The following is a 230,686-nucleotide window of genomic DNA, read 5'->3' as shown; positions in this document are numbered from 1 at the left end:
AGATAAATTGATAATTTATCTGTGTGCTTTATTGTATGTCCTTGAGACACTTTATTTTAAACACAAGTAGTAAATTCATTATTTATATGGCATATACTACATCAAACACATGAAACAATAACGTTTAACTATGAATGAGATACTAGTGTATCTTCCTTACGTTCAACAGCTATACTGATAAATAAGAATATTAAACCGATAACAGTTAAAATAGGTGCAATTAAACTTAATGATGCAAGTGGTAAGTTTGTAACCACAACACCACCAATAAAGGCACCTAATGCATTACCTAAATTAAATGCAGATTGATTTAAAGTACTTGCTAAAGTTGGTGCATCTTTAGAAATTAACGTACTCTTAAATTGTAAAGATGGACTCATACTAAAGCCGATTAAACCAAAGAAGAAAATACCTGCTACCATAAGAATACCGCTTGTCTGTACAAAATATAATAAAATGAAATACAAAATAAACACAACAAAGATAATTTTAAGTGCTTTATTTAGATTCCAGTCTGCAAGTTTACCACCTACAATATTACCTAATGTCACACCCACCCCGAAAATGATTAATAAATAAGAAATCAAGTTTTCCGGTACATGTGAAACATCTGTTAACGTCGAAGAAATGTATGTGAAGTAAGCAAAAACGCTACTAAAACCAAACAATGTTACTGCTAACGTTAACCACAAACGCTTTTCTTTTAATATCTTTAATTCTTTGAGTACTGAAGATTTCACAGTTTCACGACGCATAGGAACAAATATAATAATTCCTATTAACGCAAGTACACCAATAATTGAAATAATGATAAAGGTCATTTGCCAACCAAAATTTTGTCCTACTAATGTACCGAATGGCACGCCTAAGATATTACTTAAACTCAATCCCATAAACATAAGTGCCATTGCACTTGCACGTTTTTCAGGATTAACCATACTTGCTGCAAGAATAGAACCAATCCCAAAGAAAGAACCATGTGCTAAAGAAGTAATAATTCTACTTGTCATCATTAAGCCATAATTAGGACTTAGTGAAACGGCAATATTTCCCAAAATAAATATTCCCATTAGTACGAGCAGTAGATACTTTCTATTCCATTTGATTGTTAACATTACTAGTATAGGACCACCAATCGCTACACCTAATGCATAGCCGGTAATCAGTTGTCCTGCTTGACTGACTGTTACATCAAAATCACGTGCAATATTTGGTAACAAACCCATAATTACAAATTCTGACATCCCTATCGCAAATGCACCAATCGCAAGCATCCATATAGCTACTGGATATTTCATATGTGGTTCCCTCCGTTTTCAATTTTTTCAAACATGTTTGTGATTATACTAAAAATTGCTTAGTGAAAACAAGAGGGTTGCTTAAATTTAATTAATTTTTATAAATAATACGCTTTCATTAAATTTTTAATTACACAATTTGACATAACTATATATATTGAATGATTAAAGTTAATAAAAATAAAATAGAGTTAACACATGCAGCACCAATATTATTTGAAATATCGACACTACATTCTGTTAACTCTTTCGATTACTCACTAATGATTTAATTAATTAATAAAGCATCAACAAAGAACCAAATTACCATGATAAGCATTACAATTGCTTGCGCAACTGAACTTGCTAAGAAAGCAATAACTGAGCCGAAGCTTGCCTTCAATGCTTGTGAAAGGTTAGGTTCTTGAATTAATTCTACTATTAATACTGCTACAAAAGGAATGATAATAATACCAAATGGAGGAAATACAAAGCACCCAATAATCACACCAACTAGAGCTGCATATTCACTTAACTTTGAACCTCCAAATTTATTAACAAAATATTTATTCATTAAGAAATCTGCCAATAAAATAAATACCGTAAATAATATCATTGAAACATAGAACACCCATGTTAAATGATGATTATGAAAACCAAATTGATAAATTAAAAACCCTATCCATAAAACTAATACTGATGGGATAATCGGTTTAATCAAACCAATAAAAGCCACCACAAATGCTAAAATAATTAGTATCCATAAGATTAGAGACAATCTAGTTCACCGTACTTTCTTCTGTGAATTTTTGATCTTTAGTAAAGAAAATGAGTACCATACCAATAAATATAGACAATGCTGATACAAAGAAAACATTTCCTAAGCCAACCCATTGACTCATAATACCTCCGAGCAAATTACCACACAACTGCCCGATAACCATGGCATTAGCAAAAAGCGTGGAAGCATATCCCGGAAAGTCAGGTAAAATATCTTGGAAGTAGCTAATACCTAATCCCAATAAAATTGCTAAGAAGATTGCTAAGAATACCTGACCAACAAACATTATAACTAAACTATCAAACACACCAATGCTAAAGTAGAATAATCCTCCAAACAAACCACCTAACATCAATAATGTTCTAGTTGCTAACTTTGCCGACAACACACCTAACAACACCATAAATGGTACTTCTAATCCTGCACAAAGGCTGGCAAGTCCACCTACATAGCCTTCTGGTTCCTTTAAATACTTTGTAACAAATAATGGCATGTTGAGTGTATACATCCACTGTCCAATATGTAATAAAATAAAGGCAGCAAATGGCACGAATAAACGTTTATCACGTAACATGTTAGGCGCTTCCGCTTCCACATGTGTAACATCAGAAACACTTTTCTTGGTTTTAATATCTTTAAAGAAAAATACTTGCAATATGAGTGTGAACAAAATAATCGAAATAGTTCCTGCAAATAAGCCTGAATAACCATTCATTTGCAATAATAAAGCTCCAATCAATGGCCCAAATAAAAATCCAAATGAAAACATTGAACGTAATACTGCATTAGCAAACTTTGCTCTATCTCTAGAGGCAGAAGCATTAATAGATTCACGTGCTGATGCATACATTTGTGGCATTGCAGGTGCAAAGCAACCTTGGAATATTGCATAAATAGCGATAAACAACCATATTTCATGGATGTAGAAATAAATAGAAAAACTTACTGCTCCCATAAATAGCGCACAGACTATAATTAATTTTCTGTTAATATCATGTGTATCTGAAAAACGCGCTACAATCGTATTCATTATAAATTGACTTATCGCAGCTAAAGCCAATAATAAACCATACTGTGACGATGTCATGCCTAATTCATTTGTAGCAAATAAAATGAGGTATGGTACTGTTATTGCAATGCCCATACCTAACAACATCATATTCACCACAAATAATTTATAATTTTTAATATGTAGTAATGCTCCAAACATCGATTTAACCTCAATTCTTTGTAAAATAGGTTTGAATACATCCATCCAATTATATTCACATGAATAATTGAATTTACATGCCTTATTTTTTATTTATGATTCGACATATTCCATCATTAAATTAATAAATGAATCCACTTGAGGCAATTGCAACATACTTGCATCATAACTCATATAAGTCGATCTAATAAGTGGTTTCTCATCGATGTTAACGCGTTTAAATTCAAACTGCTCTTCGTCTAAATGACGCATCATAATCTCTGGTAAAATCGTTACCCCTACACCGTTGAGTAGCATTTCTTTACATGTTGCGACTTGATCCACTGTTATCATCGCACGATAATCTTGTCCAATTTGGCTACTATACCATTCTTTGATTTGATTAATATAAATCGGATCTGCCTGAAATTCAATAAATGGTAATTTATCAACTTCATCGAAGCGATTTTTTGGATGAATAAAGTAATGTTCATCGTTAAAAAGATGTGTGTTACTTAAATTCATAATTTTGTTACCACGAATAATGATTACATGGTAGTCTCTATGATTCGCCTTTATTTGTTCACTTGATCCTACTTGAACTTGAATTTCTACATTTGGAAATTGTCTTGTATATAAATTTAAAACCTCTGGTAACAATGTTTGACCAATTAACGACGAACAACCTATTGAAATTGTCCCATTCACTTCGCCTATATGCGCTTGCATTTTATCGAGGAATAGTCTTTCTCTATTTAACATATCTCTAGCATGTTCTATAATCATAGTTCCTTCAGTTGTCGTAATCAGTTGCTTTTTCGTACGTATAAAGATTTCCACACCAAAAGCATTTTCAATGGTTTTCAAACGTTGTGTTACCGCTGGTTGTGATATATAGAGTATTTCAGCAGCTTTTCGTAGTGTTTTCGTTTCGTCTAAAGTAGTTAACAAGCGATAATCATCAATCTTCATATTATCCCCCTATATGCTCAAAAAAACTGACATTCTATTGTCCATTTAATAATCAATGCATTTATCATTAATTTGACTATATATGCAATGTGTCGATGGTTTAACTTGAGTCTCTGATACTCTTATTTGTTTCTTAACCATAATAATTACTATAACATGATTATACCTATACCGATATAATGATTCATATCCTTTTTGATAGATTCTTAGCTATTGATACAACAGGCATTTAAATGTGATTATCTCTAAATCTATACCGCTATAATGGGTAAATAACTTTAATTCTGCTCTTTTGAGTCAATTTGTTTATTTTGTGTGTTTGAAACATAATTAGGATGTTGCTTATGTTTTGCATGCTTTGGTTTATGCCCATGGTGGTTACGCTCATTCTTTTTATGTTTGGGATGTTTATATGGCTTTTTCGCTTTAGGTTTATGCTTTATCTTATGATAGCAATACATAATCTTATCTTGCATTGTCTTGAAATCTTCATCTATCTTAATCATGAGTTGATGTGCAATAACATACGCTTCATGGTACTGCTTTCTAGTAATTTGCCCTTGATCTAATGCACGTTGCAAATCATCTTCGTCCACCAATTCATACTCACCATTCGGTAACACCAACACATCTAAACATAAATCAATCGTACGAGCATTTCCTTTTTGTGTTACATTTTTTATATTTATATCGAAGTAATACTCTAATGGATTGCCCTTGTCATCTAACATCACTGTGATACTATAACGTTTCTTTTCAGGTAAAATTTGTAGCCACTGATAATTATCATCAGCTACGACGATATTTTGTCCAACGACGCTCACCTCTAATGGTTCACGTACTTTTTTCATCGTTACTAAGCCGATAATCCCTTTGTATTTATTATTATTCACCTTAACTTCTGTATACTCTCTATCAATGATGCGACGCCAGTGACGCTTATCAATATATTTTACTTTCACTGCCATCAACTCCTTGTCATTATTATATATAACTGACTTCTATGTGTCATCTGTTGTTATGCCATTTCAACGTCCAAAATAACTTTGCACAATTTATTTAGTACTATTGTACTATATTTCATAGCCCAAAAGCGAAATTGACATTACTTTTGAATTCTGTTAAATTTTATTTATATTTTTCTGAAAATTCTTAATAAAAGGAGATAGAGACATGGCAATAACACATAGACCTTTCAGAGCGGATCATGTTGGCAGTTTGTTACGCCCTCAACGTTTAAAAGACGCCCGCGCTGATTATCAAAATAACGTCATCGATGCTAATAAATTAAAGCAAATCGAAGATGAAGAAATTGAACATATTATCGAAAAGCAATTAGAAGTAGGTTTACATAGTATCACAGATGGTGAATTTCGCAGAAGTTGGTGGCATTTTGACTTCTTAGAAAATTTAGCAGGTGTTGAAGGTTATACTTCTGAAAAAGGTTTATCTTTCGAAGGTGTAGAAACGCGTAATCATAATGTCAAAGTAGTAGACAAAGTAGCATTCAATGCTGAACATCCTCATTTTGAACATTTTAAATTTTTACATGATAAAGTAAATGGCCGCGCAACAGCAAAAGTTTCCATCCCAAGTCCTAATCAACTCTTCCATCCAAATATTTTAAACGAAGATATATACCCAGATATTGAAGATTTTGCAAAAGATGTATCTAAAGCATATCATGATAGTTTACTTAAATTTTATGAATTGGGTGCTCGTTATATACAATTGGATGATGTTTACTGGGCAAATTTAACATCTGGTACTCAAAAGACACGTGGTAGAGATCGTTCAGAAGAAGAAAAAGAAGTAGCAAGACAATTGGCTTACCGTGTCGTCAATGATGCAGTACAAGATTTACCAGAAGATTTATTAATTACTACTCACATTTGCCGCGGTAATTATAAATCAACATGGGCTATTTCTGGTGGTTATGAACCCGTCGCACCTTATTTATTCAAGGAAAACTTAGGTGGTTTCTTCCTAGAATATGATGACGAACGTTCAGGTGATTTTGAGCCATTAAGATTCTTCCCTAAAGAGCAATCGGCTGCTGTACTTGGATTGTTCACTTCGAAAAAAGGTGACTTAGAAGATAAAGCAACCGTACTAAAACGCATCGAAGAAGCACAGGCTTATATAGATTTAGATCAAATTTGTTTAAGTCCACAATGTGGCTTTGCTTCTACAGAAGAAGGAAATAATTTAACTGAAGAACAACAATGGCAAAAGCTAGCTTATGTAGTAGAAATTGCCAAAGAAGTATTTGGAACAGCTAAATAATAAAAAAGAATGTTATCACACCACGCAATTCGCATGTGATAACATTCTTTTTTTATGTGTTAATATGATTGATTAATCTCAGATTCTGATAATGCATATCTTTTATTAATTTCAGTTAAGTGTGGATAATCCTTATTAAGCCTTTCAACACTCAACATTTCAAAGTGATTAAATTCAAAGGCTGGCTGACACATACAACCTACTAAAGCATAACCTTGTCCACCTTCAATTGACGAAGCAAATATCGTTCCTTTTGGTACAACATACTGTAAGACATCACCTTTATCAATGTTATTACCAATAGTGACATATTTATATGTACCGTCTGGCTGAATCATGTGTACAGTCAAAGAATCTCCAGCATGGTAATACCAAATTTCATCTACATCAATGCGATGAAAGTGGGAAATATTATCATGGGTTAACAAGAAATAGATACTCGAATAACTTGCACGAGATGTTGTTTCGTCCCATTCTCCTTTAATTATTTCTTTATAATAACCACCCTCTGGATGTGGTGTTAATTCTAGTTGTTTTACCCAGTTATTCACTATATGTTTCATATTATTTCAAATCCACGTTGTGGAAAACATTTTGTACGTCTTCTAAGTCTTCTAACGCATCAATTAAACCTTCAAACGTAGCTTGATCTTCTGCAGATAATTCAATATCTGTTTGAGGTAACATTTCAAATTCAGCTACTTTAAATTCTTCCACACCAAATGCTTTTAATGCATCTTGTACTTGAGCAAATTGATCAGGTTCTGCATAAACAATTGTCAGACCATCTTCATCAATCACATCTCGTACATCAACATCTTGTTCCATTAATGATTCTAATGTATCGTCGACAGATTTACCTTCAATACCAAACACAGCAGTATGATCAAACATGTAAGCTACTGAACCAGAAACACCCATATTGCCGCCATTTTTACCAAATGCAGAACGTACATCTGATGCTGTTCTATTTACATTATTTGTCAACGCGTCGACAATAATCATTGAACCACTAGGACCGAAACCTTCATATCTCAATTCATCAAAGTTTTCATCGCCAGCGCCCTTTGCTTTCTCAATTGCTCTATCAATAATATGATTAGGTACTGAATATGTTTTAGCTCGTTCTAACGTTAAACGTAACGCTTGGTTAGACTCTGGATTTGGTTCACCAGATTTAGCTGCAACATAGATTTCCTTACCAAATTTCGCATAAATTCGACTTGTATTTTTATCTTTTTGGGCCTTTTTCTCTTTAATGTTATTCCATTTACGTCCCATACTGTCATCTCACTTTCTCGATAAATACTTTAACTACCATGATATATTATACAATATTTTCTATTTATAACATAGATGCACGCATAGTTAATCTATTTACGCCTCGTTACAAACAAACACACACTTAATATTTTATTAATCAAGTGTGTGTTTATCTTGGCAAAGTTGCCCTATTTAATTATGACATTTAGCGTTTAAATCTATTAGCTAAGTTCAATACATATTTAATAATGTGTAATAAATTGATAAACAAATTAAAGCCCATTTCTCTCGGTGAGAACTGTCCGCGTTTCATACGGTTAAAGTCATACAACGTATATAATAGGAACAATAACAAACCTACTACCGTTATCACTGTGTGAAATATAGGATTGTGTATAAACATACCTATTAAACTAGCAACAATTAATGCAATTAAAGTGACAAATAAATATTTACCCATACTCGCAGCATTGCCGATGAGGAAGTATCCTATCAATCCAAATACAATAAATGCTGCAATTGCAAGAATCACATTTTTATAAAAAACTTCTGGTCCTAAATTTTGTAAATAAGCAGTAAAGGTAGCGTATGATAATAGTCCTACGACAATTGCATATATATGAGAAATGACGATACCATAACGTCTCGCACGGTTAAACAGAACTGTAATCAGTACTAAGACAAGTAACACAATAGATAATGGCCGACGCCATTCTAAAGGTAGATATTGTCCAAAATAACAACCTATGCCAAAAATAATCCAATAATATACAAAGAATAACCATACTTTGCCATATGTTCGGGCTTGTGACTTGTTATTAGATTGGCGGTGTTGCTTCTTTGTGCTATGTGCTGTTTCAGCCATATTGTTCACTCCTCTAATTAACAACTACTCAGTTGCGTGGTTCACTGATGCGTGATATCTCACTGTTTATTCTTGTGATAAAAATATTACTTCACATACATTTTCACTAAAATGAGTCACTACAAACATCAATATAACATCTTTAAACAGCAAACCATATAAAGTATATGAATTTTGACCTTATTTTTTAATAATTAAAATTGCTTTCAGTTAATCCTATTGTTACATATTGATTTATAAATTAATATTACAAATGTGAAAATTAACTATTACATTAAATCAATATTATTAGTTTTAAATACGGCTGTAAGGGTATTCAACGTGCATAGGATTATTTGCCTTAAAATGTTAATAATATTACAACTTTATAACAACGGACACAAAGGTTGTGATTTTTGTTAATATGGAAATTGTATTTAGATTATTACTATAAACTATATGCTCTTATAACTTCGGGACATATATAAGGTATCAGAGGAGGAGTTCTTTTGAAAAAATTAGCATTTGCAGTAACCGCTGCTTCTGGAGCAGCAGCATTTTTAGCTAATCATGACGCTGAAGCATCGACACAACATACAGTACAGTCGGGTGAGTCACTTTGGACTATTTCACAACAATATGGTGTTTCTGTAGAGGAAATTAAGCAAAATAATAATATCAATAACAATATGGTATTTCCGGGACAAGTTATTGAAATTGGTGGAAGTGGATCACAAAGTCAAAGCAGTAACTCTAACACTTCTCAACAATCAGCAGGTGGCAATACACACACAGTACAATCTGGTGAGTCATTAGACATTATTGCAAGTAAATATGGTGTTTCTGTAGAAGACATCATGTCTGCAAACAACTTAAATAGTTATATTATACAACCAAATCAAACATTAACAATTCCTGGAGGAACAGGAGTAGGCGGTTCAGGTGGTACAGCTACGGGATCAACTACAACTTCAAATACAGGTTCAACAGCAAGCGATGCTAACTTATACGACTGGGGACAATGTACTTGGCACGTATTTAATCGCAGAGCTGAAACTGGACAACCTATCAGTACATACTGGTGGAACGCTGATCACTGGGCAAACAATGCCGCAGCTGATGGTTATACAGTAAACAATACACCAAGTGCTGGTTCTATTTTACAAACATATGCAGGTGCTGTAGGACACGTAGCATATGTTGAACGTGTTAACCCTGATGGTAGTATCTTAATTTCAGAAATGAATTATAATACACCTCCAGGTACAGTTGACTATCGTACTATCCCAGCTTCAGAAGTATCAAGCTACAATTACATTCATTAATTGATTAAATAAAGTAACCGATACGCCATTTGGTAATCTCACCAAAGGCATATCGGTTTTTTATTTATTATATGATGCATTATGAATGGATTTAATCTTACATCTAATGAATATAGATATAGCGTATTTCTGACAGTATACGACAATGACCATAGATATCATATGACTATAGTTGCCTTCCCTCATTAAATGTATTGAACCGCTTTAGATTTCATAGTTCTATAGTCATAATTTAAACTACAAAATGCTGCATGTGTTTGTAAGACAACTACTCAGACGAATAATCGTCGAGAACAAGCATTGTCTATATTTATAGATTGAACGATTAATAACCATTTCCAACATGAATATAATTTCAAAAAAAGAAGCAATCTGTGCGATATAAGCACAGATTGCTTCTTTAAGTATAGGCTATTTCATAGTCTTAAACTATCATTCAACCATTTACAAGAAAATATTAATGATATAATAAATAATTGCTGCTACAAGCGCTGAAATTGGCAATGTGATTACCCAAGTGATAATCATACGTTGCGCAGTGTTCCATTTAACACCTTTAATACGGTTTGCTGAACCAACACCAAGAATAGATGATGATACAACATGTGTTGTAGATAATGGGAAATGTAGTGATGATGCTACAAAGATTGTTAGTGCTGATGATAAGTCAGCTGCTGCCCCATTAGCTGGGCGAATTTTCATAATGTTACCACCAACTGTTTTGATGATTTTCCAACCACCAACTGCAGTACCAAGACCCATCGCTGTCGCACAGGCAACTTTTACCCATAATTGTGGCTCAACACTAGTACCTTGCTGAACATTAGCTACGATAAGTGCTAAAGTGATAATACCCATTGATTTTTGCGCATCGTTTGTACCATGTGAAAATGATTGTAATGACGCTGTGAAAATTTGGAAAAATCTAAAGTTTCTATTTGCTTTTGTAAGATTAGCATTTTTAAATACGACTTTAACAATCGAATAAATAATAAACCCTACTGCAAAAGCAATTACAGGTGATAATAGTAATACGATGATTATTTTTGTAAATCCTTGATAATGCAATACGGCAAATGAACCTTGAGATGCAATCGCTGCACCTGCAATAGAACCGATTAATGCATGTGATGATGAACTTGGAATTCCATAATACCAAGTAATCAAGTTCCAAAGAATCGCAGAAATAATCGCCGCTAAAACTACGACAAGTCCATTTTCTAATTTAAATGGATCGACAATATCTTTTGTAATTGTGCCCGCTACTCCAGTAAATGTTAATGCACCAATAAAGTTCATAACAGCTGCTAATAGAATCGCAGTTCTAGGAGTTAATGCACGCGTTGAAACAGCAGTAGCAACAGCATTGGCTGTATCATGGAAACCATTGATAAAGTCAAATGCAAGTGAAAAAATAACGATAGCTACTGTGATAATCATAATGTATTCCATAAAATTAAGACTCCTTAGCTATTTTTCATAATTATAGTTTCAAAATTATTCGCTACTGCCTGACATTTATCAGCAATTTCTTCCATGCTTTCATATATATCTTTTACTTTAATTAATGTGATTGGATCTGTTTCACTATTAAATATGTGTTTAATTGATTGACGTAATATACCATCACAATTTGTTTCAAATTCTTTAATGTTAATAGAGTGTATACGCATATGTGATAATTTCTTATCAACAAGTAAGCCCACTGCTAATTTCATTTCTGCAACAGCCTTCTGTATATTATCTACAAATTCAGCCATATATTCATCTGTGTATTCGATTGAATACATTTCAAACATTGCTGAAGTTTCTTCCATTGCATCTAATACATCATCAATTGCGTTACATAAAGAGAGGATATCCTCACGTTCAATTGGTGTAATAAAAGTTTGGTTTAAATCTGAAATCACTTGGTGCATCAACTCATCACCATGAGATTCGTAGGTTTTAATATTATCTGAATAAGCTTTAAGGTCTAAATGTGTATTAAAATCCATCTTCCCAAATTCAATTGCTGCTCGGTCTAAGTTGAATACCATTTCCTCTAGTTGCACCATGAACTTATCTTTTTTCTTGTTTAACATCCAAAAAATCCTCCATTTACAGCGACTGTCACCAATCACCTTCAATAAATTTAAAAAATTAATAATTACTTCCTGACAAACTGAGCATGCGCAGATTTACAATAAACTCATTTTTTTGACTTTTCAAACAGTTTTGTAAAAATAGTGTAAATGAATTTTTGCTCTAATCGTTTTAAAAAATCTCACAATTCTCTATTTGTCCTTTATTGAAAATAGCATAAAATTTACAATCCTACAATTAGATTTACAAATTCTTAACATTACATTTTCATAAAATTAATAAAGTTGTTCACATCTACACTGACAAGACGTTTCAAGATTTTTAATTTTTAGATTATTAAAGTAATCTAATCAAAAAACATCTTTCACGCTTATATTTTCATAATTATTTCATTTTTTCAACTCATAACGTTCAACTTAATTCAGTCATTATTATTTAGTATCAAAAAAAATAAAAGTTGAAGTGACCGATATGGCGTTACTTCAACTTTATCATTATTCCGATATTCTTTTCACTAACTCATTTTGTGTTGGGAAAATAAAGGTAACTTCTGTCCCATGACCTTCATCAGAAACCACTTCAACTTGAATACCTAAATTTTGTTTTACTGTATTCACTAAATATAATCCAATACCTGAGGAAGTCGTTTCATTTCTATAATTCGTCGAGGTGAAACCTTTATCAAAAATTCGCGGTAAATCCTTTTTACTAATACCACGGCCTTCATCCTTAATTTGAACTTGGACTTGTTCATTGATAAGTGATGATTTTACATAAATCGTCCCATTTTCACTATACTTAATTGCATTTGAGAATATTTGTCGAATCATCATTCTACACCATTTTGAATCAGTATAAACATGATGACTTTCATCTAAATCTAATTCATAACCAATACCTTTAGCTTGGCTAAGATAACGAGTCAGTTGAATCTCTTCTATAATCAGTCTTTTCAAAGGGACATATTCAAAATACATATCATTATTTTGTGATTCTATACGTGTTAAATACAATTGCTTGTCTAACATATCATTGATACGAGTCCATTCGAACAACAATGCACGTTTTTTATCCATGTCCGCTTCTTTTTCAATCATCAATTTCATAGCTGTAACTGGTGTCTTAATATCATGAACAAAATCTGTCAACGAAGCTTCTGTAGATTGAATTTTCATTCTTTGCTTGGTCACAATTAACTTTTGACTTGTGATTTGATTATATAAGTATTCGACCATTTTTTGTTGGAACGGTGTATCAGCAAGTCCTTTATGCTTTAATTCTTCAGGCTCTATATTATCGTTTAAATGTATAAAAAACTTAATTTCCTTCACATATGTAAATACTAAGAACAATGAAGTTAAACCTAAATTTAAAATAATAATATAATAAATGCTTCCCACACTTATATCATAGTCAATATACGCAATACCTAGAAAAATTAGATGCAACAACATTATCCATAAAATCCAACTAATACGTGTTCTTAAAAATAAGAAAAACCATTTAAGATGCTCCATGTGCCATGTAACCTTTACCAATTTTTGTCTCAATCGCATCTTTCATATCAATCTCGGCTAATTTTTTACGTAAACGGTTCACATTAACTGTCAGAGTATTATCACTTACAAACGCTTCATCATCCCATAGCGCTGTGATAATTGTATCTCTATTGACGATTTGGTCTTGTTTTTTCACTAGCATTTCTAAAATAATCATTTCGGTTTTAGATAAATAAATAATTGTATCATCCTTATTGATACTATCCTTTGCTAAATCAAGTGTCGCCTTTTGCCATTGAATAACTCTTTTCTCATCTTTACTAAATTCATATACACGTCGATAAATAGCTTGAATTTTAGCTATTAATATACTGGTATTAAAGGGTTTTTGTACAAAATCATCTGCTCCTAATTCCATGCTCATCACTTGATCCATAGGATTATCCCTAGAGGACAAGAACAATATTGGTGTATTAGACACTTCTCTAATCTTTCGCGTCCAATAAAAACCATCATATTTAGGTAGCTTAACATCCATAATCACGATTGCAGGGTTAATCTGTTCAAATAAACTCAACACATCGCCAAAATCATCGACACCCTTAACTATAAAATCCCACTGCTCCAACTCTGTACTCAATTCATTAAATAATGTCATATCATCTTCTACTAATAATATTTCCACATTATAATCTCCCAACTTATTTGGTATATTTAATATCTTCTCCTGATTGAATACGACGATTAAAATGTCGAATACGGCACTCTATTTCAAATCCTCTCATCATCAAACTTTGAAACGGAGATTGAACCATATAATAAATCGGCCACACTAATTTTGGTATATAATCATATAAATGCACCATTACCGTCTGAGTACCTGCTAATTTTCTAAACTCAAGTTTACCTTGTTTCTGTACCTTCTTATTCATCAATCTTCCACCAACAATAAATAACGTAATTAAATCATCATCTGTCAGTTCTTTCTTCAAGACTAACAACGGCTTATTGGCATCTTTAATATATATAATATAGTAATCTTGATCCATTTTTGTGTGTAGCAATGTTCCATTAGTTTCATTCAACCAATTAAAATAATAGTTTACAAGTTGTTCTAGTGTCAACTTCAATGGTTGTTGCATACTTAAGGCACTGCGCACATCATCATATTTCGAAACTTGTAGTTCAACTGCTACATGAGGTCTCGGCACAATATTATCTGTCTGTTCAACTGGCGTACCATAAGCTTTCAATCTTGCTATAGATTCATTGTCAAAACGTCCCCCACTAATATATATAATCTTGCTTATATTTTGTTTTGCTGCCGCTCTGCCAAAATTATCTGCAGCCAATAAATTCATATCGCGTGCACTAGCCTTCGTAAGCTTTGCAGAATGTTTGGTAGGATCTAAGTAAAAGATAGCAATATCCATGCCTTCCATTGCGTCTACAACATCACTATAATTAAAAATATCTTTCTTTAACCACTGCACATCTCGTAAATCTTGTTCCTTAGGATACTTTGATAATGTATATAAATGCGCTTCATTTTTTATTTGAGGCACCAAGTTCTTTCCTATATAACCTGTTGCACCAGCTAGTAATATATTAGGCTTCATAAAACATACTTCCTTTATAATGATTTATTAAAAATTAATATTGTCTAGTAAAATAATGATTTTGATGTTAAATTATATTATGATTAAATATATGTAAAATTCAAACAAGGAGTGGAAATGAATGGTTCATCAAATCCGAGAAATTAGTATAAAAGATATCGACCCATTTATTAAACTATTAACCACGATTTATGATGAGTCAGACTACCTCATCTATAACCCAGGCGAATATGCACCTTCTACTACAGATGCTATTTCTAATTTAGAACATTTTATCACATCACCCTCTAACGCAATATTTGTAGCCGAAAACAATGGTGAACTCGTCGGCTTTGCTACTGTGACAACAGAAGATTATGAGCGTGCACGCCACGAAGCTAAATTCTCAATGGGCGTAATTAGACATTACCGTGAAAAGGGGTTAGGTCAATCACTCATAAACGCTGTAGAAGCTTGGTCTTTAAACCATGATATCAGACGTATTGAAGTATTAGTCGTTCCCGAAAATGAAACAGCAGTTTCATTATTCAAATCTGCCAATTATCAAATCGAAGGTGAGTTACGTGATAAACTCTATATCGATGGTCGTTATTACAATAAATATATCTTGGCAAAGCTATTACTATAATCTACCTCTATCACTAAAGAATAAACTATTATAAATGTTATTTAATTTCGGTCAAAACATATGTATCTTTACATATAACAATGAGCAAAAATAATTATTTTAAATATGATACCTTGACTCATCGTAGGAAACAGTCTGGGACATAAATACACAGCATTAAGCCCATCAAAGATTTTTGATCTTTGATGGGCTTGTTATTGATATCAATACTGCGTATTGTAATTACTCGCATACCTAAGGGGGCAGTGTCGAGTCTCGGTCTCGATACTCATTCTACTCCCTCAGGTGTGTCGCAAACAATACGCAGTTCTTATATGTTATTACTACATCATCCTATTAATATGCCTTATCCATACTAGATACCACTGCAATGGGACTCTTCAGCTCATTTAATAGGGATTTAGTTCAACACCATTTGGATTTGAATCTTCTGGATTTAATTTTGTTTCGACACCTGAAGAATTAGTATTTCTACTTAAGAATCTTAAGACATCTTTCATATTTTGTTGAGATTCAGGTTTATCTAAATGGAATTGGTATTGATGTCTCAAATGATGAGAACCATCATAGAATAGTTTATCTACTGGGACATCTTTAGATTTAAGTTTTTTATAAAATGAAATATTTTGACTATAGAACGGGTCCGCATCACCTACTGATAAAAAAGTTGGCGGATATTCTTTGGTCACTTGGTTAATTGTCGACATTTCACTAATATATTTAAACTGTTGCTCCCAATTACGCTTTCCTGTGTAACTTTCCATAAATAGTTGGATTCTTGGGAATTCAGTTTGTCGCACCGTCTTCATATCATAAAAGCCTCCGAAAAAGATTGCAGCTTTGATTTGATCAGGTTTGAACTGTTGTTTGAAATGCATATCTTCTCTTAAAGATTTATTCGTTTGTATTGCTGTATATTGACTAGAAAGCTGTGCACCAGCAGAATCACCACCAAATACAACTTGATCGAAATTAATTGGCAGTTCATGTTGATTATGTTTAATAAACCTAACTGCTCGATCAATTTGTTTCAATTGTGTTGGATATTTTGAATCTGGCGCTAATGCATAGTTAATATTTACTACAATATATCCTTGTTCTGCAATTTTAGAGAGTAACGGGTTCTTGTATTGCTTATCACCTGCAATGTAACCTCCACCATGCATCCAAAATATGACCGGTAATTTGTTGTCACTATCTAATTCAGTTGGCGTCAGTATATCTAGACGACTATTAGGAATCCCTTTACTATAGGTAATATTCGTAAATGCATTGACATTTTTATTGTTGATTTGTACTTTTTCTTTAACTTCTTTCGTGTGTTGACGGTCAAAATGTTGCTTAAGCAATAATCCAGTAATGATCGCAACCACTATGAACACAATGATTGTTATTAAAGTCCATTTATGTTTTTTCTTCATAGTTACCGTTCCTTTCGGAAGCATTGTATCATAATTGTTATTTTGACAATAGTAATTGCAAATGATATGAAAAATGATAAAAGATAAAACCTCAGCCTTCACAAAACTGAAAAGCTGAGATTTCTTTAAATACTTATAATTATTTTTTACTAAATTAAGCGATATGCTTTTTGTTTTGATTTTTACGTAAATAGTATTTAATCAAAACAGCTACAACGACTATAAGTCCGATAATACCCATTACTGGATATAAGAAATTGATTAAACTTGTAAATCCTACAAAACTTAAAGCAAATGCAATAAGTACCATTAATACAATAAAGATATGATATTTCTTACTATATGGTTCAGTAAATCGAGCTGCAAATGAATACATTAACCCAAGAATTGTATTATACATTACCGCTAACATAATAATTGATAAAGCAAAACCAATCCATGGATGAATATCGTTTGCCAATGTTAATGTTGGAATTGAGGCACTTTTGATTTTTGGATATTCTGCTTGTAGTGCAAAGTTTATCAATGCTAATAACACTGTATAAATCACACCACCAAATAATGCACCAGAACCGGCTACCTTCCTTTTCGATGCATCGCCACCAATTGCCACAATCGTACTAAATCCAACTGCAAAAGCAAGTCCACCATAATTAATCCCGAAAATGATTGCTTTCCATAAACTTGTTTTTGGTACTGTACTATTTACTTCATTAAGTGCAACACTACCATTAAATAAATAATAAATTGCGATTATAACTACAAAGACAATTAAGAATGGTGTAACAACCCCTAAAGCTCTTACAATTTTATTAAAATCCATTAGTAGTGTTATATAAATCGCAATGACCATAATTAAAGCACCAAGCCATGTTGGAACCCCAAAACTTTCTTGGAATGTTGATCCGGCTCCTGCAATCATTGTTACAGATATACCGAATAAGAAAAATATTAATAAATAATCGATAATCTTGCTAAAGATATCACTAAATAAATAGTCTAACGTCGATTCATGGTTCTGTGCATCAAAGGCACTACCTATTTTAGCTACTTGTCTGCCTATAAAACCTAATATTAAACCTGATAGGATGACACCAATATACGACCATAGACCATAAGATGTAAAGAATTGCATAACTTCTTGTCCAGTCGAGAATCCAGCACCTACCACGATTCCGACATAAGCAAAACCAATTTTTACAGCTTCTTTATTCAACCCCATGTATATTACAACCTCCTAATTGTTTACACATTGAGATATTATACCTTATCAACTATATTTTGCAACACACAAAAAAACTTTCTTAAAATGTTAATCAATTCATTTTTTATTTACAGTAATATAATTTAAAGTTCAAAGTATTCTAATAACCATTTATATAGAATAAAATTACATATCAATTATTTTCCCGATTAAACAACAAAAAAACCGAAATTCTCACTATCATAAAATGAGTATTTCGGTTTAATTATTATTCAAATCTAATAATAGCTTAAAAAACAGACGTTCTTATCTGTTAGTTTCTAATGAGCATCCTTAAATCGATTTAATTCATTGAAATCTACAACAACGTTATCCATACGTTTTGCAGTTTCCTTTAGCACATTACGCGCAACGCTATTAGCTGGATCTAACTTAAGAATTTGACGCGCTACATCGAAAGCTTTCTTATCAGAAATGACTGGTTCAGGCACTGCATGTAATAATAACATTTGCAATAAACTCTTTACTTCTTTGCCTTCAGTGAGCTTTATGGAAGTTTGCGCATGATAAAAGGCAGAGTCAAGTGCACCTTCTAGTTCACTTAATGGATAAACAAGTAGTAAAAAGGCTAAGTCGTGCAATTCAGCAGTTTCTTCCTCTTTCATCATATCTAAGATACAAGTATAAAACATGACGCTTTCCACTTCGTGGGCACTTGAAATATAAGCTTCTTCAAATTCCATAAAATCTGACTGGGACATTAATCGCTTGACTGACTCGAACTCACCGTTTAAGACATGCTTTTGGATTAAATCTTTCATGGCAATGTCCTCCTAGTATCCAGATTCCTAATTATAGTTAGCTTTTATTTTATCATATTTCAAAAATTAATTCATATAAAAATAAACTGTTTAGGACTATTTATTCTAAAAACGTCATTATACTGTTATTAAACACTTGTATCAATCGCTTTTTCATTTATATTCTTAAATTAAAAGTTCTGTTTAATTTCATTAAGCGTTTCATCATAGGATCCACCCACAGACAATTTAACGGCAGCAGTAAAGCTACCCTCTACAATTGGCGCATCCACCTTTTCAATACGGTAATCGCCTGTATACATTTCTATAGCCAAATCTAAATTCATTTCAGCTGACCCAATATCATAAAAACATATTGCATCATCCGATAATTCATTGATCATCTCTTGAATTTGGTCATAAGATGTACCAATACGTCCTTCTGCGCCACCTTGTGCAATCACATTAACATCACCAGCCATTTGCTCTAATAAGGCTTGTGTTCCATTTGCAATATCCTCACTATGGCTCACTATCACTATTGATGTCATATTAATCCTCTCCAATCAATGCATTCAATATATATACGCTACTTTGTGCCCCTGGATCAACAAAGCCAACCGAGTCAGCTTTGAAATAAGACGCTCTCCCTTTTGTTGCTTCAATATCCTTTGTCGCATTTGCGAAGGATTGTAATTTCTCCATATCAACCTTTTCACCATTTCGAACCGCTTCATTAGCACGTTCTATCACGTCATACATAGTTTTCTCATTTAAACTCACTTTCCCTCTTTGGGCTATCGCTTCAGAAAAGGCCTGCAGTAACGCTTTAACATTTTCATTATCTATGTCATCTTCAACTACTTGTGACATTTTAACAAAGCTAAATCCATACAACGGTCCAGATGCACCACCTATATTTGACATTAATGTCATACCCGTAGATTTAAATAAATTTTGCATGGAACTATCATCGATATGATCAGGTAAAGCTTTGAATCCTCTAACCATGTTCACACCATGATCACCATCACCAATGGCTCTGTCTAATTCAGTAAGTTCACTTTCCTTGTCCTCAAATACAGACACTAACTCAAGTAATCTATCTTTCATCGCTTTGACATCCATTATTATTACACTCCTTTAGTTAATCTATACCAAATTAAAATAACTACTACTTGTTTCTGCAACAATAGCTTGCGATAATTCGTCATTAACAGGTACAAAGGTCAACGATACACCTTGCATATCTAATGCAGTCATATAGTCACCAACTAGCCAGTGTGCTACTGTGATATTTTTACCTTTTAAATATTCAGCTAAATACTTCGCTACAATATTTAATTCAGATAAAGGTGTGCCACCCATACCATTTACCATCACGATTAAATGGTTTGCGTCTACTTGCTTTAACAATTCATCACTAAGGCGAGCAACGATTTGGTCGACTGTGGTCATTTTTTCCCTGGACAATCCTTTTTCCCCATGAATCCCAACGCCAATCTCTATTTCATCATCAGCGATATCGAAACCATATTGCCCAGTAGTCGGTACCATTGGCGCTGTAACAGCCATGCCTATTGATTTAATAGTTGGTAATACTTGGTCCAAACGTGCTTTAATGTCATCTAATTTGACTCCTTGTTCAGCAAGGTACCCTGCATACTTATGAACTAATACGGTACCTGCAACGCCTCTTTGTTTATCCTCATCACTAACTGCAATATCATCTTTCACTACAATAGATGCAACTTTGATATCTTCCATTTCGGCCATTTCTTGAGCCATTTCAAAGTTCATGACATCTCCGGCATAGTTTTTAATTACTAATAATACGCCATCTCCATTATCAACCGCTTTAATCGCACTTAATATTTTATCTGGAGTTGGAGAGGTAAAGACTTCACCACACACTGCAGCGTCTAACATACCTTGTGCCACATATCCTGCATGTGCAGGTTCATGTCCACTGCCACCGCCTGAAACAATAGCAACACCTTCTTGTTTCTTGTCTTTTCTCACAATGACTGAATCGGCAATGAGCTCAATATTTTTATTTACTTCTAACATGCCGTCAAGCATATCAGATAAGAACTGAGTTTTATCTTTAATTAGTTTTTTCATTTTTGTGGCCTCCTGTTCATAATATCCATATATCCATTTACAGTATACATCACACATAATTGTAAACGCTAACATAATTCATCAGGCTATTTTTCTATTCTAATTGCTTAACAATGATTTAGTTTTAATTTTAATAAAAAAAATACCACAACCTAGCGTGTTGCTAAGTTGTGGTAGGAAAACATCTATGATGCACTTAAATATTCACATCTTTAAACTGATTTAGTTTTATACATTAAATATAAGAAATATGGTGCCCCAATAATTGCTACAACAATACCTGCTGGAATACCTGAAGGCTGTAGTATCACCTTACCTAACGTATCCGAAACAACAAGTAGTAAAGCACCAATCAATATGGAGATTGGCAAGAATAATTGATGTCTAGGACCGACGATTGATTTGGCGATATGAGGACCCATTAGTCCAATAAAGCCAATAGCACCAGCTACAGACACTGCCGCAGAGGACAATATAACCGCCACTAGCAGTAGGACAATACGCTCTTTGCCTATTTTCACTCCGACACCTTGCGCAATATGTTGATGTGTATTTAATAAATTTAAGACATTCGATTTAAATAATAGATATGGCACCAGAATAATCACCCATGGTAAGAAAGCAATAACAAAGGTCCATTCATCGCCCCAAATATTACCAGCAAACCATGATGCCATAAACTCAGACTGATCTTTATCAAATGTAGACATCAATGTTAACGAACCACCACTTAAAGCTGCTGCCATACCGACACCAACTAATACCATGCTCGCCGGAGAAATACCTTCACCTCTGTTATAACTAAATGAAAATATAATAATTGCTGTTAATATACCGCCTATCATACTAATAATTGGCAACACATAGACAAAGTTTTCAGCATTCACCTGACCAATTACAATAAATAAGGCAATGACAAAACCACTACCTGCATTGATACCCAGTATCCCTGGTTCTGCTAATGGATTGCGTGTAACACTTTGCAAGATAGCACCGCTCATAGCTAAGGCTGCTCCAGCAAGAATAGTGATAAGCATACGTGGCAACCTAAATTCCATTAATATTAAGGTGTCTGTATACTCACCTTGTCCAAACAAAGTCTTAAAGAATGTGCCTACAGACATCTTATATTCACCAGATGTCATACTCCAAGCACATGCTAATAGTATCAAGACGATCAAGACAATCATTGTAACCCACTGTTTATATCTCAGTTTTGGATCAATCATGAGAATCGGCCCCCTCTTTTAACTAAATATAAAAAGTAAGGTACGCCGATAAATGAAATAATAGCGCCAACTGGTGCCTCACCTAACATACGTGCTACTGTATCAGCGACCAACATGAGCAAGCCACCAACAATTGCCGTTAATGGTATCACGCGTGCATAGTCAGTACCAACCAAATAACGAACAATATGAGGTACCATTAAACCAACAAATGCAATTTGACCCACCATTGCAACTGCAATACCGGCTAACACCATCGATAATACTAATGATATACCACGTGTCATACTTACATTTTGTCCAAGTCCTTTAGCCAAGGTTTCACCTAAATTAAGAATCGTTAACTGTTTACTCATTGCAATAATAATCGTTAAAGCAATAATAATAAATGGCGCTGCCCAAACAAGTTGATGCCAAGTCGTTCCAGAAACACCACCAGCACTCCAAAATGTCAAACTCTGATTCAGACGGAACAATAGCGCTACACCTTGGCTTAATGCAGTCAATAAAGCACTTACTGCTGCACCAGCTAATATGATACGCATTGGATTAAATCCATCACTTCTCGATCTCCCGATCATTAAGACTATAAATCCGCCCATTAATGCACCAAGGAAACCAGCAAACATCATTACTAAAAAGGGCGCTGAAGGATAAAATGCAAACGTCATCGCTAACATAAAGGAAGCACCTGAGTTTAATCCAATTAAACTTGGATCTGCTAAACCGTTTTTAGTCACACCCTGTATCACTGCCCCTGAAGTTGCTAATGCCACACCAACCAGCATTGCTCCTACATCTCTTGGTATTCTAATTTCACTAATAATGTTATGTTGTTGATTATGTTTATCATAGTTGAAAATTGCATCAATTATCGTTGAAAGGTGAATCTTTGCATCACCTAATAATATGGAGACTAGCAATGCAGCCACCAATAAACAGATACTGATAATCAGCACTGTCGGAAAGTTCATCTTGCCTTTTCTATTTGTCGACATAATTTAACTCCTACACTTGCGAATAGCTCTTCTTACACAAATCATAAGTTACAAGCATTGGTTTACCTGTACGTGGATCTGTGCTGATTTCAACATCAATATTGAATACGCGTTCTAATATATCCTTCGTCAACACACTTTCTGTGTCGCCATCTGCAATAATATTTCCATCTTTCATTGTAATTAAATGATCGGAAAAACGAACTGCTTGGTTAATATCATGTAACACCATAATAATTGTACAACCTTGTTCTTGATTCAAACGTGTTATCAACTCTAATATTTCTAATTGATGTGAAATATCTAAGTAAGTTGTAGGTTCATCTAAAAATATAATATCTGTTCTTTGTGCTAAGGCCATAGCAATCCATACACGTTGTCTTTGTCCACCACTTAAATCGTTAATTGAACGATGTTTAAAGTCATACGTTCCCGTTACCGTCATTGCCCAATCGATTTCCTTTTTATCTTCTGCAGATAAACGTCCGAAGCCCTTTTGGTGTGGAAAACGACCATAAGAAACTAATTCGCCAACAGTTAAACCATCTGCGACTTCCGGTGACTGAGGTAAAATTGCAATCTTCTTAGCTACCTCTTTGGTTGATTGTGCATGCAAGCTTTCCCCATCTAACTTGATTTCACCATCTTTAATAGGTAACAATCTAGATAGTGCCTTTAGTAAGGTTGATTTCCCACAACCATTTGGTCCAATAATCGATGTAATCTTCCCATCTGGAATTTGCACGTCTAAACTATTAACGATAACATTATCTCCATAACCGATTGTTACTTGTTCTCCATTTAAGCGAGTCATAAGTTCCCTTCTTCCTATAAAATAAGCTTAAGTCTCTATTTATATTAACCAGTAATTTATCAAATTTTGTCGATTATCACGTTAATGATAATCATTATCATAAGTGATATTATATCATCTTTGAATTCTATTGACTATGAAATTTTACCATTGCTTGTAGATACCGAGATGAATTAAATAGCATTACATGATAAGTTCAGTCGTCAAATCTTTACCGACAATCATCATCAAACTTCATAGTAGAATAAAAAAAGACTTGTCGCTAGATGCTGTTTCCATCCATAGACAAGTCTCATTTTTAAAACACTACTTTAAAACGATTAATGTTCATCAATCAAAAAGCCATTACCATAAACATCACGTACATCGTGAATAACTAAAAATGCATTATCATCAATCTTCTTAATTAATCGCTTTGCCTTCGTCACTTGCGTCTTAGTAATAACTACATACAAAACGTCTTTATCTTCTCTAGAGAAATAACCTCTACCATTTAAAATAGTTAGCCCACGACCTACTTGTTCATCAATCACTTTAGCAATTTCATCTGGTTTACTAGAAATAATAGTCATTGCTTTTTTCGTATTTAAACCTTCTATTACGTAATCCATTACTTTAGTACCGATATATAAAGAAATTACAGTTACTAATGCACTCGCAACCGGAATAACAGACAATGAAATCGCCACAACAATCAAGTCAAAGAATAATAGCGCATATGGCGTACTGACATCGAGATACTTGTTTGCAATACGCGCAAGAATCGTTGTTCCTGCAGTAGTTCCACCAGCAAGTACAATCACACCAATACCAAGCCCAACACACGTTCCACCAAATACTGCATTGACTAAGATATTGCCTGTTTCAATTTCCCAACTTTTCGTTACTTCCAAGAATAATGATATAAGCACTGTTGCCACTATTGTTAAATACATGCTACGTTTACTTAAAAATTTATAACCAATCGCTATAAGAATCGCATTCAAGACAAAGTTTGTAATACCAGGCGAGATGTGAAAGGCATAATAGAGTACGATCGCTAATCCGGTTACGCCTCCCTCACCTAAATCCGCAGATATTATAAAGGTATTGACGCCAGCAGCAAAAATAAACGAACCGATAACGATTAATATTAAATCACGTACTGTTTTATTCATCCACATAACCCCCTCTTATTTAGTTCAATCAATTGAATGTTAGCAAATATTCTTTCACATCACAACACTATCTCCAAAAAAAGTTATTAAAATTAACATCTAAAAAATGCCATAATGACGGCACTTGTAAAAATTATTTATTCATAATTTTAAAAATTCTGAATTTTCGATTTACTTATGCACTTCTGTTTGCTATAATAATATCTATCTTCTTATTGATAGCCAATAAGAAGCCATCTCCTTTGTGTTGTTTATAGTAACAAACAAAACAAATTTTTGCTCGAGTGTATTAATAGTACCTAGTCCTTACTATTGATATACAATTAATTCATTTCCCGTAAAAGCCAAGTAATGATGAATGTGTCTCCTCACTTCATTCACTTGGCTTTATTTTTTTATCCCAATATATATCAGAACATTCTAATCTTATTATCAATTTTATACTGTAAAAAAATAGACTAGGCGAAATGTAACTTCACCTAGTCTAAGAAATGTAATATTTAATTCATTACCACGCAAATAGACCTACAAATCCTGCAGTCATTAATGATACTAAGATACCTGCTAATAACATCATCGGCACGTATTTAGAAACAAAGTCAGATGTTTTTTGATCAACTATTCCTTTTAACGTACCAACAATCATACCGATTGTTGAGAAGTTGGCAAATGAAATTAAGAACGTCGTAATAACTGCTCTTCTATGTGGAGAGTATGACGCAACGACATCTTTAATTTGACCCATCACTACAAATTCATTTGTCACAATCTTCTTAGCCATTTGTTGAGCAACTACCCAAGCTTCATCAAATGGTAGACCTAATAATAAGGCAAATGGATACATTACAGTACCAAGCATTTGGTCTAAGCCAAAACTACCCTTCACACCAATCCATCCACCAATAATTCCAGTGAATAAATTAATTAACCTATCTAATAAATCTGATAATGCTACAAAACTGATGACAAACGCAATAATGATTAGAACTAACTTTCCAGCATTCAAAACGGAATCACCTAAGAATGAGAAGAATGGTTGACGTTCAACTTCATTATTCTTAATGCTGTAAATGATGTCTTCTTTTTCTTCAACACTTACCGGGTTTAAAATACAGGCTACAATAATTGCATTAATAATATTTAACGGAATGGCTGTAAGTACTAATTCACCCGGTACCATAGTTACATAAGCACCAACAATTGCTCCTGATACAGAACTCATAGACATCATTGCAATTGTTAATACGCGTGTCTCATTCATTCTTTTTAACTGTTCATTTGATACAGCTAAAGCTTCAGTATTTCCTAAAAACATCATCTCAATACCAAAGAATGATTCAAACTTAGGTTGACGTGTAATTTTCGCTAAAACCCAACCAATTGCTCCAATAAGCTTTGGCAAAACATTTAAATACATTAAAATATCAAATAACGGTACTACAAGTAAAATTGGAAACAGTGCGCTCACTGCCATATCCATTGCACCAGGTTTCACCCAACTTGCAAAGGCAAATCCAGTCCCTGCATGCGCGGAATTAATCATCCAAGCAATACCATTCGCTAATCCTTGAACCCCTGCTCTTCCCCAAGGGAAATAAATAAAGAACCATGCTAACACTAAATTTAATAGTACTAATATCCCAATTGATGTCCATTGAATGTTTTTTCTATTTCTAGAAAATAAGACTGCTATGCCTAAGAAAACGAACAATCCAATTATGTTAATAACTAAAAACATAATACACCTACCATTTCAATTTTATATAAAGATACGATGTAAATCCTTAAACCACATGCTATGTAAAACAAATAAAAGGTAAACACCTATAGCTATAAGTTTGATAAGAACGAAGTCATATCTTGTACAGTAACTATGTGTGTTCACCTTCATTAACCTCATTTATTATCTTATTCTCTCTATAACTTATTATAAATGCCATTTTAATTTACATTGCATCCTTATAATTCAAAACAATTATAGCATGTATGTACTTTATAGAAAATAAGAATTTTAAAGTTCGATTTATTGGTGCTATTCAACTACTAACACCCATTAATATTCGGTTTACGTTATGAAAACGCATTCATATTAGTGAGATATTTTGTATTTTGTATTTTCTCTCATCTTAATCTGCTAAATTTTGTGTGTTTACAAATGCTTGATATTTCTCATGCGTCGCCATAAGTTCTTGATGTGTTCCTTTGCCCGTAACTACTCCTCCATCTAAAAAGATGATTTGTTCTGCCTTCTTGATTGTCGATAATCTATGGGCAATCACAACGGTTGTTCTATTTTCCATCAATACTTCTAATGCTTCTTGTATCTTTCTTTCACTTTCACTGTCTAAATTTGCAGTTGCTTCATCTAATAGTAATATGTCAGGATTTTTCACAAAGCTTCTTGCGATATCAATACGTTGTCGTTGACCACCAGACAATTTCAAACCTCTTTCACCAACCAAAGTATCATAACCATCTTCAAACTGTTCTATAAACTCATGACAATTTGCCATTTTCGCATAATGTATCAATTCTTCGTCAGTCACCTGTCGATTTATACCATAAAGGATATTATCTCTAATCGTGCCACTCATTAAAGAATTAGACTGCATGACATAACCGATTTTTGCTCTCCAATCTGCCAATGATAAATCATAAATAGATGTACTTCCATAAGAAATTTCGCCTTGTTCGATATCATACATACGCTCAATAATATTAAATATTGTACTTTTACCTGAACCTGAGGGTCCAACAAATGCTGTCACTTTACTATATGGAATTTCAAATGACACATCCTTTAAGATGGGCTTTACACCATATTTAAAATTCACATCCGCAAATGTTAAGTTACCATCCGGAATCGTCAATTGATCATTAAATTCAATTGTTTCAATTGGTTCTTCCATAATTTCATGAATTCTGCTACTTGCACCAATTGCCTTTTTATAATCAGTTACTAACGTAGATAAATTAACCAATGGCGTTGATAATTGAATCACGTAAAATATCATCGCAATCAACGTACCTGCAGTAATCGCTCCTGTAGATATGCGTATTGCACCAAAGCCTAGGATAACTGCAATCGTTAATAACATGATTACACCCGTAATCGGTTGAATAATTGCTGTAATTTTCGCTTGCTTTAAACCTAAAAAATATATTTCTTTTAGATTTTTATGTGCGTTATCTAACTCTTCACGCTCAGTATTAGATACCTTGACCAATCTCATTTCTGTTAATACACGACCTAATAAACCACTAAAATTGGCAATTTCTGACTGAGTTTTCTTAGAAATAGTTTGCATTATTTTACCAAGTGGTATCATGATTGCTACAAAAATAGGAATCGTAATAAATGTTAATAGCGTCATTTTCCAATCCATAATAAAAAGCATGATTAAAGAACCGATAATAGTTAATACGGATGGTAATAAATTAGGTAACTTTTGCGAGATAAATTCATTAATCACCTTCGTATCATCTGTTAAACGACTCATCAATTGACCACTTTCATTTTGGTCAAAGAATGGCATTTTCAAATGAATAATATGACGCCACAATAGCGAGCGTATCGCATAAATAATCTTCTCACCTATCTTACTTAGTAAATAAAGCCCAATGCCACTAAGCAGAGCGTTCAAGATAAATATGCCGACGAATGCAATTAGGAAGTTCCAGTTGAAGTTTGTAAATGAAAACTTATCAACAAGTTTACCTGTAAAGAATGGAACAACAAGTCCTGTGATACTCCCTAAAGATGATATACACACGGCAATAACAATTAATCCAACAGGCCATGTTAACTTTTTGAATAAATAGAACAATGGATTCTCTTGTTTCATTTTTCCTACCTCTTCTGAAATTTTGTTATGTATATATTTTTAAAAGTGCAAAAATACATGCGATAAATTATATGTGTTTATTGATATTAATTTTCTAATAAAAACATGCGCAAAACAATATTCCGCCCCATTTTTAGCAATGCAATAGTTTTGCTAACAACATACAATATGCTAAACTAGGTCTATTATTAAAAAAACTGAATATGTTAGAGGGTATGTTATGTTTAAAAGATTAATTTTGACAATTATCGCTTTATTTTGCGTCAACGTAATTATAACACCTTTTGCCGATGCGGAAACAGTAACACCTACTCAAGCGGCAAATCAATATGGTTATAATGTATCCGACGCTTATCAGCCAGAAGGTGCTATGAATATCGCTCAATCTGGACAAATTTTATATCAATACAATGCAAACCAGAAATGGTACCCAGCATCAATGACTAAACTGATGACTATGTACCTAACACTTGAAGCAGTAAAAAAAGGTGATCTCTCTTTAAAGGACAAAGTGAAAATTACGCAAGATCACTATCGTATGTCTACACTTCCAGAGTTGAGTAACACTAAACTTTATCCTGGTGAAACATACACAATCAAAGAATTACTACAAATTACTGTTTCAAACTCAAGTAATGCTGCTGCACTTATTTTAGCTAATGAAGTCTCTGACAACACTTCAGACTTCACCGATAAAATGAATGAAAAAGCAAAAGAAATTGGCATGAAAGATACACATTTCGTAAACCCAACTGGTGCCGAAAACAAACAATTAAAAGACTTTGCTCCTAAAAAGTATAAAAATGAGGATAATTCTACTTCGACTGCAAAAGACTACGACATTCTATCCCAACGTGTGATTCAAGATACACCTAAAATTTTATACTTTACAAAACAGTTAGCACCAACCCAACATGGTGTAACCTATTATACATTTAACCATTCACTTGAAGGTGCTGATATGAGCTTAAAAGGTACCGATGGATTGAAAACTGGTTCAAGTGACCAAGCTGACTACAATCATACTATAACAACGAAACGTAATGGTTTTAGAATTGTACAAACAATCATGGGTGCTGGTAATTACAAATCATTAGGTGGCGAAAAGCAACGTAATATGATGGGTAATGCATTAATGAACATGTCGTTCGACCAGTACAAATACGAAAAAATTCTATCTAAAGGCGAACATAAAATTAACGGTCATACATATTATGTAGAAAAGGACCTCTATGATGTTTTACCAAAAGATTTTGATAAAGATGATTATAAAATAGTCGTAAAGGACGATAAGGTACACATCGAATATGATCGTGAATTTATTTCTAGTAAATATGGTCCACCTTCTGTAGAAGTGAACAAACCACTCGTGCACAAAGCTACGACTGTTGTTAAATCTACATGGGATGACCATCCAATTCTAACTTTATTAGGTATGTTATTGATTATTGCAGCCATTGCAATTGTGATTTATCTCATCATTGAAGCAATTCGAAAGAAATCATCTAAAAAATAATCTTTGCTTTAGTTAAACTACAATGCTGTAACTTGTTGTAGCATACTAATAATTTATGCATTACAGTACAATCTATCACTACAATCGAAAAATAGTCTTGGCCATATAGTAAAGCCACTGTAGAAGATTAAATGCATCTTTTGCAGTGGCTTTTCATATTTTTATAAGTATTACTCGCTTTCATAGTGTATGCGTTGCTCCTTAGCCTTGAAATCTTCCTATCCCTATATAGTTATCACACACAATGCTTCAAGCAGAGAAATTACGATCACCGAATTTAATCCATATCGTTCTGTAAGTTTATGAGTTGCCTAATCTTTATGCTATTTTATACGTCGACTTCTGTAGGAATAGTACAAGCTGTAGACTACTGGATAAAGCTCCACCAACAGAAAGTGTGCATAAAAATATGCCAACAAGTATTTTAACTTGTTAGCATTAAATGAATGTTATGACAAATATTAAAAAATATCGATACACTCAGTAATCAACATTAACAGCACGAATCAAAGCAAGCACATGTATCATTAATATACATCTCGCTTAAATTATTTAGCTGAATCACCATATAATTCTTTCTTAATTTTAGTCGTTGAAATACCTTCAGTACGATTTAAATAAATCACTTCACATTTATCTTTCAAGAAGTCAAACTCGCCTTCCCAATCATGGCCCATTACAAATTTATCAATTTCATAACGGTCAACATCGATTTCCTTTTGACCCCATCCACTTTCAGGAATAACAAGGTCCACATAACGAATAGATTCTAACATCATTTTTCGTTGTTCAAAATTATAATATGATTTCTTGTTTTTCACACGGTTAAATTCGTCAGTTGATAATGCCACGACTAGATAATCGCCCATTTCTCTCGCTCTTCTTAATAGTTCTATATGTCCGTAATGTAACAAATCATATGTTCCATAAGTAATTACACGTTTCATTCGCTTAATCTCCTTAACATAAAATTAAATTTAAATTTACATTTTTAAGAATTATAGCATAACAAACTTAAGTTTACGAATATTCGAAGAATTTAGCGATTTAGGTATTGTTTCAATTTTTGCTTTCCTCTAAATGTTGTACGCTTCGGTAATACTTCAACTTTAAATCTCAAATAATTTGGGCGACCAATGCCACATCTTAATAATGCTGATCTCCACTGCTCATACAATGCTTTATTCCACTTTGTACTACCCTGTTCAACTACGTTGACAATTCTAAATAATGCTTCACCAGAATAATCAGTCCTTTGCATATCATCAAGATAATTGATTACAACATCTAATAAGCTTTGATTAAGTTCACTATTCTGAGTTAGATATGCTTGTATTAAATAACTGACAATTAACTCGTCCATTCGATAACTATAATAGATACGTTGGTTTCTCAACGGTAACAAGGGCATTACTCTAGCTCTAGCTTCCCTAGCATCAGACATATAGGCAAGAAATTCTGTTGCTCTACGTTGCGTAACCGATCCTTCGACTTCATGATAACCATAGACAATTTCTGATAGCACTTGAATATCCTTAGCCTTACGATAGGCTTGAATAATAAAGGAATGCTCCTCACAAAATACAATATCCTCATCAAAGCGCAATGATTTAAAGTCTGCACTAAATAATTTTGCTCCTGGTCCGATTGATTGCATAATTTCAGGACTTTGAGCTAAATTTACTTTCATATCCTTGCACATCGCTTCATGCGTCGGTACTGGCTTCCACTCTCCAGATACACCTCGTCCTATTTGACCAATGACAATTTCAACATTGCTATCCTTCTGATAACAGTTAGCCATCAAATCTATTCTACCTGGCAAGAATATATCATCCGCATCTATAAACATAAATACATCGCCACTTATATTAGTTAATCCGACATTTCTACTGGCAGCCGCACCCTTATTCTCTTGATTAATCACTTGTATATGCTTATATTCCTTTTGCAATTGCTTCAGTACGTCTTGTGTATCATCTGTAGATCCATCATTAACACAAATCACTTCAAAATCATGTTTAGTATCTATAGATGCAATTGTACGCCTAATTGTACTTGCTGCATTATAAACTGGAATAATTATTGAAATTTTCATACTTTCACCATTTCTTCTATAGTTTCTATAACTTTCGTTAAACTTTGTGTCACATTATACTCATGCCAAGATTTAAACAACGGTTGTAAGTCACTTTCATACTTTTTGATATTTTGAATCAATTCACCTTCATTATATACCTTATACATGTCGGGAATCTCATAATAAAAAGTATTCAACCCCCGCTCAGTTTCATATTGTTGTTCATCATAAACATAAAGTATAGTCGGTTTATTCAATAAACTTGCCTCAATTGCCAATGAGCTATAATCACTAATAATGATATCAGCCATAATCATTAAAGATTGTAAATTGATTTCTGTATGTTGTTCATTGACTATAGATGGGTGCAATTTACTAAATAAAGTATAGTTCGGTAATGCAGTTTCAAATTTATGTATATCTATCGTTCTATTCGCTTGGTGATGTTCTCGATAAGTCGGCACGTATAGTGCAACTTTACCTTTAATACCATATTGTTTTTTTAATTCTCGTTGTCGTTGTGTAATATCAACCGAACGATACGGTACTAATCTTGGCAAACCTGTTCTAAGCATCTGTGCATCTGTTGCTCCAAATGATTCTTTAAAGCATGTTACCATTGGTTCACCACCAACAATGTATTTATCTGTCGCATTATAAACTTGTCGATATTGTTCAACCATTTTGTTATTATTCAAATCAACTTGGTGATCTGTTAATCCGAAATTTTTTAAAGCTCCTGCAGCATGCCAAGTTTGAATAACTGTTTGCCCTTCTTTCTTGAGAAAGCCACCCATGAGTAAATAGTATGTGTCGATAATAATAACCTTTGCTGTACTCAAATATTTCAAATGTCTATAAAGCTGTTTATTGCCTGCCAACACATAAGTCACATGTTCCAAATGCTGGGTATATTTTCTATGCACATCCTTACCAATTACTGTAATTTGATAATCCCCTTTTCGATTGAGCCCTTCAATAATGGGTAACATATCTTCTGGAAATGTCATCAAAATAACAATACTTTGTTGTTTCACCTTTTTCTTACTGAAAAGTATATTTAAAAATTTTGTCATAAATATATATAGTGCTTTTATCACTTGCCTCAAATTATTCACCGCCAAATGGATTATATTTCCTCAGTCCTTTTATTATATCTATCTTAAAGTAAAATTTATAGAAAAATCCTTTGACGACATTACTTGCCATCAAAGGACCATTGAACTCACTATATTCAACTTTTATTGTCTATTTGTCATTTTACATAAAGTCTGCAAAGTGATCTCTATAACGCATATGCAAAATAGAACCAATCATAAATAAGAACAGTATAATAAATAAATTATATAACGTTAATTCCCAGTGCGTAATAAAGTACCATTCTTTATGCAACACTGCAGAACGATATGCTTCTGCAAGATAGTAAATCGGATTCAATTGCATTACCTGTTTAACAATACCTTCAGGCGGCACAATAAGAATTGAAGATGCAAAGAATACCATTCGCATCAGTGCTTGAATCGCTTGTTGTGTATCCTTTACTAACACACCTAACGTTGAAGTGAAAAGTGCTATTGTTGTCGTTAATATCAATGCAAAAGGCACATATAATAATAATTGCAATGTATAAATAGTAGGATAAAAACCAGATATCGTACACAATAATATCACTACAACCAATAAGGCAAGGTGCCCATAAAATCTACTCATAACAATGTAAGACGGAATAATGGATAACGGAAAATTCATCTTCGCAACATGATTATACTTTGTAGCAATGGCTTTAGTTCCTTCTAACACACCTTGGTTAACAAAGAACCACATACTAATACCGACAAGCAACCAATAAATAAATGGCACACCATCAACATCACTATTACTTCTGATACCCAGACCAAATACAAACCAATAAACCATGATTTGTAAAGCTGGGTTGATTAACTCCCAAGCCATACCTAGATAATTATTCGTGTTTGAAATTTTCAATTGGAATTGGGCTAATCTTTGAATAAGATAAAAATTCTTAATATGTTCTTTAAATACAACCCACACAGCATTCATTTAAATAAACCACACTTTCAATCGATTTGACAATATTGTATTTCTTTTTCACTTTGGTTAAACAATATACTGCGAAACTTTTATAAATATCATAACAATTTCTTTGCTAAGTTTTAATAGTATAATTTTTTATACGCTAGCCAAATCAGCAGTAACTTCATAACAAATACAATTGTAATTTTTAAAACAAATAAAAAAACATTAATTTCTTTTTTCTTAATAGTTGATTTTATGCCAATTATTAAGTAAACTTTAACAACTGTATAAGTCTAATAATAGTAAAATAGTACTCACTTACTTTACAATAGGTTAATAAATTTAACAACCAATATAATATATAATATACTTGAAGTAACTGTAAATAAGGAAGGTAAAAATATGAATGTATCAGTTAGCATTGAAAATGTAACTAAAGAGTACCGTATTTATCGCAACAATAAAGAACGGTTAAAGGATGTTATCATACCTTTTCACAAAAATAAAACTTTCTACGCACTTAACGATTTATCTATCACTGCTTATGAAGGTGATGTCATCGGACTTGTTGGCATAAATGGATCGGGTAAGTCTACATTAAGCAATATGATTGGTGGTTCATTATCTCCTACCGAAGGACATATCGAGCGCAATGGCGATGTCAGTGTTATTGCGATAAGTGCAGGATTAAATGGTCAATTAACAGGCATTGAAAACATTGAATTTAAAATGCTATGCATGGGTTTCACACGTAAAGAAATTAAAGCACTAACGCCACAAGTCATTGAATTTAGTGAATTAGGCGAATTTATCTATCAACCTGTTAAAAAATATTCTAGTGGTATGAGAGCTAAACTTGGTTTTTCTATCAATATTACAACCAATCCGGACATTTTAGTTATTGACGAAGCATTATCAGTTGGTGACCAAACATTCGCTCAAAAATGTCTCGATAAAATTTATGAATATAAAGCACAAGGCAAAACAATTTTCTTTGTCAGCCACAATATGAAACAAGTACGTGAATTTTGTACTAAAATCGCTTGGATTGAAGGCGGAAAATTAAAAGAATATGGTGAACTCGATGAAGTATTACCGAAATACGAAAAGTTCTTAAGTGGATTTAAAAAACGTTCTAAAAAAGAACAAAAACAATTCAGAGAAGAATTAGATGCATCAAGATTCGAAGTAAAATAACTAATAAAATTTAATAATACAAAAATAAGACGTAACAAGCTGTTAAATTAAAGCGCATTGTTGCGTCTTATTTTTGAGCGTCATAACTGTCGTTTTCGATTCAACAGTAAACTCATGAATTTATGTGTATCGGAAATACATTCCAATCGTCAAAATAAAAGAGCTATTCCTTGATGGATTAGCTCTTTCCACAAATATCATACACGTTATTTTATGTCTGTTTTTTTATGTAGCATCACAATTTTTTGGACGTATTTTGGTGAGACTCCTGAGGGAACAGGACAAGCTGAAGATTACAGGCTGAAGCTGTCCCCTAGGAAAGCGAACCAACAGTACCAAATTTTAAATAAAAAGCCAGTTTATAAAGTATTTAGCAATTCTTAAATTCATAATTGATGTTATATTTCGACACAAATTTAAAAAGAAGTCCGTACTGTGTTTTTTTGAGGAGCATCACAATTTTTCTAGGACGTATTTTGGTGAGACTCCTGAGGGAACAGGACAAGCTGAAGACTACAGGCTGAAGCTGTCCCCTAGGAAAGCGAACCAACAATACATAACTCTTTCCATAACATTTATAACTCAGACTCTTGATAAGATTAAATATTCACCTTCTAAATAACATCTATTTTAAACATTTTTACGCTTAAACTTCATTTTCAAAACATTTACAATAAATTTCGGTATTGCTTTCGTTCTGCCTATGCGCTTCCAATCTATAATCACACGATAAACCCACTCTAAATTTAACTTTCTAAATAGTTTCGGAGCACGTTTCTTAGTACCACTAAATACTTCAATCGATCCACCTACGCCCATAAGCAAAGTCTGTTCAAATTGATTAGCATGCTGTTCAATCCAAGACTCTTGACGTGGATATCCCATCCCAACAAATATATAATCTGGATTAAATGCTTTAATTTGCTTTACCACCTTATTATCTGACAGTTCAAAGAATCCATGGTGAAAATCAAATTTAACGTTAGGAAACTGAGCTTTCAATCTTGCATATGCTGCTTTTACAACCTCATTTTCTGCACCTAATAAAAATACTTTCTGATGTTGCTCATTTGCTATATTCAGACAAACTTCCATTAATTCAATACCAGGGACTCTTTCTTTTAACGGGGTTTGTAATAATTTAGATGCCATAACAACACCTGTACCATCCGCAACAACATAGTCAGCAGAATTTACCAATGCTCTATATTCAGTGTCTTGTTGGGCATAATCTACGATTTCAGGATTGGCTGTAACGATAAATAAATTGTGTTGTGTTTGTTTTTCGAAAAAATTTATAATGTTTTGTTTCATATCAGCTAAAGTTACATTATCAAAAAATACTGACAATACATTTATACGTCGTACTTGCTTAGTTTCATTCATTTATTCAATTCTCCTATCTCCATGATTCCATTCTACTTTATGCTTATTTTACTGTCATATTAACACAATCATTATAGTCAACATATTATAATATAATACGTCCATTGTTAAAGATACATCAAAAGTCCGTATCCTTTATCCTGTGATATCCTATATAATTTATCTTATAGTTACTCTAAACTATAAATCATTTACATAAATTATCCATTTCATCTATGTCTTCCCATCAAAGACATGATAGCCTTTGATTCATAGTTTTATAGTACTTGTAGCATCAATGAAATTTAAAATCGAGGTAGTATTAATGACTTATATACATGATTTTTTCAGCTCCACCATACAATTGAATATATTTTCGGTCATCGTTGTTGCTTTACTTTATATTGTCATACACAACTATCGCCATAAACCATTTAATCGCTTTTTAGATATATATTTAAATTATATCCCTGTTCTAACTCATGAATTTGGACATATACTTTTTAATAAATTGAGTAATGGTAAGGCTAAAGATTTAGTCATCGTCGCCTCACCTAGAGAGCGCGCTGAAACTTCGCAACAAGGTTATGCTATCACTCAATCGACAAGTCGTATTGGTCAAGCAATCACTACATTCGGTGGCTATATTATGCCTCCTTTAATGCTACTTATCGGGTTTGCAGCAATTAAATCGACTTACCCTAGTTTATTTATAGCAGCTTATCTAGTCATATTCATTTATTTTGTTATTTTAACATCTAGAAAATTATTACCGACACTCATCATCTTAGTGCTCATCATTGTATTATATTGCTTATTTCATAGTGATAATCAACTCATGATGACATATGTCGTTACTTTTACGTATCACTTTATTATCGCCGTCTTATTAGGCGAAGTCTTACAATCATCATGGACGATTGCTCGATTGACTTTTTCTGGACATTCCGTAACTTGGGATGGTAGTACATTGAAAGACTTAACCCATATTCCAACTGTAATATTTAGTTTAATTTGGATTGGTATCAATCTTTTTGTCGTCTATCTTTTAATTACAAACTATTTATTTAATGGATAGCATTTTAATATCATATAGACACTTTAAAGACTCGATCAATGCCTTTTAAACACTGCATCAATCGAGTCTTTATTGCCTATAGTCATACTGGCATTCCCATTTTTTATAAACTAAAAAACAGACCACTGCATGACTTGCATCTCGTCGTACAGTAATCTGTAATCTATCAGTATCTATATTATTATGTAGCTATAAACACTACAATATCTGCTCCACTTACCTAGCGTCTCAGCTTGTAATATCCTCACAGTCTATCCTTTATTTCTCAGCATAAATATGCTCGGCATTATCATAGCTCAATATCGTAATATTATCTTCTTTCTGCACAATAATTACTTTATTCGTATCATCTTTATTAACTATTGAAACCTCTTCATCGATCAGTATATCTTTGCTCGTTAGATATACTAAAAGTTCTGTTCTATCTCTCACACGCTTAATCGTTACCTTGTCCCCTGCCTCAAATGATAACAAATTATTTGTATATAGTTCTTTATATTGATTATTTCTCGGAATGACACCGCCATGTGGGCAAGTAATCGGATATTCTAATAATTTGTCTAATCGTTCGACAAATAAATGTGATACTCGATGCTCCAATACCTCAGCTTCTTGGTGCACTTCTTCCCAATTATACTGCAACACTTTAATTAAAAATAATTCTAGTAATCGGTGCCTTTTAATTATATCTAAAGTATATGTTAAACCTTGTTCAGAAAGTTGGACGCCTTTATATGGTTTAGTAGTAACATAACCAGATTTTTCGAGTCGGCTAACCATCTCACTGACTGAAGGTGGCTTAATGTTTAAATACTGTGACAAAGTCTTATTTGAAACGAATGAACGGTCGCCGTCATGCGTTAAAATTGCTTTTAAGTAATCCTCTTTTTCTTCAGTTAGCATTCTCTCACCTCTCAAATCATTCACTTTATTGTACCACGAATCTACTTGACACGCTAAAAGTTCGTAGTATATTATAATATAAATTAGGTTAACCTAAAATTTTATTTAAGGAGGGCTAACGTGTTAAAAATTCAAAATTTAAATCTTACTTTAGGGAATAAAAGTGTGTTAAAAAATATAGATTTAGACATACCTATCTCCGGGGAAATAATTGGCATTATGGGACCAAACGGTGCAGGGAAATCATCGTTATTGAAGTCGATTATTGGTGAATTCAAATCGACTGGTGTAGCCAATTTAGAAGAACGTCCTGTCCAAAGTGCGCTTAAAGACATTACGTACATTCCTCAAAAAGCGCATATTGATTTAGATTTTCCAATCAAAGTTGAAGATGTTATCTTATCTGGAGCTTATAAAGACATCGGTTGGTTTAAATGGGTCAACGGCGATACGCGCTTGAGATTAAACCAATTGTTGCAAACTTTGGAACTACAGGAATTGCGACATCGTCAAATATCTGCTTTAAGTGGTGGTCAATTACAACGTGTACTTGTAGCCCGTGCACTGATGACTGAAAGTAAATTATACTTACTCGACGAACCATTTGTTGGGATTGATTTTCATAGTGAGCAAATCATTATGACACAATTACGCCAGTTGAAAGATGAAGGCAAGTTGTTACTTATCGTCCATCATGATCTATCTAAGGCTGAAGAATACTTTGATCGTGTAATTCTATTAAATAAAACACTTCGCTATTTTGGAGATAGCAGCACAGCAATGCAACCCGATTATTTAAATCGTACATTCCTTAGTGCTACTGCTGAAGATGATAGCGAAGTAACACAGTAGAAAGGACGTAACTGATATGGATTTTATTCAACATTTATTTGACTATTTGTTCCTTAGAAATGCCTTAATCATTTCCATTGTCGTAGGTATCGTCTGTGGTACTGTGGGATGTTTAATCGTTTTAAGAGGACTATCACTTATGGGTGATGCAATGAGTCACGCAGTTCTACCTGGCGTAGCACTATCATTCTTCTTCCAAATTCCTATGTTTATAGGTGCCTTAGTCACAGGTATGATTGCCAGTATCTTTATTGGATTCATCACTAAGAGTAGTAAGACTAAACCTGATGCTGCAATCGGTATAAGTTTCACTGCATTTCTAGCAACAGGTATCATTTTGATCAGCGTCATCAATAGTACGACAGATTTGTACCATATCTTATTTGGTAACATACTTGCCGTAACACATGCTACGTTCTGGTCAACTATCATCGTCGGCATTATCGTAATGATTCTCATCATTGCATTCTATCGACCATTGATGGTTTCTACATTTGATCCTACATTCAGTAGAATGAGCGGGTTAAATACGACACTAATTCATTATTTTGTAATGCTATTACTGTCTCTTGTTACAGTTGCTAGCATTCAAACAGTTGGTATTATCTTAGTTGTTGCACTATTAATCACTCCTGCCTCTGCAGCATTTTTAATAGCGAAAAAATTGCGTACTATGATGATTATTTCTAGCTGTATCAGCACAATCAGTTCAATTGTTGGACTATACTTCAGCTATGTATATAACTTGCCAAGTGGTGCAATGATTGTTTTATGTGCATTCTTTATTTATATTTTAGTGTTTATTGGTAGTAAACTTAATTTCTTTAAAAGGGAAGGAACAACTGTATGAAAAAAATAATTTCAATCGCTCTTATTTTCTTATTATTCCTAGCCGCGTGTGGCAATGGAAAAAGCGGTACAAGTTCAAATGAAAAATTAAAAATCGTAACAACTAACTCAATTTTATATGACATGGTTAAAAATACAGCAAGTAAAGATGTCGAAATACATAGTATTGTACCTGTAGGTCAAGACCCTCATGAATACGAAGTAAAGCCTAAAGACATTAAAGCACTTACAGATGCAGATGTCGTGTTCTATAATGGTTTGAACTTAGAAACTGGTAATGGATGGTTTAAAAAAGCACTTTCACAAGCTAATAAATCATTAGACGACGACAAAGTAATTAAAGTATCAAAAAATGTAAAACCAAACTATCTTCATGGCGCTAAAGAAGGAGACGAATCAAAGCAAGACCCTCATGCATGGTTAAGCTTATCTAACGGTATCAAATACGTTGAAACAATTAGAGACACATTGTTAGAACGCGATAAAGGTCACAAAGATGAAATCAGCAAAAATAGTAAAGCCTATATCGATAAACTTACAGAACTAAAAAATTCTAGCCAAGAAAAGTTCAATGATATTCCTAAAGCAGAAAGAAATATGATTACTAGTGAAGGGGCATTCAATTACTTCTCACAACAATATGACATAAAACCTGGTTATATTTGGGAAATCAACACTGAGAAACAAGGTACTCCTGAACAAATGAAACAAGCAATTGATTTCGTAAGAAAGAATAACCTTAAACATTTACTAGTTGAAACTAGTGTAGATCATAAGAGTATGGAAAGCTTAAGTGAAGAAACTGGCCGCGATATCTACGGTGAAGTATTCACAGATTCTATCGGTAAAAAAGGATCTAAAGGTGATTCTTATTATAATATGATGAAAGAAAATATCGAAACAATCCATGGTAGCATGAAGTAATCATAGATTTGGGCTATTAACCTCATTGAGGTGAATAGTCCCATACCGTACGTTACCCTCCTAAAAACTTACGGTATGGTGGTATTCAAGCCTTAAATAATCTCCCAAAAATCATAAATGGTAGGCTCCTCCCCCCATTTATGACATGTAGCAGCTAGGTTATACACCTAGAAAAAAATCACTTGAAGCCTATCTCATTTAATTGAGTAGATAGGCTTCATTTTTTTATGTATTTTAACTATAAAAATAAAAGAGACAGGATTGTAGTCATGTATAGATAGCTAAGTGCGTACCATTATACAAGCGTCAATCGTGCCTCTTTTTATTATTAATCTGTTAAACTATCTACGATGATCATTTCGTCATAGTTTATCGCTTCCCTAATTTTTAATGCTGTCGCTTCACTCACTTCTTCTTCTTCAATCAATTGATTTAGAATTCGGCGTTGTTCCTTTAAAGCGACTAACTTAATTTTAGTTATTGAGTTTTCATTTTTAGGATTAAAGAAGTTCGATGGTGTTAAGTTATCAGTTCGTAGTAAATAACTATCACATACCATACCTACTTCTAATTTATTATCCTCTGTCGTTTCCTTTGCTAATCTACTAACGACTCTATAATGTACTGTTCTCATCACATTAGAAATTTCTCTTAAATTGTCTACAACTGATAATGATGATGCAGCATTCGTTTTAACTTTATTTTTGATTCGACGTTTTAAAATCATCGCTCTCAACTCCACTTTAATACGTTGTATTAATGAAGCTTGTTTATAAACTTGTGTACGTTCTGAGTAGCGCATATAGTTGTCTAAAACATTGGTAGTGATGTCTCCATTTTCTACTAACCCATTCAATGTTTCATTCTCTACGTCGAATGCAATTTTTTGTAATCTTTGTAGTTCTTTTGTATTTTCATCTTCATTTTCTACCGTTCTAATAAAGGCAAGTTTATCGTGATAATCCTTGATTACATTACCATACTGGAAGCTTGAATCCACCGTAGACATTTGATTTAAACTATCTATTACCTTTTCTAAAATAAATACACGGGCCTGCTTAAAGTTCATTCCTTTAATCTTCGGCGATTCCGCATTTGGCGTTGCAAATGGCAATATCAATTGGGCCACAATTAAACTAATTAAGACCATTCCAGATGCTACAAATAATAAATCATCTCTAAACGCAAATGAATGGTGATTCGCCAACATGTACGGTAATGTCAGTGCGATTGCTAATGAAATTGTTCCATGTACACCACATAAAGTCATAATAAAGGCATACATACTACGCTTAGGCGGTGCTTCTGTAGATTTTTCTTCATCTTGATTATAGGAAATCATTTTTTGGAAGGGACTAACTGGTAAATAAAAATAAGGATATAACACGAACACCCATAAAAATCTAAACAGATAAATCGCTAATGCGACTAAGAACGTCACCACGATTAAAAATACCAAGTTATGCGGTTCATTTTCTATAATTCTTCCGACAACTTCTGGTACTAAAAATCCTAAGATAGTAAACACAAATCCATTTAATGCATAACCTAGGATATTCCATGTATGGTTATAACTCATTTGCAAACGCGTACGTGCTTGTGCAATTCTATCTCTTTCAAACCCATGAACGAGACCTGCTACAACTGCTGCAATAATGCCTGAAGCGTGGAACATTTCGGCAACCAAATAAGTTACAAATGGTGTGACGAGTTGAATAAATGTAAACATGTTAATATTTTCAATACCACGTCGTGTAAGTGTAACTCTAAATCGTACTAATGCAACACCGATAATGATTCCGACAATAAATCCACCAATGGAAGAAATTAAAAATTGAGCAATTGCATTAGTAACAGAAAATGCACCCGTAACCAGTGCTGCTACAGCAATTTTAAAAGATATGATACCCGCTGCATCATTTAACAAAGATTCACCTTCTAAAATTGTCATAGACCCCTTCGGTAAGACTTTCCCATTTGTAATAGCTTGTACAGCTACGGCATCAGTAGGACATAAGATGGCTGCTAGTGCGAATGCTGCCGCCATAGGTAGATCCGGCCAAATCCAGTGGATAAATAAACCTACTACGATTACCGTTGTAACTACTAAACCTAATGCCATCATCAGTACGGGTTTAATATAACGTCTCAAGTGCACCCTTGAAACCTTAACCCCTTCCACAAATAGCAATGGTGCAATTAATGCAACCATAAACAGTTCCGTGTCAAATTGAAATTCTACTGGTATCGGTGTGACATATAAAAGCATTCCCAAAATGATTTGAATGAAGGCAAGTGGTACCTTTGGAAGAAATGTATGTACAAATGAACTAGCGATAACAAGTGCTAAAAAGATAAGTATCGTTTCAAATATTTGCAAGGTTTCACCTCTTTTCTATTTGAGATTTACTGTTCATAATTGTTGAGGTTGAAACATAAAATCAATTTTCCCGTGAATTAATTACATGTATTATTCATAGTTAATAACCGATGAATAAGCGCTTCTTGATTCACCTTGTGATTAATATTTTCAAAATTAACACAATTACAAATATATATTATTTTATCATTTTTTTGCTCATTGCTTAAATGTATTGCACTCATTTTGTAATATTTCCTTTACAAAGCGATTTAATCTTTTAAAATTAGTCTACTTACTCAGATATATGACAATACTATTTAACTATATATAAAATAAACTGCGTATCGATCAATATATTGTTAAACGTTTTATCCTAAATATAATCCACAGTTAATAAACACCATGCGCTCAATACCCGTATCTAAATTTCAAATTGACCATTTCATATAAATATAGACGTAAAAAAACAGAGCTAGCCCAATATCATGGCTTAGCCCTGTCTCTCGTGAATCACACATTATATGATTAAAAATCATGTTCCTGTTCATAAGTTTTACGTCTTTTTGCTTCTCGTGCTTCTGCACGTTTTTTTAGTTGTTCAAAGGTATTATTCTCACTACCACTTAATAATATACTCGACTGCCTAGGTGCATCACTTTTCCTATACATATAAGCTCCAGTACGATATGCCGCACGTGAGATTAAGTGACCACCTACTGGCGCAGTCAAATTAATAAATACAAGTGCAAGTATCATCCTAACACTGAGATAACCTTGTGACGAGATAAAATATATAATGACTCCAACAAGTGTTAAGAGTACAGACAATGTTGAACTTTTAGTTGAAGCATGACTACGTAAGAATACATCTTGGAACTTAATTAAACCTATTGCACTGATAAGTGCGATAATACTTCCTAGAAACATCATAAAGGCGGCAATTAAGTTAATAATTTCGCTTGTTATTTGCATTAAACACATGACCCCCTTCTATAAATCTAGAAATAGAGACTGAGCTTACAAATGAAATAATAGCTATAAGTAAAATCGAATCTAAGAATGAAAACGTTCCAAATATAATACTCAGTACACCAACTACAGACATCAAGATGGCACTAGCCGTATCAAATGCCACAACTCTATCTGCAGTGGTTGGTCCCTTAATAATTCTGAATAAGGTAAGTAACAGTGCAATACCAAATATAATAAGTGAACTCGTTATAAAAAAGTTTATAAGTGTATTGATCATTCTGTCACCTCCAAGATAAGCCCCTCGTACTGCTGGATACTTTTTAATAATTTTTTCTTTTCTTTTTCAGAAACATCTATCGCATGAATAAAGAACTTTTGTTTCTTCTTAGAAATTCTAATCACCGTGGAACCAGGTGTAATGATAATTAGAATTGTTAAGAAGGAAACTTCCCAATCACTAGCTAACTTTGTTTCGTACGTAACTAAACCTGGATTCATTTCTTTTGTTTTAAATAATATATAGTTAATTGTTGTCATACTCGATGTGATTAATTGATATAAATACACTGCTAAAAATTTAATAGCAACCCATACTTTTCTCAAGTAGAATTGTTGTCCGAAAAAGCGATGTAAAATATATATAACGATTAATCCAATGAGATAACCTGCAAAGAAAGTTGAAATCTTAAATGATTCTTCGTCTTGAAATAGTACCCATAAAAAGGCGATAACAATATTTAGTACGACTTGTCTCATTTTTCAACCTCCTTTTTAAGGTTAGGGTTAACTGATTTTTCGTAATGACCATCGTCCATGTTTAAATGTGTAGCATTTTCTGTGACTTGGAAAATCACAGGTGCCGCGATACCCATAGCTAACACTACGGCCACTAATATGCCAATCAATCCCTTTCTATAACCTGGAATCTCTTTAAATTCCACTTCTTCACCTGTTTTATCGTTACCGAGATACATTGTAAAAAATACTCTAAATAAGCTAAACATAGCTATGAGACTCGTTAATATCATCAATGTTAAACCAATGTAATTCCCATTTTCTATTGCACCTTTAAAAATAAACAATTTACCTGGAAAACCACTAAACGGTGGCACACCACCAATTGCTAATATCATAACAATAAACGCGACACCAAAGAATGGCTGTTTCTTCGCTAAACCTGTTAAATATTTATAGTGACGATAACCTGTAATATAAACAAGACTACCTATAATAAAGAAGAGTAATGTTTTAACTACAATATCATTTGCAAGATAAAATATTGCACCATTCACTCCTGCAAAGGTCTGCGTACCTAAACCAAAAATAATAAATCCAATTGATAAGATAACTTGGTATGCTGCTATCTTTTTAATATCTCTATAAGCCAACACACCGAATGCACCAATAATCATCGTAATGCACGCTAAAAATACGAATAATGGATGCGTAATCGACTCATGTTCATCGAAGATTAACGTAAAGAAACGAATTAACGCATACGCCCCAACCTTAGTCATTAGTGAAGCAAACAATGCTGCAAGTTCCGTATTTAATACTGCATAAGCCTTAGGTAACCACATAAATAATACCAATGCTGCCTTAGCACCAAATGCAACTAAAAATACCATTGAAATAATAACGATTGAACTTTCATCTTTCATCGTTTCCAATCTTGATGCAACAAGCGCAAAATTTAATGTCCCCGTTAACTTATAAAGCATACCAATACCAATTAAGAGTAACCAAGAGCCAATAATATTCAATACGACATATATAATTGCTGCACGTAATTGCTCAACCGATTGTCCAAGTGTTATCAATACAAAGGATGCTAGCAGCATAACTTCAAACATCACATAAACATTAAATAAATCAGCAGTTAGAAAAGAACCGATAACGCCAACAGTTAAAAATAAAATAAAACTAGGTAAGTAATAACGAATTGCTCTTTTTTCTGCTCTACCAAATCCATAAGCCATAATAAGCGTTACAACAAAGCTCGAAACAGTAACCATTAATAAGCTTAATGAATCGCCAACAAATTGAATACCAAATGGGGCCTGCCAACCACCAAAATCTAATTTAATTGGGCCATGTACCATTACTGAAATTAACAACATCAATGAAATAATTGTCGTTAATGCCATCGTTCCAATTGAGAAAATGCGTGACAATCTACTTTGTGTACGTATAAATACCAGTAATAATGCACATACAGCTGGTAACAATAATGGGAATATTAGTAAATTACTCATCGTTGTCATCATCTCCTCTCAGTACATCTATTTCATCTTCTTTCGTTACACGATATGTTCTATACACGAGTACTAAGAGAAAGGCTGTCATCGCGAAGCCAATAACTATGGCAGTTAACACAATAGCTTGCAATAATGGATCGACGAACGCTTTACTACCATCACCGATTAACGGCTCTACCATATCTTTGCCATATTTACCCATACTCATAATGATTAAGTTACCAGCATGTGTGTAGATTGAAATTCCGATTACAATTCTGATTAAATTGACTGATAATATCATATACGTTCCAATAAATATTAAAAAGCCAATAACTAATAGTAAGATAAGATTCATGAGCGACCACCACTAATAGATAACATAACAGTGACCACAACACCGACTACTGCTAACACAATCCCCGCTTCAAATACAGTAATTGTCGTTAGATGTACCTCTCCTAAAATAGGTAACGTCACGTATGCCTCAGCTTGGTAAAGGAACGGTTTACCAAAAAACATGGGTATAATCGCCATCGTAAATGACACTAATGAACCAATTATCATCAATATTCTAAAATCTATCGGCAATGATACTAATACTTGCTTAACATCGAACGCTAGGAACATCAATAAGAATGCCGAACTAAAAATCAAGCCACCAATAAAGCCTCCACCTGGATTATTATGACCTGCTAAAAACAGATAAAACCCAAATGTTAATAAGATAAAGACTACAATTTTCGTGACTGTACGTAATACCACATCATTCTCTTTCATCTTGTCCCCTCCGATCTTTAAAGTTAAGTAATGTATAAATGCCTAAACCAGCGATAATTAATACGAGACCTTCAAATAATGTATCCAGCGCTCTAAAGTCTCCAAGTATAGCATTAACAATATTTTTGCCACCTGTCAGTTTATACGCATCATGATAAAATGTTGAAATCGTAGGCATCGCGTTACTTTGTTGTGCAATAAACACTAATGTAACTACAATAATCGCCATTAATAATGATACGACGATTTTGACAGCTTCACGCTTCTTATGAACTTTCGTTCTAGGTACGTTAGGCAACCTTGAAAAGCTCACAATAAATAGAATTGTAGTAATCGTCTCAACCACTAATTGTGTCAACGCTAAATCTGGTGCCTTCATTAAGATAAAGAATATCGTTACACAATAACCAATAATACCATTTAGGATAACCATCGTTAGTCGCTGCCTGATAAATGTCAAAGCAATACCTAGTACAAAAACTACGATAAGTGTAATAACCTCTAATGGACCAAACTCACTGACATGAATTTGATGTACCTTAGGAAATCCTGCCTGAATAATGCCATACGTAACAATCATAATAAAGATAATTAATGTAATTGTGATATAGTGATTTAATCTATTGTTCATCAACGAGCGAATACTATATCCTGAATAATATTCAAATTGTTTATATGTACCTAGGTACATGTCAGATATAGATGTTGCTTTAATTTGCTGTGTGTGCTTTTTCCAATCAATCTTCAATGCTGCTGTAATACCTACTATAAATACAATTACGCTTAAAATTAAAGGCAAATTCACACCATGCCATTGAGAAATATGTGGCGCCAATTGATCTGCTTTACTACCAATTGAAATATTTCTAAATGCAGGTAATATAATGTAGTGCGCAAATAGATTTGGTACGAAAAAGATAATAGGCAATAAGAGCATCATAATTAATGAGGGTACTGTAAATAAGAATGGCTCATGAACATGTTGTTTAGGTAACTGAGCCTTGGAGTAATCTCCCCAGAACACTTCTTTAATCATGTAAACCGCATAAATCAAAGTAAATATACTTGCCACAACACCAACTGCATCTAACAATAATGTGAGCCATATATTAAATTGAGTTAATTCGTGTGCGCTAACTAACCCTTCAAAAAACATTTCCTTACTGAGGAAACCATTTAAAAATGGTATCCCTCCCATTGCTAAAGCCGAAACTAACATCACTACGTGTGTAATTGGTAATACCTTACGCAAACCTGAAAGCTTTCGTATATCACGCGTACCTGTCTCATGATCAATAATACCTACACCCATAAACAATGCGCCTTTGTACAATGCGTGATTCATCAAGTGAAATAACGCGCCAAATAACACTAAACTATATACCTTTGCCATTTCGCCAGTGGGCTGTTGAACAACACCCCCACCAATACCTACCATTGAAACAATCATACCGAGTTGACTAATTGTAGAATATGCCAAGATACCCTTTAAGTCGAACTGACGTATAGCATTAATCGCACCAAAAATCATGGTGATTAATCCTACAAATGTTACACAATAAATATAAAAATCACTTAATCCTAAAATAGGCGTAAATCTAAATAGCAAGAAAATACCTGCTTTAACCATTGTGGCAGAATGTAGATATGCACTCACCGGTGTTGGTGCTACCATAGCTTTAGGTAGCCAAATATGAAATGGAAACTGCGCAGATTTTGTAAAAGCCCCAATCAATAACATAATAATAATCGGTATAAATAACGGACTATTTGCAATGCTATGACTATCATTAATTATGTCAGTAATGGTATTTGAACCCGTAACGGTATATATCATTATGAAACCTGTCAGCATTGCCAAACCACCGAGCACCGTAATCATAAATGATTGTAGTGCGCCAAATTGACTATCTCGGTTACCATACCAATATGCGATAAGCAAGAATGAAGAAACACTTGTTAATTCCCAAAATACATACAGTAAAATAGTATTATTTGCAGTAACTACACCCAACATACTAATCATGAATAATAATAAATATATATAAAAACGGGGTAAATCATCATGATCTTTAGACATATAGCGTGTAGCATAATAAAATACTGCCACTCCAATTAGTGATATTAACAAACTGAAGAATAGACTTAAGCCATCTAATCTAAAGTCAATATTGATATCTAAAGATGGCAACCATGGTAACCTAATCGCTACATAATGCCCAGCAAATACACTCGGAATTTGCCATAAAAAATATAATGCTGAAACAATCGGTGCTATCATTACAATTGTGCCAGATACATTTTGTAACTTCTGGTGCGTGTATGTAAATAACAACAATATCATCAGCACAATTAATACACTGAATAGAATAACTAAACTCATACGGTCCCTCCTTCATCTCTATTTATAAAGTTAATGCGATCGTGGTATTGCTTTTCTTAGTCGATATACCGATAAATTTCATTGTCTCAAAGGTCGTTTGATGACCTAAATATTTTTGAATAATTGAAATAGAAATACCTGATTGATAAGCATGATAAGCAAATGTCTTTCGTAGCGTTGTCAATCCAATATGCAACATGCCCAACTCATCTGCTGCTGCATGAATAATTCGATACGCCTGTTGTCTCGATAAACCTTTCAGTGTTCTATTAGATTGAAATAATAATTCATCATCTTGTATATTATGTGTTTCAATATAGTGCGATAATTCTCGTCTAAGCACTTCAGGTAAACGGATATGGATATTTGGTGCATGGTCTTCTAACCAATACATTTTTATATCCTCCTGCTCACTTCTTACATCTGCCACACTCAGATTTAACAATGACGATAGTTTAATTCCTGTATGGATTGCAAATTTAAATAGTAAGTAATCTCTATCTGATTTGTGCTTTAACACTTCATACATTGCCTTTATCTCTTTAATATCCCTTATCGGATCAACTTGATTCATATAGCCACCTCTATCACTAATAAATGTTTCATATTTAATGATATATGATATTTAAGTAACATTAAAGTTTTTTTACTTAATTTTTTAAAAAAATTTTGACCAATTCCCTGTGACAGTTCGATATATAGAGTGAAAGGAGGTTCACAACCATGAACAATATAAACCAATTAGCTCTAAACATGGCACGCACTTTGTACGATAAAGATGGCAAAGCTAAGATTGTTAAACGGCACTTTTCAAATTTAAATACTGCTGCAACGAACGAACAATTATTAGCCTTTAAAACGATTATCGAACAAATCACTGGGGAACGTTTCGATTCACTCGAAGTTATTAAAACAGAAGCAATTAAATAAGGAGGTTACAAGCAATGACACAAACATTAGAATTGGTATTTAACGACGCTGTAAATAAAGCGATAAAGATTCAATTACCTAATATCGAACGTTTTGTTAACGAATCTGCAGTTAAAGAAGGCATGAAAAAGATACTCGATTTGGACTTACTTCGTCCTAAGGCAGGTATCCCAACTAAAGTGGCTTCAGCACATATCATCGACAAAACAACTAAAGTTATTTTTGATAATTAATCGTTATCAATACAACACAAAAATATAATAAGTTATAGCATATTATAGGTAATGAGTGGCTAAGTAGGATGCATAATCTTGTTAATAATCAACCCAACATTTAATATAGTAGAAATTGAAATATATGATGTTATATATTAATGAACGAACAAGATAAACTACTTAGCCATTTTTTATTAACAAAGCAGCTACCGAACGCTATATAACTTAACTATAAAGTACCTAGTTCTTCAATTATATAAAAACATAACACCATTGATTCTTTCATCGGTACCTTTCCTTGCTATAACCATAAAAAACCACTTTGACTAAAGGAATATTTAATGTATCCTCCATATCAAAGTGGCTTATTTATTCTAAAAATATAACAGTGCTATATTAATGCATATGCGGCAATTTTTACTACGCTATATTTTTTTAACTATTCATATTTATATTTTTATAAACTTTCATCTACAGGTGCTTCACTATTATTATTTATAGGTCTCAGTCTAACAGTATCACCAAAAAAGATTTTTTTCTTTCCTAGTTTTTTACAAAGCGTATACTGATCAAAAACATCAATAACTTGAGCTAAGTTTTTATATGAGCGTTTGGGATTTAGTACTTCTATAAATTGTTGCTGCTTAATCCCGTCATTAATACCAGCATCAACAAAAAATGTTTCTTCGTCTAACAGACGAATAATTGATAATTGTTTCAATATAATTTTCCACCAATTCCACTAATCTCAATCATGATAAATATATGAAGTTTTTGGTTACATTACTTTACTAATTGATAACTTTACATTTATCAGTTGTTTAAAACATAAAAAATAACTAACGCCATTCTATAACATTTTTTGTATTGTGTACATGAATGTAGTGATAAATTATATAATTCTTATCTGAAATATAAAGATATGAAATCTAACTACTTTGCTATATAATGATAAAGATAACTTTATAAGAAAGAGTGATTTTATGTTTCTTTTATATATCGTCGGAATTATAGCTGGAATGGTGGTCCCATTTCAAACTTCTATTAACTCAAGACTCAGCATTTACACGAAATCTTCATTTTATGCATCTACTATCTCTTTTGGTACTGGCACAATCTTTTTAATTATTATCAACCTTATTGTGAATCCACACGTTTTCACTTTAGCTTTTTACGATAATCAATCTCTAAGTTATGTTTGGTATGTGGGTGGTATGTTAGGGGTCATCTTCCTCACTGGAAACTTAGTTTTATTACCACGGTTAGGCGCTTCATTAACTGTTGTGATGACTGTAGCAGGACAAATCATAATGGGTGTCCTTATCGATACATTTGGTTGGTTTGGTGCAGAACATGAACCTTTCACACTATTTAAAGTATTAGGTGTAATATTATTGATATTCGGAATTATTTTAATGAACTACGTTCGGAATACCAATAATACAAGTAAAACACATCCTACATTTTATATTTGGATTATCGTTGGCTTTATTTTTGGATTTTGTCCCCCAATACAAACTGCAATTAACAGCGCACTAGGACAACAAATTCACTCTTCAGTAATGGCAGCCCTTGTATCATTTACAGTTGGAACTATTGTACTGTTCATTCTTACACTAATCTTTAACCGAAGCTTAAAATTAACTACATATGACAATAAACAAGGTAAATTGAAACCATTATATTTTATTGGCGGTACATTAGGTGTCATCTTTGTAACAACGAATATCATACTTATGCCCCATTTAGGTGCAGCATTAACTACAATTATTGGTATGCTCGGTCAAATGTTAATGGGTATTATTATCGATCACTTTGGCTTACTTGGAACAAATAAAAATAGAATAACACCTCGCAAAGTTATTGGTATTGTCTCAATTATGATAGGTATTATATTGTTACGTCTTTTCTAATACTTACTCATATGTAAACAACTAGCAGCCTACAACACATATTAAATTATCGTGTTGTAGGCTGCTTTATTTTGTCTAATATCCACTAACCTTCAGTTGTGGCATTTGAACTAAACCACATATACATAGCAACAGAACATATTTATAAACTAAATATTTATCAAATATGTTCACAATTTATAAACCACTTATTTGGTATCGAAATAGCCTCCACAAAATTAATTGTACTTTTATATTTTTAGGGTTATATTACATAAAATTTTTAGGAATTTAGTATATATTTACTTCCCAAAACTCCTCCTTTGCGTTAGCATATTAAAGGGTATTTTCTTAATTATAATAATTAAAATTTAAAAAATAACAATATGTAATGAGCAACTTGTTATAAATCGAAGAATTAAAAAATTTATTAAACGGGTTATTATTTAAGGAAATATGGGTAATAAAAATTATGTATAAACTTTTTCAATAGTAAATTCATTGGTTTTTCTTTTGAATTATTGGCACAATGCGGTCTAAATTTCAGATGTGTACATTATAATTGATTAGCATTATAAAATTTAAATTATTTTTGTTTCAAATTTATCAAATGACGATAAATTGAAATATAACAGAATAAATTTAATTTACACTAATGGTTTGGAAATAATTGTATTAATAACAGAAAACATTAATGTAACGCTTAAACAGATTTTTGTTTACTTTCTATTTTTATTTAGTTATAATAAACTAAATAAAAGAGGGTTTATTATATATTATCCAAATATAATAAAGCAATAAATTATGATAACCCTTTGAATTTAACTTTGAATTAAGACAGATAATTATACAAAAACAAATTTAATATGTATACTAAATTGGGCATTTAAAACTAGGGAGGAAATTAGGATGGCTATCACAAAAATCAATGATTGTTTTGAATTATTGGCAATGGTAACATATGCTGATAAATTAAAAGGTATTATCAAGAAGGAATTCTCAGTAAGTTTCGAGGAATTCGCTGTATTAACATATATTAGTGAGCATGAAAGTGAAGAATATTATTTAAAAGATATTATCAATCACTTAAACTATAAACAACCACAAGTTGTTAAAGCAGTTAAAAACTTATCACAAGAAGATTATTTTGATAAAAAGCGTAACGAACACGATGAAAGAACTGTTTTAATTTTAGTTAACACTAAACAACGTAAAAAAATTAATGAATTATTATCACGTGTAAACCAACGTATTAAAGAAGCTAACGACGATAACGAAGTATAAATCGCTACAGACTTAAACCCTAAAAACCAGTAAATGATTTTATAGTCATTTACTGGTTTTTTATTTATAATACTACCTTACTTCTCTAGTACACTAATTCAATCTTGCGCTTCAATTGATATCTTGAATGCCTTAGGAATGCCCTCAAAATATTTCGCAAAATTTAAAAGAGGGCCAATCCATTCAACATGGTTTAGCCCTCTTTATATTTAACACCAAATTATTTTAATTATTCATTCTTACTTTTACTTTAAAAAGTAAGTACTATTTCTATTATTAAGTTAATAAGACTTTATTTTTGAAATTCTAGCGAGCCAACAAAATTTAAATAAACATTTAGAAAATGGTTAGGTTCCTCTATGTGCGGCGCATGTCCAGATTGTTCAAATTTGAAAGTTTTTAATGATTTAAATGCCCCACGATATTGTTCAAAATTTTCCATTTCTACTAAAGGATCATATATACCATTAACAATTAAAGTTGGTACATTTACTTTTTGAATAATAATTTCTTCATTTAGTACTGGGAAGTTCAATAAAGCTCTTGTAGCTATAGCACTTGCTTCAGGTGATTGCCTGCTATAAATCAATTGATTTTGAAACCATTTTTTCGCTTTTTCTTGCTTTTTGTATAAATACGGGAATAAGATGATCAAAGCCTCTGACTTATCAAAACCTTCTATTTCGTCTTGATGTTCGACCATTAATTTGTTTAATCCATGTACACTTTGTATTAAATTAGACGCTATTAATGTCAAAGATCTAACTTTGCATTCATATTTATTAGTAAATTGTTTGGCGATGACGCCTCCCATATCATGCCCTATGAGATGCGCTGAATTTATTTCTAGCTTGTCCATCAAACATTTTAAATCCTCAACATGATCATCTAAGTGAAATGAAGTTGGTTTAGATGATTTGCCATGACCTCTCACATCATAAATAATGACATCATATTTATCTTTCAATTCATCTTTCAGACTATACAATGATGCCATATTACTATCTAGTCCATGAATTAAGATAACAGGAAAACCACGACCCTCACGGATGTATGCAATCTCGGTGTTAAAACTCGTCTCTATTTTTTTCATCATGGGTCACCTCCCTTTACAAATGTAATATACCCGAATTTGCTGTGCTCTACGCTACATTTCCAATTAATAATATTGTATTTTTCTACAATTCGATAGTTATTAAAGTGCATAAAAAAGCCTCTTTAAGCTATTTGTGTCTTTATACACTGACACCTTAAAGAGGCCTTTCTTTACCTTTACGATAATTCAATTTCTAGATGATATACGTATCGTATAATAAATAATTACTATTAGTAATAATACCCAGATAACTATTGAAGCTATTTGTGCAATGCTTGCACTACTTATCATTGCATCAATGGTTTTTTGACAAAATAATAAGCCTATGCCAGTAAATTCTAATCGTCTAAAATATATACCACAAATACTAAATATGATTCCTACAAAAAACATAAATTGGTGGGCATACATTGATACTGCCACAATACCTAAGTTTAAATCTAGTGCATGTACAATAACTAAGAAAAATGAAATACCTGCTATACCAATTCCTATTATCCGTTCAAATTTATTGCTATATAGATAGTTCTTCCAACCAATTCTTAAATAAATAAAGATAGATATTGGTAAGATGACTAGACAGTAAAAGATGGATAAACCTGAAGCAGCTTGGAAAGTCACATAATGTTTATCATATAAGTATGAAAGTAAAATAAAATTCACAATAAAAAATACGATTGGATTTAACTGTAATGTAAATAAATTTCGTTGGATTGTTAAGATAATTTCTGCTGGCGACTTACTTCTATACTCAATATAATCTTGATCTTGAGCTTCTGATTTATGAAAATCCCTTTTTAATTTATCTTTGATATCGTCAATGAGATTTGGAGATAGACCTTTATGAGTGAAGTAATCATTTATGTTTTCTAATAATACTTTGTCATTAACTCGCATGAAATACTCCTTTAGTAAATTTTAACAGTTGCTTAACAGTTCATATTTCTATGACGCTTGTTTATTCTAATACACTTTTAATATATTATCTCTCATATTAATACATTTTAACAATTAAATAACCGACAAGCATTAAATACACACTTGCCGGTTATGCTATAACTTTAAACATTAAAACATATTATTCACTAATATCAATTCGATATAATTTAATGTTCTTATCACTTGGAGATGAAGAACTGAATTGGTAAGATACGTCATTATCTTGAACGTATCCAAAGTTACCAGTTACATTATTGTAATGTTCACGCGTAATGGCACTACTACTTACTTCGTTCTTTACAGCTTTATATGTTGGACCAGAAGTATCGTTATAACTCATTGAAATACGTGTGATTTCACCTTGATTCTTCTTACCATTTGCTGTTACAACTAATACACCATCATCAAGTTTGAACTCGTAATAATGTTCTTTATTGTCAGTACTATGTGAATAAATCGGTTTGCTATTGTTCTTTAATACAGTTTGAATTGAGTCACCTAGTTTAGCACCTTCTAAAGTTGTATCTCCTTGTTGTAATTGTTTAACATTTTGGATAGTGTTACCAGAAGCTGCTGACGCACTTCCTGCACTTACCCCAGAAAACGCCAAACCTGAAACTAATGCCGCTATTAATATCTTTTTCATAGCATTTCTCTCCTTTATTACGTTTTCCGTATTTTTATTGTACTATAAACATTACTAAATTAACAGTAATGTTACAATATTATTACAGAGAAATTATTTTTGTAATTCGGAAGCACTAGAAAACACTACATTCTACACCTATCGTATCATTTATCTCACACAATGGTAATTCTTTTTTACAAATGATTTTACCTCAGCTATAAATTTAGCTTTCTCCTCAATGAATGGATAAAGACCTGATTCAGCAAATACTTCAAACAGAGAACCTGCAATCATGTCACTAACCTCTTTAGCTTCGAGTACCGTCGTTCTTTCACCGTGTTTGCCGACTATTATTTGTGTCGGGACATCCATTTTATCTAAATAATACATAATATTATTATCATTAAATGAACGTCGTACTGCTGATAATTCTGCTTTTGTAGCCATATCATTGGTATTTTCAACTTGCTTTAAAAACTTTTTAACTTTAAATTTTGAATGATATAAATGCTTTGCAAAGAATTTTTGTTGTTCATCTTTATCCCAACTGCGAATCTTATAGGCGTATTTTTTAAATAAACGTTCTGATGGATCCATATCATTGAGTAATGTTGGATTAACTAAAGTTAATGCACTAACCATTTCTGGATGCTCGGCTGCAAACCCAACCGCAATCGACGCTCCCATCTCGTGTCCTATCAACGCGCATTGATCCACATATAAATAATCTAATAATGCTTTAATATCTTCAATATAATCTGTAAAAGCAATGTCTAATGGTTTATCTGAATAGCCATGACCACGTAAATCTACTAAAATGACTTGATAATCTGAATTAAATTTATCTTCAATCGGATGAAACACAGATAAATTATCAAATGATGTATGCAACATCACAAAGACTTTACCTTCACCACTAGAACTATAGTTTAATGCTACACCATCATTTGTTTTAAATAATTTCATTTTCTAATTCCCCTTCTTTCCAATAGGCAAAATAGACAATAATTCTTCTAATGTCGTAATTGTATAGTCAACTTCTTCAGGTAAAGGTTCTAACTCTGCATCTTCTTCTTTAAACCATACACTGACCATACCCATAGCACGAGCTGGTGCAACATCATTTAAAGGATCATCGCCTACATACATGGTTTCTTCAGGCTTTGTACCTAACTGTTCTAATATACTTTCAAAAATTTTAGGATGTGGCTTTCTATAACCTACTGTCTCTGAGGTCGTCAAATAGTTTATTGCATCCTCAATACCTAAGGCATGGAGTCTAAATTGTTTAATTTTTGACTTTCCATTTGCAATGACTCCAGTTAAATAACCATAATTCGATAATTTTTCTAACGTATACAACGTATCATAATATGGAAATACATAACGATAGAAGTGCATTTCAAAGTCATTAAACAAATCTTTCCAAGTGAGTCGGTCGACATGAAAGTCTTTAATTAATGCCTTATAAAGCTCTGGCTTATCATGGTCTTCGTCATCATCCAGTTCGATAAATTTTTTACGAAAATCGGCAAGTTGAATGCGTACGAGATAATCATGAAATCGTTCATATTGTTCTTCTATAAATTTATCTCTTGATTTTTTTCTATCTAAGAGTGTCCCTTCCAAATCAAATACGATTGCTTTTATTTCTGTTAAGTCCATTTTCATACCCTCTTTAATTCAAACATTTCATAAAATTGATCATTCATTTAATTAATTATCTTTTTGTTTGCCAAGTACCCCATTTTCACATAATTACTCGTTCAAGCGTGGCTCAGTTACCATAATGTAAAACAACACTGGAATACCAAGTAATGCAAGGACAATACTAGCTGGTATTTGATAAGGATTAATAACAATACTCCCTAGCCAATCGGCAATAACCATAACCGTGCCACCAATTAGCATGTTTAACATAAAATGTTGTCCTAAATTAAACTGTTTATAATGGCGACGCACTAGTTGGGGAATGACCATACCAATAAAGCCTATCACACCAACATATGCCACAATAACGGCAGTCACAATTGAAGCGAGAATCAATACACTATATGTTACTAAACGTACATGTAAACCAAGTGATTGCGCCCTCAACTCTCCTAGTTGTAATATTTTTATACTTGAAATCATACTTAATAATATACTAATAGCTATCACCAAAACAATAGCAATATAGATTACTTTATAATATTCTGCCGATGCAAAGCCACCGAACATATAATTGACAATGCTATTTAACTTTTTAGGGTTAAATTCAATTAATAAATACAGTAATGCATTAAACAATGCTCCAATCATAATACCCGATAATATTAATGTGCGTACCGGATATCCTCGCGACATTACGGCCGTTAAGCTAAGTACGATTGCTAATGTTATTAAACTACTGATTATTGACATTAAAGGTATCCAAATCAATGACATTCCTAACGCCACTGCGAAACCTGACCCCAATGTTGCACCACTTGCTAAACCTAACGTATAACTATCCGCAAGTGGGTTATTTAATAACGTTTGGAACATATGTCCTGCGATTGTTAAGCCTATACCTGCAAGAACAGCTTCTAACATTCTAGGTATCCGAACTTCTAATAAAATCGTTTGTGTAAGACTATGGTTAATTGAGGTTAAGCCCCACAACAAACTCAGTGTGATAGTGAGACATAACATAAACATCCATATCATCACAATTTTATAATATTTCATAATTGTTGCCACGCTTTCAGTTTGTTTTATCAAATTAACCTTATCATCTGTTGTTATTTATCTCTATGATTAATTATAAATATCATTTTTTGATTGCAACCACAAGATCCATTTTCAGTTAACCAAGACTATAAATAATCGTTTCTATGATGTTGATAAATAGATAAAGCACACGCTTAATATCGATAATAATGTTCAATTGATGAATTATAAAAAATACAGCAGTTTCCAAATTACAACTCAGAAACTACTGTATCAAATATATTATTTATTGTAGATTGCTTCTTTCAATTCCTTTAAACCATCGTCTAAACGTGGCCCCGGTCTAGAAATTTCGTCTCCATTGACCGCCTTTAATTTATCATTTTTCACTGCGTTAATCTTATCAAAACCGCCTCGTTGTTTCACCTGTTTGGCATAAGTTTTTTCTGTTTCTCCCATTGTTGAAATCATTATATCTGGATTCTTTTTAATTATGTCTTCTTTACTAACCTTTTGCCAACCATTTACATCCTCAAAACTATTTTTCGCATGTAGTGTTTTTAGCATATCATTGAAGAACGTATGATTTCCTGATGTATAAATCTCAGGTTCTGACGAAACTTCCATAAAGACTTTTTGTGATTTAGCATCCTTTGGTACAGAATCTTTAATCTTTTTAATATTTTGCTTCGTTTCCTTTACCAATACATTTGCTTGCTTCTCTTTTCCGGTTACTTTCCCGATTTGTTTGAAGGTATCATACATTTCAGATATTGATTGTGCGTCTTTAACATAAACAACTTTAACACCGCTCTTTGACAGTGATTTCAATACATCACCAGCAGTAGATTTCTGTGATTCATGCGCTAGAATCAAGTCAGGGTTAGCCTTTAATAACGCCTCTTTGTTTAACTTCATAGCGTCGAATTGTTTTTTATCTTTTACTGCCTTTGGGTAGTCATCTACAGTAGATACACCGATAACCTTTTTACCTAAACCAAGTTCGTAAAGCGTTTCAGTATTACTTGGCATCAAAGAAATAATTCTGTTATATTTTGCTTTTTCTGCATGTTCTGTTTCATTTTGACCTGTACTACAAGCCGTTAACAAGACAACAAATATAGCAACAAGAGAAATAAATTTAATAGACTTGTTCATGATTGTGCTCCTAATTAATATTTTGCTTTAATTTTATCAAAAATATCACTATTTTATAATATTATTTGACAAAATATTTTTCTAAAAATTGAAAATCGCCATTATTTTTACTATTGAAATATGCTTTACCAAAATTATCTAATAGTGCGTGTAATTCATTGGCATCTTGGTTCGTAAAGTCCTGAGGTAAATCTATTTTCTGTTTTAATTTGTGATATCGTTCTGTTCCACTATAACCCAACTTGCTAAATATTCTACGTGTATAACTATCTGGTATAAACTCAATACCATCAAAGACATACACCATTAGTACATCAGCTGTTTCTTCACCTATACCTTTCAATTCAAGTAGAGACTTTCTCAGTTGTTTACCATAATGTGCTTGAATGCCTGCATAATCAAAGTCAAAGCGATTTAACCAAGTCAATATTGTTAAAATTGTTTGTGCCTTAGCCTTATAAAAGCCGCTCGATTTAATCAATAATTGCAAGTCTTCTAACTTGGTATTTAATATCTGATGGGGTTCCAATTCCGTATTTTCAGTTAAACTTTCTAGTGCATAAGCCGCATTTCTCCAATTCGTATTTTGTACTAAAATTGCACCTAAGATGATTTCGATTTTCGAATCTGCTGGCCACCAATTTTGAGGACCCATATGTTGTAACAATATTCGATATAACTGATTAACCTCTAGCAATGATTTTCCCTCCAAACAAAAAGAGTGCCACGAACTCATTTGAAGTTCACTCAATAGATACTCATATCCATTGATGAACCAAAGTTTCGCGCACTCTGTGCTCTTCATTAAAAGAATTGATTTATAATTTCATTACATTGATTCAGGTGCAGTAACACCAACTAAGTTCAATGCATTATGCAATGTTATCTTAACTGCATCAATAAGTGCTATATGCGCTTTTGTCTTTTCAGTATCGTCAGTTAATACCTTTTCAGCGTTATAGAATCTATGGAAATGTGCTGCCAAATCTTGAATATAATTTGTAATACGATGTGGCGCACGTTGCTCTGCTGCACTTTGAATTGCTGATTCAAATTCAGCTACTTTCTTCAATAGTTCAAATGCCTTTTCATTATTGATCAATTTGAAGTTCACATCTGTCGATGGCGTAATGCCTCTTTCTGCTGCTTGTTTCAATATTGAACAAATTCTAGCATGAGCGTATTGTGCATAATAAACTGGATTATCTTGGGATTCTTGCTTTGCTAATTCCATATCAAAGTCGAAATGAGTATCTGGACTACGCATTGTTAAGAAGTATCTCGCAGCATCGACTCCGACTTCATCCATAATTTCACGTAAAGTAATTGCATTACCTGTACGTTTACTCATCTTAACTTCTTCACCATCTTGCATTAAACGAACCATTTGCATAATTTGAATTTCTAATCGGTTACTATCAACACCAAATGTTTCTAGTGAGGCTTTCAAACGATTAATATAACCATGGTGATCAGCACCGAATAAGTTAATTAAAATATCATTTCCACGCTCAATCTTGTCAAAATGATAAGCAATATCTGGTAAGAAATAAGTATAATTGCCATCTTTTTTAATTAACACACGATCTTTATCATCTTTAAAATCTGTTGTACGCAACCACGTAGCACCGTCTTCTTCATACGTATAACCAAGTTCCGTCATTTTCTCTAACACTGCATCGATTTCACCTTTTTCATAAAGTGAAGTCTCACTAAACCAATTGTCATAATGCGTATTGAAGTCTGCTAAATCCTTACGTAACTTCGTCATTTCATAATCTACACCTAATTGTCTAAAGGTCTTAATACGTTCATCTTGGGACAAGTCTTTAAGTTCTGGTTGCTTTTCAGCTAAATCTTTACCAATATTGATGATATCTTTACCATGGTAACCATCTTCAGGCATTGAGACTGTGTTGTCACCTAACGCTTCAAAGTAACGTGCTTCAATTGAGCGCGCTAAATTTGTAATTTGATTACCTGCGTCATTAATATAATATTCACGTGTCACATTAAAGCCAGCTGCAGTTAAGATATTTGCTAATGTATCACCTACAGCAGCATTACGTGCATGTCCGATATGTAAATCACCTGTAGGATTTGCAGAAACATATTCTAACAGGACATTTTTACCGTTTGGTGTATCAGTATAACCAAATTCATCACCTTTTTGGATGGCTTGTACAATAATTTCAGTTAGATATGCATTATCTAAGTAAAAGTTAATAAAACCAGGACCTGCAATGTCGACTTTTTCAACATTAGCTGCTGTCGTATCTAAATTATCTACGATTGCTTGAGCAATTTCTCGAGGATTACGTTTCGCAATTTTAGTCAGTACCATCGCGATATTCGATGAGTAATCTCCATTTTTATTATCTTTAGGAATTTCTATTTTAATTTCTGGAATTTGCTCTGCGTCCGCCAATTGCGCTTTTTGAATACTATTATTAATTTCATCGATTAATGTCTGTTTCACTTGTTCAATGATATTCATTTCGCTATCTCCTTGTATATTATTTCATATTGATACGTTCCCATTTTTTCTTCATCTTGTATTAAATCATAATGTACCTTCAATTTACCACCATCTGCTGTGACAAACTGTATAATTGAATGCGTTCTTACAGTTAGTGGAATTCGACCACCAGTGATTTCATAGAGTGTTATCGTGTCTTCACCTTCAACAAAATGGAGATTCATCTTGATATCACCTTTGCGAATAATCTTAACACCACTATCTTCTATCTTAACTGTGACTTGTACTTGTGCCTCATCAATTTGTTCATTATAACGTATAAATTCTGCATTCCTTTTTTGCCATGAACCTTGAGTAGAATGGGAAAATTTTTCTTTGTTCCCGTGTTGTTTAACGACTTGTTTCGTCTGAATATTCACATTGTTTTCCAACGGATGATTCACCCTACTTTTTAAAATAATACACACTATTATAGCATATTTAATTTGTCGGTTACAGTTCGTATGACATTTTATCAACGTCAATTATCCTTTACCACTATGATGTATATGGTTACCTATATAAAAAAGGAATCAAACGATATAAAGTTTGATTCCTGATAAATTTAAATATGTTATTGTAAAGCCTCATGTAACGCTTTATCTGAATTATTCCACATATCCTGATCATGTTCCATTAAAAATGCTTTAAGCACCGCTTTATTTTCCTCACCAATATGGTCAATTTCGATTTGACGTTTCATTGACTTATCCATCATATTGACATGCTCTGGCATACTTTTATAACCTCGACGAATTGATTTATTAACTAAGAGATAACAAGCCGTCAAGCCTGCATAATAGGGGCCGTTTTCTCCTCGTTCTGTAGTTACCCAACAAAGCCAATATTCTTTCGCTTCATCACCTTCTACAGCAGCTTTATCATCAATCCATTTCACACCCTTTTCAACACTTGCTCGTGCATGCATGCCGCCAATATCTATAAAAGCATCTTTATTCTCAACATCAATAAAGACTGGCGCTATATTATCTAAACTAATGGACCCAATATTCGTACCTTTATGACCGTCTAGTGGATCATTCTTAACAATGTTAAATTTAAAGCCCTTTTTATCTGCCACCAGAAAGTACCTCCTATCCTTCATTACTATTATTCAAATTATTTATTATACATAAGTAATTTCTACAAGTGTATTCTACTACCTCGAAGACCTATTTCTCAACCAAAGCAGCAGCAATATTCACACATTAGTTCAATTCATTTAAAATACCAATAATCGCATTTCTTACATCATCGTCTTCAATTTCTGTGATGAGTTCTTTAGGGTAATATAATTTATAGTCTTCTCTATTTATCCCTGTGATACTTGAAATGACTAATGACTGACTGCTTATTTCCTTTATCTTGCCATTCCGTCGTAATAAATGAATTGGCTGCCTATTTGAACCCGGACGATCATAATCATATGGTAAATCTGAAAATGACTCACTTACAAAATAATAATTAGGATCGATATCAGCTTGAATAAATAAATCCGTCAACTCTGTTATCGTAATAATCGAACCATCAAATGGCATATGTTTAAATAAATCTCTATTTATAAAACGACGTGATAAATCACTCAGTATTTCATCATCTTCTCGAACCCATGCCTTCAAATAGTAGACTACAACCGCTTCATCTAATTCAATGTATTGCTCAATTGTCATAGTGCCTTCAAAGAATGGTATAAAATCTGTCGGTTCCATCTTAAAATGATAACCTTCATCGTATAATTGCTTTGCACGCTTTAAACAATTATTGAGTAATACCTCTCCACCACGACTTACTGGGTGAAAATAAATCTGCCAATACATTTGATAACGGCTCATGATAAAGTTCTCTACGGCGTGCATGCCGCTCTCTTTAATCAATACTTCATCTTTAGAGGGTCTCATTAATCTTAAGATTCTTTCCATATCGAACTGACCATATGAGACACCAGTAAAGTAGGCATCACGCTGTAAGTAATCCATTCTGTCCGCATCAATTTGCGACGAAATCATAGAAATAACGAGTTTATTTTTATGTGTTTTGTTGATTACATCAGCAACTTGTTGTGGAAAGTCATCTGATACACGACTTAAAACTTCGTTCACTTCAGTTGGTCCAGTAATAATCGCTTGTGTAAAAGCTTCATGATCTGTATTAAAGATCTTTTCAAAGCTATGTGAAAATGGACCATGCCCCAAATCATGTAACAAAGCAGCACATAGCGCGAGCGGTCTATCATCATTATTCCATGCTTCACGACCATTAAATGAATCATCTATAATTCGGCGGACTATCTCGTAAACACCTAATGAGTGTCCAAACCTACTATGTTCCGCCGTATGAAATGATAAATATAAAGTACCTACCTGCTTAATTCTTCTCAAACGCTGGAATTCCTTTGTCTTTATCAAATCCCAAATCACTTGGTCTTTAACGTGAATATATCTATGAATCGGATCCTTAAACACTTTTTCTTCGGGTAATTTCTGAGTAGCATATGTTGTAAATGTCAATTTAGTCCTCCTCTCCATTCACTAATCCTTTATTGAAATTATTTTAAGGTTTTTTTCATTAAAGCTAAGTCCATTTCTTCCCCATACATTACATGTTTATATGAACGTACTATTTCGAAACCTTTTTTATTATAAAATGATACCGCATCATCATTTTTATTATCTACTTCAAGATAAATTGCCTCATAATTATCAAAGTAACCCAAACCTTCTTTCAATAACTCTGAACCATAACCATGATGTTTCCAAGAAGGTCGCACATAATGTGCAGATAAATATAATTCTGTTCCACTAATAAAATTAGCAAAACCAATAATTTCATTGTCTTCTTCAACGACTAAAAAGAGTTGCTCATCTAATCGCTTTAATAAATGTTGTTCATTATAAGAAGCAGCCAACAGTTCATTTACCGTCTTTGCTGCATAAATATTTAAATACGTATTATACCAAGCTTTTGTTGCGACATCTCTGATACCTACAACATCATCTGCTGTTGCTTTTCTTACTTTATGCATGTTGCACTCCCCTTATTTCTAATCGGTCTTAACAGTCTAATTATACCATATTTCCAATAGTCAAAATACTTATCCTTAAAGATAAAAATAGTTTGAACGATGCGTACATCATTCAAACTAAAGTTTAGCTATTTATTTATTAGCACTTAATGTTTCTTGCCATTCTTCTGCTCTATTTAATGCGTAGACATCTTTTTCAATATCACCAGGTCTTTCAGCCGTTCCAATAATGTAACCAGATAAGCTAGCACCTAAAAATTCTAAACTATATTTCACTTGTGTGATACATGGTTTCGCCTTTACTTTAGGGCAGTCACCACCAACGATAATCAAGCGGAAATCTTTCTCTGCCATCTTAGCTTTAAAATCTTTATAATTAGGGTCCACAAGTGTTTCTGACCAATGATCAAAAAATGCTTTCATTGACGCAGATAAGCTATACCAATAAATTGGTGAAGCGATGATTACCGTGTCACTCGCTAATACTTTATCAATAATCTGTTTATAGTCATCATCATAAGTTTCAATAGTCGTATTGTCATGTCTTACATCTCGAACTGGGTTTAATTGGTATTTTGTTAAGTCAATCCACTCATAGTCATATCCTTCAACGGCCATCTTAGTTAAATAAGCTGTGTTACCCTCTGGGCGACTTCCTCCGAATAAAACTGTAATCATAATAAACTCCTTCTACTATCTTTAATGATTTACACATTAAAAATTATCAATATACATTGCATATCAATGCACCAAACTTAATTAATAATCCTACACTAAATTGCTCAGTTATTAAACAGTTTAATTAAAATACATTAATATATTAAGTTATTTGCTCATAAATCATCAAATTTTTTATATATTAAAATGTATATTCCCTAATTTTTCGTTTTTAAATATTTAAATTGTTACGATTTTAAGAACTTAAATAAATTGAATAACATCCATTTATTTATCGTGTTGTTACACAACTTAAAGCGCATGTAAATTTTATAATACAACCTGAGCAAAATTCATTTCTATAATTGTGTGTATCATTGGTGAATATACTAAAACAAAACAAGCAGGCAGTTTCAAATTATGCATTTGAAACTGCCTGCTTCCTATTTCACATTTATTCAAAATGGCTATGCCTTATTTTTCAACAGGAAAAATCGACTCAATATGCTTAATCTCTTCATCAGTTAATGTCACATCTAATGTTTGTAAGTTATCTACTACTTGATCAGCACGTTTGGCACCTGGAATAACCACATCTAGTGAAGGTCTCGTTAAATAAAATGCTAAGACCACATGTGCCACATCGACACCATGATTATTTGCAATTCCTCTCAATTCATCTACTTTTTTAAGGTTTTCTTTAAATTTTTCACCTTGGAATTCTGGATTTTCAGAGCGTAAATCATCAAATGTACTATTTTCATTATACTTACCTGCTAAGATACCTGACACTAGTGGGAAATATGGAATAAAGGTAATATTATTTTCCGCAGTATAATCGAATATTGCTTCATTTTCTCTATTTAGTAAATTATATTCCATTTGAACAACATCAACATATCCATCTTTATTCGCTTCTTTCAATTGTTCTAAACTAAAGTTAGAAACACCAATCGCTTTTATCTTTCCAGCATCTTTCAATTCTTTCAATGCTGCCACCGCTTTATCTTTAGGTGTGTTTTCATCAGGGAAATGAATATAATATAAATCAATATAATCTAATTGCAAGCGCTCTAAACTTTTTTCAACTTGTTCTTTTAAAAATTCTGGGTCATTACTTTGTTGTACGTTACCTTCTTCATCAAAGTAATGTGAACCTTTTGTAGCAATAGCATATTCATCACGAGAAAATTCTTTCACCGTTTCTCCTACCAATTCTTCAGAACGTTCAGGTCCATAGATATACGCAGTATCTAACAAGTTAATGCCATTTCTTATAGCTGTTCGAACCACTTCTTTACCTTGTTCTTCATCTAGGTTGTTATATAAGTTATGTCCACCTACTGCATTAGTCCCTAACGCAATTGGATTTACTTTAACATCTGATTTACCTAATTGTACTTTTTCAGTCATATGTTACCCACTCCTCATCTTAAATGTCATTACAATTTGTTGCGGTATACATTCACTGATTCTCATATTTCTATACATCCTTTTCTCAATCACATTATTAGTAAAAGGCATGTTAAATATATACGCTAGTTAAAACTTAGCATGAATAATGACCAATATTAAAATAAACTGCTTACAAAGCTGACATGTTTTATATGTTATTTATAATGTATGCAAATATTATGAGGCACTGAAATTTTATACCATGTCCCTAAAAAAATAGTTTCTAATTAGCATGATTCAACAATAAAATACGGTAGTTTAGTAACACCGATTCACAGTGAATCTCTGTCTAATTTAGAAACTATATAGTTAAGAATTAGGTTATTCAGTTATTTTTATGAAAAGTTCAATTTTAACGTAGTTCTTGAATATTTTATATTCTGCAATAACAATTTGACTCAAATTACTTTTCAGCATCGTACTGCTATTGCTTACTTTTCGCTTTGCGTTGAGCCAATTTTTCCTTTAATTTTCGGTCTTGTTCTTCTTTACGGAGTTTACGCTCTTCATTGCGCAATCTCAAACGTTCTTCTTCTTCAGGATCCCTTGGCTTTTGCAATTGTTTCGTAACCTTTTCCATAAGTTCATCTTCGGTTAAGGCTGCTAAAGGTCGGTTGTTTACAAAGGCAAACGTCTTTCTTCTACCCGGACCACAATAGGACTGACAACCTATTTCAATTTCAGCGTCTGGATCTAACTTAGTTAATTTTTTTTCTAATGATTTACAATTAACACCTTGGCAATCATCACAAATTAAAAATTTATTTTGCATTTCCGCCCTCACCTTTCTCCTAAGATTTACTTTGATGTAACTTTACAACAATTGCTAGTTATTATTTATTTTACCGTTAAACGTAGCATACGCTCAACAATCATACACGCTATTTACAACTCTAATTATTTTACTCTTTTTGGTGAAAAATTCAAGCTTTAATTCTATGATGTCATAATTACATTATTAATCTTTAACGTTTCATACTCCTAGCTTTACTATCATTTCTTAATATTTCATAAGTAGTACGCCTTATTTACATACTATGCGTTGCAATACGCATAAAAGCAATCGATATTTTCTTATTACCGATTGCTTTTATGATAATTTAATTAATAGATTGACAGATTGAGCAATAATACATTTTACGTCCACCATAAATCTGGTGCTGGTTGTGTAATATTGACTGATTTTAAATTTTGAACAGCTTTATTAAAACCTTCTTCTATCGACATAATTGGATCTTCGTGTTCTATACTCATCACATAATCGTAACCATTCATACGTAATGCACTAATCATTTCTCCCCATTCATGTGGATTGTGACCATAACCGACAGTTCGGAAAGTCCAAGCTCTAGTCTGCACATTAGCGTATGGCTGCATATCTGTTAATCCGTACATATTGACATTATCTTGATCAATATACGTATCTTTAGCATGAAAGTGATGTATCGCATTTGCTTGTCCAAGGATTTTAATGGCTGCTATAGGATCAATACCTTGCCACCATAGATGACTAGGATCTAAATTCGCACCTATCGCGTCCCCAGTTGCCTCTCTTAGTTTCAGTAAAGTATAAGGTGTATGTACTAAGAATCCAGCATGTAATTCTATACCTATCTTCACATTTTGCGATGCTGCATAATTTGCAACTTCTTTCCAATATGGAATGAGTTTTTCATGCCATTGCCAGTCATAAATTTCAGAATATACTGTTGGCCATGGTGTTACAGGCCAATTAGGATGTTTCGCTTCATCATCAGCACCAGCAATCCCTGAGAATGTATTCACCACCGGAACATCTAACAGTGCGGCTAATTTGATTGTTTTATATAACGTATCATGCGCGGTATCCGCTTCTTGTTGGTTAGGGGAAATCGGATTATTATGACAACTTAACGCACTAATCTCCAAACCACGACTTGTTATTTTATTTAAATATGCCTTTCTTGCCTGTTCATCATTTAACAATTCATCAAGTGGGCAAAATTGGTTGCCCGGATTACCACCTGTCCCAATCTCAATCATTTCGACACCTGCATTAGCTACATAGTCCAACATTTCTTCAAATGATTTATCTTGAAATAGAACTGAAAAAATACCTACTTTCATTATAATCACTCCACCCTAATTAATTTAGTCGTATACTCTTTCCTTCTGCGTCACTGCGATAAATCGCATCAATCAATTTGTTAATCATTTGAGCTTGCTCAGGTTGAACAACTAACGTTTCTTGGCCCAAACAACTACGTATGAAATTACGTGTCTGCCGTTGTGCCGCTATTTGTTCATCATGCTCAGCTGTGGCTTGTTCTACAAAGAATGTACCAAAGCGCGGTTGATAAATTTCAAATGGATATAAGTTAATCCCACCGTTAGCTCCAGAAATACTTAACATTCTCGTATCTTCTTTGATATTAGCAGACCAAGAACATTCAAATTGCATTGATGAACCATCTTCAAATGTGATGTAACTTGTAACATGGTCGTCAACTTCAAATTGTTCATAGTCAAACGGTCCCCAATCATTAATTTGGGATGGATTTTGACTTAAACGATTATATGTTTTACCAATTACTTCTACAGGCGCTATGTCGTTTAATAACCAAAGTGACAAGTCTAATAAATGACAGCCATAGTCAATCAAGCTACCACCACCTTGTAGTGCTTTATTGGTGAAGACTCCCCATCCAGGTACCTTTCTACGTCTCAACGCCTGAACTCTCGTTACCAATGGATCTCCTACTACACCTTCCTCAATTGCTTGTTTAGCTGTTTGTGCAGCATCCGTAAAACGATAGTGATAACCAATAGCTAAACATTTACCAGAACGATTTTTTGCATCAATCATTTGTTGACATTCATGTTGATTCATCGCCATAGGTTTTTCACAAAAGACATGAACACCTGCATCTAAAGCCGCTATAGCAATTTCCGCATGAAACTTATTGGGTGTACATATCATGATTGCATCAACCAAGGGAAACAGTGCCTGATAATCTGTTACAATATGTTTGATTTCAAATTCATCAGCTACAGCTTTCGCCACTTCCATATTGATGTCCTGTACAGCGGTAATTGTAACATCATCGCTCAGTGCTTTTAGTGTCGGCAAATGCCTGTCTCGCGCAATTCCACCACAACCAATCACACCTATCGTTAATTTAGACATAGGGACGCTCCTCTCATTACATTATTTTTTCTTGATTGTCTCTAATGGTCGTGCATTACCATATTCAGGTGTAGGTGTTTCAATTGGACGCGCCCAGTTCACTCCATTTTTTATGACTTGTTGAATTTGTGGGTGATAATACGTTGGATAACTTTCATGACCAGGTCTAAAGTAAAAGACTTTACCTTTACCTCTCTTATAGGTCACACCACTTCTGAATACTTCCCCACCTTCAAACCAGCTAATAAATATCGTCTCATCAGGTGTTGGAATATCAAAATGCTCACCATACATTTCTTCTTGTGTTAATTCAATATAACTCGGTAATGATTCCGTAATTGGATGTGTTGGATCTACTACCCATAAGCGTTCTTTATCATCACTTTCGCGCCACTTTAAATCACAAGACGTGCCCATCAATGATTTGAAAATTTTAGAAAAATGTCCAGAATGCAATACAATAAGCCCCATACCTTGTAACACACGTTGTCTAACCTTTTCTACTACTTCATCATTGACTTCATCATGGGCTTTATGTCCCCACCAAATAAGGACATCAGTCTTATTGAGACGCTCATCCGTTAAACCATGTTCGGGTTCGTCTAACGTAGCAGTTGACACATTGTGTTCTGAACTTAGGCAATCAGCAATCACTTGATGAATACCATCTGGATAGATTTGCTTAATTGTTTCATTCTCTTGTTCATGTCTATATTCATTCCAAATTGTAATATTCATAAATTAATACCCCCTATTTATCTTGATTAAGATATACCGCCTTGCCAGTCTTTGCAGAGTGATAAATTGCTTCTAATATTTGCGTCACTACCAACGCTTCTTCAGGTTTAACAATAGGTTCTGTATCATCGATAATACACTGCACCCATGCTCGCGCCTCTTCTTCAGCTTCGTCAATTGACTCACTATCAAAGAAATCCACCCCAGGATTATCAATTTCAATTTGAGATGTATAGAGTGTGCCTAAGTCTTCACCATGAATACGTAGCCCATCTTTCATATCGGCACCACCTTGAGTACCTGATAATGAACATTTCGCTTCATCTACTTCAAGAGAGTTAAGCGCCCAACTAGATTCTAAAATGATTGTCGCGCCATTTTTCATTTTTATAAATCCAAATGCAGAATCTTCAACATTAAACTGTTTTGGATCCCATGATCCCCATGCATTAGCAGCATTTTCTTGCTGTCCTAACTTATGAAACGTAGAACCCATGACAGATTCTGGCTCATAATTATCCATCATCCATAGTGTTAAATCTAAGGCATGTGTTCCGATATCAATTAATGGACCTCCACCTTGTTTCTCTTCATCAAGGAATACTCCCCATGTTGGTACAGCACGTCTACGTATTGCATGTGCTTTACTGAAGTAAATTTCACCTAGGTCACCTCGTTGAGTAACTTTACGTAAATATTGACTATCACCACGAAATCTATTTTGATAACCAATTGTTAATTTTTTCTTATTACGTTTTGCTGCGTTTATCATTTCACGTGCTTCATCTGTAGTCTTGGCCATTGGTTTTTCACACATGACATGCTTTCCAGCATTTAAAGCATCCACTGTGATGGATTTATGCGTATTATTTGGCGTACAAATATGAACTATATCTATCGTCTTATCCGCCAATAAATCACGATAGTCTTCATATACCTTTGAATCATCACTTCCATATGTTTCGGCAGCTAACTGCGCTTTTGCTTTATCAATATCACAAAACGCTACTAAAGAAGCTTCTGAAATCTTCTCTAAACTAGGTAAATGTTTGCCATTAGCTATACCACCACAACCAATGATTCCTATGTTCAACTTCATACACTCATCCCCTTATCATTATTCCTTTTATATAAAGTAAACGCTTACAAAATATTGCGTGTAATTTAAAATTGTTTACTAAATAAAGGTTCTTTTATTTCATATTAAATTATTACCTTAAACTCACCAATAAGTTTGACGTATTTAGAATTTATATATTAACATTAGAATATATTTTCAAATTCCGGAAATTTTTCCAACGAATAGGTGGCATCGTATTTATGGTTCTTGATCATCTGATTAATGAAAACTTTGAACAATTAACTGAAAATGATTTACATATAATGAGTATTATTCATCAGCATATCGATGAAATGACATCTATGAAAATTCACGATTTAAGTCTACTGACTCATACATCTATTTCAACGATTCATAGACTCGTAAAGAAATTAGGTTTTGAAGGCTATAGTGATTTTAAATTTTATTTAAAAATGGAAAATCATAGTACGCCTACTGATACTATCAATACAACACCAATAGTAGAAGATATCCAACGTACTGTTGAGCACTTGCAAATGTTTGATTATCAGCCATTAAACGAATTTATTGATGCCGCTTCATTTATTTATATTTATGGTACAGGCATGGCACAACAAAATGTTGCTCGAGAAGCACAACGTCATATGCTCTCAATTTCTAAGAAAGGCATTGTACTCAATGACGAAAGTGAATTTCGCTTAGCCATTCAACAAATGACACAAGATGATTTACTATTTATCATCTCATTATCTGGCGAAACTGAAAATTTAAAGGCGCCTATTCAGCTATTGAAATCTCGAAATTACAAATACGTCTCCATTACCACACTACACGATAATTATATAGCTAAAAATGCTGCCTTTAATATTTACGTCAACAGTGCGCCTATTCAGTTCTTTAATAATACTGAGTACTATAGTTTCACGCCATATTATGTTGTTTTTGACTTTATTGCTAGAACTTACCATAATTACAAAGTCGCTCAACATAATTCAGACACAAGGTAATTGATCCAAATCATTCGTTCGCTTCATAATTATTATTAAATGTAATTTACATCGACTGTGCTAAACTATTGTGGTTCAGTCGATTGTGTTTGTCTATGAATTATTTGCTCAACAGCTTCTCGCACTTGAGGTACTGACAAGCCAACTATCACTTGTACATTGCCGCCACTTTTAACTAAGCCATGTGCGCCTCCATTTGCTTTAAAATAATCCACCGACTCAACCTTATTAGGTTCTTGCACGGTCACCCTTAATCTGGTAGCACAATTTGTGACATCAATGATATTATCTACACCACCTAAACCTTGTAAATACGCAGCTGCTTTTTCTTCGTATTCTGTAGTCATTGTCCCTTGCATCGCTTTATCTTGTTTGGACGCTTGGTAATCTTTTTTAGTGTACAATTTAGTATTTGTAGATGCTTCACTTTCTCTACCTGGCATAGGTATATCAAATTTCAGTATGATAAATCTGAATAAGAAATAGTATATAAAAATAAAGATAAAACCAATGATAAATTGGGCAATATAGATACTCCAATGATTACCAAATAATGGCACCCAATTTGTAGCTGCAATTTCGATTAATCCCCCACCTAAATTACCGACAAGTCCAAAGGCGTGCATAATCGTTACCATTGTGGCACCTAATAGCGCATGAATTAAGAATAAAAATGGTGCAATAAATATAAATGTAAACTCTAAAGGTTCTGTAATACCTGCAAACACCGCTGTCAATGTTGCTGCAATTAACAATGCTCCAACTTCTTTTTTCTTCTCAGGCTTTGCTGTTGAATAAATCGCCAGAGCAATACCGATGGAGCCAAACATTTTAATGTTGCCTTGTAAAAGGAATCCACCTCCTGGGTATATATCTTTCAATGATTGCGTCGTATTAGAATAATCATTCAAATGAGAAATCCAGTATGATTTGATTCCACCATTTACTACTGCAGGACCATATTCAAACGGTGTGTAAATAAAGTGATGGAGACCAGTTGGTATTAAAATGCGCTCTAAAAAATGGAACAACCAAACACCGACATAACCTGATGATGCTAAGAATACTTGCAAAGAAGCAATCCAACCTTGAACTATTGGCCAACCCCAACTTGTTAAAAATGCTAGAGGTATCATGACAAAAAAGGCACTCATAATCACGAAAGGTGAGCCTTGGAATATGCCAATAGACTCGGGTAATTTCTTGTCATAATAACGATTGTGTAACCAAATTGCGATACCTGAGATGATTAAAGCACCGATAATATTTGTATCTAATGTCTTGATGCCAACTAATTCAGTCAAACCTGTTCCGGCACCTGCTTTTTCATCAAAATTCACACCAAACGATTTACCCCACATCGATAAAATACTGTTGATAAAATAATTAAACATCATATAAGTTACAACAGAAGACATTACGGCATGTCCAGCTGACTTTTTTGCCAATGAAATAGGTAAACCAATGACAAAAATCAATTCAATATTTTCAAATACTGTCCACCCACCATTTTCAATCAATGTCCAAATTTGGAACCACAGACTATCAGGCTTTGCCATATGCCCCATAATGGCTTCATTCTTAAATAGCGTGGCAATACCTATAATAATTCCGAAAAAAGGAAATAATAATACAGGTACAATCATGGCGCCGCCAAACCGACGAATTGCATTTCCAAAATTTTGCCCAAATTTCATAGCCATCACTCTCCTAATTATATGTAAGCGTTTTCTTTTGCTTAAAGGTGATGATAGACCTTTATCTTCCACGATACAAGCCTATTTAGATATTTAGATAATAGATAGCAAGCAAAGGTTGTGTTTTCATTTTGAGGTAAATTTTCCAGAGTCTTGAATATTTATTTCAGGCACATAAACTAACAGTCGCTATAACACATAAAAATAAGACAACACCACGCTTAATTTTGAGCATGGGCTGTCTTCATTTATTATTGACCATTATAAATATTAAATTCTAACGGTTTCACATCATTTTCGAGCCATTCTTTGTATATAGCTTGTTTATTGATATCATTTTTAATAATTGTAATACCACAATCTCCACCACCAGCACCTGATGTTTTAGCTGCGCCGCCATGCTTTTCAGCAATAGAGCACAATATCTTTAAATGTGCTGTTTCAATGTCTATCGTTGCTTCTTTATCCATAGATTGAATAATTTCACGATTTAAACGAATCATTTGTTGAACACCTTTAATATGATTGGTCTTAAAGGCATGAATTAATTTTTCTACACATAAATGCGAACGCTCTAAAAATTTACCGTAGAATGTTGGATCTGATTTCAATCTTTTAACTTCACTGACTAAATGTGGTGACGAAGCTGGCGAGCCTGTCCAACCAATTAATACTTCCATGTTTTCAGGAGCTTGTAATGGTTCAATATGTAGACCTGGCCAGTTTTTCTTTAATACATCATTTACAGAGGTATCTTCGATTTGTTGAGACACCCATTCATGATCAAATGTACTATACGCTAACCAACCTGTATAAACACTTACCGCAATATCACCACATGAACTTAAATTTTGTAATTTCATATTGGCTATAACTGCCAATTTGTATATAAATAAGTTTGATAAATGCATATTGTAAAATTCATTTAAAGCTTTTACCACAGAAACTAATACTGCTGCACTAGAGCCAAGACCATATTTATGTCCATTTGCATCATCTAAATTACTATCTATCGTCAAATGAAAATGCTTTAATTTCGTATTGTTCGTACGGGCATATTGTTCAAATACCTCTATGGCTGTAATAACATATTTTAATTGTTTGGCAGCATGTACATCAGAGACTACAATTTCGTCTTGATTTCTTTGAAATGTGACTGGTTCATGATGTAATGTCTTAGAATGGATCGTACCTTCTACAGCATTAGATTCTTCAATCGTAGCTGTTACAAATCGATCTACTGCTATTAGTACAGATTTATACCCAGGCTCAGTAACCGCATATTCACCAGCTATATAGAGTTTTCCGGGTGCTTTAACTTGAATCATGTTATCTCTTCCTTATTTAATAATTTCGACGCCTTTATTTGTAATATCACTCATAATCACTTGTGTTTCATCAAATGATTTACGCAGTGCATCCACGACTGCAGCTTTATTCTTCTGTTCTACTAAAATCTTCACATTTGGGCCAGCATCCATCGTAAAGTAACATGGATAGCCTGCTTCACGACATTCATGAACAATTTCCATAACGCGATAACTTTCATCGACCATATATGTAAACGGCGGTTGTGCACCTAAGTTCGTCGCATGCATACGCAATCCATTTGCTTCAAAAACCTCACCCAAATGTTTAAAATCTTGGTTATTTATGGCATGTTTAACTTCCGCTATGTCTTCATCTACGTGATCTAGCCAATATTGATAAAAACGAGACGTATCACGTGTATGAGACATACCGGCACGACTTGAAACTTTTTTCGATTGATTATTGATAACTACGAAAATCATAGCTAAATCAGATTCCCAATCATTCGCTTCAATTGGATGGCTATAAGATGTACTATCATCATGCCCTTTTTCCCATTCAACGAAACCACCGTATATACTTCTTGACGCAGAACCTGAACCTCTTCGAGCTAATCTAGATAAATCTTTACCCGATAATTCTAGTCCTAATGCCTCATTACATGCCGCTGCTAGTGCTGCATATGCACTTGCAGACGAAGCAAGGCCCGCTGCAGTGGGAACAAAGTTATCACTTTCAATATATGCATGAGCTGTTGTGCCACTTATTTCACGTACAACATCCATAAAGCGCTGTATCTTCACTGTTTCTTTAGCGTCTACTTCTTTACCATTTAACACTAGGGTATCTTTACTATACTGTGTGTCAAATGTAACTTTAGTCTCAGTGTAAAAACGATCTAACGTTACAGATAAGCTATTATTCATCGGAATAATTAATGCTTCATCTGCTTTCCCCCAATATTTTATGAGTGCAATATTTGTGTGTGCACGTGCTTTGCCACTTTTAACCAAAACGCTTAACCTCCTAAATATTCTATCCATGTATGATGTGCACCTAGTGCTTCAGCAGTTTTAGCTATACGCTCTGCTATTTCAATAGTAGTTGCAAGGACAATCATACTACCACCACGACCGCCACCAGTTAATTTACCAGCGATTGCACCTTCATTTTTACTTGCTTCTAATAGTGCTTCAATTTTGTCGTGACTTACCGTTAATGTTCTTAAATTTTCTTGGCATAAATTAAAAATCGAGGCTAACTGTTCAAAATTACGATGATTTATGGCATCACTTGCTTCAAATACTAATTGGCCAATATGCTCAACATATTGTAGATAAGCCGCATCTTCTTTCCACAAATTATGGACATCCTCTACAGCTTGTTTTGTTGAACCTCGTACACCTGTATCAATGACAACCATATAGCCCTTTAGTTCTAAAGGCTTTAAATTCTGAACTTCTCCCTTTTGAAACCAAACCGGCTTATTCGAAACAATGGTTTGTGTATCAATACCACTTGGTTTACCGTGTGCAATACGTTCAGCCCAATTCGCTTCTTCGATAAGTTGTTCATCTGATAATGGTTTATTTAAATAATCGAAACTCGCACGTACAAAAGCAACCGCCATAGCTGCACTAGAACCAAGTCCACGAGAAGCAGGTAAGTTTGTATCGATCGTTACTTTAATTGGATTATCAATTTGATATAAGTCTATAAAGCGTCTAATTACTGCTTTTAAGTGTTCGGGTGCGTATATTAACGCGCCATCATAAACATCACTTTTTATATATGAGGTCTCTGTGTCACTTAATGCCTCAATTGTTGCTCTAACTTTGCCGGTAGTAAATGGAATGGCTATTGCTGGCTCACCGAACGTAACCGCATGTTCACCTATTAAGATTACTTTCCCATTTGCTTCCCCGTATCCATGTTGTGCCATATTTTCAATCACCTTTAGCTATTCTTTAATTTTATGATTTAAGTTCTCAATCTTACTATAGACAAAATAATTACACAGTTCCTCATACTAACCTAAAATATTATACAAAATTTCCCAGGAAATTTAAGTTAAATTATTTTGGGCAAGTCATTTCAAATCACATTACGATTATTAACATTTTGCTACTATCGTTTTAGTATTTGCTTAATCACATTTCTATTTATTATCTCACAGTTTATAAATTATGATATACAACTATAGTCATACTTATGAAATATAACGTTATTCATTCACAGTTCATAAAAAACTTATTACCTGCTACTAATTATATACAATACGCTATTATTATAAATCGTTCACCAGCATATTCAAAATATAAACCGCTATACATCTTCACTTTTACTATATTACTTTTTTAGCTTACATAATTCAACAATTAGAAAATTGTAGTCGCTTGTTTTTATATTTTTTGTGTTATTGAATCATATAGAATGCTTTAATCTCTTCAAATAAAATATCACTTGTCATTGTTATTTAATTTGAACATTACTTTTATATTGAATGTAATAAGCTATACTTTCATTTATTCTATTTACCACAATATAACCACTTTAAATAGAATAACATAATAAAAAAGCACATAAAAAAGAAGCGTATGAGACAAAGCATAACTAAATGCAAGGTTAAAACCGCATTTAATAAGACCAAAATTGGTACTTTGTGCTTCATACACTTCTCAAATTATATTTTCAACTTACGCTTGAACTAATTCATTTTTTGATTAATTTTAGCGTTACGCTCAATCATTTTATCAAAATAACCATCATAACGTGTATATTCTTCGTCGGTAATTGGTTCCATATTAAGACGGCTACCCAAATCCTTCAGCGCATATAATAATTGAAACATTACGTCTTGCACAGTAATTTCTCTACCAAGCAATGTTTCTAGTGATGCCATACACTGTGGGTCAATATCCGGATATTTAAATTTAGTTGCAGCTCCATTTAAGGCATGCGCATAAAAGTCCTTCATCATGCTCGCACGTTCACTACCATCACCTTCGACACATAAATACACTTGTACTGCTATGCCACCTCGTACACGACGTTGTGAAATACCTGCAAACTTTTTCCCGTTAATACTTAAGTCAAATTTTCCTGGACAATATGATTGTTCTATCTCATGAGTTTCAATTTCTACATCTTCATCTTCAAACATCTTGGCAATCAATAAATACATCACCGTAAATGCCTCATCAATCGTCACTTCATTTTTCCCTTTAAAAATCAAGGAAATATTCAGAATACCTTGGTCCAATACCACACCAAGTCCACCAGAATTTCTAACGATAGCATTATATCCACGCACATCAGTCAAGTAACGAATGCCTTCATGTAAAAATGGCAATCTAGAATCATGAATCCCCAGAATCACAGTATGCTGATGAATCCAAGTTCGCACCACATTACTTGATGCACCATTACCTACACTTTCTGAAAACGTATCATCAAACGCAAAGGACTGCATCGGTTCTAAACCAGATGAATGATCAATATAGCGCCAATCGATACCATTAAAATATTTGCTTGTTAAATCCATTATTGTAATGTTTGAGCAGCAGTGATGATTGATAAGTTATAAACATCTTCAGTAGAACAACCTCTTGATAAATCGTTCACTGGTGAATTTAGTCCTTGTAATACTGGACCTACTGCGTCAAATCCTCCTAGACGTTGTGCAATCTTATAACCAATATTACCTGCTTCTAAGCTTGGGAATACGAATACATTTGCATCACCTTGAATTTGAGCTCCTGGTGCTTTTTTGGCAGCAACTTCAGGTACAATTGCAGCGTCAAATTGGAATTCACCGTCTACAACGATATCTTCTAAATTATCAGCTTTAATCTTTTCTTGAGCTAAACTTACAGCATTCGAAACTTTTTCAACGTCATCTGATTTTGCTGAACCTTTAGTAGAGAAGCTCAACATTGCAACACGTGGTGACATGCCAAAGCTTTGTGCAGATTTTGCACTTTCGATAGCAATCTCTGCTAAATCTTGTGCTTCAAGTGTTGGATTAATCGCACAGTCTCCAAAGATATATTGTTGATCATCTTTAATCATAAAGAAGATACCTGATGTTTTTGATACGCCTGGTTTTGTTTTGATGATTTGTAATGCAGGACGCACTGTATCTCCAGTTGAATGCGCTGCTCCACTTACTAGGCCTTCCGCTTTACCTGTGTAAACAAGCATTGTTCCAAAGTAGTTGACATCTTTCAACATTTGTTCAGCTTGTTCTTGTGTAGCTTTACCTTTACGACGTTCCACGAAAGCTTCAACGAGTTCAGCTTTTAATTCACTCGTTTCAGGGTCGATAATTTCTAAATTTGAAAGATCTAAACCTTTTTCAGTAGCTAAAGCTTCAACATTTGCTTTGTTACCTAATAATACAGGTGTTACATAATCTGTAGCTTGTAGTTGTGTTGCTGCTGTTAATACACGTTCATCTTCTCCCTCAGGCAATACGATTTTAACATTTTTTCCTGAAAGTTTTTCTTGTAATACATCTAATAAAGACATAATGGCCTCCTCGAGTTTTTTATATTCACTTTTCACAATCATTATACGCCATTTTTTTATAGAATTCCATGTCACTAATTTGTAATCATTTACTTATGTTATACCACTACCTTTATGGTAAAATTTTTAAGTGTAGACAAGAATTTATAAAGGAGCGATTAAGATGCCACAAGCACCAGAAACGTTAGATGGATGGTATAGTTTACATTTATTATATGCTATTGATTGGACAGGTTTACGTTTAGTTCCAAATGAAGAGCGACAAGCGCTTGTTGAAGAATTACAATCATTTTTAAACAAGCATGAATCAGCACGTACAAACAATACTGGTGATCATGCATTTTATAATATTACCGGTCAAAAGGCGGACATTTTATTATGGGCACTACGTCCAGAAATGAAAGATTTAAATGCCTTTGAAAATGAATTTAACAAATTAAAGATTACGGATTACTTAATTCCAACTTATTCATTTGTTTCTATCATTGAATTAGGAAATTATCTTGCAGGGAAATCCGATGAAGATCCATATGAGAATCCACATATTAAACCACGTTTATTCCCTGAATTACCAAGATCAGAATATATCTGTTTCTATCCAATGGATAAACGACGTAATGAAACTTATAACTGGTATATGTTACCTCTAGAAGAAAGACAAGAACTTATGTATAACCATGGTAAGATTGGTCGCAAATATGCAGGAAAAATCAAACAATTTATCACTGGTTCTGTTGGTTTCGATGACTATGAATGGGGTGTAACACTTTTTGCTGACGACCCATTACAATTCAAGAAAATAGTATACGAAATGCGCTTCGATGAAACAACAGCACGCTATGGTGATTTTGGTAGTTTCTATGTAGGTCATGTAGTTACAAAAGACGAATTACAAGATTTATTCAACGTATAAACTACTTCGAATCGTAATTTATGATAGCCAAAGACGCCCTCAAATGATGAGGTCGTCTTTTTTGTTGTCTTCTATTGTATTAACTAAAGTTTCTTAAATGCCAACCCATTCATTTCAATTTGTAATTATAAGTTCTAACGATAGATAAGCACTAACTGACATACAATAGCTACAAAAAAAGAGGGCCCGTTGAAACATTCAGTTCAATGGGCTCTCTTTTTACTAGGATGCTCACCCTAGCCTGTTTTGTGTAGTGTGTTTGGGAGAACTTTAATCACTACTTAATTTAATTATTAACTGCTAAACAAACTGTGAGATTGTCGCTACTCAATATCAAGTTGTAACAGTTAACTAATATTATATTAACCTATTTGCAATAATTGAAACATATTTGACTTTCTAGAGTTGCACTAAATATAATAGCTCTAAATTTTATAAACAAAACAAGCATAAATTTATGCTTATTTATCATAGATATCGTGTTAGAATAAACGTAATCTTAGTAATTTCTATTTCCAAGCTATTTAGGAATTAAACATCGCGCAATTACAAAATCTTACTTACTGGTGATCTAATGACAAATTATCCTCAAACTATTGACAGTTATGATGAAAAGCTGGCCAAAGATATTATCGTCTTGGCTGGTAGAATATTGCTTGAATCTGGCGCTGAGGGATCTCGTGTCGAAGATACAATGACCTATATTGCTCATACACTTGGTTATACCGAAAGTAATAGTTTCGTCACAAATACTGTTATAAACTTTATGCTACATGATGAAACCTATCCAAGAATTTTCAGGATAAAAACAAGAGATACAAATTTACATAGAATATCTGAAACCAATAGAATTTCTAGACGTTTAGCCAGTGGCGATATATCAGCTGAAGATGCTTATCAAGCACTAGGTAAAATTCGTACATCACAAAGCATTAACCATGATTTGCTTTTCAAATTTATCGCTGCCGCAATCATATCGGTAAGTTTCTTATATTTACAAGGAGGCCACTTTGTCGATGTAATTACAGCGCTGGTTGCAGGTGCTTTTGGCTATTTAGTGGTTGAAGTGTTAGATCGTAAATTACAGGCACAATTTATTCCAGAATTTGCTGGTGCTATGGTTATTGGATTAATAACCGTTATAGGACGTGAATTATTCCCCGGTGGTTCCGGTGCAACAATCATAATTGCTGCTGTGATGCCAATCGTTCCAGGTGTATTGATAACCAATGCAATTCAAGATTTATTTGGTGGACATATGTTAATGTTTACGACCAAATCACTTGAAGCACTGGTCACTGCATTTGGTATCGGCGCGGGTGTTGGTACGATTCTCATAATTTTTTAGGAGTAATGTCTATGTTTTGGATATTAAATTTAGTATTTAGCTATACTGCTTCATTGTTTTTTGGAGTCATTTTCGATGTGCCGAAGCGCTTGTATAACACGGTCGGCTTCGTTGGTGCAAGTGGTTGGATGATTTACACATTATTCTATGAAACCTTTGAATTACATACTATTTATTCTAGTTTCTTCGGCAGCTTAGTCTTAGGAATTCTCAGTCATATTATGGCACGAGTTAAGAAGGAACCAGTGATTCTCTTTATGATTCCTGGTATCATCCCTCTCGTTCCAGGAGGCTTGGCATTCGATGCAACGAAAAACCTTGTATTATTAGAATTTAGTAAAGCCATCAATACGATGTTAGAAGTTACGTTAATCGCTGGTGCCATTGCACTTGGTTTATTATTTGCAGATCATTTCTTTAAACTGATATTATCTGACAAATACAAACTCAGTCGCCATCGTAAACCTTAATACTTATACTCTCTTTCTAAATAGCGTTCATCGCTCACATGTGCCAGATTATATAATAGTTATTAACCTATAAATGTTTGAACTATAATTTCCAATTTCAAAAATAGAAAACTATGTCTTGTTGGAATAATTCTCTTTTTATATAAAATCATAATTTTTCAATAGCTATTTTGGCAAGACAGCTACGATAAAAATACTAGTCAAATAGCAAAGGTTCAACGCCTTATCAATAAAGCAAACCAACTATAAAAATATTATCTATTCTATGACCCATAAATGCGTTTATTTTCATTTATGGGTTATTTTTCAAGATTTATTTACAGTATATGTTTTCACATTATGTGTTGCTGTTCTCTTTTACACCTTCAATCATCCATGTCGGTATAAAGAGCAATAGGAATAGTACAAATGTTACGAAGAAAGCAACATGAAATGCTTGTAATTGATTTTGCAATAGTTGAGACATACTACTTACTAATGTTGATAAGATGGCAGCTCCGAAGCTCGCGCCCACATTCTCAATCATACTAATACCTACACCTGCTTCAGATAACTGGTGATCCTCCAAACCTTGGTAAGCATTTGTTGTAAATGGCAACATAATACCGCCTACACATAATCCGCGAATAAATAATGCCACTTCAAAATAAATCATCGGTGTGTTTACAGACATAACAACAAACGGAATCGTAGACACAATAGAACAAACCAGGCTAATCATTAAAATTACTTTAACTCCATATTTATCAGCTAAGATACCAATAAACGGTCTAGCAATTAACATACCTAATCCTTGTGGAATCAATGCAATAGAAATACCAACTGTATTGTAATCATTTAAATTGGCAATAAATAATGGAAATATAATCATCGGACCTAAAATGGCACAATTCGCAATAAATAACCCCATTGTCGAGCTTAAAAAATTACGTTTTTTAAACAAAGTTGTAGGTAAAATGGTCTGATAATTTCTAACTTTATTGTAATAACCATAACTCCATATCAGTATGATAGTTATTAGTGCAAATATAATAGTCACTCGGTTGATTAAACTATGCTGGTTTGTTGCTTGTGTTATACATAACATAGTAGACAAACAAATCAATGTTAATAATAATATGCCTATCTTATCAAACCCTTTTTCTTTATTAAAAGGTTCAAAGTTAGGCAAAAAATAAATTAAAATGGGCACAATGACGACCATAATATATACATTAATATAAAAAATCCACTGCCAGTTTGCATATTCAACAATCATACCTCCTAATATTGGACCTAGCATAGGACCTAAAATCATTGGTGTCGTTACTATTGCAATGATTCTGTTTAAATAGGATTGATCAGTAACTTTCACTAAAAGTGTCATCATTAAGGTAGAAATAATGCCTCCGCTTAATCCTTGGAATACTCTAAATAGAATAAATAGTTGAACCGTCCCACTTAATGCCACACATAATGACATCACAGCAAATACAATTAATGCATATATATAAATCCATTTACTATTAAATTGATTCATTAACCATCCTGCAATAGGTACTGCTATTCCAATTGCGAGTGTATAGCCAGTAATCCCCCATTGTATAGTCTTGAGCGTTGCATTAAAGTCGTGTGTTAAGTCTGAAATAGCAATGTTTATCATAGTAGCATCAAGCATTGGTGCAATGGCACCTAATACGATCAACCAAGCCATTAACATCATATGTCGTGGTATCTTATTTAATGATTGCGTCATCCTGCAACCTCCTTATTGTTTCTCAGGAAACAATATACCTCGATTTTGTTTCCTAGTCAACAATAAGTGTAGATAAAATGAACTCAATCATTGTTCAATTGAGTTCCTAACCTTAATTTATTAATTTCTGTTGTTTATTTCTTTCGTTAAATGCGCATTATATTTACTTAAAAAATCTAACATTACATCATACGCTTCATCAGTTACGGTATCAAATACTGGTTTATCACGTTCTCTAAATTTATTATGTAATGATGCATGAAGCACAGCCACTTCTTGTCCTTTATCAGTTAATTGAAAATAAATTTCTTTTTTATTCTGTGTTTCTCTAAAACTTTCTATAGCACCTTTGTCGATTAATTTTTTAGTCAATTTACTAATCGCTCCACGTGTCATAAAAAGCTTTTTCGATAATTTACTTACATTAGGCTTATTCAACTTATCAATCGCATCAATACAATGCACTTCAGTTGGTGTATAACCCTTTAAATGTTCTTCCATAACAGGTTTATTAAGCCACACAATCTTATCATATACTTCCTTGATATCATTTAATAACTGTTCTGACTTATCCATGATATCACTCCTTTTCTACTCTACATAAACGCTGACCACTAGCTTACTCACAATATATCATATCATATACCTCAAACATAAAAATCCTCACATCACTTTGATTGATGTAAGGATTTTTATGATTCGCCAAATAGACAAATAAAATAATGTAATTTGCATTTATTATAACTAAAAAATATTATTGATTTGCTTTAGTTGACTTATTTTCATTAATTAAATCTACCAACTCGTCTTCAGTTCGATTCAAAATAAGTTGACTCAATTTGTCATTATCCATCTGTTTCAATTTAGGATAACGAACAAAGAAGAAAATCAAACCAATGACCAACCAACCGGCTAAAGCAATATATGAAGGTATCGATAATGATGCCGGTGAGCCTGGAATCAATAATAAACATAAGAATATAAATGAAACAATCGTTCCTAAAATAGCAAAGGTCTTGTAAACCGGCCCATAAGTGTTGCTCGCCTTGTTATAGCTAAATAACTTAGCAGCTGATAAACAAGTTATAAAATATGCTATAGAAACACCTGTTGAAGACATATCTACAATCCATGTTAAAGCTGTTCTACCCAACCATGGTGCAATTAAAGTAATTGTTACTAAAAAGATAATTGCTACATATGGTGTTTTAAAACGTGGATGCAGTTTACTAAACACAGTTGGCATGATACCTGCACGTCCCATTGAGAAGAGCAATCGACTTGAACTCATTAAGAATCCATTAAGTCCTGTAAAGATCCCCATTATAATGGCGATTGCAAGTACTGCTAAGCCAATATAACCAAAGGCCTCTTGTGTTACTGCGCCTGTTAACCATAAATTACCGTTTAAACTTTTACTTGATGTACTTAACCATCCAGTAAAGAAAATCATTACAACATAAGTGATTGCAGCAGCTAACAAGCTGTAGACAATTAATTTAAATGTCTTGTTTGGAGAGAAATTAAATTCTTCAGCCGTCTGTGGTATGTTGTCAAATCCTACATATGCCCATGGCGCAACTGCTACGATTGCAACAATCGATGTTAACCACCCTGAATGCTCGTTAGTAAGTGGCTGTAAATTCTCTAATGAAAAGTTACTGCCAAAGAAAGAGCCGAAGAATAATAATAAAATTGTGATAACCATTGCAACACAGAAATAATATTGTAGCGATCCTGATACGCTAGCACCTACAATAGCTATAAACATAAACACAATTAATAATAGTGATGCGATAATAATTTCAGTTATGTAAACATCCCATCCAGCTACCGTATAAAGCTTGCCCGTTTTCAATACATCAGGCAATAGGAACTTAATTAATAAGCTAAAGGCTGTCGCATTTAAGGCAACAACACAGATATAACCAAAGGTTAAGAACCATGATGAGAAGAAACTAACATATCTACCAAATCCTAAAAAACTAAAGGCAAATGCACCCCCAGAAACAGGAAATCGTTCTACTAAAGCACCATAACTAACTGCAATAAGTATCATCAGTAATGCACCAATGATTAAACCAATCGCACTAGACATAGGACCAGATTTAGCAATCCAATCTCCTGGTAGGATAAATGCACCCCAACCTATACAAGAACCGTAAGCAATTGCCCAAACAAATTTTTCAGACAAGTTCTGCTTTAAGTCCCCTCTATCTACTTGCACATCTTTTTTATCCATAAATAAAATTCACCTCATGGAATGTATTTAACCACAAGATGAATTCTTAAACAATTATAATTTAACTGTTGCAATAATTAACATTAACCAACCTACTATAAACAATACGCCACCAATTGGAGTAATTGCACCTAATATACGTGTTTGCGTCAATGCTAATATATATAATGAGCCACTGAAAAATACAATACCGAAGAACATCAACCAACCAGCCCAATTAACGTTAATTGAAGTCGTACCACTTATAATACCAATCGCTAATAATCCTAAACCGTGATACATTTGATACGTTGTAGCCTTCTCCCAAACTGACATATATTTAGCTGACAATTTGTTTTCCAATCCATGGGCTCCAAATGCCCCCGTACCAACTGCCATCATCGCATTTAAAGCACCTAATATAATAAATAATTTCATCATGTTTGCTATATCCCTTCTATATTAAAAGTCAAAAATAGATTCGCCATTACCTAATTCATCATCAGTAACCATTCGATTTCCTGACACAGCGTTATCACTTGTCGTCGTTTGTTGCTTTAATGGTACATGACCACCCATCGCCTTCAACTCAGCCATTGATATTTCATCGCTCTTCGGTTGATTCGTTGTTACCGATGTATTTGATTGTGATAATCCTTGTGAATGTGCAGATTTAGATAATACCTGTCGTTGCTCATAGAATGATACATTGTTCGAATCACTTGTTACAAGTTCTGTCAATGTACGTATTGCATAGATATGTTTTTCAAATTCAACTTTACTACTCGCTTCATCAGCTTGCACAAGCTCTTGTTCAATAAGTTGAATTACTTTTTCCTTTTCCATATATTATTCCTCACCTTCACACCAGTTAACTGGACTAATTCCATGTGACTCAAGGTATGCGTTCACTTGTGAATATGGTTTCGAGCCAAAGAATCCTCTATATGCTGATAATGGGCTCGGATGGGGCGCTGTGATTACATGATGTTTCTCTGTATCAATTAGTTTGATCTTTTGTTGTGCAGGTTTCCCCCACAATACGAATACTACGTTCGATAAATAGTGAGATACTGCCGCTATTACTTCATCCGTAAATATTTCCCAACCAATATCTTTATGTGAATGCGCTTCGCCTTGGCGAACTGTTAATACCGTATTTAATAATAATACACCCTCTCTCGCCCAATCTTGTAAGTGCGGAGAGTTTCTGTGACAGCCAATATCATCTTCTAATTCTTTATACATATTTCTCAACGATGGTGGAAATTTAGCATTGGGTTGCACTGAAAAAGCTAACCCGTGTGCTTGATTTGGTCCATGATAAGGATCTTGACCTAAAATAACTACCTTTACTCGCTCAAAAGGTGTTAAATCAAAGGCTTGGTATATGTCTTTTCTATCTGGATAAACGATTTGTGTCGTATATTCATTTTCCAAAAAATCATGCATCGCTTGAAAGTCGTGTTTTGTCGTAATTTCATGAAATATATCGGACCATTCCATATAGTGAATCACCTCATTGTATATATTAACATATAGCAAACTTCTACGTTACTACTACATCTATTAAACTCATTTAAACAATCCAAAGATTATATAAATTCTCATTATTTAGAATAGTCGACAATCGTGGTATGATATTATCATATAAAAATATAGGGAGTGAACTTCAATGGCTTTAAAGAAAACACTAACAATTGCTGGTTCTGATACAAGCGCTGGTGCAGGTATGCAAGCAGACTTGAAAACATTTCAAGAGTTAGATACTTATGGCATGGTGGCGTTGACTTCTATCGTGACTATGGATACAAAAACATGGTCTCATGATGTTACACCATTGCCATTTGATGTATTTGAAAAGCAACTTGCAACTGCTATCTCTATTGGACCTGATGCAGTCAAAACAGGGATGTTAGGAACTGAAGAAATTATCAAACGTGCCGGTGAAGCATTTGTTGAATCAGGTGCTGACTATTTTGTCGTAGATCCAGTTATGGTTTGTAAAGGGGAAAATGAAGTACTAAATCCTGGGAATACAGATGCAATGATTAAGTACTTGTTACCAAAGGCAACTGTAGTGACACCAAACTTATTTGAAGCGGGTCAATTAGCCAACTTAGGTACATTGACTTCGATCGAGGACATGAAAGAAGCAGCTAAAATTATTCATGACCACGGAGCACAACACGTTATCATCAAAGGTGGTAAGGCTTTAGATCAAGATAAATCTTATGATTTATACTTTGATGGCGATAAATTCTATCAATTATCTACAGATATGTTCCAACAAAGTTACAATCATGGGGCTGGTTGTACTTTTGCTGCAGCAACAACTGCTTATTTAGCAAATGGCAAATCACCTCGTGAAGCAGTTATCGCTGCTAAAGCATTTGTAGCATCTGCAATTAAACATGGTTGGAAGATGAATGAATTCGTCGGACCTGTAGATCATGGTGCTTATAACCGTATCGAACATATTGATATCGATGTAACTGAAGTTTAAAGTCGCTTTAGAACGATATACAATCTCTCAAAGGTAGTCGCATACTCGCTATGCAACTACCTTTTTTGTTTGTGTCCATATTCCTTCAACTCATGGCTGCATTATTATATAGAAGGAATTCATGCTAATTATTTCTCATAGATACTAAATTTGTTGTTTTAAATTCTTGCTTAAATGCGATCAATGTTAGTGTCTGACATACCTTAAATATAGTTAACATGAGCTTAACATTCTAGTACGACAATAGTCTGAATTAAAGTTGATACTACAGACTCATGATAAATATAACGTATTATATTACTATATTAAGTGTAGAGAGACAAAGGAGGGAATTACAACATGATTATCTACAAACAGACAATCGAAAATGGAAACCCAATTTATGAAATTATCACCAAGACCTTTAAATCGATAACTGTTAAATTTGATGAGAACTTTAGTAAAAACGAATTATATAAGTTACTCTCTCTACTTGAAGGTGATGTTGATAGTATGAAATTAAGCTATTAATCACATGATTGAACGAACATCAAAGACTAAACAGATAAAACTCGATGAACAAATTCAGAAGAACATAAATAACTACCCCAAAAAAATATGAAGTTAAAACTCAAAAGTATGATTAAAGTTGTCCCCTTTAGTCTACTTTGCATAAAACATTCCTAAAAACACTCACCCTAATTGGCATAACGCCCATTCGACCAAAGATTGTCCCCTTTGTCACTTGGAGAGCAACTCGAAGTATTGTCGTTAACACGTGTTATGCCAATAGAACAAGGAGGTTGTCATATGACAGCCTCCTTGTTTTTTGCTCTTTAGTTAATTTAAATAAATATTCGTTACGTTCGACACCTTATACTTCAAATAACTCGATTTACCAAAGTATCTATCATACACATTTCCGCTTACAATCGAAAGAGAATCGGTCATTCTATTCCTTTCGGTCTGACATCTATACCACACATATCTACTTAAATTAGAAAACCGTTTCTAAGAAACCAAGCTCATAAAACATAGTACAGCATAGAAAAACACTCAGATAAATTGGATGAATTCATCTGAGTGCTATAGTTCTGAAATTTACAATCCAGAATCTCTTTTATTCAATATAGTGCGATATTCCATGCACTTATTTTTCATTCTAAATATTTCAATGTCCTAGACATGAAACAATTAACAGTATTTATTATTCCAATACTATTTTTTCTAGTAATTAAACACGTTTGTCTTTGGCCCACCACAATGCTTTTTCTGGGTTGTTGGCGTAATATTCATATTCTTTATCATTTTGTACGTTTGGATAAGAACCTTTTAATGATTTACCTGCCGTACTTACATGTAATAATGAAATTACAATTATTCCAACGACACTCATTGCTGCTAAATAATAAGCTGGAGATAATGGGTCTCCCGTTTTCGCTACTAATGAAGAAGCGATTAATGGCGTTGTACCACCAAATAATGATACAGATACGTTAAACGTTACAGCTAAAGTTCTATATCTAATATGTGTATAGAACATTGTCGGTAAAGAACCAGGCATCGTCGCTTCATACGTAGATAAGAAGAAACCTAGAATAAAGATACCGATGATAATCAATACTAATGATTTAGATTGGAAGAATGAGAACGATACAACACTAAACAATGCTGTTCCGATTAATCCAATTAAGAATACTTTCTTTTCACCAATCTTATCGGCAACTCTACCAAACATTAACGCTAATGGGATCATAATCGCCATTACAATCGTAATTAAAAATGAAACAGTTGTGCTATCTAGTTTAATTATTTCTTGTAAATATGAAGGCATATATGAAGTTACCATATAGTTAGTACAGTTGAAGAATGCAACTGCAACGAAACAAACAAGAATATCTTTATAGTAATATCTTAAGATTGTAAAGAAATGAATATTGTCTCTTTTCGGTTGTGTCGCAACATCATTTTCATATACCGGCGACTCTTCTAGACGTCTTCTTAAATAGAAACCAAAGATACCTAAGAATAGTCCAAGTATAAATGGAATTCTCCAACCCCAAGATGCCATTTGTTGATCATCTAAGAAGAAGAATAATAAACCACTTAAAACCGAAGCTGCAATGTAACCAGATAAAGTACCAATTTCTAGTCCACAACCAAGTGTATTTCTTTTATTATCAGGTGAAGATTCCGCTACGTACACCATTGCACCTGCATATTCTCCACCAGTTGAAAATCCTTGTAACACCCTACCAAATAGCAGTAGTATAGGTGCCCAAACACCAATTTGATCATATGTAGGTAATAGTCCGATTAACAATGTTGAAAATGCCATCATGATAATCGTGGTTGTTAATACTACCTTTCTACCATACTTATCCCCGATAATACCAAAGATGATACCACCAACAGGTCTAAGTAAGAATGCAATTGCAAATGTTGCAAAGGTAAAAATAGTTTTGAGTTGATCATTTTCTACCGAACTGAAAAAGTTTTGTCCGATTATAACTGCTAAATAAGAATATAAACCAAAGTCAAACCACTCCATCGCATTACCAATACCAGTGGCAAATACCGTTTTTTTAGCTGCTTTAGGATCTACCTTATTTATGTTACTTTTATCAAAATCCTTATCATAATCCATGAACATGTCACTCCCCTTAACATGTTATATTATTATACGTAGTTAATCTATTTTGTCAAATTGAATACAATTCTCTAATTTCCTATTTTTTATTTTTATTCATTTTGCAATAAATCAAAAAAACAAGACAGAAGAATTTTACAATTTTTGAAAACCACTTTTTTAACTACATACAATTTATATACATACCTTTAAATTTTAAGGATGTGGATTTTTACCCTTTTATCCGAATTTGAAACAATGATATGACCTACTTCAGCAAGTTCAAACTGGATGAATTCATTTATTTCAACAGGTTCAACATATTTAATTTTATAATTTGTCCATGAAATATTAAGGCTTAATTTCGCTATTTCTACAACCAACTGACCTGGCACAAGTTGTTGATGGATTGGATTTTTATCATGAACAAGTTGCAAATAATCTAACACTTCATTTTTTGCTATTCGAATCATTACGTCACCTTTCTCAAAAACACTTGAGTGATATTAATACACTTTTTAGAATTTTTATTCATTTCTAACTTGTAGCTATATTGGATGAATTGTTTGATTTTTCTTTGCTTTATCATTGTTAATTTTGCTGTATATTGATTTCCAACATAGATATCTTCAAATTGTTCAATTATTGTTTCTTGTAATAACAAAGTTTCTTGCTCAAATTTATGAAACATTTTAAACTTTGGCCAAATTCGTGCACATTGCAAAGGTGGTACTATATTGTTTATGGGTTGTTTGAAAAAGCTATAATATTGAGCAACTTCCTCTTGAGAAAAGTTAATCTCTAACGTTTCCTCTCCATCGTTCAAATAAGACTGCATTCCCCATTCCACCTCCAATGCCCATTGTCGCAATCGTTCGTTGTTTGTTATTCATATAAAATAAACGTGTAACTAATGCTGCGCCACTCGCACCATAGGGATGCCCCATTGCTAGCGCACCTCCATATATATTTAATTTATCATCTGGTATTTTTAGAGCGTGTTGACTGGCGATAACTTGAGAGGCAAAGGCTTCATTTAACTCTACAGCATCAATATCAGCCATTGTGAATTCTGCATCAGTTAATAAACTTGTAACAGCCGGTACTGGACCTATGCCCAAAACTTCAGGTGAAACACCCTTAGTCTTGCTATGTTTAAATAGCAAACCTTGATCAAATCCATGATGTTTTGCTAATTCACGTTCCATAACTATAAGTAATACTGCTCCATCATTTTTCATACAACTATTTCCAACTGTAACTGTTCCTTGTTCTAATAATGGCTTAAAACGATTTAAAGTATGTACTGTTAAGTTAGGCTTGATACTTTCATCCTCATCAAATTGTTGACCTCTAATTTTCAAAGGAATTATTTCATTTGGTATAATGCCATCAGTGTAAGCTTGTATTACTTTTTGATGACTTTGCCATGCAAATGTATCCTGTTGCTCGCGAGACACTGCATATAATTTGGCAACATTTTCTGCCGCTTCAATCATCGATGGATCGATATGCTCAGGAGCAAATGATGCGCGCTCAAAAAATTCCGGAAGCTGTGTATCATAGACTGACTGAGGACGTTTAATCTTCCATGGCGAGCGGCTAACGCTTTCCACCCCTCCGGCAATATAGATATCACCTGCACCCGCTTGAATCATTCGACAAGCATGAATGACAGACTCTAATCCTGAGCCACATTGTCTATCGATTGTAAGTCCAGGAATTTCATCACTTAAATGAGCTTCTAACAAAGCCTTACGTGCAATATTACCGCCATTTCCAACAACATTACCTAGCACTACATCATCTATTTCCCCCATAATAAATGGGTAAGTTTGTTTAAAATAATTGAATAAAGGGGCTAACAACTGCTCTGGTTCCAAATGGCGTAATTGCCCCCCGTACTTTCCAAATGCTGTTCGTTTAGCTGCGACAATAACTGGTTCTCTCATCCCTTATCCCCACTCTCTCTATACCATTGTTTCATCTTATGACGTGCTATTTTCCCACTTACAGTATATTCAAATTGTTCAACTCTGATTAATTTTGATGGAATCTGATATCTTGGAATTTGCTGTGATAAGTAGCACTTTAAGTCAATGTAGTCTATTGATGTTGGGGCTTTGTACAATAGAATAGCTATCTCTCCAAATTTAGGATGTGCTTGTCCAATAACTAACACTTCATCAAACCATCCCGTACCTTTAATTGCTTCCTCAACTTCAGATGGATAGACATTCCTACCACCAATAATCAAACGGTCATGTTCTCGACCATGTAAATAGAGATAGCCCGCATCATCCATAGATGCAAAGTCTCCAGTGCGAATCCATTCATCTTGTTGAAATCCTTGATCTACGTATCCACTAAACACCATATTACTATTAATATTAAGTGTGCCAATCTGATTATGATCTTGGTTATCGAAACGAACAAATACATTATCAAATAATTTACCTACCGAGTTAGTAGGCGCCTGATTATTGTAATTGTAACTAATAAAACTCGCTTCAGATGTTCCGAAAAATTCTACAACAATTGCCTTAGGAAACATGAGTGACACTTTTTCCCTAATGTGTGGTGCTAATTTATCTCCACTACTAAATATAAAATGTTGCCCATTTAGTTGCTGATAACCTGTGAGGCATGCAATTAACATCGTAGGCACTAAAAATAGAGCAACTTGCTGTTGTACTGCTGTAATTTGATCTATAAATAATGCTGCACTAAATGTTTGCTGTCCTATAAATGATCTCCCGCTATATAATGCATAAATACATGCATATAGCGATAATGAGTGAGATAAGGGACCAGGCGCTAGTATTGTCGATATTGTTGTTGTTAGTAGTTTTTCATTTTCTACATAAGAATTTATCCAAGATGGTTCATCTCTATAATATGCCTTTGGTAAACCTGTCGTACCAGATGTAAAACCAATATGTAATAACTGTAACTCCGTATTATCATATGTATCTTGTTGTGAATAACCCGTAGTAATAACAGTTAATTTATCATCCATAACATATGGAATTTGATAATGAGCTAATATCTGCTTACGTTGTTTATTCGTCCATCGAAAATCACATACGCATGGTATATTACCTTCACTTAAAACAGCTAGATAGTTAACAATCAGTAATAGAGGTTGTTGCATCGTTAATGCCACAATATTATTTGACTCCAACTTTGAAATTGGCTGTCTTGCTCGATTAATTTCAGCTTGTAATTGTGCATATGTTAATTGCTTTCCATCAAAATCAAGGGCAATCTGCGATCCTTGTTGTTCAGCATATTTTGCTATCTTATTTAGTAGTTGCATCATATCCACTCTCTTTGTAAACTTTTATATTTTATATATTAACATTTTATAGTCACTTTATGCTTTTGAAAAAAATACAAATAGGGTGACCGATGACATATTAATCCCTATTTTCAGACTCAACACTAGCAATTCATTATTGAAACAACAATATATTCAAGGATTTTGCTATAAAAGTGGTATAGTTTCCCATTTATGTCGAGTAAATACACCTTGCATAAAAAAATAACGCTAAACCACCAACTTAATCGTCGATGATTTAGCGTCACCTATTTCTTCTTATTTAAATAATATATAAGTCATTACTACAATGCAATTTTACATTTGTAACTTACTCTAAGTTTGCATGATTTTGTTGCATTGTTTCTTCGTCAACTTTCAATGCACTCATTAAGTCTAAGACAATACTGTCTAAGAAAATTTGTGCCGCTTGTTCAAATAAACTTCCTAAAGGTTGTGCTGAACCTTCTGCATCATACTTTGTACCTGCTGGAAGTTCAATAATCGCATTTGCTAAGTCACCAATTGGAGATGATGGTTTTGTTGTTAATAATACAACTTCTGCACCGACAGATTTCGCTTTATCTGCTAATAATCTTAAATGTTCTGTAGAACCAGAACCCGAAATAATAACAAATATATCTTTGTCAGTAATAGAAGGTGTCGTTGACTCACCAACAACATGTGCTACCTTACCCAATTGATTTAATCTCATTGCAAAGCTATTCGCTACAAACCCTGAACGACCTTTTCCAGATACAAATACCTGTTCTGCTTTAATGATTTGCTTTAAAAATGTCTCCGCTTCACTATCTTTCACATGCGATAATGTGTTATCAAGTTCATCAAGTATTAAACGGTAGTTTGTAATTTCAGTCATTATTATTTTCCTTCAATAGCCGCTTTACATTGTTTTGCAGCTTCAACAGGGTCATCAGCATTTGCAATGCCGCCACCAACAATAATTAGGTCAGGATCTTCAGCCACGATATCTTTAATTGTTTCTGGCTTAATTCCACCTGCTACAGCTACTTTTGAATTGCTAATTACTGATTTAACTTGACGTAAACTATCTAACGGAGAAACACCTTCTGCTTGTAAATCATAACCAGTATGGACAGCGATATAATCTGCACCTAGTGCATCAAGTTCTTTCGCACGTTTTTGTAAATCTTGTACCGCAATCATATCTACTAATAATTGTTTACCATGTTTGTGTGCTTCCTCAACAGCTGCTTTGATTGAAGCGTCTTCAGCTACACCAAGAATTGTAACTACATCTGCACCATATTTAACCGCTTGGCTCACTTCATAATCTGCAGCATCCATAATTTTTAAGTCAGCTAGAACTTTCACACCATCAATATTATCGCTTAAATGTTTTACAGCTGGTAAACCTTCATTAATTACAATAGGTGTACCAATTTCTACGATATCCACATGATCTTTAACTTTATTTGCTAATTCTGCAGCATCCTCTTTATTTAATAAATCAATTGCTAGTTGTAATTCCAATATAATCATCCCTTCTATTGTAATAAATGTGTTTATCTACTTACACATTACATTTAAACATTAATTATCTAACTTTACACATCATCTGTTTACCCTTAGTTATTTCTATTAAACGACCGGTTCAATTCTCGGTGCTGAATCATCATCTACATATATTTCTACATTAGGATGTGCATGTAAGATAGTTGCTGGTACCTCTGGGTCTACTTCATTGTTAGTTAATGCCTCAATGGCTGCCCTTTTTTTCTCACCAAAAGCAATTAAAATAATTCTCTTAGCCTTGAGAATCGTTGCTAAACCCATCGAAATTGCTTGTTTAGGTACTTCATTCTCATCAGCAAAGTATCTACTATTAGCTTGTATGGTGCTTTCTGTTAGATTGACGATATGTGTTGGACTATTAATATCTGTTCCAGGTTCATTAAATCCAATATGACCATTCTCTCCTATGCCTAGTATTTGAATATCAATTGGTCCTTGTTGATTTATCAAATTTTCATACCTAGTTGCTTCTATTGTTAAATCGGATGCATCTCCTTGTGGAATATGGATCAATGATGCATCGAAGTGAGGATATCGACTAAATAATTGATCCCTCATGTATGTGTGATAACTTTCTTTATGTTTAGCATCTAGTCCGACATATTCATCCAAATTAAATGTTTCAATCTGTGAAACGTCTAACTGATTCTTGTGTAATAAATCGACTAAATATTGATAAATTTGAACCATTGTCCCTCCCGTTGCTAAACCAAGTTTACTGTGGGGATGTTGACTCATTTGTTTATATAATTCACACGCTACGTAAAATGATGCATATGAACGCGTACCTAAATTTGTAATTTTCATACCAATTCCCTCCATTAAAATGCTATATCATTCTGCAACAAATTAAGAAGCACTTGTCGATTCCTATACTATAGAATATTGTTGATTTTTAACAGAATAAGCACTTTTTCACAGATTATCATTAAAAACTTAAAATTCTTTGCGAATAATTGAGCAGAGAGTTACATTTCTGTTACTGTTTTTAGTAAAATAGGAAGATAATCATTAATAAAGTAGGATTGTTAGAGATAAAATTCACATTACTAGTAGAAAATGTATACAAGTCCGTTTACACTAGAAGATATACTTCTATATTCTAAATTATTTTGCAATACGCAATGACTATAATTGAATTTTGTAATGTCCGTTTCTAATGGCAAGGAGGCAAAATTTTGGAACAAATTAATGTTGAACAAGTACAGACGCTACTTTCATCATATGAAAATAAACCAGTATATATACATGTAGAAACGACGAACGGTGCTTATGCTGCACATTTCGATCAACGTGTATTTAACGCAGGAACATTTTTACGTAATATACAAGTGACTTATGAACATGCACAACTTAAAGGCGGAGAAAAGGATCCATACAGAGTTGGATTAAAGCTCGTTAACAACGGTTGGGTTTATGTTCAAGGATTAACGCATTATGAAGTAAATGACAATGGTGAATTTCTATTAGCAGGCTTTAACTATGAAGGGCAACTCGCTGCTGCATTAGAAATTAGTACACAACCATTTGAAGTTTAAGGAGGGCGAATCATGACAGAGGAAAGCCACGTATTAGTAATCTTCCCACATCCAGATGATGAATCGTTCTCATCTGCTGGGACACTAGCACGTTATATAGACAATGGCATCCCAGTTACTTACGCATGCTTGACATTAGGACAAATGGGGCGTAACTTAGGGAATCCACCTTTTGCAACACGAGAATCATTACCACATATTAGGGAAAAAGAATTAGAAAATGCAATGGCAGCAATTGGGATTACCGATTTACGAAAAATGGGATTACGCGATAAAACAGTGGAATTCGAACCACACGATGAGATGGATACCATGGTAAAATCTTTAATAGATGAATTACAACCATCCGTAATTATCTCATTCTATCCTAAATTTGCTGTGCATCCAGATCATGAAGCTACTGCAGAAGCGGTAGTTAGAACTGTAGGACGTATGGCAAAAGAAGATCGACCACGCTTACAACTCGTAGCATTTAGCAATGACGCAAAAGAAAAACTTGGTGAACCTGACATTCTAAATGAGATCAGTGATTATAAAGAGGTAAAACTACGCGCATTTGAAGCACACGCATCACAAACAGGTCCATTCTTAGAGCAACTTGCAACACCTGATGTATCTGGACAAGTAAAGAGCTTCTTAGAAGTAGAACCTTATTGGACTTATAACTTTGAATCTTAAGTGGAGGAAATAGCATGACTGAATTTGACTTATCAACGAGAGAGGGTCGATGGAAACACTTTGGTTCTGTCGATCCTGTCGAAGGTACTAAACCAACCGTTAAAGAAAAAATGAAAGACTTACAAAGTACGCATAAAGATTTCTTGTTTGAAATAGAAGAAGTAGGCATTAAGAATTTAGTTTATCCCGTTCACGTGGACCGTTTCCAAACTGCTGGAAACTTCAGCTTTTCAACAAGCTTAAACCAAGATGAAAAAGGCATTAACATGAGCCGTATATTGGAAAGTGTGGAAAAGCATTATCACAATGGTATTGAGTTGAATTTTGATACTTTATATCATGTATTACGTAGCTTACAAGAAAGCATGAATCAATCTTCAGCCGGATTAGATGTTTCTGCAAAATGGTTCTTCGACCGTTATAGCCCAGTTACACAAATTAAAGCTGTAGGTCATGCTGATGTAACGTATGGTATCGCTATTGATGAAAAGGACGTTACACGTAAAGAAATTACGATTGAAGCTGCAGTAACAACACTTTGCCCTTGCTCAAAGGAAATCAGTGAATACTCAGCTCACAACCAAAGAGGTATTGTTACTGTAAAAGCGTATCTAAATAAAGATGTCATATTAAATGACGATTTCAAAGATGTAATCTTAGATGCAATGGAAGCAAATGCGAGTTCAATTCTCTATCCAATCTTGAAACGTCCTGACGAAAAAAGCGTTACCGAACGTGCTTATGAAAATCCTCGCTTTGTAGAAGATTTAATTCGTCTTATCGCAGCAGATTTAGTTGGTTTTGATTGGTTAGATGGCTTTGATATTGAATGTCGTAATGAAGAATCAATTCATCAACACGATGCATTTGCAAAGCTTAAATATAGAAAGTAATCTGTTATCACGCTTTAATTAATATGTGTCATAAATAAATGACAGATAATAACTATATTAACTCGTTAAATAATCGACGCAGTTTACAGGCCAAATATAAAGCAACACTTTCGTTACACTCATTAACTGAGCATGTATACGGAAGTGTTTTTTTATTCCTTTAATTTAAGAGATATGACATCAATCAACATACACAATATATATAAACGAATTATTTATGCAAACCATACCGCTTCAACTACCTCTATTTAGAATTGTTAACATTTATTCAATCCACACCGATACCGACTATAATTAATAAAAACCATTAACTTTGAATAAACAGCACCTCGTTTTTTAAGAATCCACTCCCCCTTATTGCTTAATAAGTCAATTTTTTTACAAATCCTGTTTAAATATTGCTACAAACCGTAGCATATTAACATTAAATATTAAAAAAACATGTGTCACTTTTTAAATTTTTTCGATGTTCAATATACCTCTTCCATATTAAAATTTAACTAATCTAATTCCGGAATATTTATAAATAGGAGTGAGTAAAAGATTTCAGACATTGACTTTCAAATACATTATTTCAATAACAAAGAACTACCAAGTAAAGATTTGCGTACACTATATTTTGTAAATATTTATTATTTATTAGATGGCAATTTAACTATTTTAAACGACACTTGTTTAATAAAATATCAGGAGAAGGAATTATTTTGGGTCCATGATTACGACAATTTTAAGTTAATTGACTTTACTGGCACATTAGTGCGTTTGACTTTTAACAATTTCTATTATCATGAAGTAACTCGTAATTTGAACTTAGAACAAATCGTCAAGCAACCTCCACCGTCACCTAATACAATTGAGCAACAATTCAATACAGTTGTAACTGCTGAAATTGCACATCATTCAACGATGATTCAAACTGCTTTGAACCAATTGATTCAGTATATTTTCCATGTAGATGTACATCATAAAGCTGCCGATGTTACAACTTCAAATAGTGCTATTATTGAAGCAATCGTCAAGCACATTAATCAATGTTCAACTGATAAACATAGTTGTCTTTGGTTTGCACAACGCTATTACTTAAACTATAGTTACCTATCGCGTGAATTTTCAACATTTATGTCCTGCCCACTATCTGAGTATATTTTAGGCTGTAAAATACATGCCTCGACATGCGAATTATCTAGAGGACGCCCTTCAGAACAACTTTGGGAAAAGTATAATTTCAAATCACATCAAGATTACATTGCTCATTTCCAAAGATTTCATCACTGTTCCCCTCATGAAATTGTTCGCCCTGTAACTGATAGATAAATATAACTTCATTGCATCATACATAGCAATATAACTATTTTAATATTGAGGTGTTGAATATGAATTTCATTAATTACGAAGAAAGAAGAAAACTTATCAAAAAAATTATTAAACAAAATCTTCAACTTACATTCGCAGATATCATTATTCTAGACAAGTTATATCAGTTAAATAAAACACAACTAGATTCCACAGAATTAAAGCAAATCTTATTCAATCGTAATATGCCCTTCTCAGTACAATTGAATCATTTAATCAACTCTGGATATTTAACAAAAGTCCGTAATGATTCAGATGAGCGACTTATTATATTAAATGATATTAATTTAACTAAAATTAAACAGACACTCGAACAATACCACTATATCGTGCAGTCTATACTTGCAGATAATTAAAAATCAACGATGTACAAACATCATTACTAAACATACTCATCATCTTGATAACTATAATTTTAAAATACAATTATTTACATCAAAAAAAACACTTCCGTTTTGATACATTGTCTTAAAATGTATTTAACGGAAGTGCTTTTAATTATTTTCGTTAATACGTGTCACTTAGCAAATTTATGCTTGCTCGTCATCTATTAACACATTAAATAAGTCATCAGTTTGTATGATTTATTTTAAATGTTCGTATGGACTATTTTTAACAAATGAAATAATTTGATCAACGAATAATTTAGATCTTAATTGGAATTCACTATTATCTAAATAAAGTGTACCATTATCTAATTTATTATAATCTGTATCATGCGTTGCAATTTGAGTAGGTACTGCAATTCCCAATAATGTACGTACGATTAATCTTAAATGTGACAATGGTTCAGAACTTACGATACCGCCACTATTACCAATTAATCCAACAGGTTTCATCTTAAAGTCATCCATAGTTAAATGATCTAATGCATTCTTTAAGATACCTGAATATGAACCATGATAGTTCGGAGTACCTAAGACGAAAAAGTCTGCTTCTCTTGCCTTACTTTGTAAGTCTTGTAAATTCTGTTTATAGTCTTCACTTGGATTTGATGCACCTGATACGTCTAATTGATGGATTGGACGCTCAGCTAAATCGAATATTTCTGCTTCAAAATCATGTTCTTCGAAATGTCCCTTTAAAAAATGAGCTAAAGCTGTAGTATGAGAACCTATTTTTGCACTTCCTACAATAATTAAACCTTTCATTGATTCATTCACCTCTATATTATTTCTCGTTATTTTCTTGTATTAATTTCATAATGGCTTTACCTACACCACTTTGTTCATTTGTTTCTGTTACATATTTAGCCACTTGTTTAACTTCTTCTGTTGCATTATCCATAGCTACTGGATAGCCAACACGTTCTAACATTGACACATCATTTAAATTGTCACCAATAGCCATTACATTCTGCATATCGATGTTGAGACGCTCTGCAATAGTCTCCAAAGCAATTCCTTTTTGTGCATCAGAGTGTGTAATTTCAATATTGCCTCTTGAAGATGAAGAAACAGCCAAACTACCTGATTCAGCTAATTTACGACTGACACGTTCAATTTTTGATAAATCACTATCGAACGCTAATATTTTCATGACAATTTCACCCGGTGTTTTTTCAATCTTGTCATAATTCTCTACTACCTTTAACGTACCGTTATCAATACGTTTTTGTATGCCTTGCTTAATCTTTTCAACATCAGCAGTTTGACCAGCTCGCTCTGCAATATCAATATATATATCTAAATCTTTTTGGGGATTTTCAGTATAAATACCCAAGTTCGTGTAAACTTGATAATAAACATCCTCATGATTTAATTCTTCAGTAATTCTGTTTATCAATTCACGGTTTAAATTAGATGTACTCATTATATTAAATGATTCGTCTCTAACTTCCGCGCCATTCAAACAAATATATGGCACCTTTAAATCCGTCTGGTTCACAGGCGTATTCGCTTCATAAAACGCTCTACCAGTCGCTATAACAACTGTAATACCTAACGATTGTGCGTATTTAATGGCTTGAATATTTTCCTCTGAAATTTCATGTGCCGCATTTAATAATGTACCATCCATATCTGTTGCAATTAGATTTATCATTCGTTTTCCTCATTTCCCTCTATTATCATTACTACAAATTTAACTACACACTCAATTTTTTAGACATAATTTTGTAACATAATTATATTCTAACAAAAGTTTAACTATTTGTATTATCCGCCGATTGGTCTATTTTTTTCTTATTTCTTAATTGCTTGAAAAATTGCTTCAATAACGTGCCACATTGCTCCTCTAAAATACCAGCAGTAACGCTCGCTCTGTGATTAAATCGCGCTTCTTGTAATAAATCCATCAAACTGCCAGCACACCCTCCTTTAGGATCACTTGCTCCATATACTACGCGAGGAATTCGGCTCATTACGATTGCTCCAGAACACATCACGCATGGTTCCAAAGTTACATACAATGTACAATCTTCTAATCTCCAACTTCCTATTTGGGCAGCCGCTTGTTCTATAGCTATGTGTTCAGCATGAGCAGTCGGCATTTGTGCTTGCTCTCTTAAATTATGGGCACGCGCAATAATTTCATCATTATAAACAATAATTGCTCCTATGGGTACTTCTCCCATTGCCCCCGCTTTTTCAGCCTCTGTAATTGCGAAATTCATATAATATTCATCAGTTGTCATGTGTCACACACCTTATATATGGTACAATACTTATTGTCTATTTTAACATTGGAGCGGTAAATATGAAAAAACCTTTTATAGCTATTGAAGGGCCAATCGGTGTTGGCAAATCATCATTAGCACACAAACTTAGTCAGTCACTTAATTATTACGAAGAAAAAGAAATCATTTCTGAAAACCCGTTTCTTTCTGATTTTTATGAAGATATCTCAAAATGGAGTTTCCAAACTGAAATGTTCTTTCTATGTAATCGCTACAAACAATTTCAGGATATTGCCAAAATGCATTCCGGTATCGTTAGCGATTATCACATTCACAAAAATAAAATATTTGCGAGCAATACACTAACAACAAAAGAGTTTGAAAAGTTTTCTCGTATCTATGATATATTAACTGAAGATTTGGAGATGCCAAACGTCATTATCTTTTTAGATGCTAAATTAGAAACATTAAAATCGCGCATCGCTCATCGTAACAGAAGCTTTGAACATCAAATAGAAGATAATTATTTAATTAACTTAAAGCGTGATTACCAAGATTATTACGAATCGTTGAAAGCTGAAGGTCAACGTGTAATTCGCATCGACACTACTGATTTGGATTTTGTTAATTACAATGAGCACTATCAATATATATTAGAAATGATTGAACCATTGATTGGAGGAACAAATAATGAATAATTACGGAATCCCTCAAGATGCCGTCATCACAATTGCAGGTACAGTTGGTGTGGGTAAATCTACTTTAACAACAGCATTAGCTGAACGTCTCAACTTTAGAACATCATTTGAAAATGTAGATCAAAATCCATACTTAGATAAATTTTACAACGATTTTGAACGTTGGAGTTTCCATTTACAAATTTACTTTTTAGCAGAACGCTTTAAAGAACAAAAGCGCATGTTTGAATATGGTGGCGGATTTATACAAGACCGTTCCATATATGAAGATGTAGATATTTTCGCAAAAATGCACGAAGAACAAGGTACGATGAGTCCGGAAGATTTCAATACCTACTCAGAATTATTTAATGCTATGGTTATGACACCATACTTTCCAAAACCAGACGTACTCATTTACTTAGAATGTGATTACGACGAGGTCATCGAACGAATTGAACGTCGTGGTCGTCAAATGGAGATTGAGACAGATCATGCCTATTGGCAAAAGCTCTTTAAACGTTATGACGACTGGATTAATGAGTTCAATGCATGTCCTGTTGTGCGTGTAAATATCAATGAATACGATTTACACGAGTCACCTGATACGTTAGATCCAATTATTGATAAGATACGCAATGCAATCGAAGCTTATCGCAAAGTTGACCAACGTTAAATATCGTTTAGAAAAATATATCGAAGCATACGGCAAGTGATATGATGTCGTCATGCTTCGATTTTTTTATTATTCAATATGACTACGGTAAATAATTTTCTCGATTTCTTCTTCTGTTACATATTTACTAAAATAATCCGTATCCGTTTTAGTTAAACCAAATGTACTTGCTTTATCTTCATCTTCTGTGCCGATATAATAATCGCCCTCTGTATCTTGATAGAGATCAAATACTGAGCCCTCATAACGTGCTTCTTGAAATAACTCATATAATTCATCCAAGTCTGTTCTCGGCACTTGTTTAAAGTACAATGTATGATTTGAGTGATGCGTAGTTTGTGCTTCAAAACCATGCTCTACTGCATGATTATCTTCTGTTACTAGTACGACTTCTTGACTGATAATTTCTACAACTTTATATGTCTCGCCTTTGTAGTCAGCATACTTACCATCTATCATCCTACCACCCCTATTATTCAAATATGCTTTAAATAAAAAAGCCATAATATACGTTGAGTATATTATGACATAATTTAAGTACGGCGCCTATCGATTTATTAAGTTTATAATTTCATTAGCATTATCTACGATATAATCCGCTTGTGTTAATTCTTCTTTCAAACCAACACCTGTCAATACTGCAACTTTCAATCCTAGCTTCGCATTAATACCAGTTTGAATATCATTCGCATTATCTCCAACAATCGCAACATTTTCTGGCTTTACATCATATCTATAGAATAAAGGGTTTAGTACTTCAGGATTTGGTTTTTCAACTGCATCTGCTTCCGTTGAAATAATCAAATCGAAAAAGCGATCAAATTTTGTTACTTCTAAAAATTGATCAACACCAATCTTCGAATCACTTGTGACAATACCTAACTTATATCCACGTTGCTTTAGCGTCTCAAGTGTCTGTTCGATCCCTTCAACTAATTCATTTTCTGGCACACGTTGATCCACCAATGTTTGGCTGCGTTGTTGCGCCCATGTTGATACATCTTGGCCAGCGATTTCGCAGAATGCATCAATCATTTCATCCAAAGCGCCTGATGCCATAACAGTTCCAGGTTGTATCTCACCATCAATAACACCTAATGATTCGTAAGCTGTATCAACATCAGTAATATCAGCTTTATATGTTGTCAAAAAATCATCGACTAATTGTAAACCGATTTTCATCCAACTTTTATCAAAATATATCAAAGTACCATCTTTATCGAATAATATCCATTCCATCTCGTTAACAGCTCCTGTATTTTTAACTCTTAATACCAACGCTTACTATTTTAATATATTTTTCACTAATGAAACAAATGTTGAATTTGAAATAATAAAATAATTGCAGCTAATTCTATACTTTGTTATAAAAAAGACTTGCTCGAGTCATACACACCCGAGCAAGCCTTCATATTATAATTCATATTAATATCTTGGAACTACAACTCTCCAACCTTCTGGATCATCTAATTTACCACTTTGGATACCAATATAGTTTTCATATAATTTTTGCGTAATTTCACCAGTCTCATTATTATTAATCACAATTTCAGTATCTTCATACTTTAATTTACCTACTGGTGAGATTACAGCTGCTGTACCTGTACCAAATACTTCTGTTAAAGCACCACTATTATGGGCTTCAATAAGTTCGTCAATTGATACACGACGCTCTTCAACTTCATAGCCTAACTTTTTAGCCAATTCGATAATTGTCTTACGTGTAATACCAGGTAAGATACTACCATTTAATTCTGGCGTAACTAACTTACCATTCTCAACAAAGAAAATGTTCATACTTCCAACTTCTTCAACATATTTCTGTTCAACACCATCCAACCAAAGTACTTGGTCATAACCTTGATCTGCAGCATTTGTTTGTGCGAGTAAACTCGCTGCATAGTTACCAGCCACTTTGGCATGTCCGACGCCACCTCTTACGGCACGCACATATTCATCTTCAACATAAATCTTAGTTGGTTGTAATGAAGCGCCACCATAATATGAACCTGATGGAGATAATAAGATTAATAATTTATAAGAGTAAGAAGGACGTACGCCTAAGATACCCTCTGTTGCAAATACAAATGGACGAATATATAATGATTGTCCTTCACCTTCTGGTACCCAGTCTCTTTCTACGTCTACCAATTGCTTTAATCCTTCAAGTAATAATGCTTCATCAATTTCAGGCATATCTAAACGAGCTAATGAATGATTGATACGCTTAAAGTTCTCTGAAGGTCGGAATAAATCTACCTCTCCCTCATGCTTATAGGCTTTTAATCCTTCAAACACTGCTTGTCCATAATGAAGCACTTGTGCTGCTGGTGAAATTTCTATTGGCCCATAAGGCACAATCTGTAAATCATGCCATCCTTGATCAATATCATAGTCGAAACTTAACATATAATCAGTGAAGTATTTCCCAAAACCTAAATCACTAGGATCCGGTTTTTCTTTTAAGTTTTCACGTTGTACAAATTTAATTTTTTCTGACATGATTCTTTCCTCCCAATGCTCATTTAAAGTATTTATACTAAATTATACCAATAGCAGATACGCTGTTCAATAATTTTCAAAAAATTTAAAATATATCAATTATTAATAAATAAAAATCAATTCAATTGTATGTAGCAATTTTAATATATCAAAGCAAGATATAACAATTTTTATTAAAAGAAAAAGAACAGGCTGAAACATTAAAAATGTCTCAACCTGTGTCCAATTTACTAAGTAACTGAAATATCCATTACATCGTACTTGTATCTATTACGAAGCGATACTTAACATCTGATGCCAATACTCTTTCATATGCGTTATCAATATCATCCGCTGTAATTAACTCAATTTGTGGTTCTATTTGATGTTGTGCACAAAAATCAAGCATTTCTTGTGTTTCTCTAATACCACCAATTGCTGAACCAGCAAATGATCGGCGATGACCAATTAAGTTAGCAACACGTAATGAAATTGGTTCAGCAGGCGCACCAACATTAACAATAGTACCGTCCAATGCTAATAAACGTAGATATTCATCTAAATTTAAATTTGCACTAACTGTATTAATAATTAAATCAAATGAACTTGCAAGTTTCTCAAAGGTCGCTGTATCATTTGTCGCATAGTAGTGTGTAGCACCTAATTTCAAGCCATCCTCTTTTTTATTTAAGGTTTGAGATAAAACAGTCACTTCTGCCCCCATTGCATGTGCAATTTGAACAGCCATATGACCAAGACCACCCATACCAATTACTGCTACCTTTTTATCTGAATTTGCATTCCAATGATTTAGTGGTGAATACGTTGTAATACCTGCACATAATAATGGCGCTGCAACATCCAGACCAATATTATCTGGTATTCTCAAGACAAAGTCTTCATGGACTACGATATGAGTTGAATAACCACCTTGAGTAGGTTCTCCATATCTATCTGTTCCCGCGTATGTGCCAACATTACCTTTTAAGCAGTATTGTTCTTCACCATTTCGACAATGTTCACATTCGCCACAGGAATCTACCATACAACCTACACCCACACGGTCATCAACTTGATATTTACTTACTTCAGTACCTACTGCTTTAACAATACCTGCGATTTCATGACCAGGCACTAGCGGATAATGTACAGGTCCCCATTCTCCGTGTGCAGTATGAATGTCAGAATGACATATACCAGCATATTTTATTTCTATTAATACATCATGTGTATCAAGGTCTCTTCTTTCAATTTCAGTTGCGTAAAAATTAGAATCCGGACCACTTACCGCTCTTGCTTTAGCATTTATCATATTTTAATTCCTCCAGTGCTTAAACAATAGAATATCTCAATCATATTCTTCATTTACTATGATATGTCCTGGAGTGAACTCTAGGTCAATTAAAGTGACTTTGATTATGCTATGAATTTTGTATTTTATTACACTATACAGCACTTATTTAAAAGGATTCGAAAAACAACTCATATGAGATATGTTACATATAAAAGAAATTGATAATATTCAAATCGTACCTCTATTCATTACAACAAGAATAAAATACAAAAACGTCAATCTCTATAACTAGAATAGAAATTGACGTTCATTCGCTAATTTGAGACACAATGTCCCTCATACTTTCTACGTATTCATAACCTTATATACGCAGTGATATCATCTGACTTTAATACTATTTTAAAGTTGTACATTATTATTTAAAGTTAATAAACCTTATTGACTTACTTTTTCTTTTTTCTCAATCGCTTCTAACATAATCTCAGTCATTTTTTGTAAATCACGCTTAGGATTGAACCCCCACTCAGCACGTGCACAACTTACATCTATACTGTTTGGCCAACTATCAGCAATACTTTGACGCACAGGGTCCACATCATAATCTAATGTGAATTCAGGTTTATATTCTTGAATAGCTGCTTTAACCATTTCTGGTTCAATACTCATCGCGCTTAAATTATAAGCGTTACGGTTGATTAATTTCACACCATCAGCTTCCATCAACTGAATAATTGCATCAATGGCATCGTCCATAAACATCATATCCATATATGTGTCTTTCGCAATATAACTAGTGTAGTGTCCTTCACGCACAGCTTTAAAATAAATATCAACCGCGTAGTCAGTCGTACCGCCACCAGGTTCTTTAATATGTGAAATTAGCCCTGGGAATCTAACACTACGTGTATCAACATTAAATTTATCAAAGTAATACTGACATAACAATTCACCTGCAACTTTATTCACACCATACATTGAAGTTGGACGTTGAATAGTAAATTGTGGTGTATTTACCTTTGGAGTCGATGGTCCAAACGCTCCAATAGAACTAGGTGTAAAGAATTGTAATTGATATTCACGAGCCGCTTCTAATGCATTCATTAAACCACCCATATTAAGTTCCCACGCAAATAATGGATTTTGCTCTGCAGTCGCAGAAAGTAATGCCGCCATATGCATGAACGTATCAGGTTGAAAAGACTCCACTAATTGATACATACGCGTTTTATCTGTAACATCTAAAATTTCGAATGGTCCATCCATAATTGGTGAGCCAGCTTCTGGTTCTCTGATATCAGTTGCCAATACATTATCGTTTCCATATAATGCTCTACATTTCACAACAAGTTCCGTCCCTATCTGACCTAAAGCCCCAGTAATCATAATTTTTTTCATAGTAATTATCTCCCTTGTATATTACAGAAATTGTAATGTATTCTCCATGTGTACAAAACAGTTATTATTAACCTCATTATAGTATATATGAATGATTTTGTATACTATGAGTGTACAAAAGTTATGGATTTTAGTGAAATATTACTCATTACTTAAATTACCACTTTTCTATTTTTTGAACCTAATTTTCACCATAAAGAAACCGTCAACAGCCATTCAAAGCAAATGGATTTTGACGGTTTCAAAATTCTTATATCTAGCTATAGCTTATCATTTCTTGACTTTAAGTTAAGTTAGAACGTTTTATTTTTCAAAATTATACTTTCTTGAAATCAGGATGGCCATGCACCTACAAACGCCAACAGTTTGTTAAACGACAAATCTGTTCATATTGCTTTTAAAAGTACTTTGTTAACTAAATAATTTAATTTCGACCTATCAATACTTTAAATATTCAATAAATGTTTGAATCGTTTTTTTATGATTATTCTCTTTATTAGACAACGCTACAAAATAGATAAAATAATCAAACGGTGAACCCATTGGTAACTGTTCAATTAATTCATGCTCAATGTATGGATCATCTTCTAACATTAAGCTAGAAACGATACTAATACCTAAGCCTTCTGACACTGTTTTAATTAAAACACTAGGATTATTGGTCCTAAAAACAATTTTTAAAGGACCGTTTTCCTCTTCAAATTCCTTTAAGTTATCGTGATAAAAATTACGATCATAAAGTACAAAAGGATATTGTTGTAAAACTGTCAAATCAATATTGTCTTTCAACGATAATTTTGATTTTTTAGGTACAATGAGTCTAAAATCAGTTGATAAATTAAGGGGGTATATTTTTAACCCTTTGTTAAATGTCTCATTCTCTCTCTTTCCAACTAGTCCTATATCGACCTCATTATTATTTACCATAGTAATAATATTAGCTCTGTCACTTTCTATGACTTCAATCTCTATATGTGGGTAATCATTTTTAAACGCCGAGAGCGCTTTTGGAATTATTTTATTAAAAAGTGTAGGTATTGTAGCAATTTTCAAAGAGCCGGTTAATTTACTATTCAATGCATCAATCTCACCCTCTAAATCATCCCGCGCATCTAGAATATCTATAATAAATGGAATTAATCGTTTTCCAACCTCCGTGGGAAATGTTCCCTTTCTAGAACGTTCAAATAATTTATAACCTAGCTCTATTTCCAAATTTGCAATAGATTGGCTCATTGCCGATTGACTAATATGCAATGCTTGAGCTGCATGAATAATAGATTCGACTTCATAAATTTTCTTTACGTATACCAACTGTTCAAAGTTCATTTCATCACCTCAATATAAGCGGAACTTATATAAATATCACAAATTCTAATTATACATTAGTTATTGTGATTCATATAATTATAGATGTAGGAAAAATTTAATACAAATAAAAGGAAGGTCTTTCTATGTATAACAAACTATGGTCAAAAGATTTCATCCTTATAACAATTGTAAACTTTTTAATGTATTTGATTCATTATACTCTCATTGTGACTGTGACAAAATTCGCAATTAATCAATACCATGCCTCTGAAAGCATGGGAGGTTTAGCTGCGGGTATTTTTATTATAGGTATGTTGTTCGGACGATTGTTTTCTGGAAGAATCATAGATAATTTGCCGCCGAAACGCATTCTATTTGGTGGTATTATTTTCTCAATTATCGCAGTCGGTCTTTACTATACAATTCAAAGTTTATCACTATTAATGATAATTCGACTTGTACATGGTATTGCTTTTGGTATCGCCTCAACTGCTACAGGCACTATTTCTTCAAGAATTATTCCAGACGATAGAAAAGGTGAAGGTATTGGTTACTATGCATTAAGTGTAACGTTAGCATCTGCAATCGGTCCATTTTGTGGTATTGTCCTTAATCAGCACTTTGGTTTTGAATCTATCTTCAATGTAAGCCTTATTGCTATTTTACTTGCTTTAATTGCTACAATTTTTATAAAAAGTTTAAGTAAATCAGAAAATCAAAATTCTTATAACCAAGAAACAAAAGGCATTTCGGCCTATTTACAAATAGAAGCATTACCTATTTCAATTTTTGTCGTTTTTGTAGGCATTGCATATTCTAGTGTATTATCTTTCTTATCTGTCTATACAGAACAGTTGAATCTAGCAAACGTCTCCAGTTTCTTCTTTGTCGTTTATGCATTGAGTACCTTTGTTACTAGACCCTTTACTGGGAAAATATATGATCATTTTGGTGAAAACAAAGTGATGTACCCAGTGCTAATCAGTTTTATTATCGGTTTACTATTATTAGGTGGTACTACAACCGGTATAATGTTGCTCATATCCGCTGTCTTTATTGGCATTGGCTATGGCACCATCATTCCTAGCGCTCAAGCAATTGCAGTGCAACAATCACCTAAAGATAAAGTAGGTCTAGCTACTTCGACATTCTTTATGTTTGCAGATTTCGGTGCCGGTATTGGTCCATTTATTTTAGGCGTTATAATTCCTTATGTCGGATACAGTAATTTATATCTTATTATGGCTCTTGTTGTTCTAGCTTCTGTCTTACTTTATTATGGTTTACACGGTAGAAAGTCACATCCTCAGAAATCACAAACATCTCAATAGATAGAAATGATAAACAGCCAATCACCTTATCAAGCATAAATAAACTTAAAGTTAGCACAACGTTTAGTATGATTGGCATTTAATTAGAATGAAAAATATTGTATCTGAATTATAAATTCCAGAACAAAGCACTCAGATGAATGAATTCAATTTATCTGAGTGCTTTTTATATTCATAATTCATATTTTTGGCTCGCTTTCCTAAGGGACAGATTCAGCCTGTAGTCTTCAGCTTGTCCTGTTCCCTCAGGAGTCTCGCCAAAATACGTTGAATTTATAAGTGATTTTTACAGTAACATCCACTTAAAATCACATACTAAATTTGACTTGTTAGTGTTGCTATATCAATCAGTAAATGCACAATATATTATCTACTAGCCTTTTATTTAATATTTGGTATTATGAGTTTACTTTCTTAGGAGACAAATGCTTCTATTTATAAACGTAATTTTTGTGCAATTTCTTGTTGGTTTTTTTCAAAATCAAAGTCTGACTGTGCTAAAATCTCACCTTGCTCGATTAAGTTTTTCAAACTGTGCATTTGATATTGCCAACCAGAAAAATCAAGCGTAATGTGTGGAAATTCATACGGCAAATATTCTTTTAGTGTCAACAATGTTTGACCTTGTTGCTCGCTTAACTGAAATTTCACGGTACCAATATCCCAAGTGAATTCAAAGGTATTCGGTTCATCAAATTGTAAAATTCCCATTCTTAAATCTTCATCATCTTCAACATGGAAATATAAGTTTCCGTGTTCACTTCTTTCCTCAACATATAATTGAGGAAACCATTGTTGAATACCCTCTGTCGTAGATAAATAATTAAAAATAATACTCGGTTTTTCATTAATTAAAACATCTATTGTTTGATAAACACCTTTATCATTCTTAATATAATTGACTTCCATAGCAATACCCTCCTCAATATAAACAAACCAGAAATAGCAGTAAGATAGTATCTCAAGACACTTTAAACGCTATTTCTGGATCATGTATTTATACTCTACCCGTTTTCTTTATTAGGTAGCTGAATATTCTGTTTTGAAGCTCTACTTTCATTTGATTTTTGCAAACGCCAATATAATATACCTAAAATGATAAACCAAATAGGTGATAATACGACACCCATACGTGTGTCTGGCATAATGAATAGTACAACAAGGACAAATACAAAGAATAGTTGCACTAGTCTTGCAGCATGCAAGCCACCTGGTAATTTATAAATACTTTCTTTATGTGCATTTGGATTCCTTTTAGTGTACATTGCATAAGCATGCATAATAAACATCCAAACAATTATTAATAGAATTGTCGATATTGCAGTCACATAGAAAAATACTTGTGTCGCATTAGGAATAAAATAGTTCATAATTACCGTAACCGACAATAAGATGCAAGTTACAATAATCGCTATATATGGTACACCGCGTTTATTAGTCTTCATCATCAACGGATGCGTTTGTTCCTTTTCAGATAAGCCAAAAAGAATTCTACTATTAGCAAATATACCACTATTACATGCCGAAGAAGCTGCAGTTAATAATACAAAGTTTATTAATCCAGCGGCAAACGGTACACCTATCAATGCAAATAAGCTCACAAATGGACTATCATCCGCTTTGATATTTTGCCATGGAATAATGGACATCATTACAACTAATGCTCCAACATAAAAGAGCAAAATTCTAATTGGTACACTATTAATCGCCTTTGGAATTGTCTTTTCAGGATTCTTGGTTTCACCTGCTGTAATACCTAATATTTCAATACCAGTAAATGAAAATACAACCATCTGGAACGACATTAAAAATCCATTAGCACCATTAGGGAAGAAACCTTCTTTGGTTACCATATTGCCAAGTCCAGTATGTCCAAAAGGTGTCTTCACTGCAAATACAATCATTACAATACCAACTACAATTAGAGCAACTATCGTTAATACTTTAATAATCGCAAACCAGAATTCCAATTCTCCAAACATTTTTGTACTTGTTAAATTAAATGCCATCAAGAGTAAGATACAAGCTAGCGACGTAATCCAATTGGGTAAATCAGGCACCCAATATTCCACATACTTTGCTACAGCTGTTATTTCTGCCATACCAGATGTTATCCAAGTTAACCAATATGTCCAACCGGTCATAAATCCTGCAAATGGACTGATTTGGTCATGTGCAATATCAGCAAAAGTTTTATACTCTGTATTAGCTAATAATAACTCTCCCATCGCACGCATAAACATAAATAATACGAAACCTACAATAATATAAGTGAGTAGAATCGATGGACCCGTTAAACTAATAGACTGGCCAGCCCCTAAAAATAAGCCAGTCCCTATAGCTCCACCAATCGCAATAAGTTGAATATGTCTATTACTCAACTCTCTGCTTAATGAATTCGACATAACAATTTGCTCCCATTCATTTGGTTTAAAGCATAATCAACATAAAAAATTGATTCACATACCCCTTTGTTTTTATGTAATAATCAATAAATTTAGATAAAAATGTAATTTTCAAGTATAGTGACGAGCGATATTTATGGTTGCACTCACGCATATTCCACTTTACTTAATTATGTTAAAAACAGCTCAACCACGCCTTTCTCAAGTCTTTAATTGATCATTATATTGCTATCTAAATTAAATCTTGATAATGCTTGGTTGTATAATATTCCTTTTATCAGAAAATTACAACTAATTATGCAAAAAAATTTAAATAATATTGCACTCTTTAATTAATTGCCATTTTAACGCAATAAATTAATTATATAAGGAAAAATACACTAGAATAATTAAATATGCATAATTTGTAATATAAATGTATTTTATATTTGGATACAATATTTGTTTTCCACTTGAAATAGCGTTATTTTGCAATTAAATCAGTTAATTTACACTATTCTTCAACTAACTTTTGTAATAGTAACCACTTTTATATACAATTGATTCATTGCTTTGTAATTAAACATATTAATTTATATTACTTAGCACAGAAAGTATGGTGAATATGGAAGCAGAAAAAAAGAAATTATTACGCAAGATGGTTAAACCTTTCGAGAAGACAAGTTATACGAAAAGTACGATTCAAATTATAAATACATTATTACCATTGTTGGCACTATTAATAGCAAGTGGATTACTATATCAACTTCATTGGTCATTAGCCATTTTATGTAGTGCTGTTGCAGCAATATTTTTAATTCGTACATTTATAATCTTTCATGATGCTTGTCATGGATCTTATCTCAAGAAACAAAAGCATAACGATTTATTAGGCAATGTCACTGGATTCTTAACATTTTTCCCTTATAGAAAATGGCGAAGAGAACATTTAATCCATCATGCAGGTAGTGGAAATCTTGAAAAGCGAGGAATTGGTGATATTTGGGTTATGACAGTAACTGAATATAAATGCGCATCAACAACAAAGCGCTGTCTCTATAAAATCTATCGTAATCCTTTTGTCATGTTTGTCTTGGGGCCTTTTTTCTTGGTACTTATATCTAATAGATTTAACGCAAAGGATGCAAAATTAGGCGAAAAAAGAAATACTTGGTTGAACAATATTGTCCTTATCATATTATATGGCAGTCTTATCTACTTATTAGGTGCAGGACAATTTTTCGCAATTTTCGCACCAATGGTCTTTATTGCTGGTATGATCGGCATTTGGTTATTTTATATACAACATACCTTTGAAGATTCATATTTTGAAGAACCATCTGAGTGGGATTATGTAAAGGCAGCAATTGAAGGTAGCTCGTATTATAAATTACCTAAATTAATCCATTGGATTACTGGAAATATTGGTTATCATCATGTACACCATCTCAATCCCAGAATCCCAAATTACGCCTTAGAAGCGACCCATAAAAATGTAAAACCGTTACATCATGCAACATCTATTACCTTGATAGAAAGTTTGTCATCGTTAAAATTCAAATTATATGATGAACAGAAAAAATGTTTCATCACATTTAAAGAATTTTCACTACGTTATAAGATGGCATAATCTAAGAAAATATAATAAATGTCTGTAGTACAGTAACATTTGAATAAGCCTCCCAAAAGATAAAAGTTATCTTTTGGGAGGCTATCTTTATACAAGTCCTTCAACTTAATCAAATTCTCTTTACAATTGAATATATGTCGATGCTCAGTCTCAATGACTCAACTTGTTACCTTTGCTATCTCACTTCAATCATTAAACTATATAAATTAAGACTAATACACTTAGTAAAAAATTATCGTCGCTGATTTCTTCAAAGCAAGTCTTTCCAATCCTTTATTATTCATTAATTAACTTAGCTATTTGTTTAATATCTTCAGGTGTTGTTTGACAACAACCCCCAATAATTGTTACCCCTTTGCTAATCCAAGTTGGTATACTTTCTAATATTGCGCTTGTATCACCTTCATCTTGCCATATTTTCTCATTGGCATCATAGATTGCACCACCATTAGGATACAAAGCAAGCGTTTGTGGTAAATCCTGTAAACCTTTGTCCATTGCTTTATTTACAGCACTAACATGAGAACAATTGATACCAAAAACCGGTACTTCATTATGATGCAACGCAATATATTCACAAACTTTATCAAAAGGTGTGCCATCGGACAAATCACCTTCTGCATTGACCGTCACCGATATCCAAAATGTACATGTTGGATACTTCGGTATGATAAATTCCACCAATGCCTTGATTTCATTAAAATTAGGCACTGTTTCAAATACAAAATCTACGATTCCTTTTTCGACTAGACGATCAATACGTGTTTGATGAAATTGATAATAATCTATATTACTTAAATTATAATCACCTGTATATTCTGAACCATCACTTAAATACGAACCATACGGCCCCAGACTACCCACTATCACTTGTTGCGTTGTAGTTGCATGATAAACCGTTTCTGTCGCAGTATTATAAATATGGTCAATATCTTCAATTGTTAAGCCAATATCTAAAAAGGTCGCTGTACTTGCTTGATAGGTACTAGTTAATATAATTTCAGCTCCAGCATCTACAAATGCTTGATGTGCTTTATAAATCTCTTCGGGCTGTTGTCTCAACACTTCACTAGACCATAGCGTTGAATTTAAATTGCACCCTGCTTGCTCTAAAGTAGTAGCTAAACCACCATCTAACACAATTGCCTTTGAATCTGTGTGTTTGATTTTTTCTAATAGTCGCATTTAAATTGCCCCTTTTTTATTGTATTTAATAAAATAATAAATGAGTGCAATCAGCGCAAATGGCACTCCAAAATAAAGTGCTGGCGCTTGATTAGGATCAAATATCATCCCAACACACGATACAAAACATAAACAAAATCCTGTTACTGGTACCCATTGTTGTATCTTTAACGATTTATCGCGACGCTTAGCATTAAAATATGCTAGACAAATACTCATCCACACAATTACAACTGCTAACCCTGCTATTGATACCAACACAACATATAATGAATCTGCAGCATAAACACTTGATAGCAATGCCAACAGACCACCCAACATACTAAATAATGTTGCACGAACAGGCATTTTAAATTTATTTAACTTACCAAACCATACTGGGAATAGCCCTTCATTTGATAAACTCCAAATCATTCTACTAGCTGCATACAATCCAGAATTTGCCGCTGAAAGCAATGCTGTTATAATTACAAGGTTCATTAAGTCGCCCGCATATGGAATACCCATTCTTTGAAATATAACTACAAAAGGACTCTCTAATGACTTACCTTGGTAACTTGGAATTAATATAGAGATAATAACCATCGTTCCAATAAAGAAAATAACTAGACGGCAAAGTGTTGCTTTGATTGCCTTAGGAATAACTTGTTCAGGATTTTTAGTTTCACCTGCAGCAATACCTATTAATTCTGTACCACTGAATGCGTAATTCACTGCCAACATTGTTAAGAATACTGAACCTAAACCATGTGGGAATGTTGGATCTGTATAACGATGCTTAATCGTCTCAATACCTTGATAACCATTATAATGTAGTAAACCAACAATAACTAAAGCTCCCAACGCTATAAACACAAATATCGTCACAACTTTGATTAATGAAAAGTAAAACTCAACCTCTGCATAAAAACGTGTTGATACAATATTAAACACTAGAATTAACAGGATTGCTAACGTAGCGAATACATAAACTGGAATATGCGGGAACCATTTTTGCATTAATAATCCAACAGCAGTAAATTCTGATCCTAAAGCTACTGTCCATGTTAACCAATAGAACCAAGCTACAATATAACCAATTGCTGGATGAATATATTTATTTGCATAAATATGAAAACCTCCCGTTTCAGGATGTTTCATCGCAAGTTGCCCCAAACATAACATCACTAAATATACTAATAACGAACCAATTACATAAGACAATACAGTTCCTAATGGTCCCGCTTGCTGCAATGTATAACCAGAACTTAAAAACAACCCAGTACCAATGACGCCTCCAAAACTAAGTAACATTAAATGCCGTTGCTTCATCGCTCGTTTGAATCTCACTTGTTCCATAATTTCACCTGATCTCTATGTAATTTTGTGCACTATCCTTTTATGTATAATTAAACATTTTATTAATGTCTGAAAATTTAGTCAATGACAAATCAATAAGATTACTCAGGAATAAAAGTAAAAATACTAAATTGATGTTAAATTTTTACTATTTAAGTTATAACGCCTATCAAACACTTATTTTATATATATTTAATAACCCACATCAATTTGTATAATTGCATCGATCAATTACACAAATATCACTAAATATCGTATTTGGGCGAGACTCCTGAGGGAACAGGACAAGCGGAAGACTACAGGCTGAAGCTGTCCCCTAGGAAAGCGAGACAACAATACTAAAATATTTAATAAAAACATGTGGATGAAGTATTCTGCAATTAATGATTTATTTCAACATAAACAACTCAATTTTAATACGAGTATTTTAATCTATGTTTCTGTGTTTCTGTAAAAAATACGAAATGAATGCTTCGTATTTTGGCGAGACTCCTGAGGGAACAGGACATGCTGAAGACTACAGGCTGAAGCTGTCCCCTAGGAAAGCGAGACAACAATACTAAAATATTTAATAAAAAATATGTTGATGAAGTATTCTGCAATTAATGATTTATTTCAACATAAACAACTCAAATTTAATACGAGTATTTTAATGTATGTTTCTGTAAAAAAACACGAAATGAATGCTTCGTATTTTGGCGAGACTCCTGAGGGAACAGGACAAGCTGAAGACTATAGGCTGAAGCTGTCCCCTAGGAAAGCGAGACAACAATACTAAAATATTTAATAAAAAATCCCTAAGATAAATGAATTATTCATCTTAGGGTTATTTTTTTCAGGATTAATATCCTAGACGCTTAAAAGATAAAATAATAAATTATTGCTATTTATCTTTCATAACTATTATTTATAGGTGTCCATTAACACCTTAATTTAATTTTGTTTCATTGCTTATCGTTTTATAAGCCAACCTTAAGTCAGCATTATTTTGTTGACTTATTAAATTCAACACAACATTAAAGTCATTAATAATATAACTCAATTTTTTAAATATAGGTTTCATATCAACAGTAGTATGTTGTTTCAATCCAAGACAAAATATAAGTTGCACTTCCTTAGTCTCCCACTTTATCGGTTTATCCAGTTTAATTACATATATAAATGACTGTTTGGCTTGAGGTGTGACTGGATGTGGCACTGCAATTAAATTTCCATATGCTGTTGTTGCTACTGCCTCTCTTTCATACACCTGTTTCAAAAAATTGGGTTCGATGTAATCTAATTGCTTTAAATCACTTTCTATTGCGGTTAATAATGTTTCTTTAGAATTGATACCACTTTTCAAATCAAATATTTCTATCAGTTGCTCATTCTCATTTTTATCGTAATTGTTTATAAAATGATTTAATTGCAAAATATCCTCTTGAGTTAAAATTGTATTAACAGTAATAACTGGCACATCATATTCCCTTGATAGTGGTACTGTAGCAATGATTAAATCTGTATTTTTAAGTGTTTCTTTACTCAATTCATACATTTGTTGAGAATCTGTCATAGTTAATGCATTTCCAAAATTCTCAAGTAATTTATACTTTATTAATTCTGAACTTGCCATGCCAGAAGCACAGACGATAGTCGCTCTGATTTTTTCTGTTACTGATTGCGCTTTTTGTAATACTAATTGAAAATGTAATGCTAAAAACCCAATCTCGCTCTCTGAAATTTTTATCTTAAATGCTTCTTCAATAACCTTTCCTCCAACTAAAGCAATATCAAATGCATAGGGATAATTCTTCTTTATCTCAGTTAAAATAGGGTTTCTAATATTCATCTTATACTTATAACGATTGATTGAAGTAGATAAGTGTAATGCCAAATTTTTCTTTAATTCTAATTCATTATCCAAATTAATTTGAAAAACATCCTGAATTTTATTAAACATTTGATGAATTAAATCGTTAATTTCTTTACGATCTATGAGTTCATATTTTTTTGAAACTATTCCAGATGCCGCAATATGTGCTTTAATATATTGTTTTTCTTCAATTGGCAATATAACATCATAACGTTGTTCGAGCAGACCTACAATTGCTTGAAAGAAATGTTTCAATTCAGCATCGTAATATTCAAAATTCTGAAATATATTATCTTTATCGGCTATCATAAATTTATTTTCAACTCTGAACATGGCAATATAAATATGAATTACCAAATTTTCAAGTTTAACGTCTGGAATTGTAATTTGAAATTGATTGATTAACTTAATCAGTTGTTCTTTTAAATCATTGATTTTATCTGTATCAAATGTGTGATTGTGATAAGGTTTATCGAGCAACATATTTGCAATGGCATATCTTTTTTGAAATTCAGAACCTTCTATTTTCAAACCATAGTACGGACTGGATATCAGTTGTAATTCATATTTATCAAGTTCGTTTCTAATAACCTTTAAGTCCTTTTTCACTGTCGTGTCACTGACATACATACGTTCACTCAAACGTTCTATTTTGACGTAATTATCTAATATGAGTAATTTACTCAATATAAAATGCACTCTGCTTTCCTGATTATTAAAATTCAACAACTCATCTTTAAGATATTGATTATTAATGAATAAATTGAATTTGCTTTTATCCTTTATATCGATTTTGTAACCAGCGGATTTTTTTGATTCAATATAAAAACCATGCGTTGCTGCGATGCCGTTGATCATTTTTATATCATTTCTAATTGTCCTTGGTGAAACGCTTAAACTTTTAGCTATAAATGCTCCTGAAACATAACAATTTGTGTGGTTATATAATAGTCTGATAGTTTCTAATGCCCTTTTATTCATGCGCTCACTTCCATTATCTTTATCGTTTTAAAGGGACTATACTTGATAATCAAATTGGTTCGTTTCAGCTAAATCTTTAAACCAATAACCACTTTTCTTAATTGTTCTTTTTTGATTTTCTAAATCTACTGAAATAAACCCATATCTATTTTTATAAGCATTCATCCATGACCAATTATCCATAAATGTCCACATGTGATAACCATGACAATTAGCGCCTTCATCAAGTGCTCGATGTAACCAATATAAATGATCCTGTAAAAAACGAATACGATAATCATCTTCAATACGCCCATCTTTTAAAAAGCGCTGTTCATTTTCTACTCCCATACCATTTTCAGAAATAAATGATTTGATATTACTATAATTTTGTTTCAAGTTAATCATTATATCGTATATCCCTTTAGGATAAATTTCCCAACCTCGATATGGGTTCATCTTTCGACCAGGCATTTCATAATTATCAAAATAATATTCCGGTTTAAAAGGTGCATTCGGGTTTGGTAAATTATCTTTTGCTTTGATTCTTCTTGGTTGATAATAATTTACGCCTAGTAAATCAATCGTATTTTGCTTTATCACCTGTAAGTCTTTCGCTTCATACTCAGGTAACAAATCATGCTGTTCTAATATTTCTATTAAGCCACTAGGGAATTCTCCTTTTGTAACAGGATCTAAAAAGCTTCTATTAAAAAATAAATCTGCAATTTCGGCAGCTCTAACATCAGCATGGTTATTACTTCTTGGATATGAAGGTGTCAAATTTAATATAATGCCTATTTCACCTTGATAACCTCGTGATTTAAACAGCTCAATTACTTTAGCATTTGCTAAAATGGTATGAAACGCAAATTGAATACCTCTTTTAGCGTCGTTCACGTCTGGATAGTGAAAATTATAAAAATAACCACCTTCTACTGGAACGATTGGTTCGTTAAACGTAAACCATTTCGTTACTCTATCTCCAAACAATTCAAAGCATGTTTGTGCATAATCTAGGTAATGTTTCACCACGACTTTGGATTCAAACCCACCTTGTTCTTGCTGTTTCAATGGCATATCAAAGTGATATAAATTAACAAATGGTTCAATATCATTACTAATTAATTCGTCAATTACTTTATTATAAAAATCTATTGCCGCTTCGTTTACATCACCTGTCTCTTGATTAATCAATCTAGTCCATGAAATTGATAACCTAAATGAATTATGACCAGTCGCTTTCATCAATTGAATATCATCTTTATAGGTATAATAAAAATTAGATGTTACATCCGGACCGACCTGATCAAAAAAGCGATTTGGTTCTTGTTGATACCAATAATCCCAATTTGTTTGATCATCTATACTTTGTGTCCCTTCAGTTTGTGTTGCACTAGCTGCACTTCCCCACCAAAAATGTTTTGGAAATGAAATATTCATCCTATCACCTATCCCTTTTCATTAATATATTGGTACAAATCGATAAATTCATTGGCCATGTCTTTAATCGTTATTGCATTCATTAAGTGATCTTGTGAATGAATCAAGATTAAATTAAGTTCATAGTTCTTTCCTTGTGCTTCTGCTTGTAATAGTTTGGTTTGGAAGTTATGGGCCTTATTTATTTCTGATGCTGCTTCTGCTAATTTTTCTTGTGCAGCATTGAAGTCATTGTCCTTTGCAAATTGTATTGCTTCCATAGCGCTTGATCTACCATTTCCCGCAAGCAAGATGATTTGAAAAGCCATTTCTGTATTATTCTCCATAAAGCATTACTCCTCATTCTGTTTATTTTTCTGCTCTTGTTTAAAGTAACCATTATCTAGTACCTTAAAGAATGGTAACCAAATGATAAAAGTAACTAATAAATTGACTAATTGTAATACAGCACCTTGCCATGCATTTCCTGTTGCTAAATAACCGCTTATAAATATTGGTGTCGTCCACGGAACTATAACTCCAGAAGGTTTAGGTACTAGCCCTAATTGCATTGAAAAATAGGTGATTAAAGTTACAACAATGGGTGCAATAACCCATGGTATAACTATGATTGGATTCATTATGATAGGTAGTCCAAACAATATCGGTTCGTTTACATTAAATATAGAAGAAGGTGCACCAAGCTTACCTATTTCTTTATTTTGTTGACTACGTGCAATAATATAAATTAATAAAATTACTGCCATTGTGCCACCAGTACCACCCATACCTACTAAAAATGTATCAATAAATTGCTTTGTTATAATATTTGGCAGTTCTTGATGTGCTTTAAATGCTTCTAAATTCTCATTATTTAAGGAGTACCAAATCGGATCGAAAACAGTATTGACAATGATTTGACCATGTAACCCGAAAAACCAAAATACTTGTATCAATAACACTGCAACAATTGTTGCAGGTAATCCACTACCTAATGCTGTCAATGGCTGCTGTAATACTGTATATATAAGATTTTGTAAAGTTTCAAATGGTGTAAATGAAACTATAATTCTAATCAATAACACTATTGTTAAAGTAGCAGAAATAGGTATCAATGCACTAAATGACTTTGATACTTGCTCCGGTACACCATTTGGCATTTTAATCGTAATTTCTTTTTTACATAAGTAGCTATATATTTCACAACTCAACATCGATACGATTAATCCTAAGAACATTCCCTTTGCACCTAGAATTTCAACAGGTATCACACCCTGTGTTTTCCCTACAATTTGTGGCGTCAAAATCAGCACACTACTTAAAGCAGTGACTGCTCCATATATTCCTTCAAACCCATTTTTTTCGGTTAATTTATATCCAATACCGATAATGACAAATAGTCCCATTATTGATAATGTTGATTCTGATGCTGGACCTACGAGTTGTTGCCATGTAGCAAATTGCTGTTTGGATAAAATTTTATCTAAAAATGGAAAATTTGAAATTACAATGAAAATTGATCCAAATATGATTAATGGTAAAGCCACCATAAAACCATCACGTAAACTTGAAAGGTACTTATTATTATTTAATTTATCGGCTATTGGTAATAAAATATCTTCCAATTTTTCCATAAATTTACTTTCCATACTTTCATCCCCTTATTACTCAATTAAATTCAGTGCTTGTTTTAGCACTCCAGCACCATCAATGCGTCCATAAGCAACCGTATCTATAACATCAATAGGAATACTAATATTTTGTTCTTTGACATGTTTTTCAAATCTTCTCTTCATAAATCGCATTTGTGGACCAATTAATAAGACGTCATAACTATTTAACATTGAGAAAGCATTGTCACTAGACACCGCATCAATTTGAACTGATAAACTTTGCTCTTCTGCTACCTCTTTCATTTTTGAAACTAACAAGCTTGTAGACATACCTGCCGAACAGGATAGTAATATTTTTTTCATCATTCATCATCCCTTTCTTTATGTTGAACCCATCATACAATGTATACGCTTACATATTAATGATTACTTTTTCCACTATTAACGGCAATTTTGTTTACCGCTTAAAATGCCTATATCATTCAACAGCTAAACTATACTTTTATTTAACGCTATAACGATGTAAATTAAATCTAGGTACTGACTTATATCCAAGAACATCATCACTTAATAAACGGACACATCAAAAAACCTTTCAATGAAATAATTTCATCGAAAGGTTTTGAGTTTATTTTTGGTTATATCTATTGTTAATTGCTATTTTGTAGCATAGGCTTTAGCCATTATGCGTGCCATTTTGATAATTAATTTTTACACCTTTTTGTGTATTAGACACCCATACATTTATATTTACTGTTTGGCCTTCGTCATTAACAGAATAAGCTCTTACGTGTGAACCCCTAGGAAGTAACTCACTGCCTTGATAAACTGGTGTCACTTTATAATACACTTTAGTTTGTGGATGTTCGTGAATCGCATTACGAATTTGTGTTTCAGCATAACCCATTCCTCCACCATTACGGTCTCGATTAGTACCAACATTTTGTGCGCGTGTACCTAAGGTAAGATTATGTGTTTCCATATCTCCTCCAAGTGACCAAGCTAATGAATGTGATTTATTATAAATATAGCCTCGATAGCCATTTAACTGCAAAATTTCGTTATTAGATTCTTCTCCCTTCCACGCTTGCTTTTCAGGATTGTATACACCGTCTTTATATTCACCAGCTATATGCACACCATAATCAAACGCTGGTCGCTTTCTAACCTTTGAAGAATGACTTTCCACAGACTGCTGCGTTACTAATGCAGTAACAGTTCCAGCCCTACCATATTGATCTAATTTCGGATAAATTACCCAGAACTTTTCACGACTATATTTATCAAGTAACTTATTATCTGCTGTTGTTAAATTTGTTTTATTATCATTAATATAGGCATAATTTTCACTATTAGTATTAGCGTTAATCAGATCAATATCTGCCTTTGTAACCTCAGGCTTGGATGTATCGTCTGAGTCTTGTTGTAAATGCTTAGTTAAGGTTTCTAATCCTTGCTCTACCTTATCAAAATCTGATTGTGTAAAGTTCCCATCACTATCACATGCGGTTAATAATGTTGTCGTTAATATAATAAGGGCAATTACTTTAAGTATTTTCATGATAGTTGAACTCCTGCTTCAATTTAATTTATAACACGATTTAAATTAACTCTATTCGCTTACTTACCTCAATGATAAAGGCTATAACTGATTTTAAAAGAGGCATAATTACATCAATTATGTGTAACAAACAATTTTAAGGTACATTTATCGTTTTTTCACAACAAGACATTCATATGAAATTCATTTTTTAATAATTTCATTATATATTAAGCCATCATATCTTGATTCCTTTCAATAACCTCAATGCATTCAAGACAACTAATACTGCAGCCCCTGTATCACTTAAAATGGCTAACCACAGCGTGAGCCATCCAGGAAAGACAAGCATAAAAGCAATTAATTTTATAATAATAGAAAAATAAATGTTTTGTTTGATAATTGCAGTCGTTCGTTTACTTAATTGTATCGCGTAATGAACATACTCCAATTTATCTGTCATTAACACTACATCTGCAGTTTCCATTGCTGTATCTGTACCGATACCACCCATAGCAATACCAATATTACTCGTTGCTAATGCAGGCGCGTCATTTATGCCATCTCCTATCATACCGACAACTTTACCTTGCTGTTGAATCATTTCTATTTGGCGCAATTTATCTTCTGGTAATAACTCAGCATAGTATGATTTTATGCCAGAACTTCGCGCAATATTTTTCGCGGAACCTTTATTATCCCCTGTTAACATTATCGTTTCTTCAATACCACAACGTTTTAACTTCAGCATAGTTTCCTGTGTTCCTTCACGTACTTTATCACTCAAAGTAATATAGCCAAGTAATTGTGATTGATTAGCAATAACGACTACGGTTTCGCCTTGAGTCATATGATTTAAAATAGCATGCTGATATTGAGTAACTTTGTCATTTATGCTAGCTACAAATGACATATTACCTGCGAAATATCTTTCACCCTTTATAACAGCACTAATACCTTTGCCAGGTATATTCTCAAATGTTTCAGGTTGCATTGAAGTTAAATTATTCTGCGGATCAGTATAATTTAATATTGCTTGTCCAATCGGATGAGATGATTGCGATTCAAGGACTTGTGCTATTGCAATCAACTGCTGTTTGTCACTATCAATTTCTACAACTGATCGAACCGTTGGCTCCCCTGTAGTCAATGTACCTGTCTTGTCGAACGCCAGAACATTAAGTGAGCTAAGCTGTTCTAGATAACTGCCCCCTTTAATTAGAATCCCGTTTTTAGCAGCATTACCTATAGCAGTCACAATTGCGACAGGTGTTGAAATCACTAACGCACATGGGCATGCGATAACCAGTAATTCCAATCCTTTATAAATCCAGCTCCCCCATGTACCAAAGGCAAATAGTGGAGGCACTATCATAACAAGTAGAGCCAATACAAACACTACAGGTGTATATATTTCTGCAAACCTATCAATAAAACTCTGTGTTGGTGCCTGTTGTTCTTGTGCAGTTTCAACTAAATCAATAATGTGTGCCAGCATGGTTTGTTGTTCTGTTTTAGTCACTTCAATTACTAATGTATTATCCTCATTAATAGTACCAGCATAGACCTCATCACCCATACTTTTATTTACAGGAATAGACTCACCTGTTATCGGAGCTTGGTTTATCGCTGATGTACCTTCTATTATCACACCATCTAATGGCACACGATCACCCGGTCTAATTTGAATTATGTTTCCAACAGCAATACTGGCAACGCTTTGTTCTGACCAACCATCTTCTTGTTTAACTCGTGCTACTTGTGGTGTTAGATTCATAAGTGATTGGATAGTCGCCCGGGTCTTTTCTATGGAAGCTTGTTGTAAACTTGTGCCTATTACAAATAATAAGATAACCATTGTCGCTTCAAAGTATTCTCCAAGTAACACAGCACCTATAATAGCAACTGACATCAATACATTCATATCTAATCGTTTAGCCTTCAAGGCAAAAATGCCACTTTTTACCGTTTTAAATGCGCAAATGATAATTGCAGTTAGTAGCAATGTATTAACTAAAATATTTGACATACTAAAGTAAGTGAATAACCAAGCACACAACAGTAATATTAACGATATCAATGGCAATTTAAATAAAGTCAGTATCGACTGTTGTTGGGTTTGTTCATTTGATAGCGTCGCACTATATCCCAACTTAGCTACTTCTTTAATAACCTGTTTGGGCTGTCCATTATATTGTAAAGCTAACTTTCCAGTTGCAAAATTAACGCTCGCTCGATCTACATAATCTAATTGAGTCATATGCTGTTCTATCGTTTTGGCACAATCACTACAATCCATACCCTGAATCTTAAATACTGTTTCAGTACCAGCATTACTAAGCACACTCACACCATAGCCTAACTGTTCAATCGTTTGTATGACTTGCTGTATATCTTCCTTGCAATTAACATTCAAATGTAATTTTCCAGTTGCAAAACTAATACGCGCATCTTGAACAACATTTAACTTTAGTACTGATTGTTCAATGGTCTTAGCGCAATTATTACAATCCATACCTGTTATTTTAAGAATATAATAAGTTTCTGCTGATTGTTTAACTGTTTGAGAGTCAGTTTCACTGTTATTACTATGATCATTCACTTCATGTGAATTTATTGTGCAACAATGATTATCGTGCGCTTCTACTGCCTTATCATGATGCCCTTGTAAATTGTTGCCTCTATACTGTTGACGACTCACTCATATCAACTTCTTTCTTTACTAATACTAATTATTTAATATGATGCTGACATTTTTTTGTATCATCTTGCGTTTCTATAATCACTGTATCAATAAGTGTTAACAATGTTTTCACACTATTCGTTGTGAGCTTATAATACACATACTTACCTGCTTGTCTAGAAGTAACTAAACCACAGCCTTTGAGGCAAGCTAAATGTTGCGACACGCTAGATTGACTAATTCGAGTTGCTGACACAATTTGATTTACAGTACATTCACAATCTTTGATCAATTCTAATATTTGTAGACGTATAGGATTGGATAAACCATGAACAAAATCTGCCCTCTCCTCAATTGTTATAAAATCCAAATCTCCACCTCATATTATTTCTATTTAATATGTTTCATATTATCATTTTCTAATATGAATTACAAATACTGTCATGACGCGATCTTCATAAATTTTCCAAAAATATTTTCTGAATTTTTCGATAAATATATAAAATTTTATTGATTTTAATTCTCAATAAGGCTAATATTTGTATTTCAAGTATGTATAAATATAGAAGATATTTAATAAAGGGGTTATATTATGACGGAAGAAAGTAATTTAGTGTTATCAACGCAACAAGTAACTAAAGCTGCTTTACATAAATTAGGTTTTGATGAGGGGATGTACGAATTAATCAAGGAACCATTACGATTTCTCGAAGTACGTATCCCTATTCGTATGGATGACGGAACAATGAAGACATTTACCGGATACCGTGCGCAACATAACGATGCAGTTGGTCCAACTAAGGGTGGTATTCGTTTCCATCCGGATGTTAATAAAGATGAAGTAAAGGCACTATCAATGTGGATGACATTGAAATGTGGTATTACCAATTTACCATATGGCGGTGGTAAAGGCGGTATCATTTGTGACCCAAGACAATTGAGTCAACAAGAATTAGAACGCTTATCTCGTGGATATGTAAGAGCAGTGTCACAGTTCGTTGGCCCTTCTAGTGATATTCCTGCACCAGATGTATATACAAACCCACAGATTATGTCGTGGATGATGGATGAATACAGTAAGATCAACCGTTCTAATGCTTTTGCGTTTATAACTGGTAAACCATTGGCACTCGGAGGCTCATTAGGCAGAAATCGTGCTACTGCATTAGGTGCTGTAATAACTATTGAAGAAGCTACAAAACGTAAAAATATTAATATCTCAGAATCACGTGTTGCAATTCAAGGTTTCGGGAATGCTGGTAGCTTTATTGCTAAAATTTTACATGAAATGGGAGCAAAAATTGTTGCAATTTCAGAAAGCTATGGTGCCCTGTATAATCCAGATGGGTTAGACATTGAACATTTAGTGGAATTAAAGGAACAACACGGTCGCGTAACACATTTATTTGACGATGTGATTCCAAATTCAGATTTACTTGAGTTAGATTGTGACATTCTAGTACCTGCCGCACTATCTAATCAAATTACAGCTGACAATGCACCAAATATTAAGGCAACCATTATTGCAGAAGCTGCTAATGGTCCAACAACACAAGAAGCAACTGCAATATTAAACCAACGTGGTGTACTATTAATTCCCGACGTTCTTGCTAGTGCAGGTGGCGTAACTGTATCTTATTTTGAATGGGTACAAAATAAGCAAGGTTATTATTGGTCTGAAGATGAAGTAGAATCAAAGCTACGTGACAAAATGGTCGAAGCATTCAACACAATTTATGATTTAGCTGAAGATAGAAAAATGGATATGCGTTTGGCAGCTTATGTATTAGGTATCAAACGCACTGCTGAAGCATCTCGTTTCCGTGGTTGGGCATAATACAACCTTTTGATACTACTTCACGTTCCATAACACTTCGCTATTACATCACTGCGGTACAATGCTTAAATCTTCGCAAAATTACGTTCCCTATTCGCCTTTAAACTAAGCTGAGTTTCTAACTTTCCCAGGTAATATAAATTATATAAGTAATCGAGTATTTACATTCATTTGAAATACAAAACAATAATTTATATAATTATTTACAACAAAGGGGAGGAATTACATTATGAAAAATAATATATATGGCAATATACCTTGTTTTTTAAATAGTAAGAACCTAACTAAGTCACAAACATTAGATACGGATGTCATCATTTATGGTGCACCATTTGAAGGTGAAAGTACTTGGGGAGATTATACAGGTGTCGAATTAGGACCTAAACAAATTAGATCTAGTTCAGCACGTTATAGTCAGTATTTACCGGAATTGAATCACATCAATATTAGTAATCATTTATCACTGGGTGATGTAGGCGATGTCCCATTTGTAGCCCATGACAATAAGCAAAGTTATGAAAATATTGAAGACTTTGTAAAGCCTTTATGGGAAAGTGGCAAATTTCTTGTCGGCTTTGGCGGTGAGCATGGTGTTACATATCCAATTTTAAAATCCTTAACAGAAACTACAGGAAAAAAAGTTGGTATTATACATTTAGATGCACATTACGATAATATGCCAGATTATGAGGGTGAAATTTACGCGCGTAACACACCATTTATGCACTTATATCATACTGATGGTATCAGAAATGAAAGTATTATTCATACCGGTATTCATGGCCCTAGAAATAAACCTGAAACCGGAAAATACGCAAATGAAGCTGGCGCAGTTACAATTACTATAAACGATATTCGTGCTGCAACTAACTTAAAACAATTCGCAAGAGACATATATAAGCAAGCAAGCAAAGATGTCGATGTCGTGTACTTAACTATTTGTAGTGATGTTTTAGACTTTGCCTTTAATCCTGGTGGACCAGTTGATGGTAATGGCATGACCTCATATGAATTACTAACGATGATATACGAATTCGGCACACTCGGATTATGTGGTATGGATTATGTTGAGGTTTATCCAATGAATGATCCGAACCAAAATTCAGCTCATTTTGTATCTACTGCCGTACTGTATGTACTTGCTGGACACGTTGCCTATTTAAATAAAACTAAATAACTGAGGAGTGGTGTAGATGTTTAAGGATGCAAAGAAACTATTTAAGTCTATTGGTCCTGGAATGATAATCACAGCCTCATTTATCGGTCCTGGTACTGTCACAACAATGACCCAAGGTGGCGCAGGATTTGGTTATAGTTTATTATGGGCGGTTGTCTTTTCAATTGTAGCAACAATTGTTTTACAAGAAATGATTATTCGTTTAAGCCTTGTTACACGAGAAGGTTTAGGCGAAGCGATTCAAGATTTATTCGCCAATAAGATAGGTAAATTAATCATCGTTTGGTTTACATTAATTGCCGTAACACTGGGGTGTGCCGCATATATAAGTGGTGATTTAATTGGTACTTCACTGGGTGCTGCTTATTTATTACATTTGCCTGAAAATGCAGTAGCACCTGTCATTGGTGTAATTATTTTATTAATTGGTCTGTTTGGTAACTATCGTTTTTTAGAGAAAATCATGATATTCCTAATGGTAATCATGGGCATTATATTTATTACAACAATGATTGTCATCAAACCGGATATTATTGGAATCTTAAAGGGTATCTTTGTGCCGACTATTCCTAACGGCTCAATTATAACTATTATCGCATTAATTGGTACCACAGTCGTTCCTTATAATTTCTTTATCCATTCTACTGCAGTACATGAACGCTTTGGTAATATCAAAGAATTAAAATTTGCACGTTGGGATACAATTATATCAATTTCTATAGGTGGTATTATTTCAGCTGCTATTCTTATCGCAGCAGCCACTTTAATCAAAGGTAAAGAAGTTACTAGTATCATCCAACTCGCAGGTCCATTAGAACCCGTATTAGGCAATGCCGCACCATTTGCTATAAGTATTGGTTTATTTGCAGCTGGATTATCTTCAGCAATTGCCTCACCAACTGGTGCAGCTGCTACCATCAGTAGTTTACTCGGTTGGCAAGGTGGCATGGAAAGTAAAAAATACAAATTTGTATTCACATGTATCATTATTATTGGTATTATTACATCCGCATTAGGATTCGAACCATTGCAAGTATTACTTGTTGCACAAGCACTAAACGGTATCATCTTACCAACAGTGGCGATTCTGATATTTATTGTAATTAATAAAAGGAATTTAATGGGCAACTATGTCAATACTGTGTGGCTTAATATCATCGGTGGTATCGTCGTAATCGTCGTGACATTCTTAGGTGTATACAGTCTTATTGATGCAATTAATAGCTTTATACAACGTTAATATAAAGTTATAGTTCAAAATGTAATTTAACTTATTCTGCTATTTCGTTGCATATCTAATATTTATCAGCACCTAATTTTAACGAGCAACGCCATTAAATGAATTGGAAAATTCATTTAATGGCGTTTTTTGGCTCTATAATATTTATGTCAATCTTTCTAAATTACAACTATTACGATGAATGAATAGTAAATCATATTAATACAAATACTCGGTCTCATGTCTAAACTTTATAATACTTAACAATATTTTAAATCGATCCCGCTTCCTTTAAATTCATACTTTTTGTTTCTGGTGCCATAAAAGCCGATATTACGAAGCCAATCATTAATAAGAATGCAGCAATATACATCGTTATACTAACACCAAAATTATCTAAGATAACTGGGAAGAAGAAAGTGCTAATCGCTGAAGCAATACGACTAATCGTTGTCGTAAATCCACCACCAGTCCCTCTTACATGGGTCGGAAATAATTCATATGGATAAATCCATTGATGACTTCCCATACCTGTATTAAAAATGCCATATATAATAAATATTAAGATAATAAATATAAATGGTGTCGAGCCTGCAGACAATACGCCCAAACTAAACAATGCAATAGCTGTAATTAGGAAAGGCCAAATTAATGTTGGACGACGACCATATTTTTCAACTAAATAAAGCGCAGGAAAAATACCTATTAAATAAAATAAATTGATAATTGCTGATCCTAAATACTTTTGAGAACCATCTTGAAAACCAAACTGACCTAGTATTTCAGGGATGTATGTACCTATAGCAAATGTAGTCATTACTTGTAAGGACCAAAATGTAGATACAAAAAATGTTCTTTTACCATAACCATTTTTAAAAATATCAACTAAACTGGTCTTTTTAGCTTCCTGCTCCTCATGAGATACTACCACACCTTGACCAAAGACCTTTTCAACTATTGTATTAGCTTCTTTATGTCTACCTTGTTTAATCAACCAATGTGGCGATTCAGGCATGTTTAGACGCGCTAATAATAACAGAACAATTGGTAATGCACCACTAATCAACATCCATCTCCAACTGCCTTGACCTAATGGCAATAAAAAATAACCAATTAAATAGGAAATCGCATAGCCAATAAACCAAAATGCATTAATTCCCCCTAGTAACGCACCTCTATGCTTACTAGGAGCAAATTCACTCATTAACGAACCTGCAATCGGATAATCTGTCCCTAATGCAATGCCTATTAAAAACCTTAATACAACTAATTGTGTTGGGTCTGTCACAAAAAATTGCAATGTAGTAAATATGCCTAATAACAGCATATCGATGATAAACATTTTCTTTCTGCCTAATATATCGGTGAAGTAACCTCCGACTAAACCACCAATGACCATGCCACCTAAAGTTCCCATACCTAATAGACCAATCATGGTTACGGACATGTCGAAATCACTTTGCATCACTGACAAAGCAATAGCAATAATTCCTAAACTGTAGCCATCTACAAATGAACTTCCGCTTGCATAAGCGAAAATTTTCATGTGAAATTTACAAAGGGGCATATCTTCCATTTCTCTCTTTTTCATGGCAAAAGCCTCCGCTCTTTATTGTAAACGCTTACAAAATATTTTGCATTTCTTCCATTTTATTAAAACCTAATAGGCTGTTAATATTTTGTGCTGCTGTAAAACCTGTTTGAATTGCAGTTTCTGTATAAAATGTACCTAAATAATCGCCAGCAAGGAATAAACGACCATCTGGCTCAGTTAATGTAGCTTGAATTTGACCACGTCCTGGATAAACATATGCAGAGCCATAAGGAAATTTATTAACTTTTGCTTCGACTACTAAATTTCTAAATCCTGGAAACATCTCTTCTAAATCAGTTAAATAAATTTCTAAGATTTCTGCTTCACTTTTATCTATCAATGCTTTTCCTCTATTTGCAGGAGAAAAAGTCATAAAACTACTCCCTTGCTCTCTTTTATTATGCATGGCATGTACTACATTTGAATTGTGTATTAATATATCAAATGATTTTTTAGGTGTTGCAAATGCATATACGTCATCCCAAACTTGTTCACTCGTTTCATTTGTTAAAAATGATGCACTTACGTGCGGACCATATTTAACTTGCTTTAATGCATGTTCTAATTTTGGACTTAAATTTTTAGTGATTTTTTGTGTTATTGGGGCTGGTGTAGCTAAAATGACATATTTGGCCGTTTCAGTATATTCCGTATCTCCTATCTTATATCTGACAGTAACAAAGTCATTATTTTTGATAACTTCAGAAACCTGTGCATTTAATTTAATCTGCTCTTTTAAACGACAAGCAATAGTATTGGTCAATGTTGATGGACCTCCCATAATATTTTGAGATAGCCCTCCTTCTTTATTCCAAATCATATGGAAATAGCCAATACCAGCTCCTGCTGAAATCTGTTCTGGTTCACCAGTTGAACGACTAACTGTCGGTCTAAATATAGCGTCTGCATCAACTGGTAATGCTCCAGTAAAGTCGGTAAACGTCTTATTATTCATAAAGTCTAATATTCGCTGTTGTCTAACACTGTAATCTTCATGCTCGAGTTGCTTTGCAACTTTGCCATATTTAATCACTGCAGCTCTTACCTTAGCTCCTGCTTTAAGTAACGACAATCTAGACTTCCACGACATTGGTACTCTAAATGGATATAATTCAACCCTACCGTTTAATAATAGTTTTCCATTTAAATGCATTGCCGATAACTTTCCAGGAACCGGTAATGCTTTTACACCTACAGACTTCAGTAATTCATCAGTAGCAGAACCTTTACCTGCATACACATGACCTCCCCAGTTCATCCAATAGTTACCTCTTCTTTCAGACATTACACGTCCACCGACTCTATTTTCAGACTCTAGCAATAAGATGTCATGATTCTTTAATCTCCATGCAGCTGATAAACCAGCCAATCCACCGCCTATAATAATTACATCTTTCATAGTAAGCACCTTCTCACATTTTAATTTAACTTAATTTAGGTATGCTTTAATCTTAGCTTCAAATTCAGATGAGGCCGGCTTCAATGGTGATCTACATGTTGTGTTTGCAATGCCTAAAGCCTTAAGGCCAGCTTTCACAGTGCCAGGAACAGTTTCTTCTTCTAACAATTGATATAGTGGTAACAATGTTTGATTCAATGCTGCTGCTTCTTGAATTTTATCTTCTTGAATTAACTCATAGAGCTTTGCAATTTTGTCTGGTACCAAATTATGCACTAGACCAATTGCACCTGCGCCCCCTAACGCTAAAGTTGGTAAGAATAAATCTTCAAACCCTGTTAACAATGCAAAATCTGGGTCGTCCTTTACAAGTGCGAATAATTTAGATGTATGAATGCCGTCTGCAGTATTTTTAATACCAATGATTCCTTCTATTTTACTAATCTCATGAATTAACTCAGGTGCCAATTCAACTCCTGTTGCGTCTGGATAATGATAAATTACAATTCCAACTTTCGTATTATTAGCAACTTGTTGGTAATGTTCAATGATACCTTCATCACTTGTCACCATATAATAAGGATTGATAACTAAAGCGCTATCTACGCCTACACTTTCAGCATATTGCGTTAACTCAATCGTATCCTTAGTTCTATGACATCCAGTACCAGCCATCACTTGAACACGCTTATTTACAGTTTCTGTAACGAATTTAATATTTTCCTTACGCTCTTCAAACGTCATTAACGAATATTCGCCAGTGCTACCTCCAACTAATACACCATGAATACCACCACTTATCACATGTTCAATCAATTTGCTATATGATTCATAGTCTATTTCACCACTCTCTAACATTGGTGTTGGTAATGCTGATATCATTCCGTATGGTTTATACATATAATTACCTCCATTAATTAATATTTATCATTACGCTCTTAACTTCTGTGTAGCTTTGAATACCGTATTCGCCACCCATTTCACGACCAATACCAGACTGCTTGTAACCACCAAAAGGCATTGTTTCCAATTCAAGTCCAACTGTATTAATCCAAACCGTACCTGCCTTTAACTTTTTAGAAATATAATGACCATGCTTAATATTTTGAGTCCAAACACTTGATGCCAAACCATAATCACTATCGTTAGCTCTCGTAATGACTTCATCAATATCATCAAATACAAATACTGACATTACCGGACCAAAGATTTCTTCACGTGCAATCGTCATATCATCTTGGACATCAGCAAATATTGTAGGCTCTACATAATAGCCCTTATCAAACTTGCGATTGCCTCCCACAATCAAACGTGCGCCTTCTTCTTTACCTTTACTAATATATTCTAATACCTTCTCTTGCTGACGTTTCGAAATTAATGGCCCCATATCCGTTGTTTCATCTAAACTTGGTCCAATTGTCACTTCTTCAGCACGTTGCTTTAATCCAGCAATTACATCGTTATAAATGGCTCTTTGTACATAGACTCTTGTACAAGCACTACAGTTTTGACCATGGTTATACATGGTTCCATTAAATGCACCCTCAATTGCTTCATTTAAATCAGCATCTTTTAAAATAATCGCTGGAGATTTACCACCTAATTCAAGTGTGACATTCTTAATCTGATCAGCTGCACCTTTCATTACTGATTTTCCTACACCAGTAGAACCAGTGAACGCAACCTTATCTATCTTGTCGTGAGCTACAATTGATTCTCCAACTGTGCGCCCAGGTCCTGGGATTATATTCACAACACCATCAGGGAAGCCAGCTTCTTTAAATAATTTCGCAGCATATAATAACGATAACGGCGTTTCCGTTGCAGGCTTAATCACAATCGTACAACCTACCGCTAAAGCCGCTCCTAATTTCCATGCCGCCATTAATAATGGGAAGTTCCAAGGGATAATTTGTCCTACTACACCTATAGGTTCATGCACTGTATAACTAACCAAATCATTAGAAATTTGCGTTGTTTTACCATTTATCTTTGTAGCAAAACCAGCATAATATTCAAATTGTTGAATTGTTCCATCAATATCATCAGCTAATGCAACTTCATAAGGTTTTCCACTATCTATGGATTCTAACTGAGCTAATGCTTCCCTATTCTCTTTAAGTAATCTAGCAAATTCATAAATAATATTCGCTCTTGTATGCGCTTCCATTTTTGTCCATAAACCATTATCAAATGCTTCTCTTGCAGCATTTACCGCTTTATCTACATCTTCTTCATTCGCTTCATGGACCTTAGCTATTAATGATTCATCTGAAGGGTCTACTACTTCAAATACTTCATTTTTGCTTGATGCTTGAAATTCGCCATTAATATACAATGGAATTTCATTTTCTAAAAACTCTAGAACTTCCTGTTTCAATTCATTTCTTTTTACATTCAACACTTCCTGCCCCCTTTTGAGTATTTAATGGCATATTATCACCTAAATGAACAAATGTAAATCATTTTAATTTAAGAAGGATTATTTATGTTCATTTTCAGAATTTTTATTCTTTCTAGTTCTTTGATATGATATAGAAAATAATGTTGATGACGAGTAAAGGGGCAAACGAAAGTTATGAATCAAACTTTTGATTTAAAAGCTAAAATTGTAAGTACCAAAAAAACACTTCCAAAAAAACAGCAAAAGCTATGCGATTACATTTTGAAACACTTTGAAGATTTAGGATTAGTGACTATCAAAGAATTAGCAAAAGATGCTGAAGTCGGTATTTCCACAGTTATGCGTACCATACACGCTTTAGATTATGACAATTTCAATGACTTTCGCAGAGATATCTACAATAGCGCAATGCCAAACGATTCCAAATTTTCTCTTAAAAATGCATTTATCGAAAGTGGCAAAGTAAAATCCCATACATTGACACACGTATGGGATAAAAGTGTCTCGTTGCTAAATCAATCACTGAAACCTGATTTAATTTCATCATTTGACCAAGCAATCAATTTAATTGAACAAGCAAACAATATTTATGTATTAGGTACACGACCTTATAAAACAACAGCACTCTACTTAGAACATTTATTAAATGAATTTAATTTAAGTATCCAGCAACTGAGCTATGATACAGATGCCATATTTGATAAAACTAAAAAAATGACTAACAGTGACTTGCTTATTGCATTTTCATTCGAACCTTATACTTATTCAGTAATAAACGCTGTCAAAGAAACCAAACAACAGGGAAACGACATCATCTTAATTACCGATCATGACACATCACCATTAATTGAATTTAGCAATGTTACATTAAAACTATCTGTAAGAAAGGATCATTTTTCTATTTTGCCAATCATCGCCTTAATTGATGCCATCGTATTAGAGTTAGGAAAAAGAACCTCCGAAACATCCCTTAAACATTTAGAAAAACTAGAAGAAGTATTGAATAGAAATCACGTCACTTACAATACTTCTAATAACTAGTTAATTCTCTTGATAAATTAACTAGTTAAGACGTAAACACTAAAAAATCCAGTAAATGATTATTGATAATCATTTACTGGATTCTATTATTATGATTCAACATATATTTGACCTTTTCGTTGGTTTAATTAAATATATTGTCGTTTTATTTTCACACCACAATTTATACACACCCTAACTGCACGATGAGAATGCATCATTTTCGATACTTCAGTTTGTAAGGTTAAAGTGTACTATAATTAATCAGCACCTATATTCATATAAACTATATGTGTATGAAGATATTCTTCTAATCCATGTTTACCATCAGCGCCACCAATACCAGAATTTTTAATACCTGCATGAAATCCTTGCATTGCTTCAAAATTTTCTCTATTTATATATGTTTCTCCAAATTCCAAATTATCAACTAATTTAAATATTTTTTTATTATCGTTTGAATAAATAGATGAAGTCAAGCCATATTTACTATCATTAGCTAGTGAAATCACTTCATCAATTGTTTCAAAGGTAACAATAGGTAAGACAGGACCAAATACTTCTTCTTGAACGATATCCATATCGTTTGTACAATTTGTTATAACAGTCGCAGGATAAAAACTCCCTTTATCATTTGGTAATTCTCCGCCACATTCTAATATGGCACCATCTTTTATAGCTCTTTGCACATGTCTGTGTACATTTTCTTGTGCTTTTTTGTTGATTAGCGGTCCCATATCATAATCACCATCTAATGTGTTACCATAGGTAACACTGCTCATTTTTTGAACTAATTTTTCTATAAATTGCTCTTCAATTGATTTTTGTACATATAATCTTTCTACACAATTACACACTTGACCAGTATTTATGATGCGAGAATCTATTACATACTGTACAGCTTTGTCTATATCTGCATCTTCAAGAACGATTGCAGGTGCTTTGCCACCAAGTTCCAAATTAACCTTTGTTATATTAGTACTTGCTGCTTCCATTACTTTTTTACCAGCATCTTCACTTCCAGTAATAGATACAAGCTCAATATCTTTATTCCTAGCAAGCTCATCTCCTACTATTTCACCCGAACCATTAACTAAGTTAAAAACTCCACTCGGTAAGCCCACAGTATCTAATATTTCTGTAAATATATATGCATTAATAGGAGTTTCTTCTGAAGGTTTCATGATAATTGTATTTCCTGTTACTAAAGCAGGTGCCATTTTTCTTGCAACTAAGAAGAATGGGAAATTCCAAGGAAGTATACCCGATGTAACTCCTAAAGGTTTTTTATAAAGTAAAATATGTTCATTTTTACGATCGCTTTGGATAATTTCTCCCTCATAACGTCTAGCCCATTCTGCCATGTATTCTAAATAATCTGCAGTAAAGTATACTTCTGTACTAGCAAGTTCTCTAGTTTTACCTCCTTCTTTAATAATAATTTCTGTTAATTCTTCGCCACGCTCTCGAATCCCTTTAGCAATTTTCTTTAAGTATTGAGCTCTTTCAATTGCTGGGGTTTCACTCCATGCTTTTTGAGCTTCTTTAGCACATTGTATCGCTTGTTGTGTGTAGTTCTTTGTTCCGTTGTAGGTATGAGCAATGATTTCTTCAGTAGCTGGGTTCAATACGTTTACAATTTCTAAATCTGTTCTTTCAACAAACTCTCCATTAACATAATCCTTAATTTGATACATAATCTTAATCCCTCACTTCATTTAATTTATTTATCTCAGTAGATAATAATTGTGTATTTGGACTTTCTCCATACCTTTCTTTTTCAATTTGGCTTAATGTTTTTCCTTGCGTTTTAGGTGTTAAAACAATTCCTATTATTGAATGAATAATTAAGAAAATAATCATAATAATACCAGTCATTTTGAAACCTAATGTTGCAAGTATTGTTGGTAATATGAATGAATATATCGAAATTCCTGTACGGACAATAAAATACATTAATCCTTGTGCTCCAGCTCTATATCTAGTTGGGAACAATTCGCTTGTCCATAAAGCATAAAATGCTTGAGCACCGATTCCTGCTGCTGATCCCCATAAGACTACAAATAAAATGAGCGACACCCAATTCATTGGTATAAATGTTATAATAATCCAAGCAAGAATCCCCATTGCTGCTCCAATACCAAATAACAATCTTTGATTTAACTTATCTCCTAATTTCATAAATCCAAAATAAGTAGTTATAACAGTTAAAAACCATAATATAGCTTGTAATATATTAGCTTGTGCGCTTGATAAACCTCCTATACTTTCGTATATGAAAGGCATAAAGTATCCCATCGCCCCTGAAGTTAAATTCCAAAAAAGATAAATTCCAATTAAAAGTAGCATTGCTTTTAAATTAACTAGATTTGTAAACAGTTCTTTAACTACAGAAGTCTTTTTAACATCTTGTAATAATTCTTTTCTTTCTTTTTCTTTTTCAGCTTCCCAAATTTCAGATTCGTTCATTCCTTGTCTAATCCACCATGTGATACCTGCAATAATAAATAAATGCACAAATATAATACGTGACCCTAATAAACCCATTGGTGATACAATAACAGCCAGTAAAAATGTAATAGTTGGTCCAATTGACCATGCAAGTTGAGCAGTGCCTATTCTTTTAGCTCGTTCTTTTTCAGGCGCTTCTTCAGCAATGTAGGTCCATGCTACCGGAACACCGATACCTACCGCTATACCAATTACAATTGTTCCAATTAATAACATTGAAAAATTAAATGAACATATCAGAACAAGCATACCTATCATATATAGTATTAGGTCATATTTAAAAATGAATTTTCTACCAAGTTTATCAGTAATTGGTCCACCTATAAGAGCCCCTATCGCAGCACCTAATGCATTAGCACTTAAAGCCCCCAATAAACCAATCTGAACATTATTTAGATTTAAGTATGATTGCCATAAAGACAAACTACTTGCTGCTGCAATTATAGATCCTGCTTCAATATAGTTAGCCATTGCAATAGCTATCGTTGCTACCCATCCTTTTGTTTTCTTGACTTTTAAGTTCATTTCCCTATCCCCTTATTATTTTATTCTAGGAAAAACACTTCTTTTAATAATTGGTACTTAGGACTATTATCAGAATTTACATACATAATATCTGCCATATAATCCCACCATTCTTGACATATTTTGTGATTAGCTATTTCAGAATATAACGATTGGTTTTCAATATCTAAGACTGTAAATAATTCGCCGTTTTTTTCATTCAAGTATATATGATAATTGCTAACACCATGATTTTTTAACATTTCTTTCATTTCTGGCCATATTAGGTCATGTCTTTTTTTATATTCTTCATAACATCCTTTTTTAACATACATAACGTTAGCTATTTTATTCACATTACACACCAACCTCTAAATAACCTGATTTTGGTACTACATTAAATCCTTTTGCTAATTTTAGTAAATCTTCATCGGTAATATCTTGTTTTATACCACCTTGAGATTGAACATGCGTATAGACTTCAGCTGATTTTTCAATAGTTTCTATTAATCCAAAAGTCTCATCTAAATCCGTACCTGCGCCGAATATTCCATGGAAAGGCCATATGACACTTCTATAGTCTTTCATTTTTTCTGCAGTTAACTGACCTATTTCTTCAGTACCTGGAACAACCCAAGGTATAATACCAAGTCCATCTGGAAAGACAACTAAACATTCAGTACACATCTTCCATAATGTTTTTGTAAAATCTTTTTCATCTAACTTATGAGAGAAAGTCATCGCTATTGTATGAGTTGCATGACAATGCATGATGACTCTATGTTCTTTATCGACTTCTAACCTTTGAATATGATTCATAAGATGTGTCGGTAATTCACTTGTTGCAACTGCCCCATTTACAAACCCCCATAAAATTTCGTAATATGATCCATCCTTAGCTATTTTAATTAATCCTATCGAGTCTTGAGGATTCTTTATAATATTCTTAAAATATTTACCAGTTCCTGTTACTAATAAATATTTATTAGCTAATTCTTGTACATTGAAAGGTAACTTTATCTGTCTAACATTTTCTATATTCTTAGTTAAATAAGGGGTGATTTTTTCTTCATCAATAATACATGAAATATTACCTCCATTACGCTCATCCCAACCTTTGTTGTACATTAACTTTGTTATTTCACAAAACTCTTTAACCGTAGATGATTCGATAAACTTTTCCAATTAGATCCCTCTTTCTTCAAGTATATTTTTTTCATAGTCTTTAATAGCATCGTACCAATCTAAACCTGGTTCAACATTATTTCTAATGCAAAATTCATTCCAAATAGGGCCAAATAAATATGTCTTTACTTCCTCTTGAATAGCTAGACGTTGTGTAAAATCCCTATTTTTTTCTGCTTCTTTTAATTGGGCTATAGGATCTAACATTGCTTTTAGTAGGGCTTTTTGCATATTTCTAGTACCAATTACCCATGCTGCTACGCGATTAATAGATGCATCAAAGAAATCAAGTCCTACAGTTGTATCTTTAATTAAATTGTTATAAATTAGCTCTTTAGCAATATCATTCAATTCATCATCTAATATCACGACATGATCGCTATCCCATCTAACTGGTCTTGAAACATGTAAACTAAGACCATTAGTAAATAATGAGAGTGCTGATAATTTGTTTGATACTACCTCAGTTGGATGAAAGTGACCAGCATCTAATAAAATACGCTTATTTCTAGATAATCCATAACCCATATAAAATTCATGTGATCCTACAACATAACTTTCTGATCCAATACCAAACAATTTACTTTCTAGAGTATCAATATTATATTTTTCATCAATTTCTTCTTTAAATATCTCATCTAAACTATTCATTAATCGTCTACGTGGTTCTAAACGATCTACAGGTGTATCTTTAAAGCCATCGGGAATCCAAATATTAGTTATTGAAGGTTGGCCTAATTCTCTACCGAAATATTCTCCAATTTTTCTTGAACGTTTACAGTGTTCAATCCAAAAATCTCTAATATCTTTATTTGGATGGGCTAACGTAAATCCTTCTTCTGATTTTTCATGACTAAAACATGTAGGATTAAAATCTAGTCCCAAATTATTTTTTTTTGCCCACTCAACCCAATTATGAAAATGTTTAGGTTCAATCTCATTTAAATCAATACTTTCATTTGTCTCTGCATATATTGCATGTAAATTAATCTTATGATTGCCCGGTATATGCTTTAAAGCCTCTTCCAAATCATTACGTAATTCTTCACCATTACGAGCTTTTCCTGGATAATTACCAGTAACAGATATACCTCCGGTTAAATCTTGATTAAATAAAAATCCTTCGACATCGTCACCCTGCCAACAATGAATAGATATCTTTATATTTTTAATTGACTCTAAAGCTTCTTCTACATTAATTCCTAACGACTCATATTGATTTTTCGCCAATTCATATGCTTGTTTATGTTCTGTATTCATATTGCGTGACCTCCTTAAATTTCTCTATATCTTTTTGTACTTCTGAAAAATTCCTTGTCTTTTTAAATCTTATTATATTATTAGATTTGCCAATAGATTCTCTCACTTCTTCCACTGTCTCAAATTGTTTTGTAGCAATCATAGTAGCTGCTAAATTACCAAATACTGTGGCTTCAATTGGGCCAACAATTACTTCACAATTTGTATATTGTGACGTTAATTCATTTAAATAGTTATTATTAGAACCTCCTCCTACAATATTTAGTATTTCAATATTAGACTTTGTGATATCTTTTAAATCTTCTATTGAAATTGCATAGATAATTGCTAAATTCAAATATATAACTTGTGCTATTTCACCAATCGTCTTAGGAATTTTTTGATTTGTTTCTTTACAATACCTCTGAATTTCTTCAATCATATTTTTAGGATTTATAAAACGTTCATCATTAAAATCTATAAAAGCTTTAAAATCCTTGTTTTTCTTAGCTTCTTCTACTATTTCAGGAAATGTGTAATTTTCAGGCCAATCTTTACGTACTCTTTGAACAATCCACATTCCTATGATATTTTTTAAAAATCTATATGTGCCTGCAAATCCTCTTTCATTAGAATAACCTTTATTTAATGCGTTTTTAGAGATAATTGGTTTATTTAACTCTTGACCGATTAATGACCATGTACCACTTGAAAGAAAAGCCCATTTTTTCTTTCTATCGCCAACAGCACCGAGGACTGCAGAAGCCGTATCATGTGATGTAGTAGCATAAACATGCGTAATTGGTAAATCATATTTTTCAGTTAAATATAAAGTGATCTCTCCTAGATAAGTTCCTGCTTCAACAATTTCTGGAAATACTTGTTGACTTATATCTAATAATTTAAGAAGTTGTTGATCTAATTCAGATTTATATACATTCATTAACTGTGTTGTACTTAAATTCGTAATTTCATTTTTGGAAACTCCTGTTAATAGATAGTTTAAGTAATCTGGAACGAGTAATATAGTAGATGCTTGTTTCTTTAAACTTGAACTCTCTTCGTATAACTGATATAACGTATTAAAACTTAAAAATTGGATACCTGTTTTTTTATAAATTTCTTCTTTTGAGATTTTTTCAAACACTTTATCCATAGTATTATTTGTTCTTGAATCTCTATAGGAAACAACCTCTTGTAAGCGCTTACCTTTTTGATCCAAAAATATATAGTCTACTCCCCATGTATCAATACTTAAATAACACGACTCTATACCTAGTAACTTTGCTTTATTTAGAGACATTAATATTTGTTCAAATAAGTAATCAATATCCCACACATTCTGTCTATTTTTTCTCGTGAATCCATTAGCAAATCGATTAATCTCTTTGATTTTGATTTTACCATCATCCACATAAGATGCTACGGCTCTTCCACTGGAAGCCCCTATATCTATAGCTATATAGTTATTCATTTTTTCACCTCTTTAGAAAAGTATTATAAACTTAAAAACCACACAAATCAACATTATTTGTAAAATATATTTATTTATGTGGTTTCTTATCAGAGAGTTATATACTCTTATATGATACAATTGACCTAAAAATATAGGAGTAAATAATTATGAAAGCTTTTGAAAGAAAGAAAAAATTACTAAATGAATTGTATTTTAATAAAGTTGTCTATGTTAATGAACTAGCAAAAGAGTTTAAAGTATCGGAAGAAACGATACGTAGAGATTTAGAAAAATTAGAAAAAGAAGGTATCGTAGAACGAAATTATGGCGGAGCCAGATTGTTAAAAACTGAAGATTTACCATATTTAGTTAGAAATACACACAACAAGGAAAGTAAGCTAAATATCGCTAAGAAAATCGACACTTTTATTTGTAATGATATCAGTCTTTTTGCAGATTCAAGTTCTACAGTAGTTGAAACATTAAAAAGATTTGCAGTATCTGATAAAAAGTTACATGTTATAACAAATGCAGTAAATGCATTATACGATTTAAATCAATCTTCTTTAGAAATTAATTCTACTGGAGGCAAATTACTAAAACAATCATACGCATTTATAGGTAGTCAAACAATTGAATCTATTAACAAGTTTAATCCAGATTTTGCAATTATAAGCTGCAAAGCCTTAAATAGAGACGGAATTATTACAGATTCTAATGAGGAAGAAGCTTATATTAAGCAAATTATGATGAATAAAGCTAAAAAAACTATTTTAGCTTTAGATTCCTCAAAATTAGATAAAACCAGTCTTATCACTTTTGGATCTCTGTCAAACATAGATTATATTGTTTCTGACAATGACTTCGATGCAAAATTTATAGAACTCTTACAAAAAAAATCCGTTAAAATTATAAATTAAAAATACTCTATTTAAAAACCATATAAACCAAACAAAAACCACAATAAACAAAAAATATGTTGTTTATTGTGGTTTTTGGTGTTATAATCCCATTTAAATGTAAGCGGTTTCTTTATTTCGTTTATATAATCAATAAAGGAGGATACAAAATGAAAAAAACTGTATCTATAGTTTTAATCGGAATCAACGGTTATGGAAGAAACTATTTAGAAGAATTGTTGTTCAAAAAAAATGAATCGATTATCTTGAACGGAGTTGTGGATATAAATGCAGAATCTTCAGAGTTTTATGATGAGTTAATCAAAAGAAATATATCAATTTATAACTCCATTGAGAGATTCTATGAGAATAATACTGCAGATTTATCCATTATATCTACTCCAATACATTTACATAAGTACCACGCTTGCTTGTGTATGAATAACAACAGTCATGTATTATGCGAAAAGCCTGTAACTGCTAATTATGATGATATACATGAAATGGAGCGAATAAGAGACAAAACTGGTAAATTTTTGGCAATAGGATTTAACTGGTCATTTATAAATTCAATTTTAGAATTAAAAAAAGATATTATTGATAAGAAATTTGGAAAACCTATACGTGTAAAGAGTATGGTTCAATGGCCAAGAAATGAGATTTATTATAATCGTTCTTCTTGGGCAGGAAAAAAATTCAGTTCCGATAATTCAATGATATTCGATAGCGTAGCTAATAATGCAACTGCACATTTTTTGCATAATTTATTTTATTTAAATGGTGATCATATAAATACTAGTGTCTCCTTAAACACAATAGAATATGAGCTTTATCGTGTAAACAATATAGAAACATTTGATACATGTGCATTACATATAAAAAGCAAAAAAAATATTGATATATTTTTTTATGCTTCTCATGCCACTAAAAATGTTAGAAATCCTTGTTTTGAACTAGAATTCGAAAAAGCCACAATAAAATATGACCCTGATAAAGGATATGAAAATATAACAGCATTTTTTAAAGATGGTCTTCAAAAAACTTACATGAATCCAGAGGCCAAAAGTCACTTAACAAAATTATATGTTTGTATAGATGCTATTTTAACTAATAACTATCGTATTCCTTGTGGTTTAGAAGCCGCGACTCCACACGTTTTATGTATTAAGACATTACATGGGTCCTTTTCTAAAATAAATTTATTTCCAAAAAGTTTAATTCGCTACAGTGAGCAACAAAAACAATATTGGGTTAATAATTTAGATAAAGATTTAGAATATTGTTATTCTCATTGGATTTTACCAAATGATGCCGATATAAAATGGTCAAAGAAAAATAATAAAGTCAATGATGTTTTTTCTTAAAACAATTAAATTTAACTAAGGAGGATGAAGAAATTTGGGAGATGCTTCAAGAAAATTTAATTATAAAGACAAATTAGCTTATTTATATGGGGACTTAGCAAATACTATAATACTAGGCTTAGTAAATAGTTTTTTGATGATTTATTTCACTAATGTTTTAGGTATAACTGGATATATAGTAGGTATATTATTTTTCACTACTAGAATTATAGATGCTTTTGTTGATGTTTTAATTGGAAGGTTATGTGATAATTCCAAAGTTAGTAAAGAAGGAAGATTTAGACCTTGGATTCGGAAGATGAAATATCCTTTTTGTATCAGTACAATTATTTTATTTCTACCATTTATTAATGATTTTTCTATGAATTTAAAGATTATTTACGCTTTTATATCATACTTATTATTCGGGATTTTATTGTCTGCCATAAACATACCTTATGGATCAATGGCATCAACTATAACTAGTGATGTTAAAAACAGAGCTTCACTATCTACTTTTCGTAGTATTGGTGCTGCTATTGGTGGAAGTTCAACCGGTTTACTAATTCCTTTATTCGTATATATAAATTTACCTAATGGACATCAAATTGTTTCTGGAAATAGATTTTTTATTGTATCTATAATTTGTGCTATTATTGCATTCTTTTTTTATAAATTGACTTACAAAAATACCGTAGAAAGAATTCAATTCACTAAAAAAGAAATTGAACCTATTAATAAAATTTTTATTAGTTTATTTAAAAATAAAGCTTTAATTGCTTTGGTTATAGTTGATATATTCATTGTAATCAATCAAATATTGACAAGTACAAATATAACTTATTTGTTTCATGATTTTTATCACAATAAAACAGCAATGTCTATAGCTTTATTTTTAAATTATGGAACAGTTATATTATTAGCACCTTTTTCAACTTTATTAGCTACTAAATATGGGAAAAAGGAAGTTAGTATTATTGCTCTTTTATTTTCCAGTGTATTGTATTTAACTTTATATTTCTTAAATATTCAAAACGTATGGTTATATTTATTTTTAATGTTTCTTGCAACTTTAGGGGCATCATTATTTAATTTGATGATATGGGCATTTATTTCAGATGTAATTGATTATCATCAATATACTACTTATTTAAGAGAAGATGGTACTATATATGCGGTAAATTCGTTTGCTAGAAAAATTGGGCAATCTTTGGCTGGCGGATTGGGGGGAATCCTATTAAGTATAATCGGGTACAATTCTTCTAAGAATAGTACAACAACACAAACTGATGAGGTTATGCAAAGAATATATGATATGTCTAATTTATCTCCTTCTATATTATTGTTTATATCATTTATAATTTTAGCTTTGTTTTATCCACTTAATAAGAGTACCGTCACTAAAATATCAAATGTATTAAATGTACGTAATAACAAAAATCAATAGAACATTATTTAAGAGAATTTCACTTAATATGATTGATTATATAAAATAAGGAGATATATAACTTGAAAAATTTATTAAAACAAAAAAATAGTAAGAATTTTAAATTTGTATTTGCTGCCGTGGCATTAAATCATGACCATATTTATGGTATGTGCGAAGGACTGATAGAAGCTGGTGCTACATTAAAGTGGGTTTTTGATTCAAATCCCAAAAGAATTAAAGAATTTACTTACAAATTTCCTGAAGTAAAAATTGCAAATTCACTTCATGAAATTTTAAATGATAAAGAGGTTCAACTAGTTGCCGCAGCAGATATACCAGCTAAAAGAAGTGATTTAGGAAATAAAGTAATGAAGGCTGGTAAAGATTATTTTACAGACAAAACACCATTTACTTCTCTACCACAGTTAGAAGAAACAAGAAAAATTGTTCAAGAAACAAAACAAAAATATATGGTTTATTTTAGTGAACGGTTACATGTAGAAAGTGCAGTATTTGCTGAAGAACTTATTAAAAATGAAGAAATTGGTGAAGTAGTTCAAATCACTGGTTTCGGACCACACCGTTTAAATAAAACTACACGTCCTAACTGGTTTTTTGAAAAAAAACAATATGGTGGCATATTATGCGATATTGGTAGTCATCAAATAGAACAATTTCTACACTTCAGTAATAATAAAGATGCCAAAGTGTTACATAGTAAGGTTGGCAATTATAATAACCCTGATTATCCAGAATTTGAAGACTACGGTGATGCTACTTTAGTTGGTGAGAATGGAGTAACATTTTATTTCAAGGTCGATTGGTTAACTCCAGATGGTTTAAGTAATTGGGGTGATGGACGATTGTTTATAACAGGAACTAAAGGAACTATAGAAATTCGTAAATTTATTGATTTGACTCGATCGAGTTCTGGAGAACATTTATTTTTAGTTAATGAACATGGGGAAAAATATTTTCATCTTCAAAATAAAATTGGCTTTCCTTTTTTTGAAAAAATGATATTAGATTGTTTAAATAGAACAGAAAATTCAATGACACAAAAACATATTTTTAAAGCCGCTGAATTATGTCTAATTGCCCAAGAAAAAGCTATAAAACTAACAAAATTAAATTGATCTCAATTGACTATATTATATAGAAAGGAGTACTATGTATTGCTTATAACAAAGTTACAAAGGTACGCCTTATTTTTGCTCAGTATTTTTATAATGGGGATGGGGATATCTTTAGTTACCTTATCTCATTTAGGAACCACACCAATTACAAGCCCCCCTTTTATATTGAGTTTATCTCAACCAATAAGCTTTGGCGTATTAACTATGTGTACAAATATCATTTTTGTACTATTTGAAATCATAATCTTAGGGAAACAATTTCCCAAAGAACAATATTTACAATTAATAGTTGGCCCTATTTTAGGGATCTCAATTGATTTATGGTCTTTAGTTATTATATATATACCTAAACCATTTTACATTATAAAACTATTAATGGTACTAGTTGGTTGTACTATTATTGCTTACAGTACTATCTTACAATTAAAAGCTAAAGTAGTTAATAATCCTGCTGAAGGTGTTGTTAAAGCTTTATCAAAAAAAACAGCAAAAAGTTTTGGAACTATTAAGTTATATTTTGATATAACTTTGGTTGTTATTGCTATTCTAATATCTTTACTGACTATAGGTACTATTGAAGGTGTACGTGAAGGAACTATTATTTCCGCATTAATTGTTGGCTTAATAATTAAAAAATTACAATTTATAGAACAGAAATACTCTTCACGTTTAATAAACAAATAATTTTTTTCTATAAATGCTATCTTTTTCCTTACTAAAGTCATTTTTAGCAGTATTTGTTTTTGCATTCCTAACCGCTATGGCGTTATAATACAATTAACAAAGATATCTGCATTTTATGCACCAATCCCCTCACTACCGCAAATAGTGAGGGGATTTTTTCCGTATGATTAGTCGCCTATTCGTCACGCTTGCTTAGCCAATACGTAAATAGCGTAACGAGACAAACACTTGTTTAGTTACTTCAATATATTGCGTTTTAAATTTAAAAGGTATCTATCTCATGAAATTGGGATAAATAAAGCTGTTTATAAGGACCATCATGTTGCATCAGTACCTCATGACTACCTTCTTCTAATATTTGCCCATCTTTTACAAAGACAATGCGATCTACATCCTTAATTGTTGATAAACGGTGTGCAATGATGAGTGATGTACGATTTTCAGACAATTTTTTAAAGGCAGCTTGAATTTTGTTTTCAGTCTCAATATCAAGTGCGCTAGTGGCTTCATCTAATATAATGATTGAAGGGTCCTTTAAGAACATACGTGCAATCGCGATACGTTGTTTCTGTCCACCGGATAATTTCGTACCTCTTTCTCCTACCATCGTACTTAATCCTTCAGGTAAACTCATTACAAATTCTTCTAGCTGTGCCTGTCTAATTGCTTTAAACAACAATTCTTCACTTGTATCTAAATTACCGTATATAATATTTTCTCGTAATGTGCCGGAAAATAAAAAGACGTCTTGTTGTACAACACCAATTTCTGAACGAAGTGAACGCAGTTGTATATTTTTTATATTTTCACCATCAATCATGATAGCCCCACTATCCACCTCATAAAATCTTGGCAATAGTGCACTAATAGTGGTCTTACCGCTACCACTAGGTCCAACGAGTGCAATTTTCTCACCATGTTGTACCTTTAAATTTAGTCCATTTAGAATCTTATCTTCTCCATAACCAAAGGTCACATCTTGATATTCAATCTCTCGAAGCGCCTTGGGCATTTGTACCGCATTTGGTTCATCCTTAATTTCAGGGTCAACTAATAATATTTCTCTAAAATTCTTAAATCCAGCAATAGCCTTGGGAAAGAGTTCAATAATCATATTGATTTGTTCGAGTGGCTTAAATAGTACATTTGTAATCATAATAAATGCAACAATACCACCATAAGATAAGTCTCCATGTAACACAAAGTAACTACCGACAATTAATACAACAATCAAGGTGATTTTTTGTGCAATATGACTAATCGTAATGTTCCAAGACATATAGTTATATGCCTTTAACTTAGTCGCTCTAAAGTTATCGTTAATATTACGGAATTTATCATTCTCATAACGTTCATTAGTAAATGCTTGAACCAAACGAATACCACCTACATTATCGGCTATCAACTCATTAAATCGAGATACATTAGCGAATAATTTTTTAAAAGCGCGTGACATTTTTTGGCTAAAGAAAATAGCTAACACAAAGACAATCGGCACCACACAGAATGTTATCAATGCTAATTTCACATCAATAGTTAGCATGATGACAAAGGCACCTATAAGTGTCATTATTGATAAAAAGACATCCTCGGGTCCATGATGTGCCGCCTCACCAATATCCATCAAATCATTAGTTAACCTACCAATTAACTTGCCTGACTTTTGATTATCAAAGTATTTGAAATTCAATTTTTGAATATGCCCATATAAATCATTACGCATATCTCGTTCAATATTGGTTCCTAATTTATGACCCCAATATGTGACGATAAATTTGAGTACTGCTTCAACTGCAAAAACAAATAATAATAACAATCCGAACAAAACAATTAAATTCCAATGATTTGTTGGTAATAATTTATCTATATAAACACTTGTTATTAATGGAAAAATTAATTCTAATAATCCTACAAAAATTGCAGAACTAAAATCTAAGAAAAACAATCCTTTATAAGGTTTGTAATATTTAAAGAATTCTCTCACGCTAATTCACCTATTTTCTCTATCTATCTTAATCAATCCCTTACATTATGTATTAAATAATTTTTATTTTCAATAAAATAATAAAATATTTAATTGAAGTTGATAATTTCAGTCTAAAGAAAATAGTTAAGTTGTTCAATTTATATAATATTAATTATACAATTGACTTCTATTTCGTAATTTTTTTGCTATTTGTTCAGGCAAATTCACTATGGTTATATCTTGTCCTAAAAATAAAATCCAGTTTATCAATTCATCTAATGTCTTATCATCTTGAAGATTGACTGACATTTTTAAGACGCCTGTTGTTTGAAAGGGATCCATATAAGCAATTGACACCTTAATTGGATGATATTTTTGATATTGTGCAATACCTTCAGGACCTAATATGATTTCAACATTCGTTTCTGGTTGCGCGCGTGCAATCATTTTTAATATTTTTGGTTTCGTCCATTTTTCTGAAGGTTGAAAGGCTTCTACATGTGTGGCTTTATCAAGTGCAAATACCATTAACACTTTATTGTTTAAGTCAAACCCCTCTACCATCCATAAATGCTTTTCTCTATATAAATGTAGAACAAATACTGGATAACTTTGTTCTGCGCCATTACTAATTACCGTAATTTTTATAAATTGACTATATAAATATATTTGTATCAGCTGCTCTAATAATGGATGTGCAATATCCGATAACTCCAATAAGTCAGGATTCTGTACATTGGTTCTCTCAAAAATAAGAAAATCATTTAATGAAACAAGCACTTCTTGTTGATGCTCAGGTATCAAACCTAATAATTTTTCCGCTATTGATTGTCTACTTTCCAAAAATGGCAATTGTTGGTTGCGCGATGCCATAAAAGCAATAAATAATGCTTTTACCTCATCATCTGTAAATTGAATAGGTGGCAACATTGAATTATTCATTACGATGAACCCACCGCTTCGCCCTACTTCTGATATGAGTGGCATACCCATACTTTCTATTTCCTTTATATCTCGAAAGGCAGTCGACCTTGAAATGTCGAATTCCTTCATTATTTCAGTAATTGTGAAAAATGATCTATTATTCATATAACGCATCATTGTATTTATACGTTCAACTTTTTTCATGTTACCTCCTAAACATAGTCATTTTTTGACATGATTAAATGTTAATATAAATTTAGCAAAAGATAAATGGGTATGACTTATATTAAAGGAGGAACTTATGATGACAAACTATTCATTAGAAACAAAAGAAAATTTTACAGTGTTAGGTATTGGAACAGAATTAAAAAGTGATTATACAGATTATGCTGGTATTAATAATGAAAAGACTACCTTTTGGAATGATATGGTTAACAAAGGTATTATAGATAAATTAAAATCTATAGCTACAAATGATTATCTTTTTATCGTTAATGAGGCAGTAAATAGTAAAATGATGCATTATGTTGGCGTAATGACTAATGAGACACTTCCTGAAGCAACGCGTCAAATTGAATTTCCGTCAAGTGAGTATCTAGTCGTTGAAGGAGAAGCTCAAAGTGAAAAGGAACTCAGTGATTTACTAACTGGGCGCGCTTTTGGTGAAGTGTTACCTTCAAATTCTGATATTTCCTATGTAGGCGGACCAAACACTGCTGTTATCAAAGGAAATAATGAGGATCTAGTATACGGAGAAATGTGGATTCCTATTGTGAAAAAGAATTAAATCGTCGAAAAAGTGTGATGAATGCCTATGTCATAGACACATTTGAACGATGTTAATAACCGTTGAAACATCATAATTAGAACCAGTAATAAAACCCACGACTAAGACATTGTTAAGTATGTACTATAACCATTGGACTACAATCCAATATTGATTGGTACATGTGCTTTAACAGACTTTATCGTGGGTTTTTAATGTTTCAAAATTTAACTTTTTGCAACTATACTGTACAAATACTGTGGATTAAACACCAGAATACGAATTAAATCCTCCATCAACAGGTACGACGATTCCTGTCACAAAGCTACTCGCGTTATAATCCATCAACCAATATAATGTACCTAGAATTTCTTCTGGTTCACCAAATCGATTCATTGGTGTTTGAGATAATATTTTGTTTGCTCTATCAGAATAGGAACCATCGCCATTCCTTAATAGCCCTTTGTTTTGATTGGTTTCAAAGAATCCAGGAGCGATCGCATTAACTCGAACCTTACCTGAGAAATAAGTGCTTAACCATTCAGTGAAATTACTCACTGCCGCCTTAGCTCCACTATATGCTGGAATCTTTGTTAGTGGTGTAAAAGCATTCATCGATGAAATATTAATAATCGAACCTTGCTTTGAGGTTACAATATCTTGCGAAAACACTTGTGATGGCAGAAACGTTCCAACATAGTTCAATTTAAATACTGCATCAACACCGGGTTCTGTTAAATCAAAAAATGTGTTAGTTCCTTGAGCATCATAAAATTCATCACTGGTAGTTGCGTTCGGATGATTGCCACCTGCACCATTAATCAGAATATCAATCGTACCAAATGTTTCATTAAATCTTTGTTTTGCTCGTTCTAATTCTACTTTATCTAATACATCGGCTACTAAATCCACTGTTTGTACTTTAGCTTCACCTAATTCATTCTGCAATGCAGTAATTTTTTCTTCTGAGCGACCTAATAAACCGACATTCGCACCTTTGGCAACCAATCCTTTTACAAAGGTACTGCCAATCACACCAGTGGCACCTGTAATAATGACATTTACACCTTTAAATTGAGCATCCATTAATCACTCACCCCTTCGATTAAACCATTAATATATGTTGCACCAAGCGCTCTATCAAACAGACCATAACCTGCTTTACCAGTTTCACCCCATATCATACGACCATGATCAGGGCGGATTGTTCCCTTATAGTTAATAGCCAACAACGCTTGTGTTACAGCTTTCATATCTACAGAACCTGTTTCAGACAAATGACCCGTTTCGACAAATGACTGCGCATCTAATCTTTTCACATTACGCATATGCACAAAATGGATATGTTTGCCAAATTCTTTAATCAGCTCGGGTAAATTATTTTCAGCTAAGGAACCTAACGAACCTGTACAGAAACAAATGCCGTTATTTGAAGCTGAATTAATCTTAGTTAATCTTAAGTAACTTTCTCTATTTTTAATAATTCGAGGTATACCAAAAATAGACCAAGGTGGATCGTCTGGATGAATAGCTAGATTTACATCATGCTCTATAGCCGTTGGAAGCACAGCATCTAAGAAATATTGCAGATTATCCCACAATTGATCCTCTGACATTTCACGATATTTCAAAATGAGTTTATTCATTTCGTCACGTGTATAACTTTCATCCCAACCAGGTAAGTTTAAATCGGTCGTTAACGGATCAATATCCTTAATTTGCTTGTGATCATATATTAGCGTATTAGAACCATCCTCAAGTTGATAGTCTAATTGTGATCTAGTCCAATCAAATACAGGCATAAAGTTATAGGTAACTGTCTTAATGCCACACTCAGCTAAATTTTTCAGTGATGTTTTATAATTTTCAATCAATGCATCACGTTTCTCAGTTCCTAACTTGATATCTTCACTAACTGGTAAACTTTCAACCACTTCAAAGTTAAGTCCTGCTTCGGTAATTGTGTTTTTAAGTTGTTGAATACGTTCTTTCTCCCAAATTTCACCAACTGGTACATCATATATAGCAGAAACAATATGTTTCATATTAGGAATTTGTCTAATATTATCTAACGTTACAGGGTCATCCTGTCCATACCAACGAAATGAAAGTTTCATCATTATACCTCCTTAATTCCTTCTATTTTGAATAATTTAACTGCATTGTTATAACAAATATCCTTTAACATTTGTTCAATCGTTGTATTAGAAAATGCAATTTCACCACGTTCTATCTTTTCTCCAATAAAGTTACAAAGAATTCTTCTAAAGTATTCATGTCTTGTATATGAAATCATACTTCTAGAGTCTGTTAACATACCGACAAATTTAGATAATAAGCCAACAGTTGCGTAGTCTACTAGGTGACGTTCCATACCTTCTTTTGTATCATTAAACCACCATGCTGCTCCAAGTTGTACTTTATGCGCACTGTTACTAAAGTTACCTGCAGTCGCTTGTACCATTAAATGATCATTACCGTTATTCGGATAAATAATCGTATCAGATAATGCATCATTTAATTCTAAGTGATTCAACATTGCATTTAATGTCTTTGCATTGAGCTGGTTACCCACACTATCAAATCCACTGTCTGTGCCTGCAATGTTTAGCATTTTTGTATTATTATTTCTGATTGGACCTAAGTGGAATTGTACGACCCATCCGAGAGAATGATAAACTTTACTAATTTCAGTTAAAATATATCCTGCTAATTCGTACTGTTCTGTTTCAGAAACAGCATGACCTGCTGCTAACTGGTTATAAATGGCTTGTGCTTCCTCAGTTGTTGCTGTCATTAATGGCACCTTTTCAAAGCTTTGATCCGAACTTTTAGCTCCTTGGCGATCAAAATAATATACACGTGCTTTCAAGGCATTAATATATGAATTTAAATCAGTGATTGTCCCATCAGTAACTGCATCTAGTTTTTCTACTTTCTCTTCGAACGACTGCTCATTTAACAGCACATAACTATCTGGTCTAAATGTAGGACATACTTTAAATGTTACATTGTCATCTTGACTTAATAATTTATGATATTTTAAATCATCACATGGATCATCTGTTGTACATACCACAGAAACTTGGCTTGCTTTAATTAATGATTGAGGGGTGTGTGTTGATTTAGCTAATTTTTTATTTAAAGTCTTATATAATTTTTTAATATTCACCTTATCTAAATCAGTGTCCTCATTAAAGTATCGGTTGAGTTCTAATGCACACCAGTGATACATCGGATTCATAGCAGCATACGGTAACATCTCCATAAATGCTTGGAATTTTTCAAAATCATCTGCATCACCTGTGATATAGGCTTCATCAATACCAAATGCACGCATTAAGCGCCATTTATAGTGATCTCCAGATAACCATAATTGTGTAATTGTTTCATATTTATTATTTTCATATATTTCTTTAGGATCTAAATGGCAATGAAAGTCATAAATTGGTAAATCTTTTACTTTCTGATAAAGTTTAATCGCTGTCTTGTTGTTCAATAAAAAATTGTCATGAATTAATGTCATACTTTAACCTCTTTTCTGTATCGTACATTACAAACTATTTGTAATAAGTCACCTTTACAACAAGGATTACAGTTACAAAACCATCTGTATCCGCTTACAAATATTGTTAAAAATTTTTCATAGTTCTAACTAACGTTTCAACGAACCTGCATATTGTGCTAAATTGAGCACCTCATCCACTTGGCATGACAATGCATCTTCCTTTGTCGTGTGCTGTAATACGGCGCATTTTGTAGCAAAATCCAGTGTATCTTCTATCGGATATTGCTCAATTAATCCGTGTATGATACCTGACATAAATGCATCACCTGCACCAATACGATTTAATACTTGGTAAGGATATATCTCGCCTGTTATAAACGTATCCCCTTGCAATATAACCCCTTGTAAAGTACTGGCCGCAATATCTCTATTACTAGAAGCGAGCATTGGAATATGATAGTGATCCTGAATTGTTCGCGCGCATGTTTCCATGCTATCAATTTCTGAATTTAAATTTAATAAATGTGTAGCATCCATCTTGCCAAAGAGCAACACATCAACTAATGGGAGTATCGATTCAACAGTTGCCTTTGCCACTTCCTTATCCCAAAGATTACTTCGATAATTAATATCAAATACAATGTGTGCACCACGTGCTTTGATCTGCGTTAACAATGAAATAATATTATTACGTAACATTGAATTCACTGCTAAAGTAATACCTGTTATCACAAAATAATCTCCAGCTTGCATTTGTTCTATATCAAACAATGTTGCTTCAAATTCTGCAAATGTTGAATGTTGCCTATCGTAAATAACCTTGCTACTACGAAAACCAAAACTTTCTTCTAAGTAATAAGTACCTAAGCGCCCTTCACGATATTTAATATTGCGCGTGCCGATTTTTGTCTGTGCCATTTTCTGTAATGGAATTTTTGCTAATTCATGCTCAGGCAACACTGTAATCATTTCGGTATTATGATCAAAGCTTGACAATGATATGAGTGTATTTAATTCAGCACCTCCAACTTGCACATCAAATGTATGTGCATTTTTCAGTAAACTATAATCGGGTGGCGTATACCGTAACATGACCTCTCCTAAACCATAGATAGTCATTCATTACACCTCACTTTTTAAATCAACAATATATTGTTCCAGTGCTGCTCTACCTTGCTCTTGATATACTTTCGTTATTTCACTACCAATGCCTACAGCAAAGCTACCAGCATTTAACCACGCTTTATGATTGGCTTTACCGATACCTCCAGTTGGTACAATTTCTATTTGTGGTAACGGTCCTTTAAAATCATTAATTGACTTTGGTGAAAATTGCGTTGCCGGGAATAGTTTCAATAATTTACAGCCATACTTTAAAGACTCTACCATTTCCTTCACTGTCATACAGCCTGGAATATAAGGGACATCGTAAAGGTTTGCTACTTTTGCAGTTTCCACATCAAATGAAGGACTGACTATAAATTTGGCACCATTTAATATGGCATTTCGAGCCGACACACTATCAAGGACTGTTCCAGCACCTATCAATGCATCATCTCTTTCAGATAACTTACTAATAATATTTAATGCTTGAGGCGTTGTTAATGTGACCTCTATAATCGTTAATCCATTATCGATAATTGTCTGTGCGATTTCTATAAATGTATTGGGTTCATTCGTTCGCATAACAGCGATGTGCTTACCTTTATTTATTGCCTTTAAAATTTCGACGGAATTCATAATTACAGCCCCTTATCAGAGAAATTTATCCTTTACTTAAAAATAACAACGTTGTTATTTTTGTTCAAAAAAATATTGTAACGCTTACCTCTATGTTATAATTAATTCTATCTTAAATCAAATACTTTCAAGGAGACGTTCTATGGCTGTAACTTTAAAAGATGTCGCCGAAGCCTGTGGCGTCAGTTATTCTACAGTAAGTAAAGCATTGAAAAATTCACATTTGGTAAAGCCAAAAACAAAGCAAATGATACAACAAAAAGCACTTGAAATGAATTACATAGCCAACCAATCTGCCAGATCGTTAGTCTCAAAAAAGAGTGGCACAATTGGTTTAATATGGCCTTCCGTTGACAGAATAGCTGTAACGCACCTCATTTCTGAAATTAATCACGCTATCAAATCTTATGGTTATGCAATGTTTGTATCTATAGATGATGTCTCTACTGCGTCCAAAAAGTTTGTTGAATTTGGATGCGATGGTATCGTTATCTTTGATGAAGGTGAACATACTAATCTACCACCTGAGATTTATCATAATATTTCAGTCGTCGCTTATGGTGCAGATAGAAATACACCTTACCCAATTATTAATGTCAATCACGCAGAAGCAATGGTTATGGCTATTCAAGCATTACAAGAAAAGGGCATTGAATCCATTGATTATATCGGTGATACGGACACCAATGATGTGCGTCAAATCACCAAAAAGCGTGCCATTGAAACATATTGCACTGCGCACAATATTGACTATCGCCTTATCAATTCCAAAGGATTAAATTCCATTGAAGCAGAAACTTCTATCAAGAAATTTCTACAGACAAACAGCTTAGCGCCAGGCGTAATTTGTGGTAGTTATGATATAACAGTGGGCACCATTAATGCTCTAGATGAAACACAACAACCTATTATTTACTCATATGATAACATTCCACAAATAAAAAAATTAGATTATCCAGTAAACGCAATTGGTGTACCAACATCACAAATCGCAGAACAAATCGTTGCAATACTAAACAAAATTATTAACGGCGAAGACACAGAAGCATCCTATGACTTACATCCAGAACTTCAAAATAATATGTAACATTCATATACAAATAATAAAACGCCTAAAGTACATTGGACAGATGTAACTTTAGGCGTTTTACTTGAGAGAGATAGTTATCTAGAGGGTCAGAATAGTTTCATTATTTCAACGAATCGCTAAATACTAATGTCTTAACAACAACACATTGAAACAAAGGTACGATACAACAATCGAACGTAACGGCTCAAAATACTTCGACTCACGTAATCTCATTCACTTAGCACCATACTAATGATTACGCTTACATTTTATAAATCATACCTTCGAAAATGCGATGCTTAACATAGCATAATTAAGTTATGAGTTCTGACTAATTAACATAAGTCATCGTAATACTTAGGTGTATCAACTTTTGAATAGTTTGAAACTGACTTATTGATGAATCATCGTGAATAAATTATCATTACTCACAACCCTCTACACCCTTATTATATAACCTGTTGAACCATGATTAAAATACATAGTTGGAATACAAACCATTCCCTAAAGGAATACTTAAGGCAAAATGGCACGCTTTTTCTCATTCTATACGTGTCATATTCGTTTGTTATCTTGCGCTATCTCTACCTACTTGTACAAAGCAATCCATTCATCATTACATTTTCCAGTAAAACAGTAGTGACTCATCTAGTGTGTGTATACCTTGTTAAGCACATTATTACCTCTTATGGTTTATTGAATATTTGAAATAAACTTAATCCATTCATTTGTAACATAGTTCATATAACTGTCTTTTTTCCATACAATACCTAAATTCCATGCAACGTCAGCCTCATCCAACTCAATTCCAACCACTTCATTACTTAGGACATTAACTATACTTTCTGGTAAAATACTTACTCCTATGCCATCACGTATCATATTTTCAATAAAGGTAATTTGAGACATTTTGGCTACCGTTTTGGGATGAAAGCCAACCTTTCGACAGCTTTCTATTATTTGATCTTTCAAATAATAATCATCGTGGAACATAATAAAGCTTTCTCGTTTTAAATCACCCAAATGCACGACAGTTTCTGTAGCAAAAGGGGATTGTTTATCAACAACGAGCAACAGTTTCTCTTTATATAAAGGTACAGCATGATAAATATCATTATCTACAGGTAAGGTTGTAATACCAACATCAATATCATCATTATTTAAATAGAATTCAACTGCCTTTCCCCCACCTTCAATGACCTCATAAGTCACATTTGGAAATTGTTGATGGAATCTGTTTAAACTCTCTGTAAATAATCTGACATTCATAATAGCGGATATACCAATTCGAATATGACCGCGTTCAAGATTGGTAACATCCCCCATTTGTAAAGATAAATCGTCTATGACCGCCAAGGCCTCTATGCATTTTTCGTAAAAAATGGCTCCCACATCTGTTAAGACAATATGCTTTTTCGTTCGATCAAATAATTGAATATTAAATTCGCTTTCCAAGCTCTTAATATTTTTACTAATCGTAGACTGCGCAATAAATAAATGTTCTGATGCTTGCGTCATTCCACCATGTTTCACTACCTCAACAAAGTATTTCATCTGCTTAATTTCCATATCGCACTTCCTTAATCTCATTCCAATTTACTTTCACTCTATATTCTAAAATTGAGATGAATTGAAGTATACTCACATCTTCAATCCATCTATACTAAAGAACGATTCACAATAATTTAATGCTTCAAATACTTAATCGCAATTTCAGCTGTCTTTGCTATAACTTCATCGTTAGGTTTCGCATTTTTATCACTTTGCTTGGTATAAATCGCTAATATAATTGGTTTTGATTGCCCCTTTGGATAAATAAATGCTAAGTCATTACGCGTTGCATAAGTAATACCTTGTCCGCTCTTATCACCAACGATATCATCTTTAGCAGCACCTGCTTTGATTAAGCTATCTCCTGTTTCATTTTTAATCATTAGCTCTTTTAAGAACTGTAAATTGCCCTTATGCATATTAGAATGCGTTAAAATGTAATTAAGTGTCGTAGCTGCAGCACGCGGTGTTGTCGTATCAGCAATTTTCTTAGGATCATAATTATTCAAATCCGGCTCTAACCTTTGCGGTTCTGATACACAATCACCTAGCTGACGTAATTCTGATTTAAATGCATTCACACCACCTATTGCTTGAATTACTTTATTATTTGCAGTGTTATCACTTTTCAACATCGACGCTTCAATGAGTTGTCTAAGCGTCATCGTCTTACCAATATATTTTTCTGTAACCGGTGAGTATGTAACAATATCTGATTTATTAATTGTTACCTTTTGATTCAAATCTTGTGGTGAAAGTTGATTCAATAATATGCCACTTGCAATAGCCTTGTAAGTCGAAGCAAAAGCAAAACGTTCATTCGCACGATGCTCAATTTGTTTACCATCTTGCGTATTTATCCCATAAACACCTATAGTCGTATCATAAGTTGCTTCTAAATCTTTTATTGATTTACTTTCGCTGGCATCCACACTTTGTGCCTTTATAACTAACGTTATCAATCCAACTAACACCATAATAGTAATTCGTTTCATAACTATCCCCTTTTTTATACAATTTATATACAAAATCGTTCTATTATATTTATTATAATTCTCTAAAAATTATAAGACAATGATTTAAGATATACATTATATGAAAAAGAACCCCTATTATAATAATTACAATAGAGGTTCGCTACTCCTATCAAATCAATATAGCCTAATATTTAATTCAATTTATTGTCCAATTGTAATTTCCATTAACTTATCATTTTGGTCAAAGAATGCTGTATATGAGCCATCATTTGTTCCATATTTAACAAATGTACCGTCGCCATTACCTAATTTTCCTTCATCTACAATTTCATTTGAGCTGTGTGCATCTTTGAATGTTGCTTTAGATACAGCATCTGGTTTCGTAAAGAATGTAATTTGAACTACTTCATCATCGCTATTAAATTCAACCGATGTATCATAAAGTTTTTTAGTATGATCAAATTCAGCCTTTGCATCTGTATCTACTTTATAACCATTAATAGTTACGTTGTCATATTTTAAAGCTCTAACAAAGTTATAATCTTGTGTGAAATCTGCATCATATGATGTATAACCTTCATATTTATACCATGGGAGTTCTGCTTTAGCTGACACACCACTTGTTCCATAACCCCATGTTGCTTCTTTACTTGCCTTCGCTTGAATCTCAGGTCCATTAGCCGTTAGATATACTGTAGACGTCCCTAATACCAATGCAGATACGATTGCTGTGGAAGATAACATTTTATTTATTTTCCGCATAATAAACACTCCTCGTATTAAAATTACGCTATTGGCAAGATATAAAACTACTTTATTCGCATTATAGATACGTCATTATGTTGAGCTATATCCTACATGCGAAAGTGACATGTAACACATAGCACCAAGTCTTAAGATAGCGAATCAACACGAGTGGCAAGTTACCGAACTTATAACAATGCGGGAGAGCCAATACTTGAAATCAAAGCGGCATAGTATAGAAATGATTCACCTAACTTTAAACTCACTCCTTCTTTAAGTCCCTAATTCAAAGTGTAATTATTCACCTTTTATCTTACTCTGATTTTAACTAAATTCAAGTAATAAACTTTAACTTTATTTTTATAAAAATTTCTTTCAATGTTTAAATTTTGAAAACGTTTTCTTGAAACGTTTATATATTAGGATTAAAATATCTTTTATGGTTGTATATAGTATTGATTCTTTAAAAAATTAATTGTATTCATCAACCTTCAAACAAAGGGGGCATTGTTATGACATCGCATGATTATCAATTATTAATCATTACGGTAGTAAGTATTCTATTATTAATCTTTTTAATAACTTCCAAATTACGCTTTCATCCACTATTAGCTTTACTCTTAACTGCTATTTTTGTTGGATTTACTTCTGGATTAGACATCGATAAAATCGTTAAATCTATTGAAACAGGGGCCGGTTCAACATTAGGTGAAACTGGAGTTACCATTGCGCTCGGAGCAATGTTAGGCAAGATACTTTCTGATTCAGGTGCAAGCGATCGTATTGCAACTGCTATTTTAAAAAATGCGACACCTCAACGTTTACCATGGCTCATGGCACTTGCCGCATTTATCATCGGCATTCCAATGTTCTTTGAAGTAGGACTCATCATGCTCTTACCACTCATATTTACCATTGCTAGAAAACTTGAAGACAGTAATACTATAAAGGGCTCTGCATACATAGCAATTGGTGTACCTGTAATTGCCGCACTATGTACGATGCACGGTATGGTACCACCTCACCCTGGTCCACTGATTTCTGTGAACCAATTTGGTGCTAATATTGGTTTAACTATGATTTATGGCATGATTTGTGCCATCCCTACCATCATCATTGCCGGTCCTTTATACGGTAAATTTATTACACCTCGTTTATCAGTAAAACCGAGTGACGATTTGTTACAACAATATACCAATGACTCAAATCTTACAACAAGTCAACCCATCTCAACAGCACTTGCCTTTTCAACTATACTCGTTCCTGTTGTAATGATGCTCTTACATGCTATTGCCGGTGTTTGTTTTAAAGAACAATCACTTCAATATAAAGTATTCGAATTTTTAGGCAGTCCAATTATAGCAATGTTCATCGGTGTACTTTATGCATTGCTTACCCTAGGTTATCTTAGAGGACAAGACACTCAACAGTTAAGAGACGCATTAGGCAGCAGCTTAAAACCAATTGCAGGTATCATGTTGATTATTGCAGGTGGGGGTGCATTCGGACAAGTACTTGAAGACTCTGGTGTAGGTACTTCAATTGTACATTTAGCTGATCAATTTTCACTCTCTGCATTATTGATGGGCTGGATTGTTGCAGCGCTGCTTTCTATTTCAACTGGTTCTGCAACAGTGGGTATTGTTGGAGCTACAAATTTATTATTTCCATTAATTCAAGCCGACTCCTCTATCAATGTCGAGTTGCTGACGATTGCCATTGGATCAGGCTCTTTATTCTTTAATTACGTTAACCATGGTGGATTTTGGTTAGTTAAAGAATCATTCGGGATGTCCATGGGAGAAACCTTTAAGACTATTACAATCGTACAATCCATAGTCGGATTATGTGGATTAGTCATGGTGTTACTACTAAATGCAGTTATCAATTTATTCTAAATTTTAATATTTAAAAGGTGTCATATGTACAATTCGATACTGTACATACGACACCTTTATTTTATGATTGCAATTTAGCCATTTCAGCAGCAAATGTTTCAAAGTTAATCTCACTCTTTGAAAATGATTCAACTAACTGATACATTTGTTCATTTTTCGTATATTCCGTTTTATATAATAGCGTGTCTGCGTGTTCTTCCTCTAATAATGGTTCAGGAATATGCGTTCGTTGATTAAATGCTGCAAAATAACGCATTCCTAATAAACGTTGTGATGCTGCATCAATGTGAATGCCATCTGGGTTAGCCTGCAATCCAGAACCTGTAACGTAATAGCAATGCTCTACATCATTTGCCACATCTCTTAAGCATTGATTGATTTGACTATATTCATTAGCACTTAAACCAAATCCTGATTTTCCGAGATAATCTCCGAGCTCACCTATAATAAATGGTAACTGCGGCAATGCTAATTCAGAGCGGTATACCTCAATCAATTGTTGTAACTTAGAAGCGTATGTTCGATATTTCCCACCAGAACTATCACTTTCACCTTGATGCCATAAGATACCGATTAATTCACTCGTTTCTAACGCAAAGCGAGTTTCCATTAATGCATGACGTGTTAACACGCCATCCTTTGACCACTCATCAACCTCTGTACCTCCATCAGCACAAGGAATTAAACCAAGCGTTTCACCAGGATGTGCATCAACCCACATTTTAGCAAATGAAGCTGCTGGACCAATACCCGCAACAGATCTGTCACCATGAATAGGTTCAGCCATCATTTGCCAACGACCATTTTTCAATACTTTGATGCGCTCATCAATAATCGGAGATACGCTATCTATAAAGCCACGTCCAGCCATATTAGATTGACCAATTAATAATATTGATTTCATTTTTCTTAACCACCTTATACGCATTTAACTTCTATTCACCATTTACTAGTCATATGATATTGGATTATTGTCACATTTTAGTGGCTCTACCTGCAACTATTAATTGCTATTTGTTGTTTGACCTTGCTTAATTGCACTTGTTTCAGGGTCAAAATATTGGATAGACTGCTTACGTAATTGATCCTTTTTAGCATCAGATTGACTGAAGTCATTATTATATAGCACTGATTCCCAACTACCATACATTGGATTAGGGAAAATAATATACTTCTTACCAAAATCCTTTTGGTGTTTATTTACTAATTGTTCACGTGAAGCTTGTGTCGGTTGTTGCGGATCATCAAAGTCCAATAAATTATCACCAAATAACATAACTAATTTATGATTTTTTCTAACTTTATCGCGACGCTCTGCTTTGTTTTTGTCATTCTTACCTTTTAACATAATATGTTGATCTGTTGCTTGTGGTAATCCTTGCGCAATTAAATTTTCTTTAGTTGCTTTAAAATCTTTGTCCTTATCGCGATCAGAAATATAATAAATATCTACACCTTTTTTATCAGCATATTGCAAGAAATCTTTAGCACCATAAACTGGTTTAGCTTTAGCTGCTTGAATCCATTCATGCCAACCTTCTGGATATGATTTATTATGTAATGCAGAATAACCTTGATAAGGCGAATTATCCAATACTGTTTCATCAATATCTAATGCAATCGCTAATTTCTTATGTCCATTATTCTTTTTATGTTTTTTCAATTCTTGATCTAAATTCGTCTTTGCAGTGTTATACCCTTGTAAATATAAAGCCTTAGCTTCAGCAGAATTTTGATACCATGAAACTGCCATGATATTCTCAGCACCTAGATTAACCTGTTGCTCAGTTGATGCTTGTTGCTTTACTTCCGATTGTTTCGTTGCTGTAGTAGTGTTTGCATCTGCAGTCACCGTTGTCGATAAAGTCATAGTACTTGCTAAAGAAAAAACTGTTAAATACTTTGCGATTTTATTCAATTACGCCACCCCTAATTATTATGTATATTTCTTATCACTATCTTACTATGCTATAAATTAATTTTAAACATTAATTTGGTTACACAATAAAGTTTTTATATATAAAAAAAAGAGGCCCCATCGCTGTTATGACATTTTTAATATTGCATTCGCAAACTAAAGCACACCAATGGTCAACCTCTTATTATAGATTACTATTATGCATTTAACTTTTTACGATAAAAATAATTTGCAACCACAATATCTACTATAGCAACGCCTACAGATTTAAATACCGTAATTTCGTCATCTGAAACTCTGCCTTCCAAGCGTTCTGCCACGATATGTCCCAATTCGCCATGCAAATCATTAGCAGTAAATTTACCTTCTGATATAGGTGTAAGCAAATCGCCTGTTTCTTCTAAAGCAGCAGATTCAGCTTCTACAACTACCTTATCCGCGTTCGCGATTAATTGAGATGGCAACTCTTGCATGTCTGGTTTAAATGAGCCTACCGCATTAACATGTACCCCAGGCGCTAACATTTGGTCAAACACTGGTGTCTGAGCATTGGTTGCAGTAACAATCACATCAGCACCAGCAATAGCATGCTCTATTCGCTCATATACTTCAACCTCTATTTTTTTATGTTGTTGCTGTACCATCTCAGCAAATTTCACAGCTTTGTCATACGTACGATTAAAGCACTGAATTCGCTTAATATCTCTCACTGCAAGTACCGCTTCAATGAGTCCTTGAGCTTGGTCACCTGTACCAATAACACATAAAGTCGATGCATCATTACGCGCAAGATACTGAGTGGCTACACCAGAAATTGCACCCGTACGAATTTTAGTTAAATAAGAACCTTCTAGAACAGCCAACGTTTCACCAGTTTCATAGTCTGATAAAATAACCGAACCAACAATTGTATTCTTACCTTGTTTTGAATTATTAGGTGCAACCGTCACCGTTTTCAAGCCAACTATTTTTAATTCATCTGATAATGCCGGCATTACTAAATAGCGATTATCCTCATTAAATGGTAATACGTAACGCAACGGCGTATCCGTCTTGCCTTCAGAATAAGCACGCAATGATTGTGCAACCGCATCAACGACTTCTTCCATATTTAACAATTTCTCTTGTTCCTCTGCATTAATATAAAGCATAAAACACCCCTACTGTTCATGATTATCACTAAAGACAAATGAGCGTTTACCCAAGATACTTGTAATAAATATTAGCAGGCAAATCACTCCCACAATACATGCTATAACTACAATATTTACTTGCCACTTCCAAAATAAAATCGTATAAATTATACCTACAATACACATCATAAATATTATGTAAAAAGTAAAGGCCAACCACAAATCCGCCTTCACCGTTATAAACACCGGTTGCCTTGTATGTCGATAATTATCAATAGCCTGTACCGTAGTAATTAACTTTCTAATTACTACGTACCCTAAAACGATTAAATATAGTGTCATTAACACTAAATGATATGACGATTTATCTATAAAGTTTGATAATAAGACCAGAATAACTGGTACTAATATAGTAAGCATTTCTGAAAATTGCGCATCATACCGTTTCATGTTTATTACACCTTATCTGAATACTATTTCTTCAAACATAACATAAAGCATGACAACTCTAAATCACACATATTTATAATAATTATTGTGCAGTATAACCACCATCAATTAATATAGATTGACCTGTCACACTTTTTCCACCATCACTGCATAAGAACAACGCATAATTCGCAACATCAGCAATATCAACCAAACGCTTTTGTGGAATCAATGGGTATAATACATCCTCAAGTACCGCTTCCACACTCACACCTCTATGCTTAGCTAAATCAGCCATCTGATTTCTAACTAATGGTGTATCTATATAACCAGGACAAATCGCATTCACAGTAATACCATCTGTAGCCGTTTCCAATGCTGTTACTTTCGTCAAACCAATAATGCCATGTTTCGCACTATTATAAGCTGCCTTTCCAGAAAATCCTATCACACCATTAATTGAAGCCATATTTAAGATTCTGCCACTTTGTTGCGCCTTCATAATTGGTAAAGCATATTTCGTACCAATAAAGCTTCCCGTCAACATAATATCAATCATTTGTCTAAATTTATCTGTTGGAAATGACTCTATCGCTTCAACATGCTGAAGTCCCGCATTATTAAACAATACATCCAAACGACCATATCGCTCTACGGTCTGGTCTATCATTTGTTGAACAGCCATTTCATCTGTGACATCTACTTGAATTGCCATACAATCATACCCCGATGCAATTAACTGCTCTACCTCACTAGTTAATTTCTCTTTATTCATGTCAGCCAATACGACCTTTGCTCCATGTTCAAGAAATACCTTTGCAATGCCAAGACCAATACCACTTGCCGCACCCGTAATTATCGTCACTTTATCTTTGACCATTGTTCACACCTACTTTAAATGATTTTCAAAGTACGCGTCAGTACTTGCTTCAACTTGCTCTAACGTCGCACCCTCTTGTAGTTCTATTAACTGCATCACACCATGTTCAAATTGAAATACTGCCAAATCAGTAATTAATGTATCCACCACTTGCGCACCAGTTAACGGTAACTCACACTGTGCCTTAATTTTAGACTCTCCATGCTTATTCATATGATCCATTATCACAACCACTTTCTTTGCGCCAACGACTAAATCCATGGCGCCACCCATACCTTTGACTAATTTCCCTGGAATCATATAATTTGCCAGATCACCCTTCTCAGAAACTTCCATACCACCTAGAATGGCCAAATCGATATGACCACCTCTAATCATGGCAAAGGACTCTGCGTTATCAAAGAATGATGCACCTTTAGCAGCAGTAACCGTCTCCTTACCCGCATTGATTAAATCAGCATCTACTTCATCCTCCGTTGGATAAGGTCCAATACCTAATAAACCATTTTCAGATTGGAAGTAAACATTCTGCACATGATCATTAAGCTCATTGGCAACTAATGTCGGCATACCGATACCAAGATTAATAACCATATTACTTTCAATTTCTTTCGCTGCACGTTGAATAATCCTTTGCCTTTGGATTTGTTTACTCATGATTAGCCTCCTTTACAGTGCGTTTCTCTATTCTCTTTTCAAAATGCTTCCCTAAATAAATATAATCCACATATACACCAGACAAATGTACCTCATCTGGGTTAATTTCACCAATTTCTACTAATTCCTCAACCTCAACAACTGTAGTCGTTGCAGCCATGGCACATAGCGGATTAAAATTACGCGCAGTCTTCTCAAAGACTAAATTACCAAAAGTATCCGCCTTTTTCGCCTTAACAATGCCATAATCCCCTGTTATTGCTCGCTCCATAAGAAATGTTTCACCATCAAAGTCACGCGTTTCCTTACCTTCAGCGACAAGCGTACCGACACCCGTCTTCGTATAAAATGCTGGAATACCAGCACCACCTGCACGCAATTTCTCAGCTAATGTACCTTGTGGCGTTAATTCCACATCCAATTCACCATTAATTAACTGTTGCTCAAAGATTTTATTTTCACCTACATAAGAACTAACCATCTTATCAATTTGCTTATTTTCCAGTAATCTACCTAAACCAAAATCATCTACTCCACAATTATTACTCACCACTGTTAAACCCTTCGTCCCCTTAGCACGAATTGCTTCAATTGAATGCTCCGGTATACCACACAACCCAAATCCACCTGCTAATATCGACATGCCATCCGTTAAGCCCTCAAATGCAGATTCTAAATTTTGAATTACTTTAGACATCATATCCCTCATTTCTATCGTTGATAATTACATATTTCATTTAGGTATTTAGCACCTAGTACTAATATTTATTATACTTTATCTTCAGTTGAAAGTCTTTTTATAACAGTTCGTATACTTAGAAGGAATCATAAATGGTATTCTAGTTAAATATTGCACTGCCATTTTGCACACAGTAACTGCGCTAATTATTAATTGTTTGCTTTAACAACAGTTAAAGATATTAATTTGACTTTTTAAGGTGAAAAAACAGGCTAAAACATTGTTACTTAATGTTTTAGCCTGTTACGAAATTCAGTGATAAATCACTATTATAAAATGACAGAACATCAACAACTATACTTAATTCAGTATAAATTGTTATTACTAATTTTATTATTTTAGTTCTTTGATTATAGCAACGACTTTATCTTGTTGTGCTTCAGTCATATCTGACCCAGATGGCAGACAGACACCATGATCAAATAGGAATTTAGCATTATCGTCATGATCAAAAATAAAATCATAATCTTTATATAGTGGTTGTAAATGCATAGGTTTCCATACTGGTCGCGCCTCAATATTTGCTTCATCTAATTTATGAATTATGTCATTTGCAGTGAAACCAGCCTTACTTTCATCAATAGTCAACGCTGTAAGCCATCGATTTGATTTGGAATCTTTTAGTTCAGGTTGGAATTCGAGCCCTTCGATATCACTTAGTTCACGTTGATATTTATCAAAGATTGCTCTTCTTCTTTCAACTCGCTTATCTAATACTTTCATTTGTCCTCTACCAATTCCCGCTGAAATGTTACTTAATCTATAGTTATAACCTAACTCACTGTGCTGATAATGTAACGCTTTATCTCGAGCTTGTGTAGATAAGAACAATGCATGATCTCTATTAGATTTACTGTGAGTTACTAACATTCCTCCACCACTTGTTGTGATGATCTTGTTGCCATTAAATGAAAATATTCCATAATCTCCTAAGCTACCACTCATTGCACCTTGATACTCAGATCCTAACGATTCAGCCGCATCTTCAATCAATATCACCTTATATCGGTCACAAAGTGCTTTTATTTTATCTAATTGTGCAGATTGACCATATAAATTAACTACAATCACAGCTTTAGGCAATTGACCTTTTGCTGCGTATTTTTCAAAAGCTTTTTCAAGTGCATTTGGAGACATATTCCAAGAATCTAATTCAGAATCGATAAGTACGGGTGTTGCACCTTGATATAAAATAGGATTAGACGTTGCACAAAATGTTAATGATGAACAAAATACAATATCTCCTACACCAACTTCACTTTCTATCAAAGCTAAATGAATCGCAGCTGTTCCACTACTTACTGCTAAAGCCTCATTCACACCAACATATGCTTTTATATCATTTTCAAATCCAGTAACATTTTCTCCTAATGGAGCAATCCAGTTTTGTTCAAATGCTTGGTTGATAAAATCTAGTTCGTCTCCGCCCATATGCGGTCTAGACAAGAATACTCTTTCATTTTCCAATTATATTCACTCCTTAGATATTGCAGGTGTCCCTACAACCGTTTGATACGATTCAATATCATTAATAACAGTAGCACCTGCACCGATGACACAATCTTGCCCTATATTAATTTGCGGTATGACTTTGGCGCCTATAGCTACATGTGTTTGCCTCCCCACTGAAACACCACCAGCTAGCATTGCTCCAGGTGAAATATGAACATAATCTCCTATACGATTATCATGTTCTACAACAGCACTCGTATTTATAATGACATGTTCACCTATAACCGTATCTGCGTTAACAACAGCATTCGGCATTACCACTGTTCCATAGCCTATCTCACTATAAGGACTGATGATTGCAGTAGGATGAATCACTTTCGCGAACTGCTTAATCGCTATATTACTTTGCTCAAAAATTTGTGCCCTTACTTTATTATTACCAATGGCAATAATAAAGTAATAATCATTACGATAGCGCTCTAAATGTGATAAATTATCATAAAAGCATCCACTTTCTTCATAATAATTATCAATATTATTGTCTAAATAACCAGCCAAGATAAATTCACCCTGTGCATTAATAACATCCTTTATGACTTTGGCATGACCGCCATTACCAATGATTACAACCTTTTTCATCATAAATTACCTCTAAATTTCTCTGTTGTGACATGATCCGTAGCATTAATATCTTTCTTTTGTAAAACATTTTGAACAGTTTTATAAAGAATATACATATCCAATTTGAAAGACTGATTTTCTACATACCAAACATCTAATTTGAATTTTTGTTCCCAAGTAATTGCGTTACGACCATTGATTTGAGCCCAACCTGTTATGCCCGGTTTAACTTGATGACGTTTTTTCTGTTCTTCATTATATAAGGGTAAATATTCCATTAATAACGGTCTTGGTCCTACTAAACTTAGGTCACCTTTTAACACATTAAATAATTGTGGTAACTCATCAACACTTGTTTTTCTAATAGCAGCGCCTAATTTGGTCATTCTTTGATCATCTGGCAACAGTTCACCATGACTGTCCTTTTCATCCGTCATAGTACGAAATTTAAAGATTTCAAATGGCACTTCATTTTTACCTGGTCTAATTTGTCTAAATAACACAGGCTTTCCTAGCTTTGTCGCGATTAAAAAGTAAGAAATAATTAAAATTGGTGCACTTAGTATCAATCCAAATAAACTTACAGAAAAGTCGAACAATCTTTTTAACATGCACTCACCCTCAAACTATTTGTTAGCATCAAAAACGAATAATTGTTTTTCCACCACATTTTTTTCATCATATAAATCTTTCGCGCGTTGATATCCCGCATTTTTAAATCGGCTTAATTCTGCTGCATCATTTGCCAAAATATCAATTTTATTTGCAATAAACTTTGGTGCATTTAAGGGAACGATATAACCGGTTTCTCCATCGACCACTTCTTCTCTAGAACCTCTAATATTTGTAGCAATCACGGCATTTTTCATTGCCATAGCCTCAATAATTGATCGTGGCATGCCTTCTCTATATGATGGTAAACAGTAAATATCACTAATTGCTAAATATTCATTTATATTGGATATTTGACCAGTGAAAGTGATGTTTTTATTTTGTTTAAATTTTTCAATTAAATGAATTGTCTCTGTATCCCTTTCACCATCAGGCAAGTCACCAATAATTATATATTTAACATTTTTTGAAGTCAGTTTTTCATATGAATTTAATAAATCTAAAATACCTTTTTCTTTAACTAACCTTCCAATAAATGAAACCACAATATCTTCATGTGAAATATTTAAGTTATTTCTTAAATGTGATAAATCTTTTGAAGTTACAACATCATAATTAAATTTATTATCGATATCTATACCGTTACTGATGTGCAAATAATTATTATGTTTTGATTCAAGTAAAAAATTATTCTTTTTAGCCACTTCATAATCTTCAACACTTTGAGTAAAAATATAATCTGTCGCTAATTTGCCAATCCATTTTTCGATATTAAAATACACTTTATATTGGACTGTATTCATTTCATCATGGAAGTAAAAACCATGTGCAGTATATATTATTGTTTTTACACGAGCTAATTTAGCTGCAATCCTACCCAACACTGCTGCAACAGGTGTGTGAACATGCACAATATCAGGCTTAATTTGTCTAAATAATTTGACCATCTTTAAAATAGATTTCAAGTTATTCACAGGACTGATTTTTCTATCAATATTTATATTATGAACATGCACACCTTGCTTTTCGAGTTCATCTTGTTGTTCCCCCATAGTACTAATGCAATGCACTTCATGACCTTCACGTACGCTTGTTTCATTCAGTGCCTTTAATAACTTCAAATGTGTCATTTCTATAGCTGCAATTTGGACAATTTTCATCACTATAGCCTCCAAAGTCTTTGACTTTCGTTTATATCCTTATCAGATATTACTCCTTTAATATCAAATATTACACCATTTTCTTGTACTAAATTTATATACTCAGACTTATTTTCCAAATATTCTTTATGCGAGACTGCGAAAATTAACACATCTGCTTTTGACATTTGTTCCTTATCTTTAAGGTCAATATCAAAGATATCTTTAGCTTCTTTTTTATCGGCTTCTACATCGTTAACCTTAATTTCCAAACCATACGATGCTAATTCTTCAATAATATGAATCACTTTTGTATTTCTTAAGTCAGGACAGTTTTCCTTAAATGTTAATCCTAAAACATTAACACTGGCATTTTGAACTTCCATTCCATGTTTTAACATCTCTTTTATAACATTAGAAGCTATATGCTTTGCCATATTATCATTAATTCTTCTACCTGAAAGTATTACTTCTGGATGATGTCCTACCTCTTGTGCCTTATGAGTTAAATAATATGGATCAACTCCTATACAATGCCCACCTACTAATCCAGGCTTAAAGTTTAAGAAGTTCCATTTCGTACCTGAGGCTTTTAATACTTCGTTCGTATCAATGTTTAATTTATCAAAAATAATTGCTAATTCATTCATTAATGCAATATTTACATCTCTCTGTGTATTTTCAATTACCTTTGCAGCCTCTGCGACTTTAATTGATGAAGCTTTGTAAACACCCGCTTTAACTACTGAGTCATATACTTCAGCTACAATTTCTAGGACTTCTGGAGTTTGACCAGATACAACTTTTGTAATTGTTTCAAATGTATGTTCTTTATCACCAGGATTAATTCGCTCAGGTGAATAGCCAATAAAGAAATCCTTTCCACATTCTAGTCCTGAAAATTTCTCTAAGACAGGGACACACTCTTCTTCAGTTGCCCCAGGATAAACTGTTGATTCATAAACAATAATAGAGCCTTTTTTTAATGCACTACCAACTGTTTCACTTGCTTTAATCAGTGGTGTTAAGTTTGGCTTATTATGTTTATCAATTGGCGTTGGAACAGCCACAATAATAAAATCTGACTCACTTAATTTATCTCTATCTGAAGTATATTCTACATTTGAAGCTTCAAGTTTTTCAGTTGTTACCTCATTCGTTCTATCATAATTATTTTTTAATTCGCTTATTCTACCTTCATTAATATCAAAACCGATAACCTTGTGTTTATTCCCAAATGATACTGCAACTGGTAAACCAACATATCCTAAACCTACAACAGCTATATTTCTATCCATTAATGATTTCTCCCTTATTTTATTTGTAATAATTTAAATACCAATCAATAAATTTGTTAACGCCATCTTGTATTGATGTTTCTGGTTTAAAATCAATATTATTGTATAAATCATCGACATTAGCATAAGTTTCAGGTACATCACCTGCTTGTAAATCCATATAATTCTTTTTAGCAGTTTTACCTAATTTATTTTCAATAGCTTCAACAAATTCCATTAATCTCACTGGACTGTTATTTCCGATATTATATACTTTGTATGGTGCATATGATGAAGATGGATCTGGATTAGCTCCTGACCATTCTGGGTTTGGTTCAGCTGGTTTCTCGATAAGTCTACTAATTGCTTCCACGATATCGTCCACATAGGTAAAATCACGCATCATATTTCCATGATTGTACACATCAATAGCTTCATCATTTACAATCGCTTTAGTAAATTTAAATAATGCCATATCAGGTCTACCCCATGGTCCATAAACTGTAAAGAATCTTAATCCTGTTGTTGGTAACTGATACAAGTGACTATATGTATGGGCCATAAGTTCATTTGATTTCTTCGTTGCAGCGTATAAACTTAATGGATGGTCAATATTGTCTGATGTACTAAATGGTTTAGATGTATTCGCACCATATACTGAACTTGAAGATGCATAAATTAAATGTTTCACGTCAAAGTGTCTTGAACATTCAAGTATATTCATAAACCCTACTACATTTGCATCAATGTATGCTCTTGGGTTTTCTAAGCTATATCTAACCCCTGCTTGTGCAGCTAAATTAACTACGACTTCTGGCTGTTCTTTAATAAATACTTCCTTCAAGTCTTCATAATCTTCTAAGTTCAATTTAAAAAATGTAAAGTTATTATCGCCTATTGACTTTAATCTATCTTCTTTCAACGACACAGAATAGTAGTCATTTATATTGTCTACACCCATAACTTCATGATGTTGTGCAATTAACTTTTTAGCTAAATGAGAGCCTATAAACCCAGCAGCACCTGTTATTAATATTTTCATAAATTATTCCTCCAATTTTTTAATCTTTTTCATTGGTACACCTGCACCTAACCATCCAGATTCCAAATCTTTCACAACAATCGAACCTGCTGCCACAACAGATCTTTGTTTGATAGTCACATTACTTAAAACTCTGACCCCACAACCAATCCAAACATCATCTTTAATAACAATTTTCCCTTTAGATACCTCATTATATTTAATTGGTATTGTAGTGTCGTTCCATGTATGGTTCGTTGTAATTAATGTAGAACTGTGCGCTATAGATACATTATCCCCAATTTCTAGTCCTCCATAGCCATCTATATAGCACATGTCATGGATACTTACGTTATCTCCAATAATCGTATTTTTCATATTTTTAAGGCTTACATTTTTACCAATATACACATTATTCCCAATTTGTTTTGCTATACTAGCCAAAATGATATAACGTATTGCAAGTTGAATTTTAAAATTAGTCCTCGTATTTATTTCATATAACGAAGTCCTTAACCTATATGGGAAAAAACGTAAAATTTTGCTAAATTTCTTCATTAAAGTATAAATTTTATTGTTCATTTAATTTTTTCCTCCCAAAATAATATTGGCAGATAAACATAATCAGTAATAATGATGTTTTATCGCGATGTCTTAATGCAGAACCATAGTTATAGGTACCTAAAGCGAACACCATAAATGATAATGCCACAATAATTAAGATGATTAAGACTTTTTGGTTCTTAGTTTTCCTATAAATTTTAATACCTAAAATAAATGAGATAACTATTAACAGAATATTAATAAATCCAATCATATCGGAGGCAGTTCTTATTTCCCACGGAAACGGTTTGAAGGCAAAGAATACTTCTTGCTTAACTTTAGTACTCAATCCGCCCCTTTCAGCAGGACTAATGTAGTCAGCTCTTGAACCTGTCATCTCATTTACTTCCACTGTTTCTCCTGTACCAAGACTATTCTGTATTTTTGTATTGTCTGTTTTTGTAATAAATAGTAGAAGTGCCAAAAGCGATACGATAACTACTATCGACTTAAATAAGAAATTCTGTTTTGAAAACAAACAAAAATAAACACCTAGTACAGCTAGAAGTCCTACCATACCCACATGGAAAACGCTACCTAAAACAATCGCCAATATACTGATAAATAGATATAAAATCCTTTTGCTATCATGATATTTTAAAATTGCTAAGGTAAAAATTAAGACAAATAATATTACATATATCTCTCTTAAAGTAATAACAGTGTTAATAAGTGTCAGTGGATATAAAACAAATAAATATGAACTAATAATTGCTACTTTTTGATTTCCAAATACATTCACAACAATTTTGTATAACAAAATAACACAAATTGTATGTACGGTGATATTGACTAATCCAGGCAAAATTTCAAAAGGTTTGCCTAGAAAATAAACAAAGGATAGCAATTTAGAATAGGCAGTCGAGCTTTGAAATACATTCACATTCATGTTTAATGCCAAATGGTTATAATAGCCTATGGCCAACTTTTCAAATCTGACATCATCGTTACCAGAACCAGGCAGTTCAATAAAGTATTTGTGAGTAATTAATGCTGTAAGATAAATCAACCATTGAATTATAATTAATAAAAATAGTTTTATATTTAACTTACTAATTAACAAATACATTAAGATTAATAGATTTATAATCACAATTAAAAATATGTTTAACCACCCATACCAAAGCGCTAAAGCAAATAATAAAATTAAGGGGATGATTAATAAGAGCTCTTTCTTAAATTTCATTTTTTACTCCTTTGATTATTTTAAGACTCAAGATCAATTTCATAACAAATATGGAAATTGCAAAAATAGTGAATGTATATGTTGCGCCTAAAATTCCAAATAAATTAATCAGTATCAAACTTGATAATAAGACGATGACTACGCTTATCACCTGTATTCTAGTGTTATATTTATATTTATTATGTGCATTGATATAAAGGTCAAATAGAATACTCATATAAACTAATATTGCACTGAAAATAATAATTAAAATTTGTAATTTATAAGCTAAAAACTTTTGATTAAACATAATAACTATAATGTTATCTAGAATAGTAAAACTGACAATAATCACAATAACGTATGAAAAAATGCCACCTATAATAATTCCAACCAGCAATTTTTTCAAGTAACTAAAATTAAATTTATTTTCAACAGTCTTGGGTAACACGTAGTTATATATTGAAAAGAAGAACGTATTACCCGTAGAATAAATTGTTAAAATACTACTAAATATACCAACTGCTGCAATACTTGAAGCATATTCTAAGACATACTTTGGTATATTGGTGTTTAATGATGATAAAAATAATGTAATGGATAATGGAATACCCAATGAAATTAACTTTTTATATTCACTTATGTTTAGTTTTTCTAAAACAAATGCCTGTTTATTAATAATAAAGAAGCAAACTATTGTTAGTAGACTGTATATAGTAAAAGGTAAAACTAAATTTCCTATTGTATAATATAAAGCTATAATTAACCCCATTTGTAAAAAAGATAATCCAAGTTTGAAATATCCAACAAATCTGTGCTTTTGTTCTTTTATATAATAAGCAAAATTAATATCTAATAAATTTTCAGCAACTTTACTTAATCCAACCATAAATAGTAAAAGGTACTGATTTGAATTTATGCTTGTAAAAAGCATGATAATAATCATATAGATAAGTAAAATAAGAACAGACATAATGAATCTTGCTTTAAAATAACGTTCTCTTTTGAATTCATCCGTTGTGACAATCAATGTATTAAATCCAAAAGATAGCAATAATACTAATGGAGCAATTAATGCCACACCATATGTGTATGCACCTAAATCATTTTGTGTACCTAGTTTTAAAATCAATAAAATAACTATCCATTGCATAAAGCCGAAGACAATATTCCCTAGAAGGTATACTAAAAAATTATGCTTCAAAGTAACTATCACTCCGATTTACAAAGTCTACAACGTCTATTTCTCCATTTGTTATTCTATTGACTTTTAGCAATAACTCGCTATTGGTATATACTTTCGATTTACCTCTATAAATTTTTTCATATACTTGATCAGGATGTATTTCATCTTCGTTAAGTAGTTCTTCAAATAATTTCTCTCCTGGTCTCACTCCCGAGAATTCAATTCCAATATCTTCTTCTTTTTTACCACTTAGATGGATTAAATTTTTAGCTAAATCTACAATTTTCACTGGTTCACCCATGTCTAATACAAATATTTCTCCACCTTTTGCTAAGGCACCAGCTTGTAATACCAATCTAGAAGCTTCAGGTATCGTCATAAAGTAACGCGTCATATCAGGATGTGTAACAGTAACAGGTCCTCCCGCTTCAATTTGTTTCTTAAACAATGGAATCACTGATCCTCTTGAACCCAGTACATTGCCAAAACGTACTGCTACAAAGCTTGTCTTACTTGATTCATCATTTAAACTTTGAATAATCATCTCAGCTACACGTTTAGTAGCACCCATTACGTTTGGTGGATTAACTGCTTTGTCAGTCGAAATCATTACAAATTTATTTACGTTAGCTTCCCTTGCAGATTCTGCTGTATTTTTTGTTCCTAATATATTATTTCTAATAGCTTCTTTAGGGTTATATTCCATCAACGGTACATGTTTATGCGCTGCCGCGTGGTATACCGCATATGGTTTATGTTCTTGCATAACTTCTAACATTCTTTGCTTATTTTGAATATCTGCTATTACTGGTACAATATCAATTTGATCTTTATATTTTTTTGTTAATTCCTGATGTATCAAGTAAATACTATTTTCACCGTGGCCTAATAAGATAATGCGCTTTGGATTAAACTTACATACCTGTCGACAAATTTCTGATCCAATGGAACCACCTGCGCCCGTTACTAAAATGGTTTGATTCGTCAATTGTCTTGATATCATAGCCATATCCAGCTCTACAGGTTCTCTACCAAGTAAGTCCTCAATTTTGACTTTCTTTAATTGATTAACTTCAAGTGCACCTGAAAGTACATCATCAATATTAGGCATTTTAAAGATTTCAACGCCTTCAATATTACAAATATCATTAATTTCCTTCATTCGACCTGATGATAAAGTAGGTATTGCTATAATAATTTTTTTGATTTTATACTTGTTTACTAAATGTGGTACGTCCTTTATGTATCCTTGAACTTTCACACCTTCAGTAATTACAATTTTTTGCTTATTAATATCATCGTCAACTGCCAGTACAGGTTACATGCCCATATTTGGACTTCTTAACATTTGTCTAATTAGTAATGAACCGCCCTGACCTGCACCAACAATTAATGTTGGTTTTTTCTTAACTGCCTTACCTACTACATATTTTCTATAAACTCTCCAAAATATTCTTGATCCCCCAATTAGTATGATGTGCATCATCCACGTAATAAAATACAATCTTAAGAATGGTGCTTGCCATGTAATTAGTGGTACAACAACAATTGTTGCTAATATAGAGCAAGTAACAGATTGAACAACAAGTAGCAATTCGCTGACACTCGCATATTCCCATGCTCGATGATATAAATTAAATATTGCTGCAAAGAGATGATGGAATATTAATAAACTAATTGCAGAAATGATCAAAATCCTTATTGAATAACTCTCAAAAAACGGTTCTAAAATTAAATAACCCAAAAACACTGAAAATGTTACGATTAATGAATCTATAAATATGAGCAACATTAATCGCACTCTGATAGAAAGATGTGTCACCTAATCCCCTCATTCACTATAATTTATTCTAAAAAATACCAAACCATTTCTTTTGTTTATAATCTTTAGTTGGACGTCCTTTTATAATCTTTTCATTCTTAATCAATTTTTCAGCATTGACAAAATAGCCTTCTATTTCATCTCTGTAATTTTTCAAACTTTTATCTTGCAATAATGTATTCATTAAAAATGGCCGTTGGTGAACATTATGCGCATCTGATGCTATAAAATGGACTAAGTCATTTTCAATCATTTTGAGCGAAGTCTTTTTAATATTCTTTCCAGAATCGCCTGCTAACGACCCAGAGGTCAATTGCGCCAAAGCACCACCATCGACCAACTCAAAAAGCACATCCAAATCTTGTACAATAGCTTTGTTTCTCTCTGGATGCGCGATGATTGGTATGTATCCCATTGTTTGAATTTCATAAAATAATTTATTCGTATAAACTGGTACTTCATTTGAAGGAAACTCAATTAATAAATAATTTGACCCATTTATTCCTGTTATTTTTCCTGCTTCAATATCTGTTAAAATTTGATCAGTAATCCTAATTTCTTGTCCATAATATAAATCAATATTCAACTCTTGATGTTTCAGTGCAGTATCCAATACAATAAGCTTTTCTTGAATACTATTGATATCATTTGAAAAGTTAGGGTGTAAATGATGTGGAGTTGCCACAATACCTGTTACACCCTCTGATATTGCCTGTCTAATAAGTTCAATGGCATCTTCAAGTGATTTTGGTCCATCATCGATGCCATATAAAATATGGTTATGTATATCAATCATCATTTCCATCCCCATAATAGTTGTAATAACTTGAAGAATTATCTTTAGCTGCTTTGTTTAAAACTGCACCAATAACTTTGCCGTTTGATTGTTCAATGAGTTCTTTTGCCTTTTTAACTTCATTTTTATCACTTTTTTCACTATCAATAACTAGAATGCAATCTCTCACAATTTGTGCATATAATTGTGCATCAGTCACTGTATTAACTGGTGGTGTATCAATAATGATAAAGTCATATTCAGTAGCTAATTTTTGATATAATTCACGGAACTTTCTAGTTGTTATCAATTCTGACGGGTTTGGTGGTACCGGGCCTGAAGTTAATACGTCAAGGTTTTCAATATGTGTCTCTTTAATTGCATCTATTTCTAGTGTTTTACCAATAATCAAATTTGAAAGACCACTATTGTTAGTTAAATTGAATACATAATGTTGAGTTGCTCTACGCATGTCTCCGTCAATAATTAAGGTTCTATAACCAGCTTGAGCATATGTAATTGCAATATTTGCAGAAATGGTACTTTTACCAGATGAAGCCTTTTCTGAAGTAATCAATATGCTACTGATTTCTTTATCTGCATTTGAAAACATAATATTCGAACGGATACCTCTGAATTTCTCACTTATAATGGACTTTGGTTTGTCATACGTAAAAAGTGGCGATATTTTTGATGCACCCTTATTCTTCTTTGCCATAATAAATTCCTTTCTTATTCAAATTTTTGAATTGATCCTAATACTGGAATATTAAACTCTTCTTTCACCTGTTCTTCGGTACGAATACGTTTATCGAATAGTTCTTTAAATATAATAATTAAAAATGCAATGAATAATCCTGCTAATAATCCAAGACCTAAATTAACGATTGTCTTCGGTTCAACTTTTGATGCAGTGCCATCTGCACTAGATAAAATAGATACATTATCGACACTCATAATATCTGGTACTTCTTTACTAAATACTTTTGCAATTTTATTAGCTACAATTTCAGAATCTCTCCTACTATTACTTGTAACCCCTATTTCTAGTATTTGAGATCGATCTTGATTTGTAACAGTTAACATACTAGAAATTTCACTTGCTGAATATTGATGTTTTACAGACTTAGAAACCTTATCTATAATTCGTGGACTCTTGATGATTTCAGAATATGTATTAACAAGCTCTATGTTACTTTGTACTTCTTGAGCCATCATTTGTTGATCTTTATTTTTTTCATTAACAAGAACCTGAGTGGTTGCTTGATATTTAGGCGTCATAAAAAAGAAAGTAATAATAGCACTAACTATTAAACAAATTAATGGTAACAAGATAAGTAACTTTAAATTCTTTTTGATAATACGTGTGATTTTAGATAAATCAAATGTATTTTCCATATAAACCTCCCAAAAAACAAAATTTAATTCTATTAAACCAAACATTTCTGTTTTGCACAATAGTCTTTTGTACATTGATTAATTTGCATTAATTAATTTTACAAAACTTTAAAATATTATTAATATCTATACATCTATAAAAAAGGCCCAAAAAAAGCCTTTCAACATAAACACAGTTTTGCATTTATGCCAAAAGGCTTGAGTAAATTATTTTATATAGTAAGAATGACCTTAACTAATTTCAATTTGAAATCGACGTATGACTGTCCCATCATCTAACAATGCAGGTTCAATTTCTTCGCCACCATTATGCTTTATCACAGCAGCAGACGCTTTATTGGATTCGTCGCATGTCACTAATGCTTCTTGAACACCAATACGTGACAAATAATCTAATGATTTCTTTAATATCTTATTTCCATACCCTTTACCACGATGTTTCTTACGTACTCCATATCCAATATGACCGCCAACACGCTTCAAGTGATCGTTTAAATCATGACGAATATTTGCTGCTCCAATGATTTCATTTTCATCAATCAAAAATAAGGTCGTATTATCAATTTCTGAATTACGTGATTTATTATCTGCCAACTCATGAACTAATGTCTCAAAGTTATCATATTTAACAATATTCGTTGCTGCTGGCACAACTTGTTCGTCATGGTCAATCCATTCACTCATATAATCACAATACAAAGATTCATCACTCATTGTTAACTCTCTAAATTCCATCATGTCAACGCTCCTTTCTATTTCCTTAAATATTTATTGGATCATCGTGTAAATTCTGATAATAAACGTATTGATCCGTCCATGCGCCATCTTGGAAAATAAATCCCTTTCTTAAACATTCATAGTGAAATCCTAGCTTTTCAATTAAATGTTGCGATGGTTTATTTCCAATATCAATATGTGCTTCTAGTCGGTGAAACTTAAAATTATCTTTAGCTTGTTTAATTAATTCCGATATCGCTTCAAAGGCATAGCCTTGACGCCAATATTGATTATGAATAAAATAACCAATCTCTGCCCATTGAAATGCATCTCTACTCAAATTCTTCAAATCTAGCATGCCAATATGAGCAGCACTCACCTTATCGAAAATTGCAAAAATATATAAATCATCAGCATTTCTCGCCTGGCGTTGACGTTCAACCAACTCAGTAAACCAGGGTTGAGTCGCATCAGACATATCAACTTGTCCCTCATCAAATTGATGTTGTGATGGTTTACGATTTATAAATCCAGAAAGCCAAATTTCATAGTCATTTTCTTCCAACGGTCTTATGATAAGCCGTTGAGTACTGAATTGCAACCTTAAATTTTGTTTCAATGATTAACAACCTTTATCTAATTTTATAGTGTAATTACGTTCAATTATCCAAATTAATGATAATGACTTTATACCTATCATAATACATCTGATACGCAAAGAGAAATAAAGCTATCTAAGCACTTTATTTGCGTTAAAATTTTATATTTTGGGTATATAATATAATGAAAACGCAAACATGATTTGCACAAAAAATGTCCCTTTAGCATACAACGACTGTCGCTTAAATTGTATACATGTGGTTGGTAGATAAAGGAGGGTGTTACTTATGAACAGTAATACATCTAAAATATTTTTCGTGTTTTTCGGCATATTATCTTGGTTATCTACGATGTTTTTATTTATTTTACCTATGTTGACGCCTTATCAAAAATATATTGAAAATCAAAATGGTATTTCAGCAGGATGGGTTATTACGCTACTAGCCATTATTACGTTATTCTATATTGGTATATTGATACTAGATATATTTAGTACGACTGCTACACAAGTATTACAATTTGTACTACTCACTGTAGTTGTTGTTTCCGCTTTACCATCTATTACAGCATTTGTAATTGTTTCATTTATCGTAGATATAAGTATTATTGAAATATTTATACCGATTATTTTGATTATTTTGGCCAGTATGTTGCATATTTTATGGTTTGCTATCCCATTCTTACAAAATAAGCAACGCCGTGAAGAATTACTAGAAAAAAACAAAGCGATCTATGATAAATATAAATAGTAGCTAAAAAGCAACTTGCAACATCTAAAATGTGATGTACAAGTTGCTTCTTTCATTGAGACATGATATTAAGTCAATCTTACTGTAAATTGACTATATTATTTAATAATACCGATTTCTTTGCCTACCTTTTCAAATGCAGCTAATGCATCATCTAGCATTTCCTTTGTATGGGCAGCTGTTGGCATGTTACGTACACGTCCAGTGCCTTTAGGAACAGTTGGGAAGACAATTGATTTAACATATACGCCTTCTTCTTTCAAACGACTACTGAATGCTTGTGTTTCCTTTTCATCACCGATAATAACAGGTGTAATAGGCGTTTCAGAATCCCCGATATTAAAGCCTAATTCCTTCAATCCTGCTTTTAGATAATTTCCATTATCCCAAAGTTTATCATGTAATTCAGTTGACGCCATTAACTTCTTCACAGCTTCAGTAATTGCTTTCGTGTCTCCAGGAGCTAATGATGTTGAGAATAAGAATGGTCTTGATTGAGCTTTCAACCAATCAATAAGCGATTGTGTCCCAGCAACATAACCACCGACTACACCAATAGCCTTTGATAATGTACCAATTTGGAAGTCAATCTTATCTTGTAAACCAAAGTGTTTCACAGTACCAGCACCGTTACCCATTACACCAGAACCATGTGCATCATCAACATAAGTAATCAAGCCGAATTCTTCAGCAATTTCCACAATTTCTGGCAATTTTGCAACATCGCCATCCATACTAAACACACCATCAGTAATATACATTACTTTATTATATTGACCAGATTCGACTGCTTCTTTTGCTTTAGCTCTTAAATCATCCATATCTGAATGATTAACGCGGATAATCTTTGCCTTAGATAAACGACAACCATCAATAATAGAAGCATGGTTTAATTCATCCGATAAAATCGCGTCATTTTTATTCATAACAGCAGAGATTGCTGCCATATTACAGTTAAATCCTGATTGGTACGCAACTGCAGCTTCTGTACCTTTAAACTTAGCTAACGTTGTTTCTAGCTCATCATGTAAATCCAACGTACCGTTGATTGAACGCACTGCACCTGCACCAACACCATGTGTATCAATTGCATCCTTTGCCGCTTGTTTCAAATCTGCGTCTGTTGCTAGTCCTAAATAGTTATTTGAAGACAAGTTAATATATGATTTCCCGTTGATCTTAATTTCAGGTCCATTTGCACCTTCAATTGTATCAATTTCATTATACAAACCGTTATCTTTCAAATACTGAATATTTTCATCTAAAAAGCCATGTAGTGACTGTACCACTGCAAGTCCCCCTTTGAATTGTCTTTGTGTTAAGTTAATCATAACCTATTTTAAAGTTTGAGGGAAGTAGAACAATGCCCACGACAACTGTGTTTTAAGCAATATACTTTACATTAATTAATTGTACCTATGGATTATCGTGTTGAAATGGTATACTAGATAAAAAGTTATGGAAGAAGGGTTGAAGTTGTTTGATTGGTTTCAACTAGCAAATGAAAAAGAAAATAGAATGGTTCAAGTACGTCGCTATCTCCATCAGTACCCTGAACTATCTTTTGAGGAATATCACACGCATGATTTCATTATGAATCAATTAAGCCAATTATCTTGTGAAATTCAAACACCTGTAGGACGCAATGGCATTGTTGCTCGCTTTAAAGGAAATGGTGACGGTCCTACAATCGCTCTAAGAGCAGACTTTGATGCTTTGCCGATCGATGAATTAACGGATGTCGATTATAAGTCAAAGAATCCAGGTGCAATGCATGCATGTGGTCATGATGGTCATACAGCAATATTACTGGCTGTTGCTGAAATATTAGAGAGTCATTTAAATCAATTAAATGGTACAGTTGTCTTAATTTTTCAATATGGTGAAGAAATTATGCCGGGTGGATCTCAAGAGATGATTGATGATGGATGCTTGCAAGGTGTCGATAGAATTTATGGTAACCATCTTTGGAGTGGTTATCCTACAGGTACGATATATTCACGTCCAGGCGCTATGATGGCATCTCCTGATGAATTTAATATTACAATTCATGGTAGAGGCGGACATGGTGCCAAGCCACATGAAACAATTGATCCTGTAGTAATTATGGCTGAATTTATTATGAGTTCACAAAAAATAATCTCTCGTACAATTGACCCTGTAAAGCAAGCAGTACTTAGCTTCGGCATGATTCAAGCTGGTTCTGCTGATAATGTCATTCCAGATTCAGCATATTGTAGAGGTACTGTTCGCACATTTGATACAGATATTCAAGATCACGTTATTAATAAAATGGACAAATTATTACAAGGATTAGCTGTTGCAAATGATATAGAATATTCATTAGATTATATTAAAGGATACTTACCTGTTCATAATAATGCAAATTGCTACGAAGTTGTTAAACAGGCCGCTAATGATATTAATTTAAGATACAATGAATCTGATTTAATGATGGTCGGAGAGGACTTTTCACACTATTTAAAAGTACGTCCAGGCGCTTTCTTTTTAACTGGATGTGGTAACCCAGAAAAGAACTCTGATTACCCTCATCATAGCCCATATTTTAATATTGATGAAAAGGCCATGAAATACGCAGTAAGTGAGTTTTTAAAAATTCTAGAATTAGAAAATATATTTAAACAACTATAAATCATCTTATGTAAAAAGCGCTATTAGTAGCGCTTTTTTTATAACCCATTCTCTCTTTTGCTATTACATCTAATAATACTTATAGCATTTATTTTTTATAAAAAGCTATATATTATGCCACAAAAAAAGAGCCTCCCTAAGGAGACTCTCAAATCATTATAAATAATGATTATTCGTTAATTTCAGTAACAACGCCTGATCCTACAGTACGTCCACCTTCACGGATAGAGAAACGAGTACCGTCTTCGATAGCGATTGGAGAAATTAATTCAACGATCATTTCAACGTTATCGCCAGGCATAACCATTTCAGTACCTTCTGGTAAGTTAACAACACCAGTTACGTCAGTAGTACGGAAATAGAATTGTGGGCGGTAGTTAGTGAAGAATGGAGTATGACGTCCACCTTCGTCTTTAGATAAAACGTAAACTTCCGCTTTGAATTTTGTATGTGGTGTAATAGTACCAGGAGCAGCTAAAACTTGACCACGTTGAACATCTTCACGTGAAACACCACGTAATAATGCACCAATGTTGTCACCAGCTTCAGCGTAGTCTAATAACTTACGGAACATTTCTACACCAGTAACAGTTGTTTTGCTTGATTCTTCTTGCATACCGATGATTTCGATTTCTTCACCGACTTTGATTTGACCACGTTCAACACGGCCTGTAGCAACAGTACCACGACCAGTGATTGAGAATACGTCCTCAACTGGCATCATGAATGGTTTGTCAGAATCACGTTCTGGTGTTGGAATGTAAGTGTCAACAGCTTCCATTAGGTCTAAGATTTTTTGCTCATAGTCAGCGTCGCCTTCTAAAGCTTTTAATGCTGAACCAGAGATAACTGGTACATCGTCACCAGGGAAGTCGTATTCGCTTAATAAGTCACGAACTTCCATTTCAACTAATTCTAATAATTCTTCATCGTCAACCATGTCAACTTTGTTTAAGAATACAACTAATGCTGGAACACCAACGTTACGTGATAAAAGAATGTGTTCACGAGTTTGTGGCATTGGACCGTCAGCAGCAGATACTACTAAGATAGCTCCGTCCATTTGTGCAGCACCAGTGATCATGTTTTTAACATAGTCAGCGTGTCCTGGGCAGTCAACGTGAGCATAGTGACGTTTTTCAGTAGTGTACTCGATGTGTGCAGTATTGATTGTAATACCACGTTCTTTTTCTTCTGGAGCATTGTCAATCATGTCGTATGATTGTGCAATAGTGTCACCATTTTTTGCTAATACAGTTGCGATAGCAGCTGTTAAAGTTGTTTTACCATGGTCAACGTGACCGATAGTACCAATATTGGCATGTTCTTTTGAGCGATCAAATTTTTCTTTAGCCATTATAAAATCTCTCCTATTCTGTTAGAAAATTAATATTAAAATTTATCTCTCATGACAGTTTCTCACCATCATGAGAAGACAATTTATCCTTTAGGGATAAGTACTATCCATATAGTACCTTTATAATGCATTTTTCCCAAAAAATCAATTGATAAAACCATAGGGTACGAATTGCACCCTAATTAGTCAAAGTGACTATAAAAGGCACTTATAAACTAATCAATTATTCAGCGTTGTTACCACTGTTTTTCTTGATGATTTCTTCAGCGATTGATTTAGGAACTTCTGCATAGTGATCGAAGTACATAGTGTAAGTACCGCGACCTTGAGTGTTTGAACGTAATGATGTTGCATAACCAAACATTTCTGAAAGTGGTACATAAGCATTAACAACTTGTGCATTACCACGAGGTTCCATACCATCAACACGTCCACGACGAGATGTTACGTCACCCATGATGTCACCCATGTATTCTTCAGGCATTTCGATTGTTACTTTCATCATTGGTTCTAAGATAACTGGATCACATTTTTTAGCAGCTTCTTTAAGTGCTAAAGATGCAGCGATTTTGAAGGCCATTTCAGATGAATCGACATCATGGTATGAACCGTCAAATAATTTCGCTTTAACGTCGATTAATGGGTAACCAGCTAATACACCGTTATCCATTGCATCAACAAGACCAGCTTCTACTGATGGAATGTATTCACGAGGAACTACACCACCAACGATAGCGTTTTCGAATTCGAATCCAGCACCAGTTTCGTTTGGTGAGAATTCAATCTTAACGTCACCGTATTGTCCACGTCCACCTGATTGGCGAGCGAATTTACCTTGAACTTGAGCTGATGTTTTGAAAGTTTCACGATAAGAAACCATTGGTGCACCAACATTACATTCAACGTTAAATTCTTTCTTCATACGGTCAACAAGGATATCTAAGTGAAGTTCACCCATACCACCGATGATAACTTGTCCAGTTTCTTCGTTAGTAGAAGCATGGAAAGTTGGGTCTTCTTCTTGTAACTTAACTAAAGCTGTAGTCATTTTATCTTGGTCAGCTTTAGATTTAGGTTCTACTGATAAGTGAATAACTGGTTCTGGGAATTCCATTGATTCCAAGATGATGTCATTCTTCTCACCACATAGAGTATCACCTGTACCAGTGTCTTTAAGACCAACTGCTGCAGCGATATCTCCAGCGTATACAGTGTTAAGCTCTTCACGAGAGTTAGCGTGCATTTGTAGTAAACGACCTACACGTTCACGCTTACCTTTAGTAGAGTTCTTAACGTAAGAACCTGAAGTTAATGTACCAGAATAAACACGGAAGAAAGTTAATTTACCAACATAAGGGTCAGTCATAACTTTAAATGCTAAAGCAGCGAACTCAGCATTGTCATCAGCTTTTGCGATAACTTCTTCGTCTGGTGTGTCAGCACGGTGACCAACAATAGGCTTAACATCTAATGGAGATGGTAAGTAGTCAATTACTGCGTTAAGCATTAATTGAACACCTTTGTTTTTGAATGCTGTACCAACAAGTACTGGGTAGAATTCTACATCAGTAGTTGCTTGACGGATTGCAGCTTTCAATTCGTCGTTACTGATTTCTTCATCACCAAGGTATTTTTCCATTAATTCGTCGTTTGTTTCAGCAACAGCTTCGATTAATGTTGAACGAGCTTCTTCAGCTCTTTCTTGATGATCTGCAGGAATTTCAATTTCTTCAATTTCAGTTCCTAAGTCATTTGTATATTTGAAACATTTCATTTCAACTAAGTCAATGATTGCTTCAAATTCATCTTCTGCACCAATTGGTAATTGGATTGGTTGCGCGTTTGCTTGTAAACGGTCATGAATAGTACTTACTGAATATTCAAAGTTAGCACCTAATTTGTCCATTTTGTTTACAAATACAATACGAGGAACACCATATGTTGTAGCTTGACGCCAAACTGTTTCAGTTTGTGGTTCAACACCTGATTGAGCATCAAGTACTGTTACCGCACCGTCAAGTACACGTAATGAACGTTCAACTTCTACTGTGAAGTCTACGTGTCCTGGTGTATCGATAATGTTAACACGGTGGTCATTCCATTGAGCTGTTGTTGCAGCTGATGTAATTGTGATACCACGATCTTGCTCTTGTTCCATCCAGTCCATTTGTGAAGCACCTTCGTGAGTTTCACCAATTTTATGGATACGTCCAGTATAGTAAAGAATACGTTCAGTCGTAGTTGTTTTACCAGCGTCGATATGAGCCATGATACCAATATTACGAGTTTTTTCTAAACTAAAATCTCTAGCCATGTATTTTTCTCCTTCCAGTATTACTGCGAATAAATACTATAAATATGGCGATGCCCTAAGCACGCACCACTGATGGTAAACCATCCTTTTGGAACATACTCAGGGAGAAAGCTTCTATCCTACCAACGATAGTGAGCGAATGCTTTGTTTGCTTCAGCCATTTTGTGAGTGTCTTCACGTTTCTTAACTGCGCCACCTGTGTTGTTAGCTGCATCTAAGATTTCGTTAGCTAAACGCTCTTCCATAGTTTTTTCACCACGAAGACGTGCATAGTTTACTAACCAACGTAAACCTAAAGTAGTACGACGTTCTGGACGAACTTCTACTGGTACTTGATAGTTAGAACCACCAACACGACGAGCTTTAACTTCTAATACAGGCATGATGTTGTCGATAGCTTCTTCGAATACTTCAACAGCTTCACGACCACTACGTTCTTGAACTAGGTCGAAAGCAGAATAAAGAATTCTTTGAGCTGTTCCACGTTTACCATCTAACATGATTTTGTTGATCAATTTTGTAACTAATTTTGAGTTATGAATTGGATCTGGTAATACGTCTCTTTTTGGTACTGATCCTTTACGAGGCATAATGTAAGTCCTCCCTTCCTATTATAGTATATTTTCAAATTGTGTTGCGAAAATTTACGCAATCTTAAAATTAATTTTTAGGTTTTTTAGTTCCGTATAATGAACGTCCTTGTCTACGTCCATCAACACCTGAAGTATCAAGTGCACCACGAACGATGTGGTAACGTACACCAGGTAAGTCTTTTACTCGTCCACCACGTACAAGTACTACACTGTGTTCTTGTAAGTTATGTCCGATACCAGGGATATACGCATTGATTTCGATGTTGTTAGATAAACGAACACGAGCATATTTACGTAACGCTGAGTTAGGTTTTTTAGGTGTCATTGTACCTACACGAGTACAAACGCCACGTTTTTGTGGAGAATTTAAGTCAGTAAATTTCTTTTGTTTACTGTTAAAGTTTCTATTTAATGCTGGTGAATCAGATTTCTTTGATTTACTTTGTCTTGGTTTGCGTACCAATTGATTAATAGTTGGCATTGAATGTTTCCTCCTCTCCTGTTTTATAATCCCACACATCCAGGTGGTTCATTTTAAGGGTAAATAAAATTTAGTAAGATAAATCTTACTAATCTCATTTCAGACATGCAACAATCGTTGCACTCACACTGATACCTACATATTCTCCTAAAGCACGTTTGCCTTCGAAAAATGAGACAGGTATTGATTTGTGATTGATTTGGCTTAACACGCGAGTCAATAAATGAACTTCTACGTCTTGAGCAATTATCAATGATGTAACTTGATCTTTATTCAAAGCTTTAAGCGTTTGTTTAAGACCAACAACATATTGTTGTTTGTTAAAGCGTGCAACTTTTTCATTAGACATTTAGATATCCTCCAAAGTTCTGCTTGCATCAACCTTTACAATAATAACATCTCCTATATGATTCAGTCAACGTTTTATCGCATAATTTATTAAAAAAATAAATAAAAAACAAGTGACCGAAATAAAGCATTCCGATCACCTTGTTTATATTAAATCAGTGAATTAAATTTCAGTAGTTTGAACTTCTTCAACTTCTTCTTGTGCTGGTACAGCTTTGTCATATTGAACATCTCTATAACGTCTCATACCAGTACCTGCTGGAATTAATTTACCGATGATAACATTCTCTTTAAGACCAAGTAAGTTATCACGTTTACCTTTAATTGCAGCATCTGTAAGTACACGAGTTGTTTCTTGGAATGAAGCTGCTGATAAGAAGCTTTCAGTTTCAAGAGACGCCTTAGTGATACCTAATAATACTGGTTTAGCTGTTGCAGGTCGTTTACGCTCTTTAAATGCGTCACGGTTAGCATCAGTAAAGTTGTGAATATCAACTAATGAACCTGGTAATAACTTAGTATCTCCAGCTTCGATGATACGTACTTTACGCAACATTTGTCTTACCATAACCTCAACGTGTTTATCATCAATTTCTACACCTTGCATACGGTAAACTTTTTGAACTTCTTTTAATAAGTAGCTCTCAGTTGCATTTAAACCTGATACTGATAAGTAGTTCTTAGGCTCGATTGAACCTTCTGTTAATACTTCACCGCGTTCAACGCTTTGACCGATTTCAACTTTCAATCTAGATGTACCTGATGCAAGATAAGATCTTGTTTCATTTGCACCTTTAATTACGATTTCTTGTTGACGGTCCTTCGCAAGTTTGATGTCATCCACAACACCTTCGATTTCCGTAATAATCGCTTGTCCTTTTGGATTACGCGCTTCGAAAATCTCTTGGATACGAGGAAGACCTTGTGTAATATCACTACCTGCTACCCCACCTGTATGGAATGTACGCATTGTAAGCTGTGTACCTGGCTCACCGATAGATTGGGCTGCAATTGTACCAACTGCTTCACCAACTTCAACTTTTTCACCAGTAGCAAGGTTTTTACCGTAACATTTTTCACATACACCGTGACGTGTGTTACAAGTAAATGCAGAACGGATATACATTTTTTCAAATCCAGCGTCTACGATTTGTTTTGCGATATCTGCAGTAATTAATTCGTCTGGACGGATAATAATCTCATCTGTTTCTGGGTGACGAACTGTTTCTTTAGAATAACGACCTTCAATACGCTCGATAAATGGTTCAATCATTTCTGTACCTTCTTTAATATCAGAAACAAGTAAACCTCTGTCCGTACCACAATCTTCTTCACGAACGATAACATCTTGTGCAACGTCAACAAGACGACGAGTAAGATAACCTGAATCGGCAGTCTTAAGTGCTGTATCGGCAAGTCCTTTACGCGCACCGTGTGTAGAGATAAAGTACTCTAATACTGTTAAACCTTCACGGAATGAAGATGTGATCGGTAACTCGATAATCTTACCTGATGGAGCGGCCATTAATCCACGCATACCGGCTAACTGTGTAAAGTTAGACGCGTTACCACGGGCACCAGAGTCACTCATCATAAAGATTGGGTTAGTCTTATCAAGTGATTGCATTAATTCACCTTGAATTTGATCTTTAGCATCTGTCCAAATTTCAACGACAGAATTATAACGTTCATATTCAGTGATTAAACCACGGTTGAATTGTTTTGTAACTCTTTCAACTAATTTTTCATGCTCATCTAAGATATCTTTCTTGTCTGGTAATACCACGATGTCTGATACACCAACTGTGATACCTGCTTTAGAAGAGAATTTGAAACCTAAGTCTTTCATTCTATCTAACATCATAGATGTGTCTGTAATGCTGAAACGATTGAACACTTCTGCGATGATGTTACCTAAGAATTTTTTATTGAAAGGTTCAATTAATTCTTCATTTTCAAAGTAAGCTTTAAGTCCACCTTCACCTAATTCAGTTGCTGACACGAAATATTTATCAGGTGTTTCACCTTCTAAATTGGCTTGTGATGGTTCATTGATGTAAGCAAATGAATCCGGAATAATTTCATTGAAGATTACCTTACCAACAGAAGTTGTTAAGATTTTATTATTTTGCTCTTCAGTGAATGTTGGATTGTTAAATGATTTAGCGTGAACACCAATACGCGTGTGTAGGTGTACGTAACCATTAGCATAAGCTTTTAATACTTCATTTGTATCATTGTAGATTGTACCTGTATTCACAGCATCTTTACGTTCTAAAGTTAGGTAATAGTTACCTAATACCATATCTTGAGATGGTGTAACAACTGGTTTACCATCTTTAGGGTTCAAGATATTTTGTGCAGCAAGCATTAACATACGTGCTTCTGCTTGTGCTTCTTTAGATAAAGGTACGTGAACAGCCATTTGGTCACCATCAAAGTCGGCGTTATATGCTGTCGTTACAAGTGGATGTAAACGAATCGCACGGCCTTCTACTAATGTTGGTTCAAATGCTTGGATACCTAGTCTGTGAAGTGTAGGTGCACGGTTAAGTAGTACTGGGTGTTCTTTAATTACATCTTCTAAAACATCCCATACTTCGTCATCCATGCGCTCAATCTTGCTCTTAGCATTTTTAATGTTTGTAGCAATCTCACGTTGTACTAATTCTTTCATAATGAAAGGCTTGAACAATTCAAGTGCCATTTCTTTCGGTAGACCACATTGATACATTTTCAAGCTTGGTCCAACTGCGATAACTGAACGACCTGAATAGTCAACACGTTTACCTAATAAGTTCTGACGGAAACGACCTTGCTTACCTTTAAGCATATGAGAAAGTGATTTTAATGGACGGTTACCTGGTCCAGTAACTGGACGGCCACGACGACCATTATCGATTAACGCATCTACAGCTTCTTGTAACATACGTTTTTCGTTTTGTACGATGATACCAGGCGCACCTAAATCTAATAAACGTTTCAAACGGTTATTACGGTTAATAACACGACGGTATAAATCGTTCAAATCACTTGTAGCAAAACGGCCACCATCTAATTGAACCATTGGTCTGATTTCAGGTGGGATAATTGGAAGTACGTCTAAGATCATCCACGCTGGGTTGTTACCAGAATGTCTAAATGATTCAACAACTTCCAAACGTTTAATAGCACGTGTAAGTCTTTGACCAGTAGCTGATTCTAACTCATCACGTAATAATTTTAATTCAGAATCTAAATCGATTTCTTCAAGTAGTTCTTTGATTCCTTCGGCACCCATCTTAGCAGTGAATTGTCCTGGGAATTTATCATAGTACTCTCTGAATTCAGCTTCAGAGAGTAATGTCTTTTTCTCAAGACCAGTTGGTCCTGGATTAACAACAACATAAGATGCAAAGTAAATTACTTCTTCTAATGCTCTTGGTGACATGTCTAATAATAGACCCATACGACTTGGAATACCTTTGAAGTACCAAATGTGAGATACAGGAGCAGCAAGTTCAATGTGACCCATTCTTTCACGGCGCACTTTTGATTTTGTTACTTCTACACCACATCTGTCACAAACCATACCTTTATAGCGTACGCGTTTGTATTTACCACAACTACATTCCCAATCTTTTGTAGGTCCGAATATTCTTTCACAGAAAAGACCATCTTTTTCTGGTTTTAAAGTACGGTAATTTATTGTTTCTGGCTTTTTAACCTCACCAAAAGACCATGAACGGATTTTTTCAGGTGAAGCAAGTCCTATTTTCATATAATGGAAATTATTTACATCAATCAAGGAGCCTACCTCCTTCAATTTAGATTAGCTGTGCAAATTGATTGATTGCTCTATATTGATAAATGGCAAGACCACTATCGAGTGCCGAAGTGGCTACTCGATATGGAATATACCTTTATAAACTTAAATGCGATTAGTCAGTGATTTCTTTTTGTGATTCTGGAGCATCTTTTTGTTGAAGATCAACTTTACGCTCAACAACATCTTCATCTTCAGTGTCATGCATGTCAATTTCATTGTCATGCTCGTCCATAATCTTAACGTCTAATCCTAAACTTTGTAACTCTTTCATCAATACTCGGAATGATTCAGGAACACTTGGTTTAGAAATATTTTCACCTTTAACAATAGATTCGTATGTTTTAACACGACCTACTGTGTCATCTGATTTGTAAGTTAAGATTTCTTGAAGTGTATATGCAGCACCGTATGCTTCAAGTGCCCATACCTCCATCTCACCGAAACGTTGTCCACCGAATTGTGCTTTACCACCAAGTGGTTGTTGTGTAACAAGTGAGTATGGTCCAGTTGAACGTGCGTGTAATTTGTCGTCAACCATGTGTGCAAGTTTCAACATGTACATTACGCCGACAGAAATACGGTTATCAAATGGTTCACCTGTACGTCCATCATAAAGTACAGTCTTACCGTCACGTGCCATACCGGCCTCTTCAATTGTAGACCAAACATCTTCATCATTGGCACCATCGAATACAGGTGACGCAACATGAATACCTAAGTTTTTAGCAGCCATACCTAAGTGCAACTCTAATACTTGTCCGATATTCATACGTGATGGTACACCTAATGGGTTTAACATGATATCGATAGGTGTTCCGTCTGGTAAATAAGGCATGTCTTCTTCTGGAACAATCTTAGAAATAACACCTTTGTTACCGTGACGTCCACACATCTTATCACCAACGTGAATCTTACGTTTTTGAACGATATAAACACGTACTAATTGGTTTACACCAGGAGATAATGTGTCGTCTCCTTCTTCACGGTTAAAGACTTTAACATCTAGAACAATACCACCAGCACCATGAGGCACACGTAATGATGTATCACGTACTTCACGTGCTTTTTCACCGAAGATTGCATGTAATAAGCGTTCTTCTGCAGTTAATTCAGTTACACCTTTAGGCGTTACTTTACCTACTAGGATATCACCATCATTAACTTCAGCACCTACGTATACAATACCGCGGTCATCTAAGTTTTTCAGTGCACTTTCAGAAACGTTCGGAATATCACGAGTGATTTCTTCAGGTCCTAATTTAGTATCACGCGCTTCTGATTCATACTCTTCAATATGAATTGAAGTATAAACGTCATCCTTAACAAGACGTTCACTCATGATTACAGCATCCTCATAGTTATAACCGTCCCAAGTCATGAAACCTACAACTACGTTTCTACCAAGTGCCATCTCACCTAATTCCATTGAAGGACCATCAGCTAAGATTTCACCTTTAGTCACAACGTCACCTGAGCTAACAATAGGACGTTGGTTATAACATGTACCTGTGTTTGAACGTTTGAATTTAGCTAATGGATAGCGATCTAATTCGCCTTCGTATTCTTGGCCATCCTCTTCAATAAGTTGACGAACAAGAATTTCATTAGATTCAACATGCTCAACGCGACCTTTACGTTTAGCAACAACTGCAGCACCAGAGTCACGTGCAGCTACGTGTTCCATACCTGTACCAACAAATGGTGATTCAGGATTCATCAAAGGTACAGCTTGACGTTGCATGTTCGCACCCATCAATGCACGGTTAGAGTCATCGTTTTCTAAGAAAGGAATACATGCTGTCGCAGCAGATACAACCTGTTTAGGTGATACATCCATGTAGTCCATTTTTTCTTTTGCCATTACAGTGTTGTTACCACGGAAACGACAAACGACTTCATCTTCTACGAAACGACCATTTTCATCTAATACAGAGTTTGCTTGTGCTACTACATAACTGTCTTCTTCATCAGCTGTTAAGTAGTCAATTTGATCTGTAATAGATTGTGTTTCAATATCAACTTTACGATATGGTGTTTCAATGAAACCAAATTCATTTACACGCGCATAACTTGATAATGAGTTGATAAGTCCGATGTTTGGACCCTCAGGTGTTTCGATTGGACACATACGGCCATAGTGAGAATAGTGAACGTCACGTACTTCCATTTGAGCACGTTCACGAGTTAAACCACCAGGTCCTAATGCTGATAGACGACGTTTATGCGTCAACTCAGCTAATGGGTTTGCTTGGTCCATGAACTGTGATAATTGTGAACTACCAAAGAATTCTTTGATAGATGCAATTACAGGGCGAATGTTGATTAATTGTTGTGGTGTGATTGAATCTGTGTCTTGAATAGACATTCTTTCACGTACTACACGTTCCATTCTTGATAAACCGATACGGAATTGGTTTTGTAATAATTCCCCTACTGAACGTAGACGACGGTTTCCTAAATGGTCGATATCATCAGTGAAGCCAATACCACTTAGTAAGTTAAAGAAGTATGACATAGATGCAATAATATCAGCAGGTGTAATACATTTCACTTCTGAATCTGGGAACGCGTTACCAATCACTGTCGTTGTACGACCTTCTTCATCATTAGGTACGTAAACTTTGATTGATTGAATTTCTACAGGCTCATCAATGATGCTTCCTTCTAATTCAAACACTTCGCTGTTTGCATTTGATTCCAATACATCCATGATTTCGTCTAAATTACGACGATCAAGTACTGTACCTTCTTCAGCAACAATTTCACCAGTTTCTGCATTAACAATTGGTTCAGCTAATTTTTGATTGAATAAGCGATGCTTTAAGTGAAGTTTCTTATTCGCTTTGTAACGACCCACACTAGCTAAATCATAGCGTTTTGGATCGAAGAAACGTGAATATAATAAACTTTTAGCATTTTCTACTGTTGGTGGTTCACCAGGACGTAGACGCTCATAAATTTCAAGCAATGCTTGATCAGTATTTTCAGTTCCATCTTTTTCTAATGTATTACGCAAGTATTCACTTTCACCAAACAAATCAACAATTTCTTGATCCGTTGAGAAACCTAAAGCTCTTAATAATACTGTTAATGGTAACTTTCTAGTTCTGTCAATACGTACATAAACAACATCTTTGGCATCAGTTTCATATTCTAACCATGCACCACGGTTAGGAATAATTGTTGCGTCAAAGTTTGTGTTGCCGTTTTTGTCTAGCTTTTCATTGAAGTAAACGGATGGTGAACGAACTAATTGTGATACGATTACACGTTCAGCACCGTTGATTACGAATGTACCTGTATCTGTCATTAATGGGAAATCGCCCATAAACACTTCTTGCTCTTTTACTTCGCCAGTTTCTTTAATGATTAGACGTACTTTAACACGAAGAGGTGCTGCATACGTTGTATCACGGTTTTTAGATTCTTCTAAATCATATTTTGGTTCACCAAGTCTATAATCTACAAATTCTAATGATAGATTTCCTGTGAAATCTTCAATTGGAGAAATGTCTCTAAACATTTCTAATAAACCTTCTTCTAAGAACCAATCGTAAGACTTAGTTTGAATCTCAATTAAATTCGGTAATTCTAATACCTCTGAAATTCTCGCATAGTTTCTACGTTTACGATGTCTTCCATATTGGACAAATTGACCTGCCAAACAGATTCACCCCTCAAAAATTGTGTGTTTACTTTTAGAAAAATAGCAAATATAATAAGACAAAAAGAAAACGGTAGCACTCCTGATGACACCATTTTCTATTTCATATTATATACAATGTTATTTTGAACGTAAAAGTACACACTTATTGAACATAAATTTTTACATTCTATAACTATATCAGAAGCAGACATTTTAATCAACCTTTTACACTTCTTAAAATGTAATAACCTTTACTTTTTTCTACTACTTCAACATTATCGAATGTTTCTTGCATTTTCTTTTTTGCTGATGGCATACCTTGCTTTTTTTGTATAACTACATAAAGCTCGCCATCTTGTTTCAATTTACTATAAGCGTCATTTAAAATACCATGGACCACTGATTTCCCAGCTCTTATCGGCGGATTCGTTAAGATAAAGTCGAATGCTTGATCTTCAACTTGGGATAACCCATCACTTTCTGCTATCTCCACATTATCAATATGATTTTTCTGTTGATTTCTTTTCGCTAATGCTAGCGCACGTCGATTAACATCTACCATCGTAATTTCATGATGCGGGGATACCTTTGCAATCATTAAACCAATTGGGCCATAACCGCAACCAACATCTAATATATGTTTTGTAGGTCCTGGGGGATGTGCATTTAAAAAAGTGCTTACCAATAAGTCAGATCCAAAGTCGATTTTCCCTTTTGAAAAAACACCTGCATCTGTAATTAGCTCAATGTCATGGTTGTTGTAGGAGTATGTAAAAAGTGATTCATCACTTTCTACTTCAGGATTTTCATCATAATAATGACTCATGACTACACCTCATTTAATCTTTTATTCTTAGATTAATACTATACCCATTTCGCTGAGTATAAAAGTCATTACTGAATTATCCTCAAATCATAGATATAGACAAAATAAGACAAAACCCCGTTATTACAATAACGGGGTTTTCATTTCTCAAAGATTTCAAGTTTCAACGTAACTTAAATCTCGTCACTTTAGTTAGTGATAAACTAAGCAACATTATAAACTTGCAATATATAATTATTAACTGTTAGCCAGCAAGAATTATTTTAATTCTACTGTAGCGCCAACTTCTTCTAAAGCTTCTTTAAGTTTTTCAGCTTCTTCTTTAGCTAAACCTTCTTTAACAACTTTAGGAGCTCCGTCAACTAATTCTTTAGCGTCTTTTAATCCTAAGCCAGTTGCTTCTTTAACAGCTTTAACAACTTTGATTTTAGATGAACCAGCAGAAGTTAATTCTACGTCGAATTCTGTTTTCTCTGCTGCTGCGTCTGCGCCGCCTGCTGCACCTGCTGCTGCTACTGGAGCTGCTGCAGTTACACCAAATTCTTCTTCGATTGCTTTAACTAAGTCGTTTAATTCTAAAACTGACATTTCTTTAATTGCTTCAATGATTTGTTCTTGATTAGCCATTTTAATATTCCTCCGTTTTTTTAATTATTATGCGCAATTATTCAGCGCTTTCTTCGTTTTCTTTGTTTTCTCCAACAGCTTTAACTGCATATGCGAAGTTGCGGACTGGAGCTTGTAATACAGATAATAGCATAGAAACAAGTCCTTCGTGTGATGGTAATGTACCAACTGTGTTAACTTCTTCAGCTGAAATAACTGCACCTTCCATAACACCAACTTTAATTTCTAAAGCTTCATGTTCTTTTGCGAATTTAGCAAGTACTTTAGCTGGAGCAACTACATCTTCAGTTGAAGTAGCAACCGCTGTAGGACCTACTAAGTGCTCATCTAAACCTTCGATACCAGCTTGTACAGCTGCACGACGAACCATAGTGTTTTTCAATACTTTGTATTCAACACCAGCTTCACGTAATTGTGAACGTAATTCAGTTACTTCAGCAACGCTAAGACCACGATAGTCAACGATTACTGTTGATACTGAATTTTTAAGTTGTTCAGCAATTGTATCAACTTGTTGTTTTTTTGATTCGATGATAGCAGACATTTAGACACCTCCATAAATTTTATTTGGTGCTTTTAATCTTGAGTCGACTAAGATGTATTATCTCGTCTATCCCTCAATAAAAAAAGCACTTTCTACCCATGGCAAAAAGTGCTTGAAAGTTCTAAAATAATCACGTTCAAGTCAATTTTAGCCTCGGTAGGATCATGTTTTAAGTTATTACTAACTCCTACTGTCTTAGGTAAAATAATACATACATCAATATAAACCTTATATTGTGTTATGTCAATATTAAATTTCAAGACTACTGCAAAATTGCCTTAGTCTTGAAATTTATTTTTATAGCATGAGGTGGATATTAGAAAGTTGAAGCGTCAACTTTAACTCCAGGTCCCATTGTTGTAGTAACTGTGATTGATTTGAAGTAAGTACCTTTAGCAGAAGATGGTTTAGCTTTAGCTAATACATCTTGTAAAGTCTTCAAGTTTTCAACAAGTTTGTCAGTATCAAATGATGTTTTACCAATTGATGCATGAACAATACCTGATTTTTCAGCGCGGTATTCAACTTTACCAGCTTTGATTTCTTCAACAGCTTTTTTAACGTCCATTGTAACTGTTCCAGTTTTAGGGTTTGGCATTAAACCTTTAGGTCCTAATACACGACCTAATTTACCAACTTCACCCATCATATCTGGTGTAGCTACTACTACGTCAAAGTCGAACCAACCTTGTTGGATTTTTTCTACGTATTCACCTTCGCCAACGAAGTCTGCACCAGCAGCTTCAGCTTCAGATGCTTTATCACCTTTTGCGAATACTAATACACTTTGTGACTTACCAGTACCATTTGGTAATACTACTGCGCCACGGATTTGTTGATCATTTTTACGAGTATCGATACCTAAACGGAATGCAACTTCAACAGATGCATCAAAGTTAGCGATACTTGTTTCTTTAGCTAGTTCAACAGCTTCTTCAACAGAATATTGTTTTTGGCGGTCGATTTTGCTAGCTACTTCTTGATATCTTTTGCTTTTTTTAGCCATTTCATGTTCCTCCTTTAGTGGTTTTAGCGGAATTTCCTCCCACGTTTACTTGCTTTTGCAAGTTAAGAGCAGATAACAGTGAGGTTTAAAAGTGTTATTTTATCGTAGGAATTGCTTCCATAATAAATGACATTTCACCTCATATTACGACAATATTGAACGCTGTCATCATGTTTGTCATTATCTGTCATCTGCTTCTATACGTCTATCTATAAATCATTACTTTAATTATTGAACTGTGATACCCATGCTGCGTGCAGTACCTTCGATAATACGCATAGCTGCTTCTTCGTCAGCAGCATTTAAATCTTGCATTTTTGAGTTAGCAATTTCACGTACTTGATCTTTAGTTACTGTAGCAACTTTGTTTTTGTTTGGTTCGCCAGAACCTTTTTCAATACCAGCTGCTTTTTTAAGTAATACTGGAGCTGGTGGTGTTTTAGTTACGAATGTAAATGAACGATCTTCATATACACTGATTTCAACTGGGATGATTAAACCTGCATCCTCTTGCGTACGTGCGTTGAATTCCTTACAGAATCCCATAATGTTCACACCTGCTTGACCTAATGCCGGACCAACTGGTGGTGCTGGATTTGCTTTACCTGCAGGAATTTGTAATTTAACTACTTTTTCTACTTTTTTAGCCACGATGTGCACCTCCTTGATATCGTGATGTGGTCACAGGACTAAGTTTTGCCCTCCCACTCTTCTACATTTCGTGACGAAATGAACGCTCTAAAAGCGCGACCACAGTATTATAACATCAAACTATATATTAAATCAATAGTTAATTTTTAGAACACCTTAGACATTTTATGTCTTAGGTGTTCTTATGCATGAGTTTACTCTTGTATTCCTTCTCCTACCTTAGACATTTTATGGCTTAGGTGTTCTTATGCAAGAGCTTGCTCTTGTATTCCTTCTTCTACCTTAGACATTTTATGTCTTAGGTGTTCTTATGCAAGAGTTTACTCTTGTATTCCTTCTTCTACCTTAGACATTTTATGGCTTAGGTGTTCTTATGCATGAGCTTGCTCTTGTATTCCTTTTTCTACCTTAACTATTTTATAGCTTTTCTATTTGATCAAATTCAACTTCTACTGGTGTTTCTCTACCGAACATGTCTACAAGTACTGTTAATTTATACTTTTCAACTTCAATTTCTTGAACTTCACCGACTTGGTTCGCAAATGGTCCTGATTTAATTCTCACTTGTTCACCTAAATCAATTTGTACATCAACAGTTTTTTCTTTCATGCCCATTTGTTTTAAGATAAAACGCGCTTCCTCTGGTAACAGTGGGTTTGGCTTAGAACCAGCACCTGCCGAACCGACAAAGCCAGTAACACCTGGCGTATTTCTAACGATATACCATGATTCATCAGTCATAACAAGTTCGACTAATACATAACCAGGGAATGTTTTTTTAGTAAGTGTTTTTGCTTTACCTTCTTTTACTTGTGTTTCTTCTTCTTCCGGTATCACAACTCTGAATATTTGCTCTGTCATATTCATAGATTCAACACGTTTTTCTAAATTTTGCTTAACTTTATTTTCATACCCAGAATAAGTATGCACAGCATACCAACGCTTTGCGCCAACTTCTTCAGACATGTCGTCACTCCTATCTATTTGATTAACTCTATAATTTTACCAATTCCTAAGTCTAAGGCATAGAAGAACACTAAGAAAAATACTACTGTAGCTACAACAATGACTGTGTACTTAAACAATTCTTCTTTGGTTGGCCAACTTGTCTTTTCCATTTCTGACTTAACGCCTTGGAAGAAATTTTCTTTTTTAGCCATTTATAAGACCTCCGTGTGATTTCTTTATTCCTTATTTGCTTATTTCCTTACTACAAAACCAAGCAAACATAACACCTTATCTTAGTCGGTATTTATTCACTCGATTAACTTTCATCACATTGCTAACTTTACTTTGATTCCTTATGCAAGGTATGTGCATTACACCTTGGACAATACTTTTTCAATTCCAATCTAGATGTAAGATTACTCTGCTTTGGAACATTATAATTTCTGTTTCCACAAACTTCACAACTTAGTGGTACTTTTTTCATTTTACTCACCCAACTCATTATAATACCAATCTACTATACATAACATACAAGTCAATTGTCAATTGTCATCACAATAGGTCAAGCACATACTCATTGCCTATTTTCACCTTTAAAATAGATACATATTTGCAAATTCAAACTTGTAAATATGGCTTGAGTTTCATTTTACAACGTTGAATTGCATTGTAAACTACTTTAACTTCAATATTTAAAATGTGAGCAATTTCTTTAGGCTTATGGTCTCGAAATGCAAGTTGCATAATTTTTCGTTCTAGCGTTGTACAATCAGCTAAACGTTTGTGTAGCATGCATATACTATCTTTAGTTATTAAATCCAACTCTAGTTTAGAACTTGCTATGGGCGTACCATACTTCACGATGTGTTCTTGAACAAGAGATTCTTGTCGTTTCAATCGTTTCACTTTGTCTCGGATATAGTCACATTTAGCATGCTTTATTATACGATTAATATAGTGCTCTAGTGGTATATTACGTTCAAAATCAAAGCAATTCAGGGCAAGGAATACTTTCAAAAGTATTTCCTGGCATATATCTTCACGATCGTTTGGATGAATAGAAAAATGATTTACTCTTTGAATAATATGCGTTCTCGTTTGTTCCAAAATACAATTCACCGAATGGATAGTTAAATTAACATTTTCGTATTGTACATACTTATTAACATTGGTGTTCTCTTGCATTCATGTATCCTTTCTTAACTTAAATGATTAAGCATAGGATACAGCGGACAAATAATAAAAAGCAACTTGCCATATTATTCTTTATTATCATTGCCTCGTCTTAGTTTTTCAAATTCTTCTAATATTTCATTTGAAAGTTCAATTCGAGTTCGTGGCTTTTGCTCATTGAACCCTTCAAGTTCCTTCGAGACAGTGATTTCGTTTTCCTTTAAATCTCGCCACATTTCTCTTGAAGAAATTCGGTATGCACCAGTACCAAATATAGCGTGTTGTTCGCTCATATCACTGGTTACAACAGTGATATGACGTGTGTGTTTATCATATAAATCATACACATATCGCTCAATATAACTATCTGCGGTTTCCTTTTCCTTCGTAAAAATCACTTTAACCCCATGATACATATATTCAGAATGTGCACCTGCTTGTTCATAAGCATCAAAGACACATACTACTTCGTCAGCAATCACCGCATTATAATTAGCAATTGCAGTTAACAACTGTTCTCGCGCTTCTTCTAAATTTTCTTTCGATAATCGGCTAAGTTCTTGAGACTGCCCAATCATATTGTAACCATCGACAATCAAGTAGCGATCCTTCATGTCTGATCTCCAATCTGATTTCGCTTACGATATACCTCATACATCATTAAGCTAGCGGCTACTGAGGCATTCAAACTATTGACGTGACCTACCATTGGAATTTTAATATAAAAATCGCATTTATCTTTTACAAGTCGACTCATTCCTTGTCCTTCACTACCAATCACAATAGCTAAAGGCATTGCCGCATCCATCTCTCTATAATCTGTAGCATTCTCCGCTTCTGTACCAACGACCCAATAACCATTTTCCTTCAATGTTTCAATCGTCTGCGCTAAATTTGTCACCCTCATGACCGGGACATGTTGAATGGCACCTGTTGACGCCTTTGCTACCGTTTGAGTTAACGCTACCGAACGCCTTTTAGGTATAATCACACCGTCGACACCTGAGGCATCAGCCGTTCTTAAAATAGACCCTAAGTTGTGCGGATCTTCTAAACCATCCAATATTAATACTGTAGATAATGTTTCTTTGTTCTTTTGTTCTGATAAAAATGCATCAAAATCAGCATACTCGTACGGTGCAATATAAGCTGCTACACCTTGGTGAGGTGCATCAGATAAGTTGTCAATTTTAGACTTCGGTACACTTTGGACAATGATTTTCTTATTATTCGCTTGTTTTAAAATTTCATTTATTTGTCCTTTTTTAATCGTATCTTGTATTAATATTTTATTAATTGTATGACCAGATACGATTGCTTCCTTTACCGCATGGCGTCCTACTATTACGATATCTTCCACAGTATCACTTCCTTTCATCTACACATTGAACAATATATTGCAACAATGCTTGTAATCTATCGTGTTCCTTTTCCAAATACAAATAACCAATGACCGCTTCTAGACCTGAACTTTTTCTATATGTTTGAATATCTGTATTTTTAGCCTTGGTATAACTTTTAGCATTTCTACCTCTGCGCACAACATCAAGTTCTACGTCAGTAAACCAGTCAGCTTCAGTCAGTTGTTCTAATGTTTGCGCCTGACTTTTAGCAGAAACATAACGTTTTGCTTCTTGGTGTAAACGATTGGGTTTAGCTTTAAGTTTCAATACAATATACTCTCTTACATGCTGATCTAACACTGCGTCACCCATATATGCTAGTGTAAGTGGATTTAATAATTTATTATCCATGTTAGCCTCGCTTAAATCTCACACCTTGTGCAGTATCTTCTAAAATGATATTTTGCGCTTTTAATTCATCACGAATTTCATCTGCACGTGCAAAGTCTTTATTTTTTCTCGCAGTATTACGCTCTTCAATCAATGCTTCTATGTCAGCATCTAATAATACATCTGATTCTTTTCCTTTAAGTGGTACACCTAATACATCACTAAATATTTGGTATACTTCTTTAAAACGATTTAATACAGTGCTAGAAGTAGTGTTTTCTAATACATATTTGTTTGCTAATTTTGCTAAATCATACCATGCTGTGATTGCATTAGCCGTATTGAAATCATCATTCATAACTGTTTCAAATTGTTCAAGCACTTTATCGATTGCTTCGCTATATTCTGATTGCTCGATAACATCTGTTGCAATTGCTTCTCTTTCCACTATAGCTTCATAGCTATTTCTGATACGTTCCAAACCACTTTTCGCTGCTTCTACAAGTTCCATATTATAATTAATTGGACTTCTGTAATGGACACTAATCATAAAGAAACGTAGCACATCAGGATCAATTTGTTTGATGATGTCATGTACTAACACGAAATTACCTAATGATTTACTCATTTTCTCATTATCAATATTTATAAAGCCATTATGCATCCAATATGTTGCAAATGGGGCATGGTTGTGTGCTTCTGATTGTGCTATTTCATTCTCATGGTGTGGGAATTGTAAATCACTACCGCCAGCATGAATATCAATAGTAGCACCTAATTCGTGATAAGCCATAACTGAACATTCAATATGCCATCCTGGTCTTCCTTCACCAAACGGACTATCCCAACTGATTTCACCTGGCTTCGCTTTCTTCCATAACGTAAAGTCTAAGGCATCCTCTTTCTGTTCACCTTGTTCAATACGAGCGCCAACTTTCAGATCATTTAATGACTGATGACTTAATTTACCATAACCTTCAAACTTTCTTGTTCTAAAGTAAACGTCTCCTCCACTTTCATATGCATAACCTTCATCAACTAACTCTTTAATAAATTGAATAATATCGTCCATGTGATTCATTACACGTGGATTAGAAGTGGCTTGTTTAACATTTAATGCCCCTACATCTTCATGGAATGCTTTGATATAACGGTCAGCAATATCTGGTACTGGTTCGTTTAATTCTTGCGAACGTTTGATTAACTTATCATCAACATCAGTGAAGTTTGAGACATATATCACTTCATACCCTTGATATTCAAAGTATCTTCTTACTACATCATAATTGATAGCTGGTCTTGCATTCCCAATGTGAATATAGTTATAGACAGTAGGTCCACAAACATACATTTTAACCTTACCTGGTTCAATAGGCTTAAACGTCTCTTTTTGACGTGTGAGCGTATTATATAATGTAATCATCTTGTATCTCTCCATTTCTCGTTTTCTCAAGTTGTTTCTCTAATTCTTTTAATTGCTCGTAAATTGGATCTGGTAAATTTCTATGGTCAAATGTTTTACCAATACGTTTACCATCTTGCTTTACAATATGTCCTGGTATACCAACTACAGTAGAATAGCTTGGTACAGATTCTAACACAACTGAATTGGCACCAATATTTACGTCAGATTCAATCTTGATATTACCTAACACTTTAGCACCAGCTGCAATTAATACATTATCTCCAATGTCTGGATGACGCTTACCTTTTTCTTTACCCGTACCACCTAATGTCACACCTTGATATATAGTAACATTATCTCCAATACGACAAGTCTCTCCAATGACTACCCCCATACCGTGGTCGATAAATAATCGTTTACCTATTTGTGCGCCTGGGTGAATTTCTATCCCTGTAAAAAATCGTGCTACTTGTGAAATCAATCTCGCTGTAACAAATTTTTTCCTTTTATATAATTCATGTGCGATTAAATGACTCCAAACTGCATGTATGCCCGCATAAGAAGTAACAACTTCTAATGTACTACGTGCTGCTGGATCTTGTTCAAACACCATATTTATATCATCTTTTATCCGTTTCAAAATCTTAAACAAGATTGCTACCTCCCTATCAAAAAAGCACCTCTAACACATTTGTTAGAGGCGCTTTTGCACGGTTCCACTCTCATTTTCTATAAGCTAACGCCTTATATTGTGTAAATACTACAATAATTATAGACTACTTATATTCTCGTCAATGCTAATTCAATTCTAAACACAAAGGTGCATTCAATAATTACAATGATGTGCTCACAGCAACCGCACACTCTCTGTACATTGATGGTTATCTACTAATCCTTCGCTAATTCAATTCTAATCATATGCCGTTTAGTGTTATTTTTCAAGTAAAATTTTACTACTATACGATGTTTACACAGCTAAAAAATGCTTTGACTTAAACGTATTTCTTTAATCGTGATAACACTTTGTCTTTACCTAGCACTTCAATCGTGTTTGGTAATTCAGGTCCATGCATTTGTCCAGTAACAGCAACACGGATTGGCATAAATAATTGCTTACCTTTAATACCTGTTTCCTTTTGAACAGCTTTGATTGTTTGTTTAATTTCTGCTGCTTCAAATGGCTCAAGCGCCTCAAGTTTACTGTATAAGTGCGACATTAATTCAGGAACTTGTTCACCATCGATAACTTCTTGCTCATCTGCACCTAATACTTGTTCATCACGGAAGAACAGTTCAGATAATGGTACAATTTCACCTGCGTAGCTCATTTCTTTTTGATAAAGTGCAACTAATTTACGTCCCCAAGCTAATTCTGACTCACTTGGATTTTCAGGAAGTAATTCTGCTTTAATCAAATGAGGTAGAGCAAGTTCGAATACTGTATTAGTATCCTTTTGTTTCATATATTGATTGTTAACCCATGCTAATTTCTGTTTGTCGAAAAATGCTGGAGATTTTGATAAACGCTTTTCATCAAATATCTTAATAAACTCTTCTGGTGAATAAATTTCATCTTCACCTTCTGGAGACCAACCTAATAATGTAATAAAGTTGAATAACGCTTCTGGTAAATATCCAAGATCACGATACTGCTCAATAAATTGTAAGATTTGACCGTCTCTCTTACTTAATTTTTTGCGCTCTTCATTTACAATTAATGACATATGTGCAAAACGTGGTGCTTCCCAACCGAATGTTTCATAAATCATCAATTGCTTTGGTGTATTTGAAATGTGGTCATCCCCACGAATTACGTCAGAGATTTCCATATAGTGGTCGTCTACTGCAACTGCAAAGTTATATGTTGGCACGCCATCTTTTTTGACGATAACCCAATCTCCAATATTATTTGAATCAAATGAAATTTCACCTTTAACCATGTCATCAAATGAGAAAGTTGTGTCCTTTGGTACACGGAAACGAATTGATGGCTTACGACCTTCTGCTTCAAATTGTTGGCGCTCTTCTTCAGTTAAGTGGGCATGTTTACCACCGTAACGAGGCATTTCACCACGTTCAATTTGTTGTTGACGCTCTTCTTCTAACTCTTCTTCCGTCATGTAACATTTATACGCCTTATCTTCATCTAACAGTTGTTGAATAAGTGGATTGTAAATTTCAGCACGCTCAGATTGGCGATATGGCCCATATCCTTTGTCTTTATCTATAGACTCATCCCATTCAATACCTAACCATTTTAAATTTTCAAATTGAGATGATTCACCATCAGTAAGGTTACGCTTACTATCTGTATCTTCAATTCGAATCACAAAATCTCCATCATAATGTTTAGCAAATAGATAGTTAAATAATGCAGTTCTTGCATTACCAATATGCAAATAACCTGTCGGACTTGGTGCATATCTGACTCTTACACGATCACTCATTATGTTCACTCCTGTTTAATAATTTAGTATTTGTTAATACTCACTTGTATTCTAAAATTTATTCTGAACACACATTAAAAATAGTTAAACGCAACAGAAGACTAGTAACATTTACTTCTACAACACGTTCAACCATTATCAATTTGTTTATTCATTCGCTTAATTATCATAGCATGATGAATTTCAAAGTGCCACTATACACTTAATACTAAGTTCTAATTTAGAAACACAACGCTACTACGATACATAACAATACAATTTCGCTATCTATTGTAGCACTTTCAAGGTTATTATGGTATCACTCTGCTTAAATTCCCTTGTAATTCCTCTTACAAGTAGCAATAATAGGACACAATAACAATAAAAGGTTTGATGTGAAATTGTAACAACCTATGCTACACTTTCACATCAAACCTTCAAGAAAATTAAGCCAGTTTTTTTGCAAAGATAATTCTTCCAGAAGAAGTTTGCAATAAACTAATGACTTCTATATTTATATGTTCACCAACATGTTTTTTAGCATTATCAACAACAACCATCGTACCATCATCTAAATAACCTACAGCTTGTCCAGCTTCTTTTCCCATCTTGGTTAACAACAAACTGAATTGATCTCCCTGATGTACAGAAGGTTTTATCGCTTCTGATAAGTCATTGACATTTAATGCTTGAATCCCATGGACATGACATACTTTATTTAAATTGAAATCTGTCGTAATAATATGCGCTCTATAATGTTGTGCTAACTTTATCAACATAGCATCGATATCACTATGAGATTTAGTTGGGTGAATGATTCGAGTCGGATATTTAGTATCATACAAACTATTTAAAATATCTAAACCACGTTGTCCTTTTTCCCTTTTCACACTATCGTTTGCGTCTGCAATTACTTGCAACTCATTAATCACACCTTGAGGAATTAAGATTTCCCCATCAATAAAACCACATTCAATAATATCTAGTATTCTACCATCGATGATTGCACTTGTATCAATCACTTTAGGTACAGCATTGCGTGCATTGATTGACATTGAACGCGCCATATTTTCCGGTAAAAACAATAGCATTTCATCACGCTTTCTAAGTCCAAACTGAAATCCTAAATAACCCAGAATAATTGTCACAATAACAGGCACAAAATGATTTAATACTGTATTTCCAATAATTTGGAAAATAAATGAAATCATTACTGAAATTAATAAACCGATAATTAATCCGATTGTTGCAAATAGAATTTCAATGGCACTTCTACGCATAATAGCCTGTTCAAGCTCTTTCATAGCTAGTGTTGCTTTACCAATAAACCATCCAAATATTAAAAAGAATATAACTATCCCTAACAAACCATTAAAATAGTTGTTAGTGAGTAGTGTGAATTTACTCAAACCTGCATCAACAATGATTTCTGGTATGAGATACACACCTAAACTTGCACCGAGTATAACGTAGCACAAGATAATAATGAGTCTTAACACGTTCAAGTTTAACTCTCCTCTCTCAAGAAAATCATACAGATTCCAATAATGGTTATCTGTATGTTTTAGAAATTTACTGTTTGTTAATAGCATACTTCAATGCTTCATGTACACTTTTAACACCTATTACCTTTATGCCTTCTGGGAATTGCCAACCGCCAATATTCGTTTCCGGAATAATAACTCTTTTAAATCCGAGTTTAGCCGCTTCTTGAACACGCTGTTCTATACGCGATACTCTTCTCACTTCGCCAGTCAAACCTACTTCACCTATAAAGCAATCTAAACCATCAACAGCCAAATCTTTAAAGCTCGACGCTGTTGCAACGATTATCCCTAAATCGACGGCAGGTTCAGTCAATCGAACACCGCCTGCAACTTTAATATATGCATCTTGTTGCTGTAAAAGATAATTCTCCTTTTTTTCTAGCACTGCCATAAGGAGGCTAAGTCTATTATGGTCTATCCCTGTTGCCATTCTTCTAGGGTTATTAAATGTTGTAGGCGTCACTAACGCCTGCACTTCAATTAATAATGGTCTAGTGCCTTCCATTGTAGAAACTATGGTCGAACCTGGAACATTGGTAGAACGTTCCTCTAAAAACATTTCTGAAGGATTCTTAACACCTTTCAACCCACTTTGCTTCATTTCAAAAATACCCATCTCATTTGTCGAACCGAATCTATTTTTCACAGCTCGCAATATGCGGTACGCGTGATGTTCATCACCTTCGAAATAAAGCACCGTATCCACCATATGCTCTAACAAACGAGGTCCAGCAATTTGCCCTTCCTTCGTCACATGTCCAACGATAAAAGTCGCGATATTCATCTGCTTTGCGATATTCATCAAACTTTGTGTACTTTCTCTGACTTGGGATACCGAACCTGGTGCCGAATTAATTTCAGGATGGAATATTGTTTGAATTGAATCCACAACGAGCAAATCCGGTTTCAATTGTTTAACAGTTTCGTGAATGACTTCTAAATCTGTTTCAGCAAATACATTGAGCTGGCTTGAATCTTCATCTAATCTTTCAGCTCTTAATTTAGTTTGGTTGAGTGATTCCTCACCTGTTATATAGAGTACATTATAGGATTGTGATAAAGCCGCACATACTTGTAGTAACAATGTTGACTTCCCAATACCTGGATCCCCACCGATGAGCACTAAAGAACCATTAACGATTCCTCCACCAAGCACTCTGTTAAATTCAGCTGATTTGCTGATAATTCTAGGTGTATTCTCGTGTTGAATATCATTTAATTTTTGTACCTTTGCAACATTATCACGGCTACGCACGCCATGTTTAGGACTCGCTGCCTTTTGTTCAACGATTTCCTCCATCTGATTCCAGCCACCACAATTCGGACATTTCCCCATCCATTTAGGCGACTGATACCCACATGCCATACATTCAAAAATCACTTTCTTTTTGGCCAAATTCGCACCTCCAACTTTCTATGAACAAATCTATTTTAAACCTCTACTTGCTTAATGACAAACTTTATTCTCATTCCATTTATTTTTTGAACAATTACTATATTATTTATAGTATTTCTATTTATGATATTCATTTTCGCAGAAAGTTATTTTAATAAGTTACCACGTTATCGCGTGTTGTGCCAACTATATATAAGTTCTTTGCATTAATTAATTTCACTCATGTTGATAATAAGTCTATATTAATTGCCTAGTTTCATGTCAAGGCAACATCGACAAAGCTTCATCGATGTCTTAAATCTTTCACTATTTTGTGCATTCTAAATTTTAAAATAAGAAAAGTGACTAACCAATTTCATAATCACAGGAAATTAGCTAGTCACTTCTTTAGTATATCGTACAGCTAAATTATAGTCATTCACTATAATTGTACTGCACATTAAGCTTTACGATTCAGTTGTTTCTTTATCTTGTTCTGTTGGAACTCTATCAGTTATATCATACTTATATTCTTTTCCATCGTAATCAATATTTACGTTTTTACCTTCAATTTGATTACCGTCTAAGATTAATTCACTCAAATTATCTTCAACTGTTTTTTGAATTGCACGAATTAGAGGTCTTGCACCATATTCTGGATCATAACCTTCTTCAGCAATTTTTTCTTTCGCAGCTTCAGTTACGTGAATATTGATATCTTGTTCAGACAAACGATTTGTCAATTTATTCACCATCATTGTAACGATTTCTTTTAATTCGTCTTTAGATAGTTTATGGAATACGATAATATCATCAACACGGTTTAAGAATTCTGGACGGAAAGCATTTTTTAATTCTTTCATCATCGTCTTGCGAATTGTTTCATAGTCTTCACCTTCTGATGCGCCACCAAAACCAGCAAAGCGTTGATCTTGTAATTCTTGTGCACCGACGTTTGAAGTCATAATGATTACCGTATTTCGGAAGTCAACACGACGACCTTTAGTATCTGTTAAATGTCCATCATCTAATACTTGTAATAAGATATTGAAGACATCAGGATGTGCTTTTTCAATTTCATCGAATAAGATAACTGAATAAGGTTTACGTCTTACTTTTTCTGTTAATTGACCACCATCATCATGACCTACATAGCCTGGAGGTGCTCCGACTAAACGACTCACAGCATGTTTCTCCATGAACTCACTCATATCAACACGAATCATCGCGTCATCTTCACCAAACATTGACTCAGCCAATGCTCGAGCAAGTTCTGTCTTACCTACACCCGTTGGTCCTAAGAAGATAAAGCTACCAATTGGACGTTTAGGATCTTTCAATCCTGCACGAGCACGTCTCACAGCTTTACTAATAGAATTAACAGCGTCTTTTTGACCGATAACTCTTTCATGAAGCGTACCTTCTAAGTTTAATAGGCGATCAGATTCAGTTTCGTTAATTTTTGTTAATGGAATACCAGTCCAACCAGCGATAACTTCACCGATATCATCTTCTGAAAGTGAAGTATTTTCACCGTTTTGTGTGTTTTTCCATTTATTCTTAGCATCTTCATATTGTTTTTCTAATTTAGTTTGTTTATCGCGAAGATTAGCTGCATTTTCAAATTCTTGAGCATGAACAGCTGCATCTTTTTCATTTTTCACTTGTTCAATTTCTTGCTCGATTTCTTTTAAGTTAGGTGGTGTTGTATGACTTTTAAGTCTAACTTTTGAACTTGCTTCATCAATTAAGTCAATTGCTTTATCTGGTAAGAAACGATCAGATACATAACGGTCACTTAATTTAGCAGCTGATACAAGTGCTTGATCTGAAATCGTAATGCGGTGATGCGCTTCATAGCGATCACGTAAACCTTTTAAGATTTCAATTGTATCTTCTACTGTTGGCTCATCAACTTGCACAGGTTGGAAACGACGTTCTAGCGCAGCATCCTTTTCAATGTTCTTACGATATTCGTCTAATGTTGTCGCACCGATACATTGTAGTTCTCCACGTGCAAGTGCTGGTTTTAAGATGTTTGATGCATCAATTGCACCTTCTGCACCACCTGCACCTACTAGTGTATGCAACTCATCGATGAATAAGATAACATTACCAGCTTGATGAATTTCTTCCATAACTTTTTTCAAGCGCTCTTCAAATTCACCACGGTATTTTGTTCCGGCAACAACTGTACCCATATCTAGTGACATGACACGTTTGCCTTTCAATGTTTCAGGTACTTCATTGTTAACGATTGCTTGAGCTAAACCTTCTGCAATTGCAGTTTTACCTACACCTGGTTCCCCGATTAATACTGGGTTATTCTTTGTACGACGACTTAATACTTCAATAACTCTAGTGATTTCTTTATCTCTACCAATAACAGGATCTAATGTACCATCCTTTGCAATTACTGTTAAGTCACGTGCAAGTCCATCGAGTGTTGGTGTGTTATTTGATTTATTTGCTTGTGCATTTTTATTACTCATTTCTGGACTACCTAAAGCTTTCACAACTTGCGCGCGTGCTTTTGTAATATTTAAATCTAAGTTTGCAAATACGCGAGCAGCGACACCTTCATTTTCACGAATTAAACCAAGTAAAATATGTTCAGTGCCAACAAAGTTATGATGTAACTTTCTAGCTTCATCCATTGATAATTCAATTACTTTCTTTGCTCTTGGTGTGTAATGTAACGCACCCATTTGCTCTTGTCCTTGACCTATAAGCTTTTCAACTTCTTCTACTACCTTTTCTTCAGTAATATCAAAGGATTCTAAAACTTTAGCAGCAATACCTTCTGGTTCTTTCATTAAACCTAAAAGTAAGTGCTCTGTTCCAATATTTGAATGATTTAATCGAATTGCTTCCTCTTGGGCGTGTGCTAATACGCGTTGCGCACGCTCTGTCAATCTACCAAATAGCATATAACATGACCTCCTAAACGATATGTTCTCTCAATATATCCGCTCTTTTTTCATTCACGGTTCTCTCGTCTTCTTCATCTAATAAGAATGGTGATTGTATCGCAATCATCAACTCATTAAATTTGAAGTCTTTCAATTCAATATAGCCTAAATCAATGCCAAGTTTCACTTCACTTAATCTTAACGAAGCTTCCTCCATTGATATGAGTCTACTATATTTCAAAATTCCTAACGATCGATAAACTCTATCTAACGTTTCCGTATGATTATGTTCATTTAATCGTTCACGAATCTGTAATTCTTCATTTATAATTTGTTGAACCACTTCAGTTAAACTCTCAATTATTGCTTCTTCATTTTTACCTAATGTCAATTGATTCGAAATTTGGTATATATGACCATAAACTTGAGAGCCTTCCCCATATATACCCCTAATCGTAAAACCAAATCTATTAATCGTTTGAGCAATACGATTCATTCGTTTCATTATCGATAATCCTGGTAAATGCAACATCACACTTGCTCTCATACCCGTTCCGATATTTGTAGGACAAGTTGTGAGATAACCTAGGTGTTCATCAAAGCTAATATCAACTGCCTTATCAAGTTCGTCATCTAGATGAGATGCTTTCTCGAAAAGTGATTTCAATGATAAATCATTACCCATTGCTTGTATACGAATATGATCTTCTTCGTTTACCATTACACTAAGTGACTCATCATCATTGAGTAATACCGCTGAAGCTGGCTGTCTTATTAACTCTGGACTTATAAGATGTTTCGCAACAAGTTTATACTTGCTCTGTTGATCCATCGTATCCAAACGTTGAATCGACAAATCTGGAAGCGCATCTTGTACTTCATTTATCACTCTAAATCCATCTTGTTCTGATGGAAACATAAGTGGGTGCACATGATTCTCTAAATTTCTTGCCAAACGAATCCTCGATGACATGACAACTGGACTTTCCTCTTTATCACGCATCCATTCACTCATATAAGGACTAATATAATCTTTACTCATCGCGGCTCACCTCACTGTCCGCTTTTAGTGCCTTGATCTCATCTCGAACAACAGCTGCTTCTTCAAAGTTTTGCTCTTCGATTAACTTATTGAGGTGTTCTGACTTTTCCTCAATTTGTTTCTTTAATGCTAACTTTCTATATGATGAACGAGGTGTTTTCCCAGTGTGTTCAAATTGGCCACCTTGTACTCGTCGCACTATATCAACAATGTCATCTTTGAAAGTTGCATAGCAGTCTGCACAACCAAATTTACCGACATGTGCGATATCTTTAAGTGTCATGCGACAAGTTGGACATCGTTTTGCTTCTTTAAAAGCTACTTCATCAAATTCAATTCCGTGTTTAGCTGCTAAATGCTGTAAAATTTGTTTAACAACAAATGCACCTTCAATATCATCTTGAGACTGAAGTTGTTGATTCTGCGTCCATGGATTTCCTCCCTGAGCACAAGTTGAACAAACCCATTTCTCATTCACGCCATCTTGTCCTTTAACTGCTAACTTAACTTCCGCTTCATTTAAATGACAATTCTCACATAGCACGACCAAACACCTCACTTTACTTTAATAATAATTAATCACAGGTAATAAACGTTTAAGAATATTTGCTCTGATAATATCTCTAGCAATTACATCCATCTTCAACGTTTCCCTATCAATAACTGCTTGAATCATTTTTGCTTCTCTCTCGTTGATATAAGATTTGTCTAACAAACCATCTATAATATAATACGCTTGTTGTTGTGAAATTGAAGGTCCAATTAATTGAAGTAGATGGTTAATATACCCAGTTTCATCTTTGTTTTCAATTTTAGTGATTCGGATATAACCACCGCCACCTCGTTTACTTTCAATTTCATAACCATGTTCATTAGTAAAACGTGTTTTGATTACATAATTTAATTGCGAAGGCACACAGTCGAAACGTTGTGCAATATTTGCACGTTGGATTTCCACCACGTCTTCATTGGCGTCTTCAAATAATTTTTTAATGTACTGTTCTATGATGTCGGACATGTTGTGCATGATTATCACCTCTTTTGACCTTCTTTGACTATATTATATGACCAACTTTGACCTTTTTCAACCAATATGTTTGAAAAATTTTTGATTAATGATGTTCAGAGACTGATATTTTATTGTATTATAGGTATTAAGAAAAAATAAAAGGGATGAAAAAATTATGCACATTATCATTGGATTAATTGGAATTGCTGTATTTTTAGGACTAGCTTTCCTTTTTAGTTCTGACAAAAAGAAAGTACGTTGGCAATACGTTGGTCTGTTACTTGTTATTCAACTTGTATTTGCGTTTATTTTACTTAAAACTAAATTCGGTATTACAGTTATCGGCGCTATATCTGATGGATTCAATTATCTATTAGCTAAAGCTGCAGAAGGGGTTAATTTCGTTTTTGGCGGATTTGAATTCGTAGATCCTAAAAACCCACCTTTCTTCTTTAACGTGTTATTACCAATTGTATTTATTTCGGCACTAATCGGTATCTTACAATATACGAGAATCTTACCTTGGATTATTAATGTTTTAGGCTTAGCTATTTCTAAGATTAATGGAATGGGACGCTTAGAATCTTATAATGCAGTAGCTGCAGCAATCCTTGGGCAATCAGAAGTGTTTATTTCACTGAAAAAGGAACTGGCACACATTCCAAGTCAACGTTTATATACATTGACTGCTTCAGCAATGTCGACAGTTTCTGCTTCAATCATCGGCGCATATTTCACATTAATTGAACCACGCTATGTCGTTACTGCTGTTGTATTAAACTTATTTGGTGGTTTCATTATCGCTTCAATCATCAATCCTTACAAAGTTGATGCAAAGGAAGATAAATTAATCGTAGAAGAAAGTGAAGCTGGGAAACAATCTTTCTTCGAGATGCTAGGTGAATATATCCTTGATGGATTTAAAGTCGCAATTATCGTAGGTGCAATGTTAATTGGGTACATTGCTATCATTGCATTATTAAATGGCGTTGTTAGTGCTATCTTCACTGCAGTTAGCGGTGGTAGTATCACATGGGATTTCCAAACATTAATTGGGTTTGTTTTTGCACCATTTGCATTCTTAATTGGCGTACCTTGGCACGATGCTGTACAAGCTGGTTCAATTATGGCAACTAAATTATTATCAAATGAATTCGTTGCAATGCAAAGCTTAAGTAAGACAAAGGAAATTAGTGATCACGCTAAAGGTGTAATCTCTGTATTCGTTGTTTCTTTTGCTAACTTCAGTTCAATTGGAATTATTTCTGGAGCTATAAAATCACTTAACAGTGAAAAAGGTGACGTAGTTGCACGTTTTGGCTTAAAATTACTTTTCGGTGCAACATTAGTATCATTTATTTCTGCAGCAATTGCAGGATTCTTCATTTAATAAGCAACAAAAAAGCAGTTTGGTTAATTAACCAAACTGCTTTTTTTATTATACTTTTTCAACAGTAGTAGGTGCTACGATGTGATCAATAAAATATTGAGTGACTCTATAATCATCAGTTAATTCTGGATGGAATGAAACACCCAAATAACGTCCCTCTTGAACTGCCACAATCTTCTCACCCACAACACTTAACACTTTCGTTTCACCGTGAGCTTCTACAATATGAGGCGCTCTTATAAATACACCTTCAATATCTTTCGCAATCCCAGCTACATCTAACTCACTTTCAAAGCTATCTACTTGTCTACCAAATGAATTACGTTCAACTGTGATATCTAATTTATTTAGGTAACCTTCCTCGCCTACAATATCTTGTGCTAACACAATTAAACCTGCACATGTGCCAAACATAGGTAAAGTAGATTGTTGTAACGCTTCTTTAAAACCGTATAAGTTCATCAATCGACGCAATGTAGTAGATTCGCCACCTGGTAAAATCAATCCGTCAATTTCTGCTAATTGCTCTACACGCTTTACAGCTACACCTTCATGTCCACTGAGTTCAATATGTCTGATATGCTCTCGCACAGCACCTTGCAATGCTAGTACACCAATTTTCATATTACCATCCACGCTCTTGCATACGTTCTTCTAATGATAATTCATTGATGTCTAAACCTTTCATTGCTGTGCCTAATTCTTTAGCTAGACGACCAATCAATTCATAATCTTGATAATGCGTTGTAGCTTGAACAATTGCTTTTGCAAATTTTTCAGGATCTTCTGATTTGAAAATACCAGAACCAACGAACACGCCATCCGCACCTAATTCCATCATTAATGCAGCATCTTGAGGAGTTGCTACACCACCTGCAGCAAAGTTAACTACTGGTAAACGACCATTGTCTTTAATTGCTTTTAAAACATCATATGGTGCTCCAATGTTTTTAGCCTCAGTCATAATTTCATCATCGTTCATTACAGTTAAACGACTAACTTCCGCATTTACTTGACGCATGTGTCTCACTGCTTCAACGATATTTCCTGTACCTGGCTCACCTTTAGTACGTAACATCGCAGAACCTTCACCAATTCTTCTAGCAGCTTCTCCTAAATTACGGCAACCACATACAAATGGTACAGTGAATGCATCTTTACGTAAATGATACTCTTCGTCAGCTGGCGTTAAAACTTCAGATTCGTCGATATAGTCAACACCCATAGATTCTAATACACGTGCTTCAGTAATATGACCGATACGTGCTTTTGCCATAACAGGAATTGAAACAGCATTCATAACTTCCTCTACAATTTTAGGATTAGCCATACGTGCTACACCACCTGCAGCTCTTATATCAGAAGGTACACGTTCTAATGCCATTACCGCAACGGCACCTGCTTCTTCTGCAATTTTAGCTTGTTCTGCATTAACAACGTCCATAATAACGCCGCCTTTTTGCATTTCAGCCATTCCTCTTTTTACTCTTTCTGATCCAGTAACTTTAGACATGAATAAATTACCCCTTTACTTAGTTGATTAAATTCATTTTAAAAGATAAACTGGTATTTAAAAAGGTACAATTTTAAAATATTTCAAGGGGTCAGTTAAATGCCTAATAAACATCTTTATCTCAATTTATATGAAAATTTAAAACAGCAAATCATCGAAGGCCAATACCAATCTGATGATAAATTTCCATCTAAGAGAGCTTTGAGCCAGCATCTATCAATCAGTCATACAACAATAGAACATGCATATCAACTACTTTTAGATGAAGGCTATATTTATTCCAAGCCACGATCAGGATACTTCGTGTCCGACATTGAAACCTTACCTATTATTAATCGCAATGCTACACATTTAAATGAATCACCAAATCAAACTAACGCATATAGCTCTAATGAAGTTAGTAATAATGAAAATAACAATGAAACTTTGGCGTTTAACTTATCAGAAATAGATGCAGAATATTTTCCAATGAAACAATTTAGAAAATATGCTAGAGACGCCTTCGAAGATGATCAACTATCACTATTACAACGTACAAACCCAAAAGGAGAATGGCAATTGAGACAAGAAATTGCACATTACCTTTTTAATAGTCGTGGGGTAACGTGTCATCCAGAACAAATAATAATTGGTTCTTCAACTGAACAACTGATTAATTTAGTGACAGACATTCTAAATAAACCACAATTTTATATTGAAAATCCGAGTTATCCCCCAATTAAAAAAATACTAGATAAAAAACAAATCAAGTATAAACAAATTACAGTAGAAAAAACCGGTATTGCTTTAGAGGCATTTAAGAAATTCAATCACAATGTTGCATATGTCACTCCATCACATCAATTCCCTACTGGGTATGTAATGAATTTAAAAAAGCGTACCCAACTCATTCAATGGGCACAACAAAGTGAACAGCGTTATATAATTGAAGATGATTATGACTCGGAATTTCGTTACTTCGGCAAACCCATCCCTGCATTACAAAGTTTAGATACTAAAGACAAAGTGATATATATCAGTACTTTTTCAAAATCTCTTTATCCAAGTTGTCGAATGGCTTATTTAGTACTCCCCAAAAATCTTTGTTCAAGATACGATACACTTTCCAATAAAGAAAGTAATACCGTCCCAACTCATTTGCAAAAAATGGTAGCTAGCTTTATGGAATCAGGTAGTTTTGAACGCCATTTAAATAAAATGAGGAAAGTATATAAGGCTAAATTGAAATTCATAATTGATGCACTCACACCTTACCAAGAACAATTAGAAGTCAACGGTGCATTTGCTGGCATGCATTTCACCTTAACAGTAAGAAATGGTCTTACATTAGAAGAGTGCTTAAAGAGAGCAAAACAAAATAACCTAAAAATCATACCATTTAATGAATATGATCAAAACTTACAAGATGTAAAATTTATATTAGGATTCGGTGGAATCCCATTTTCAAAACTTGAAATTCATACACAAGCTTTAATTAAGACTTTAATTAAGAAATAATTAAAATAATAAAATAAATTGAGGTTAGTAATACTTAAGTTAAGCGCTTAGGATATAAAAAAAGAGACATGACGGTCTCGGCTCATCGCATCTCTGCTTGCCTGTATAGTACCACTTATTACAGCTTTTTTTACATCATATCTATTAGTCTATGTACTAAGATTTCTATTTTCTATCTTTTTAGTTTAGTGGTACTTATATAAGCGCTTTAGCTCTTATATTCCACTTATCCTACTCTTGCGGAACGTAAGTCTGCTACCATCGGCGCTATGGAGCTTTTCTGACATGTAGTCAAGCGCTCACATCTTTCCTCATTTTCTCTTTCTCCTCTTTCACTTACCACTTGTAAG

General features: G+C 33.6%; 218 protein-coding genes, 2 pseudogenes and 1 other annotated feature. Of the genes and pseudogenes, 44 read left to right on the top strand and 176 right to left on the bottom strand.

The features are described from left to right. Positions 1-128: 128 nt before the first annotated feature. From SH09_RS03050 to SH09_RS03030, 5 genes are all read right to left on the bottom strand, one after another. The gene (locus SH09_RS03050) at positions 129-1,298 is read right to left on the bottom strand and encodes an MFS transporter (protein WP_042738148.1); all 1,170 of its coding nucleotides are present in this window, start codon (positions 1,296-1,298) and stop codon (positions 129-131) included. Between the two features lie 268 nt (positions 1,299-1,566). Beyond that, a complete protein-coding gene (locus tag SH09_RS03045) occupies positions 1,567-2,055 on the bottom strand; it encodes a DUF456 domain-containing protein (protein WP_042738147.1) in 489 nt (162 codons plus the stop codon). A gap of 1 nt (position 2,056) precedes the next feature. Continuing rightward, positions 2,057-3,268, bottom strand: a complete 1,212-nt coding sequence (locus SH09_RS03040; protein ID WP_042738262.1) for a sugar efflux transporter — start codon at positions 3,266-3,268, stop codon at positions 2,057-2,059. 93 nt (positions 3,269-3,361) lie between these two features. Beyond that, the gene (locus tag SH09_RS03035) at positions 3,362-4,219 is read right to left on the bottom strand and encodes a LysR family transcriptional regulator (RefSeq protein ID WP_042738146.1); all 858 of its coding nucleotides are present in this window, start codon (positions 4,217-4,219) and stop codon (positions 3,362-3,364) included. Positions 4,220-4,497: 278 nt separating this feature from the next. Continuing rightward, positions 4,498-5,181 (bottom strand): ribonuclease FAU-1 family protein, encoded by a 684-nt coding sequence (locus tag SH09_RS03030; RefSeq protein ID WP_042738261.1) that lies wholly within the window; start codon positions 5,179-5,181, stop codon positions 4,498-4,500. Positions 5,182-5,392: 211 nt separating this feature from the next. Between SH09_RS03030 and SH09_RS03025 the strand changes: the two genes are divergently transcribed. Then, positions 5,393-6,505: a 5-methyltetrahydropteroyltriglutamate--homocysteine S-methyltransferase gene (locus SH09_RS03025; RefSeq protein ID WP_042738145.1), complete on the top strand. Its 1,113-nt coding sequence runs from the start codon at positions 5,393-5,395 to the stop codon at positions 6,503-6,505. A gap of 59 nt (positions 6,506-6,564) precedes the next feature. On the opposite strand, the gene SH09_RS03020 is transcribed toward SH09_RS03025, so the two are convergent. The 3 genes from SH09_RS03020 to SH09_RS03010 form a co-directional block, all read right to left on the bottom strand. Continuing rightward, a complete protein-coding gene (locus SH09_RS03020) occupies positions 6,565-7,068 on the bottom strand; it encodes a cupin domain-containing protein (RefSeq protein WP_042738144.1) in 504 nt (167 codons plus the stop codon). Position 7,069: 1 nt separating this feature from the next. Continuing rightward, the gene (locus SH09_RS03015; RefSeq protein ID WP_042738143.1) at positions 7,070-7,786 is read right to left on the bottom strand and encodes a YebC/PmpR family DNA-binding transcriptional regulator; all 717 of its coding nucleotides are present in this window, start codon (positions 7,784-7,786) and stop codon (positions 7,070-7,072) included. A gap of 187 nt (positions 7,787-7,973) precedes the next feature. Continuing rightward, positions 7,974-8,633, bottom strand: a complete 660-nt coding sequence (locus SH09_RS03010; RefSeq protein WP_042738142.1) for a Bax inhibitor-1/YccA family protein — start codon at positions 8,631-8,633, stop codon at positions 7,974-7,976. A 488-nt stretch (positions 8,634-9,121) separates the two neighbouring features. On the opposite strand from SH09_RS03010, the gene SH09_RS03005 reads away from it, so the two are divergent. Further along, entirely contained in the window at positions 9,122-9,937 is an 816-nt protein-coding gene (locus SH09_RS03005) for a LysM peptidoglycan-binding domain-containing protein (protein WP_042738141.1), read from the top strand. A gap of 444 nt (positions 9,938-10,381) precedes the next feature. Here the strand turns inward: SH09_RS03005 and SH09_RS03000 are convergent, their stop codons facing one another. The 5 genes from SH09_RS03000 to SH09_RS02980 all read right to left on the bottom strand — a co-directional run bounded on the left by SH09_RS03000 (position 10,382) and on the right by SH09_RS02980 (position 15,140). After that, entirely contained in the window at positions 10,382-11,389 is a 1,008-nt protein-coding gene (locus tag SH09_RS03000; RefSeq protein ID WP_042738140.1) for an inorganic phosphate transporter, read from the bottom strand. Positions 11,390-11,403: 14 nt separating this feature from the next. Then, complete coding sequence (locus SH09_RS02995; protein WP_042738139.1) at positions 11,404-12,021, bottom strand: DUF47 domain-containing protein; 618 nt, start codon at positions 12,019-12,021, stop codon at positions 11,404-11,406. Between the two features lie 495 nt (positions 12,022-12,516). After that, the gene (locus SH09_RS02990; protein WP_042738138.1) at positions 12,517-13,539 is read right to left on the bottom strand and encodes a sensor histidine kinase; all 1,023 of its coding nucleotides are present in this window, start codon (positions 13,537-13,539) and stop codon (positions 12,517-12,519) included. After that, a complete protein-coding gene (locus tag SH09_RS02985; RefSeq protein ID WP_042738137.1) occupies positions 13,526-14,206 on the bottom strand; it encodes a response regulator transcription factor in 681 nt (226 codons plus the stop codon). Before SH09_RS02985 ends, SH09_RS02990 begins: the two co-directional genes overlap by 14 nt. Before the next feature lie 16 nt (positions 14,207-14,222). After that, positions 14,223-15,140 carry an NAD(P)H-binding protein gene (locus tag SH09_RS02980; RefSeq protein ID WP_042738136.1) on the bottom strand — a complete coding sequence of 306 codons (918 nt, stop codon included), beginning with the start codon at positions 15,138-15,140 and terminating at the stop codon, positions 14,223-14,225. 121 nt (positions 15,141-15,261) lie between these two features. Here SH09_RS02980 and SH09_RS02975 point away from each other — a divergent pair, with 121 nt between their 5' ends. Further along, positions 15,262-15,768 (top strand): GNAT family N-acetyltransferase, encoded by a 507-nt coding sequence (locus tag SH09_RS02975; RefSeq protein WP_042738135.1) that lies wholly within the window; start codon positions 15,262-15,264, stop codon positions 15,766-15,768. A 389-nt stretch (positions 15,769-16,157) separates the two neighbouring features. Here the strand turns inward: SH09_RS02975 and SH09_RS02970 are convergent, their stop codons facing one another. The 12 genes from SH09_RS02970 to SH09_RS02915 all read right to left on the bottom strand — a co-directional run bounded on the left by SH09_RS02970 (position 16,158) and on the right by SH09_RS02915 (position 29,360). After that, positions 16,158-17,189, bottom strand: a complete 1,032-nt coding sequence (locus SH09_RS02970) for an alpha/beta hydrolase (protein ID WP_042738134.1) — start codon at positions 17,187-17,189, stop codon at positions 16,158-16,160. 154 nt (positions 17,190-17,343) lie between these two features. Then, the gene (locus SH09_RS02965) at positions 17,344-18,411 is read right to left on the bottom strand and encodes a YkvI family membrane protein (RefSeq protein WP_042738133.1); all 1,068 of its coding nucleotides are present in this window, start codon (positions 18,409-18,411) and stop codon (positions 17,344-17,346) included. 302 nt (positions 18,412-18,713) lie between these two features. Further along, positions 18,714-19,214: a hypothetical protein gene (locus tag SH09_RS02960; RefSeq protein WP_042738132.1), complete on the bottom strand. Its 501-nt coding sequence runs from the start codon at positions 19,212-19,214 to the stop codon at positions 18,714-18,716. A 170-nt stretch (positions 19,215-19,384) separates the two neighbouring features. Next, the gene (gene dhaM / locus SH09_RS02955) at positions 19,385-19,744 is read right to left on the bottom strand and encodes a dihydroxyacetone kinase phosphoryl donor subunit DhaM (RefSeq protein ID WP_042738131.1); all 360 of its coding nucleotides are present in this window, start codon (positions 19,742-19,744) and stop codon (positions 19,385-19,387) included. Between the two features lies 1 nt (position 19,745). After that, complete coding sequence (gene dhaL / locus SH09_RS02950; RefSeq protein ID WP_042738130.1) at positions 19,746-20,321, bottom strand: dihydroxyacetone kinase subunit DhaL; 576 nt, start codon at positions 20,319-20,321, stop codon at positions 19,746-19,748. A gap of 24 nt (positions 20,322-20,345) precedes the next feature. Beyond that, entirely contained in the window at positions 20,346-21,317 is a 972-nt protein-coding gene (gene dhaK, locus SH09_RS02945; RefSeq protein WP_042738129.1) for a dihydroxyacetone kinase subunit DhaK, read from the bottom strand. Between the two features lie 212 nt (positions 21,318-21,529). Continuing rightward, positions 21,530-22,546, bottom strand: a complete 1,017-nt coding sequence (locus tag SH09_RS02940) for a FecCD family ABC transporter permease (protein WP_042738128.1) — start codon at positions 22,544-22,546, stop codon at positions 21,530-21,532. Next, positions 22,543-23,520, bottom strand: a complete 978-nt coding sequence (locus tag SH09_RS02935; protein ID WP_371130142.1) for a FecCD family ABC transporter permease — start codon at positions 23,518-23,520, stop codon at positions 22,543-22,545. Before SH09_RS02935 ends, SH09_RS02940 begins: the two co-directional genes overlap by 4 nt. Positions 23,521-23,554: 34 nt before the next feature. Continuing rightward, positions 23,555-24,358, bottom strand: coding sequence for an ABC transporter ATP-binding protein (locus SH09_RS02930; RefSeq protein ID WP_042738126.1), 804 nt, complete (start codon positions 24,356-24,358; stop codon positions 23,555-23,557). 320 nt (positions 24,359-24,678) lie between these two features. Next, positions 24,679-25,515, bottom strand: coding sequence for a YitT family protein (locus SH09_RS02925; protein ID WP_042738125.1), 837 nt, complete (start codon positions 25,513-25,515; stop codon positions 24,679-24,681). A gap of 508 nt (positions 25,516-26,023) precedes the next feature. After that, positions 26,024-27,253 carry a NupC/NupG family nucleoside CNT transporter gene (locus tag SH09_RS02920; protein WP_042738124.1) on the bottom strand — a complete coding sequence of 410 codons (1,230 nt, stop codon included), beginning with the start codon at positions 27,251-27,253 and terminating at the stop codon, positions 26,024-26,026. 388 nt (positions 27,254-27,641) lie between these two features. Continuing rightward, positions 27,642-29,360, bottom strand: coding sequence for an ABC transporter ATP-binding protein (locus SH09_RS02915; RefSeq protein ID WP_042738123.1), 1,719 nt, complete (start codon positions 29,358-29,360; stop codon positions 27,642-27,644). A gap of 220 nt (positions 29,361-29,580) precedes the next feature. Here SH09_RS02915 and pbp4 point away from each other — a divergent pair, with 220 nt between their 5' ends. Then, a complete protein-coding gene (pbp4, locus tag SH09_RS02910) occupies positions 29,581-30,876 on the top strand; it encodes a penicillin-binding protein PBP4 (protein WP_042738122.1) in 1,296 nt (431 codons plus the stop codon). A 548-nt stretch (positions 30,877-31,424) separates the two neighbouring features. Here the strand turns inward: pbp4 and tagD are convergent. From tagD to SH09_RS02890, 4 genes are all read right to left on the bottom strand, one after another. Continuing rightward, entirely contained in the window at positions 31,425-31,823 is a 399-nt protein-coding gene (gene tagD / locus SH09_RS02905; protein ID WP_042738121.1) for a glycerol-3-phosphate cytidylyltransferase, read from the bottom strand. 92 nt (positions 31,824-31,915) lie between these two features. Then, a complete protein-coding gene (locus tag SH09_RS02900) occupies positions 31,916-32,974 on the bottom strand; it encodes a glycosyltransferase family 2 protein (protein WP_042738120.1) in 1,059 nt (352 codons plus the stop codon). Then, positions 32,971-34,065: a teichoic acid glycerol-phosphate primase TarB gene (gene tarB, locus SH09_RS02895; protein WP_042738119.1), complete on the bottom strand. Its 1,095-nt coding sequence runs from the start codon at positions 34,063-34,065 to the stop codon at positions 32,971-32,973. Before tarB ends, SH09_RS02900 begins: the two co-directional genes overlap by 4 nt. A gap of 151 nt (positions 34,066-34,216) precedes the next feature. Then, a complete protein-coding gene (locus SH09_RS02890) occupies positions 34,217-35,017 on the bottom strand; it encodes an ABC transporter permease (RefSeq protein WP_042738118.1) in 801 nt (266 codons plus the stop codon). Between the two features lie 378 nt (positions 35,018-35,395). On the opposite strand from SH09_RS02890, the gene tagH reads away from it, so the two are divergent. Then, a complete protein-coding gene (gene tagH / locus SH09_RS02885) occupies positions 35,396-36,190 on the top strand; it encodes a teichoic acids export ABC transporter ATP-binding subunit TagH (protein WP_042738117.1) in 795 nt (264 codons plus the stop codon). Between the two features lie 630 nt (positions 36,191-36,820). Here the strand turns inward: tagH and tarA are convergent. Continuing rightward, positions 36,821-37,576, bottom strand: coding sequence for an N-acetylglucosaminyldiphosphoundecaprenol N-acetyl-beta-D-mannosaminyltransferase TarA (gene tarA / locus SH09_RS02880; protein ID WP_042738116.1), 756 nt, complete (start codon positions 37,574-37,576; stop codon positions 36,821-36,823). 304 nt (positions 37,577-37,880) lie between these two features. Here tarA and SH09_RS02875 point away from each other — a divergent pair, with 304 nt between their 5' ends. Continuing rightward, positions 37,881-38,633, top strand: coding sequence for a M50 family metallopeptidase (locus tag SH09_RS02875; protein WP_042738115.1), 753 nt, complete (start codon positions 37,881-37,883; stop codon positions 38,631-38,633). Positions 38,634-38,891: 258 nt separating this feature from the next. Here SH09_RS02875 and SH09_RS02870 read toward each other — a convergent pair whose 3' ends face one another. Further along, positions 38,892-39,536: a metal-dependent transcriptional regulator gene (locus tag SH09_RS02870; RefSeq protein ID WP_042738114.1), complete on the bottom strand. Its 645-nt coding sequence runs from the start codon at positions 39,534-39,536 to the stop codon at positions 38,892-38,894. Between the two features lie 120 nt (positions 39,537-39,656). On the opposite strand from SH09_RS02870, the gene SH09_RS02865 reads away from it, so the two are divergent. From SH09_RS02865 to mntC, 3 genes are read left to right on the top strand one after another with little or no spacing between them, the layout of a single operon-like run. Continuing rightward, positions 39,657-40,388: a metal ABC transporter ATP-binding protein gene (locus SH09_RS02865; RefSeq protein WP_042738113.1), complete on the top strand. Its 732-nt coding sequence runs from the start codon at positions 39,657-39,659 to the stop codon at positions 40,386-40,388. Between the two features lie 16 nt (positions 40,389-40,404). Continuing rightward, on the top strand, positions 40,405-41,238 hold the full coding sequence (locus SH09_RS02860) for a metal ABC transporter permease (RefSeq protein ID WP_042738112.1): 834 nt from the start codon (positions 40,405-40,407) through the stop codon (positions 41,236-41,238). Continuing rightward, positions 41,235-42,161: a manganese ABC transporter substrate-binding lipoprotein MntC gene (gene mntC / locus SH09_RS02855; RefSeq protein ID WP_042738111.1), complete on the top strand. Its 927-nt coding sequence runs from the start codon at positions 41,235-41,237 to the stop codon at positions 42,159-42,161. The genes SH09_RS02860 and mntC overlap by 4 nt, the downstream gene beginning before the upstream one ends. A 328-nt stretch (positions 42,162-42,489) precedes the next feature. Here the strand turns inward: mntC and SH09_RS02850 are convergent, their stop codons facing one another. The 9 genes from SH09_RS02850 to SH09_RS02810 form a co-directional block, all read right to left on the bottom strand. Further along, positions 42,490-44,541 carry a cation:proton antiporter gene (locus SH09_RS02850; RefSeq protein WP_042738110.1) on the bottom strand — a complete coding sequence of 684 codons (2,052 nt, stop codon included), beginning with the start codon at positions 44,539-44,541 and terminating at the stop codon, positions 42,490-42,492. Between the two features lie 507 nt (positions 44,542-45,048). Next, the gene (locus SH09_RS02845; RefSeq protein ID WP_042738109.1) at positions 45,049-45,495 is read right to left on the bottom strand and encodes a Na+/H+ antiporter subunit G; all 447 of its coding nucleotides are present in this window, start codon (positions 45,493-45,495) and stop codon (positions 45,049-45,051) included. Next, positions 45,470-45,772: a Na+/H+ antiporter Mnh2 subunit F gene (gene mnhF2, locus SH09_RS02840; RefSeq protein ID WP_042738108.1), complete on the bottom strand. Its 303-nt coding sequence runs from the start codon at positions 45,770-45,772 to the stop codon at positions 45,470-45,472. Before mnhF2 ends, SH09_RS02845 begins: the two co-directional genes overlap by 26 nt. Then, entirely contained in the window at positions 45,769-46,251 is a 483-nt protein-coding gene (gene mnhE2, locus SH09_RS02835; protein WP_042738107.1) for a Na+/H+ antiporter Mnh2 subunit E, read from the bottom strand. The genes mnhF2 and mnhE2 overlap by 4 nt, the downstream gene beginning before the upstream one ends. Then, on the bottom strand, positions 46,248-47,750 hold the full coding sequence (gene mnhD2 / locus SH09_RS02830) for a Na+/H+ antiporter Mnh2 subunit D (RefSeq protein ID WP_042738106.1): 1,503 nt from the start codon (positions 47,748-47,750) through the stop codon (positions 46,248-46,250). The genes mnhE2 and mnhD2 overlap by 4 nt, the downstream gene beginning before the upstream one ends. Next, positions 47,743-48,090 carry a Na+/H+ antiporter Mnh2 subunit C gene (gene mnhC2 / locus SH09_RS02825; protein WP_042738105.1) on the bottom strand — a complete coding sequence of 116 codons (348 nt, stop codon included), beginning with the start codon at positions 48,088-48,090 and terminating at the stop codon, positions 47,743-47,745. The genes mnhD2 and mnhC2 overlap by 8 nt, the downstream gene beginning before the upstream one ends. Next, positions 48,087-48,512 carry a Na+/H+ antiporter Mnh2 subunit B gene (mnhB2, locus tag SH09_RS02820; protein ID WP_042738104.1) on the bottom strand — a complete coding sequence of 142 codons (426 nt, stop codon included), beginning with the start codon at positions 48,510-48,512 and terminating at the stop codon, positions 48,087-48,089. Before mnhB2 ends, mnhC2 begins: the two co-directional genes overlap by 4 nt. Next, positions 48,499-50,895 carry a DUF4040 family protein gene (locus SH09_RS02815; RefSeq protein WP_042738103.1) on the bottom strand — a complete coding sequence of 799 codons (2,397 nt, stop codon included), beginning with the start codon at positions 50,893-50,895 and terminating at the stop codon, positions 48,499-48,501. The genes mnhB2 and SH09_RS02815 overlap by 14 nt, the downstream gene beginning before the upstream one ends. A 22-nt stretch (positions 50,896-50,917) precedes the next feature. Further along, on the bottom strand, positions 50,918-51,469 hold the full coding sequence (locus SH09_RS02810; protein ID WP_042738102.1) for a tyrosine-type recombinase/integrase: 552 nt from the start codon (positions 51,467-51,469) through the stop codon (positions 50,918-50,920). Between the two features lie 149 nt (positions 51,470-51,618). Between SH09_RS02810 and sroA the strand changes: the two genes are divergently transcribed. Both sroA and SH09_RS02800 read left to right on the top strand, forming a co-directional pair. Further along, the gene (gene sroA, locus SH09_RS02805) at positions 51,619-51,825 is read left to right on the top strand and encodes a sigS mRNA-stabilizing protein SroA (protein WP_042738101.1); all 207 of its coding nucleotides are present in this window, start codon (positions 51,619-51,621) and stop codon (positions 51,823-51,825) included. Between the two features lie 14 nt (positions 51,826-51,839). Beyond that, a complete protein-coding gene (locus SH09_RS02800; protein WP_042738100.1) occupies positions 51,840-52,058 on the top strand; it encodes a DUF2922 domain-containing protein in 219 nt (72 codons plus the stop codon). 439 nt (positions 52,059-52,497) lie between these two features. On the opposite strand, the gene SH09_RS02795 is transcribed toward SH09_RS02800, so the two are convergent. Continuing rightward, positions 52,498-52,761, bottom strand: a complete 264-nt coding sequence (locus SH09_RS02795; RefSeq protein ID WP_042738099.1) for a hypothetical protein — start codon at positions 52,759-52,761, stop codon at positions 52,498-52,500. A gap of 262 nt (positions 52,762-53,023) precedes the next feature. On the opposite strand from SH09_RS02795, the gene SH09_RS02790 reads away from it, so the two are divergent. Together SH09_RS02790 and sarA are read left to right on the top strand one after the other, a co-directional pair. Next, positions 53,024-53,953, top strand: a complete 930-nt coding sequence (locus SH09_RS02790; RefSeq protein WP_042738098.1) for a DMT family transporter — start codon at positions 53,024-53,026, stop codon at positions 53,951-53,953. Between the two features lie 888 nt (positions 53,954-54,841). Beyond that, positions 54,842-55,216 (top strand): global transcriptional regulator SarA, encoded by a 375-nt coding sequence (gene sarA / locus SH09_RS02785; RefSeq protein WP_042738097.1) that lies wholly within the window; start codon positions 54,842-54,844, stop codon positions 55,214-55,216. Between the two features lie 292 nt (positions 55,217-55,508). On the opposite strand, the gene SH09_RS02780 is transcribed toward sarA, so the two are convergent. From SH09_RS02780 to SH09_RS02685, 20 genes are all read right to left on the bottom strand, one after another. Beyond that, the gene (locus tag SH09_RS02780) at positions 55,509-56,309 is read right to left on the bottom strand and encodes an alpha/beta fold hydrolase (protein WP_042738260.1); all 801 of its coding nucleotides are present in this window, start codon (positions 56,307-56,309) and stop codon (positions 55,509-55,511) included. Positions 56,310-56,498: 189 nt separating this feature from the next. Then, positions 56,499-57,209, bottom strand: a complete 711-nt coding sequence (locus SH09_RS02775; RefSeq protein WP_042738096.1) for a hypothetical protein — start codon at positions 57,207-57,209, stop codon at positions 56,499-56,501. 181 nt (positions 57,210-57,390) lie between these two features. Then, positions 57,391-57,897, bottom strand: coding sequence for an SA0570 family protein (locus SH09_RS02770; RefSeq protein WP_042738095.1), 507 nt, complete (start codon positions 57,895-57,897; stop codon positions 57,391-57,393). 150 nt (positions 57,898-58,047) lie between these two features. Next, the gene (locus SH09_RS02765; protein WP_042738094.1) at positions 58,048-58,845 is read right to left on the bottom strand and encodes an alpha/beta fold hydrolase; all 798 of its coding nucleotides are present in this window, start codon (positions 58,843-58,845) and stop codon (positions 58,048-58,050) included. A gap of 3 nt (positions 58,846-58,848) precedes the next feature. Further along, a complete protein-coding gene (locus SH09_RS02760; protein WP_042738093.1) occupies positions 58,849-59,544 on the bottom strand; it encodes an HAD family hydrolase in 696 nt (231 codons plus the stop codon). A 93-nt stretch (positions 59,545-59,637) separates the two neighbouring features. Then, positions 59,638-60,588, bottom strand: a complete 951-nt coding sequence (locus tag SH09_RS02755) for a FecCD family ABC transporter permease (RefSeq protein WP_042738259.1) — start codon at positions 60,586-60,588, stop codon at positions 59,638-59,640. A gap of 264 nt (positions 60,589-60,852) precedes the next feature. Then, entirely contained in the window at positions 60,853-61,728 is an 876-nt protein-coding gene (locus SH09_RS02750) for an ABC transporter substrate-binding protein (RefSeq protein WP_042738092.1), read from the bottom strand. A 61-nt stretch (positions 61,729-61,789) separates the two neighbouring features. Further along, the gene (locus tag SH09_RS02745) at positions 61,790-62,425 is read right to left on the bottom strand and encodes an endonuclease III domain-containing protein (RefSeq protein WP_042738091.1); all 636 of its coding nucleotides are present in this window, start codon (positions 62,423-62,425) and stop codon (positions 61,790-61,792) included. Between the two features lie 132 nt (positions 62,426-62,557). Next, positions 62,558-64,225, bottom strand: a complete 1,668-nt coding sequence (gene argS, locus SH09_RS02740) for an arginine--tRNA ligase (protein WP_042738090.1) — start codon at positions 64,223-64,225, stop codon at positions 62,558-62,560. Then, entirely contained in the window at positions 64,222-64,638 is a 417-nt protein-coding gene (locus tag SH09_RS02735; protein ID WP_042738089.1) for a YwiB family protein, read from the bottom strand. The genes argS and SH09_RS02735 overlap by 4 nt, the downstream gene beginning before the upstream one ends. Positions 64,639-64,820: 182 nt before the next feature. Then, positions 64,821-65,351 carry a YwhD family protein gene (locus SH09_RS02730; protein WP_119198813.1) on the bottom strand — a complete coding sequence of 177 codons (531 nt, stop codon included), beginning with the start codon at positions 65,349-65,351 and terminating at the stop codon, positions 64,821-64,823. 103 nt (positions 65,352-65,454) lie between these two features. After that, entirely contained in the window at positions 65,455-66,771 is a 1,317-nt protein-coding gene (locus tag SH09_RS02725) for an HD domain-containing protein (RefSeq protein ID WP_182475061.1), read from the bottom strand. A gap of 20 nt (positions 66,772-66,791) precedes the next feature. Beyond that, positions 66,792-67,268, bottom strand: coding sequence for a GNAT family N-acetyltransferase (locus SH09_RS02720; protein ID WP_042738086.1), 477 nt, complete (start codon positions 67,266-67,268; stop codon positions 66,792-66,794). A gap of 132 nt (positions 67,269-67,400) precedes the next feature. Beyond that, entirely contained in the window at positions 67,401-67,946 is a 546-nt protein-coding gene (locus SH09_RS02715; RefSeq protein WP_042738085.1) for a flavodoxin family protein, read from the bottom strand. A 453-nt stretch (positions 67,947-68,399) separates the two neighbouring features. After that, the gene (locus SH09_RS02710; protein ID WP_042738084.1) at positions 68,400-69,338 is read right to left on the bottom strand and encodes an aldo/keto reductase; all 939 of its coding nucleotides are present in this window, start codon (positions 69,336-69,338) and stop codon (positions 68,400-68,402) included. A gap of 466 nt (positions 69,339-69,804) precedes the next feature. Then, positions 69,805-70,152, bottom strand: a complete 348-nt coding sequence (locus SH09_RS02705; protein WP_042738083.1) for a YuzB family protein — start codon at positions 70,150-70,152, stop codon at positions 69,805-69,807. Between the two features lie 365 nt (positions 70,153-70,517). Further along, the gene (locus tag SH09_RS02700) at positions 70,518-71,486 is read right to left on the bottom strand and encodes a sugar phosphate isomerase/epimerase family protein (RefSeq protein ID WP_042738082.1); all 969 of its coding nucleotides are present in this window, start codon (positions 71,484-71,486) and stop codon (positions 70,518-70,520) included. A 19-nt stretch (positions 71,487-71,505) separates the two neighbouring features. Beyond that, positions 71,506-72,546: a Gfo/Idh/MocA family protein gene (locus SH09_RS02695; RefSeq protein ID WP_042738081.1), complete on the bottom strand. Its 1,041-nt coding sequence runs from the start codon at positions 72,544-72,546 to the stop codon at positions 71,506-71,508. 21 nt (positions 72,547-72,567) lie between these two features. Then, positions 72,568-73,284 carry a ThuA domain-containing protein gene (locus tag SH09_RS02690; RefSeq protein ID WP_042738080.1) on the bottom strand — a complete coding sequence of 239 codons (717 nt, stop codon included), beginning with the start codon at positions 73,282-73,284 and terminating at the stop codon, positions 72,568-72,570. A 13-nt stretch (positions 73,285-73,297) separates the two neighbouring features. Next, positions 73,298-74,383: a Gfo/Idh/MocA family protein gene (locus SH09_RS02685; protein ID WP_042738079.1), complete on the bottom strand. Its 1,086-nt coding sequence runs from the start codon at positions 74,381-74,383 to the stop codon at positions 73,298-73,300. Between the two features lie 221 nt (positions 74,384-74,604). Here SH09_RS02685 and SH09_RS02680 point away from each other — a divergent pair, with 221 nt between their 5' ends. Further along, entirely contained in the window at positions 74,605-75,372 is a 768-nt protein-coding gene (locus SH09_RS02680) for a MurR/RpiR family transcriptional regulator (RefSeq protein ID WP_042738078.1), read from the top strand. A gap of 65 nt (positions 75,373-75,437) precedes the next feature. Here the strand turns inward: SH09_RS02680 and SH09_RS02675 are convergent, their stop codons facing one another. The 6 genes from SH09_RS02675 to pta all read right to left on the bottom strand — a co-directional run bounded on the left by SH09_RS02675 (position 75,438) and on the right by pta (position 82,913). Further along, positions 75,438-77,069: an alpha-glucoside-specific PTS transporter subunit IIBC gene (locus SH09_RS02675; protein WP_042738077.1), complete on the bottom strand. Its 1,632-nt coding sequence runs from the start codon at positions 77,067-77,069 to the stop codon at positions 75,438-75,440. Positions 77,070-77,320: 251 nt separating this feature from the next. After that, a complete protein-coding gene (locus tag SH09_RS02670; RefSeq protein WP_042738076.1) occupies positions 77,321-78,397 on the bottom strand; it encodes a phosphomevalonate kinase in 1,077 nt (358 codons plus the stop codon). Positions 78,398-78,409: 12 nt separating this feature from the next. Beyond that, the gene (mvaD, locus tag SH09_RS02665) at positions 78,410-79,393 is read right to left on the bottom strand and encodes a diphosphomevalonate decarboxylase (protein WP_042738075.1); all 984 of its coding nucleotides are present in this window, start codon (positions 79,391-79,393) and stop codon (positions 78,410-78,412) included. 5 nt (positions 79,394-79,398) lie between these two features. After that, complete coding sequence (gene mvk / locus SH09_RS02660) at positions 79,399-80,322, bottom strand: mevalonate kinase (protein WP_042738074.1); 924 nt, start codon at positions 80,320-80,322, stop codon at positions 79,399-79,401. 765 nt (positions 80,323-81,087) lie between these two features. Then, positions 81,088-81,924, bottom strand: a complete 837-nt coding sequence (locus SH09_RS02655) for a lipoate--protein ligase family protein (RefSeq protein WP_042738073.1) — start codon at positions 81,922-81,924, stop codon at positions 81,088-81,090. Continuing rightward, positions 81,924-82,913: a phosphate acetyltransferase gene (pta, locus tag SH09_RS02650; RefSeq protein ID WP_162846339.1), complete on the bottom strand. Its 990-nt coding sequence runs from the start codon at positions 82,911-82,913 to the stop codon at positions 81,924-81,926. Before pta ends, SH09_RS02655 begins: the two co-directional genes overlap by 1 nt. 160 nt (positions 82,914-83,073) lie before the next feature. Between pta and hemQ the strand changes: the two genes are divergently transcribed. From hemQ to SH09_RS02635, 3 genes are all read left to right on the top strand, one after another. Then, positions 83,074-83,823: a hydrogen peroxide-dependent heme synthase gene (gene hemQ / locus SH09_RS02645; protein ID WP_042738071.1), complete on the top strand. Its 750-nt coding sequence runs from the start codon at positions 83,074-83,076 to the stop codon at positions 83,821-83,823. A gap of 574 nt (positions 83,824-84,397) precedes the next feature. Further along, a complete protein-coding gene (locus SH09_RS02640) occupies positions 84,398-85,171 on the top strand; it encodes a threonine/serine exporter family protein (RefSeq protein ID WP_042738070.1) in 774 nt (257 codons plus the stop codon). Between the two features lie 11 nt (positions 85,172-85,182). Then, on the top strand, positions 85,183-85,641 hold the full coding sequence (locus SH09_RS02635) for a threonine/serine exporter family protein (RefSeq protein ID WP_042738069.1): 459 nt from the start codon (positions 85,183-85,185) through the stop codon (positions 85,639-85,641). A 337-nt stretch (positions 85,642-85,978) separates the two neighbouring features. Here SH09_RS02635 and SH09_RS02630 read toward each other — a convergent pair whose 3' ends face one another. The 6 genes from SH09_RS02630 to SH09_RS02605 form a co-directional block, all read right to left on the bottom strand. Beyond that, positions 85,979-87,376 (bottom strand): DHA2 family efflux MFS transporter permease subunit, encoded by a 1,398-nt coding sequence (locus tag SH09_RS02630; protein ID WP_042738068.1) that lies wholly within the window; start codon positions 87,374-87,376, stop codon positions 85,979-85,981. Between the two features lie 120 nt (positions 87,377-87,496). Next, a complete protein-coding gene (locus SH09_RS02625; protein WP_042738067.1) occupies positions 87,497-87,952 on the bottom strand; it encodes a MarR family transcriptional regulator in 456 nt (151 codons plus the stop codon). Positions 87,953-88,130: 178 nt separating this feature from the next. Continuing rightward, positions 88,131-89,618: an APC family permease gene (locus SH09_RS02620; RefSeq protein ID WP_042738066.1), complete on the bottom strand. Its 1,488-nt coding sequence runs from the start codon at positions 89,616-89,618 to the stop codon at positions 88,131-88,133. Between the two features lie 54 nt (positions 89,619-89,672). Continuing rightward, positions 89,673-90,035: a DUF423 domain-containing protein gene (locus SH09_RS02615; protein WP_119199058.1), complete on the bottom strand. Its 363-nt coding sequence runs from the start codon at positions 90,033-90,035 to the stop codon at positions 89,673-89,675. A 24-nt stretch (positions 90,036-90,059) separates the two neighbouring features. Then, positions 90,060-90,443, bottom strand: coding sequence for a DUF5327 family protein (locus SH09_RS02610; protein WP_042738064.1), 384 nt, complete (start codon positions 90,441-90,443; stop codon positions 90,060-90,062). A gap of 3 nt (positions 90,444-90,446) precedes the next feature. Further along, positions 90,447-91,103, bottom strand: a complete 657-nt coding sequence (locus SH09_RS02605; RefSeq protein ID WP_042738063.1) for a uracil-DNA glycosylase — start codon at positions 91,101-91,103, stop codon at positions 90,447-90,449. Between the two features lie 169 nt (positions 91,104-91,272). Between SH09_RS02605 and thiD the strand changes: the two genes are divergently transcribed. Together thiD and vraX are read left to right on the top strand one after the other, a co-directional pair. Then, positions 91,273-92,103 (top strand): bifunctional hydroxymethylpyrimidine kinase/phosphomethylpyrimidine kinase, encoded by an 831-nt coding sequence (gene thiD, locus SH09_RS02600; RefSeq protein ID WP_042738062.1) that lies wholly within the window; start codon positions 91,273-91,275, stop codon positions 92,101-92,103. 339 nt (positions 92,104-92,442) lie between these two features. Then, complete coding sequence (gene vraX / locus SH09_RS16525) at positions 92,443-92,613, top strand: C1q-binding complement inhibitor VraX (protein WP_042738061.1); 171 nt, start codon at positions 92,443-92,445, stop codon at positions 92,611-92,613. A 703-nt stretch (positions 92,614-93,316) separates the two neighbouring features. Here the strand turns inward: vraX and SH09_RS02590 are convergent. From SH09_RS02590 to nagB, 8 genes are all read right to left on the bottom strand, one after another. Then, positions 93,317-94,729, bottom strand: coding sequence for an MFS transporter (locus SH09_RS02590; RefSeq protein WP_042738060.1), 1,413 nt, complete (start codon positions 94,727-94,729; stop codon positions 93,317-93,319). Between the two features lie 191 nt (positions 94,730-94,920). Next, complete coding sequence (locus SH09_RS02585) at positions 94,921-95,184, bottom strand: hypothetical protein (protein ID WP_042738059.1); 264 nt, start codon at positions 95,182-95,184, stop codon at positions 94,921-94,923. Then, positions 95,184-95,549 carry a hypothetical protein gene (locus SH09_RS02580; RefSeq protein WP_042738058.1) on the bottom strand — a complete coding sequence of 122 codons (366 nt, stop codon included), beginning with the start codon at positions 95,547-95,549 and terminating at the stop codon, positions 95,184-95,186. The genes SH09_RS02585 and SH09_RS02580 overlap by 1 nt, the downstream gene beginning before the upstream one ends. Next, entirely contained in the window at positions 95,506-96,663 is a 1,158-nt protein-coding gene (locus SH09_RS02575; protein WP_042738057.1) for a thiolase family protein, read from the bottom strand. The genes SH09_RS02580 and SH09_RS02575 overlap by 44 nt, the downstream gene beginning before the upstream one ends. Further along, positions 96,660-98,033: an AMP-binding protein gene (locus tag SH09_RS02570; RefSeq protein WP_042738056.1), complete on the bottom strand. Its 1,374-nt coding sequence runs from the start codon at positions 98,031-98,033 to the stop codon at positions 96,660-96,662. Before SH09_RS02570 ends, SH09_RS02575 begins: the two co-directional genes overlap by 4 nt. Positions 98,034-98,361: 328 nt before the next feature. Next, positions 98,362-98,910, bottom strand: a complete 549-nt coding sequence (hxlB, locus tag SH09_RS02565) for a 6-phospho-3-hexuloisomerase (RefSeq protein ID WP_042738055.1) — start codon at positions 98,908-98,910, stop codon at positions 98,362-98,364. 2 nt (positions 98,911-98,912) lie between these two features. Continuing rightward, a complete protein-coding gene (gene hxlA / locus SH09_RS02560) occupies positions 98,913-99,545 on the bottom strand; it encodes a 3-hexulose-6-phosphate synthase (protein ID WP_042738054.1) in 633 nt (210 codons plus the stop codon). Positions 99,546-99,653: 108 nt separating this feature from the next. Next, a complete protein-coding gene (gene nagB / locus SH09_RS02555; RefSeq protein ID WP_042738053.1) occupies positions 99,654-100,394 on the bottom strand; it encodes a glucosamine-6-phosphate deaminase in 741 nt (246 codons plus the stop codon). A 371-nt stretch (positions 100,395-100,765) separates the two neighbouring features. Here nagB and SH09_RS02550 point away from each other — a divergent pair, with 371 nt between their 5' ends. From SH09_RS02550 to SH09_RS02530, 5 genes are all read left to right on the top strand, one after another. Further along, on the top strand, positions 100,766-101,125 hold the full coding sequence (locus SH09_RS02550) for a YojF family protein (RefSeq protein ID WP_042738052.1): 360 nt from the start codon (positions 100,766-100,768) through the stop codon (positions 101,123-101,125). Between the two features lie 12 nt (positions 101,126-101,137). Beyond that, complete coding sequence (bshB2, locus tag SH09_RS02545; protein WP_042738051.1) at positions 101,138-101,803, top strand: bacillithiol biosynthesis deacetylase BshB2; 666 nt, start codon at positions 101,138-101,140, stop codon at positions 101,801-101,803. Between the two features lie 14 nt (positions 101,804-101,817). After that, positions 101,818-102,696 carry a GTP cyclohydrolase FolE2 gene (folE2, locus tag SH09_RS02540; protein WP_042738050.1) on the top strand — a complete coding sequence of 293 codons (879 nt, stop codon included), beginning with the start codon at positions 101,818-101,820 and terminating at the stop codon, positions 102,694-102,696. A gap of 804 nt (positions 102,697-103,500) precedes the next feature. Continuing rightward, positions 103,501-104,010 carry a helix-turn-helix transcriptional regulator gene (locus SH09_RS02535; RefSeq protein ID WP_126542145.1) on the top strand — a complete coding sequence of 170 codons (510 nt, stop codon included), beginning with the start codon at positions 103,501-103,503 and terminating at the stop codon, positions 104,008-104,010. Positions 104,011-104,069: 59 nt separating this feature from the next. Next, positions 104,070-104,405: a transcriptional regulator, SarA/Rot family gene (locus tag SH09_RS02530; RefSeq protein WP_042738048.1), complete on the top strand. Its 336-nt coding sequence runs from the start codon at positions 104,070-104,072 to the stop codon at positions 104,403-104,405. A gap of 228 nt (positions 104,406-104,633) precedes the next feature. On the opposite strand, the gene SH09_RS02525 is transcribed toward SH09_RS02530, so the two are convergent. From SH09_RS02525 to tadA, 3 genes are all read right to left on the bottom strand, one after another. After that, positions 104,634-105,200 carry an NADPH-dependent FMN reductase gene (locus tag SH09_RS02525; RefSeq protein ID WP_042738047.1) on the bottom strand — a complete coding sequence of 189 codons (567 nt, stop codon included), beginning with the start codon at positions 105,198-105,200 and terminating at the stop codon, positions 104,634-104,636. A gap of 19 nt (positions 105,201-105,219) precedes the next feature. Next, positions 105,220-106,092 carry a Cof-type HAD-IIB family hydrolase gene (locus SH09_RS02520; protein WP_042738046.1) on the bottom strand — a complete coding sequence of 291 codons (873 nt, stop codon included), beginning with the start codon at positions 106,090-106,092 and terminating at the stop codon, positions 105,220-105,222. A 100-nt stretch (positions 106,093-106,192) separates the two neighbouring features. After that, positions 106,193-106,684: a tRNA adenosine(34) deaminase TadA gene (gene tadA / locus SH09_RS02515; RefSeq protein WP_042738045.1), complete on the bottom strand. Its 492-nt coding sequence runs from the start codon at positions 106,682-106,684 to the stop codon at positions 106,193-106,195. A gap of 62 nt (positions 106,685-106,746) precedes the next feature. Between tadA and SH09_RS02510 the strand changes: the two genes are divergently transcribed. Both SH09_RS02510 and SH09_RS02505 read left to right on the top strand, forming a co-directional pair. Next, the gene (locus SH09_RS02510) at positions 106,747-107,364 is read left to right on the top strand and encodes a deoxynucleoside kinase (RefSeq protein ID WP_042738044.1); all 618 of its coding nucleotides are present in this window, start codon (positions 106,747-106,749) and stop codon (positions 107,362-107,364) included. Next, on the top strand, positions 107,357-108,019 hold the full coding sequence (locus SH09_RS02505; protein WP_042738043.1) for a deoxynucleoside kinase: 663 nt from the start codon (positions 107,357-107,359) through the stop codon (positions 108,017-108,019). Before SH09_RS02510 ends, SH09_RS02505 begins: the two co-directional genes overlap by 8 nt. Before the next feature lie 69 nt (positions 108,020-108,088). Here the strand turns inward: SH09_RS02505 and SH09_RS02500 are convergent, their stop codons facing one another. The 6 genes from SH09_RS02500 to SH09_RS02475 form a co-directional block, all read right to left on the bottom strand. After that, positions 108,089-108,478, bottom strand: a complete 390-nt coding sequence (locus tag SH09_RS02500; RefSeq protein ID WP_042738042.1) for a hypothetical protein — start codon at positions 108,476-108,478, stop codon at positions 108,089-108,091. Between the two features lie 87 nt (positions 108,479-108,565). Continuing rightward, complete coding sequence (locus SH09_RS02495) at positions 108,566-109,258, bottom strand: HAD family hydrolase (protein WP_042738041.1); 693 nt, start codon at positions 109,256-109,258, stop codon at positions 108,566-108,568. 186 nt (positions 109,259-109,444) lie between these two features. Then, complete coding sequence (locus SH09_RS02490) at positions 109,445-110,521, bottom strand: branched-chain amino acid aminotransferase (RefSeq protein WP_042738040.1); 1,077 nt, start codon at positions 110,519-110,521, stop codon at positions 109,445-109,447. Positions 110,522-110,771: 250 nt separating this feature from the next. Then, on the bottom strand, positions 110,772-111,812 hold the full coding sequence (locus SH09_RS02485; RefSeq protein WP_042738039.1) for an NAD(P)-dependent alcohol dehydrogenase: 1,041 nt from the start codon (positions 111,810-111,812) through the stop codon (positions 110,772-110,774). A gap of 417 nt (positions 111,813-112,229) precedes the next feature. Further along, positions 112,230-113,189 (bottom strand): NAD-dependent epimerase/dehydratase family protein, encoded by a 960-nt coding sequence (locus tag SH09_RS02480; protein WP_042738038.1) that lies wholly within the window; start codon positions 113,187-113,189, stop codon positions 112,230-112,232. Between the two features lie 438 nt (positions 113,190-113,627). Further along, entirely contained in the window at positions 113,628-114,518 is an 891-nt protein-coding gene (locus tag SH09_RS02475) for a LysR family transcriptional regulator (protein ID WP_042738037.1), read from the bottom strand. Positions 114,519-114,643: 125 nt separating this feature from the next. Between SH09_RS02475 and SH09_RS02470 the strand changes: the two genes are divergently transcribed. Further along, a complete protein-coding gene (locus tag SH09_RS02470) occupies positions 114,644-115,831 on the top strand; it encodes an MFS transporter (protein ID WP_042738036.1) in 1,188 nt (395 codons plus the stop codon). A 435-nt stretch (positions 115,832-116,266) separates the two neighbouring features. Here SH09_RS02470 and SH09_RS02465 read toward each other — a convergent pair whose 3' ends face one another. Both SH09_RS02465 and SH09_RS02460 read right to left on the bottom strand, forming a co-directional pair. Next, on the bottom strand, positions 116,267-116,740 hold the full coding sequence (locus tag SH09_RS02465) for an SRPBCC domain-containing protein (RefSeq protein WP_042738035.1): 474 nt from the start codon (positions 116,738-116,740) through the stop codon (positions 116,267-116,269). A gap of 95 nt (positions 116,741-116,835) precedes the next feature. After that, positions 116,836-118,236, bottom strand: a complete 1,401-nt coding sequence (locus SH09_RS02460) for an amino acid permease (RefSeq protein WP_042738034.1) — start codon at positions 118,234-118,236, stop codon at positions 116,836-116,838. A 604-nt stretch (positions 118,237-118,840) separates the two neighbouring features. On the opposite strand from SH09_RS02460, the gene SH09_RS02455 reads away from it, so the two are divergent. Further along, entirely contained in the window at positions 118,841-119,845 is a 1,005-nt protein-coding gene (locus SH09_RS02455) for a fatty acid desaturase (RefSeq protein WP_042738033.1), read from the top strand. Positions 119,846-120,121: 276 nt separating this feature from the next. Here SH09_RS02455 and mmuM read toward each other — a convergent pair whose 3' ends face one another. From mmuM to SH09_RS02400, 10 genes are all read right to left on the bottom strand, one after another. Then, positions 120,122-121,030, bottom strand: a complete 909-nt coding sequence (mmuM, locus tag SH09_RS02450; RefSeq protein WP_042738032.1) for a homocysteine S-methyltransferase — start codon at positions 121,028-121,030, stop codon at positions 120,122-120,124. Then, positions 121,031-122,368, bottom strand: coding sequence for an amino acid permease (locus tag SH09_RS02445; RefSeq protein WP_042738031.1), 1,338 nt, complete (start codon positions 122,366-122,368; stop codon positions 121,031-121,033). 928 nt (positions 122,369-123,296) lie between these two features. Continuing rightward, positions 123,297-125,204 (bottom strand): BglG family transcription antiterminator, encoded by a 1,908-nt coding sequence (locus SH09_RS02435; RefSeq protein WP_042738029.1) that lies wholly within the window; start codon positions 125,202-125,204, stop codon positions 123,297-123,299. Between the two features lie 36 nt (positions 125,205-125,240). Continuing rightward, complete coding sequence (locus SH09_RS02430; RefSeq protein ID WP_042738028.1) at positions 125,241-126,626, bottom strand: glycoside hydrolase family 1 protein; 1,386 nt, start codon at positions 126,624-126,626, stop codon at positions 125,241-125,243. 8 nt (positions 126,627-126,634) lie between these two features. Continuing rightward, the gene (locus SH09_RS02425) at positions 126,635-126,952 is read right to left on the bottom strand and encodes a PTS lactose/cellobiose transporter subunit IIA (RefSeq protein WP_042738027.1); all 318 of its coding nucleotides are present in this window, start codon (positions 126,950-126,952) and stop codon (positions 126,635-126,637) included. Between the two features lie 6 nt (positions 126,953-126,958). Continuing rightward, positions 126,959-128,254, bottom strand: coding sequence for a PTS cellobiose transporter subunit IIC (gene celB, locus SH09_RS02420; protein ID WP_042738026.1), 1,296 nt, complete (start codon positions 128,252-128,254; stop codon positions 126,959-126,961). 15 nt (positions 128,255-128,269) lie between these two features. Continuing rightward, positions 128,270-128,581: a PTS sugar transporter subunit IIB gene (locus SH09_RS02415; protein WP_042738025.1), complete on the bottom strand. Its 312-nt coding sequence runs from the start codon at positions 128,579-128,581 to the stop codon at positions 128,270-128,272. A gap of 313 nt (positions 128,582-128,894) precedes the next feature. Then, positions 128,895-129,779, bottom strand: coding sequence for a DNA/RNA non-specific endonuclease (locus tag SH09_RS02410; RefSeq protein ID WP_042738024.1), 885 nt, complete (start codon positions 129,777-129,779; stop codon positions 128,895-128,897). A gap of 217 nt (positions 129,780-129,996) precedes the next feature. Continuing rightward, the gene (locus SH09_RS02405; RefSeq protein WP_042738023.1) at positions 129,997-132,459 is read right to left on the bottom strand and encodes a heavy metal translocating P-type ATPase; all 2,463 of its coding nucleotides are present in this window, start codon (positions 132,457-132,459) and stop codon (positions 129,997-129,999) included. Positions 132,460-132,490: 31 nt separating this feature from the next. Next, positions 132,491-132,811, bottom strand: a complete 321-nt coding sequence (locus SH09_RS02400; protein WP_042738022.1) for an ArsR/SmtB family transcription factor — start codon at positions 132,809-132,811, stop codon at positions 132,491-132,493. Positions 132,812-133,033: 222 nt separating this feature from the next. Here SH09_RS02400 and SH09_RS02395 point away from each other — a divergent pair, with 222 nt between their 5' ends. The 3 genes from SH09_RS02395 (at position 133,034) to SH09_RS02385 (ending at position 136,695) form a co-directional block, all read left to right on the top strand. Continuing rightward, the gene (locus tag SH09_RS02395) at positions 133,034-134,278 is read left to right on the top strand and encodes a Glu/Leu/Phe/Val family dehydrogenase (protein WP_042738021.1); all 1,245 of its coding nucleotides are present in this window, start codon (positions 133,034-133,036) and stop codon (positions 134,276-134,278) included. A 229-nt stretch (positions 134,279-134,507) separates the two neighbouring features. Continuing rightward, on the top strand, positions 134,508-135,455 hold the full coding sequence (locus SH09_RS02390; RefSeq protein ID WP_042738020.1) for an agmatinase family protein: 948 nt from the start codon (positions 134,508-134,510) through the stop codon (positions 135,453-135,455). A 16-nt stretch (positions 135,456-135,471) separates the two neighbouring features. Continuing rightward, entirely contained in the window at positions 135,472-136,695 is a 1,224-nt protein-coding gene (locus SH09_RS02385; protein ID WP_042738019.1) for an Nramp family divalent metal transporter, read from the top strand. A gap of 250 nt (positions 136,696-136,945) precedes the next feature. Here the strand turns inward: SH09_RS02385 and SH09_RS02380 are convergent, their stop codons facing one another. The 4 genes from SH09_RS02380 to SH09_RS02365 are packed head-to-tail and all read right to left on the bottom strand — an operon-like array spanning position 136,946 to position 142,068. After that, on the bottom strand, positions 136,946-138,265 hold the full coding sequence (locus SH09_RS02380; protein ID WP_042738018.1) for an MFS transporter: 1,320 nt from the start codon (positions 138,263-138,265) through the stop codon (positions 136,946-136,948). Positions 138,266-138,296: 31 nt separating this feature from the next. Continuing rightward, positions 138,297-139,667, bottom strand: a complete 1,371-nt coding sequence (locus SH09_RS02375) for a flavin monoamine oxidase family protein (protein ID WP_042738017.1) — start codon at positions 139,665-139,667, stop codon at positions 138,297-138,299. A 30-nt stretch (positions 139,668-139,697) separates the two neighbouring features. Next, positions 139,698-140,567, bottom strand: coding sequence for a 4-hydroxy-tetrahydrodipicolinate synthase (gene dapA, locus SH09_RS02370; protein ID WP_042738016.1), 870 nt, complete (start codon positions 140,565-140,567; stop codon positions 139,698-139,700). Positions 140,568-140,580: 13 nt separating this feature from the next. Continuing rightward, positions 140,581-142,068, bottom strand: coding sequence for an aldehyde dehydrogenase family protein (locus tag SH09_RS02365; RefSeq protein ID WP_042738258.1), 1,488 nt, complete (start codon positions 142,066-142,068; stop codon positions 140,581-140,583). Between the two features lie 177 nt (positions 142,069-142,245). Here SH09_RS02365 and SH09_RS02360 point away from each other — a divergent pair, with 177 nt between their 5' ends. Next, positions 142,246-143,112, top strand: a complete 867-nt coding sequence (locus SH09_RS02360; protein ID WP_042738015.1) for a MurR/RpiR family transcriptional regulator — start codon at positions 142,246-142,248, stop codon at positions 143,110-143,112. Positions 143,113-143,351: 239 nt separating this feature from the next. Here the strand turns inward: SH09_RS02360 and aldA are convergent, their stop codons facing one another. The 6 genes from aldA to SH09_RS02330 are packed head-to-tail and all read right to left on the bottom strand — an operon-like array spanning position 143,352 to position 150,004. Then, positions 143,352-144,788: an aldehyde dehydrogenase gene (aldA, locus tag SH09_RS02355; protein WP_042738014.1), complete on the bottom strand. Its 1,437-nt coding sequence runs from the start codon at positions 144,786-144,788 to the stop codon at positions 143,352-143,354. A gap of 4 nt (positions 144,789-144,792) precedes the next feature. Further along, positions 144,793-146,127, bottom strand: a complete 1,335-nt coding sequence (locus SH09_RS02350; protein ID WP_042738013.1) for an MFS transporter — start codon at positions 146,125-146,127, stop codon at positions 144,793-144,795. A 20-nt stretch (positions 146,128-146,147) separates the two neighbouring features. Next, a complete protein-coding gene (gene rhaM / locus SH09_RS02345) occupies positions 146,148-146,462 on the bottom strand; it encodes an L-rhamnose mutarotase (RefSeq protein WP_042738012.1) in 315 nt (104 codons plus the stop codon). A gap of 1 nt (position 146,463) precedes the next feature. Continuing rightward, complete coding sequence (rhaD, locus tag SH09_RS02340; RefSeq protein ID WP_042738011.1) at positions 146,464-147,291, bottom strand: rhamnulose-1-phosphate aldolase; 828 nt, start codon at positions 147,289-147,291, stop codon at positions 146,464-146,466. After that, the gene (gene rhaA / locus SH09_RS02335) at positions 147,292-148,551 is read right to left on the bottom strand and encodes an L-rhamnose isomerase (RefSeq protein ID WP_042738010.1); all 1,260 of its coding nucleotides are present in this window, start codon (positions 148,549-148,551) and stop codon (positions 147,292-147,294) included. Then, positions 148,535-150,004: a rhamnulokinase gene (locus SH09_RS02330; RefSeq protein ID WP_042738009.1), complete on the bottom strand. Its 1,470-nt coding sequence runs from the start codon at positions 150,002-150,004 to the stop codon at positions 148,535-148,537. Before SH09_RS02330 ends, rhaA begins: the two co-directional genes overlap by 17 nt. A 149-nt stretch (positions 150,005-150,153) precedes the next feature. Between SH09_RS02330 and SH09_RS02325 the strand changes: the two genes are divergently transcribed. From SH09_RS02325 to SH09_RS02305, 5 genes are all read left to right on the top strand, one after another. Next, on the top strand, positions 150,154-150,906 hold the full coding sequence (locus SH09_RS02325) for a DeoR/GlpR family DNA-binding transcription regulator (RefSeq protein WP_042738008.1): 753 nt from the start codon (positions 150,154-150,156) through the stop codon (positions 150,904-150,906). 149 nt (positions 150,907-151,055) lie between these two features. Beyond that, on the top strand, positions 151,056-152,249 hold the full coding sequence (locus SH09_RS02320; RefSeq protein WP_042738007.1) for a Gfo/Idh/MocA family protein: 1,194 nt from the start codon (positions 151,056-151,058) through the stop codon (positions 152,247-152,249). A 34-nt stretch (positions 152,250-152,283) separates the two neighbouring features. Next, a complete protein-coding gene (locus SH09_RS02315) occupies positions 152,284-153,675 on the top strand; it encodes an MFS transporter (protein ID WP_042738006.1) in 1,392 nt (463 codons plus the stop codon). 62 nt (positions 153,676-153,737) lie between these two features. Beyond that, entirely contained in the window at positions 153,738-154,793 is a 1,056-nt protein-coding gene (locus tag SH09_RS02310) for a Gfo/Idh/MocA family protein (RefSeq protein ID WP_042738005.1), read from the top strand. 39 nt (positions 154,794-154,832) lie between these two features. Beyond that, positions 154,833-155,477 (top strand): YczE/YyaS/YitT family protein, encoded by a 645-nt coding sequence (locus SH09_RS02305; protein WP_052495403.1) that lies wholly within the window; start codon positions 154,833-154,835, stop codon positions 155,475-155,477. Positions 155,478-155,652: 175 nt separating this feature from the next. Here the strand turns inward: SH09_RS02305 and SH09_RS17410 are convergent. The 3 genes and pseudogenes from SH09_RS17410 to SH09_RS02295 all read right to left on the bottom strand — a co-directional run. Then, positions 155,653-155,700, bottom strand: a pseudogene (locus SH09_RS17410) (type I toxin-antitoxin system Fst family toxin); the annotation flags it as partial. Positions 155,701-155,739: 39 nt separating this feature from the next. Further along, a complete protein-coding gene (locus SH09_RS02300; protein WP_082039166.1) occupies positions 155,740-157,461 on the bottom strand; it encodes an ABC transporter ATP-binding protein in 1,722 nt (573 codons plus the stop codon). Positions 157,462-157,611: 150 nt separating this feature from the next. Then, positions 157,612-158,571, bottom strand: a complete 960-nt coding sequence (locus SH09_RS02295) for a helix-turn-helix transcriptional regulator (protein ID WP_042738004.1) — start codon at positions 158,569-158,571, stop codon at positions 157,612-157,614. Between the two features lie 100 nt (positions 158,572-158,671). Here SH09_RS02295 and SH09_RS02290 point away from each other — a divergent pair, with 100 nt between their 5' ends. Beyond that, positions 158,672-159,154: a GyrI-like domain-containing protein gene (locus SH09_RS02290; RefSeq protein ID WP_042738003.1), complete on the top strand. Its 483-nt coding sequence runs from the start codon at positions 158,672-158,674 to the stop codon at positions 159,152-159,154. 243 nt (positions 159,155-159,397) lie between these two features. On the opposite strand, the gene SH09_RS02285 is transcribed toward SH09_RS02290, so the two are convergent. The 5 genes from SH09_RS02285 to eda all read right to left on the bottom strand — a co-directional run bounded on the left by SH09_RS02285 (position 159,398) and on the right by eda (position 164,381). Beyond that, complete coding sequence (locus SH09_RS02285; protein ID WP_042738002.1) at positions 159,398-160,219, bottom strand: SDR family oxidoreductase; 822 nt, start codon at positions 160,217-160,219, stop codon at positions 159,398-159,400. Further along, a complete protein-coding gene (locus tag SH09_RS02280; RefSeq protein WP_042738001.1) occupies positions 160,219-161,250 on the bottom strand; it encodes a mannonate dehydratase in 1,032 nt (343 codons plus the stop codon). The genes SH09_RS02285 and SH09_RS02280 overlap by 1 nt, the downstream gene beginning before the upstream one ends. Before the next feature lie 2 nt (positions 161,251-161,252). Further along, positions 161,253-162,659, bottom strand: a complete 1,407-nt coding sequence (gene uxaC, locus SH09_RS02275; protein WP_042738000.1) for a glucuronate isomerase — start codon at positions 162,657-162,659, stop codon at positions 161,253-161,255. Positions 162,660-162,788: 129 nt separating this feature from the next. Further along, the gene (locus tag SH09_RS02270) at positions 162,789-163,760 is read right to left on the bottom strand and encodes a sugar kinase (RefSeq protein ID WP_042737999.1); all 972 of its coding nucleotides are present in this window, start codon (positions 163,758-163,760) and stop codon (positions 162,789-162,791) included. A gap of 3 nt (positions 163,761-163,763) precedes the next feature. Further along, complete coding sequence (gene eda / locus SH09_RS02265; protein ID WP_042737998.1) at positions 163,764-164,381, bottom strand: bifunctional 4-hydroxy-2-oxoglutarate aldolase/2-dehydro-3-deoxy-phosphogluconate aldolase; 618 nt, start codon at positions 164,379-164,381, stop codon at positions 163,764-163,766. A 142-nt stretch (positions 164,382-164,523) separates the two neighbouring features. On the opposite strand from eda, the gene SH09_RS02260 reads away from it, so the two are divergent. Then, positions 164,524-165,468, top strand: a complete 945-nt coding sequence (locus SH09_RS02260; protein WP_042737997.1) for a LacI family DNA-binding transcriptional regulator — start codon at positions 164,524-164,526, stop codon at positions 165,466-165,468. Between the two features lie 675 nt (positions 165,469-166,143). On the opposite strand, the gene cidR is transcribed toward SH09_RS02260, so the two are convergent. The 3 genes from cidR to isaB all read right to left on the bottom strand — a co-directional run bounded on the left by cidR (position 166,144) and on the right by isaB (position 168,740). Beyond that, entirely contained in the window at positions 166,144-167,019 is an 876-nt protein-coding gene (gene cidR / locus SH09_RS02255) for a cidABC operon transcriptional activator CidR (RefSeq protein WP_042737996.1), read from the bottom strand. Between the two features lie 116 nt (positions 167,020-167,135). Next, positions 167,136-167,996: a class A beta-lactamase gene (bla, locus tag SH09_RS02250; RefSeq protein ID WP_042737995.1), complete on the bottom strand. Its 861-nt coding sequence runs from the start codon at positions 167,994-167,996 to the stop codon at positions 167,136-167,138. Between the two features lie 183 nt (positions 167,997-168,179). Then, positions 168,180-168,740, bottom strand: coding sequence for an immunodominant staphylococcal antigen IsaB family protein (gene isaB, locus SH09_RS02245; protein WP_042737994.1), 561 nt, complete (start codon positions 168,738-168,740; stop codon positions 168,180-168,182). A gap of 494 nt (positions 168,741-169,234) precedes the next feature. Here isaB and SH09_RS02240 point away from each other — a divergent pair, with 494 nt between their 5' ends. Beyond that, a complete protein-coding gene (locus SH09_RS02240; protein ID WP_042737993.1) occupies positions 169,235-170,620 on the top strand; it encodes a GntT/GntP/DsdX family permease in 1,386 nt (461 codons plus the stop codon). Between the two features lie 61 nt (positions 170,621-170,681). Here the strand turns inward: SH09_RS02240 and SH09_RS02235 are convergent, their stop codons facing one another. From SH09_RS02235 to SH09_RS02130, 22 genes and pseudogenes are all read right to left on the bottom strand, one after another. Further along, the gene (locus tag SH09_RS02235) at positions 170,682-171,524 is read right to left on the bottom strand and encodes a sialate O-acetylesterase (protein ID WP_042737992.1); all 843 of its coding nucleotides are present in this window, start codon (positions 171,522-171,524) and stop codon (positions 170,682-170,684) included. 99 nt (positions 171,525-171,623) lie between these two features. After that, positions 171,624-172,538, bottom strand: coding sequence for a 5'-nucleotidase, lipoprotein e(P4) family (locus SH09_RS02230; protein WP_042737991.1), 915 nt, complete (start codon positions 172,536-172,538; stop codon positions 171,624-171,626). Positions 172,539-172,735: 197 nt separating this feature from the next. After that, positions 172,736-173,689: an ornithine cyclodeaminase family protein gene (locus tag SH09_RS02225; RefSeq protein ID WP_042737990.1), complete on the bottom strand. Its 954-nt coding sequence runs from the start codon at positions 173,687-173,689 to the stop codon at positions 172,736-172,738. A gap of 9 nt (positions 173,690-173,698) precedes the next feature. Further along, positions 173,699-174,121: a hypothetical protein gene (locus tag SH09_RS02220; protein WP_042737989.1), complete on the bottom strand. Its 423-nt coding sequence runs from the start codon at positions 174,119-174,121 to the stop codon at positions 173,699-173,701. Between the two features lie 82 nt (positions 174,122-174,203). Beyond that, entirely contained in the window at positions 174,204-174,980 is a 777-nt protein-coding gene (locus SH09_RS02215) for a 3-hydroxybutyrate dehydrogenase (protein ID WP_042737988.1), read from the bottom strand. A gap of 9 nt (positions 174,981-174,989) precedes the next feature. Continuing rightward, positions 174,990-175,637: a 3-oxoacid CoA-transferase subunit B gene (locus tag SH09_RS02210; RefSeq protein ID WP_042737987.1), complete on the bottom strand. Its 648-nt coding sequence runs from the start codon at positions 175,635-175,637 to the stop codon at positions 174,990-174,992. Next, entirely contained in the window at positions 175,630-176,334 is a 705-nt protein-coding gene (locus tag SH09_RS02205) for a CoA transferase subunit A (protein WP_042737986.1), read from the bottom strand. Before SH09_RS02205 ends, SH09_RS02210 begins: the two co-directional genes overlap by 8 nt. 375 nt (positions 176,335-176,709) lie before the next feature. Then, positions 176,710-177,843: a DegT/DnrJ/EryC1/StrS family aminotransferase gene (locus SH09_RS02200; protein ID WP_306669271.1), complete on the bottom strand. Its 1,134-nt coding sequence runs from the start codon at positions 177,841-177,843 to the stop codon at positions 176,710-176,712. Positions 177,844-177,849: 6 nt separating this feature from the next. Then, complete coding sequence (locus tag SH09_RS02195) at positions 177,850-178,470, bottom strand: acetyltransferase (RefSeq protein WP_306669272.1); 621 nt, start codon at positions 178,468-178,470, stop codon at positions 177,850-177,852. Next, positions 178,467-179,060 carry a sugar transferase gene (locus tag SH09_RS02190; protein ID WP_042737985.1) on the bottom strand — a complete coding sequence of 198 codons (594 nt, stop codon included), beginning with the start codon at positions 179,058-179,060 and terminating at the stop codon, positions 178,467-178,469. The genes SH09_RS02195 and SH09_RS02190 overlap by 4 nt, the downstream gene beginning before the upstream one ends. Before the next feature lie 15 nt (positions 179,061-179,075). Further along, entirely contained in the window at positions 179,076-180,221 is a 1,146-nt protein-coding gene (locus SH09_RS02185) for a glycosyltransferase family 4 protein (protein WP_052495402.1), read from the bottom strand. A 2-nt stretch (positions 180,222-180,223) separates the two neighbouring features. Then, positions 180,224-181,498, bottom strand: a complete 1,275-nt coding sequence (locus SH09_RS02180; protein WP_042737983.1) for a nucleotide sugar dehydrogenase — start codon at positions 181,496-181,498, stop codon at positions 180,224-180,226. A 19-nt stretch (positions 181,499-181,517) separates the two neighbouring features. After that, entirely contained in the window at positions 181,518-182,519 is a 1,002-nt protein-coding gene (locus SH09_RS02175; RefSeq protein ID WP_042737982.1) for an NAD-dependent epimerase, read from the bottom strand. Between the two features lie 3 nt (positions 182,520-182,522). Continuing rightward, positions 182,523-183,080, bottom strand: coding sequence for an acyltransferase (locus SH09_RS02170; RefSeq protein WP_042737981.1), 558 nt, complete (start codon positions 183,078-183,080; stop codon positions 182,523-182,525). Then, positions 183,070-184,287: a glycosyltransferase family protein gene (locus SH09_RS02165; RefSeq protein ID WP_042737980.1), complete on the bottom strand. Its 1,218-nt coding sequence runs from the start codon at positions 184,285-184,287 to the stop codon at positions 183,070-183,072. The genes SH09_RS02170 and SH09_RS02165 overlap by 11 nt, the downstream gene beginning before the upstream one ends. Beyond that, positions 184,277-185,470, bottom strand: coding sequence for an MATE family efflux transporter (locus SH09_RS02160; RefSeq protein WP_042737979.1), 1,194 nt, complete (start codon positions 185,468-185,470; stop codon positions 184,277-184,279). The genes SH09_RS02165 and SH09_RS02160 overlap by 11 nt, the downstream gene beginning before the upstream one ends. Beyond that, a pseudogene (locus SH09_RS02155) lies at positions 185,460-187,274 on the bottom strand (polysaccharide biosynthesis protein). Before SH09_RS02155 ends, SH09_RS02160 begins: the two are co-directional and overlap by 11 nt. A 28-nt stretch (positions 187,275-187,302) precedes the next feature. Next, positions 187,303-188,070, bottom strand: a complete 768-nt coding sequence (locus tag SH09_RS02150; protein ID WP_042738253.1) for a tyrosine-protein phosphatase — start codon at positions 188,068-188,070, stop codon at positions 187,303-187,305. After that, the gene (locus SH09_RS02145; protein WP_042737978.1) at positions 188,063-188,767 is read right to left on the bottom strand and encodes a polysaccharide biosynthesis tyrosine autokinase; all 705 of its coding nucleotides are present in this window, start codon (positions 188,765-188,767) and stop codon (positions 188,063-188,065) included. The genes SH09_RS02150 and SH09_RS02145 overlap by 8 nt, the downstream gene beginning before the upstream one ends. Positions 188,768-188,781: 14 nt before the next feature. Beyond that, positions 188,782-189,447, bottom strand: coding sequence for a Wzz/FepE/Etk N-terminal domain-containing protein (locus tag SH09_RS02140; RefSeq protein ID WP_042737977.1), 666 nt, complete (start codon positions 189,445-189,447; stop codon positions 188,782-188,784). Between the two features lie 231 nt (positions 189,448-189,678). Next, on the bottom strand, positions 189,679-190,185 hold the full coding sequence (locus tag SH09_RS02135) for a GNAT family N-acetyltransferase (protein ID WP_042737976.1): 507 nt from the start codon (positions 190,183-190,185) through the stop codon (positions 189,679-189,681). A gap of 22 nt (positions 190,186-190,207) precedes the next feature. After that, positions 190,208-190,783 (bottom strand): GNAT family N-acetyltransferase, encoded by a 576-nt coding sequence (locus tag SH09_RS02130; protein WP_042737975.1) that lies wholly within the window; start codon positions 190,781-190,783, stop codon positions 190,208-190,210. A gap of 268 nt (positions 190,784-191,051) precedes the next feature. Between SH09_RS02130 and SH09_RS02125 the strand changes: the two genes are divergently transcribed. Beyond that, entirely contained in the window at positions 191,052-191,513 is a 462-nt protein-coding gene (locus tag SH09_RS02125; protein WP_042737974.1) for a hypothetical protein, read from the top strand. A 98-nt stretch (positions 191,514-191,611) separates the two neighbouring features. Here the strand turns inward: SH09_RS02125 and SH09_RS02120 are convergent, their stop codons facing one another. Next, positions 191,612-192,802 (bottom strand): glycine C-acetyltransferase, encoded by a 1,191-nt coding sequence (locus SH09_RS02120; protein WP_042737973.1) that lies wholly within the window; start codon positions 192,800-192,802, stop codon positions 191,612-191,614. A gap of 187 nt (positions 192,803-192,989) precedes the next feature. Between SH09_RS02120 and SH09_RS02115 the strand changes: the two genes are divergently transcribed. Next, positions 192,990-194,165, top strand: a complete 1,176-nt coding sequence (locus SH09_RS02115; protein WP_042737972.1) for a M20 family metallopeptidase — start codon at positions 192,990-192,992, stop codon at positions 194,163-194,165. A 169-nt stretch (positions 194,166-194,334) separates the two neighbouring features. On the opposite strand, the gene tuf is transcribed toward SH09_RS02115, so the two are convergent. From tuf to SH09_RS01980, 28 genes are all read right to left on the bottom strand, one after another. Continuing rightward, a complete protein-coding gene (gene tuf, locus SH09_RS02110; RefSeq protein ID WP_042737971.1) occupies positions 194,335-195,522 on the bottom strand; it encodes an elongation factor Tu in 1,188 nt (395 codons plus the stop codon). 223 nt (positions 195,523-195,745) lie between these two features. After that, complete coding sequence (fusA, locus tag SH09_RS02105; RefSeq protein WP_042737970.1) at positions 195,746-197,836, bottom strand: elongation factor G; 2,091 nt, start codon at positions 197,834-197,836, stop codon at positions 195,746-195,748. 119 nt (positions 197,837-197,955) lie between these two features. After that, positions 197,956-198,426: a 30S ribosomal protein S7 gene (gene rpsG / locus SH09_RS02100; protein ID WP_042737969.1), complete on the bottom strand. Its 471-nt coding sequence runs from the start codon at positions 198,424-198,426 to the stop codon at positions 197,956-197,958. A 70-nt stretch (positions 198,427-198,496) separates the two neighbouring features. Next, positions 198,497-198,910, bottom strand: a complete 414-nt coding sequence (rpsL, locus tag SH09_RS02095) for a 30S ribosomal protein S12 (protein ID WP_042737968.1) — start codon at positions 198,908-198,910, stop codon at positions 198,497-198,499. Between the two features lie 94 nt (positions 198,911-199,004). Continuing rightward, complete coding sequence (locus tag SH09_RS02090) at positions 199,005-199,259, bottom strand: ribosomal L7Ae/L30e/S12e/Gadd45 family protein (RefSeq protein WP_042737967.1); 255 nt, start codon at positions 199,257-199,259, stop codon at positions 199,005-199,007. Positions 199,260-199,421: 162 nt separating this feature from the next. Next, on the bottom strand, positions 199,422-203,018 hold the full coding sequence (gene rpoC, locus SH09_RS02085; protein WP_162846331.1) for a DNA-directed RNA polymerase subunit beta': 3,597 nt from the start codon (positions 203,016-203,018) through the stop codon (positions 199,422-199,424). 160 nt (positions 203,019-203,178) lie between these two features. Beyond that, on the bottom strand, positions 203,179-206,730 hold the full coding sequence (rpoB, locus tag SH09_RS02080; RefSeq protein ID WP_042737965.1) for a DNA-directed RNA polymerase subunit beta: 3,552 nt from the start codon (positions 206,728-206,730) through the stop codon (positions 203,179-203,181). Positions 206,731-206,929: 199 nt separating this feature from the next. Continuing rightward, positions 206,930-207,538, bottom strand: coding sequence for a class I SAM-dependent methyltransferase (locus SH09_RS02075; protein ID WP_042737964.1), 609 nt, complete (start codon positions 207,536-207,538; stop codon positions 206,930-206,932). A 258-nt stretch (positions 207,539-207,796) separates the two neighbouring features. Then, on the bottom strand, positions 207,797-208,165 hold the full coding sequence (gene rplL / locus SH09_RS02070) for a 50S ribosomal protein L7/L12 (RefSeq protein ID WP_042737963.1): 369 nt from the start codon (positions 208,163-208,165) through the stop codon (positions 207,797-207,799). 37 nt (positions 208,166-208,202) lie between these two features. Beyond that, a complete protein-coding gene (rplJ, locus tag SH09_RS02065) occupies positions 208,203-208,709 on the bottom strand; it encodes a 50S ribosomal protein L10 (RefSeq protein WP_042737962.1) in 507 nt (168 codons plus the stop codon). 70 nt (positions 208,710-208,779) lie between these two features. Next, positions 208,780-208,927: a sequence feature (ribosomal protein L10 leader region), on the bottom strand. Between the two features lie 98 nt (positions 208,928-209,025). Next, entirely contained in the window at positions 209,026-209,715 is a 690-nt protein-coding gene (gene rplA / locus SH09_RS02060) for a 50S ribosomal protein L1 (RefSeq protein WP_042737961.1), read from the bottom strand. Positions 209,716-209,943: 228 nt separating this feature from the next. After that, positions 209,944-210,366 (bottom strand): 50S ribosomal protein L11, encoded by a 423-nt coding sequence (rplK, locus tag SH09_RS02055; protein WP_042737960.1) that lies wholly within the window; start codon positions 210,364-210,366, stop codon positions 209,944-209,946. A gap of 417 nt (positions 210,367-210,783) precedes the next feature. Further along, entirely contained in the window at positions 210,784-211,332 is a 549-nt protein-coding gene (gene nusG, locus SH09_RS02050) for a transcription termination/antitermination protein NusG (RefSeq protein WP_042737959.1), read from the bottom strand. 14 nt (positions 211,333-211,346) lie between these two features. After that, entirely contained in the window at positions 211,347-211,526 is a 180-nt protein-coding gene (secE, locus tag SH09_RS02045) for a preprotein translocase subunit SecE (protein ID WP_042737958.1), read from the bottom strand. Positions 211,527-211,654: 128 nt separating this feature from the next. After that, positions 211,655-211,798 carry a 50S ribosomal protein L33 gene (gene rpmG, locus SH09_RS15975; protein ID WP_082039164.1) on the bottom strand — a complete coding sequence of 48 codons (144 nt, stop codon included), beginning with the start codon at positions 211,796-211,798 and terminating at the stop codon, positions 211,655-211,657. A 134-nt stretch (positions 211,799-211,932) separates the two neighbouring features. Beyond that, a complete protein-coding gene (locus SH09_RS02040) occupies positions 211,933-212,421 on the bottom strand; it encodes a sigma-70 family RNA polymerase sigma factor (protein WP_158001714.1) in 489 nt (162 codons plus the stop codon). A 152-nt stretch (positions 212,422-212,573) separates the two neighbouring features. Then, positions 212,574-213,101: an NYN domain-containing protein gene (locus SH09_RS02035; RefSeq protein ID WP_042737957.1), complete on the bottom strand. Its 528-nt coding sequence runs from the start codon at positions 213,099-213,101 to the stop codon at positions 212,574-212,576. Further along, on the bottom strand, positions 213,098-213,847 hold the full coding sequence (rlmB, locus tag SH09_RS02030) for a 23S rRNA (guanosine(2251)-2'-O)-methyltransferase RlmB (RefSeq protein WP_042737956.1): 750 nt from the start codon (positions 213,845-213,847) through the stop codon (positions 213,098-213,100). The genes SH09_RS02035 and rlmB overlap by 4 nt, the downstream gene beginning before the upstream one ends. A 4-nt stretch (positions 213,848-213,851) precedes the next feature. Further along, positions 213,852-214,241: a Mini-ribonuclease 3 gene (locus SH09_RS02025; RefSeq protein WP_042737955.1), complete on the bottom strand. Its 390-nt coding sequence runs from the start codon at positions 214,239-214,241 to the stop codon at positions 213,852-213,854. Position 214,242: 1 nt separating this feature from the next. Continuing rightward, a complete protein-coding gene (cysS, locus tag SH09_RS02020; RefSeq protein ID WP_042737954.1) occupies positions 214,243-215,643 on the bottom strand; it encodes a cysteine--tRNA ligase in 1,401 nt (466 codons plus the stop codon). Next, positions 215,627-216,268: a serine O-acetyltransferase gene (gene cysE, locus SH09_RS02015; RefSeq protein ID WP_042738251.1), complete on the bottom strand. Its 642-nt coding sequence runs from the start codon at positions 216,266-216,268 to the stop codon at positions 215,627-215,629. The genes cysS and cysE overlap by 17 nt, the downstream gene beginning before the upstream one ends. A 349-nt stretch (positions 216,269-216,617) precedes the next feature. Continuing rightward, positions 216,618-218,072, bottom strand: a complete 1,455-nt coding sequence (gltX, locus tag SH09_RS02010; protein ID WP_042737953.1) for a glutamate--tRNA ligase — start codon at positions 218,070-218,072, stop codon at positions 216,618-216,620. Between the two features lie 425 nt (positions 218,073-218,497). Continuing rightward, positions 218,498-219,556: a PIN/TRAM domain-containing protein gene (locus tag SH09_RS02005; protein ID WP_042737952.1), complete on the bottom strand. Its 1,059-nt coding sequence runs from the start codon at positions 219,554-219,556 to the stop codon at positions 218,498-218,500. 67 nt (positions 219,557-219,623) lie between these two features. Next, the gene (gene radA / locus SH09_RS02000) at positions 219,624-220,994 is read right to left on the bottom strand and encodes a DNA repair protein RadA (protein ID WP_042737951.1); all 1,371 of its coding nucleotides are present in this window, start codon (positions 220,992-220,994) and stop codon (positions 219,624-219,626) included. Positions 220,995-221,440: 446 nt separating this feature from the next. After that, positions 221,441-223,903: an ATP-dependent Clp protease ATP-binding subunit gene (locus SH09_RS01995; RefSeq protein ID WP_042737950.1), complete on the bottom strand. Its 2,463-nt coding sequence runs from the start codon at positions 223,901-223,903 to the stop codon at positions 221,441-221,443. A 13-nt stretch (positions 223,904-223,916) separates the two neighbouring features. Beyond that, positions 223,917-224,927, bottom strand: a complete 1,011-nt coding sequence (locus SH09_RS01990) for a protein arginine kinase (protein ID WP_042737949.1) — start codon at positions 224,925-224,927, stop codon at positions 223,917-223,919. Further along, a complete protein-coding gene (locus tag SH09_RS01985) occupies positions 224,920-225,471 on the bottom strand; it encodes a UvrB/UvrC motif-containing protein (RefSeq protein ID WP_042737948.1) in 552 nt (183 codons plus the stop codon). The genes SH09_RS01990 and SH09_RS01985 overlap by 8 nt, the downstream gene beginning before the upstream one ends. Positions 225,472-225,492: 21 nt before the next feature. Beyond that, positions 225,493-225,954: a CtsR family transcriptional regulator gene (locus SH09_RS01980; RefSeq protein ID WP_042737947.1), complete on the bottom strand. Its 462-nt coding sequence runs from the start codon at positions 225,952-225,954 to the stop codon at positions 225,493-225,495. A 157-nt stretch (positions 225,955-226,111) separates the two neighbouring features. Between SH09_RS01980 and SH09_RS01975 the strand changes: the two genes are divergently transcribed. Next, positions 226,112-227,326, top strand: a complete 1,215-nt coding sequence (locus tag SH09_RS01975; protein WP_042737946.1) for a NupC/NupG family nucleoside CNT transporter — start codon at positions 226,112-226,114, stop codon at positions 227,324-227,326. A 48-nt stretch (positions 227,327-227,374) separates the two neighbouring features. On the opposite strand, the gene pdxT is transcribed toward SH09_RS01975, so the two are convergent. Beyond that, a complete protein-coding gene (pdxT, locus tag SH09_RS01970) occupies positions 227,375-227,950 on the bottom strand; it encodes a pyridoxal 5'-phosphate synthase glutaminase subunit PdxT (protein ID WP_042737945.1) in 576 nt (191 codons plus the stop codon). Position 227,951: 1 nt separating this feature from the next. Continuing rightward, entirely contained in the window at positions 227,952-228,839 is an 888-nt protein-coding gene (gene pdxS / locus SH09_RS01965; RefSeq protein ID WP_042737944.1) for a pyridoxal 5'-phosphate synthase lyase subunit PdxS, read from the bottom strand. Between the two features lie 99 nt (positions 228,840-228,938). Here pdxS and pdxR point away from each other — a divergent pair, with 99 nt between their 5' ends. Next, on the top strand, positions 228,939-230,336 hold the full coding sequence (pdxR, locus tag SH09_RS01960; RefSeq protein WP_042737943.1) for a MocR-like pyridoxine biosynthesis transcription factor PdxR: 1,398 nt from the start codon (positions 228,939-228,941) through the stop codon (positions 230,334-230,336). Positions 230,337-230,686 lie beyond the last annotated feature (350 nt).

Source organism: Staphylococcus gallinarum, assembly GCF_000875895.1.
GTDB classification, from domain to species: domain Bacteria; phylum Bacillota; class Bacilli; order Staphylococcales; family Staphylococcaceae; genus Staphylococcus; species Staphylococcus gallinarum.
Note: the sequence above shows the minus strand (reverse complement) of the source record. Positions and strands in the feature narration are given on the sequence as shown.

What these genes read in the sequence shown, in the direction of transcription:
- SH09_RS02135 (WP_042737976.1), bottom strand. Translation starts at nt 190,185, where the DNA reads ATGATGGAATTTAGAGAGTTAACAATGAGTGATGAATCTTTGTATTGT.
- mnhC2 (WP_042738105.1), bottom strand. Translation starts at nt 48,090, where the DNA reads ATGAATCTTATCTTACTATTAGTTATTGGCTTTTTAATATTTATTGGA.
- SH09_RS02630 (WP_042738068.1), bottom strand. Translation starts at nt 87,376, where the DNA reads ATGACGCAATCATTAAATAAGATACCACGACATATGATGTTAATGGCT.
- aldA (WP_042738014.1), bottom strand. Translation starts at nt 144,788, where the DNA reads ATGTATCAAATTAAGGATTATGTTAATGGAGAGTTTGTTGAAAGAACA.
- SH09_RS02260 (WP_042737997.1), top strand. Translation starts at nt 164,524, where the DNA reads ATGGCTGTAACTTTAAAAGATGTCGCCGAAGCCTGTGGCGTCAGTTAT.
- SH09_RS02170 (WP_042737981.1), bottom strand. Translation starts at nt 183,080, where the DNA reads ATGAACAATAAAATTTATACTTTAATGAAGAAATTTAGCAAAATTTTA.
- SH09_RS02980 (WP_042738136.1), bottom strand. Translation starts at nt 15,140, where the DNA reads ATGAAGCCTAATATATTACTAGCTGGTGCAACAGGTTATATAGGAAAG.
- rhaA (WP_042738010.1), bottom strand. Translation starts at nt 148,551, where the DNA reads ATGAATACAGAACATAAACAAGCATATGAATTGGCGAAAAATCAATAT.
- rpmG (WP_082039164.1), bottom strand. Translation starts at nt 211,798, where the DNA reads ATGAAAAAAGTACCACTAAGTTGTGAAGTTTGTGGAAACAGAAATTAT.
- SH09_RS02670 (WP_042738076.1), bottom strand. Translation starts at nt 78,397, where the DNA reads ATGATTCAAGTTAAAGCACCCGGAAAACTCTATATAGCTGGTGAATAT.
- SH09_RS02710 (WP_042738084.1), bottom strand. Translation starts at nt 69,338, where the DNA reads ATGACTGAAAAAGTACAATTAGGTAAATCAGATGTTAAAGTAAATCCA.
- SH09_RS02695 (WP_042738081.1), bottom strand. Translation starts at nt 72,546, where the DNA reads ATGTCTAAATTAACGATAGGTGTGATTGGTTGTGGTGGAATTGCGCGA.
- SH09_RS02165 (WP_042737980.1), bottom strand. Translation starts at nt 184,287, where the DNA reads ATGAAATTTAAGAAAGAGCTCTTATTAATCATCCCCTTAATTTTATTA.
- SH09_RS03020 (WP_042738144.1), bottom strand. Translation starts at nt 7,068, where the DNA reads ATGAAACATATAGTGAATAACTGGGTAAAACAACTAGAATTAACACCA.
- SH09_RS02640 (WP_042738070.1), top strand. Translation starts at nt 84,398, where the DNA reads ATGACAAATTATCCTCAAACTATTGACAGTTATGATGAAAAGCTGGCC.
- SH09_RS02505 (WP_042738043.1), top strand. Translation starts at nt 107,357, where the DNA reads ATGAATAATTACGGAATCCCTCAAGATGCCGTCATCACAATTGCAGGT.
- SH09_RS02295 (WP_042738004.1), bottom strand. Translation starts at nt 158,571, where the DNA reads ATGAAAAAAGTTGAACGTATAAATACAATGATGCGTTATATGAATAAT.
- sroA (WP_042738101.1), top strand. Translation starts at nt 51,619, where the DNA reads ATGAACAATATAAACCAATTAGCTCTAAACATGGCACGCACTTTGTAC.
- SH09_RS02925 (WP_042738125.1), bottom strand. Translation starts at nt 25,515, where the DNA reads ATGAATAAAACAGTACGTGATTTAATATTAATCGTTATCGGTTCGTTT.
- SH09_RS02875 (WP_042738115.1), top strand. Translation starts at nt 37,881, where the DNA reads ATGACTTATATACATGATTTTTTCAGCTCCACCATACAATTGAATATA.
- SH09_RS03000 (WP_042738140.1), bottom strand. Translation starts at nt 11,389, where the DNA reads ATGGAATACATTATGATTATCACAGTAGCTATCGTTATTTTTTCACTT.
- SH09_RS02285 (WP_042738002.1), bottom strand. Translation starts at nt 160,219, where the DNA reads ATGGATGCTCAATTTAAAGGTGTAAATGTCATTATTACAGGTGCCACT.
- SH09_RS02970 (WP_042738134.1), bottom strand. Translation starts at nt 17,189, where the DNA reads ATGAAGAAAAAACATAAATGGACTTTAATAACAATCATTGTGTTCATA.
- cidR (WP_042737996.1), bottom strand. Translation starts at nt 167,019, where the DNA reads ATGGAAATTAAGCAGATGAAATACTTTGTTGAGGTAGTGAAACATGGT.
- SH09_RS02475 (WP_042738037.1), bottom strand. Translation starts at nt 114,518, where the DNA reads ATGAACTTTGAACAGTTGGTATACGTAAAGAAAATTTATGAAGTCGAA.
- SH09_RS02090 (WP_042737967.1), bottom strand. Translation starts at nt 199,259, where the DNA reads ATGTCTAATGAAAAAGTTGCACGCTTTAACAAACAACAATATGTTGTT.
- SH09_RS03040 (WP_042738262.1), bottom strand. Translation starts at nt 3,268, where the DNA reads ATGTTTGGAGCATTACTACATATTAAAAATTATAAATTATTTGTGGTG.
- SH09_RS02720 (WP_042738086.1), bottom strand. Translation starts at nt 67,268, where the DNA reads ATGCATAAAGTAAGAAAAGCAACAGCAGATGATGTTGTAGGTATCAGA.
- rpsL (WP_042737968.1), bottom strand. Translation starts at nt 198,910, where the DNA reads ATGCCAACTATTAATCAATTGGTACGCAAACCAAGACAAAGTAAATCA.
- SH09_RS02915 (WP_042738123.1), bottom strand. Translation starts at nt 29,360, where the DNA reads ATGAAACAAGAGAATCCATTGTTCTATTTATTCAAAAAGTTAACATGG.
- SH09_RS02415 (WP_042738025.1), bottom strand. Translation starts at nt 128,581, where the DNA reads ATGAAAAAAATATTACTATCCTGTTCGGCAGGTATGTCTACAAGCTTG.
- mnhB2 (WP_042738104.1), bottom strand. Translation starts at nt 48,512, where the DNA reads ATGAAAGAGAATGATGTGGTATTACGTACAGTCACGAAAATTGTAGTC.
- mnhF2 (WP_042738108.1), bottom strand. Translation starts at nt 45,772, where the DNA reads ATGATCAATACACTTATAAACTTTTTTATAACGAGTTCACTTATTATA.
- SH09_RS01975 (WP_042737946.1), top strand. Translation starts at nt 226,112, where the DNA reads ATGCACATTATCATTGGATTAATTGGAATTGCTGTATTTTTAGGACTA.
- SH09_RS02375 (WP_042738017.1), bottom strand. Translation starts at nt 139,667, where the DNA reads ATGAAAGATGTAATTATTATAGGCGGTGGATTGGCTGGTTTATCAGCT.
- dhaM (WP_042738131.1), bottom strand. Translation starts at nt 19,744, where the DNA reads ATGACATCAATAGTGATAGTGAGCCATAGTGAGGATATTGCAAATGGA.
- tagD (WP_042738121.1), bottom strand. Translation starts at nt 31,823, where the DNA reads ATGAAACGTGTAATTACTTATGGAACATATGATTTGTTACATTACGGA.
- SH09_RS02270 (WP_042737999.1), bottom strand. Translation starts at nt 163,760, where the DNA reads ATGACTATCTATGGTTTAGGAGAGGTCATGTTACGGTATACGCCACCC.
- pdxT (WP_042737945.1), bottom strand. Translation starts at nt 227,950, where the DNA reads ATGAAAATTGGTGTACTAGCATTGCAAGGTGCTGTGCGAGAGCATATC.
- SH09_RS02730 (WP_119198813.1), bottom strand. Translation starts at nt 65,351, where the DNA reads ATGAAGGATAGGAGGTACTTTCTGGTGGCAGATAAAAAGGGCTTTAAA.
- SH09_RS02520 (WP_042738046.1), bottom strand. Translation starts at nt 106,092, where the DNA reads ATGATAAATCTAATTGCAACAGATATGGATGGTACATTATTAAATGCG.
- bshB2 (WP_042738051.1), top strand. Translation starts at nt 101,138, where the DNA reads ATGACAGAGGAAAGCCACGTATTAGTAATCTTCCCACATCCAGATGAT.
- SH09_RS02605 (WP_042738063.1), bottom strand. Translation starts at nt 91,103, where the DNA reads ATGGAATGGTCCGATATATTTCATGAAATTACGACAAAACACGACTTT.
- SH09_RS02725 (WP_182475061.1), bottom strand. Translation starts at nt 66,771, where the DNA reads ATGGAGAGGAGGACTAAATTGACATTTACAACATATGCTACTCAGAAA.
- pbp4 (WP_042738122.1), top strand. Translation starts at nt 29,581, where the DNA reads ATGTTTAAAAGATTAATTTTGACAATTATCGCTTTATTTTGCGTCAAC.
- SH09_RS02995 (WP_042738139.1), bottom strand. Translation starts at nt 12,021, where the DNA reads ATGTTAAACAAGAAAAAAGATAAGTTCATGGTGCAACTAGAGGAAATG.
- SH09_RS02435 (WP_042738029.1), bottom strand. Translation starts at nt 125,204, where the DNA reads ATGAATAAAAGGGCATTAGAAACTATCAGACTATTATATAACCACACA.
- SH09_RS02610 (WP_042738064.1), bottom strand. Translation starts at nt 90,443, where the DNA reads ATGGAAAAGGAAAAAGTAATTCAACTTATTGAACAAGAGCTTGTGCAA.
- SH09_RS02845 (WP_042738109.1), bottom strand. Translation starts at nt 45,495, where the DNA reads ATGCAAATAACAAGCGAAATTATTAACTTAATTGCCGCCTTTATGATG.
- tadA (WP_042738045.1), bottom strand. Translation starts at nt 106,684, where the DNA reads ATGACAACTGATGAATATTATATGAATTTCGCAATTACAGAGGCTGAA.
- bla (WP_042737995.1), bottom strand. Translation starts at nt 167,996, where the DNA reads ATGAAACGAATTACTATTATGGTGTTAGTTGGATTGATAACGTTAGTT.
- rplL (WP_042737963.1), bottom strand. Translation starts at nt 208,165, where the DNA reads ATGGCTAATCAAGAACAAATCATTGAAGCAATTAAAGAAATGTCAGTT.
- SH09_RS02125 (WP_042737974.1), top strand. Translation starts at nt 191,052, where the DNA reads ATGAACAGTAATACATCTAAAATATTTTTCGTGTTTTTCGGCATATTA.
- isaB (WP_042737994.1), bottom strand. Translation starts at nt 168,740, where the DNA reads ATGCGGAAAATAAATAAAATGTTATCTTCCACAGCAATCGTATCTGCA.
- gltX (WP_042737953.1), bottom strand. Translation starts at nt 218,072, where the DNA reads ATGAGTGATCGTGTAAGAGTCAGATATGCACCAAGTCCGACAGGTTAT.
- SH09_RS02760 (WP_042738093.1), bottom strand. Translation starts at nt 59,544, where the DNA reads ATGGACTTAACAGAAATAAAAGCAATCGTATTTGATTTGGAAGGGACA.
- SH09_RS02485 (WP_042738039.1), bottom strand. Translation starts at nt 111,812, where the DNA reads ATGATAAATGCTAAAGCAAGAGCGGTAAGTGGTCCGGATTCTAATTTT.
- SH09_RS02425 (WP_042738027.1), bottom strand. Translation starts at nt 126,952, where the DNA reads ATGGAGAATAATACAGAAATGGCTTTTCAAATCATCTTGCTTGCGGGA.
- SH09_RS02930 (WP_042738126.1), bottom strand. Translation starts at nt 24,358, where the DNA reads ATGACTCGCTTAAATGGAGAACAAGTAACAATCGGTTATGGAGATAAT.
- rpsG (WP_042737969.1), bottom strand. Translation starts at nt 198,426, where the DNA reads ATGCCTCGTAAAGGATCAGTACCAAAAAGAGACGTATTACCAGATCCA.
- SH09_RS02290 (WP_042738003.1), top strand. Translation starts at nt 158,672, where the DNA reads ATGACAAACTATTCATTAGAAACAAAAGAAAATTTTACAGTGTTAGGT.
- SH09_RS02205 (WP_042737986.1), bottom strand. Translation starts at nt 176,334, where the DNA reads ATGTCTAAAGTAATTCAAAATTTAGAATCTGCATTTGAGGGCTTAACG.
- rpoC (WP_162846331.1), bottom strand. Translation starts at nt 203,018, where the DNA reads ATGAAAATAGGACTTGCTTCACCTGAAAAAATCCGTTCATGGTCTTTT.
- SH09_RS02975 (WP_042738135.1), top strand. Translation starts at nt 15,262, where the DNA reads ATGGTTCATCAAATCCGAGAAATTAGTATAAAAGATATCGACCCATTT.
- SH09_RS03025 (WP_042738145.1), top strand. Translation starts at nt 5,393, where the DNA reads ATGGCAATAACACATAGACCTTTCAGAGCGGATCATGTTGGCAGTTTG.
- SH09_RS02810 (WP_042738102.1), bottom strand. Translation starts at nt 51,469, where the DNA reads ATGAATCAAGTTGATCCGATAAGGGATATTAAAGAGATAAAGGCAATG.
- SH09_RS02585 (WP_042738059.1), bottom strand. Translation starts at nt 95,184, where the DNA reads ATGATTCGAATAGCAAAAAATGAAGTGTTAGATTATTTGCAACTTGTT.
- SH09_RS02920 (WP_042738124.1), bottom strand. Translation starts at nt 27,253, where the DNA reads ATGTTTTTAGTTATTAACATAATTGGATTGTTCGTTTTCTTAGGCATA.
- SH09_RS02195 (WP_306669272.1), bottom strand. Translation starts at nt 178,470, where the DNA reads ATGATGAAAAAGGTTGTAATCATTGGTAATGGCGGTCATGCCAAAGTC.
- SH09_RS02445 (WP_042738031.1), bottom strand. Translation starts at nt 122,368, where the DNA reads ATGGAACAAGTGAGATTCAAACGAGCGATGAAGCAACGGCATTTAATG.
- mnhE2 (WP_042738107.1), bottom strand. Translation starts at nt 46,251, where the DNA reads ATGAGACAAGTCGTACTAAATATTGTTATCGCCTTTTTATGGGTACTA.
- SH09_RS02380 (WP_042738018.1), bottom strand. Translation starts at nt 138,265, where the DNA reads ATGAAAAAGAGAGAAATGGAAGATATGCCCCTTTGTAAATTTCACATG.
- pdxS (WP_042737944.1), bottom strand. Translation starts at nt 228,839, where the DNA reads ATGTCTAAAGTTACTGGATCAGAAAGAGTAAAAAGAGGAATGGCTGAA.
- SH09_RS02570 (WP_042738056.1), bottom strand. Translation starts at nt 98,033, where the DNA reads ATGATGCAACTACTAAATAAGATAGCAAAATATGCTGAACAACAAGGA.
- SH09_RS02240 (WP_042737993.1), top strand. Translation starts at nt 169,235, where the DNA reads ATGACATCGCATGATTATCAATTATTAATCATTACGGTAGTAAGTATT.
- SH09_RS02385 (WP_042738019.1), top strand. Translation starts at nt 135,472, where the DNA reads ATGTTTAAGGATGCAAAGAAACTATTTAAGTCTATTGGTCCTGGAATG.
- dhaL (WP_042738130.1), bottom strand. Translation starts at nt 20,321, where the DNA reads ATGGATGTCAAAGCGATGAAAGATAGATTACTTGAGTTAGTGTCTGTA.
- secE (WP_042737958.1), bottom strand. Translation starts at nt 211,526, where the DNA reads ATGGCTAAAAAAGAAAATTTCTTCCAAGGCGTTAAGTCAGAAATGGAA.
- tagH (WP_042738117.1), top strand. Translation starts at nt 35,396, where the DNA reads ATGAATGTATCAGTTAGCATTGAAAATGTAACTAAAGAGTACCGTATT.
- argS (WP_042738090.1), bottom strand. Translation starts at nt 64,225, where the DNA reads ATGAATATCATTGAACAAGTGAAACAGACATTAATCGATGAAATTAAT.
- SH09_RS02680 (WP_042738078.1), top strand. Translation starts at nt 74,605, where the DNA reads ATGGTTCTTGATCATCTGATTAATGAAAACTTTGAACAATTAACTGAA.
- SH09_RS02075 (WP_042737964.1), bottom strand. Translation starts at nt 207,538, where the DNA reads ATGAGTCATTATTATGATGAAAATCCTGAAGTAGAAAGTGATGAATCA.
- SH09_RS02575 (WP_042738057.1), bottom strand. Translation starts at nt 96,663, where the DNA reads ATGAGAGAACCAGTTATTGTCGCAGCTAAACGAACAGCATTTGGAAAG.
- SH09_RS02750 (WP_042738092.1), bottom strand. Translation starts at nt 61,728, where the DNA reads ATGAACAAGTCTATTAAATTTATTTCTCTTGTTGCTATATTTGTTGTC.
- SH09_RS02460 (WP_042738034.1), bottom strand. Translation starts at nt 118,236, where the DNA reads ATGTCGAATTCATTAAGCAGAGAGTTGAGTAATAGACATATTCAACTT.
- SH09_RS02870 (WP_042738114.1), bottom strand. Translation starts at nt 39,536, where the DNA reads ATGCTAACTGAAGAAAAAGAGGATTACTTAAAAGCAATTTTAACGCAT.
- hxlB (WP_042738055.1), bottom strand. Translation starts at nt 98,910, where the DNA reads ATGACTGAAATTACAAACTACCGTTTAATACTTGATGAACTTGATAAC.
- dhaK (WP_042738129.1), bottom strand. Translation starts at nt 21,317, where the DNA reads ATGAAAAAACTAATTAAAGATAAAACTCAGTTCTTATCTGATATGCTT.
- SH09_RS02430 (WP_042738028.1), bottom strand. Translation starts at nt 126,626, where the DNA reads ATGAATATTTCATTTCCAAAACATTTTTGGTGGGGAAGTGCAGCTAGT.
- SH09_RS02705 (WP_042738083.1), bottom strand. Translation starts at nt 70,152, where the DNA reads ATGCAAAATAAATTTTTAATTTGTGATGATTGCCAAGGTGTTAATTGT.
- SH09_RS02780 (WP_042738260.1), bottom strand. Translation starts at nt 56,309, where the DNA reads ATGAAAAAAATAGAGACGAGTTTTAACACCGAGATTGCATACATCCGT.
- SH09_RS02220 (WP_042737989.1), bottom strand. Translation starts at nt 174,121, where the DNA reads ATGAAACGGTATGATGCGCAATTTTCAGAAATGCTTACTATATTAGTA.
- eda (WP_042737998.1), bottom strand. Translation starts at nt 164,381, where the DNA reads ATGAATTCCGTCGAAATTTTAAAGGCAATAAATAAAGGTAAGCACATC.
- uxaC (WP_042738000.1), bottom strand. Translation starts at nt 162,659, where the DNA reads ATGACATTAATTCATGACAATTTTTTATTGAACAACAAGACAGCGATT.
- SH09_RS02635 (WP_042738069.1), top strand. Translation starts at nt 85,183, where the DNA reads ATGTTTTGGATATTAAATTTAGTATTTAGCTATACTGCTTCATTGTTT.
- dapA (WP_042738016.1), bottom strand. Translation starts at nt 140,567, where the DNA reads ATGTATAAACCATACGGAATGATATCAGCATTACCAACACCAATGTTA.
- SH09_RS02185 (WP_052495402.1), bottom strand. Translation starts at nt 180,221, where the DNA reads ATGAAAATTGTCCAAATTGCAGCTATAGAAATGACACATTTGAAGTTA.
- SH09_RS02990 (WP_042738138.1), bottom strand. Translation starts at nt 13,539, where the DNA reads ATGGAGCATCTTAAATGGTTTTTCTTATTTTTAAGAACACGTATTAGT.
- SH09_RS02500 (WP_042738042.1), bottom strand. Translation starts at nt 108,478, where the DNA reads ATGATAGATGGTAAGTATGCTGACTACAAAGGCGAGACATATAAAGTT.
- SH09_RS02390 (WP_042738020.1), top strand. Translation starts at nt 134,508, where the DNA reads ATGAAAAATAATATATATGGCAATATACCTTGTTTTTTAAATAGTAAG.
- SH09_RS02320 (WP_042738007.1), top strand. Translation starts at nt 151,056, where the DNA reads ATGAAAAAAACTGTATCTATAGTTTTAATCGGAATCAACGGTTATGGA.
- SH09_RS02690 (WP_042738080.1), bottom strand. Translation starts at nt 73,284, where the DNA reads ATGAATATTACAATTTGGAATGAATATAGACATGAACAAGAGAATGAA.
- SH09_RS02280 (WP_042738001.1), bottom strand. Translation starts at nt 161,250, where the DNA reads ATGAAACTTTCATTTCGTTGGTATGGACAGGATGACCCTGTAACGTTA.
- SH09_RS02965 (WP_042738133.1), bottom strand. Translation starts at nt 18,411, where the DNA reads ATGGGGTTGAATAAAGAAGCTGTAAAAATTGGTTTTGCTTATGTCGGA.
- SH09_RS02960 (WP_042738132.1), bottom strand. Translation starts at nt 19,214, where the DNA reads ATGAAAGATTTAATCCAAAAGCATGTCTTAAACGGTGAGTTCGAGTCA.
- mntC (WP_042738111.1), top strand. Translation starts at nt 41,235, where the DNA reads ATGAAAAAAATAATTTCAATCGCTCTTATTTTCTTATTATTCCTAGCC.
- sarA (WP_042738097.1), top strand. Translation starts at nt 54,842, where the DNA reads ATGGCTATCACAAAAATCAATGATTGTTTTGAATTATTGGCAATGGTA.
- folE2 (WP_042738050.1), top strand. Translation starts at nt 101,818, where the DNA reads ATGACTGAATTTGACTTATCAACGAGAGAGGGTCGATGGAAACACTTT.
- tuf (WP_042737971.1), bottom strand. Translation starts at nt 195,522, where the DNA reads ATGGCTAAAGAAAAATTTGATCGCTCAAAAGAACATGCCAATATTGGT.
- SH09_RS02655 (WP_042738073.1), bottom strand. Translation starts at nt 81,924, where the DNA reads ATGGATTTAACAAGCAAATATTTTAATGGTATCGATTGGCGCTATATT.
- nagB (WP_042738053.1), bottom strand. Translation starts at nt 100,394, where the DNA reads ATGAAAATTACAAATTTAGGTACGCGTTCATATGCATCATTTTACGTA.
- SH09_RS02615 (WP_119199058.1), bottom strand. Translation starts at nt 90,035, where the DNA reads ATGAAATTATTTATTATATTAGGTGCTTTAAATGCGATGATGGCAGTT.
- SH09_RS02210 (WP_042737987.1), bottom strand. Translation starts at nt 175,637, where the DNA reads ATGAGTAAACAAATCCAAAGGCAAAGGATTATTCAACGTGCAGCGAAA.
- SH09_RS02180 (WP_042737983.1), bottom strand. Translation starts at nt 181,498, where the DNA reads ATGGATAGAAATATAGCTGTTGTAGGTTTAGGATATGTTGGTTTACCA.
- SH09_RS02455 (WP_042738033.1), top strand. Translation starts at nt 118,841, where the DNA reads ATGGAAGCAGAAAAAAAGAAATTATTACGCAAGATGGTTAAACCTTTC.
- mmuM (WP_042738032.1), bottom strand. Translation starts at nt 121,030, where the DNA reads ATGCGACTATTAGAAAAAATCAAACACACAGATTCAAAGGCAATTGTG.
- mnhD2 (WP_042738106.1), bottom strand. Translation starts at nt 47,750, where the DNA reads ATGAGTAATTTACTAATATTCCCATTATTGTTACCAGCTGTATGTGCA.
- SH09_RS02325 (WP_042738008.1), top strand. Translation starts at nt 150,154, where the DNA reads ATGAAAGCTTTTGAAAGAAAGAAAAAATTACTAAATGAATTGTATTTT.
- SH09_RS02510 (WP_042738044.1), top strand. Translation starts at nt 106,747, where the DNA reads ATGAAAAAACCTTTTATAGCTATTGAAGGGCCAATCGGTGTTGGCAAA.
- SH09_RS02935 (WP_371130142.1), bottom strand. Translation starts at nt 23,520, where the DNA reads ATGAACTTTCCGACAGTGCTGATTATCAGTATCTGTTTATTGGTGGCT.
- SH09_RS01980 (WP_042737947.1), bottom strand. Translation starts at nt 225,954, where the DNA reads ATGCACAACATGTCCGACATCATAGAACAGTACATTAAAAAATTATTT.
- SH09_RS01995 (WP_042737950.1), bottom strand. Translation starts at nt 223,903, where the DNA reads ATGCTATTTGGTAGATTGACAGAGCGTGCGCAACGCGTATTAGCACAC.
- SH09_RS01990 (WP_042737949.1), bottom strand. Translation starts at nt 224,927, where the DNA reads ATGAGTAAAGATTATATTAGTCCTTATATGAGTGAATGGATGCGTGAT.
- SH09_RS02815 (WP_042738103.1), bottom strand. Translation starts at nt 50,895, where the DNA reads ATGAGTTTAGTTATTCTATTCAGTGTATTAATTGTGCTGATGATATTG.
- SH09_RS02940 (WP_042738128.1), bottom strand. Translation starts at nt 22,546, where the DNA reads ATGATTGATCCAAAACTGAGATATAAACAGTGGGTTACAATGATTGTC.
- tarA (WP_042738116.1), bottom strand. Translation starts at nt 37,576, where the DNA reads ATGAATGAAACTAAGCAAGTACGACGTATAAATGTATTGTCAGTATTT.
- SH09_RS03035 (WP_042738146.1), bottom strand. Translation starts at nt 4,219, where the DNA reads ATGAAGATTGATGATTATCGCTTGTTAACTACTTTAGACGAAACGAAA.
- SH09_RS02590 (WP_042738060.1), bottom strand. Translation starts at nt 94,729, where the DNA reads ATGGATTATGATAAGGATTTTGATAAAAGTAACATAAATAAGGTAGAT.
- rplA (WP_042737961.1), bottom strand. Translation starts at nt 209,715, where the DNA reads ATGGCTAAAAAAAGCAAAAGATATCAAGAAGTAGCTAGCAAAATCGAC.
- SH09_RS03050 (WP_042738148.1), bottom strand. Translation starts at nt 1,298, where the DNA reads ATGAAATATCCAGTAGCTATATGGATGCTTGCGATTGGTGCATTTGCG.
- SH09_RS02495 (WP_042738041.1), bottom strand. Translation starts at nt 109,258, where the DNA reads ATGGAATGGATATTATTCGATAAAGATGGTACTTTGATATATTTTGAT.
- SH09_RS02225 (WP_042737990.1), bottom strand. Translation starts at nt 173,689, where the DNA reads ATGCTTTATATTAATGCAGAGGAACAAGAGAAATTGTTAAATATGGAA.
- SH09_RS02800 (WP_042738100.1), top strand. Translation starts at nt 51,840, where the DNA reads ATGACACAAACATTAGAATTGGTATTTAACGACGCTGTAAATAAAGCG.
- SH09_RS02150 (WP_042738253.1), bottom strand. Translation starts at nt 188,070, where the DNA reads ATGATTGATATACATAACCATATTTTATATGGCATCGATGATGGACCA.
- SH09_RS02700 (WP_042738082.1), bottom strand. Translation starts at nt 71,486, where the DNA reads ATGAAAGTAGGTATTTTTTCAGTTCTATTTCAAGATAAATCATTTGAA.
- SH09_RS02890 (WP_042738118.1), bottom strand. Translation starts at nt 35,017, where the DNA reads ATGAATGCTGTGTGGGTTGTATTTAAAGAACATATTAAGAATTTTTAT.
- SH09_RS02790 (WP_042738098.1), top strand. Translation starts at nt 53,024, where the DNA reads ATGTTTCTTTTATATATCGTCGGAATTATAGCTGGAATGGTGGTCCCA.
- SH09_RS02580 (WP_042738058.1), bottom strand. Translation starts at nt 95,549, where the DNA reads ATGCAGTCTTATTTGAACGATGGAGAGGAAACGTTAGAGATTAACTTT.
- mvk (WP_042738074.1), bottom strand. Translation starts at nt 80,322, where the DNA reads ATGGCACAACATGGATACGGGGAAGCAAATGGGAAAGTAATCTTAATA.
- SH09_RS02715 (WP_042738085.1), bottom strand. Translation starts at nt 67,946, where the DNA reads ATGATTACAGTTTTATTCGGAGGAAGTCGCCCAGAGGGTAACACAGCT.
- SH09_RS02140 (WP_042737977.1), bottom strand. Translation starts at nt 189,447, where the DNA reads ATGGAAAATACATTTGATTTATCTAAAATCACACGTATTATCAAAAAG.
- SH09_RS02525 (WP_042738047.1), bottom strand. Translation starts at nt 105,200, where the DNA reads ATGAAAGGTTTAATTATTGTAGGAAGTGCAAAAATAGGTTCTCATACT.
- SH09_RS03010 (WP_042738142.1), bottom strand. Translation starts at nt 8,633, where the DNA reads ATGGCTGAAACAGCACATAGCACAAAGAAGCAACACCGCCAATCTAAT.
- pdxR (WP_042737943.1), top strand. Translation starts at nt 228,939, where the DNA reads ATGCCTAATAAACATCTTTATCTCAATTTATATGAAAATTTAAAACAG.
- SH09_RS02755 (WP_042738259.1), bottom strand. Translation starts at nt 60,588, where the DNA reads ATGAAATATTATAAAATTGTGATGATATGGATGTTTATGTTATGTCTC.
- SH09_RS02190 (WP_042737985.1), bottom strand. Translation starts at nt 179,060, where the DNA reads ATGTTAAAAAGATTGTTCGACTTTTCTGTAAGTTTATTTGGATTGATA.
- SH09_RS02470 (WP_042738036.1), top strand. Translation starts at nt 114,644, where the DNA reads ATGTATAACAAACTATGGTCAAAAGATTTCATCCTTATAACAATTGTA.
- SH09_RS02025 (WP_042737955.1), bottom strand. Translation starts at nt 214,241, where the DNA reads ATGGATAATAAATTATTAAATCCACTTACACTAGCATATATGGGTGAC.
- SH09_RS02360 (WP_042738015.1), top strand. Translation starts at nt 142,246, where the DNA reads ATGAATCAAACTTTTGATTTAAAAGCTAAAATTGTAAGTACCAAAAAA.
- SH09_RS02530 (WP_042738048.1), top strand. Translation starts at nt 104,070, where the DNA reads ATGAATTTCATTAATTACGAAGAAAGAAGAAAACTTATCAAAAAAATT.
- SH09_RS02675 (WP_042738077.1), bottom strand. Translation starts at nt 77,069, where the DNA reads ATGAAATTTGGGCAAAATTTTGGAAATGCAATTCGTCGGTTTGGCGGC.
- SH09_RS02490 (WP_042738040.1), bottom strand. Translation starts at nt 110,521, where the DNA reads ATGTCAGAAAAAATTAAATTTGTACAACGTGAAAACTTAAAAGAAAAA.
- SH09_RS02145 (WP_042737978.1), bottom strand. Translation starts at nt 188,767, where the DNA reads ATGGCAAAGAAGAATAAGGGTGCATCAAAAATATCGCCACTTTTTACG.
- SH09_RS02775 (WP_042738096.1), bottom strand. Translation starts at nt 57,209, where the DNA reads ATGCGAGTTAATGACAAAGTATTATTAGAAAACATAAATGATTACTTC.
- hemQ (WP_042738071.1), top strand. Translation starts at nt 83,074, where the DNA reads ATGCCACAAGCACCAGAAACGTTAGATGGATGGTATAGTTTACATTTA.
- SH09_RS02395 (WP_042738021.1), top strand. Translation starts at nt 133,034, where the DNA reads ATGACGGAAGAAAGTAATTTAGTGTTATCAACGCAACAAGTAACTAAA.
- SH09_RS02330 (WP_042738009.1), bottom strand. Translation starts at nt 150,004, where the DNA reads ATGAATAACTATATAGCTATAGATATAGGGGCTTCCAGTGGAAGAGCC.
- SH09_RS02860 (WP_042738112.1), top strand. Translation starts at nt 40,405, where the DNA reads ATGGATTTTATTCAACATTTATTTGACTATTTGTTCCTTAGAAATGCC.
- SH09_RS02465 (WP_042738035.1), bottom strand. Translation starts at nt 116,740, where the DNA reads ATGGAAGTCAATTATATTAAGAATGATAAAGGTGTTTATCAAACAATA.
- SH09_RS02900 (WP_042738120.1), bottom strand. Translation starts at nt 32,974, where the DNA reads ATGAAAATTTCAATAATTATTCCAGTTTATAATGCAGCAAGTACAATT.
- SH09_RS02175 (WP_042737982.1), bottom strand. Translation starts at nt 182,519, where the DNA reads ATGAAAATATTAATAACAGGTGCTGCTGGGTTTATAGGCTCTCATTTA.
- nusG (WP_042737959.1), bottom strand. Translation starts at nt 211,332, where the DNA reads ATGTCTGAAGAAGTTGGCGCAAAGCGTTGGTATGCTGTGCATACTTAT.
- SH09_RS02215 (WP_042737988.1), bottom strand. Translation starts at nt 174,980, where the DNA reads ATGGTCAAAGATAAAGTGACGATAATTACGGGTGCGGCAAGTGGTATT.
- SH09_RS02625 (WP_042738067.1), bottom strand. Translation starts at nt 87,952, where the DNA reads ATGGATAAGTCAGAACAGTTATTAAATGATATCAAGGAAGTATATGAT.
- SH09_RS02350 (WP_042738013.1), bottom strand. Translation starts at nt 146,127, where the DNA reads ATGAACTTAAAAGTCAAGAAAACAAAAGGATGGGTAGCAACGATAGCT.
- SH09_RS02620 (WP_042738066.1), bottom strand. Translation starts at nt 89,618, where the DNA reads ATGGATAAAAAAGATGTGCAAGTAGATAGAGGGGACTTAAAGCAGAAC.
- SH09_RS02685 (WP_042738079.1), bottom strand. Translation starts at nt 74,383, where the DNA reads ATGAAGTTGAACATAGGAATCATTGGTTGTGGTGGTATAGCTAATGGC.
- SH09_RS02480 (WP_042738038.1), bottom strand. Translation starts at nt 113,189, where the DNA reads ATGAAAAAAATTATGATTACTGGGGCTTTAGGTCAGATAGGGACGGAA.
- SH09_RS03015 (WP_042738143.1), bottom strand. Translation starts at nt 7,786, where the DNA reads ATGGGACGTAAATGGAATAACATTAAAGAGAAAAAGGCCCAAAAAGAT.
- celB (WP_042738026.1), bottom strand. Translation starts at nt 128,254, where the DNA reads ATGGAAAGTAAATTTATGGAAAAATTGGAAGATATTTTATTACCAATA.
- cysS (WP_042737954.1), bottom strand. Translation starts at nt 215,643, where the DNA reads ATGATTACATTATATAATACGCTCACACGTCAAAAAGAGACGTTTAAG.
- SH09_RS02765 (WP_042738094.1), bottom strand. Translation starts at nt 58,845, where the DNA reads ATGAAATTATTTAAAACAAATGATGGTGTAGCATTAAACTATAGTTCT.
- SH09_RS02235 (WP_042737992.1), bottom strand. Translation starts at nt 171,524, where the DNA reads ATGAAATCAATATTATTAATTGGTCAATCTAATATGGCTGGACGTGGC.
- SH09_RS02035 (WP_042737957.1), bottom strand. Translation starts at nt 213,101, where the DNA reads ATGAAGGATCGCTACTTGATTGTCGATGGTTACAATATGATTGGGCAG.
- fusA (WP_042737970.1), bottom strand. Translation starts at nt 197,836, where the DNA reads ATGGCTAGAGATTTTAGTTTAGAAAAAACTCGTAATATTGGTATCATG.
- vraX (WP_042738061.1), top strand. Translation starts at nt 92,443, where the DNA reads ATGATTATCTACAAACAGACAATCGAAAATGGAAACCCAATTTATGAA.
- SH09_RS02410 (WP_042738024.1), bottom strand. Translation starts at nt 129,779, where the DNA reads ATGAAAATACTTAAAGTAATTGCCCTTATTATATTAACGACAACATTA.
- rplJ (WP_042737962.1), bottom strand. Translation starts at nt 208,709, where the DNA reads ATGTCTGCTATCATCGAATCAAAAAAACAACAAGTTGATACAATTGCT.
- SH09_RS02770 (WP_042738095.1), bottom strand. Translation starts at nt 57,897, where the DNA reads ATGAAAAAGATATTAATAGCGGCATTAGTTTCAGGTTTGGCGTTTTCT.
- thiD (WP_042738062.1), top strand. Translation starts at nt 91,273, where the DNA reads ATGGCTTTAAAGAAAACACTAACAATTGCTGGTTCTGATACAAGCGCT.